Here is a 230,686-nt window from a genome sequence, read left to right on the forward strand (position 1 = left end):
GGCCCACCCTCAACCTCGAAACCCCAGCCAGCCGGCTGAACCAGCTGCTGCACGCAGCCTAATCCCCGGCGTTGCTCCCACCAGTTGACTTTGGGCGCTTCAGAGCAGCCCGATCTGATAGCGCAACGGGGAGGCGCGGCGCGGTTTAGGCCAGGCGGGTGATCTCCACGCTGACGGTGAGGGCCGAACCGCCGCCGCCGGACAGGATGCCCTTGAGCGGCGGCACGTCGCGGTAGTCGCGGCCCCGGGCCACAGTAACGTGGAAGTCCCCCGCCGGCTTGTGGTTGGTCGGGTCCCAGCTCCGCCATTCGCCGTCCCACCACTCGAGCCACGCATGGGATTGGCCGGCAACCGTCTCGCCGAGGTCCGCCGTCGAACGGGGGTGCAGGTAGCCGGAAACGTAGCGGGCCGGGATGCCGCAGCTGCGCAGTGAGCCGATGGCGAGGTGTGCCAGGTCCTGGCAGACGCCTTGGCGCTGGTTCCAGGCCTGCTCGGCGTTGGTGGTGACGCCGGTGGAGCCCTTCATATAGGTCATTTCGCCCCGCATCCAGGCAAAGACCGCCATGGCCGCCTCGTGCGGCGTTTTCCCCTCCACAACCCCGGGAATGATGGCGAGCACCTCGGAACCCGGCCTCGTCAGCTGGGACTGCGGAATCCAGTCACTGAACTGGTTGAGCGTCTCCGGGGCGGCCAGGACGTCCCAGCCGACGATGTCGGCTTCGGCCGCGATTTTCTCGACCCGGTGCACCTCAACGGTGGTGGTGGACAGGACTTCGAGGTGCTCGTGCGGCATCTGCATGTCGAAAGCCGTCACGCGCGTGCCCCAGTAGTCGCGGTAGCTGCTCATGGCCGCCTGCGAGGGCGAGACCTTCATGGAGGACTCCAGGACCACCTGCTGCGGGTCCGTCAGCGGGGTCATCCGGGCCTCGTTGTAGGACAGGGTGACGCGTTTGTTGTACTTGTAGGCCGTCTTGTGGACGATGTTCAGCCGGGTCATGAAACTTCTCCCACCCAGGCCAGCTCGTCTGCCTGATTGAAGTACTTACGGGAAATGGCGTCCGAGGCCTGCGAAACCGCCTTTTGCACACGCTCCATGTGCTCCGGCAGCTCCGACATGAGGTCATCGGTGCGGTGGAACTCCAGGAAGGTGCGGGCCTGGCCGACAATCCGGCGGGCGTCGTTGATGAAGCCGACGCGCTGGGCCGAGGGGTCGAGCATCGCCAGGCACTCGTCGGCGTCGCGCAGGGCGTAGACGATGGACCGCGGGAACAGCCGGTCCAGGAGCAGGAATTCGGCCGCGTGCTGGTCCCCGAACGCCGCCCGGCGGGTCCGCAGGAACGATTCGTACGCGCCGGCGCAGCGGAGCATGTTCACCCAGGACATGCCGGCCGAGAGGACATCGCGGGTGGAGAGCATGCGCGCGGTCATGTCGGCCCGCTCCAGCGACCGGCCCAGGACCAGGAACTGCCAGCTCTCATCGTGGCTGACAGTGGTGTCGGCCAGACCACTGACCATGGCGGTGCGCTCCAAGACCCAGTTGCAGAAGCGGTAGGTGCCCACCACGTCCTTGCGGTGCTGGTTCAGCCCGTAGTAGGTCGTGTTCAGGCTCTCCCAGAGTCCGGAGGAGACGGTCTCGCGGGCGCGGCGGGCGTTTTCCCGGGCCGCGCCGAGGGAGCCGGCAATGGACGTGGCGCTCTGCTTGTCGTAGGCGAGGGCGTTGAGCAGTTCGGGCAGGCCGAAATCCTCATTCTGTGTACGGGCACCCATGACGGCGAGGAGTTCCTGCGCCACGCTGCGCTGTTCCTCCATGGGCAGATGGTTGAGCCGCTCAAGGTGGACGTCGAGGATCCGGGCGGTGCCGTCGGCCCGTTCCACGTAGCGGCCGATCCAAAACAGTGACTCGGCAATACGGCTAAGCATTCGCGGTTACCTCCTGCGCGTCAGAAATCTGCTGCTGCTGCTGCTCTTTTTGGCTGTCGCGCCAGTTGCTCTCCACCGGCCAGACCGAAACCCGCTCGCGGACCGCGATGGTGGGCCGCGGGATCACCTCGACGGGAACCTGCGGGGAATCGGCCAGGACCCAGGTGTCCTTCGAGCCGCCGCCCTGGCTGGAATTGACGATCAGCGAGCCCTCCTTGAGCGCCACACGGGTCAGCCCGCCGGGGAGAACCCAGACGTCCTCGCCGTCGTTGACGGCGAACGGGCGCAGGTCCACGTGCCGGGGGCCGAACTTGTCGCCGCTGAGCGTGGGGACGGTGGACAGCTGCAGCACCGGTTGCGCGATCCAGCCGCGGGGATCGGCGACGACGCGCTTGCGCAGCGCCTCAAGTTCGTCCCTGGACGCGTCCGGGCCGATCACCAGGCCCTTGCCGCCGGAACCGTCGACGGGCTTCACCACGAGCTCGGCCAGGTTGTCCAGGACGTATTCCCGGGCTTCCTTCTCTTCCAGCCGGAAGGTGTCCACGTTGGCGATCACGGGCTCTTCGTTCAGGTAGTACCGGATGAGGTCCGGCACGTAGCTGTAGACCAGCTTGTCGTCGGCGACGCCGTTGCCCACGGCATTGGCGATCGTGACGCCGCCGGCGCGGGCAGCGTTGACCAGGCCGGGGCAGCCGAGCATGGAGTCTGCACGGAACTGCAACGGGTCCAGGAATTCATCGTCGATCCGTTTGTAGATGACGTCCACGCGCTGCTCGCCTGCCGTGGTGCGCATGTAGACCCGGTTGCCGCGGCAGATGAGGTCGCGGCCCTCGACGAGTTCGACACCCATCAGGCCGGCGAGCAGGGTGTGCTCGAAGTAGGCGCTGTTGAACACGCCGGGGGTCAGGACCACCACGGTGGGATCGTCGACGCCGGACGGCGCCGTCTTCCGCAGGGCCGACAGGAGCCGGCGGGGATACTCCTCCACCGGGCGGATGAGCTGCTGGCCGAAGGCCTCGGGCAGGCCCTTGGCCATGGCCCGGCGGTTCTCGAGGACGTAGCTGACACCGGAGGGCACGCGCACGTTGTCCTCCAGGACGCGGAAGGTGCCCGCGGCGTCGCGGACGACGTCGATCCCGGAAATGTGAACGCGGACGCCGCCGGCCGGCTCAAAGCCGTGCACCTGGCGGTGGAAATGCGCGCTGGTCGTGACGAGCTGGCGCGGGATGACGCCGTCGGACACCACCGTCATCTTGTCGTAGACGTCATTGAGGAAGGCTTCCAGGGCACGGACGCGCTGGGCCACACCGCGTTCCAGCACGCTCCACTCATCGGCGGGGATCACCCGGGGAACGATGTCGAGGGGGAAGGGCCGCTCCTCACCCGCGAAGTCGAACGTCACGCCCCGGTCCAGGAAGGTCCGCGCCATGGAATCGGCACGCGCGCTGACGTCAGCCAACGACAGTTCACGCAGGGCCACCGCCACCTGCCCGTAGGACTTCCGGGCTTCCTGGCCGGGGGCAAACATCTCGTCGTAGGCGCCGCTTCGGCCGGCGGCCACGGAGTAATCCTGGAATAGGTCAGACATGGTCACTAGCCAACCACCTTTTCGTTACGAAATCATTTCGACAGCCCGCGGCACGGCGGTCGGTGCCGGCCGCGCAGTCCGGGGCCGACTGCCGGGACGGCCGCGGTTACGGTTTTTCCGGCCGGTACGGCAATGTAGGGGCGTGCCCCCCAAGAGATCTGCGGCCGCGGCCGCACCCGGCCTGATCGGCGCCGCAGTTGCCGTCGCCGCCGCCGTCGCCGTCCATCTTCTGCTCCCGGCTCTGCCGGCGATGACCCTGGCCGTCCTCCTCGGGCTCCTGGCCGCAAACCTGCCCGGCGTAGCGGGGTGGACCGCAGGGCCGGCGCGTCCCGGGCTCGACTTCGCCGGCAAGCACCTCATGCGGGCCGGGATCGTGGTGCTGGGCCTGAAGGTCAGCCTCGGCGATGTGCTGGGCCTGGGCTGGGCGGCGCTGCTGCTCGTGACGGCCGTGGTGCTGGCCGCCTTCGCTGGCACGTACGGCATCAGCAGGCTCTTCCGGCTTCCTCCCCGCGTAGCGCTGCTGGTGGCCACCGGATTCGCCATCTGCGGGGCCTCCGCGATCGGGGCGATGGCCGCCGTACGCAGAATCCGGCAGGAGGAAACCGTGCTGCCCGTGGCGCTCGTGACCCTGTGCGGAACGCTGGCGATCGGGGTGCTCCCCCTGCTCGCGCGGCCGCTGGGCCTGGGCCCGGAGCTCTTCGGGGCGTGGACCGGCGCCTCGGTGCACGACGTCGGTCAGGTGGTCGCCACCGCCCAGACCGCGGGCGCCGCGGCCCTGGCCGTCGCCGTCGTCGTCAAACTCACCCGGGTGATCCTGCTGGCGCCGATGGTCGCCGCCGCGGGGTTCCACCACCGGCTGGGCACCGCAGCCGACGGAGCCAAGCGCCCGCCGGTGATCCCCCTGTTCGTCATCGGATTCGTGGCCCTGGCGGGCCTGCGCACCACCGGGTGGCTCTCCCCCGCAATCCTGGACGCGGCCGCCGCCCTCCAGGACGCGCTGCTGGGCATGGCGTTGTTCGGGCTGGGCTCCGCCGTCCGCGTAGGGCAGCTGCTGCACACCGGTGCACGCGCCCTGCTGGCCGCGCTGGCGTCCTGGCTGTTGATCGCCCTGCTGGGCCTGGCGGCCGCCTGCCTGATGTTCCCGCCGGCGTGATCCCGCGCACACGCTCCCGTGATTAGATAGCTGGGTGTCAAACCAGAATCTGCGCCGCGACGAGGCCGCGGCCCGTGCCGCCCTCATCACCACACACAGCTACGATGTCTCCCTCGACGTCCGGCAGGCCGCCGACCCGAACATCGCCGGCTACACAAGCCGCAGCGTCATCTCCTTCTCGGCCGGCGAACCCGGGGCATCGACCTTCGTGGATTTCATCGCGGACAGCGTGCACAGCGTCTTCCTCAACGGCAAGGGCCTCCCAGTAGCCGACGTCGTGGACGGTTCCCGGATCCGGCTCGAGAACCTGCAGCCGGAGAACCAGGTCACCATCACCGGCACAGCGCTCTACAGCACGTCCGGTGAGGGCATGCACCGCTTCGTCGATCCCGCGGACGGGCAGTGCTACCTCTACACGCAGTACGAACCCGCCGACGCCCGCCGGGTATTCGCGAACTTTGAGCAACCCGACCTGAAGGCCGAGTTCACCTTCCACGTCATGGCCCCCTCCGACTGGCAGGTGTCCTCCAACGGCGTCGAGGTGCTGCGCACCCAGCTAACGTCCGATCCCGCCACGAGCCGCTGGGACTTCGCCCCCACCAAGGCGATGTCCACCTACATCACCACCGTCCTGGCCGGACCGTACTTCAAGGCCGAGGACGCCTGGAGCGGCACACTGGGCGATGGTACGGTCCTGGACGTGCCGCTGGCGCTATACTGCCGCGCCTCCATGGCCGCGTCCTTCGACGCCGAAGCGCTGTTCAGCCTCACCAAGAACGGGCTGTCCTACTTCAATGAACTCTTTGATTTCCCCTACCCGTGGGGCAAATACGAACAGGCGTTCGTGCCCGAGTACAACCTCGGCGCCATGGAAAACCCGGGCCTGGTGACCTTCACCGAAAGCTACGTCTTCACCTCCCGGGCCGCCGATTCGCAATACCAGGCCCGGGCCAACACGCTCCTGCACGAGATGGCGCATATGTGGTTCGGCGATCTCGTCACTATGAAGTGGTGGGATGATTTGTGGCTCAAGGAATCGTTCGCCGACTACATGGGCACCCTCGGGGTGGACCGGACCACGGACTGGGACACGGCCTGGGTGAACTTCGCCAACAACCGCAAGGCATGGGCTTACGTCCAGGACCAGCTGCCCACCACGCACCCCATCGTTGCCGACATCCCGGACCTGGAAGCCGCGAAGCAGAACTTCGACGGCATCACCTACGCCAAGGGCGCCTCGGTGCTCAAGCAGCTCGTGGCCTACGTCGGGTTCGATGCCTTCATTGCGGGTTCCCGCCAGTACTTCCGGGACCACGCCTACGGCAACACCACCCTCGCCGAGCTGCTGGCGGCACTCAGCGCGGCATCCGGTCGGGACCTCGGCGAATGGGCCCGCCAATGGCTCCAGACCTCCGGCATCTCCACCCTCTCCTGTGAGATCACCGGGCACGAGGACGCGCTCAGCGCCGTCGTCGTCCTGCAGGACGCCGTGGATCCCGCCACCGGCAGGCAGGAGCCGCGGCCGCACCGGCTGCGGATTGGCCTCTACGACTTGGACGACGCCGGCGCACTGGTCCGTACGGACAGCGTCGAGACCGATGTCAGCGGCGCCCGGACCGACGTGACCGACCTGGCCGGCAAACGACGGCCTGCCCTGCTGCTGGTCAACGACGACGATCTCAGCTACGCCAAGGTCCGGCTCGACCCGCATTCCGAGGCCACAGTGCGCGGCTCCCTGGACAAGCTGAACGATCCCATGGCGCGGGCGCTGTGCTGGACGGCGCTGTGGGATTCGGCCCGCGACGCCGTCACCCCGGCTTCCCGCTACGTCGACGCCGTCCAGCGCTTCGGGCCGGCTGAACCGGGCATCGGCGTCCTGCTCAACGTGCTGGGCAACGCCTCGACGGCGGTCGAACGCTACGTACCCCGGGGCCAGCGGGACGCCGTGCGCCGCGGCTTCCTGACCACGGCCGCCGAACAGCTGCAGGCGGCAGCGCCGGGCTCCGATCAGCAGCTGGCCTGGGCTCGAACCCTGGCTGCGACCAGCCGCTACGACGCCAGCCGCCTGGACCTGCTCCGGGGCATCCTGGACGGCAGCACCGTGATCGATGGCCTCGCCGTGGACGCAGAACTGCGCTGGAATCTCTGGCACGGACTGGCAGCCAACGGCCAGGCCACACCGGAGCAGCTGGACCAGGAGCTTGCCCGGGACAACACGGCGGCCGGCAAGTCCGGGCATGCCACGGCCCTGGCCGCCCGCCCCGAGGCGTCCGTCAAGGCCGCAGCGTGGGAGGCCGCCGTCCACGGCACGGGACTGTCCAACCAGCTCCTGAGCGCCACCATCGCCGGGTTCAACACCGGTGCGGCCTCGCTGCTGGCCGGGTTCATCGACCCGTACTTCGAATCCCTCGAGCAGATCTGGGCGGACCGGAGCATCGAGATCGCCAGCCGGATTGTCCGCGGCTTCTATCCTGCCGGACAGGACCTGGACGGCCACGGCGGAACACCCGAGACCCACGCCGTGATTGTCCGCACCGACCACTGGCTGGCTGACCACCCCGACGCGCCCCGCGCCCTGCGCCGGATCATCATCGAACAGCGCAGCCACCTGCACCGTTCCCTCAAGGCGCAGGCGCTGACGGCACCGGCCCTCGGCGCTTAAGCGGCCTGGGTTTAAGCGGCCGGGCCGGGTGCCCGGGTTGTTAGGGAACTCGGGCGGTTAGGGAACCCGGTGCAGCCACTCGGCGGTGCCGAACTTGGACTCCACCCGGCGCCGGGCGGCCTCAAGCTCGGCGTCGGTGAGGACGGACGGCGTCGCGTCGTAGCGTTCAGCGAAGACGTCCATCATGGCTGCGACGATCTCGGCCCGGGTCATGCCGGTCTGGCGGCGGAGCGGATCCACGCGCTTCTTGGCGCTCGTGGTGCCCTTGTCGGACAGCTTCTCCTTGCCGATGCGCAGCACCTCGACCATCTTCTCGGCGTCGATGTCGTAGCTCATGGTGACGTGGTGGAGCATCCCTCCGTTGGCCAGCCGCTTCTGCGCCGCCCCGCCGATCTTGCCGTGCTCCGTGGCGATGTCATTGAGCGGCACATAGAAGGCGCTGATGCCGACTTTTTCCAGGGCCGCCATCACCCAGGCGTCCAGGAAACGGTAGGAGTCCGCGAAGCTGATGCCGTCCACGAGGGTCTGCGGCAGGTAGAGCGAGTAGGTGATGCAGTTCCCGGCCTCCATGAACATCGCTCCCCCGCCGCTGATCCGCCGGACCACGCTGATGCCGTGGCGGGCCACCCCCTCGGGGTGGAGTTCGTTGCGGACGGACTGGAAGCTGCCGATCACCACGGACGGCTCCTCCCAGTCCCAGAACCGCAGGGTGGGATTGCGCCGGCCGGCGCCGACTTCCTCGGTCAGGACCTCATCCAGGGCGACGTTGACGTGGGTGGGCAGGACGGACGGGGCGATGATGTTCCAGTGGTGGTCCGCCCAGCCGGTAGCCTTCGCGAGGGCGCGGCGGACGGTGACGGCGACGGCGTCGGCGGAAAAGCCGAACAGCACGGTGCCTTCGGGCAGGGCCGCCGTCACGGCGTCCGCGATGTCGGCGGCGCCGGCGTCGACGGGCAGCCCGGTGAGGGCCCGGTTGATCTCCGGCAGCGCCTCGTCCGGTTCCAGGAAGAAGTCCCCGCTCAGCGAGACGTTGGCCAGTACGCCGTCCACGACGTCGAAATCGGCGACCACGAGTTTGCCACCCGGGACCTTGTACTCGCCGTGGTGACGGCCGCCGTCGTCGTCAGTGCTGGAAGCGGCGGCCACGGGATGGGATGTCATGACATCCATCCTGCCGCATGCATCTGGGAACCCGCGAAACCGCGAACCCGATATCCCCCGCAAACCGGAACGGCAGCAGAGACGCAGAAAGCCCGCACCGTTGCCGGTGCGGGCTTTCCATCAGACCTTGGGGAAGAAGGTTACTTCTTGCCGCCGAAGCCCTTGAAGCGAGCGTTGAAGCGCTCGACGCGGCCTGCGGAGTCCATGATGCGCTGCTTGCCCGTGTAGAACGGGTGCGACTCAGAGGAGATTTCGACGTCGATGACCGGGTAGGTGTTGCCGTCTTCCCACTCGATGGTCTTCTTGGAAGACACGGTGGACTTGGTCAGGAACTTGACGCCGGAAGCCAGGTCGTTGAAAACAACAGCTTCGTACTTCGGGTGAGTATTAGACTTCATAATTGGACCTTTGTTCGCACAACTGGATTTTGCCAGTTGCCAGGTATGAATGGGATGGCCGGCGGAAATCACCGGACGGCCAGCTATCAATGATAGCCGATAGCCGGACCACTGACGAACACCATTGGCGCACGTTAGCGCGGCGCAACCGTCATTCGAATCAGTTTGCCTGGTCCTTTGGGCGGAGCTCCCAGAACGCCACCGCCGACGCCGCGGCGACGTTGAGCGAATCGACGCCCGGGCGCATCGGGATCTTCACGGCGAGGTCGACGGCGGACAGGGTCCCGGCGCTCATGCCGGCGCCTTCGGTGCCCAGCACCAGGGCCAGCCGCTCCGGGCGGCGGGCCGCGAGCACGTCGAGGTCCACCGCGTCATCCGTGAGCTCCATGGCCGCCACGGTGAAGCCTTGTTCCTGAAGCGCGGCCAGGCCACCGGCCCAGTCGTCCAGCCGGGCCCACGGCACCTGGAACACTGTCCCCATGCTGACCCGCACGCTGCGGCGGTAGAGCGGATCCCCGCAGCGCGGCGAGACCAGGACGGCGTCCACGCCCAGGGCCGCGGCCGAGCGGAATATGGCGCCGACGTTCGTGTGGTCCACGATGTCCTCGAGCACGGCAACCCGGCGGGCGCCGGCGAGCAGATCCGCCAGCGGCACGGGGGCGGGCCGGTGCATGGCGGCCATGGCGCCGCGGTGCAGGTGGAAGCCGGTGATTTCCTCCAGCAGCGCCGCGGAGCCGATATAGGCCGGCACGTCCGGGTATTGCTCAAAGACATCCGCCAGGTCCTCGGCCCACTTCTCGGCAAGGAAGAAGGACCGCGGCCGGTGCCCCGCGGCCAGCGCCCGGCGCAGGACACGGGAGGATTCTGCGATGTAGAGGCCCTCGGCGGGTTCCCGGACTTTGCGCAGGTGCACGTCAGTGAGCTGCGTGTAGTCGGAAACCCGCGGGTCGTCGGCGGATTCGAGATAGTGGAAGGTCACGGGCAGATCATTTCAGCTGGTTTATTTCAAGGTGGCTATTTGAACAGGTTGGCGATCATGAATCCCAGTGCCACCAGGCCCAGGGCGAAGATGACCCCGCGCAGGACCGGCGGGGAGAGCCGGCGCCCCACCTTGGAGCCGATCACGCCGCCGATCAGGGAGCTCACGGCGATCAGTCCGACCACGCCCCAGTCGATCCGGTCGAAGGCGAAGAGAAGGTAGGAGCAAGCCGCGACCACGTTCACGCCCAGGACCAGGAAGTTCTTCATCGCGTTGGCGTTCTGGATGGTCCCGGTCATGAACACGCCCAGGATGCCAACTAGCAGGATGCCCTGGGCCGCGACGAAGTAGCCGCCATAGACGCCGGCCAGGTACACAAGCGCCACCAGCAGGACACTGTGGCGGCGGTCCCGGATGGCGTGCTCAGGGTTTTCCTCGCGGTTCTTCACCCACCGCTGGAGCCGCGGCTGGAAGACCACCATCAGCAGGGCCAGCACGATCAGGACGGGGGCGGCGTAGTAGAAGACCTGCTCGGGCAGGTGGAGCAGCAGGTAGGCGCCGGTGACGGCGCCCAGCAGCGAGGCGGGCAGGAGCCGGAGCAGCTGCTTGCCGCGGCCCTCGAGCTCCTTCCGGTAGCCCCAGGCGCCGGTGGCGTTGCCGGCCACGAGTCCCATGGCGTTGCTGATGGAGGCCGTGACCGGGGCGTAGCCCAGGGCGATCAGCACCGGGAACGTGACCAGGGTGCCGGACCCGACGACGCTGTTGATGGTTCCCGCCCACAGCCCGGCGAAGAAAATGAAGGCGCTATTGAGGAACTCCACGCGGGGTCAGCGGACCCGTCAGCGGCTGGCGGTCGCGGTGTACCGGCCGGCGTTGACGGTGACGTCCAGCGGCAGGCCGAACGTTTCGCTCAGGTTTCCGGCGGTGAGGACCTCCGGCAGCGGACCGGAGGCCACTACACCGCCGTCGCGCATGAGCATCGCGTGCGTGAAGCCCGGCGGCACTTCTTCGAGGTGGTGGGTGACCAGGACGATCGCCGGGGCGGCGGCGTCGCTAGCAAGTTCGCTCAGGCGCTGGACCAGGTCCTCGCGCCCGCCGAGATCGAGCCCGGCGGCCGGTTCGTCCAGGAGCAGGAGCTCAGGATCGGTCATGAGGGCGCGGGCGATCTGGACGCGCTTGCGCTCCCCTTCGGAGAGCGAGGCGAAGGGGCGGTTGAGCAGCGGGCCCATCCCCCACTCGTTCAGCAGCCCAAAGGCGCGCCGCTCGTCGTTCTTCTCGTAGCCTTCGCGCCAGCGGCCGGTCACGCCGTAGGCGGCGGTGACCACCACGTTGAGGACCTTCTCGTGTTCAGGGATCTGGCTGGCCAGGGCAGCCGAGGACAGGCCGATCCGGGGCCGGAGCTCGAAGACGTCGACGGCGCCGAGGACTTCCTCGAGGATGCCCGCCATTCCGGACGTCGGGTGGATCCGGGCCGCGGCCAGCTGGAGGAGTGTGGTCTTGCCGGCGCCGTTGGGTCCCAGGATCACCCAGCGTTCGCCCTCCTTGACCTGCCAGTCCACCTTGTCCAGGAGGGTTTTAGCCCCACGTACAACGCTGACGCCGGCCATTTCAAGAACATCACTCATAGGAGTAGACACTAGGACAAAAAAGCGGACGACTGATAACCGGCGCCGCGGGCTGCCGTGCAGCGTCACGCGGCGCCGGCCCGGGCGCAACGAATTCGGGCCGTCCAGCGCCTGCTCGCTAGGATTGAGGCCATGAGTTCGAACATGACCGCAGTGAGCTACGGCCTGAAACTGTCCCTTCCCGAGATCCAGCGGCTGCGTTCGCTCCTGACGGCTGCGGGGCTCAGTGTCGGTGCCGAAACCCGCGCCGGCGACGGGCGCTTCGAGGTGTATGCGGCGGACTGCGCGCTGGAGGCCCCAGAGGGCGGCGGGCCCGGCGCCATGACGGAAGCCCGGCTGGACGGGCCGCGCCGGGCGCTGGCGGCCGCCGGTATCGACGGCGTGGACACGGCGCTGGTTCCCACAGCGCTGCGCACCGCGCCGCGAAAGTTCCTGATCATGGACGTGGACTCCACGCTCATCCAGCAGGAAGTGATCGAGCTCCTGGCCGCCTACGCCGGCAAGCGCGAGGAAGTGACGGCCGTGACAGAGGCGGCCATGCGCGGCGAGTTGGACTTCGCCCAGAGCCTGCACGCCCGGGTGGCGGTGCTCGCCGGACTGCCGGCGGACGTCGTCGAGCGGGTCCGCGCCGAGGTCAGGCTGACCGAGGGCGCCGCCGAACTCGTGGCGGCATTCCAGGCCGCCGGCCATGCCGTGGCCGTGGTGTCCGGCGGGTTCAACCAGATCCTCCGGCCGATCGCCGAGGACCTGGGGCTGCACTACTGGATCGCCAATGAACTCGAAATCGTCGACGGCGCGCTGACCGGCAAAGTGCTCGGCGACGTCATCGACCGGGCGGCCAAGGAGAAGTACCTGCGCGAGTGGGCCGCCGCCGAGGGCATCCCCATGGAACACACCATTGCCGTGGGAGACGGCGCCAACGACCTCGACATGCTGGGCGCCGCCGGGATCGGCATCGCCTTCAACGCCAAGCCGGCCGTACGTGCCGCCGCGGACGCCGCCGTCAATCTTCCCTATCTCGACGCCGTGCGGTACATCGCGGGGGTCTGATGCGTTAAGCGCGAGAAGGCACGTCGCGGCAATGTTTAGTCAAAACATTGCCGAGACGTGCCTTTTCGGAGCTTCTGGTGGCCTGAGCTCCTAGCTGGAGCTCTTGTCTGCTGTCTTATCTGCGGTCTTATCGAAGTAGTCGGCGCCGCCGACGTATTCGGTGTGGCCGGTCTCGACGTCGGCCGTGGCCATCTTGGCGACCTCCGCGGCAAACTCCTTGACCGAGTACAGTTTGCCCGCCTCGGCGCGGCGGGCCTCGATGGCGCCGGGGTTGGACCGGTCAAGCAGGGTGGCCGTGACGGTGCCCTCGATCATGTCGCCGGAGACAACCACGAGCGAGATCCCCTTGTCAGCCAGGGCCGGGACGAGTGCGCGGAGTGCGTCCTCACCGGCACGCTTGCTGCGGGCCACGGGCTCGTAGTCCGGCATGGTGGGAACCGTGTCGATGAAGTGGGCCTGGTGGCTGGTCACGAAGACCACGCGCGAGCCTGCGGGCATGAGCGCCACGGCGGCGTTGAGCATGTTCACCTGGGCGTCACGGTTCAGCTTCAGTGCGTAGCCCTCTTCCATCCCGGTCTCCATGCCGCCGGAGGCGTTGAGGACCAGAAGGTCGAGCGAGCCGAAGTTCTCCATGGCGGCGCTGGCGAGGGCCTGGACGCCTTCCTGGGTGGTCAGGTCCGCCCCGACGGCCGCGGCACGGCCGCCGTCGGCCTCGATCTCCGCGACCACCTTGTTGGCGCGCGGCGCCTTCTGGCGGTAGTTCACGACGACGGCCGCACCTTCGGCGGCCAGGATCTTGGCGACTTCGGCGCCAATTCCGCGCGACGAACCGGTCACGATGGCAGTCTTATTTTCCAGCAGTCCCATACGAGCTCCTTTGTTCCAAACGTCCAAACACTGTGGGTCTGCCATCCATCATGCCAGCGGATCGCGGCATTACAGTTGTTCAGCATCCACAAAGAAGCCCCGGCGGTGTAGTTCCCGACGTGTCAGGCCCGCAACGCCGGCGGTTGGGTCAGCTGCGGTCAATCCGGATTTTCTTCGACGTTTCCCCCGTCACGACCTCGGGAGCCGGCGCACGGACTTCCAGGACACCGTCCTTGTACGTGGCGGTGATGTCTTCTTCCTTCGCCCCCGCGGGCAGGGCAATGCTGCGGGCGGACCGGCCGTATCGGAACTCCGAGCGGTACCCGGCCTTGCTCTTGTGCTCGGACGTTTCCTGCCGCTCCACCGCGATATGGAGCATGCCCTCGCTGACCGAGACGTCGACGTCCTGGTCGGGGTCGATCCCAGGCACTTCCGCCCGAACCACCAGGGTGTTGCCCTCTTGGAACTGTTCGATCTTGATCCCTGGCGCGATGGACAGATCACCGTCAAGGAAGCGGCGAACCGGTTCCAGCATGTCCGAGGGCGTCCACTTGCTGAGATCACTCATGATTTTCCTCCTGGGTCCACGCCCCTGCCGTGGCATGGTCGGGGGCTGTGAGCCCATTACACGCTCCCGGCGCCCCAGCGCCAAGGGCAAAAAGGCCCAGCACAGCGGACTGCGGACGACGGCGGACACCGCAGTCGTCCGCCGCATCCGCGTCCGGTCTCCGCGGGGCTGCGCGAGCCTAGTGGCCCATTCCGAGGCCGCCGTCGACCGGAATGACGGCACCCGAAATGTAGGACGCCTCGTCGCTGGCGATCCAGCGAACAACGTTGGCGACCTCGGAGGCCTCTGCGAAGCGGCCGGCGGGCACCTTGGTCAGGTAGTCCTTCTGCGTGGCCTCGGGCAGCTCGGCCGTCATGTCCGTGTTGATGAAGCCGGGCGCAACCACGTTCGCGGTGATCCCGCGCGCGCCGAGCTCGCGGGTGAGGGACCGGGCGATGCCCACCAGGCCAGCCTTTGAGGCGGAGTAGTTGATCTGGCCCGGCGCGCCGTACAGGCCGGAAACGGAGGAAATGAGCACCACGCGGCCCTTGCGCGCCCGGATCATGCCCTTGGACGCGCGCTTGATCACCCGGAAGGCGCCCGTGAGGTTCGTGTCGATCACCGAGGTGAAGTCGTCCTCGCTCATGCGCATCAGCAGGGTGTCCTTGGTGATGCCGGCGTTGGCCACGAGTACTTCCACAGGACCGTGGGCGGCTTCGACTTCCGCGAACGCAGCGTCCACCGAAGCTTCGTCGGTGACGTCTGCTTTGACGCCGAGGATGCCCTCGGGCAGCGACGATTCGCTGCGGAAGGTCACCGCCACCTTGTCGCCGTTGGCCAGGAACGACTCGGCAATGGCCAGGCCGATTCCCCGGTTTCCGCCGGTAATCAGAACGCTGCGGCCGGTGGTGGGTGTGTCAGACATATGGGGCTCCGGGTTCTGCGGCAGGGAAGGCCGCGCTGGGGGCTGGATTTTTCCTGCCTCCGATCTTAGCGCCCGGTTCGCATCCGTTTGGGCGGCTCCGCCGATGGTGAGAGAATTGGAGTAAGCCTTGGGAGCGTGATCTGACAGCCGTGACACTCAAAAACCGACCCGGTGCGCATGTGCCCGGGAGGCCGGACGCCGAGTCCGGCGGTACCGAGGTACACAGCATCACAGACGCCGCCGCCGCGCACTCAGACGAGATACGCGAACGGATGATCAAATACGCCGTCGCCATGGGCATCCGCATGGTCTGCCTGATCCTGATCTTTGTCGTGGATGGCTGGTTCAAGCTCATCCCGGTGCTTGGGGCCGTCTTCCTGCCTTGGGTTGCGGTGGTGATCGCCAACGGCAGCGACAGGGCGGAAATCCATAGTGAGTCCCTCCTGGACTATGCTCCGCTCGCAGAGCTGGACGCCGCACCCGCGGGCCCGGCCGAGCAGTACCCGGCCGACGACGGAGACGGCTCGGAGACTATGCTGCAGGGCGAGCTGATCGATGATGAGAACGACGACGACGACCACGGACGGGCAGCTTCATGAACCTCTTTGACTTGGCCGGAACCGGCGGCGACCCCGCCGCGTCCCCCGGCACCGTCTGCTCCCGGAAGGCCTGCCGCACGGCAGCGGAATGGCAGCTGCTGTGGAACAACCCCAAGATTCATACCCCGGAGCGGCGCAAGATCTGGCTAGCATGCGGTGAGCACCGCGCCTGGCTTGAGGACTACCTCCAGACGCGCGGACTGTGGAAAGAGACTGTGGCCCTCGGCGCAGAGACCGCCCCCCTCTCCGCAGAGACCTCACCCCTCGACCCGTCAGGCAGGATCGGCTGAATGTACCGCTTTCTCTTCTCCAGTAAATGGCTGGGGTACTTGTTGCTGGCCGCGATCTTCGCTGCGGGCTGCGTCGGACTGGGCCGGTGGCAGATGGACCGTCGCGCCGAAACCCTGGCGGAAATCAACCGGGTGGTCTCCAACTACTCGGCCGACCCCGTGCCGTTCGCCGATGTCCGGGACCAGTTCAGCCGGCTGAACCCGGAGCGGGAGTGGACCCAGGTTGAACTCAAGGGCAGCTACGACATCGCCGGCCAGCGCGTCGTCCGCAACCGCCCGCTCAACGGCCAGCCCGGCTACGAGGTGGTGGTGCCGTTCAAGCTTGAGTCCGGCGAAACCGTGGTGATTGACCGCGGCTGGCTGCCCATCGGCAACAACACCCCGGGCCGGCCCGACTCAGTGCCTGCGCCGCCCCAGGGTCCGGCGACAGTGGTTGCCCGCCTCAAGCCGGCCGAGCCCGCGCTGCAGCGCGGCGCCCCTGACGGCCAGCTGGCCTCGATCGATCTGGCCGGCTATTCCGCGCAGCTGGGCTATCCGTTGCTCACGGGCGCCTACGGACAACTGGCCTCGGAGTCTCCGGCGGTGCAGGACATGCCGTTCCCGTTCCCCAAGCCGTCCACCGATGAAGGCACCCACCTTTCCTACTCCCTGCAGTGGTTCGCGTTCGGCGTGCTGATGTTCGTCGGGTTCGGCTACGCCGCCCGGCAGCAGGCCCGCAACGCCGCGATTGACGCGGAGGACGCAGAGGCAGAGGCCGCCGACGGCGTGTTCCTGCACTCCAGCGGCCCGGCCGTGCGGCGCCGTCCCGCTCCGCGCAAGCGCAAGAACGCGACGGCGGAAGAAGAGGAAGACGCCATCCTCGACGCCCAGGGGTTCTGAGCGGTGCACCCTGACGCCATTCCCGGACCGGTGGCGAACGTCAAGCGTGCCCTCACCGCCCTGGGCGCCCCGGACACCGTGACCGTGTTCGATTCAAAAGTCCCGACGGCGGCCGCCGCGGCCGCCACGTTGGGCTGCGACGTCGCGGCAATCACCAACAGCCTCGTGTTCGACCTTGGGGGCACTCCGTTGCTGATCCTGGCCAGCGGCGCGGCGAAAGTGGACGTCCACAAGGTCGCCGAGCAACTGGGCACGGGCAAGATCCGCCGCGCCTCCCCCGAGTTCGTCCTGGAACACACCGGCCAGGAGGTAGGCGGCGTCGCCCCGGTCGGCCACCCGGAGAAGATCCGGACCCTGTTGGACGAGTCCCTGTCAGTCCACCGCGTGCTCTGGGCGGGGGCAGGCGATCACAACTCGATGTTCTCCATCAGCTACGAGGACCTGCACAGGATCACGGGCGCGGAAGAACTACAGGTACGTTAGCCAGGGGCGACATGACCGCTAGCGGAGCGACGCGTTTCATTTGTGTAGCGTGCGTCTAAGCGAGGAACGAGCGAGCACGCGGCAAATCGAGCGCGGTGCAAAGCGGAAGGCGAGCCCGGGCCCAGCCTACGCCAGCGTGATCAGGTCCAGGTAGTCTTCGTTCCAGTGGTCCTCGATGCCGTCGGGCAGCAGGACGACGCGCTCCGGGTTGAGCGCCTCGACGGCGCCCTCATCGTGGCTCACGAGGACGACGGCGCCGGTGTAGTTGCTCAGGGCCCCGAGGATCTCGGCGCGGCTGGCAGGGTCGAGGTTGTTGGTGGGCTCATCGAGGAGCAGCACGTTCGCACTCGAGGCCACGATGGTGGCCAGCGCCAGTCGGGTCTTTTCGCCGCCGGAGAGCACACCGGCGGGCTTGTCGACGTCGTCACCGGAGAACAGGAACGAGCCCAGAATGTTGCGGACTTCCGCGTCGTTCATGTCCGGGGCGGACGAGCGCATGTTCTGCAGGACGGTGCGGTCCACGTCGAGCGTCTCGTGCTCCTGGGCGTAGTAGCCCACTTTCAGGCCGTGTCCCGCCACGACTTCGCCGGTGTCCGGTGTGTCGACGCCAGCGAGCATGCGCAGGAGGGTGGTCTTGCCGGCACCGTTGAGGCCCAGGATGACCACCTTGGAGCCGCGGTCGATCGCGAGGTCGACGTCGGTGAAGATCTCCAGCGAGCCGTAAGACTTGCTGAGGCCATCCGCGGTGAGCGGGGTCTTGCCGCAGGGTGACGGATCCGGGAAGCGGAGGGCTGCCACGCGGTCGGTCGCGCGCACGGCTTCGAGGCCGCCCAGCAGACGCTCGGCCCGCTTGGCCATGTTCTGCGCGGCGACGGCCTTGGTGGCCTTGGCGCGCATCTTGTTGGCCTGGTCGAAGAGGACCTGGGCCTTCTTCTCCGCGTTGGCGCGCTCACGCTTGCGGGCGCGCTCGTCCGTTTCGCGCTGGGTGAGGTAGCGCTTCCAGTCCATGTTGTAGAAGTCGATCTGGGCGCGGTTGGGATCGAGGAGGAAGACCTTGTTGACAGTTGCTTCCAGCAGTTCGGTGTCGTGGCTGATCACAATCAGCCCGCCCTGGTGGTTCTTGAGGAACTCACGGAGCCAGGAGATGGAGTCCGCGTCGAGGTGGTTAGTGGGCTCATCAAGGAGCATGGTTTCGGCATCCGAGTACAGGATGCGCGCGAGCTCTACGCGGCGGCGCTGCCCGCCGGACAGGGTCTTGAGCGGCTGGTTCAGCAGGCGGTCCGGCAGAGCGAGGTTCGAGCAGATCGCTGCCGCCTCGGCTTCGGCCGCATAGCCGCCGGCGGCCAGGAATTCCGATTCCAGCCGGTCATAGCGGTTCATCGCCTTGCGCTGGACCGCGGCGTCCTCGCTGGCCATCTCTTCGTGGGCCAGGCGCAGCTTGCCTACGGCGATGTCCAGGCCGCGGACGGACAGGATCCGGTCCCGCGCGAGCTGCTCCATGTCCGGGGTGCGCGGATCCTGCGGCAGGTAGCCGATTTCGCCGGTGCGAGTTACCTTGCCCGCGGCGGGCAGACCCTCGCCCGCCAGCACCCGGGTCAGCGTTGTCTTGCCTGCACCGTTGCGGCCGACCAGACCGATCTTGTCTCCCTTGTCGATCCGGAAGCTCACCTGGTCCATGAGGAGGCGGGCGCCGGCGCGCAGTTCGAGATCCTGGACGGTAATCAATGCAGCTAAGGCCTTTCACAACAGGGAATGCCGCGGCGCAACGGGTGGAGTCTGGGCGGAGCCGGGGCAGGGCGGTGCGAGAGCACGGCCTTTACAAGTCTACCGGCACCGCCCCTTCTCCCTGACATGGGCTCATATGGCAGCAGCCGGCGGCCGGCGCGATCCCCTGGCCGGTCGTCATTGGCGGCGCCCTCCAGCTTCCGGGTCGCCGGTTAGTGGGGCACCTACAAAAAACCCGCCCCGCCGCGACCGTACAGTCGATATCACTAGTCCGACATCCGCAGCAGCACCCGACAGGAACGCCATGACGCAAACCGACCATCCCGCCACAGCCAGGACCCCGCGCCGCCGGAGCCGCTGGAATGCCACCGACCTTGGGCTCATCGCCGTCTTCGCCGCACTGGTGGCCGGTTCGGCGCTGATCGCCGCTATTCCGGTCGGGGGTCTCGGCGTGCCGATCACGCTGCAGACCCTTGCCGTCATGCTCACCGGACTGGCCCTCGGCCCGGCCCGGGCCTTCGCCGCCGTCGGCCTCTATTTGCTCCTGGGTTTAGCGGGCCTGCCGATCTTCAGCGGTGGCCGCAGCGGGCTGGGCGTCCTCGCCGGGCCCTCCGCCGGCTACATCATCGGATTCCTGTTTGCCGCCACAGCCGTTGGCTGGCTGGCCGCCGTCGTGCTGGCCCGCACCGCCAAGCGCACCGGCAAACTGCGCCCCATCCTCCTGTTCGCTGGCGCCATGGTGAGCAGCATCGTCTTCATCCACGGCCTGGGCATCCTGGGCATGATGGTCAACGCCAAGCTGGACTTCTCCAAAGCCTTCCTTGCCGATCTCGCGTTCTATCCCGGCGACATCATCAAGAACGTCCTGGCCGTCAGCATCGCCCTGGCCCTGCACAAGGCCTTCCCGGATCTGCTGCTCCGCCGCGTCCGGACGGCTGACCCCCGCCCGTGAGCAGCATCGTCCTGGACCGCGTGAGGGTGCGGGTGTCGGTTGACGGCCGGCCCGCACCCAAGACGCTGCTCCAGGAGCTTTCGCTGGACCTCACGGAACGGCGGGTCGGGGTAATCGGGGCCAACGGCTCGGGGAAATCCACCCTCTTGCGGCTCCTCAACGGGCTCGTGGCACCCAGCGACGGCACCGTGCGGGTCGACGGCGCCGATACCGTCCGCTCGGTCCGGGAGGTCCGCCGGCGCGTGGGCTTTGTCTTCACGGATCCGCTCTCCCAGCTCGTCATGCCCACCGGCCGCGAGGATGTGGAACTGTCCCTGCGGCGCTCCATCCGCAACGGCACAGAGCGCCGGGCCCGCGCGGAATCAGTCCTGGAAAGGTTCGGCCTCCTGCCCCTGGCGGACCAGAGCATCTACGAGCTCTCCGGCGGCGAACGCCAGCTCTTGGCGCTGGCCGCGGTCCTGGCCGTCGATCCGGCCGTGCTGGTTCTCGACGAGCCCTCCACACTGCTGGACCTCCGCAACCGCGAACTCCTGCGGCGCACGCTGGCCGGACTCCGCCAGCAGGTGGTCCTGTCCACCCACGACCTCGATCTGGCCCTGGATATGGACCGCGTCCTCGTGGTGGAGGACGGGAAGGTGGTGTTCGACGGCGGACCGGCGGCCGCCGTCGCGCACTATCGCGCCCTTAGCGCTGCGGGCCTGCCTGCACCCGGTGGCGGGCCAGCCGGCGGCGGGGGGCTCGACTTGCGTGGCGGCGGCTTGGCCGGCGGCGGGGGGCTCGGCGGCGGCGGACTTGAGCGGGCCGTGCCGGAACAGGCCCGGCTGGAGCAGTCGTGAGCAGCCACGGCTTTCTCCTCGCGGCGTACGTGCCGGGCAGGTCCCTGATCCACCGGGTGCCCCTGTGGCTGAAGTTCCTGCTGGTCCTTGGGTGCGGAATGGCGTCGTTCCTGATCGCCGACTGGGCCGTGTCGGCCGCCGTGCTGGCGATGCTGTGCGGGCTGTTCCTGCTCAGCGGGGCGGGTCCGGCCCGGCTGTTGCGCGCCGTGCGCCCGGTCCTGCCGGTACTCCTGGCGATCGGTGCCTTCCAGTGGTGGCAGCTGGGCGCACCCACGGCCGCCAGGATCGTGCTGAACATCCTGGTCTGCGTTGTCGCGGCCTCAATCCTGACCGCCACCACCTCGGTGCAGGCGCTGCTCGACGGCGTGGCGTCCCTGGCCCGGCCGTTCCGGCGCTTCGGCGCGGATCCCGAACGCTTCGCCCTGACCATTGCCATCATGCTCCGCAGCATCCCCTTCGTGGCCGGGGCCTACATGGACGTGCGCGACTCCGCCCGGGCACGCGGGCTCGAACGCAACCCGCGGGCTCTTGTGCTGCCTGTCTTCATCAGCACGGTGGCCTTCGCCCGGCAGACCGGCGAAGCCCTCGCCGCCCGGGGACTGGGCGAGCCGGAGGATCCCGAGGATTAGCTCCTAGGGTGCCTGGACTGGCTGCCGCGCCGGGGTGGCCAATGGGCATGCCCTCCCGTGGCCGCAGCCAGTGGACATATGGCCCCAATGTCCACTGCTCGCGCCGAAGAATGGGCATGTCCCAATCAGGTTGTCTGCGGAAGAACTGCCCCGCAGGTTCAGAAAATGGGCATGCCCTCCCGTGGCCGCAGCCAGTGGACATATGGCCCCAATGTCCACTCCTGCCGCCCAAGAATGGACAGGTCCCAATCACGTTGCCCGCGGAAGAGCTGCCGCGCAGGTTCGGAAAATGGGCATGCCCTCCCCTAGCCGCAGCCAGTGGACATATGGCCCTAATGTCCACTCCTCGCGCCGAAGATTGGGCATGTTCCAATCAGGTTGCCTGCGGCAGGGCTGCCGCGCCGGGTTGGCCAATGGGCATGCCCTCCCGTGGCCGCAGCCAGTGGACATATGGCCCCAATGTCCACTCCTCGCGCCGAAGAATGGGCATGTCCCACCGAGGCTGGCGTGGACATGTTCGTCCCCGGCGCCAGCATTTGGCCGCCTCAGACGCCCCGAGCTTGGCCGGCGGCCTCTGTGTCCTGAGTCGGCCCGTTGCGGGAGCGCTTCCTGACGACCACAGTCCGAAGTTGATCTCGAAAGGTCAAACTGCTGCTGCGGCTGACCACGATCACCGAGCACAGGCCGGTGAGCAGCACGATGGAGCCCCCGGCGGCAACCGACCAACGCGCGCCGAATTCAGTACCAATCCAACCCATCAGAGGCGCCCCGAGGGCGGTCCCGCCCTGCAGGACCGCCAGATACAGCGCCAGCACCCGCCCCCGGAATTGCGGCTCCACCGAGAGCTGGATACTCGTATTGCAGCTGTTCAGGAAGGTCATTGATGCAAGGCCCACCGGAATTAGGACGGCTGCATAGAGCCAAAACGAAGGGGACACGCTGCCCACGAGCGTGAAGAAACCCAATCCGAGGGCACCGCCCAGCACGAAACGCAGCCGCGGACCGGACCTGCGGGCCGCCAGCAGCGCACCGGCCAAAGTCCCCACGGCCATGATGGAGCCCAGGAGCCCGAACTCCCCCGGCCCCATGCCGAATTCCGCGGTGGCCATCAGTGCGTTGGTAATGGCGAAATTCATGCCGAAGGCTCCCAGGATCCCGACCATGACGAGAATGAGCACCAGATCCCGGCGTCGACTTACGTATGCCAAGCCCTCGGCAACCGGATGCTTGCCATTGCGTGCCGGCACTGTCGGGAACAGCCCGGACTGACGTATTCGCCACAGGGAGATGATGACCGCGGCGAAGCTGGCTGCGTTGAGCAGGAAAACGGGTCCCGTGCCGACCCAGGCAATGAGCACACCGGCGATGGCGGGCCCAGTCAGTCGGGCAGTGTTAAAGGAAGCGGAGTTGAGCGCCACGGCATTTGAAACGTTGTCCTGCCCCACCAGCTCGGAGACAAAGGCCTGGCGGGCCGGTCCGTCAATAGCGCTGGCCACCCCGAGGCACAGAGCCGCCACATAGACCTGCCACAACTGCGCCGAACCGGTCAGGACTAAGAGCCCGACCAGCAGTCCGCACAGGCCCATGGCCGTCTGCGTCCACTTTAGGATCACCAGTTTGCGGTACCGGTCCGCAAGAACGCCCGCGTACGGGCCAAGGAGAAGCATCGGAAGGAACTGCAGTCCTGTCGTGATGCCGACGGCGGTACCCGAGTGGTCGGTCAACACCGTCAGCACCAGCCAGTCCTGCGCCACTCGCTGCATCCAGGTGCCGATGTTGGACACCAAGGCCCCGCCGGCCCACATCCGGTAGTTGCGGTTCCCCAGCGCCCGGAACATGACACTCATCTGGCGCTCAACTCCTGCATAATGCGAGCGGCGCGGCTCAGCGTCAGACGATCCTCGTCACTCAGCACGGCGACCCGCTGCGCCAGCCATGCTGTCCGCTGGCTGCGGGCCTCGTTCAGGACGGCCTCACCGGCCGGAGTAATCCAGACGAGAACCTGACGGCCGTCCTCGGGATGCGCTGACCGCGACACAAACCCCTGGTCCGTCAGCGCGTTGACTATCCGGGTCATCGATGGCGCCTGAACATGCTCCAGCTCGGCCAGTTCGCGAAGGGTTTGGGAGCCGCTTCGAAGATGTGCCAGGACTGTGTACTGTCCCGGCGTAAGAACGTCACCGCTTGCCTCAATGCGGAGCCGGCGGGACGTGCGCATGACGGCTGTCCGGAGCTCGATCGCCAAAATATCGGGTCGGATGCTATCCCCTGCGTAATGGGGATCGTGGGTGGTGGTCATGGTGCCTCCAGGGCCTGCCCGGCCGAAATAGTTAGCTGCGCTAATTAGCAATGCTAATTACTATTCTACTCGTCTATCGGAGAGAAAGAGCATAGCCACTGCTGGGAGGCCCGAGCCCAATCTGACGGCACCGCCCTTCGGCGTTCAGGGTGCGGTGGGGCGGACTGGGTTCTGCGTCAGTCGGCACCTAGTCCGGGTCACGTCACTGCGGTGGCGTTCGCAGGTGACCCGGTGCCTCCGGTGATGTTCAGCGGTTTGATGCTGATGAAGGCGTCCCAGCGGCCGGTGGTTTTCCGGTGTCGGCTGAGGGGCCCGAGCCGCCACAGTTCGCCCAGGGGCATGCCGAGTTTGGCGAGGAGTTGCTGGTGCATCATGCCGTGGTCGTTCGGGGCGGAGTGCAGGAAGGGGCTTCCGGGTACGGCGGGCAGGCATTCGAGGGCGAAGTTATCGGCCGCAACTCGCCAGTGGACATGCCCCTTCCGCGGTGCCAGGGCAGGGCATGTCCGCACCGGGCAGAGGGGCATGCGCTCCCCTGCCCGCAGCCAGTGTACATGTGGCCCGCATGTCCACCAGACGCGGCGAAGAATGGGCATGTCCGTTCCGCGGTGCCAGGGCAGGGCATGTCCGCACCGGGCAGAGGGGCATGCGCTCCCCTGCCCGCAGCCAGTGGACATATGTGGCCCGGATGTCCGCCAGACGCGGCGAAGAATGGGCATGTCCCCGGGGAGGGTCAGGTGAAGCGCGTGTACCCCAGCAGCGCGGCTGTGCCCATGCCGCCTGCAATGCTGATCATCGCCAGGGCTAGCTGGCCCGGCTGACCGGACCTGCGCGCCTGTGCCAGCAGCCGGGTGACCAGCACCGCGCCCGAGGCTCCATAGGCGTGGCCTAGAGCCAGGGCCCCGCCGTCGAGGTTGGCCTGCTCCGGGTCAATTCCCAGCTGGTCAAAACAGGCGAGCGTTTGGGCGGCAAAGGCCTCATTGAATTCCACCAGGCCCAGGTCCGCGGCCGTCAGCCCGTGTGCCGCGAGGAGCTGTTCGGCTGCTGCGGCCGCGCCGACGCCCAGAAGCTGCGGCGCCACCCCGGCGGTGTTGGTTCCCAGCACGAGCAACCCGTCCGCGGCGCCCAGCCGGCGGGCATGTTCCACGGACGTAATGACCACGGCGGCGGCGCCGTCGGCGTCGAAGCACGAGTTCCCGGCCGTTACCGTGCCACCGCTGGCAAACACGGCCGCGAACCGGGCCATCAGGGCAGGGCCCAGACTCGGTCTGGGACCGTCGTCGGCTGTCGCGGCCGCCCCGGAGCCCGCGGCGAGGGGCACAATCTCGCCGTCGAACGTCCCGGCAGCGGCGGCGGCCAGGGCACGATGGTGGCTGCGGAGCGCGAAGGCGTCCTGGCGTTCCCGGCTGATGCCGAAGTGGGCGGCGACGTTCTCGGCCGCCACTCCCATGTCGGGATCGCCGAGGCTAAGAGGTGCGAACTGGGCCCGGGTGTAATAGTCCGGGCTGCCGTCGTCGTTCCGGTGGGCCCGGAGCGGAGCCGTGCTGATGCTCTCGACCCCGCCGGCCAGGTACAGGCCGCCGCCGCCCGCCGCGACCAGCCGGGAGGCCAGGACGATCGCGTCCAGACCCGAGCCGCATTGCCGGTCCACCGTGACGCCGGGCACGGTGACGGGTAGGCCGGCCTCCAGCGCGGCGAGCCGGGCCACGTTCCCGCCGCCGCCCACGGCGTTGCCGATCACGACGTCGGACACCGACTCCGCGGCGAGGTCGCCGCCCGCCTCGGCGAGCAGGCTGCGGAGCACCGGGGCCAGGAGTTCGTGGGCGCGCAGCTTCTTCAGGGCCCCGTTGGCCCGGCAGAGCGGTGTCCGGCGCGCGGCGATGATCACCGGCTGCCGGTCCTCCGGCAGCAGCCCGGGGAAGGACGGTCCAGGGAATGCCAGCCCGAGTGAAGACGGCCCGGTTGAAGCCGTCCCCCTGCCCACGCGCGGCTCAGCCAAGGCGCCGGATCCTGGGATCGTTCCGGACTACCCAGTCGAGGAGCAGTTGCCGGCTGATCTTGCCCCGGTCCGTCAGGGGCAGCTCCGTCAGCGCGAAGTACTCCAGGGGGCGCTTGTTCCGGGCCAGCACATCGTCGATCCCGGACCTCAGCTGGGTGGCGGTTACCGCCCCGTGCGAGGGCACCACGCCGGCCACGACGCGCTGGCCGCGGAGGTCATCTGCCATGCCGGCGGCCACGGCCGCCGCAACGCCGGGGACGGAGGCCAGGGCCATCTCGACTTCGTGCGGGTAGACGTTGGTGCCGGCGGTGATGATCATGTCGGAGCGGCGGCCCAGCATGTGCAGGGTCCCGCAGGAGAGGTACCCTTGGTCCCCCACGGTGTACCAGCCGTCGAAACAGCGCAGCGCCTGGCCGTCGTCACCCCACAGGTAGCCGTTGCTGACCATGCCGCTGCGGACGCAGATGTTGCCGTCGCCGCCGTCCGGGAGCTCGGCGCCGTGATCATCCAGGATGCGGATATCGACGCCGGGAAAGGGCTTCCCGATGCCGGTCCCGCCCGGCTCAACGGGTTCACCCGGACGCAGCCCGGCGCCCGAGACGAAGCTGAGCTCCGATGCTCCGTAGTATTCGAAAATGGTGGCGTTCGGTGCCCAGCGCCGGGCCGCTTCCAGTGTCCGGGCGTCCAGCTTGGAACCGGCGCAGATGATGCTGCGGATGCCGGAGGCATCGACCCCGCCCGCCAGGCCGCGCTCACTGAGCAGCCGGAGCATGGTGGGCACCAGGACCAGGCGGGTGATGCCGTCATGGCGGACCGCCGCGTGGGCGGCGCCGACGTCGAAGTGGTCCAGGCTGTGGAACTCCGCGCCGGCGTACAGGCATTCGGCGAGGGCGTAGAGGTTCAGGCTTGCCGCGAGCGGACCGGGGGCCAGGGATCTGTCATCCTGCGTCAGCCCGAAGAATTCAATGGAGGCCTCGAACGATTCCTGCCACGACCGCCGCGAGCGGGTGAACGCCTTGGGCACCGAGGTGGTGCCGGAGGTCAGGCCGACCAGGAAGGAGGTGTCGGGCGGCCCGTCAACGAGCCCAATGCCCGGCTCAGTGCCCAGCCCGGTCCCCCGAGATGCCGGCAGCGCCGATACCGGCCCCGCCGGTACCGGCCCCGCCGGGCGCGGATCCGCCGCGCCCGCTTCCATCCGTGCAATGCGGGCGGTGATGCCGTCCTGCAATTGCTGCGGCCAGGCCGGATCCAGCACGGCGCACTGCCGCTCACCAGCGACGGCCGCCGCGAACACCACGGCGAAGCGGGTTGAATTTTGCTCCGACAGCACGGTGATGGCAGGCGCCGAGGGCACCAGCGCCGCCGCCTGGTCCCGGAGGCCGGACCAGCTGAGGTGCTCTCCGGCCACGACGACGGCTGTCTCGTCGGGACGGTCATCGGCCCAGCGCTGGAGTCTGTCGAGAAAAGGCATCGCACCAACTTTACCGTTGCCGGGCGCCCCGGCGGCCTGTGCGGGATATTGTGACTCCATGAGCTTTAACGACAACGCCCCGCTGGATCCGTCACAGGTCCAGGACCGCCGCGGGATGGGCCGCGGCCCCATGATCGGCGGCGGGATCGGCGGCGGCATCATCCTGCTGCTGGCAGCCCTCTTCGGCATCAACCCCCAGCTCCTCGAAGGCCTGGCCGGCACCGCCCAGGACCCCCAGTCGCAGAGCCAGGGCTCCGCCCCCGCCTGCCGGAACGGCGCCGACGCCGACGCCCGCCTCGACTGCAGGATCACCGGCACGGTCAACAGCCTGAATGCCTTCTGGCCGGCCTACCTGGCGCAGTACAACACGAAGTACCCGCGGCCCGATGCCGTGATCTTCGCCCGCGCAACCAACACCGGCTGCGGCGCCGCCACCTCAGACGTGGGACCGTTCTACTGCCCCGTCGACACCACGGCATACTTCGATCCCGGCTTCTTCCAGGAACTCGTCGACCGCTTCGGCTCCTCCGGCGGCCCGCTGGCACAGGAATATGTGGTGGCCCACGAATTCGGCCACCACATCCAGAACGTCCTGGGTGACCTCGATCGGGCTCAGCAGGATCCCCAGGGCCCCGGCTCCGGGGGTGTCCGGGTTGAGCTCCAGGCCGACTGCTATGCAGGGCTGTGGGCCCACTATGCAACGACGCAGCCGGACCCCAAGACCGGCCAACCCTACCTCGAGCCCTTCACGGACAAGGACATCCGGGACGCCTTGTCGGCCGCATCGGCCGTGGGCGATGACCGGATCCAGAAGGCCGCCACGGGCCGCGTCTCACCGGAAGCATGGACCCACGGCTCAAGTGCCCAGCGGCAGAAGTGGTTCTACCAGGGCTACAAGACCGGGGACATCAACAAGTGCGACACGTTTGCGGTGGCAACGCCGTAGCCCCAAACCCCGGCCCCAAGCCGGTAGTCCCAAAGCCATAGGTCAACTGCGTGGCCTCATCCGCGTCGCGGCCAGCGCCGGACTGGGACTTCGACGTAGCTGAGGAATCCGGCGTGGCCCAGGTGCCGGTGCTTCGGGTGCCACACCGGACGGTACTCGTGCCCGAACGGATCGGTCACCCGGACTGTGTCCAGCTGGTGATTCCCAGCCAGGAGGCGGTCGACGTCGGCCAGCGCATTGCGCCGCGTCGAAAGCCCGTCGATGTCCAGGCTCCAAAGCCCCAGCTCAGCATCCGTTCCGCGTTCCAGCTGCAGAGTCTCGAACAGTCCGGCCACCAGCCCGGCGAGCCCGGCCGTGTCGGCGCGTTGGAGCCGGTGCCCCTCCGGGTGGACGTCGCGAGCGTCGGCCAGGGCCTGGCGCAGCCAATGGAATTCCACCGACCCCAGGGGCGGTCCCATCCTCAGATGGCGGTGCTTGTCCAGCTCGAGCCGGAACGTGGTGGCGCCGCGGTCAATGATGCACCGGGCCTCGCCGACATATTCAAAGTCGGCCAGGAGGGCTTCCCTGGAGCGGTAGTAGGAGAACTCGCCGCTGTCCTCCACAACCACAAAGTCCCCGCCCGCGCCGGAGGGCCGCGATGGTGCAGTGGCATCCATTCCGGTGTGCCTCCTGTTCGACTGTGTGCCGGATCTGCTGCTTGTTTCCGCGTGGACTTGTTGTCTTTATCAGACCACCGCCACGCCGTTAAGGGAACGCCGGATGGCAAGACGACGGCGGCCCCACCTCAGTGAGGTGGGGCCGCCGTGGTTCATAGCCCGGGCCGTGCCGGCCCGTCGGTGCGTGTGGAGCTACGCGTGGGGACCTAGATGTTGAAGCCCAGAGCGCGCATCTGGTCGCGCCCGTCCTCGGTGATCCGTTCCGGACCCCATGGCGGCATCCACACCCAGTTGAGCCGCCATTCATCGACCACCCCGTCCAGCGCCTTGCCGACCTGCTCCTCGATGACATCGGTGAGCGGGCAGGCGGCGGTGGTGAGCGTCATGTCGATCAGCAGGGCGCCGTCGTCGTCTGAGTACTTCAGACCGTACAGCAGGCCCAGGTCAACGATGTTGACCCCGAGCTCCGGGTCGATCACATCCTTTAGCGCCTCTTCGACATCCTCGAGGCCCGTGCGGGCCACATTGAGTTCGGTCATCGCGGAGTCCTAACTACGCCTGGGCTGCAGCCGAGGCGGCAGCGATGGTGGCCGCCCCTGCGCCGGTGGCGTAGCGGTCGTAGCCTTCGTCTTCGAGGCGGTCGGCGAGCTCCGGGCCGCCCTCTTCCACAACCTGGCCATCGACGAACACGTGCACGAAGTCCGGCTTGATGTAGCGCAGGATCCGGGTGTAGTGCGTGATGAGCAGGGTGCCCATATTGCCTTCGGCGTGCGCGCGGTTGACGCCCTCGGAGACAACCTTGAGCGCGTCGACGTCGAGGCCGGAGTCGGTCTCGTCGAGGATGGCGAACTTCGGTTTGAAGAGCTCCAGCTGGAGGATTTCGACGCGCTTCTTCTCGCCGCCGGAGAAGCCTTCGTTGACGTTGCGCTGGGTGAAGTCGGCATCGATGCGCAGCTGCGCCATGGCCGCCTTGACGTCCTTGGTCCAGGTCCGCAGCTTCGGTGCTTCGCCGTCGAGCGCGGTCTTGGCGGTGCGCAGAAAGTTGGTCATGCTCACGCCCGGGACCTCGACGGGGTACTGCATGGCGAGGAACAGACCGGCGCGGGCGCGGTGGTCGACGCTCATCGCGAGGACGTCCTCACCGTCGAGCGTGATGGTGCCGGAGGTGACGTTGTAGCGCGGGTGCCCGGCGATGGTGGACGCCAGCGTGGACTTGCCGGAACCGTTCGGGCCCATGATGGCGTGCGTCTCACCGGTCCTGATGGTCAGGCTGACGCCCTTCAGGATTTCCTTCGTGCCCTGCTCGGTGTCAATGCTGACGTGCAGGTCCTTGATCTCAAGAGTCGACATATATCTTGTTCTCCTCTGCACCGTGCCCTCCGGCACCGTGCGTTTTCTTGGCGATAAGTTTTCTTGTGCGAGTTGCCGGCTGCAGGCAGCTAGCTGAAGTTTGGAGCCTCGGCGCCGTTCAGGACGTTGGTGAAGTCCACGTAGACCTCGTCATCCAGGACGGTCACGGCAAACACGGGAACAGGATCATAGGCTGGCAGCTGGAGCGGCTCGCCGCTGCGCAGGTCGAACTGGGAACCGTGGCCCCAGCACTCGATCTTGCAGCCTTCAACCTCTCCTTCGGAGAGGGAGATGTCCGCGTGCGAGCAGGTGTCGCCGATGGCGTGGATCTCCCCCATCGAGTCCTTCACGATCGCTACGGGGTAGTCGTCGATCAGGATCCGCAGCGCCTGCTTGAGTTGGATCTCGCTGGCGTTGCAGACTAGCTCGCCCTTTGGCTGTTCAGTCATTGATGTGTTCCGTGTTCTCTCGTGCTGCGCACTAGTGGTTCGTTGCCGCGAGTTCGCGCTCGACAGCTTCCGTGAGGCGCTCTTCGATGGCCGGAACGTTGATCTTCTGGATGATCTCGTGCAGGAACCCGCGGACCACCAGGCGGCGGGCCACCTCTTCCGGGATGCCACGGGCCATCAGGTAGAACAGGTGCTGGTCGTCGAAACGTCCGGTGGCGCTGGCGTGGCCGGCGCCGGCGATCAGACCGGTCTCGATCTCAAGGTTCGGCACGGAATCGGCGCGGGCACCGTCGGTCAGGACCAGGTTGCGGTTGGCCTCGTAGGTGTCGGTGCCTTCTGCTTCCTTGCGGATCAGAACGTCGCCCACCCACACGGTGTGCGCGTTGCGGCCCTGCAGGGCGCCCTTGTAAAGGACGTTGGACTTGCAGTTGGCCACAGCGTGGTCCACGAACAGGCGCTGTTCGAGGTGCTGTCCGGCGTCGGCGAAGTACAGGCCGAACAGTTCCACTTCGGCGCCCGGGGCGGTGAAGCGTGCCGAGGGCGTGACGCGCACGAGGTCGCCGCCGAGGCTGACAACGATGTGCTTGAACTTGGCGTCGCGGCCGAGCTTGACCTGCTGGGAGGAGGCGTGCACGGCGTCGTCGTTCCATTCCTGGAGCGAGATGACGGTCAGCTGCGCGCCGTCCTCCACGACGATTTCGACGTTTTCCGAGACGACGGCGGTGCCCTGGTGGTCCAGGACAACGACGGACTTGGAGAACTTCTCCGCGACGATCACGACGTGCTGCGCGGAAGCCTCGGTGCCCTGGCCGGTCAGCAGTACGCTGACCTCGCCGTCCACCTGGACCTCGGACGGGACCGTGAGGACGGTGGCCTCGGCGAAGTTCTCCCAGGCGTTCGCGGAAACGCGGTCCTCGGGGATGGCGGCGGAGCCGATCCGGCTGTCGTCGCGGCCGACGGTCTCAACCCTGACGCTGTCCGGAGCGGTGACGCTCACGGACGGCGCCGCACCGTTGAGGACCTCGGTGTGCAGCCCGCGGAGGCGCTTGAGCGGGGTGAATCGCCAGTCCTCTTCCATGCCGGTCAGCGGCTTGAAATCCGCCAGCTTGTAGGAGGTCAGGCGGCCGGCGCGTGAGCTGTCCGGAACACCGACGCCGCCGCCGTGCGAGTGGCGCTTGACGGCTTCGCCGGCCAGCGGCGATTTGGATTCCGCCGCGTTCAGCGGTGAAAGGCTTTCGCCTTCCTCGGTGAAACCGTTGATGAACGGCTGGGCTGAGGGCGCGCCGATGCGGGCCTTTTCAGTAGTGATGTCAGTCATTAACCGACCGATCCTTCCATCTGCAGTTCAATCAGTCGGTTCAGCTCGAGGGCGTATTCCATCGGCAGTTCGCGGGCAATCGGCTCGATGAAGCCGCGGACGATCATCGCCATGGCCTCGTCTTCGCGCATGCCGCGGGACATCAGGTAGAACAACTGCTCTTCGCTGACCCGCGAGACCGTGGCCTCGTGGCCCATCGTGACGTCGTCCTCGCGGATGTCGATGTAGGGGTACGTGTCCGACCGGCTGATGGTGTCCACCAGCAGGGCGTCACAGCGGACCGTGTTGGCCGAGTGTTTGGCGCCTTCGCGGACCTGGACCAGGCCGCGGTAGGCAGCTCGGCCGCCGCCGCGGGCCACGGACTTGGAAATGATCGAGCTCTTGGTGTTGGGCGCGATGTGGACCATCTTGGAACCGGTGTCCTGGTGCTGGCCTTCGCCGGCGAACGCGATGGACAGGGTCTCGCCCTTGGCGCCTTCACCCACGAGGTAGACGGCCGGGTACTTCATGGTGACCTTGGAGCCGATGTTGCCATCGATCCACTCCATGGTGGCGTTCTCTTCGCAGATGGCGCGCTTGGTGACCAGGTTGTACACGTTCGTGGACCAGTTCTGGATGGTCGTGTAGCGGACGCGGGCGCCCTTCTTCACGATGATTTCCACGACGGCGGAGTGCAGCGAGTCCGAGGTGTAGATCGGCGCGGTGCAGCCTTCGATGTAGTGGACGTAGGAGTCCTCGTCCGCGATGATCAGCGTGCGCTCGAACTGGCCCATGTTTTCCGTGTTGATGCGGAAGTAGGCCTGCAGCGGGATGTCCACGTGGACGCCCTTGGGCACGTACACGAAGGATCCGCCGGACCAGACGGCCGTGTTCAGCGAGGCGAACTTGTTGTCGCCCACCGGGATGATGGTGCCGAAGTACTCCTGGAAGATCTCCGGGTGTTCGCGCAGCGCGGTGTCGGTGTCCAGGAAGATGACGCCCTGCTGTTCCAGGTCCTCGCGGATCTGGTGGTAGACAACCTCAGACTCGTACTGGGCGGCGACGCCGGAGACGAGGCGGCTGCGCTCGGCTTCCGGGATGCCCAGCTTCTCGTACGTGTTCCGGATGTCCTCGGGGAGGTCTTCCCAGGTTGCGGCCTGCTTCTCGGTGGACCGCACGAAGTACTTGATGTTGTCGAAGTCGATGCCGGACAGGTCCGCGCCCCAGGTGGGCATGGGCTTGCGGTCGAAGTACTTCAGCCCCTTGAGGCGGAGGTCGAGCATCCATTCCGGCTCGTTCTTCTTGGCCGAAATGTCGCGGACAACGTCTTCATCGATGCCGCGGCGGGCGTTGGCGCCGACGTCGTTCTTGTCGGCCCAGCCGTACTCATACGTGCCGATTCCGTGGAGCTCGGGATTCTTTTCCAGAATCTCCGAAATCACAGTAGAGTCAGCAACCTTTTTCTCTGATAGTTGGTCCGTCATCACGGCCTTTCTTGGAGATGGTTGGATACTTCGTCCGGGTTGACCGGGGCTGCGGGACTGGGAGTCCCGACGGCGGCCGGACGGCCCGTAGGTATGTGGGTGGTGCAGACGTGGCCGCCGCGCGCCAGGGTGGACAGCCGGCGTACATCGACGCCAACCAGCCGGGCGAACATTTCGGTCTCCACGTCGCAGAACACGGGGAACTGGGCAGCCAGGTGCTGGATGGGGCAGTGCCCCTGGCAGAGCTGGACGCTGGAGAGCGCGGCCGGCAGCGGCGCCTTGGCCACAAGTGACTGCGCCGAGGCCACGAAACCGTCGCGGCTCAGCGCCTCGGAGAGAGCCTGGGCGCGGGCCGTGATGTCCGGTCCGGCCTGCTCGATCTCGGGTGCGTAGCGGCGCTCCATGTCGGCGAACCGCTCGACGGCGAACTGCCGCACTGCCTCGGGGCCGGCCGCCTCGCTGAGGCGCTGCAGTGCGACGGAGGCGATATCGAGGTAGTCGTTGCCCAGGGTCGACTGGCCCTGAGAGCTCAGGACGTAGCGGCGGGCGGGCCGTCCGGCGCCGGCTCCGGCGCGGGCAACCCGCTTGACCTCAATCACCCCGCTGCGCGCGAGGTGGTCGAGGTGGCGGCGCACGGCTGCCGGGGTGAAGCCCAGGAGGTCGCCGAGTTCGGCTGCGCTGATGGGTCCATGCTCCAGCACCGCGTTCAGGACGCGGTCACGCGTGCGCTCTTCGGCGTCGTGGGTGTGGGTGCCGGCGGCCGCGGGAACGACGTCGGGTACGGCCGCCACGTGTGCCCGGGCGGACCCGACGCGCGCGGCGCCGCGCCGCCCTGACGGGGCTGCGGACGCAGAGGGGCTCATGGAATACACAACACAATCATGTCGTAATTTACTCCGGCATTCCAGTAAGGCATGGCTTGCCTGCGGGGCCTTCCCCTCCGGGGAGCCGACGTACTACATCGCGTAGAATGCTGTGGTGCGATCTCCCGAATCCCCCGTTCTGACCATCAGCGGGCTTGTCAAGGATGTTGGCCCCCTGCCCACCCTCGACGGCAAGATGCTGCGCGTGGTCAGCGGCCTTTCCCTCATGGCCGAACGCGGCCAGGTCACGGCCCTGCTCGGTGCCAACGGCGCCGGCAAGACCACCACCATCGAATGCGCCCAGGGGCTCCAGAAGCGCACTGCCGGCGCCATCAGCCTACTGGGCCAGGACCCGGATTCGGCCGGCGCGGGACTCCGCGCCCGCGTGGGGGTCATGCTGCAGGACGGCGGCCTGCCGCCGTCGGCCCGGCCCATTCCCCTGCTGCGGCACATCGCCGGCATGTACCAGGACCCGTGGCCGGTAGATGAGCTCATCGAACGACTGGGGATCGACACCTTCAGCCGCACCAATGTGCGGCGCCTGTCCGGCGGGCAGAAACAGCGCCTCGCCCTCGCCGCGGCGCTGGTGGGCAATCCGGAGGTGCTTTTCCTCGACGAGCCGAGCGCGGGTCTGGACCCGCAATCCCGCCAGATGGTCTTCGACCTCATCTCCGAGCTGCGGAACAGCGGCATGGGCATCATCCTGACGACACACCTGATGGACGACGCCCAACGCCTCGCGGACTATGTCTACATTATCGACGCTGGCCGTAACGTGGCCGAGGGCACCGTCGCCGAGCTCCTGCGGCACCAGCTGCCCGCCGGCGACGCATCGCAGCACATCCGCACCTTGCTGTTCGAAACCGAACCCGGACTGGACTTCACTGGCGTACTGCCCGACGGCGTCGACGTCACGGAGGCGCGGGCCGGCAGTTACGCCGCGACCGGCGCCCTGACCCCCGCCGACCTCGCCGCGATCACCGCCTGGTGGGCCGCGCGCGGGATCATGCCCAGCTCCCTGAGCCTTGAAGCCCGCAGCCTCGAGGACGTCTTTTTGGACATCTCCGGAAGGGAGATCCGATGACCCGCGTAACAGGTGGCGCCCCGCTGGAGAGCGCACACCGCGCCAGCGCGCCCCGTACCGCGCATGGCAGCGCCCCGGCTTCCTTGTTGCGCCGCATCCTGTTGCAGGGGCAGTACGAGACCATCACGATGCTCAGGAACGGCGAGCAGCTGATCCTCGCGATCGTGCTGCCGCTACTGGCGATGGTCGGCTTGACCGTGACACCGCTTCTGGACGGACTCGGTTCGAGCCGCATCAACGTCGCTGTGCCTGGCATCCTGGCCCTGTGCGCCATGTCCACGGCCTTCACGGGGCAGGGCATCTCCACCGGCTTCGACCGCCGCTACGGGGTCCTGCGCTTTCTTTCCACTACTCCCCTGGGCCGCACCGGACTGATCGCGGGGAAGGTCCTGGCCGTCCTGGCCGTCCTGTTCCTGCAGGTGCTCATCGTGACGGCGGCGGCCCTCATGCTGGGTTGGCGGCCCAACCCCGCCGGCTGGCTGCCCGGCTTGGCCATCCTGGTGCTCGGGGCCGCAGCCTTCACCGCGCTCGGGCTCCTGGTCGCCGGGACGGTCCGGCCGGAGGCGACCCTGGCCATCACCAACCTGCTCTGGATCCTCCTCGGCGCGCTGGGCGGGATCGTCATCCCGGCCGAACGGCTCCCCGCGCTGGCGCAGGCCGTCGTGCATTTCCTCCCCTCCGGCGCGCTGGGCCAGGCGCTGAGGGATGCTTTCCTGTACGGCAGCGTCAATGGTGCCGCCGTGCTTGTCCTGCTGCTCTGGACGGCGATCGCCGGCGGCGCAGCAACCCGTTGGTTCAAGTGGAATTGAGAAAACTGTGAGCACGGCGTCACGAACTCCCCGGATCGTCTCCGGAATCACCTCCCGGCTGCCAGTCAGCGTGGACAAGACGGTCAGGCGGCTGGCTGTGTTGTCCCTCATCGGCCAGATCGTGCTGGTAGTGACCGGCGGTGCCGTGCGGCTGACCGCCTCGGGCCTTGGCTGCCCCACCTGGCCGCGCTGCACCGAAGGATCCCTGGCGACCACCCCGGAAATGGGGTTCCACGGAATCATTGAATTCGGCAACCGGCTCCTGACGTTCGCGCTGGCGGCCGTCGCTGTGATGATGCTCGTCTACCTGTGGAACCTCCGGAAGGAACGCCGGGACCTCTTCCTGCTGGCCCTCGGCCTGCTCGCGAGCATCCCGGCCCAGGCCGTCATCGGCGGCATCACGGTCCTGACCCAACTGAACCCGTGGGTTGTAGGGCTGCACTTCCTCGTTTCCATGGCGCTCGTGGTCCTCGCGACCCTGTTGGTGAACCGGGCCTACGGCCGAACCGGCAAGGCCAGGACCGTGCAGCTTCCTGCCCTGCCGGGCGCGGCGCGTCCGGTGATGACCGCCGTCGCGCTTCTCTCCGCCGTCGCCGTCTGCCTCGGCGTGGTGGTGACCGGCGCCGGCCCGCACGCCGGCGACGCGAACGCCCCGCGCAACGATCTCGACTGGGACCTGTTCGCGCACATCCATGCAGTGCCCGCCTACCTGGTGACCGCCGGGGCGCTGTTCGCGGTGTTCCTGGTGGTCCGCGGGCGGATTCAGGGGCCGTTCCGCTCTGCGGTGTTCATGCTCCTGGGCGTCACAGTGCTGCAGGCTGTCATCGGCTTCACGCAGTACTACAACGGCATCCCGGCGCTGCTCGTCGGCGCGCACATGCTGGCGGCGGCCCTGCTGATGAGCGCGGCCACCAACGCCGCGGACCTGGCCCGCTACAGCCCGGTGGACTAACCAGCCGCAGAACCTCTGAACAAAGCAACGCGGGGTCACTCACCGCCCATCCGGAACGATATGGAATGGGCGGTAAGTGATCCCGCGTTTGCTGTCTGCGATCCGGTCCGGGCACTGCGGCAAACGAAGGTAAGTACCGCATTCACCTTTCGGGGGGTGGCCTTGACGGGATTTCCGGGTGGACTATGGGATGGCATGGACATGGATCGTCGCGGCGGTGGGCTTTTGTCGTTCGTTCCCGTGACGCTGACCGGAAGGCCTTCTCTGATGCAAGCGACAGAACCGGCCGTGCCTCCTCCACCCTCAGCCCGCCAACGCGCTGCGAGCCTCAAAGAGCGCGTCTACATCATCTTCACGAGCCTGGCTGTGGTGTTGGCGCTTCGGAGTCACGCGGACGAGACCACACCCGCAGCCGCGGCAGCCACCCTCAGCATCGTGGTGATCGGCTCCCTGCTGGGGATTTTCGTCGCCGATCTCCTGAGTCACTTGACGGTCCATTCCAAGCTCCCCACCGGTGAAGAACTGCACCACATGATCGCGGTCAGCGCGGGCGGCCTCGGCGTCCTGGTGACTCCACTGCTTCTACTGGCGGCGGCCGGCTTTGGGCTATTGACGACGGCGGCTGCTCTCGGCTGGGCGGTGGTGGTGCTCGTTGTCTCTCTGGGCATCGTCGGGTTCCTCGCGATCCGGCGCCTCGAGATCCCGCTCCATCACAAGGCCGCCATCGTGTTCGCCGAGGTTGTACTGAGCCTTCTGGTGATCGGGCTCGAACTGCTGGCCCACAACCTCTGATCACACGGCAGTAGCTGGCCAGCAGGGAGCCCCGAAGGGAGCCCAGCAGGCACAATTTCTCGCACTATTCGACTATTAGTTACTGGCCGGTCACTTGTCGGGCGGGGGGAACTTTGGGAATACTGGACCTTGAACCCTCGGCCCTAAGGCCTGGAAGGGCAGCCAGTTACCGATACGCGGGCGGCGGGTCCGCGGGTCTGGTTGGGGGCCTGGTTGGCGGCCGGGGTCAGGTTTCGTCCAGCCCGGTCGGGGATAGTTGGAGACGGCGCAGCACTGGCGCCGCAATCGCGTTCATGGAGAGTAGGACGGCTCGTTTTTGCCTCAATGCAACTGGAATCGGAACTGGCCAGATAGAGGCACCGGAGGATAAGTGGCGATACTAGTCGGCGAAAGGCCCGCGAAGGCGGCCCAACAAAATGCACCGCGCCCACGGCTGGACGGCCTGGACGTGCTTCGCGGTGCTGCCGTAGGCGCCGTCCTGCTGGGACATTCCTGGCCTGCCATATTTCAGGGCGCCGGCATTGTTGGTGTCATTGCCTTCTTCGTGCTGAGCGGTTACTTGATCACCAATGTGCTGGTCCGGGACATTGAACGGCACCGAAAAATTCGCTACGGCCGATTCTATGCACACAGGGCCTTCCGGCTGGTGCCGGCACTCATCTCCCTCTTGGGCGTGTACGCGATCGTCGAGTTGGCCACCGACTTCCTGGGGGACCGGTCCAAGGGAATCGTCGGCTACACCGTCCTCGCCGGCCTTGGCTACCTCAAAGACCTGCCGCTGCCTTTCGACGTCAGCATGGCGATCGGACCGCTCTGGACCCTAGCGGTGGAAGAACAGTTCTACCTGATTTGGCCGGCGCTGCTGGTGCTCGCCCTGCGGCGCAACCGACAGGGCCGGCTGATTGGCTTTTCTGCCGCCGTCGCCCTTTTCCTCATGTCTGCAAGCGTGCTGGCGATGGCGGTCCTGGCCCCGCAACTCCACTCACTGGTCTACGCGCTGCCTACGACGTGGGGCCTGGGATTGATCGTCGGAGCGGCCCTGCGACTGTACAGGGTTCACGTGTTCAGCTGGTTCGCCGGCCACCGGCTCAGGTGTACGGCAATGCTCAGCTCCGTCGCCGTCCTGGCCTCGCTGATCTTCTTCCCCAAGGCAAACGAAACGCCGGTCTTCATCCTCATTGGCGGCCCGCTTGCTATGGCTGCCGCAGCCGTTTTGGTCGCCCTGGCCGCCTCCCGCGCCGCAGGGATGCCGAAATGGACGCGCCCGGCGCAGGTGCTGGGCACCGTGTCCTACGCCGCGTACCTGTGGAACTACCCCGTCATTCTCTGGCTCAATGGCGGCTCGACGGCCGATCTGCCGCCGCTCGTCGCAGTGTCGGCCATCGCGTTGACCCTGCTCATCGCGGTCATCAGCTGGCACACTGTCGAAAGGCTGGGACGGATCGCGCGGGAACGCTTCGACCGGCGCTACTCTGCCCGGGACAACCGGGACAACCGGGACCAGCGGGGCCAGCGGGGCCGGGACCAGCGGGAGGCCGGCAGCGCCCCCGTTTCCCGGCAGACTTCAACGGGGCCGGGCCGGGAGACCTCTGCGGACTAGGCAGGTTCGCCAGCGGCGCCGACGTCCCGTTGGTCCTCCAGCGTGCAGACATCGGTGTTCGCCCCGCAGACGATCACCGCGACGCGTTCCCCTTCGCCGGGCGTGTACGCCCCCGACGTGAGAGCAGCAAGCGCCGCCGCCGCGCCGTATTCGGCAGGGATCCGGTAGTCGTTCCACAACTGCGACCGGGCGGCGACGATGGCGGCATCGTCCACCAGGACCGAGGTCGGAGGCACGAGCGATGCGATGTTGAAGGCGATCTCCCCCACCCGCCGGGCACCCAGGGAATCCGCGGCGACTCCCGAAACGGCCACATCGACCGGGTGGCCGGCGGCCAGGGCAGCGTGCAGCGTGGGGATGTTGAAGGGTTCAACCGCGACGACGCGTGCCCGGCCCTCGGCCGCCGCCGCAACTCCTGCATACAGGCCTCCGCCGCCGACGGCGACCACGATCGTGTCGATACTGGGCTCGTCCTGGAGGATCTCTTCGGCGACGGTGCCTGCGCCGGCAGCAATTTCGAGTTGGTCGTAAGCATGGCAGAAGAGGGCGCCGGTTTCTTCCACGTGTTCCATTGCGGCGGCGAAAGCTTCCGCGTACTCGGCGCCGACCTGCCGGACCGTCGCGTTGTACCCGAGAAGGCGCCCCACCTTCACGCGCGGGGCGTTCTCCGGCACGAACACTGTCGCCGGAACGCCGAGTGCCGCCGCGGCATAGGCGTTCGCCAGGCCCGCGTTACCGCCCGACGCCGCCACCACCCCGACGCCGGGGTCAAGTTCCCCGCGCTCCCGGGCAGCGAGGAGCCGGTTGAAGGCGCCCCGGGCCTTAAAAACGCCGGTGTGCTGCAGGAACTCGCATTTGAACCAGAGAGGGGCCGCTGCGGTACCTCCGCGGAGCAAAGGCGTGCGGCGCACGTAGCCGCTGATCCGGCTCTCTGCCTGGAGTACATCGCTGCGGTTGATCACTGGCTCCCCCTGGGGTTGCATTGCTTGGTCGGTGTTGCCTGTTTCGGTGTTGATGCGTTGGTGTTGACAGGTCGGTTCGTCAGGATATCCCCTGGCCGAAGGGACCATCCCGCTGATACGGCTGACGCTCCCCCACCACTGATGAGGGAGCGTCGGGTAAACGAATGGGGTGGCCTTAGCCGCCCATGATGGCAGAGCCGACGAACGGGTCGACGGCCAGGGCAATGAAGAGCAGCGTCAGGTAGCTGATGGAGCCGTGGAAGACCTTCATGGCTCCCTTGTTGGAGACGTCGCCCGCCTGGGCACGGTTGTACAGGGCGTGCGACTCGTACAGGAACCAGCCGCCGGCCGCGACGGCGGTCACGGTGTAGACCCAGCCGGCGCCGCCGGCGGGGATCATCAGCAGCGAACACGCCACCATGGCCCACGCGTAGAGGACCACCTGCACCGAGACCACCTTTGCACCGGCGATTGCGCCCAGCATAGGCACGTTGGCGTTGCGGTAGTCCTCGCCGTAGCGCATCGACAGCGGCCAGTAGTGCGGCGGGGTCCAGAGGAAGATCACCATGAACAGCACGACGGCGGGCCACTCGACGGTGTTGGTGACGGCGGCCCAGGCAATCAGGACCGGGAAACACCCGGCGGCGCCGCCCCAGACAATGTTCTGGGCCGTGCGTCGCTTGAGGATCATGGTGTAAATGACCACGTAGAAGACGATGGCGCCAAGTCCCAGCCACGCGGAGAGCGGGTTGGCCCCGAACCAGAGGATGGCGATCGCCGCAGCGCCCAGCAGCCAGGAGAACGTCAGCGCCTCCCGGGGCGTGACCTCTCCGGTGACCAGCGGCCGGTTCTCCGTGCGGTGCATGAGCTTGTCGATGTCGCGGTCGATGTAACAGTTGAAGGCCCCGGCGGAGCCTGCCGCGAACGCCCCGCCCACAAGCGTCGCCAGGATCAGGCCGATCGACGGGAAGCCCCGTTCGGCATAGATCATGGTGGGCAGCGTGCTGACGAGCAGGAGCTCGATGACGCGGGGTTTCGTGAGCGCCAAATAGGCCTTGGCTTTGCGGCCGAAGCCCATTCTTCCCGAGGCCGGGGAGGCGTTCAGCGGCGTATTAGTTGTGCTCACGGTGGCAGTCACTCTGTTCTGTCTGGCTGTGGGTCTGTCATGCTGTGCAGTTCTGTCTGGCTGGGCAGCCCCGGGTGGATTTCGCAACGCGCTTTGCTGCAGAGCGGGCACCACGCTCGGCGCGCGCCCGTGTCTTGCCCCAGTCGAAGGCCACCACCAATCATACCGTGGAGCTCCGGGCAACAGGGCCGCCGGGCAGCGCCCGTGATTCCGGCGTGTTAACGCCTGCTCACCGGCGCAACGGCGGACGGTGATTCATATAAGCGAAATCCCGTCCAATTGGTGAGATATACGCTGACCACAAAGTGGAATGGGACTAGGCTGTCCTTAGATCAGCGCACACGGGCACGCATACAGGCAATTGCCGGAAGAGGCGGCTCTGCATCTGCGTCTGAATGATAGATCAACGTTTCGATGGTGAACGGCTGGTACGAACCGCAGCGGGCACCGAACTGTGCCCGGGGCGGGAAATAGAGCGTACCGCCGGCCGTCAGCACAGAGAGGGGCCCGGTTTTCGTGCCACATTTGGAAGAGCAAGAACTGTCATGGACCACTTTGGACCAGCGCGCCGTGGACACGGTCCGGGTGCTGGCCGCGGATGCGGTGGAGAAGGTCGGGAACGGCCACCCGGGAACGGCAATGAGCCTGGCTCCCGCCGCGTACTTGCTGTTCCAGAAGCTGATGCGCCACGATCCGGCGAACCCGGACTGGTTGGGCCGAGACCGGTTCGTCCTGTCCCCGGGGCACACCTCCCTGACCCTGTACATCCAGCTGTTCCTCTCCGGCTACGGGCTGGAACTGAAGGACCTGGAGGCGCTGCGGACCTGGGGCTCGCTGACCCCGGGCCACCCGGAATACAAGCACACCAAGGGCGTGGAGATCACCACCGGCCCGCTGGGCCAGGGCCTGGCATCCGCGGTTGGCTTCGCATATTCCCAGCGCCGGATGCGCGGTCTTTTCGACGCCGACGCTCCCGCCGGCACGAGTCCGTTCGACCACACCATCTGGGTGATCGCCTCCGACGGCGACCTGCAGGAAGGCGTGACCTCCGAGGCGTCCTCACTCGCCGGACACCAGGAACTGGGCAACCTCGTGGTGATTTACGACGAGAACCACATCTCGATCGAGGACGACACCGACGTGGCGTTCACCGAGGACGTCCTGGCCCGCTACGAGGCCTACGGCTGGCACACCCAGCGGGTCGACTGGACCCGGACCGGCGAATACAAGGAGGACGTGGCCGAGCTGCACGCCGCGCTGCTCGCCGCGAAGGCCGAAACGTCCAAGCCCTCCATCATCTCGCTGCGGACCATCATCGGGTACCCGGCGCCGAAGAAGCAGAACACCGGCAAGATCCACGGCTCGGCCCTGGGTTCTGAGGAAGTCGCCGCCCTGAAGAAGGTCCTGGGTTTCGACCCGGAACGCGCCTTCCAGGTCGACGAGGACGTCCTGGCACACGCCCGGGCCGTTCAGGAACGCGGCGCCGCAGCCCGCACCGACTGGCAGGCCTCGTTCGAGGCGTGGCAGGCGGCTAACCCCGAGGCCGCCGCCCTGCTGGAACGCGTCGAAGCGAAGAAGCTCCCGGGCGAGTTCGAGGCCGCCCTGCCGGTCTTCGAAGCCGGCAAGGACGTCTCCACCCGAGCCGCATCCGGGAAGGTCCTGAACGCGATCGGCCCGGTCATGCCCGAACTGTGGGGCGGCTCCGCAGACCTCGCGGAGTCGAACAACACCACGATCGAGGGCTCGCCCTCGTTCATCCCCACGTCCCGGTCCACCGCGGCGTGGAAGGGCAACCCCTACGGCCGGGTGCTGCACTTCGGCATCCGCGAGCACGCGGCCGCGTCGATCGTGAACGGCATCTCCCTGCACGGGCGGACCCGGGCGTTCTCCGGTACGTTCCTGATCTTCTCCGACTACCAGCGTCCCGCGATCCGGCTCGGCGCCCTCATGGGCGTGCCGTCGCTGTATGTCTGGACGCACGACTCGATCGGCCTGGGCGAGGACGGCCCCACGCACCAGCCCGTCGAGCAGCTCGCATCCCTGCGCGCCATCCCGGGCCTGGACGTCGTCCGCCCGGGGGATGCGAACGAGGTCGCCGCGGCCTGGAAGGCCATGCTGGAAAACCACGAAAACCCCGCCGGGATCGTCCTGACCCGGCAGAACATTCCCACGTGGGCCCGCGGCACGGGCCAGGCCGACGGCGACACCTTCGGCTCCACCGCCGGCGTCGAAAAGGGCGGCTACGTCCTGGCCGAGGCATCCAAGGACGGCGCCACCGTCGAAGCGCAGGTCATCCTGATCGGCACCGGCTCCGAGGTCCAGCTGGCCGTCAACGCCCGCGAAGCCCTGCAGGCCGAGGGAATCCCCACCCGTGTGGTGTCGATGCCCTGCGTGGAGTGGTTCAACAAGCAGGACGCCGCCTACCGCGACACCGTGCTGCCCCCTGCCGTGAAGGCGCGAGTCTCGGTCGAGGCCGGACTGGCCCTGGGCTGGAAGGAATTCGTCGGCGACGCCGGCCGTTCCATCTCCTTGGAGCACTTCGGCGCGTCCGCCGACTACAAGCGTCTCTTCCAGGAATTCGGCATCACCACTGAAGCAGTCGCCGCCGCCGCCAAGGAATCACTGGCCGGCCTCACAAACTGATCCACCACCACGGTTCCGGGGGACCCTGTGCCCCCGGAACCCATGATTTCCAGGAGTTATGAAATGACTACCCCCACACAGCAGCTCTCCGACGCCGGCGTCTCGATCTGGCTCGATGACCTCTCCCGCGGCCGCCTGCAGACAGGCACCCTGCGCAAGCTCATCGAAGAGAAGAACGTCGTTGGCGTCACCACCAACCCGTCCATCTTCCACGCCGCCATCACCACCGGCCACGACTACGACGCCATCATCGCCGCCCAGGCGGCCGCGGGCGCCACCGTTGAGGAGACCGTCTTCGAAATCACCACCACCGACGTGGCTGACGCCTGCGACCTGTTCGCCCCCGTCGCCGCAGCCACCAAGGGTGTCGACGGCCGCGTCTCCATCGAGGTGGACCCCCGCCTGGCTTGGGACACGGCCGGCACCATCGCCGAAGCGAAACACCTGTACAAGAAGGTCAACAAGGACAACGTCCTGATCAAGATCCCGGCAACCCTCGAAGGCCTCGAGGCCATCACGGCCACCCTGGCCGAGGGCATCAGCGTCAACGTGACCCTGATCTTCTCGCTGGAACGCTACCGCGCCGTGATCAACGCCTTCCAGTCCGGCCTCGAACAGGCCAAGGACAACGGCCACGACCTTTCCAAGATCCACTCGGTCGCGTCCTTCTTCGTCTCCCGCGTCGATGCCGAAATCGATAAGCGCCTCAACGCCATCGGCACCGACGAAGCCAAGGCACTGAAGGGCAAAGCCGGCCTGGCCAACGCCCGCCTGGCCTACCAGGTCTACGAAGAGCTCTTCTCCACCGAACGCTGGGCCCTGCTGGCCGAGGCCGGCGCCCTGCCGCAGCGCCCGCTCTGGGCCTCCACCGGCGTGAAGGACCCGGCCTACCCGGACACCCTCTACGTCACGGAGCTCGTCGCGCCCGGCGTCGTGAACACCATGCCGGAGAAGACCCTCGACGCCACGTTCGACCACGGCAGCGTCACGGGCGACACCGTTTCCCGCGGCTACGACGACGCCAACGCCACACTGAACTCTCTCGATGCACTCGGGATTTCCTACAACGAGGTCGTCGCACTGCTCGAATCCGAAGGCCTGGACAAGTTCGTGGCCAGCTGGAAGGAACTGCTGGGTGACGTCGAAGGCGCCCTGGCCTCTGCACGGAAGGCTTCCTAACCCATCATGAGCACACTCAGCTACGACGCCACCGGCGCAGCCCGCCAGGCCCATGAGCAGCACCTCCCGGCACTGCTGGAGGACCGCATTGCCACCCGGATCTTCGCGAAGGACCACACCCTGTGGGGCCCGGGCGCAGAGCAGGAATCCGCCGTCCGGCTGGGCTGGGTCGAGGCGGCTACCGTCTCCCAGCCGCTGGTCGGCGAGATTCTGGAACTCCGCGATGCGCTGAAGGCCGAGGGCGTTAGGCGGATCGTCCTTTGCGGCATGGGCGGCTCCTCGCTGGCGCCTGAAGTCATTGCGGGCACCGCTGGCGTCGAGCTGACTGTTCTTGACAGCACCGACCCCGAACAGGTCAGTGCCGCCTTGGCGGACCGTCTGGCCGAAACGGCCATCGTCGTTTCGTCCAAGTCCGGCTCCACCGTGGAAACCGATTCCCAGCGCCGGATCTTCGAGCAGGCATTCACCGATGCCGGGATCGATGCGAAGAGCCGCATCATCATCGTCACCGACCCGGGTTCGCCGCTGGACAAGGCATCCAGGGAAGCCGGCTACCGCGCCGTCTTCAACGCCGACCCCAACGTCGGCGGCCGCTTCTCGGCCCTGACCGCCTTCGGACTGGTCCCCTGCGGGCTGGCCGGAGTCGACATCCAGGCGTTCCTGGATGAAGCGGAGGAAGCAGCCGAGATCCTCAATGAGGACTCGGAGGACAACATCGGCCTTGCCCTCGGCACCGCCCTCGGCGGCACCAACCCGCTGCGCAACAAGATCGTCATCGCGGAGGACGGCTCCGGGATTGTGGGCTTCGCCGACTGGGCCGAACAGCTCATCGCCGAATCCACCGGTAAGCTCGGCACCGGCGTGCTGCCGGTCGTCGCCGGCCCTGCCTCGCCGGAGGCCACCCTTGGCGCTCCCGATGTCCTCGTCGTCCGGCTCGTCGCGGCAGATGCCGACGTGCAACTCGGCGAGAACGAGGTCGCCATTGCCGGCGGCCTGGCCACCCAGATGATGGTGTGGGAGTTCGCCACCGCCGTGGCCGGCCGGCTGCTCGGCATCAACCCGTACGACCAGCCCGACGTCGAGGCGGCCAAGATCGCCGCCCGCGGCCTGCTGGACGCTCAGCCCGAGCCGACGCCGGCGAACTTCACTGACGGCGCCATCGAGGTCCGCGGCGGGGAATGGCTCGGCGGCGCCGCCACGGCGGCAGAAGCCGTCAGCGCCCTGCTCTCCGAACTCGGCCCGGACAACTACCTCAGCGTCCAGGCCTATTTCGACCGGCTCGCCTACGCCAGCCTCGAAGGTCTCCGCGACGAACTGGCTGCTGTCACCGGACGCCCGGTCACGTTCGGCTGGGGTCCGCGGTTCCTGCACTCCACCGGCCAGTTCCACAAGGGCGGCCCCGCAATCGGCGTCTTCCTGCAGGTCACGGCCGCCGCCGCGACGGACCTCGCCATCCCGGACCGGCCCTTTACGCTCGGCAAGCTGATCTCGGCGCAGGCCGCAGGCGACGCCCAGGTCCTGTCCGAACACGGCCGCCCGGTCCTCCGGCTGCACCTGACCGACCGACCGGCGGGTGTGAAGCAGCTCCAGGAGCTCGTCACGTCCCTTGCCGGCCAGGCCGCACCCTCCACTGAAAGCTAAGGCACCCACGCAACCATGCCAGAAACCTACAACGGCGGCAGGAACACGGCCGGCCGGGGGCGCAATCCGCTCCGTGACCCCCGTGACCGCCGTCTGAACCGTATTGCCGGGCCGGCATCGCTGGTCCTGTTCGGCGTAACCGGGGACCTCGCCCGCAAGAAGCTCATGCCGGCCGTGTATGACCTCGCCAACCGCGGGCTGCTCCCGCCGAGCTTTGCCTTGGTGGGCTTTGCCCGCCGGCAGTGGGAGAACGAGGACTTCGCCGCGGAGGTCAAGGAGTCGGTCAAGGCCTACGCCCGCACCCCGTTCGATGAGACGGTCTGGAAGCAGCTCTCCGAGGGCATCCGCTTCGTGCAGGGCGAGTTCGACGACGACGACGCGTTCAAGCGGCTCAGCGAAACGATCGATGAGCTTGACGAGCAGCGCGGGACGCGGGGCAACCACGCGTTCTACCTCTCGATCCCGCCGAAGGCCTTCGAGCAGGTCTGCCGCCAGCTCTCCAAGCACGGCCTGGCCCAGGCGGCGGGTGACAACTGGCGCCGCGTCGTAATCGAAAAGCCGTTCGGGCACGACCTTGAATCGGCCCGCCAGCTGAACGATATCGTCGAGTCGGTGTTCCCGCCGGACGCGGTCTTCCGGATCGACCATTATCTGGGCAAGGAGACGGTGCAGAACATCCTGGCGCTGCGCTTCGCGAACCAGCTCTTCGAGCCGCTCTGGAACGCCAACTATGTGGACCACGTCCAGATCACTATGGCCGAGGACATCGGCACCGGCGGCCGGGCAGGCTACTACGACGGCGTGGGCGCGGCCCGCGACGTCATCCAGAACCACCTGCTCCAGCTCCTGGCCCTGACGGCCATGGAGGAGCCGATCTCCTTCAACGCCGATGACCTGCGGGCCGAGAAGGAAAAGGTCCTCTCCGCCGTCCGGCTTCCCGATGACCTCTCCACCCACTCCGCTCGCGGGCAGTTCACGGGCGGCTGGCAGGGCGGCGAGGAAGTCCTCGGGTACCTGGAGGAAGAGGGCATCCCGGCCGATTCCAAGACCGAGACGTTCGCCGCGATCCGGGTGGACATCAACACCCGGCGCTGGTCCGGAGCGCCGTTCTACCTGCGCGCGGGGAAGCGGCTGGGCCGCCGGGTGACGGAGATCGCCGTCGTGTTCAAGCGCGCGCCGAACCTGCTCTTCACCGACCATGGCGAGGACGACTTCGGTCAGAACGCCGTGGTGATCCGGGTCCAGCCCGACGAAGGCGCCACGATCCGGTTCGGGTCCAAGGTCCCGGGCACCCAGATGGAGGTCCGCGACGTCACCATGGACTTCGGCTACGGCCACTCCTTCACCGAGTCCAGCCCCGAAGCCTACGAACGCCTGATCCTGGACGTGCTCCTCGGCGAACCGCCGCTGTTCCCCCGGCACCAGGAAGTCGAGCTGTCCTGGAAGATCCTGGATCCGTTCGAGGAGTACTGGGCCGGCCTCGACGAACAGCCCCAGCCCTACGCTCCTGGCAGCTGGGGCCCCGCCTCGGCCGACGAGCTCCTTGCCCGCGACGGACGAACCTGGAGAAGGCCATGATCGTAGATCTTCCCGACACCACCACCTCCAAGATTTCCAAGAAGATCATGGCCCTGCGCGAGCAGGGCGGCGTGATCGCCCTGGGCCGGGTGCTGACCCTTGTGGTCGTCACCCGCTCCGGGCTCGAAGAGGAAGCCATCGAGGCCGCCAACGAGGCCAGCCGGGAACACCCGTGCCGGATCATCGTCCTCGCCGACGCCGGGGCCTCGGCCCCGACCCGGCTGGACGCCCAGATCCGCGTCGGCGGCGACGCCGGGGCCTCCGAGGTCATCCTGCTGCGCGGCTACGGCGAACTCGCCGAGGAAAGCGAATCCCTGGTTGCGGCCCTGCTGCTCCCGGACGCACCGATCGTGGCCTGGTGGCCGCATGGCGCCCCCAGGAATGCGTGCCAGACCTCGATCGGGGGCATCGCGCACCGCCGGATCACCGACTCGGCCAACGAAACGGACCCGGTCGCGGCGCTGGAAAACATCCGCCGCACCTACAAGGCCGGCGACACGGACCTCGCCTGGACCCGCCTGACCAACTGGCGCATCCAGCTGGCTGCGGTCCTGGACCAGGTGGACGACTCGCCGGTGACGGCCGTCGCCGTCGAGGGCGCCTCGGACTCCCCCAGCACGGTGCTGCTCGCGGCCTGGCTCACCCTGGCCTTGGATGTTCCCGTGACGATCGTGGCGGATCCGGCCGGAACCGGGATCCGCCGCGTCCGGCTGACCCGGCCCGGCGGCGACATCCAGCTCTTCCGGCCCGGGCTCACGATTGCGGAACTGACGCAGCCCGGCCAGCCCGCGCAGCGGATCTCACTGCCGCGTCGCAGCCTCAAGGACTGCCTGGCCGAAGAACTCCGCCGCCTGGATCCGGACGAAGTCTTCGGCGAAGTGATTACTATGGGACTCCCACGTACCAATCTAAGGAGTGTCCGTCCCAGTGAGCGCTGACCCGAGAGTAAGCATCCATCCTGACTCGACCGTCCTGATGGCTGCGATCGCAGCCCGCCTTATCACCAAGCTCGTGGATATCCAGGACCGGCACGGCGAGGCCACGGTGGTGCTAACCGGGGGCACAATGGGCATCGGCTCGCTCAAGGCAGTCGCTGAATCACCGGCGGCGCCGGCCGTCGACTGGTCCAAGGTGAACTTCTGGTGGGGTGACGAGCGCTTCGTCGCGGCCGACGACGCCGAGCGAAACGCCCGTCAGGCCCAGGACGCTCTCCTGGCCCATATCGATGTTGATCCGGCGCGCGTCCATGTGCCCGGTTCCACCGATGACTTCGACAGCCCGGATGAAGCTGCAGCAGACTATGCGCGCCGCCTCGCTGAGGCTGCGGCGGCCGAGCACGCCGCGGACATGTCCGATGACAGGCCGGACCTTCCGGCGCAGCTCCCCCGCCTGGACATTGTCCTCCTCGGCGTAGGGCCGGACGCGCACGTCGCGTCGCTGTTCCCTGAGCAGGCCGGTATCCGGGAGAAGGAGCTGACCGTCGTCGGGGTCCATAACTCACCGAAACCGCCGCCGGCGCGGGTGTCACTGACGTTGCCGGCGATCAATACGGCATTAGAGGTGTGGATGGTGGTGGCCGGTGACGACAAGGCCGGCGCCGTGGGGCTGGCGCTGGCCGGCGCCAATCCCGTGCAGGTTCCCGCGGCTGGCCCGCGCGGCCGCCGGGAAACCCTGTGGCTGATTGACGAGAACGCCGCGTCACGGGTCCCGGAGCAGCTCGTCCGGAAGGGCCCGTCGGGCGCGTAGCCGTTCCAGCGCTCCGGCCAGCACGTCTTCGGCGTCTTGGCTGGAGCGCCGTTCTTTAACGTATTCCAGGTGGGTCTTGAAGCCCTCGGTCGGCGCTTCCTCGAGCGCAAACTTGGTTTCATCGCGGGTTGCGGTCCCGCCGCAGCGCCGGCAGTCCCAGACTCCAGGGATCTGTTCCTCCGGCAGTTGTGCGAATACGAGCGCGGTTTCATGGCCCTTGGCGCACCGGAACGAGACGCGAATACGGGGCTGGCGTACGCCGGCCCCGTTTAGTGGTTCATGGCGGGGAGATGCCCCTTCGGTGGCGCCTACACGGATTCCTTTGAATCCGGAAGCAGAATGCAGCATCGGGAACTCCTGGCTACTCAGCTGATGGAAGCGTGCTAGACGACAGCCACAGCGTAGTTGTGGAGTTCCCGATGCCGGGAGGGCCTTAAGGACCCCTTATGGAGTTTTTCGGACGGGCGTCCTACGAATCGGCGCCCGTGCTGAACCGCATGAGCAGGCCGAGGGCGATGATCACGACCCCCCAGGTGATGCCCAGGATGACCGTGAACCGGTTGAGGTTCCGCTCGGCAACACCGGAGGAACTCAGCCCCGAGCTCATGCCGCCGCCGAACATGTCGGACAGGCCGCCTCCGCGTCCCTTATGGAGCAGGATGAGCAAGGTCAGCAGGAGGCTGGTGATGCCCAGGAGGACCTGCAGAATGACATGAAGAACGTCCACGACGGCCTTTCAGAAGAATTGGATTACGGGGGCCAAGCTGTGTCCGGACTAATCCGTCAACAGGTGACTCTCGAACCTGACAATATTAGCAAACTCGGCAGCGTCCAGGCTGGCACCGCCGACCAGCAAGCCGTCGACGTCGCGTTGCTTCAGGATTGAGGCCGCGTTGTTGGCCTTGACCGAGCCGCCGTAGAGCAGGCGGGTCTTGGCAGCGACGTCGGCTCCGAAGAGGGTGGACAGTTCAGCACGGATGGCTTCGCACATTTCCTGCGCGTCCTCCGGTCCGGCAACCTCGCCGGTGCCGATGGCCCAGACGGGCTCGTAGGCGACAACGAGCTCGGCAGCCTGCTCCGGGGTGAGCCCTTCGACGCCGGCGCGGAGCTGGGCGAGCGTGTGGTCCACGTGGGTGCCGGCCTGCCGGATCTCGAGTCCTTCGCCGACGCACAGGACGGGGGTGATGCCGTGCCGGAAGGCGGCTTTGGTCTTGGCATTGAGCACGGTGTCGGACTCATTGTGGACGGTGCGGCGTTCGCTGTGGCCAACCAGTGCGTAACTGCAGCCGAGCTTGGCCAGGAACTGCCCGGAAATATCGCCCGTGTAGGCGCCGGAGTCGAACTGGGAGAGGTCCTGGCCGCCATAGACGACGGCGAGCTCGTCGCCCTGGACAAGGGTCTGCACGCCGCGGAGATCCGTGAACGGCGGGAAGACGGCGACCTCCACCCGGCTGTAGTCGTGCTTGGCGTCGGACAGGGTCCACGCGAGCTTCTGCAGGAGGGTGATGCCCTGGACGTGGTCCATGTTCATCTTCCAGTTCCCGGCGATGAAGGGCTTGCGGTCGAATTTACCGTTGGTTGACGTGGTCACGTGATCTCCAAGAGTTCTTGTTGTATGAGAGCAGCCGGCAGGGTGCCCGGTTCCTTGCGGAGGGCATCCTGCCGGCTCTATGGCCTGGCGGCCGCCGCTGCTACTAGCGGTCAGTGCTACTAACGGCCGGTGCTTCTAACGGTCCAGGACGCTCAGGCCGGGGAGTTCCTTGCCTTCAAGGTACTCCAGGCTGGCGCCTCCGCCGGTGGAAATGTGGCCGAACCGGTCGTCGGCGAAGCCGAGGGTCCGGACCGCGGCCGCGGAGTCGCCGCCGCCAACCACCGTGAACGCGTCCGTCTCCGTCAGCGCCTGGGCGATGGCCCGGGTGCCGGCGGCGAAGGCCGCGAATTCGAACACGCCCATGGGACCGTTCCAGAACACCGTCTTGGCGCCCTTGATCCGTTCCGCGAAAGCCGCTGCCGATACCGGCCCGATGTCCAGCCCGATGCCCTGGGGCCCGAAGCTGCTCGACTCGATGGCGTCGGCTGCGACGGTCTCGTGCTCAGCGTCGGCGGCGAACTTGCCCGCCACCACAACATCGGTGGGTACGACGAACTCGGTACCGGCGTCCGCGGCCCGCTTCAAGTAGTCCTGGACCACCGGGATCTGGTCCTCTTCAAGCAGGCTGGCGGCGACCTTGTGGCCCGCGGCAGCGAGGAAGGTGAACAGCATGCCGCCGCCCACCAGGATCGTGTCCGCTTTGCCGAGGAGGTTGTCGATGACAGCGAGCTTGTCGGAGACCTTGGAACCGCCGAGGACAACCACGTATGGCCGCTGGGTGTCCGTGGTGAGCTTGCGCAGCACCTCGACCTCCGTGCGGACGAGGTCGCCCTGGTAAGACGGCAGCCGCGTGGCGACGTCGTACACGCTGGCGTGCTTGCGGTGCACGGCACCGAAGGCATCATCGACGAAGGCGCCGTTGCCACCGGTGAGGGCGACGAGCTCGTCCGCGAAGGCGCCGCGTTCGGCGTCTGCCTTGGAGGTCTCGCGCGCGTCGAAGCGCACGTTCTCCAGGACCAGCGCTTCGCCGTCCTGCAGCGCGGCGGACAGTTCCTTGGCCGACTCGCCGACGGTGTCGCCGGCAAGTGAGACCTTGAACCCGGCAAGCTCGGCCAGCCGGGCGGCTGCGGGCTTGAGCGAGTACTTCTCTTCCGGGGCGCCCTTGGGGCGGCCCAGGTGTGCTGTGACCAGCACGCGGGCACCGGCGTCCGTGAGCTTCGCCAGCACTGGCAGGGAGGCCTTGATACGGCCGTCGTCAGTCACTGTAGAGCCGTCGAGCGGCACGTTCAGGTCACTTCTGACCAGAACGTACCGCCCGCGGACACCATCAGCGATCAGTTCGTTGAGGGTGTGGAATGTCATGAGTCTTACCCTAGCCCAGCTTGGACGCGACAAGCTCCGTGAGGTCCACGAGGCGGTTGGAGTAGCCCCATTCATTGTCATACCAGGACACAACCTTGACCTGGTCACCGATCACCTTGGTCAGGCCCGAATCGAAGATGGACGACGCCGGGTCGCCGACGATGTCCGAGGAGACAATCGGCTCGTCGGTGTAAGTCAGCAGGCCCCGGAGCTCGTCGGTCTCGGATGCTGCCTTGAGGGCGGCGTTCACTTCAGCGACGGTGGTTTCGCGGGAGACCGTGACGGTCAGGTCCGTGGCGGAGCCGGTGGGCACGGGCACGCGGATGGCGTAGCCGTCGAGCTTGCCCTTGAGTTCCGGCAGGACCAGGCCGATTGCCTTGGCGGCACCCGTGGAGGTGGGCACCATGTTGATGGCGGCGGCGCGGGCGCGGCGGAGGTCCTTGTGCGGACCGTCCTGCAGGTTCTGGTCGGCCGTGTAGGCGTGGATGGTGGTCATCAGGCCACGCTCGATGCCGAAGGCGTCGTTGATGACCTTGGCCAGCGGGCCGAGGCAGTTGGTGGTGCAGGAGGCGTTCGAGATGATGTGGTGCGTCGCGCTGTCGTACAGGCCGTCGTTGACGCCCATCACGATCGTGATGTCCTCATCCGACGCGGGGGCGGAAATCAGGACCTTCTTGGCGCCGGCGTCGATGTGCTTCTGCGCATCGGCGGCCTTCGTGAAGAAACCGGTGGACTCGATGACGATGTCGACGCCGAGCTCGCCCCAGGGCAGCTTCGCGGGATCGCGCTCGGCGAGGACCTTGATGATCCTGCCGTCGACGACGATGTTGCCGTCCTTGACCTCAATGGTTTCGGCCAGGCGGCCGCCCACGGAGTCGTACTTGAAGAGGTGAGCGAGGGCTTCCGGGCTGGTGAGGTCGTTGACCGCAACGATCTCAAGATCTGCGCCCTGTGCGAGGGCGGCGCGGAAGTAGTTGCGGCCGATACGGCCAAAGCCGTTGATGCCAATACGGGTCGTCACGTTTTCAGTCTCCTTGGTGCTCCTGCGAGCACGACTAGTTGAGAAGGCGTTCAAGCCAACTAACAGATCCCGCACGCCATTGGGCAGAGATAATTACCAGATCGGAGGGCGACCAGCCACATTGCTGAAGGCTAACCGCCTTCCGTGATCCATCTTACGTTTAACCGGGACTGCCCCCGCAAGTGCAGGGGCAGTCCGTCCACATTTCGGGCCGAAGCGACCGTAATGTGAGGTTTGTTACAAACGGAAGTCGTTCCCGTCACCCCTTAGAGGGTAATGAGACCCGTCGCGTTCTTGCGGGCGGCGTCGAAGCGCTTGGCGACGTCGGCCCAGTTCACGATGTTCCAGAAGGCCTTGACGTAGTCGGCCTTGACGTTGACGTAGTCCAGGTAGAAGGCGTGCTCCCACATGTCCAGCATCAGCAGCGGGGTGGTGCCGAGTGCGACGTTGCCCTGCTGATCGTAGAGCTGCTCGATGACCAGGTTGCCGCCGATGGGCTCGTACGCCAGGAAGCCCCAGCCGGAGCCCTGCAGGCCCAGCGCCGCGGCGCTGAACTGGGCACGGAACGCGTCGAACGAGCCGAAGGCGTCGTCGATGGCCGCAGCGAGCTCGCCCTCGGGCTTGTCGCCACCATCCGGGGAGAGGTTCTTCCAGAAGACGGAGTGGTTGATGTGGCCGCCGGTGTGGAACGCAAGGTCCTTGGAGAGGCGGTTGATGTTGGCGAAGTCGCCCTTTTCGCGCGCCTCGGCCAGCTGGGCGAGGGCGTTGTTGGCGCCGGTCACGTAGGCGGCGTGGTGCTTGCTGTGGTGCAGCTCCATGATCTTCGCGGAGATGTGCGGTTCCAGCGCTGCGTAGTCATAGTCGAGCTGTGGCAGTACGTACTCGGTCACAAAATCCTCCAATGTCGTGGACGGGTTGTCCGGTTCGGTAACTCTCGGATTGTGCATCCGGATGCGGGGCATCCGGAAGTTTGCGGCGGGATCCAACGGCAACAACCCGCCGCGGCTCCCGGGTATTTCCATTCCCGGCATTTATCTGTGTTGATTTTAGGGTCGGGGTTGATTCTAGGGGCGGGCTAGTCGTCGAGCATCTCCGGCGTCACATTGGCTTCCGTGCCCGGGATGCCGAGGTCCTGGGCCCGCTTGTCCGCCATGGCCAGGAGCCGGCGGATCCGGCCGGCGATTGCGTCCTTGGTCATAACGGGGTCGGCCAGGCGGCCAAGTTCGTCCAGGCTGGCCTGCTTATGCGCGACCCGGAGCTCGCCGGCGTACTTGAGGTGGTCCGGGACGTCGTCGCCCAGGATTTCCAGGGCACGGTCCACACGGGCACCGGCGGCGACTGCGGCCTGCGCGGAACGGCGCAGGTTGGCGTCGTCGAAGTTGGCGAGCCGGTTGGCCGTGGCGCGGACTTCCTTGCGCATGCGGCGTTCCTCCCAGACCATGAGCGCGTCGTGGGCGCCCATCCGGGTCAGCAGCGCGGCGATCGTGTCGCCGTCGCGGATCACCACGCGGTCCACTCCCCTGACCTCGCGGGCCTTGGCCTGGATACCGAGGCGGCGGGCGGCGCCGACGAGGGCCAGGGCCGATTCGGGGCCGGGGCAGGTGACTTCCATGGCCGAGGAGCGGCCGGGCTCGGTGAGCGAGCCGTGCGCCAGGAAAGCGCCGCGCCAGACGGCCTCGGCGTCCGCGGCGGAGCCGTTCACCACAACTGAGGGAAGGCCCCGCACGGGACGGCCGCGGGCGTCCAGGAGTCCGGTCTGGCGGGCCAGGGCCTCACCGTCGCGGACCACGCGCACCACATAGCGGCTGCCGCGGCGCAGGCCGCCGCCCGAGACGACGATGATCTCGCTCTGGTGGCCGTATACCTCGGCGATTGCCGCGCGCAGCCGCCGGGCGGTCGAGGCGAGGTCGACTTCAGCCTCGATCACAATCCGGCCCGAGATGATGTGCAGCCCGCCGGCGAAGCGGAGCATGGCCGATACCTCGGCCTTGCGGACCGAGGACTTCTTAATATCCAGACGGGAAAGTTCTTCCTTGACTGATGCTGTCAGTGCCATGGCACCTTTCCTAACTGTTCCCGAAAATATCGTGGTACGCCGTCGCCAGCCGCAACGGATCGTGGACCGGACGGCGACCAGACGCCCCCACTTTACCCAAGACCACCTCGGCACCGAGCATTCCTGCCGCCGCCTCGAAGTCGGGCAGGTCCTGGACCGACGCCGGGTCGGCCAGGATGACGTCGATTGTGAACTCCGGCGCGTACTCGCGCAGCACCCGGAGGTGGTCGGCGGCGGTCATGCCGGCGGTCTCTTTGGTGTCCGTGGCGAGGTTCATCGTCAGGCAGCGGCGGGCGGCTGTGTTGCAGAGGGCCTCACGCATTTCGGGCAGCAGCAGGTGTGGCAACACCGACGTGTACCAAGAACCCGGCCCGAGGATCACCCAGTCGGCGAGCTCGATCGCCGTCAGCGCCTCCGTGCACGCCGGAGCGTTCTCGGGCAGGAGCCGGACGTGCTCCAGGGACCCTGCCACCGCGCACTTGGCCTGGCCGCTGAGCGTCTGCAGTGCTGTGGTGCCGTCCGGGGCGGTAACCCGGATCTGGCCCTCGATGGTCAGCGGGACGCTGGACATCGGCAGAACCTCGCCGCGCGCGCCGAGCAGGGCGCCGGCCCATTTCAGGCCCGCAACGGTGTCGCCCAGGAGCTCCCAGAGCGTGACAATCAGGAGGTTGCCCATGGCGTGCTCATCGAGGGACCCGCCACGGCCCGCGCCGGGGGCGAAGCGGTGCTGCATGACGTCGCGCCACGTGCGGCCCCAGTCGGTGTCGTCGCACAGCGCGGACAAGGCCATGCGGAGATCGCCCGGCGGCAGGACGCCGTACTCTTCACGGAGCCGGCCGGAGGATCCGCCGTCGTCCGCGACCGTGACGATCGCGGTGAGCTCGGAGGTCAGTAGGCGCAGGGCAGACAGGGAGGCGGAGAGGCCGTGGCCGCCGCCGAGCGCGACGACGGAGGGGCCTTTGTCCTGCTGGCTGGCGAATGCCGCGCTGGCGGGCGGGACAAGGGGCAGCGGACCGGTCAGCAGCGCCATTACTCGCGGCCCAGGTCCCGGTGCGTCGTCGTTACGGTGACGCGCGGATATTGCGCCAGCCTCCGTGAGAGCTCCACGGCGACCGCCACGGAGCGGTGCTTGCCGCCGGTGCAGCCTACGGCGATGGTGGCGTAGTGCTTGTTCTCCCGCCGGTACCCGTCCAGGACCGGTTCCAGGGCCAGGACGTAGCGTTCCACGAAGTCGCTGACGCCCTGGGCCTCCAGCACGTAGTCGCTGACATCCTTGTCCAGCCCGGTGTGCGGGCGCAACTGCGGCACCCAGTGCGGGTTCGGGATGAAGCGGGCATCGGCCACGAAGTTGGCGTCCACCGGCAGCCCGTACTTGAAGCCAAAGCTCATGACATTCAGCCGCAGCGCCACCGGCCCGGTCTCGCTGAAAAGTTCCGTAATCGCGGTGGCGAGACCGTGGACGTTGAGGGAGGAGGTGTCCAGGACGATGTCGGCGGTGTCTTTTAGTTCACGGACAAGTTCGCGTTCGGCCGCGATGCCGTCGAGGATCCGGCCGCCGCCCTGAAGCGGGTGAGGCCTGCGGCCCTGCTCGAAGCGGCGCACCAGGACGTCGTCGCTGGCGTCGAGGAACAGCACACGGAAGGTCACACCGGTGGCTTCCAGGGCGCGGAGGGCCGCGCGCATGTCCACGAACAGTTCCTTGCTCCGGACGTCCATCACGACGGCCAGCTTGGACATCGAGTGCGGCGTCCGCGACACGAGTTCGGCGAGCGTGCCGAGCATCTGCGGCGGCAGGTTTTCCACGACGTACCAGCCATGGTCCTCAAGGGCGTCCGAGGCAGTGCTCCGGCCGGCTCCCGACATTCCGGTCACTACGAGCAGTTCCGCCTCGACGGGTTTAACGGGCGTCATGCCGTCCGCATCCGTCTCGGATCCTGCCGTCGACTCTGCCATCAGTGAAGCCCCATCTCTGCCTGTGCGATTTGCTGTTCCGATCAGGTTTGCGCCCATGGCCGCAGTGATGCCGCGGCCATGCCGTTACCCAAGTCTTTACCCTAGCTAAGTTTGGCGGCGCTAGCTAAGCGTCGAGAATTTCACCGGTGGTCATGTTGACGGCAGGAACCGTGGCGGCGGCCTCGCCGTCGTCGGCATTGAAGTGCCGGACGATTGCGGCGGCCAGGGACGGACCGATCCCCTTGGCACCGGTGAGTTCTTCCTGCGTGGCAGCCTTGATGCCCTTGACGGAGCCGAACTCGGCCAGGAGGGCCTTGCGTTTCGACTCCCCCAGCCCGGGCACACTGTCCAGTGCGGAGGCCGTCATGGCCTTGCCGCGCTTTTGCCGGTGGAAGGTGATGGCGAAGCGGTGGGCCTCGTCGCGGATCCGCTGCAGCAGATACAGGCCGGCGGAGGCGCGCGGCAGGATCACCGGAAAATCGCTCTCCGGCAGCCACACTTCTTCGAGCCGTTTGGCCAGGCCGACCACATACACGTCCTCGATGCCCAGCTCTGCCAGCGCCCGGGCGGCCGCATTGACCTGCGGTTTGCCGCCGTCGACGACGACGAGGTTGGGCGGGTAGGCGAACTTGCTCCGCGGCGCCGGCGTGGTGGAGTCGGCGATCGCCGCGGCGTTTGCCGCGTCCAGCGCAGCCTGGTGTGCCGGTTTGGCCGCGGCCGCCGCCTGCTCGTTTTTCTCGGATTTCTCTGCCTTCTCTTCGAGGTAGTGCCGGAACCGGCGGGTCAGCACGTCATGCATGGCCGCGGTGTCGTCGGTGGCGGCGGCTCCGGTGACGGCGAACTTCCGGTACTCGGACTTCTTCGGCAGGCCGTCCTCCACCACCACCATGGAGCCGACCACGTTGGTGCCCTGAACGTGTGAGATGTCGAAGCACTCGATCCGCAGCAGCGCCACGGGCAGCTCGAGGGCTTCCTGGATTTCCTGCAGGGCCTGGGAGCGCATGGTGAGGTCGCCGGCGCGCCGGGACTTATGGAGCTTGAGCGCGTGCTCGGCGTTCTCACGGACCGTGGACATGAGTGCCGCCTTGTCGCCGCGCTGGGGCACCCGGACGTCCACCCTGGCCCCGCGCAGGCCGCTGAGCCATTGCGCGAGCTCCGTGGCGTTGCTGGGTTCGGTGGGCACAAGGACTTCCCGGGGCAGCCTACCCTGGAGCCCGGCTTCCTCGCCGTAGACCTGCTGGAGCAGATGTTCGACCAGTTCCGGGGTGGTGGAGTCCTCGACTTTCTCTACCACCCAGCCACGCTGGCCGCGGATCCGGCCTCCGCGGACGTGGAAGACCTGGACGGCGGCCTCGAGCTCGTCTTCGTGCAGGGCGAAGACGTCGGCGTCCGTGCCCTCGGCGAGGACCACGGCGTTGCGTTCGAAGACTTTCTTCAGCGCCACGATGTCGTCCCGAAGCCGGGCCGCGCGTTCGTAGTCGAGCTCGGCAACTGCCGCGGCCATCTCCCGTTCCAGCCGGTTGACGAAGGGTTTGGCTTCGCCACCCATGAAGGTGCAGAAGTCCTCGGCGAGGGCGCGGTGGTCCTCGGCGGAGATCCGGCCGACGCAAGGCGCGGAACATTTGTCGATGTAGCCAAGCAGGCAGGGCCGGCCGCTGGCTTGGGCGCGCTTCAGCACCCCGGGGCTGCAGCTGCGCACCTGGAATACGCGCAGCAGGGTGTCCATGGTGTCCCGAATCGCGCCGGCAGTGTACGGGCCGAAATACCGGGTCCCCTTGCGCCGGTCCCCGCGGAGCACCTGGACGCGCGGGTACTTCTCCCCCATCGTGACGGCCAGGTAAGGGTAGGTCTTGTCGTCCCGGAACATCACGTTGAAGCGGGGCGTGAATTCCTTGATCCAGGTGTATTCCAGCTGCAGCGACTCGAGCTCGCTGCCCACCACAGTCCATTCGACGCTGCTGGCCGTGTGCACCATCGCGTAGGTTTTGGGCAGCAGCCCGGCGGGGTTGGCGAAGTACGTATTCAGCCGGGAACGGAGGTTCTTGGCCTTGCCGACGTAGATGACCCGCCCGTGCGGATCGCGGAAGCGGTACACGCCCGGATTGGTCGGAATTTCACCCGTCTGGGGTCGGTAACTCGCTGGATCTGCCACACATCAAGTCTACTGAGCCGCCGGAGGTGCCGTGGCACCCGCCCCTCGGAAAGCAGGGTGGCGTGCGCTATTCGGCCGACTTGCTCTGGTTGTAGCTCGTGGAGCGTTCCTGGCCGCTCAGGTCCGCGATTGCATCCATGATGCGATCCGTGACCTGGCGGCGGGCCGGCAGGGAGTGGTCCGGTCCGGTTTTCTCGAAATACAGCGGCTCGCCCACGTTCATGGTGAAGTGCTGCGGTTTGACGGACTTGCTGTCCGCGGGCTGCAGGTGTTCGGTGCCGATCAGGCCCACCGGGATCACCGGCGCGCCCGTGGTGAGGGCCAGCCAGCCGACGCCGGTGCGGCCGCGGTACAGGATGCCGTCGCGGGAGCGCGTACCCTCGGGATAAATGCCCACGCCCCTGCCGGAATCAAGGATGTCCAGCAGCGTCTTCAGTGCCTGCACGCTCGCCGCCTGCTCGCCGCGTTCCACCGGAATGGAACCCACGGCCTCGAAGAAGGACTTCATGGCCTTGCCCTTGACGCCGCCGGTGGTGAAGTATTCGGCCTTCGCGAAGAACGCCACGGGCCGCGGCATGAGGGCCTGGACGATCACGCTGTCCAGGAAGGAGAGATGGTTCGGTGCCACGATGAACGGCCCGTCCTTGGGCACGTTCTCCAGGCCGATGACCGTGGGACGGCACGTGGAGGATATGAGCCCGCGCGTGGTCCAGCGGATTGCGTCAAACATTGCCATCGGTGTGCACCTCGTTCAGGGCTGGGGTCCCCGGGCGTTCGGAGAGTCTGTTGATCGTCGCGTGAAGCGCCGTGGTGTTGTGCACGATCTCGATGGCACCAGCCGTGTGCAGTTCGCCGTCGGGCGCAAAACCCCAGCCTACGCCGATGCAGTCCAGTCCGTTCGCAGCGGCCCCGGCCACGTCCTGCGCCCGGTCCCCCACCATCACGGCAAGGCCGGCGGCCGCAGGATCCCCCGGAGCCAGGTCTGAGAGGGCGGCAGCGACGATTTCGGCTTTACCTTCGGGGACAGAGCCTTCGGGAACAGAGCCCGCTCCCGGGCCGGCCTCGTCGGCGCCGGAGCCCCGGATGCTGTGGAAGAGCCCGGCGATCCCGTGGTGAGCCAGGACGGTCCGGGCAAGGCCTTCCGGTTTCTGGGTGGCAACGGCAATGGGGCGGCCCGCGGCCACGAGGTCCTCAAGGAGGTCCCGGATGCCCGGGTACAGCCGGCTCTGCGCAATCCCGGTGGAAAGGTAGTACGCGCGATAGATGCGGATTGCGTCTGCCAGCAGTGCGGCCGGAACGCCGGCGATTTCCGTGAGGGAGTGGCTCAGCTTGGGCCCGATCATGGCGTCCATCCGGGACTGGTCCGGAACCGGCAGGCCAAGCTCGGTGAGGGCCGCGGCGATTCCGCCCGTAATCCCCCCTGCGGGATCGACAAGAGTGCCGTCGAGGTCAAAGATCACGGGCACTGTTGTATGCGTCACCGGCTTAGTTTCTCACGAGTGTGGAGATGCCAGAAATTCGCATACTCGTTCAGGAATACATCAGCCGGATTCGTCAGGGGAATACATTCCCGTGCGGGCGGGTCGCGCGCGGGCGAAAGCATGCCCTTTCCCGCCCGCACGGTCCCCGGCAGGTGTTCAGGCGAGAAGCTCGGCGAGGAACGCGGCCGTGTAGCTTTCGTTCGATTTGGCCACCTGCTCCGGCGTTCCGGACGCGATCACCCGGCCGCCGCCCGAGCCGCCGTCGGGGCCGAGGTCCACGATCCAGTCCGCGCTCTTGATGACATCGAGGTTGTGCTCGATCGTGATCACGGTGTTGCCCTTCTCCACGAGGCCCTGCAGCACCATGAGGAGCTTGCGGATGTCCTCGAAGTGCAGGCCTGTGGTGGGCTCGTCCAGGACGTAGACGCTGCGGCCGTTTGAGCGTTTCTGGAGTTCGGCCGCGAGCTTCACGCGCTGCGCCTCGCCGCCGGAGAGCGTGGTGGCGGGCTGGCCCAGCCGGACGTAGCCAAGGCCGACGTCGACGAGCGTGTTGAGGTGCCGCGCGATCGGTGAGAAGGCCGCGAAGAACTCGGCCCCTTCCTCGATGGGCATGTTCAGCACGTCCGCGATGGTCTTGCCCTTGTAGTGCACCTCCAGGGTTTCGCGGTTGTACCGGGCGCCGTGGCAGACCTCACAGGGGACGTAGACGTCCGGCAGGAAGTTCATCTCGATCTTCAGCGTGCCGTCGCCGGAGCAGGCCTCGCAGCGGCCGCCCTTGACGTTGAAGGAGAACCGGCCCGGCAGGTAGCCGCGGACCTTGGCCTCGGTGGTCTCGGCGAAGAGCTTCCGGATGTGGTCGAACACGCCGGTGTAAGTGGCCGGGTTCGAGCGCGGGGTGCGTCCAATGGGGCTCTGGTCGACGTGCACCACCTTGTCCAAGTGCTCGAGGCCCTGAACGGACTTGTGCCGGCCGGCCACCTGCTTGGCGCCGTTGAGCTTGTTGGCGAGCACTTTGTAGAGGATCTCGTTCACCAGGGTGGACTTGCCCGAGCCGCTGACGCCGGTGACGGCGGTGAAGAGGCCCAGCGGGAAGCTGGCATCGATGTTCAGGAGGTTGTTCTCCTTGGCCCCGACCACCTTGAGTTCGCGCTTCTTGTCGTACTTACGCCGCTTTTTGGGGATCTCGATTTTCTTCCGGCCCGAGAGGTAATCGCCGGTGAGTGAATCCGTATTTTCCAGCAGGGCCTGGTAAGAACCGGAATGGACCACCATGCCGCCGTGCTCGCCGGCGCCCGGTCCGATGTCCACTACCCAGTCGGCCTCCTGGATGGTGTCCTCGTCATGCTCCACCACGATCAGGGTGTTGCCGAGGTCCCGGAGCCTAGTAAGGGTTTCGATCAGGCGGCGGTTGTCCCGCTGGTGCAGGCCGATCGAGGGCTCGTCGAGGACGTAGAGCACGCCCACGAGGCCGGAGCCGATCTGGGTGGCCAGCCGGATGCGCTGGGCTTCGCCGCCGGACAGGGTGCCGGAGGGCCGTTCCAGGTTCAGGTATTCGAGTCCGACGTCGAGAAGGAAGGTCAGCCTGGCCTGGATTTCCTTGAGGACCTGGTGAGCGATCTGGGCTTCGCGGCCGGTGAGGACGAGGTTGTCGAGGAACTCTGCGCAGTCACGCATGGGCAGCGCGGCGACCTCGGCGATTGACTTGCCGTTGATCAGCACCGAGAGGGAGGCAGGGTTCAGCCGTGCGCCGTTGCAGGCCGGGCACGGGACCTGGCGCATGTACTCCTCGTAGCGGTCGCGTGCAGAGTCCGAATCCGTCTCGCCATGCTTGCGGTGGACGTACTGCACGACGCCCTCAAAGCCGGTGCTGTACTTGCGTTCCCGGCCGAAGCGGTTGCGGTACTGCACCACCACTTTGTGGTCCTTGCCGTGCAGGACCGTCTGCCGGACGTCGGCGTCGAGCTTCTCCCACGCCGTCGTCATGGAGAAGCCGAGCTCGTCTGCGAGGCCGGCCAGCAGCCGGTTCCAGTACTCCGTGGTGGCGGTGCCCAGAGACCACGGCGCGACGGCCCCCTCGGAGAGCGAGAGCTCCGGGTTGGGGATAAGGAGTTCCTCGTCGACTTCCAGCTTGGTGCCGATGCCGCTGCACGCGCTGCAGGCGCCGAAAGGGTTATTGAACGAGAAGGAGCGGGGCTCGATTTCGTCGATCGCCAGGGGGTGCTCGTTGGGGCAGGCGAGGTGTTCGGAGAACGCCCGGATCCGCTCCGGGTCGTCCGCTTCGAGGTCGACGAATTCGGCCAAAATACGGCCCTCCGCCAGTCCGAGGGCGGTTTCGACGGAGTCGGTCAGGCGCTGGCTGATGCCTTCCTTGACCACCAGGCGGTCCACCACCACTTCGATGGTGTGCTTGAACTGCTTGCCCAGCTTCGGCGGATCGCTCAGGTGGACCAGCTCGCCGTCCACACGGGCCCGCGAGTAGCCCTTGGCGGTGAGTTCCTTGAAGAGGTCGACGAATTCGCCCTTGCGGCCGCGGACCACGGGTGCCAGCACCTGGAAGCGCGTGCCGTCCGGGAGCTCGAGCAACTGGTCCACGATCTGCTGCGGAGTCTGCTTGGCCACGAGCTCCCCGCAGACAGGGCAATACGGCCGGCCCACGCGGGCCCAGAGCAGGCGCATGTAGTCGTAGATCTCGGTGATGGTGCCCACAGTGGAGCGCGGGTTCTTGCTCGTGGACTTCTGGTCGATGGAGACCGCTGGCGAAAGGCCCTCGATGAAGTCGACGTCGGGCTTGTCCACCTGGCCCAAGAACTGCCGGGCATAGGCGGAGAGCGACTCGACGTAGCGTCGCTGGCCCTCAGCGAAGATGGTGTCGAACGCGAGGGAGGACTTACCGGAGCCGGACAGGCCGGTGAACACGATCATGGCATCGCGGGGCAGGTCCAGGTCCACGTTGCGCAGGTTGTGCTCGCGGGCGCCCTTGACTACCAGGCGCGTCATGTCCGGACGCTTCAAAACGGGGCGGGACGGCGCGGCATCCCGGGCTGCCAGCGGCTCGACGGTGGAATGGACTTCAACGGCTGGATCTTCAGCTACAGCTTTAGGCACGAATCTAATGCTAATCGAAAACTTCTTCGAAAAACTATTCTGCGCGCCAGGGGCAGCGCCGGATGTGCTACTGGCGGTCGTAAGCGGCGGCCAGCAACTGCACAGCCTCGGCGAAACTCGCGCCCTGGGCTTTGGCAGCCGCGGCGAACTCGGCGGCGGCGGCGGACAGCGAGCTCCAGGCGGCATCGCGGGCACATACAACGGTGCCGTTCCGGCCCCGCGTCACCACGACGCCGGCGGCCTCGAGTTCCTTGTAGGCCCGCGCCACGGTGTGGGGTGCCACGCCCAGTTCGCCGGCGAGGCTCCGCACCGCCGGAAGCTTGGTGCCCGGTGCGAGGGTGCCGTTGTCGGCGCGTTCAATGACGTACAGCCGGAGCTGTTCGAAGAGGGGCACGGAGCTGGCCGGATTGGTCCGCCAGGCACCGGGGAAACGCTCCCCCGCGGTATCCGTGGGACTCACTGTTCCGCCTCCTGGACGGCCGGGACCTGTTCGCGACCGGCGAACTGCGCCTCGTACGAATCCTTGTAGAGCCCGCGCCTGGCCATCAGCTGCTGATGGGTCCCGTGTTCAACGATTCGTCCATGGTCCATGACGAGAATTAGATCAGCGTCCCGCACCGTGGACAAACGGTGCGCGATCACGAAGCTCGTGTGACCTTCCCGCAGCCGCTCCATCGCATGCCGGATCTGCACCTCGGTACGGCTGTCAACGGAACTCGTCGCCTCGTCGAGCACCAGGATGCTGCGCCCGGCGATCTGCGCCCGCGCGATCGAGACCAGCTGCCGCTGGCCCCGGCTTAGCGAGTCGCCGTCGTTGCCGAGCATCGTGGCGTAGCCCGCCGGAAGGGACCTGACGAACTGGTCCACGTGGCTGGCGCGCGCCGCCGACACGATGTCGGCGTCGGTGGCACCGGGCCGGCCGTATTCGATGTTCTCCCGGATGCTGCCGGTAAACAGCCAGGCATCCTGCAGGACGGTGCCGAAGGCGCTGCGGAGCTCGTCCCGCGGGACGGTGGCGATGTCGGTCGAGTCCACCAGGATCCGCCCGGAGTCGAGTTCGTAGAAGCGCATCAGGAGGTTTACCACGGTGGTTTTGCCGGCTCCGGTGTGTCCAACGATTGCCACAGTCTGTCCCGGCTCCACTGTGAAGGAGAGGTCCTTCACCACGGGGGTGCCGGGGCTGTAACTGAAGCTGACGTGCTCGAACGTGACCCGGCCGGCCACCGCGCCCCAATTCGTTGGGACCTGGGACGTGCCCGGGGCACGGGATTTGCGCCCATTGGAGGACTTGCGCGGGACGTGAAGTTTTCGCGGGGAGGCGGCGCGATGAAGCTTGCCGGCGCCGTTGGCCGCAACGGCCGGCACTGCACTGTCCGGCGGGATCTCCGGAGCATCAAGCAGCTCAAACACGCGCTCGGCCGAGGCCAGACAGGATTGCATGAGGTTCAGCATTCCGCCGATCTGGCCCACAGGCTGGCTGAAGAGGCGGGAGAACTGGACGAAAGCCTGGATACCGCCGATGGTCATCGCCCCCGCGGTCACTTGGAGCGCCCCCACAACGGCCACCGCAATGTAGTTGAGGTTGGCAACAAACGTCAACAGTGGCTGCACGATGCCGGACAAGTATTGGGCGCGGGTGCTCGATCGCGTGAGCTTGTCATTGCACTCCCGGAAGCTCACCGCCGAGGCCTCCTGCCGGCCGAACGCCTTAACCACTTCGTGCCCGGTGAAGAACTCTTCGAGCTGGGCGTTCAGCGCCCCCGTGCTGCTCCACTGCTCCTTGAAGTGGGCCTGGGAGTGCCGGGCCACAAGCACGGTGATGGCCGTGGACACCGGTACCGACAGGACCGCGATCAGTGCCAGCAGGGGCGAGAGCCACAGCATCATGGCGAGTGCGGCGGAGAGCATGAGGATGGACATGATCAGCTGGTTCAGCAGCTGGTTGAGCGCCTGGGAGATATTGTCGACGTCGTTCGTGGCCCGGCTGAGCACGTCGCCGCGGCGCTGCTCCTCGAAATGGCTGGACGGCAGCAGGTGGAGTTTTTGTTCCACAGAGCCGCGGAGTCCGTAGCTGAGACGCTGCACCGCCGTGGCGGTCAGGCTGCCTTGGATCCAGCTGAACAGCGACGCCCCAACATACATGGCAGAGACCGCCAGGAGCCGCTCGGCCAAAGCTTGCTCGTCGAGGGAGCCGCCCAGGAAGCCCGCGACGACGACGTCGGTGGCGTCGCCCAGGACCTTCGGGGCCGCCACGTTGAGTGTCACGAACGCACAGGTGGCGGCGATAACACCGGCCATCCGCCATCTCAGCGGCAGGAGCAGGCGCAGCAACCGGGCGGCGGTCTGCCACTTGATGCGTTCCGGGACGGCCGCCCCCGCAGTAGTCCCGGCGCGGTGTGCCCCCCCGCGGCTCACGGGGTTTCCTCCAGGACCAGCTGGGAATCGGCAATTTCCTGGTAGCTGGGCGAAGACTCCATCAGTTCGCTGTGCGTCCCCTGCGCGACGACGCGGCCGTCCTCCAGAACGAGGATCAGCCCGGCGTCCACGATTGTTGACACCCGTTCGGCCACGATCAGCACGGTCGCCGAGCGCAACAGGGGCTCGATGGCCGCGCGGAGCCTGACGTCGGTCCCGTAGTCCAGGGCCGAGAAGCTGTCGTCGAACAGGTAGACGGGGGCCTTCTTCAGCAGTGCCCGCGCGATGCACAGGCGTTGCCGTTCGCCGCCGGAGAAGTTGGTGCCGCCCTGGCTCACGGGCGCTTCGAGTCCTAATGGCAGGGCGCGGACAAAATCGGCGGCCTGGGCGGCCTCGAGCGCCTGCCACAATTCGGGCTCGTCCGCGGCGGGCGAGCCGAGCCGGAGGTTATCCGCGACCGTGCCCGTGAAGAGATAGGACTGCTGCGGGACCATGGCGATCAGGTCCCGCAGGACCTCCAGCGGCATGGCCCGCACGTTGCGCCCGCCGATGCTGATCCCGCCGGTGGTCGCGTCGAGGAAACGGGGAAGCAGGTTCAGGAGCGTCGTCTTGCCGCTGCCGGTCGCGCCGATGATCGCCGTCGTGGTCCCGGTCCTGGCGGTGAACGAGACGCCGTCCAGCACGGGCGCTTCGGCGCCGGGATAGGCGAAGGACACGTTCCGGAAACCGACAGTGCTGCCGGAGTGTGCTGTCTTGCCGGCAGGGGCGCTGCCGGCGGGGGTGGCCGGATCCGCGATGGCCGGTTCCGTGTCCAGCACCTCGCGGATCCGTTCGGCGCACGCCGCCGCCCGGGGGGCTGTCATGAAGACGTACATCGCCATCATGATGGCAATCAGGATCTGCAAGATGTAGGCGATGAACGCCGTCAGCGCCCCCAGCCGCATTTCGCCGGCGTCGATCCGGTGGCCGCCAAACCACACCACGAACACGGAAGACAGGTTGACCACGAACATGATCATCGGCATCATGGCGGCGACCAGGAGGGCGGATTTCAGGTTGTTCCGGGTAAGGTCCTTGTTGGCTTCATCGAAGCGGCGGATTTCGTGGTCCTGCCGGACGAAGCCGCGGATGACGTTGGCGCCGATGATCTGCTCACGCAGCACCCGGCCGATCCGGTCAAGGAGCCCCTGGCCCTGCCGGTACAGGGGAATCAGGCGGCGCACGATTACTGTCATGATCACCGTGAGGACCGGGATCACCACCACCACGATCCAGGACAGCACAACGTCCTGGTGCACGGCCAGCACGATACCGCCGATGAAGATCGCTGGCGCAGCAATCAGCATGATGAAAACCAAGATGGCGAGGTTTTGGATCTGGGCGACGTCGTTGGTGGCCCGGGTGACGAGGCTGGGCGCACCGAAAGCGCTGACCTCTTGGGAGGAGAAGGACTGCACCTTCGCGAAAAGTTCCTGCCGCAGCTGGCCGCCGATCTCCATGGCGACGACGGCGCCCAAATATCCGGCCGCGATGGCCGTGATCACCTGAACGGCGGCGATTCCGGCCATCCAGCCGCCGAGATGGAGGATTTCGCCTTTGTCCCCGCCGATGATGCCGTCGTCGATGATCGCGGCGTTCAGGGTGGGCAGGAGGAGGTTGGCAGTGGCTTGGACGAGCTGCAGCACAGCGATGGCCAGCACGCTTCCCTTGTGCGCGGACAGCAGCCGCGACATCAGGCCTATAAGCACCGAACCTCCATAACTAGTCCAGGGCCCGGAATGGAATCAGCCTAACGGCTGCCCCCATACCGCCACGTCATTGTAAGCCCCATTCCGGAGTGCTTCGTGTCATCCGGCAGACACGCCGCTCACCCGGTTTTTTGCGCCACCGCGAACGTGCGCCGGAACGGGAAGACGGTCCCGTGCCGGCCCGCGGGATACGCCTCGTCCAGCTGCGCCGAATATTCGGCTTCGAACTCCCTGGCCTCGTCCTCGGGGAGGGCCGCGAGGACCGGCCGGAGTCCAGTGCCACGGACCCATTCCAAAACGGGGTGGGCGCCAGGGAGCAGCTGAAGGTAAGTTGTCTCCCAAGCGTCGGCGGCGCAACCGGCGTCGAGCATGATCTCCAGGTATTCCGCCGCCTCCCCCACCACGTCTTCGTGGCGCAGAACCCCGGCGAGCCGCCCCGCCCAGGCCGGGGACTCGGCCAGTTCCCGCATCAGGGTGTGGGACGGGGCGTTGAAGTTCCCCGGCACCTGGAGCGCGAACCAGGCGCCCGGCTTGAGGGCATCGAGCCATGCGGGCAACATCTTCCGGTGGCCGGGCACCCACTGCAAGGCGGCGTTGGTGACCACCACGTCCGTGTCTCCGGACGGCAGCCAGTGCGCGATGTCGGCCAGTTCGTAGGAGAGGTTGGCCGCCGCGGCGGCGTAATCCTTCGAGGTGGCAAGCATTTCCGGCGAAGAGTCCAGGCCCACCACCTGGGCGCCCGGCCACCGGTCCGCGAGCGTCGCGGTCAGGTTGCCGGGACCGCAGCCGAGGTCCACGACGTGCCGCGGGGCTTCGGCATGAATCCGCCCCGTCAGGTCAAAAAATGGCCTGTCACGGTAATCCCCGAACTGCACATATTTCTCGGGATCCCACTTCATTGCGCCTCCAGTTCCGGGCAAAGTCGTCCTCCCTGAAGCCTAGCCCCGCCCCGTAGGCCAGCCAAGGAGGCGTACGGTCGCTGCGTGTGGCGCAGGCTCCCGCCGGTGCCGCGGGCACTACGCGGGCACTAAGCTGGAAAGCAATGAAACTCGTTGATCAGCTCCCCGCCCCGGCCGCCCGAGTCCCCGGCAGGACGGCCCTGGACCCGGACGAGCTCTACACCCGGTTTGTCGAGTGGACCGAGACCCGCGGCCTTGCCCTCTACACCGCCCAGGACGAGGCCATCATGGAGCTGGCCGCCGGTTCCAACGTCATCCTGGCCACGCCGACCGGATCCGGAAAATCCCTCGTGGCCATCGCCGCGCATTTCCAGGCCATGGCCCGCGGGCAGCGCAGCTACTACACCGCCCCGATCAAGGCCCTCGTCTCGGAAAAGTTCTTTGCCCTCTGCGAGATCTTCGGTGCGGACAACGTCGGCATGATCACCGGCGACTCCGGCGTCAACCAGGACGCCCCGATCATTTGCTGCACCGCCGAAATCCTGGCCAACATCGCCCTGCGTGAAGGTGCGGCGGCCCAACTCGGGGCCGTCATCATGGACGAGTTCCACTTCTACTCGGACCCGCAGCGCGGCTGGGCCTGGCAGGTGCCGCTGCTGGAACTGCCCCAGGCGCAGTTCCTGCTGATGTCGGCGACCCTCGGCGATGTCAGCCGTTTCGAGGACGGCCTCCGCGACCTGACCGGCCGCGCGACCACCACGGTCAGTTCCGCAGAACGCCCCATTCCGCTGCACTACTACTACGAGCAGACCCCGGTCCACGAGACCCTTGAGGAGCTGCTCGCCACCAAGCAGGTCCCGGTCTACGTGGTCCACTTCAGCCAGGTCGAAGCGATCGACCGGGCCCAGAACCTGATGAGCATCAACGTCTGCACCCGCGAGGAAAAAGACAAGATTGCCGAGCTCATCGCCGGGTTCCGCTTTGCCGCGGGCTTCGGCAAGACCCTCAACCGGCTGGTCCGGCACGGCATCGGCGTCCACCACGCCGGCATGCTGCCGAAGTACCGCCGGCTGGTCGAACAGCTTGCCCAGGCCGGCCTGCTGAAGGTCATCTGCGGCACGGACACCCTGGGGGTCGGCATCAACGTGCCCATCCGCACCGTGCTGCTCACGGCCCTGAGCAAGTACGACGGCGTCCGCACCCGGCTGCTGAACTCCCGCGAATTCCACCAGATCGCCGGCCGGGCCGGACGCGCCGGCTATGACACCGCCGGAACCGTGGTGGTCCAGGCCCCGGAGCACGTGACGGAGAACGTGAAGGCGATGGCCAAGGCCACGGCCAAGTTCGGCGACGACCAGAAGAAGCTGCGCCAGGTGGTCAAGAAGAAGCCGCCGGAAGGTTTCGTGTCCTGGGGCGAACCGACCTACAAGCGGCTGGTCGAGTCTGTTCCGGATCCCCTCACGTCGAGTTTCACCGTGACGCACGCGATGCTCATGAACCTCATGGAACGCCCCGGCGACCCCTTCCAGGCAGCCCGCCGCCTGCTCACCGAAAACCACGAGACCCGTCCGGCCCAGCTGCGGCTCATGAAGAAAGCCCTGGGCATCTACCGTGAGCTGCTCGCTGCCGGCGTCGTGGAGCGAATCCCGCCGCAAGAGCAGGGGGCGGACGGACGGTCGGTCCGGCTCACGGTCCACCTGCAGGCCAACTTTGCCCTCAACCAGCCCCTATCCCCGTTCGCCCTCGCCGCGCTGGAGCTGCTGGACCCGGAGTCGCCGTCGTACGCCCTGGACGTTGTGTCCGTGATCGAGGCGACCCTGGAGAAGCCGCGCCAGATCCTGACCGCACAGCAGAAGAAGGCACGCGGCGAGGCCATCGCGGCGATGAAAGCCGACGGCATCGAGTACGACCAGCGGATGGCGATGCTCGAGGAGGTCACCTACCCGCAGCCGCTCGCGGAGATCCTCGGCGAGGCCTTCGATGTCTACCGCAAGGCCGCGCCCTGGGTCGGCGACTTCGAGCTCGCCCCCAAATCCGTGGTCCGGGACATGTACGAGCGCGCCATGAACTTCGGCGAATTCGTCCAGTTCTACGGCCTGGCCCGCTCGGAAGGGATCGTGCTGCGCTACCTCGCCGACGGTTTCAAGGCGCTCCGCCAGACCGTCCCGCAGGATGCCCTCCGGGAGGACCTCGAGGACCTCATCGCCTGGCTGGGCGAACTGGTCCGCCAGGTGGACTCCAGCCTGCTCGACGAATGGGAAGAACTGACGTCCGGCGCGGCGCCGACACCGCACGACGCTCCCCCGCCCCCGCCGCCGTCGCTGACCTCCAACATCCGGGCCTTCCGGGTGATGGTGCGCAACGAGATGTTCCGGCGCGTGGAGCTGTTCGCCGATGAAGCCGCCACCACCTTGGGCGAGCTCGACGCCGGTTCCGGTTGGGACGCGGAGCGCTGGGAGGATGTCCTGGATGACTACTTCGACGAACACAACGACATCGGCACCGGCCCGGACGCCCGCGGCCCCGGGCTGCTGATCATCACCGAGGAACCCGGCGTGTGGAAGGTCCGGCAAATCTTTGACGATCCGGCCCGGAACCACGACTGGGGCATCTCCGCCGAGGTGGATTTGGCGGCCTCGGACGAGTCCGGGACCGCCGTCGTCCGCGTCACGGACGTTAACCGCCTCTAACCGGCGGGCGCCGGCCCGGGGACGGTTCGCGCCGCGGGTAAACTCGAATAATGAGTGTAATCCGGCCTGCCGCGCCTCTTGACGTCCCTGCCATCTTGCAGATGATCCACGACCTCGCCCTCTACGAGAAGGAACCGGACGCCGTCCGGAACACCCCGGAACTGCTCACCGAGGCCCTCTTCGGCGAGAATCCGAGGGTCTTCGCCACCATGGCGGAGAACGCGGCCGGCGAGGTGCGGGGCTTCGCCCTCTGGTTCCTGAACTACTCCACGTGGGAAGGCGTCCACGGGATCTACCTGGAGGACCTCTACGTCAGGCCGGAGGCCCGCGGCGAGGGCCACGGCAAGGCACTCCTGCAGCACCTGGCCGCGACCGCCGTCGACCGCGGCTATGCGCGCGTCGAATGGAGTGTCCTGGACTGGAACGAGCCCTCCATCCAGTTCTACAAGAAGCTTGGCGCCGCACCAATGGAGGAATGGTCCACGTTCCGCCTCGCCGGTGCGGCGCTGGCGGCTTTCGGCGGCGGCTGCCCAGTTTCCGGCCCAGTATCTGGCGCAGCAACGGGCGCAGACTCCCTCGCTGGTTCCCGCGCCGGTTCCCGCGAGGCGGCCACCCGTGGCTGATCTTCCGCTGACGGGGCTCATGGGAGCCTCCCTTTTGGAGTCCGCGCCCAGCGCCCGGCGCAACGTCCGGCACAGCGTCCGGGCACGCCACACCTACCGTGGAATGCGGACCGCTGAACACTACTTTCAGGTCCCCCTGGACCACTTCAGCGAGGCGGGGAGCCGCGGTGAGACCATTTCGGTGTTCGCCCGCGAGTACGTGTCCACGGAACACAGCGAGGAAGACGCCGCCGAGCTTCCCTGGCTGCTCTTCCTGCAGGGCGGTCCCGGCGGCCGCGGCAACCGGTTCCCGTCCCTGGGCGGCTGGAGCAAGGCCGCCGCGAGGGACTTCAGGATCCTCATGCTGGACCAGCGCGGCACCGGCCTGTCCTCGGCCGTCGACCGCAACACGCTGCCCCTGCGCGGCACCGACGTGGACCAGGCCCGCTATCTGACGCACTTCCGCGCCGACTCCATCGTCGCCGACGCCGAAGCCATCAGGGCCGCCCTGGGCTCCGCCCCTTGGACCATCTACGGCCAGAGCTACGGCGGGTTCTGCGCGCTCAGCTACCTGTCGTTCGCCCCCGAGGGGCTGCACGAGGTGCTCGTGACGGGCGGCCTGGCCCCGCTGGGCGGCGCCGCGGACCGTGTGTACCGGGCGACTTTTCAGCGGGTCGCGGCCCGGAACGCCGAATATTTTGACTGGTACCCCGAGGACCGGGCCGCCATCACCCGGATCGCCCGGCACCTGCGGGACACGGAGGAGTTCCTGCCCGACGGCTGCCGGCTCACCGTGGAACGGTTCCAGATGGTGGGTTCGTTCCTGGGCGGCAACACCCGGGTGGACGCGCTGCACCACCTGCTCGAGGACGCCTTCGTGGCCACCCCCGACGGCGACCGCCTCTCGGACGGCTTCCTGGAACAGGTTAGGGGCCTCGTGTCCCGGGCCGCGAACCCCTTGTACGCTTTGATGCACGAATCCATTTATGGCCAGGCGGGGGCCACCAACTGGGCCGCCTGGCGCGTGCTGGAGGAGTTCCCGGAGTTCCGTCCGGACGCCGCTGAGCCGCTCCTGACCGGGGAAATGGTCTACCCCTGGTACTTCGAGCAGGACCCCGCCCTGCGACCGCTGCAGGACGTGGCCCGGCTCCTCGCGGAAAAGGACGACTGGGCTCCGCTGTACGATCCGGAGAGACTGGCGCTGAATTCCGTGCCCGTCGCCGCGGCCGTCTACACAGACGACATCTACGTGGACCGCGAGCTCTCCCTGGAAACAGCGGCCGCCGTCCGGGGCCTGCACGTGTGGGAGTCCGCCGAGTTCCACCATGACGGCATCGCGGACGACGGCGAGGCGATCTTCGGGCGCCTGCTGGGAATGGCCCGTTCCGTCCGCCGGTGACCTGGCACAGGCTCCACTGAACTGAGGGCGGCCGGCCCCAAAACAAGTGCGGCGCTGGACCCATGAAGGTCCAGCGCCGTACTGCTGTGAGTTGCCGGGAACCCGGCGGTGCGCTGCTAGTCGACGTCGCTCAGGCTCTTGCGGGAGTCTTCTTCCAGCCGGGCGTCCAACTTAGACTTGGACGCTTTGGAGCTGATCAGGCTGGCGACCACCGCGATGACGATGGTGCCGATGATCACTCCGAGCGAGACGTAAGTGGGGATCTCCGGCGCCCATTCAATGTGCTGGCCGCCGTTGATGAAGGGCAGCTCGTTGACGTGCATGGCGTGCAGGACCAGTTTGACGCCGATGAACGCCAGGATCACGGACAGGGCGTGCTTGAGGTAAATGAGCCGGTTCATGAGGCCGCCGAGCAGGAAGTACAGCTGCCGCAGCCCCATCAGGGCGAAGATGTTCGCGGTGAACACGATGAAAGCGCTCTGGGTGAGGCCGAAGATGGCCGGAATGGAGTCGACGGCGAAGAGCAGGTCGGTCATGCCGATGGTCACGAAGACGATCAGCATGGGGGTGAAGACCTTCTTGCCGTCGACGACGGTGCGGAGCTTGCCGCCGTCGAACTTCTCGGACATCGGCAGGACCCTGCGGATCCGGGCGATCAGCGGGTTTTCCTTGTCTTCCTCGTCCTCGCCCTCGTCCTGGGCCTGCTTCCAGGCGGTCCAGAGCAGGAAAGCGCCGAAGATGTAGAACACCCAGCTGAACTGCTCGATCACGATCGCGCCGAGCATGATGAATATACCGCGCAGGATGAGGGCGATGATGATGCCCACCATGAGCACTTCCTGCTGGTACTTACGCGGTACCGAGAAGCGCGCCATGATGATGATGAAGACGAACAGGTTATCAATGCTCAGGCTGTATTCCGTCACCCAGCCGGCGATGAACTGGCCGCCGAATTCCGGGCCGGTGAAGGCGAACATGGCGCCTGCGAAGACCAGGGCCAGGGCCACGTAGAACGCAACCCACAACCCGGCTTCTTTCATGGAGGGCTCATGCGGGCGTTTGAGGACCATCAGCAGGTCGATGGCAAGGATGACGCCGAGGACGACAAACGAGCCGATCTCAAACCATAGGGGAAGCTCGGGCACGGGAAAATACCTTTCGTAGGGTACAGCTCAGCGGTGTAAGTCTCTCCGACCGCTGGCGCATGACGTTGCCTGGCTGCCCGCTACGCCCGGCACGGCATCGTAGCCGTGCGTGTTGACGATCGTAGCGCTTGGGATACTCCCCTACGTTTGTCCGAGTTTACCCTAGGCGTGCCCCGCGGATTGCATTTGCCGCAGTTCCTTCTTCAATTCCCCCACCTCGTCGCGGAGCCGGGCGGCGAGCTCGAACTGCAGCTCCCCGGCTGCGGCGTGCATCTGTTCGGTCAGCTGCTCGATCAGGCCAACGAGGTCCTCCGCCGGCGCGGCTGCCAGGCCGTCCGCGCGGATGTGCGCGGCGCCCTTGCCCTTGCCGCGGTTCTTGCCTGCCGCGGCCAGCAGCTCGCGGGTGTCGGCGTCTTCCTTGGCCAGCTGGTCGGTGATGTCCGCGATCTTCTTCCGGAGCGGCTGGGGATCGATCCCCTTCTCCGTGTTGTAGGCAACCTGGATGGCGCGGCGGCGGTTCGTCTCGTCGATGGCGTGGGCCATCGAGTCGGTGATCCGGTCCGCATACATGTGCACCTGGCCGGACACGTTGCGGGCGGCACGGCCGATGGTCTGGATCAGGGACGTCGAGGAGCGCAGGAAGCCTTCCTTGTCCGCGTCCAGGATGCTGACCAGCGACACCTCCGGGAGGTCAAGGCCTTCACGGAGCAGGTTGATGCCGACCAGGACGTCGAAGACACCCATCCGCAGTTCGCGTAGGAGTTCCACGCGGCGCAGGGTATCGACGTCGGAGTGCAGGTACTCCACCTTCACGCCATGGCCCAGCAGGTAGTCCGTGAGGTCCTCGGCCATCCGCTTGGTCAAGGTGGTGACCAAGACCCGCTCGTTCTTCCCGGTGCGGGTCCGGATTTCCCCCAAGAGGTCATCGATCTGCCCCTTCGTGGGCTTCACGACGACCTCGGGGTCGATCAGGCCGGTGGGGCGGATGATCTGCTGGACGAAGCCGTCGGACTTGCCGAGCTCGTACTTGCCCGGCGTGGCTGAGAGGTAGACGGTCTGGCCCACCCGGTCCTGGAACTCGTCCCACTTGAGCGGGCGGTTGTCCATCGCCGAGGGCAGCCGGAAGCCGTGGTCCACGAGGTTGCGTTTGCGGGACATGTCGCCCTCGTACATGGCGCCGATCTGCGGGACGGTGACGTGGGATTCGTCGATTACCAGGAGGAAGTCGTCCGGGAAGTAATCGATGAGGCAGTGCGGCGCTGTCCCGCGGGCGCGGCCGTCAATGTGCGAGGAATAGTTCTCGATGCCGTTGCAGAACCCCATCTGCTGCATCATTTCCAAGTCGTAGGTGGTGCGCATCCGGAGCCGTTGGGCCTCGACCAGCTTGTTCTGGCTTTCCAGCACCGCGAGACGCTCGGCCAGTTCGTCTTCGATCCTCTTGATCGCCCGGCCCATCCGCTCCGGACCGGCGACGTAGTGCGAGGCGGGGAAGACGTACATTTCGGTCTCGTCCCGGAGCACTTCGCCGGTCAACGGGTGAAGGGTCTGGATGTTCTCGATCTCATCCCCGAAGAACTCGATCCGGATCGCCAGTTCCTCATACATCGGGATGATTTCCACGGTGTCGCCGCGCACCCGGAACGTGCCGCGGTGGAAGTCCATGTCGTTGCGGGTGTACTGCATGGAGACGAATTTGCGGAGCAGGTCGTCGCGGTTCATCTCCGCGCCCCTGCGGAGCGTCACCATGCCGGCGATGTATTCTTCCGGGGTACCCAGGCCATAGATGCAGGAGACGGTAGCCACCACGATCACGTCGCGGCGGGTCAGCAGCGCGTTGGTGGCGGAGTGCCGGAGCCGTTCGACTTCCTCGTTGACGGAGGAGTCCTTCTCGATGAAGGTGTCCGTCTGGGCGACGTAGGCCTCGGGCTGGTAGTAGTCGTAGTAGGAGACGAAGTATTCCACCGCGTTGTTCGGCAGCAGTTCCCGGAATTCGTTGGCCAGCTGCGCGGCGAGCGTCTTGTTCTGGACCATCACCAGGGTGGGACGCTGGACCTGCTCGATCAGCCAGGCCGTCGTCGCGCTCTTACCGGTACCGGTGGCGCCGAGCAGCACGACGTCTTTTTCGCCGTTCTTGATGCGCTCGGTCAGTTCGGCGATGGCGGCCGGCTGGTCACCCGCCGGCTGGAACTCGCTGATGACCTCGAAGGGCGCCACGACGCGGTTGATTTCCTGGGCAAGACTCATGTTCCTAATCTACCGCCGGGCTGCGACAGGATGTCCTGATTCAGCTTTGGGCGGTACCCGGGCTGACGGTGCCGCCGGCGGCGTCGTTGACGGTGCCCGCTCCGCCGTCGTCCGCTCCACCGTCGTCCGCCCTCTCATCATCCGGGTACGACGGCGGCTCCCATCCCGTGCGCTGCACCCACGCTTCCATCCGGGGCGCGGCGTAGTCGGTGAACCAGCCCTCCTTGTCCGCCGCGTAGCCGGCAGTGGACCTGTCCGTCTCGTGCAGGCCGGCCACCCGCTTCTTCTCGGCGACATAGTCCGTCCGGGCCCCGGCATCGGCGCGGAGCCAGTCGCGGAAGCACAGTGCGTACCGCCAGCCCGGGGAGCCGGCCGCGCGGAGGTGAAGATTCACGGGCCGGCCGGGATCGGCGTTGCCGTGCAGCCGTTTGCCCCAGTCGGCGGGATCCGGGTGAGCGGGCTTGGGGTTGTCGGCGATGATGCCGGGCCAGCGCGGGAATCCTGCGTCGGCCAGCAGCGCAGCGATCCGGTCCGCGGCGTCGAGGTCGCGGACGCTCAGCTGGAGGTCGATCACATCTTTGGCGTCAAGGCCCGGGACGGCCGTGGACCCGATGTGGTCCACGGCCAGGACATCCCGCGGAACCACGGTCTGCAGCCGGGCAACCAGCCGGCCGGCCTGGGCGGCCCAGGCCGGATCGGCAGGGGCGAGGACCGGCCCTTCCGTCCGCGGGGCAATCCTTTGTTCCTTGAGGTTCACCGCGAACGGCGTCAGCCGCTGCTCCCACAGCGTGTCGACCGCTTGCATGAGTTCCTCGGGGGTGCCGGAGTTCTCCAGCACGACGTCCGCCGCGGCCAGCCTGTCCCCGCGGCTCGCCTGGGCGCTCATCCGGGCGTGCGCCTCATCGATGCTCATGTTGCGGTGTTCGGCCATGCGCTGGATCCGGACGTCGTCCGGGGCATCCACCACGACCACCAGGTGGAATTTCTTCCCTTGTCCGGTTTCAACCAGCAGCGGGATGTCCTGGACCACGACGGCGCCGGCCGGGGCGGCGGCAACAATCGCTGCGGCGCGCTCCCGCACCAAGGGGTGGATGATCCCATTGAGCACGGCCAGGCGCTCCGGATCGCCGAAGACCAGGGCACCCAGCCGGGCGCGGTCCAGCCGGCCGTCCGGCGTCAGGGTGGAGGCACCAAAGGCGGCGGCCACGCTTGCCAGCCCGGGCGTGCCTGGCTCCACCACCTCACGGGCCAGCGCGTCGGCGTCGACAAGTACTGCGCCGAGCTCCCGCAGGCGCGCGGCAACCATGGACTTCCCCGAGGCGATTCCGCCGGTCAACCCGATCTTCAACACCTCACCAGACTAAACTGAACCGGTGGCAGATGCGGCGGAAACCCCCGAGAGCAGGACGGCCGTCTACACCACCCTCGCCGCGGGGTCCGAGTTCCGCCACGAAATCGAGGTCAAGCGGTCCCGGTTCATCACCGTCCTTGCCCGCACTCCGGACGAGGACGCCGCCCGCGCTGCCCTGACCCGCCTGCGCCGGGAATTCCATGACGCACGGCATCACTGCTTCGCCTTCGTGCTCGGCCCCGACCGGGACGTGCAGCGGTCCAACGACGACGGCGAGCCGTCCGGGACCGCTGGCCTCCCCATGCTCGAAGCGCTGCTGAAGCGGGAGACCGCGCCCGGCGTCGCCGACCTCAGCGACGTCGCCGCGATCGTGGTGCGCTATTTCGGCGGCATCCTCCTGGGAGCCGGCGGCCTGGTGCGCGCCTATTCCGAATCCGTGTCCGGGGCGCTGGAGTTCGCGCCTCTCGTGCGGCGCCGCCGGCTGCGAATCTGCTCGGTGCCGGTGCAGCACGCCGTGGCCGGGCGGCTGGAGAATGATCTGCGCGCCGCGGGGTATGTCATGGCCGAAACCCGTTACGAGGCGCAGACTACTGTCCTGAGGCTGGCGCTGCCGGATGATCCGCAAGAACTGGCCCGGGCCGCGGACCACGTGGCCGCGATGTCAGCCGGCAGCGCATCGCTGTTGCCCGGAGAAACGGAGTGGATCGATGTCCCCATCAGCTGAGCCCGTGCCCGCGGTCGCGCTGCTTGACGTCAGCGAAGCCCTTCTCGAGCAGCTTCTGGAACTTGCGCTCCGGGACGCCGACGCCGACGAGGTCACTCCGCCGCTGGGTACGACCCCCGGCTGGAACACCGATCGGATCAGCTGGTTCCGCGAATTCCACCGCGCCGCCGCAGCCGGTCTGGACGGTCCCGCGGGTCAGAAGAGCTGGGCCATCAGCTGCGACGGGCAACTGGCAGGGTCCGTCCGGCTGAGGCGGACCGACACGAAGCCGCCTGGGGCGGTTGATGGTGGGGCTGGTGGTGCCGGCGGCGGGGTTGGTGCCGGGGCTGATGCTGCTGGCGGGGCTGGGGCTGGCGCTGATGCTGCCGACGGCGGGGTTGGTGCTGGGGCTGATGCTGCTGGCGGGGTTGGTGGCGGGGTTGCCGGTGGGGCTGGCGGCGGGGCGCTGGAAACCGGAATCTGGCTCGCGCGGAGCTTCCGTGGCCGTGGCGTGGGCCACGAGGCGCTGCGCCTTGTGAAGGATCGGGCCGCGTCTGCAGGTGCAGCCGTCCTAGTGGCGGAAACCACGGCCGGCAATGTGGGTGCCCTCGCGCTGCTGAAATCCGCGGGCGCCGAACTAGTGACCGGTGCGGCCTCGGAGACGGATACGGTGCCAGTCAAAGGCAAAATCCCGCTGCACTGACGGCATGGCATCCGGGGCCGGACTCGCCTCCCGCCACCGGACATGCCCTCCGGTGGCTGCGATCAATGCGCCCATTCCGCCTATGCCCATCCCACGGACCCAGCAATGGACATGCCCTCCCGTGGCCAGCCCCAAGCCTCGGATCGATGACTGAACATGCCCTCCCGTGGCTGCGAACAGTGGGCCCATTTCCCTTATGCCCGTCCACGCACCCAGCAAAGGACATGCTCGTCGCGCGAACCTAAGCGGTCAGTCTGGGCCAACTTCTAGTGGGCAATTTCCCAGATGTATCCGGCAGGGTCGCGGAAGCAGGCGGTGCGGATACCCCAGGGCCGGTCCATTGGGCCGTTGAGCAGTTCGACTCCGCGGCGGGCCAACTCGGCACACATGGCGTCGACGTCGTCCACTTCGATGGTGAACTGCATTCGGGCACCGGAATCTGCTCTGGCCACTGCGGCTGGCCGGATGAGCTCGGGAGCTTCGGAGACGTCGAGCAGGTTTATCAACGTGTTCTCGAACTTGAAAACAGCAGAGACATCGTCCTCGAAAATGAGCGGCAACCCGAAGACTGCCTCATAGAAGCCCTTCGCCAGGGCCAAGTCTTCGACAAACAGGGTGACGGCACCGATGCCCCGCGGCCACGGGCCCGCAGCTCTGACTGTGTCCTGCGATTCAACAGCCTCTGAAGTATCAGCCATGGAAGTCCCCTCATCGTCGTCGGCGAAAATCTCAACCTGCCGAGTTTGCGCTCAACGCCGGGCAGCCGTCAAGGAGCCCACATCCCGCCTTGGCACGGGCCACCCAGCACTGGACATGTCCAGCGCTCGGAGCCAAGACCGGGCACAATCCACACATGCCCACGGGCGAGCTCCAAAAATGGGCATGTCCCCCGGGAGAGGGCTTCAAAAATGAGCATGTCCGGTGGTGCGGGCAGCCGCGGGGCATGTCCGGCGCCAGGGCATGGCGCGGGCCTCCCAGGACTGGACATGTCCAGCGCTCGGAGCCAGGACCGGGCACAATCCACACATGCCCACGGGCGAGCTCCAAAAATGGGCATGTCCCCCGGGAGAGGGCTTCAAAAATGAGCATGTCCGGTGGTGAGGGCAGCCGCGGGGCATGTCCGCACCACGATCCACACAAAGACGCGATCCACACAAAGAAAGGTGGCCGCCCCCGAGGGGACGGCCACCTTCAAGCTACAAACTGCCTGGCCTCAGGGAGCGGACTCCATGAGGAACACGGGCAATTAGTTGCCGGTCAGCTTCTCGCGCAGAGCGGCAAGAGCCTCGTCCGAAGCAAGCGTGCCTGCACCGGTCTCGGTTGCAGCCGGCTCGGAGGAGTAGCTGGTGGTGCCGGAATCGCTCTCGCCGGACGTTGCAGCTGCAGCGTCGTCGGCAGCGTGCTGGGCAACCTGCTTCTTGTGGGCTTCCCAGCGGGTTTGGGCGTCAGCGTACTGCTGCTCCCAGGCGGCGCGCTGGTTCTCGTAGCCTTCAAGCCACTCGTTGGACTCCGGGTCGAAGCCCTCCGGGTACTTGTAGTTGCCCTCTTCGTCGTACTCTGCGGCCATGCCGTAGAGTGCCGGATCGAATTCGGTGCTGTCGGCGTCGACGCCCTCGTTGGCCTGCTTGAGGGAGAGCGAGATGCGGCGGCGCTCGAGGTCGATGTCGATGACCTTGACGAACAGCTCGTCGCCAACGGAGACAACCTGCTCGGCCAGCTCAACGTGGCGCACGGCGAGCTCGGAGATGTGGACCAGGCCTTCGATGCCGTCTTCAACGCGAACGAACGCGCCGAACGGAACCAGCTTGGTGACCTTACCCGGAACAACCTGGCCGAGGGCGTGGGTGCGGGCGAAGGTCTGCCACGGATCTTCCTGCGTAGCCTTGAGCGACAGGGAAACGCGCTCGCGGTCCAGGTCGACCTCGAGAACCTCGACGGTGACTTCCTGGCCAACTTCGACAACCTCGGACGGGTGGTCGATGTGCTTCCAGGACAGCTCGGAAACGTGAACCAGGCCGTCTACGCCGCCCAGGTCCACGAAGGCACCGAAGTTGACGATGGAGGAAACGACGCCGGGACGAACCTGGCCCTTTTCCAGCTTGTTGAGGAACGTGGAGCGGACCTCGGACTGGGTCTGCTCGAGCCATGCACGGCGGGAAAGAACAACGTTGTTGCGGTTCTTGTCCAGCTCGATGATCTTGGCTTCGATCTGCTGACCGATGTACGGAGCGAGGTCGCGCACACGGCGCATCTCGACGAGGGATGCGGGCAGGAAGCCGCGCAGACCGATGTCGAGGATAAGACCACCCTTGACAACCTCGATGACGGTACCGGTGACAACACCGTCTTCTTCCTTGACCTTCTCGATGTCGCCCCAGGCACGCTCGTACTGAGCACGCTTCTTGGAGAGGATCAGGCGGCCTTCTTTGTCTTCCTTGGTGAGCACCAGGGCTTCGACCTGATCCCCAACGGAGACGACGTCTCCGGGGTCAACGTCGTGCTTGATGGAAAGCTCGCGGGAGGGAATGACACCTTCGGTCTTGTAACCGATGTCGAGCAGAACTTCGTCGCGGTCGACCTTGACGACGGTACCTTCGACGAGGTCTCCGTCGTTGAAGTACTTGATGGTGGCGTCGACAGCTGCGAGGAAGTCCTCAGCGGTACCGATGTCGTTAATGGCGACTACGGGGGTACCGGGCTTCTCGGTGGAGGTGATGGTCATGTAGTAGGGGCTCCGTTGTGGATAGTTAGTCGGTCAGGCAAACCGCTTCGCCGGCATTATGGAATGCAGGCAAAGCACACGGCGTCACAGCAAGCGTTCCGCCGGGTCATCCTGATTTTGTGGATTGTAGATGCGCGCACGTAGTGCACGCCCGTTTAGTCTAGTCGTTTCCGCGAACGCCGGTCAAAGCGCGCGGGGCCGTTCGCGTCCCGACCAGCGACGCCGTCGGTGCCGGCTGAAGCGCCGCGGGCCGGAGGCCTAGAAGTGCGTGGGGCAGTGCGGTGAACGTTCGACGGCGAACATGAGCCGCGCTGTCAGCGCCGCCCCGGCCGTGTGCTCGGTGATCCGGCCGGCGGCTTTCAGGGTCACGGGACAGACGGCGCCCAGGTAGATGGACCCGAGATCCGCGACGTCCAGCGACAGGTCCGGCTCAGCCTCCGGAGCCGGCGTCACCGTGGCCTCTCCCCCGGTGACTGTGAGGGTGAAGGTGCCGGCCGCGAAGCCGAGGCTGTCGCGTACGGCAAGAACGACGGTCCCGTCCGTGGAGTAGCGGCGGGCCCCCAGCACGCGGGCCGAGTCCAGGACGCGCAGCCACAGCATGTCCCGGTGGTCCGAGGACTCGACGCAGCGCGGGTCCTCCAGCGCCCAGGTCAGGGGGTCGTCCACCGGGGCGTCCTGCCAGCTGATCCGATCCACGAGGTCGATGCTGCCGAGGAACTGCCACAGTTCCAGGTATGCGGCGTCGGTCGCCGCCACGAGGTCGACGATCTCCATGGTGTACGGCTTGGTGTCCCACCCGGCGAACTTATAGGAAACGTACCCGTCCACGGTGCCCGCCGCGTCGTAGTGCAGGGCGCATCGGATGGCCTCGTCCTCGCCGCCGTCGCGGCCGAGCATGCCCGAGGACCGCAGCCGGTACGCCTCCTGCCGCGAGATCGATCCCGGCATGGAGCCGTGGGCCCGTCCGAAGACCTCCGGGGCAAGCTCCAGGAGGACTTTGCGGTCGGCAATCTCCACGGAGCCGACCGGCACATGGCGCAGGCGGAAGCGCGGCCCGGTATCGACCTTCACGCTGCGCTCGAAGGTGGCCACACCGTAACCGAACCGGTCGTAGATCGAGGCCTCCGAGGCAGTGAGTGCCGCAAGTGCGACGCCGTCCGCCTTCGCCGCGGCAAGGTCCTCGGTCATCATCCGCCGGAGCAGTCCCTGCCGGCGGTGGGTCCCGCGCACAGTGACGGCCGTGACGAGCTGGGCTTCGAGCTGCCGGCCGTAGCCGATGTTCAGGTCCTTCCGCAGGGTGGCGAAAGTCGCCACCGGGACCTCGGCCGCCAGCGAGTGGGCAGCAACGCCGTCGGCCTGGTAGACGCCGGTCATCTCACGGTTGTCCACGAGATACATGGCCATGATTTTGTCCACGAAGTCGTCCTTGCGCGGCTCGTCATAGAAGCCGATCCCGACTCCCCGCAGCCACGCGGTGCCCTGCTCGTACTCCGCCGAGTCTTTTTCGACCGCGCGGAACCGCCTGAGCTCGTACTTTTCTGCCACGTGCTTCTCCCCCTGAGAATCCTACAAATCCTGAGGTCCCGGCGGCGCCGGAACCGGTAAACCGTTAGTGCCCCGCCTCGTACCAGCTGGAGCCTAGGCCGATCTGGACGTCCAGCGGGACGCTGAGGTCCGCGGCCGAGCCCATCTGCTCGGTCACGAGCTTCTCGACCGCCTCGCGCTCGCCCGTGGCGACTTCGAGGACAAGTTCATCATGGACCTGCAGCAGCATGCGCGATTTGAGGCCCTGTGCCGCCAGCTCGGCATGCACGCCCAGCATGGCGCGCTTGATGATGTCAGCGGCCGATCCCTGGATTGGCGAGTTCAGCGCGATGCGCTCCGCGTTCTCCCGCAGCTGCCGGTCGGTGCTGGTCAGGTCGGGGAGATAACGCCGGCGCCCCTCGATGGTGGCGGTGTAGCCGTCGATCCGGGCCTGGTCCACCACTCCGCGGAGGTAGTCGCGGACGGCGCCGAACCGGTCGAAGTACTCCTTCATGAGGGTCCGTGCCTCGTCAACGGAGATTTCCAGCTGCTTAGACAAGCCGAACGAGGTCAGGCCGTACGCGAGGCCATAGGACATCGCCTTGACCTTGGAACGCATGGCACTGGTCACCTGGTCAGTGGGCACATGGAAGATGTTCGAGCCCACGAACCGGTGCAGGTCTTCGCCGTCCTTGTAGGCCTGGATCAGCCCGGTGTCCCCCGAGAGGTGGGCCATGATGCGCATTTCGATCTGTGAGTAGTCCGCGGAAAGCAGGCACTCGTAGCCCTCGCTGACCACAAAGATGCCGCGGACGCGCCGGCCTTCCTCGCTGCGGATGGGGATGTTCTGCAGGTTGGGGTTGTTGGAGGAGATCCGGCCGGTGGCTGCGACGTTCTGCGCGTAGGTGGTGTGGATCCGGCCGTCTTCTGCGACGGACTTCTTCAGCGACTCCAGCATCTGGCGCAGCTTCGACGACTCGCGGTGCGCCATCAGCTGGACCAGGAATTCGTGCCCGGTCTTTTCCAGCAGGTTCTTGAGCGAGGCGGCGTCGGTGGTGTAGCCGGACTTGATTTTCTTGGTTTTCGGCAACTGGAGTTCGTCGAACAGCACGGTCTGGAGCTGCTTCGGCGACCCGAGGTTGACCTCGTGGCCGATCGCGGCGAAGGCAAGCTCCTGGGCGTTCTCGATCACCTTGGCGAGGTCCGATAGCTGCTCGTCCATGCGCGGCATGTCGATGGCGATTCCCGCGAGTTCCATGTCGGCCAGCACCCGGCTGACGGGCAGTTCAAGGGTGGTCAGCAGGTCTTGGGCTTTGCGTTCCGTCAGTTCTGATTCGAAGTAGCGGCTCAGGGCCTGGACGACGGCGGCCACGTGGACCAGCGCGCCGGCAGCGGCGGCGTCGTCGCCGTCGAACGCCAGCTCAAGCTGGCCTTCCTTGGCGGCCTCGGTGGAAACCGCGATGTTGAGGTGATGCTGCGCCAGCTCCGCGAGCTCGTAGCTGCGGCGGTCGGGCTGGATGAGGTAGCCGGAGATGGAGGTGTCATCCACCACACCCTCCAGTTCCAGGCCGCGGGCGGTCAGAGCCTTCAGGGCAGCCTTGAACCCGTGCACGACCTTCGGCGCTTGGCCGTCACGCAGCCAGGCGGCCAGGACGTTTTCGGCTTCGGCGTCCTGGCTGGCCAGATCGATGTAAACGGCGGCGTGATCGCGGACGATTGCCACCGCGGCGGCGTCCTCGCCGATCCGGCCGGGCACAAGATCGACCGCCACAGCGGAGCGCTTGCCGGCACCGGCCGCGAGGAAGGCGCCGAGCTCGGCTGCGTCCGCCGGGATCACGAAGTCCGGGATGTCGAGGCTTTCCCGCTCGGCCTCCGTAACTTCACTGCCGTAGAGGGCAAAGAGCCGGGCGCGGATGGTCTTGAATTCAAGGGTGTCGAACAGCTCCTCAAGGGCGGCCTGGTCCGGCCGCGGGTCCGCGAGCTCGTCCAGCGTGACGGGCAGGTCGAGATCGGTGTGAAGCCTGTTGAGCCGGCGGTTGCGCTTGACGTCCTCAACATATTCGCGGAGGGAATCCCCCACCTTGCCACCGATCGCGTCGAGGTTCTCCAGGACCCCCTCAAGACCGCCGTAGAGGTTGATCCATTTGGCTGCCGTCTTGGGGCCGACGCCGGGAACACCGGGAAGGTTGTCCGCGGACTCCCCCACCAGGGCGGCGAGGTCCGAGTACTGGGCGGGGCTGACGAAATACTTCTCCTGGATGGCGTCCGCGTCCATCCGGGGAATATCGCTGACGCCTTTCCTGGGGTACAGCACAAAAACGTTGTCCGTAATGAGCTGGAAGGCATCGCGGTCGCCGGAGACCAGCAGCACCTCGTAACCTGCCTTTTCCCCCATGGCGGCGAGCGTGGCCAGGATGTCGTCAGCTTCCCAGCCGGGCATCTTGATGGTCTTGATGCCCCACGCGCCCATGACCTTGTCGATCAGGTCGATCTGGCCGCTCATTTCCCGGGGAGTCTCATTGCGCCCGCCCTTGTACTCGCTGTACTCGGCCTTGCGGTGGGTCGTGTCGTCGGAGACGTCGAAGGCCACGGCGACATGGGTGGGCTTCTGTTCCTTGATCAGGTTGATCAGCATGGACGTGAAGCCGTGGACGGCGTTCGTGTGCTGCCCCGTGGCGGTGGAGAACTTGTCCGCGGGCAGCGCGAAGAACGCCCGGAAGGCCATGGAGTGACCATCGAGCACGAGTAGCCGCGGCTGGTCCGTAATGGGAATCACAGGGGCCTCGGTGGCGGAAACCGACCCCGCGGCCCGGCTGGATTTACCGGCGGACTTAACCGCAAGCGCTGATTCCGGCTCAGTTGCCGGGAGAAGGTCTGCTGCAGTGTCCGCAGAAAGGGGGGCTGCAGAAAAGGGGGCAATGGCCGGTTTGGTAGTTTCGCTCACAGGTGCCAGCCTAGTTCCCATGATGGACAATTTCACGCCCGGCCCTTACGCGGCCGAGCTCGCGGCGGCCGGAGTTCCCGAGGAAATGCACGATTGGCTGGGCCAATACGGCGTCGGGGCCCTCGTGGTGAAGATGGGGATCCACTTCCTTGAACTGAGTCCGGAACGCACTGTGGCCACCATGCCGGTGGAGGGCAATACCCAGGTGGCCGGCATCCTGCACGGCGGGGCCCACATGGTACTCGCCGAAACCCTGGGTTCTTTCGCGGCGGGCATGCACGCGGGCCCCAACCGGCAGGCGCTGGGGATTGAGATCGGGGCGACGCACCACCGGGCGATCTCCGAAGGCACCGTCACCGGTACCTGTACGGCCATCCACCTCGGCCGGACCCTCGCCACTCACGAGATCGTGATGACCGACGAGCACGGCCGCCGGCTCTCCACCGCCCGGATCACGAACCTTATCCGCGATATCGCGCCCTAGGGGCTCGGCTGCCAGGGGTACCGGATCCGGCTACGTCCGGGCCGGGAAGCGGTAGCGCAGCTCCACGATGCCCCGGCCCAAGGTGCGCGAAGACGTCAACTCCAGCGGCGGCGTCGGCCCTGTCATGGGCAGCAACGGCTTGCCGCTGCCCAAAACCACGGGAATGACCGAGACAATCAGTTCGTCCAGCAGCCGGGCGTCCGCGAACTGCGCTGCCAGGACGCCCCCGCCCACAACCCAGATGTTCCGGCCGCCGGCATCGTCCTTGAGGTCGTCCACGAACTCGCCGACGGCCCCGCGCACGAACGTGACATTGGCGCCCTTGGGGGCTGAGTGTTCGTGGTGGGTGAAGACCCAGCACGGCGTGCCCGGATAGGGCCAAGTATCGGGTTCGTGTTCCCTAAGCCAGGCATAGGTCTCGCCGCCCATGACGATGCAGCCGACGTCGGCGATGAATGCGTCGTAGCTGTCCTGCCCGCCGTCAAATCCGTCGAACTGGAGCAGCCAGGCCAGATCATCCTTGTCAGTGGCAATGTACCCGTCCAGTGACGAGGCCACGAAGTACTGGAAGCTCACCATGGCCCCAGCCTAGCCAATGCCGTGCCCGGTTCCCATCCCCGGACGCACGACCTCACGTCCGCAGGGGACAGCCGAACAGCACCGACGAGCGACCGGCGTGCGGGCAGCTGCTACTTGTGGAAGTACGGAATGATCAGGTAGAGCCCGAAGAGGACGGCAACGCCGCACACGGCGAAGCAGGCGTACGCGAGCGGACGGGTCCACGACGCTGGAGAGTTTCGGATGTCGCCCGCGATGGCCGTGAGCCGGACACCCAGGGCGTAGAGGACGACGACTGTCACCGCGGACAGAAGGGTGGCACCGGCCACGGTGAACAGTTCCAACCATTTCATCGCTTGGCGCTCCCGTTCTTGATCGCCTTGGCGAGGGACTTCTTCTTACGGAACTGCACGGCCTGGCCGACTTCCTCGATCTGGACGGCATTGTGGTGGCCGACGTGGGATTTGCGTGAATGCACGAACATATAGGCCACGGCGGCGGTGCCGGCCACGGCCGCGATGACCACTCCAATGACTCCGGTCTGCACGAGCATGGCAGTCAGTGCACCCACTATCCCGGCCGCGGGTAGGGTGAATAGCCAGCCGATCGCAATCCGGCCTGCGGTTCCCCACCGCACCGTGGTGCCGCGGCGTCCCATCCCGGAGCCAATGACCGAGCCGGAGGCCACCTGCGTGGTGGACAGGGCGAAGCCCAGGTGCGACGAGGCCAGGATGGCACTGGCAGTGCTGGCTTCGGCGGCAAATCCCTGGGCAGGCTTGACTTCGGTAAGTCCGGAGCCCATGGTGCGGATGATCCGCCAGCCACCGGCGTAGGTACCGATCGCGATGGCGAGGGCACAGGCCGTGATAACCCACCACTGGGGGTCGGAGCCGGCGGGCTGTGTGCCGGCCGAGATCAGGACCAAGGTGATGATGCCCATCGTCTTCTGGGCGTCGTTGGTGCCGTGGGCCAACGCCACGAGGCTGGACGTGAAGATTTGCCCGGTCCGGAATCCGCCGCGCTTCTGCGTGAGCTTGTCCCCGGTTTCCGGGTCGTGGCGGGAGGTCAGGGCGTACGCCAGCCGCGTGCACAGGTAGGCGACTCCGCCGGCGATGATCGGTGCGAACACTGCGGGAAGAATGACCTTCTGCATGAGCGACTCGAAGTTGATGGAGTGGATGCCGATGCCGGCGATCGCAGCCCCGATCAGGCCGCCGAAGAGCGCGTGCGAGGAACTGGACGGCAGGCCCTTGAGCCAGGTGATCATGTTCCAGAGGATGGCGCCCATCAGCCCGGCGAAGATGATGTCCGGGGTGATCTGGACACCGTCCGTGCCTTCCTTGATGATGCCGCCGGAAACGGTCTTGGCGACTTCCGTGGAGAGGAACGCTCCCACGAGGTTTAGCACCGCCGCGAGGGCGACCGCTGTCTTGGGCTTGATGGCGCCGGTCGCGATGGGCGTAGCCATGGCGTTCGCGGTGTCATGAAATCCGTTCGTGAAGTCGAAGAACAGCGCCAGCGATATCACTAGCGCCACCATTACGGTGATTTCCACCTGTTGCCCAATCTGCAGTGTCAATGATCAGCAGTTTCACATCCCCGTGCCCCATGGCCACTGCGAGTTCATCCGATGACGATCCGGACGAACTCGCAGTGGTCACTTAAGCAGTTTGAAACCTTATCGATGGTACGTGGGAAAGACGGCAGGGCAAAACATGCCAGAAGACCCTAAATTCCGGCCAGCGGTGCGGTACACGGCATTCATGGCGGCGGTGCGACGCGTCTCACAGCGGGCCGGGCGGGATTCCCACGGCCCACGGCGCCCTTAGACGGTCCGGCGGACCTCCGGCGCGGGGCCGGCGTCGAGCATCGAAGCGATCTTTTCCTCAAGCGCAGCGAGCGTAGCCTCCGGCAGCACGATGAGCCCGTCGAGTTCCCGGCGGGCACGCCTGTACGCCGTCTGCCGCTCGGCGGGAGTCGCGGCCGCGTCCGATGCGATCCGCAGGAGCTTCCGGGCAGTCTCCAGCCGCTGGCGTTCCGGCCCGGTGAACTTGCTGTCCCGGATCCGCTTGGCTTCCCGCTCGGCAACGTCGAATGCCAGTTCAAAACTAGTCACGGCTGCCCGATACTCTGCGAGCCTTGCGGCGGTCCTGACTTCTCCGGGGGCGGCGGGGCGCAGCCCGTCGGCCTCACGTTTTGCCCGCAGGAAAGCCACGGTGAGCGGCTCCCGGACATCCGTCATGACCGGAAAGTCGATCAGCTTTCCCACGTCGAGTTCGTAGTCCAGCCAACGCCGGTTGACGGCGTCGTGCGCCTTCATGAGGGCAAGCACATCGGCCTTGCTTGCCTGCTCGGCCTGCGCCGCCTGGTTCTTGAGCGTGTAAAGCTCCACACGGCGCCGGTGCCGGCGTTCAGCTGCTTTGGACCACGAGCGCGCCCACCCGCCGGCCAGGCCGCTCAGGGGAAAGACGAGCCACCAAAAGTGGGTGACGAAATTGAAGAAGGGGTCCACGGCATCATCCTCCCATCCGTTGGCGGCGGCGAAAAGCCCCCTCCGCGGACAGGGGGGTCCTGCCAGTCCCGGGCCGGGCCGAGGCAAGGCCGAGGCAAGGCACCTCTTGCCCGGCGTCAGTCCCCGTGCTTGACCCGGTGCACGCGCGTGACGATGGTGGGGCACGGCACCTGCAGCAGGACAGCATGCGCCGTGGAGCCGAGCACCGTCCGGGAGAACGCGCCGCGCCCGCGGCTTCCGATCACCAGCAGCCTGGCTCCGGCGGCGATATTCACCAGGGCGTTCGCCGGTTCCGTGTCCGTTTCAAGGCGCTGCTGGATTATCAGGTCCGGATACTTCTCGCCGAGGCCCGCGACCGACTCGGCGAGAACGATCCGGTCCTCCTCAACCATGCTCTCGGCGAGGCCGCTGGACGGCAGCTTTTTCTCGACCCACCGGGCCGGGCTCTTGAAGGCGAGGACCACGGTCAGCTCGTCACCGCCCAGGTCAGCTTCCGCGGCCGCGAATGCGACAGCCTGCAGCGACTCCGCAGAACCGTCCACGCCGACCACCACGCCCCGCTCCCCCGTCCCCTGTTTCGCGGGTATGACAGCAACCGGGCATTCCGAGGCTGAGACAACCTGCAGGGCACGGTCCGTCATGGAACCACCGTCCAACCAACGCTTGTCATGGCCGCCAACCACCACAATGGCTGCCTCCTTAGACACGTCTCGCAACACCGAGCCGCCGCTGCCATGACGAAGCTGGATGTCCACCTCGACGTCCGGGGCCCGCCCACTGGCGCTCTCCCGGGCTTGTTGAAGCAGTTCCATCCCCGATTCCCGGATAATCTCGTGGTACTGGAAATCCGGAGACATCCAGCGGTCGTCCACCGCGTGGACGACGATGACCGGAAGCTTGTCCCGGGCGGCCCGCGCCAGGGCCCAGGTCAGAGCGGCGTCGCTGCCCGCAGACCCGTTGAAACCGACGACGATTGCCTTGCTCATCCTGGATCCTGCCTTCTTGGAGTCCGTACCGGCCTAGAATCCGGTGGGCTCGGTCTCGAACTCCGGTTCCCGGGGCGGCCCCTCATGGTGCACCGGACGCAGGGCGGCGGTGTGTTCAAGCCAGATGAGGGCATCGTAGCGCTCCCCCATCCGGGTCGGAACGTAGTTCCCGGCCTCCTTCTCGGGGTGATAGACGACGCCGATCGCCCGGTGGCCGAGCCGTGTCGAAAGCCATGGCCCGGTCCGGTCGTCGCCGAACTCCAGCACGGACGGCACGCCGAGGGCCTGATGCAGGAAGTCTTCGTGGCTGCCCGGACGTGCTGCCGGCATCGTAAGGATGCGCTCGGGGCGGCCCCACCCGTCGGAGGCGAGCACGGAGCCGCGGTGGGCGGCGAAGCCAACCAGCAGCACCCCTTCGCCGGCGTGGCGTTCGCGCAGCAGCTGTCCCACGTTGACCAGGCCATCCTGCGCCATGTCGGTGGCCCGGGCATCACCGATGTGCGTGTTGTGTTCCCAGATCAGGCCTTTCGACGCCGCTCCGAGATGCCTGCTGACCCGGTCGATCGTGTCCGCCATGTGGTGGTCGCGGACGTTCCAGGACTGCCGGTCACCCCGGACCATGATGCGGTAGTAATGCTCCGCGTTGGCCGCGACTTCGGCGTTCTGGACGGCGTCGAAGGCGTCCTCCTCATGGGGGCCGGGACTGAAGGCCCGGTTCCTGACCTCGGTCAAGAGGGCCACGACGTCGGGCTCGCAGGACTGCGGCACCAGCCGCGTGCTCCAGGCGTACTGGTGCGGGTCCTCATGGTGGGGCAGGAAGCACTGCCAGGCCCGCTCGGCCGTGGGCACGGCCTCGGGATCGTTCTCCTGCAGCCAGCCGATGATTTCGCGTAGCGAATCCCAGAGCGAGTAGACATCCAGTCCGTAGAAACCGACACGCTTGTCCAGGGGCCGGGCTGCGTTCCAGCCGCGCAGCCAGTCCAGGAATGCCGCGACTTCCTCGTTGGCCCACATCCAGGTCGGCCAGCGTTCGAACCCGGACAGCAGCGCATGGACGCCCTGGTCCTTCCCCTCCTGGCCGCGGACCCAGCGGTTGATGCGCCAGCAGTCGGGCCAGTCCCCTTCCACCCCAATCCAGTTATAGCCTTCCTCCGCGATGAGCCGCCTGCTGAGGGTGTCGCGCCAGGTGTAGAACTCATGGGTGCCGTGGGACGCTTCGCCGATGGCTACGAAACGGCAGTCGGCAGCGCGCCGAACGAGGCCGTTAAGATCACGATCGGTTTTCAGCGGCCGGGCGAGATCGTGGATCTCCTTCAACACGGTGGTCCGGGTGACGCCGTCGGAGTTCATCGCCGGTCCTCGGTGTCGAGCGTCCGGGTGTCGGAGGCACCCAGGAACTTCAGGGTCGACTGCTGGTACTTCATGGCGCTCCCGTGGACCTTTTACATTGCGCAAACATGTGGAACAGCGCGGCCCTGTGAAGTGCGCAGACCTGCGGCTCGCGGTGTACGCCCCAGCCTCCGCCCGGGCCTGCCGGGTGCCAAGGGCCAAAAGTCACCTCCGGGCGTCCGCGCGCCGCCACTACGGCGCTCGCCGGCGACGCACGTCCGTGCGGGGCCGCGCCGCGCCGGTAGGATTTCCCGCCGGTAGGATTTCCTGATGGGCCCTGCCGGGCCCGGAGCCGGGAGTCCGGCCCAGCCTGCCCAACCCAGCCCAACCCAGTGGCAAGGACACACCATGAGCACCAGATCCGCGGGGGCCCCGCGTCCCGACCGCCCCTGGACCCGCCACTACAGCCCCGGAGTGCCGGCCAACCTCAAGCTCCCCGAAGGGTCCCTCGTCGACCTCCTGGACTCGTCCGTCCGGCGCTACGGGAACAAGACCGCGCTGGAATTCTTCGGCGCGCGCACCAGCTACCGCGAACTGGGAGCCGCCATCAGCAGGGCGGCCGCGGGCCTGAAGGCGCTCGGCGTCCGGGCCGGTGACCGGGTGGCGCTGGTCCTGCCGAACTGCCCACAACACATAATCGCGTTCCACGCGGCGCTGCGCCTGGGCGCCGTCGTCGTCGAACACAATCCCTTATATACGGACCGTGAACTACGCCATCAATTCGAGGACCACGGCGCCACCGTCGCCATAGTCTGGGACAAGGCCGTTGACAAGGTTCGTCAACTGCCGGCCGACGTCGGGCTGCAAAGCATCGTCTCCGTTGAGCTGATCCCGGCGATGCCGTTGCTGCAACGGATGGCGCTGCGGCTCCCTATCCCCGCAGCCCGCGCGGCCCGGGCCGCCTTGGCAGCCGGCAAGCACCCGCCGAGGCCCGTGGCACAGCCGGCGCGCCGGAACGTGCTGGCCTGGAAAGAACTCCTTGCCGCCGGCGAGCTGAAGAAACGGCATCCGCGTCCGGCCGCCGGCGACCTGGCCGTCATCCAATACACCAGCGGCACCACGGGCCAGCCGAAAGGCGCCATGCTGACCCACGCCAATCTGCAGGCCAATGCCGCGCAGGGCCGCGCCTGGGTGCCAGGGCTCAAGGACGGCCGGGAAACCGTGTACGCGGTGCTGCCCATGTTCCACGCGTATGGGCTAACGCTGTGCATGACTTTTGCCCTGAGCATCGGTGCCCGGCTGGTGCTGTTCCCCAAGTTCGACGTCGACCTCGTGCTGAAGGCGCACAAGAAGTCGCCTGCCACGTTCCTGCCGGCGGTGCCGCCGATCTACGACCGGATCGCCGCGGCCGCCGCTGAGCGCGGTATCGCGCTGGACAGCATCCGGTTTTCCATCTCGGGGGCGATGAACCTGCCGACGGCGACAGTGGAGAGGTGGGAGAAGGCGACCGGGGGCTTCCTCATCGAGGGCTACGGACTGACGGAAACCTCGCCCATCGCCTTGGGCAACCCCTTCGGGCCCAGCCGGAAACCGGGAACTGTGGGGGTCCCGTTTCCCCTGACCGACATCCGCGTGGTGGACCCGCGCAACGTTCTCCTGGACCGTGCCCCCGGCACGGAGGGCGAGCTGCTGATCCGTGGTCCGCAGGTTTTTGCCGGCTACTGGAACCGGCCGCAGGAGACAGAGGAAGTGTTGCTGGAAGGCGGCTGGTTCCGCACGGGGGACATTGTCTCGGTGGACAAGGATGATTTCGTGACTGTCCGGGACCGGCTCAAGGAACTCATCATCACGGGAGGCTTCAACGTCTCCCCCACGGAAGTCGAGGACGTCCTCTCCGAATACTCCGGCGTCAAGGACGTATGCGTGGTGGGGCTGCCCCGCCCCGGCGGCGGCGAAGACGTGGTGGCCGCCGTCGTGGCGTCCGCGGGTGCCGGCATCGACCCGGAGTCGCTACTGGCGTTCGCGCGGGGGAACCTGGCCGCCTACAAGGTGCCGCGCCGCGTTGCCGTGATGGACGAGCTGCCGCGTTCGCTGATCGGCAAGGTCCTGCGCCGCGAGATCCGGGACACACTCGTGGCCGGCCGGTAGCGTTCCCCTTGCTCCGGCCGGCCACTGGTGCGGTCAGTGCCCGGATTCCTCAGAACCCGGAGTCGGTGCGATGGCGTCGTCGCTGCCGGCGTCGTGCGAGTGCGTCCCGCTGTCCCCCGGAGACGGTTCAGGCTCCGGTGCCGGTTCCGGCTCCAGGGACATGTCCACCCCCTCGCCCGTGGCCGAACGGGGAGCCAACGTCACGTCCGCGGGCTTGACGCCGGCGCCGCGGGCCATGCCGATCCGCACGGATTCCACCAGCAGGTCGCTGAGCAGTGGTCCCGTGTAGGTGACCTTCAGGGCTCCGCTATCCAAGGTGGTGCCGTAGTTCCCGAGCGCGTCGGAGAGAATGCCTTCCGCGGCGACGGACCTGGCCAGTGCTGCCGGATCGGCGGCAGCGACGCTGAACTGGAGATCGTGGACCAGGACTGAGGCGACGTGGACATGCTCCACGCCCGGGTAACTGCCCTCCGGACCGAAGGCGAGCTCGGCCAGCTTCTCCGCGTCCTCGCCCGTGCTTCCGGCCGGAAGCGCCAGGATCAGTTCCGGCGCGAGGTGCTCCAGGATCGCTGGTTCGAGCACGTCCGGGGGGATGTCGGATAGGACGATGCCGCTGGCAGCTGCCGTCTGCTCGAGCCTTGCGCGCGGCCCGCCCGGCTCGGCGCCCGCGGCGGGGTGGACGGCAATGACCGCGCGGCGCCGCACCATCAGCCCATCGTTGCTCACGGCCGGACGGCCGTTGCCGACGTCTGTCCCGGTCTCCAGCGAGACCGGCGCTGCGCTTTGCACAGCCCCTGCGCTAGACGTGGGAGGCGCCGGTGACGGCGTTCCGCCTGTGCAGGCGCTCAGCGCCAGCACGAGCAGGGCCGCCGCGCCGAGCTGACTCGGGCTCCGCATCTCAGGTCCCCGCGGGGAATCCGGGCCGGTACACCGGCGGGAACGAGTCGGACGCGGCGGTGTCCAGGACCGGTGGGTCGGACGTGATGGGGTCGTTGGTACGGAGGTCGCCCACGGAGAACTGCACCATCATGTCGTGGTCCTCGTGCACCAGGTTGTGGCAGTGGATCATGTAGCGCCCACCCCCGCCGGCACCGGTGTCGAACTGCATAAGGGCCGTGATGGACTCGTTCTCGCCGGCGTAGAAGACATCCTTGGGGCCCTTCTCCCAGGCAAACGGCTGGCCGCCGTTGGTGTTCCGCGCGATGATCTTGGCGTCGATGAGGTGGATGTGCACTGGATGGAACCAGCCGCCGGAGGCGTTGATGATGGTCCATTGCTCGACGTCGAACGGCTGGGGGTTGCCGAACAGCTTGGTGAACCCGGATTTCTCCACATCGGCCCAGGTGACGCCGTTGACGGTCCACTGTCCGTGGTCCCGGAAAAATTTCAGCTCGCGCTTCGCCTTCGCCATCGCCGGCGTGAGGCTCATAGTGGGGATCCCGCCGTTGGCCGCGCTGACGGAACCGCCGTCGTCCAGAGTTGCCGGAATGCTGGAAATGGAGCCGGCCCCCGAACCGGAGTCAGCCACCACCTGGAAGCGCATGATCTTGTTGGTGTTGGCGAAGTCGATGTTGTTCTTGTTGCTGAGGTTCCGCAGCTCGATCAGCTGGCCGGTCCGGTATTTGCGGAAGTCGATCAGCACCTCATAGCGTTCCGCTGTGCCCTGCCGCCACGACTTCACGGCCTGCACTGTGGGCGTCATGCCGGCGTCGGTGCCCACCACGTAGATGGGGTCTCCGGTGGACAGTGTGGGCCGGTAGGACCGCGAAATCGAGGCGTCGAGCACCCGGAAGCGGTAGATCCGGGGCTTGACCTTCATGGTGGGCCACGGCACGCCGTTGACCATGATGATGTCACCCCAGAGGCCCTTCACGTCATTGTCGTTGTATGCCAGGGAGCCATCGGCGTTGAACATGGCGTCCGAGATCATGAGTGGTACGTCGAATTCCCCCTGCGGCAGTTGGGCACGCTCAAACTTGTCGGAGAGCGGATAGAAGGCCGCGAGCCCCGAATACACGTTCTGGGCCGTGATGTGGTGCTTGTGGTCGTGGTACCAAAGGGTCCGTGCCGTCTGAAAGTTGGGGTACCGGTAGTTCTTGACGTTTCCCGGGACGGTGATGTCGTTGGCGTAGCCGTCGTACTGCGGTAGCGACGCCGAGCCGTGCAGGTGTGTGACGGTATCAAAGCGGGCGGGCTGCAGGAGCCCGACGGGGGGCAGGTCGTTGCGGATCCGCACCTCGATCCGGGTTCCCTGCCGGGCCCGGATGGTGGGGCCGGGGAAGATGCCGTTATAGCCCGCCACAGTGGTGTTCAGCCCGGGCACGAACTGGGCCTGGCCGAGCTTCTGGGTCAGGGCGTACCGGGCGAAGGGACGGGCGGGGTCGCCGTCGTCGAAGCCGGCCGCGAAGGGGACGAGCTCCGGCGGGCGGCGAAAGACGCCCGTATAGGGCACAGGCATGTTCTGCGGTGCAAGTCGGCTGGCGGTGATGAGCGGTGTCCCGGCCGTGGCGGTCGTGCCCGTCGTCGGGATGTCGTCGTCGCCGCCTTTGAATCCGGCAAGGCCGAGAGCGCCGACAGCGCCCAGTTTGAAGATCTCGCGTCGTGTAGTCATGGCCCCTCCAAGTGGGCAATAGAGCTGTATACCGTGTCGAAAAGTGGCTTTCGAAATATTGAGGAAGCCGGCTGGCGGACCGTAGCGGGCCCGCCAGCCGGCAATCTCAGACTGCTACTACAGTGCTGATCCCGTGGTGAATGTCCACGAACGGCTGGGCAACGGGTTGCCTGCCAGATCGCGGATCCGGGTGGTGCCACCGGTGATGATGACCCTGTACTGCGTGTTGGCGAGAAGCGTCGCACTGGGGTTGATTGTCAGCACCCTGGTCGTGGCGTTGTAAGTCACCGCGACCGCGATATCGGCTCCCGTCGAGGCCCGGACGATCCGGACACTGCCTGCAGTGGTGTACCCGGTGATGGGCTCACTGAACGCCACCGTCGTGTTGCTGTTCCGCAGCACCCCTGTGGCTCCCGCAGCGGGGGTCGATGAGGTGATGACAGGAAGAGGTCCGGACGTGAACGTCCACGTGCTCGCCGCCATCGTGTTGCCCGCAAGGTCACGGACGCCGGAGACGGTCACGGTGTAGAGGCGGTCTGCCGGCAGCGTTGCCACCGGGTTGAGCGTCGCGACGCGGGTCAGTGAGTTGTAGGTCACGACGGCGGCGATCGCCGTGGTGCCCTGCCGCAGTTGGAAGTTCGTTCCCGTAACCCCCGTCACTGCTTCACTAAACGTTGCCGTCACGTTGGCGCCCTGGCTGACCGACAATGCCCCCGGTGCAGGGGACCGCGCCGTCAGGGTGGGAGCCACGAACTCGGTACGTGGTGTCACCGCTGCGGTGCGGGCCGAGAATCCGCCCGTACCCACTGCGTTGACGGCCGCGACGTCGAACGTGTACGCCGTCCCGTTCGTCAGACCCGTCACGACGACGGATCCGACGTTGCCGGTAACCGCCTGCGTACGTGCCAGGACGGTTCCGGCGAAGGCGCGCACCGTGTAGCCCGTGATGGCGGATCCGCCGTTGGACGCCGGCGCGGTCCACCTTACGGTCGCCGAAGCGTTCCCGGCCGTGGTCGTCCCGATGGTGGGCGCTCCCGGTACGGTCGCCGTCGTCGGGCTCACCGTGTTGGAGAGTGCCGAGAACGGGCTGTCACCGAGGGCGTTGCTGGCCAGCACCTGGAACCGGTACTGGGACCCATTCGCCAGGCCGGTCACCACCAGGCTGGTGGCGCCTGCCGGTGCGGTGCGCAGGGCACCAACCTGGACGCCGGCCGGGTTCGACGTCACGTCGAGCACCTTCACGGAGAAGGAGTCGGCAATGCCGACCGTCGGAGCCGTCCAGCGCACCGTTGCCTGCCCGGCGCCGGCGGTTGCCGTGCCGATGACCGGGGCGTTGGGCAGAACGGTATCGGAGAACTGCAGGAACTCGATGTTGCGGATCGTGTCCGTGCCGTCGACTCCAACGTTGTCCACCACCGTGGTGGTCGAGCCAGCCGAACCGATGGTGCCGGTGCCGCCTGTCGTGGTGATGGTGTAGTTGGCCCGCGGTCCGGAGAAGATCGCGACGTCCCGGTTGCCCGCGGTTTCGAGGGCGGTGGGGGTGACCAGTTCGCGGACAGCCACCAGGTTCCCCGGGTTGACGACGCCGGCCGCTACTGCGGCCGCCAGGGTCTGAGGGTTACCTGCCTGGTACGGGCGCTCCATGAGGTCGGTGGTCCCGATCTCTGTGCCTGCGTCGTTCCGCACGCTGATGCGGATCTTCAGGTACCGGTCGCCGTCGAGCACGTCATTGGCGCCACGGCCCTCCAGCTTGTCGCTGCCGAGGCCGCCGACGAGGATGTTGCCGTCGCCCCAGACCGGACCGGTCAGGGGGCAGACGCCCATCGGTGAGAGTGCTTCGACCGGTGCAAGCGGGGTGGTCGGTGCCGGGAGGATGGCCTGCAGGCCGGCGATCCGGTTGATGCCCGTCTGGTCGAGGACGTCGCAGCCACTGAAGCCTGCACCACCTACGGTGCTCGGCACTTCGTCGTCGCCGCGGATGACGTCGTCAAACTTGGAGCCGGAGTTGGCCTCCACTTCCTGCCAGCGGTCGCGGTTGACGACGACCGGCAGCGGGACACCAACGAGGTTGTTGTTGATCTTCATGTCGTCGTCGGCCGGCACGGTGTCGTACTGGTGCGAGGCCCAGTCGAAACCGGCTGAACCGGCGTAGCGGTCGATCGCCGCGTTGGACGTCATGATGTCGTCGCCACCTTCGGCGTCGTAGTCGTTCTCTCCAACCTGTCCGACGAAGACGTCGTTTCCGGGCTTCGTCTGGGCCGGGTCGTCGAAGAACGGTGCGCCGTGATCGCCGATCAGCAGGTCCTGGCCGGAACCGCCTTGGATCCAGTCATCGCCGCCGTCACCGAACGTGGCATCGGCACCGTCACCGGACTGCACGAAGTCGTTTCCTTCGCCGGCAAAGGTTTCGTTGTCGTTGGCGCCGCCGTTGGTGAAGTCCTGGCCGTCGCCGCCCATGTTGATGTCATCACCGATGCCGGAGTTGATGTAGTCGTTGCCCGGGCCGCCCTTGAGGACGTCGGCGCCGGACAGATCGGTGATCCTGTCGTTGCCGTCGCCGCCGAGTGCGATGTCGTCGCCGCCGTTGCCTTCAATGACGTCGTTGCCTTCGTTGCCGAGGAACGTGTCGTTGTCGTTGCCGCCCGTGACCCGGTCAGCGTTAGCGGTGCCGTTGTACACCGACTGGCCGTTGATGCCGCTCGGATCGACTGTGTTCTTCTCCATGTACTGGATGGTGCCGTCCGGCTTGCGCAGGAGAACCAGGTTCTCCTTGCACTCGCTGGTGGCGTCATCGGCGACCGTGGCCCCCGATGTCGTGTACCCCGCCGGCGTACCAGCCAGGTTACCCAACTGGAACTTGCAGTCGGCGGTGCCGAAAGCATCTGCCTTGAGCGAGTGCGCGTCGGTGTTGCGCATGATCATCTCGGCGAAGGAGTTGCTCTCGAGCTGTGCCCGCAGGTTCATGCCCGGCGTGCGCAGGAGGTAGTAGAAGCGGTCACCGTTCTGCAGGTCGGTCATCTGGTTCTCGAACACGTAGTTGAACGTGCTGCCCAGGAGCCCGCCGAATAGGTTGGTCTTCTCCGCCAGGCCGCCGACCCAGAGGTCGACCTTGTTCAGGCCGGTCTCTTGGGTGGCCCACGGTCCGGCACTGTTCATGAAGTCACTCATGTCAGCCGTGGGAGGAGTCGCCAGGGTGCCCGGATCGACGATTGCCTTGGCCGCTGCCCGCTTGCCCGCCAGCGTGGTTTCGCTGGTGATGGTCGGGTAGGTGCCGTAGGCGGCAACAAAGTTGATCAGCGATTCTGGGTGCTTGAGGTTCTGCCCGAAGTCAGCCCAGCTCGTGTAGGGAGCCAGTTGGGCGTCGCCCGTTTCGTTGTTGATTTGACGGCGCAACTCGTTGAGCGGCGGGACGCCTTCGGAGCGTGCGCGGGTCATGTTGATCGTCGCCAGGTCCAGGGGAAGACCCAGCAGGTTGTTGCGCAGGGTGCCCGTGACGAACTCGTCGAGTTCGTTGCCAACCTGGTCGCTCATGCCCATGACGATGCTGCCCGCGGCCTCTTCCGAGGTCAGGGACCCCGCCGATCCGCCGTTGGTGTACTCGGGCGGGTTCAGGAATCCCTTAAGCAGGGAGATGGAGTTGTCGCTGCCGTCCGCGTTGGTGCGGGAGATCGTCTCGGTCAGCATCGAGTGGCCGAAGCGGTAGACCGCGTGGGCGAACTCCGCCTTGATGGCCGAGTTGAGGTCCGTGTGGTAGACGTGGAAGGGCTGGATCGCGGGTTGGACCTTGCGGCCGAACTCCTCGAACACCAGGTGCTGGTATTCCATTTCCGTGACGAACCTGGCCGCCTGGAAGAGGCGCTCGCCGTTCCACCCGTTGGCACCCGCAGCCAGCTTCCACTCGGCCAGTGCGGCAACGCCGGTGGCTGAGGTGTCGTTGGTGAGGGTGTTCTCAATATCCGCCACGAGGCGGTCATGCTCCGAATGGAACACCTGGTGGATGGTGGTCAGGCCGATGTTCTCGTTGACGCGGCCGTCACCGGCACAAAAGTGCGCGTTGAGCATTTCGTCGTCATAAGTCCCGGCGGGCTGGTTCGCAAAATCCGCCGACGCCGTGTTGTCACCGTCTGCTACGGGGGCTACGGGCGGCGTGGCAGGATTGTGGTCCGTGTCCTGCGGCGACGGATCGGCGTTGTGTGCGATGTCGGTCAGGAACGGCGTGTCGAAGTACCGCACGTTCGCCGGTACAGGAACGGGAGCAGCTGTGTTGCCCTCGACAAGTCCGGTCAGGGTGACGTATTGCGGCAGACCGCGCGCGGGACCGGGGATGAACTTGCCGTACGGGTCCGCGGCGATCATCGGGATGTTGGTGACGTCCTTGTCCTCAAGCTTGAGGCCGAGGAAGATCGCTGCCTGCGACTTGACGCCCGCCCACGTGGCCATACCGCCTGCGGTGGGGCCTGCGACGCCGCCAAGCAGCTTGCCGGTTGCGACCGGCCTGCCGGCAGCGTTGTTGATGTATTCCCGCAGGAACACCTGATGCGAGGGGTGGGACGTATAGGTCTGGGACTGGTCCACGTAGGGCGAGTCCGTGTTGGCGGCTTCCTGGACGTCATCCGCGGTACCCAGGGTGCCATCCGCGCCCGGCTGGTTCTGGGCCCGGGTGAGGACCATGAACGCGTTCGGGCTGTTGGGAGCCACTTCGTCGCCCGTGCCCGCCTTGCCGTCGGGGCCCACTGTGATCAGCGGATCGTCGGCCTTGAGCGGCACGAACACCGTTCCGCCGCCCTTGACCGTCTGGTCCACACCGTGGTCGAAGAACTGCCCGAAGAGGGTGAACAAGGAGTTGTACGGCGGAGATAGTCCGACGTCGGTGGTGACGTTGGGGATGAACAGCGTGTCGCCAGTGGGGACGCAGCCTGCCGGCACGCCGACGACCTCCGGATCCGCCAATGGGTCAGGATCGGTGGTGCAGGGGAACAACCCAGGGTTGCCCTGGGTACGGACCGGGAAACCGGCGGCGGCTACAGCGGCGGGATTGGTGGAGGTCTGGTCCACGATCAGGTTACTGATCTGGCGCGGCTGGGAGTCGAACACATTGCCCGACTTTTGCGTGTAGGAAGACGTACCGGCCGGGCCGAAACCGGCAGGGACGGAGTCCGCGGTGTTGAATGACGGCGTCGTCAAACGCGGAAACAGCTGGTCGGCGGCCCCGTAGGTTTCGCGGCCGGCGAGCAGGTTGTTGCACGAGCCGTCCACTGTGCGGAGCCCGTACGAGGTCAGGGCGTCAGGGATCTGGTTGGGGCCCCGTCCGATGAGGGCACCGCAGGGGCCGGTGGCCGACGTCGTGTTCGCGACGTGCGCCTCGGCGATCTTGATCTGCTTGAGGATGTAGGCCAGGTCGGCCGCGGTAACGGTGAAGCCTGCGCCGACGGGTGCCGGCGCTGCGTTGGCGCCAAGCGCCGTTGTGGTGAGTCCGATGAAACTGAGCAAGGTCATTGCTGTCCCTGCTGCTACTGCGCGGGTCGGCCGGCTAAAGACACGTCTTTGGCCGTCGACCTTCTTGCATGAGAACAAATTCATTGCACACCTGCCTCTTCGAGTGAGTGATGGTGCAACAGTGCTGGGTGATTCCTTGGAGAAAACTGGGAGCGGCGAGTAACTTACGTTCCGGACCGCGGTCGGGCGATTTCAGGGGCTTCCGACCACTTGGCTGACGCGCTCCGGGTACGCGCCCCGCCGCGTTGGGATACTCGCCCGGAGGCCGACGGCGGCAAGGCAGCCCGCGCGGGGAGTACTGCGCCGAAAGACCGGCGGCGGATAACAGACAGGTAACGGCTACTTCTCGAGGACCCGAATTTTTGGCCCTTGCTACCTGCAGCCGGCCTACAGCAGGTCCTCAGCAAGCGCTAGGACGTTTCTGGTGTAGGGGGTGCACCCCGGTGCCGGGCGGTACCCGCGCCCAATGGCGGGCAGTGCACGGGCCGTGCATCTGCTGGGTCCGGCCGGTCGCCTGCGGCGTGCGCACTAGCCAGACAGTCCACGCGGGAGCCAGGCCGCGCCCCGCCATGCCGGGACGCCGCGGTGCCGGAGCAGGCCCGGGGGCTTCTGCAACTACTTGCCATCTTGAGCCAGCAAGAGACGACCGGACGGCGCTCAGATGCGACTCGTGGCTCGTGGCTAGTGCCACGAGCCACGAGCCACACAGCGCCGGGGGCAGCGGCGCCCTGGCTATGCGCCTGCCACGCCCACGGCTTTGCGACGCGGGCCAGGCGCACGGGAGCCCACGGCGCCGCGATGGAACCTGATGAGTCCGAAGTTCTTCTCTGGAATCGCCATGGCAAAATACCAGACCACACCGAGCGGAAGGATGATCAGGCTGGTGACAAGGGTGTAGAAAGGCATCAGCAAAAGCCAGCGATTGCGCCCTTTCCAGTGAATGGCATAGATCATGCCGAAATAAAGAGTGGCCGCGGCCAGCAGCGACAGCCCGGGATGAACGAGCGCTTCCCACCGAAGAACGAGAAATGCAAAGAGCACAACACTCCCGTATGCCCAGAAGAATGGATGCCAGAAGCAGAAACGGATATTCACAATATACAAACGGAATTCCCCGCCTGCCCAAGCAAGACGTTGTCGCCACCAGGCCCGCAACGATGCTGGAACATCCGTGTTCACGGCGAAAGGAATGTGGGTCATGCGGTATCCGAGACGCTCGCCGAGCAAACCTGTCTCAACATCATTCCCCTGGAAGAAGAGTGAATGCTGCGCCATGATGGCCCGCATCGCAGATGCTGTTCCGGCGTGGCATGCGCCGCTTAGAAGCCATGGCATGACGAACCGGAGGCGCATTGCCAGTCGGTACTCATGCCGCTGCAACTGGACCAGAGCGGAGCCCTCCTCCTGCGGCACTAGCTCAATTGAAGCGACATCGTCGCCGCGCCTTCGAAGCTCACCCACCAGTTCAGATAGCGGCCGGACCGACGTCGAGTCCGCATCCAGGCACACGACATACTCAGCTTGCACAACAGCGTTCAGCGCGTCCCTGATCACGCGGTCTCGCACGGTTCCTCCCGTCCGGCGCCCAGTGCCGGCCGAAGGAGGAACGTAATCGCTCTGAAAGACCCGGAAACCGTGATTCGCCGCGGTTTCCTGGAGGGATCGCCGGAAATCGTCGGTTTCGCCGGATGTCGTGCAGAGAATGACCTGAGGCCCGTAAGTGTGGAGAAAGTCGACGTTGGTCAAATACCGGATGTCACCGTAAATGGGAACAAGTACATCGAAGGACAGACCCTCAAGTGAGGCGCTGCCGGGCTCCCGATGCTCAGTTCCGAAGCGGCTGCTGCGGGCCGCTCCGACAGCGTCAACTAAGACTGCCAGAAGGGGCAGTGCCAAGAGCGCTAGAAGAGAAGCTGTCCAGTCCATCGTTTACCTTTCCAGCAGTATTGAATTCGAGGGCCTCGCGAACGAGTGCGGGGTGGGCGCCGTGGTCGACGAGTTCGCGAAGAAGTGCCAGTGCATGGTCAATCGGATACGCTCCGACGTCGACCTTCCGAATGCGCGGATGAGGCGTGGCATAGTGGGATTCGCGCTGGTCGAAAAGTTCCTCGGACATCTTTTCGCCGGGGCGGAGCCCGGTGTATTCAACCTCAGGCATCGGGCAGTCAACCAATTCGACGTACCGGCGCAGCAGCGACTCGATCCGCACCGGCGCACCCATGTCCAGCACGTACGTTTCCCCGCCGGAGGCGAGGCAGGCGGCTTCGATCACCAGGCCGGCCGCTTCGGGGATGGTCATGAAGTAGCGCGCGACACCGGGATCGGTGATCCGGATCGTCTGTCCTGTTTCAATTTGCGTCATGAGCGTGGGCAGAAATGAGCCTCGGCTGCCCAGTACATTTCCAAAGCGGACGCTTGCCACTTTGGTCTCCGAGGTGCCGGCGTACTTGTCGGCAACGTGCTCCGCGAGACGCTTGGACCATCCCAACGCCGACGTGGGATTCGCCGCCTTATCCGTGCTTATGTTGACGACTCTGTCCACGCCTGCGGCTATTGCGGCACGCACAACGGACTGGGTCCCAAAGACATTTGTCTTGACGGCCGCTTCGGGTGCCCGCTCCAAGAGCGGCAGGTGCTTGTGCGCTGCCGCGTGGAACACCGCGTCCGGGCGGACCTCCTGCATGATGCGCCGCATCAGCTGCTCATCGCGTATGTCGGCCAGCCGGTAGACGTCATCGTCCAGCAGCGCCATGCCTTCCAGGTCCATTTGCAGGTTGTAGAGTGCGAACTCGTCGTTATCGATGCAGTAGACCTTCCCTACTTCCAGAATTCGCATCTGACGGACGATCTCCGAACCGATGGAACCCCCGGCGCCCGTGACCAGGATCGTTCGGCCCTGGAACAGTGCTTTCGCTGCAGACCCGTAAACGTGGATCGACTCTCTACCAAGCAGTCGGTCGGCACAAATTTTTTCCATCACGCTTCCCCCAGTATTCACATGATTGAGCCCGTTGAAGTCAGAACGAATCCCTTCGGCTCCGCCTGAAGGCGGCCGAACGCAACGAAGAACCCGTATGCCGCAGGGCTAACACCCTGGACTCCGCTTGATTTTCCCCACTGAGACCTTCCACCCCTAGAACACACGGCTTCAGCAGCGGGAACACGAGTAGCGGCTACCTGAAAAGCGCGAGGACGATACTTGGGGAGGTGGTGCGCACGGGTGAGGGGCGGTACCCGGGCCCCGGGCCGGCCAATCGCTTGCGGCGCTCCGATCAAGCTGATAGGCCTGACGGTATGGTGCATAGTGGCAGCAGATCAGCACGCCGTCCCCTCCGGACGGTGGTTGCAGAAGGGAAGTTCACGTGACTCGCAAGACTCCTCAGATCGAGGAACCGTCCGAGAAAGACCTCGTTGTAGCGGACGGGCCAAAGAGCTGGGCCGCCGGTGTCCCAGGCGTGTACCACTCCATGAAGCCGGCCATCGAACAGATGGGCCTGAACCGGACTCGCAAGACCGTCATGGCCATGAACCAGAAGGACGGCTTCGACTGTCCCAGCTGCGCGTGGCCGGATCCACACCACCGCAAGGCGTTCGAGTTCTGCGAAAACGGGGCCAAGGCCGTGACCTGGGAGGCGACTCCGGTGGTGGTTCCCGATAATTTCTGGGCCGAGAATCCCGTCAGCGAACTGCGCAGCCGGTCCGAGTACTGGCTTGGCATGCAGGGCAGGCTTACCGAACCGGTCTACAAGCCCGCGGGCGAGGACCACTACAAGCCGGTCAGCTGGGCCGAAGCGCTCCGGCTCGTGACCGACAAGCTCAAGGGGCTGGACTCCCCCGACCGTGCGGCGTTCTACACCAGCGGCCGGACATCGAACGAGGCCGCCTTCCTCTACCAGCTGATGGTCCGCGGCTACGGCACCAATAACCTGCCGGACTGCTCCAATATGTGCCACGAATCCTCGGGCTGGGCGATGGGCCAGACCATCGGCATCGGCAAGGCGACAGTCAGCTTCGACGACTACGCCCAAGCCGACCTGATCATCGTCATGGGCCAGAACCCGGGCACCAACCACCCCCGGATGATGACCGAACTCGAGGCGTGCAAGAACCGCGGCGGCGAGATCGTGGCCGTCAATCCCCTTCCCGAGGCCGGCCTGCGCCGCTATAAGAACCCGCAGGAGGTCAAGGGCGTGATCGGCCACGGCACCCAGATCGCGGACCAGTTCCTCCAGATCCGGATCGGCGGCGACATGGCCCTGCTGCAGGCCGTATCCAAGCGGGTGCTGGACGCCGAAGCCAAGAACCCCGGGACGGTCCTGGACCACGCCTTCCTGGCCGAACACTGCGAGGGACTCGAGGAGCTTAAGGAGCACCTGGCCCGGCTGGATGAGCGCACGGTGCTCGAAGCCACGGGCCTGCGCAGCGAGGACATCGATGAGCTCGCCGCCCGCTATCTCAAGGCCGAGAAAGTCATCATCACCTGGGCCATGGGCATCACGCAGCAGAAGAAGGGTGTCGCCACCATCAAGGAGATCATCAACCTCCTGCTGTTGCGCGGCAACATGGGCAAGCCGGGCGCCGGCGCCTCCCCCATCCGCGGGCACAGCAATGTGCAGGGCGACCGCACCATGGGCATCTGGGAGCAGATGCCGCAGTCCTTCATGGATGCCCTCGGCAAGGAGTTCGACTTCGAGCCGCCCCGCGAGCACGGCACGGACTCCGTCGAGACCATCAACAAGATGCGCGCGGGCGAGATCAAGGTTTTCGTCGCCCTGGGCGGCAACCTAGTGGGGGCCATCTCGGACACGAATGCCGCCGTGGCGGCCATGGAGAACACGGAGATGTCGGTCCAGATCTCCACCAAGCTGAACCGCTCGCATACTGTGACGGGCCGCGAGGCGCTGATCCTCCCGACGATGGGTCGGACCGAGATCGACATCCAGGAATCCGGACCCCAGTTCGTTTCCGTGGAAGACACCGTCTGCGCCGTGCACCCGTCGTGGGGCAGCGTCGAGCCCGTGTCCCATCATCTGCTCTCGGAGCCCGTTATCGTGAGCCGGCTGGGCAAACTCCTGGTGGGCGATAAAATCAAAGCCGACTGGGACGGTTATGAGAAGAACTACGACCTCATCCGGGATCACATTTCGCGGGTCGTGGGCGGCTGCAAGGACTACAACCAGCGGATCCGGCAGGAAGGCGGGTTTATCCTCGCCCACGGTCCCCGGGACTCCCGCACTTTCCCTACGCCCACCGGCAAGGCGGTGCTGACTGTCAATTATCTCGAACTTGTCCAGCGGCCGGAGGGAACCCTGATCCTGCAGAGCATGCGCTCCCATGACCAGTTCAACACCACCATCTACTCGCACAACGACCGCTACCGGGGCATCAAGAAGGGCCGCCATGTGGTGTTCGTGAACCCTGACGACATCGCCGAACTCGGCCTCGCGGACGGGCAGTACGTGGACGTCCACGGCGTGTACGACGACGGCGAGGAACGTGTGGTGCGCAAGTTCCGCGTGGTGTCGTACCCCACGGCACGCGGATGCGCGGCTGCCTACTACCCCGAGGCCAACGTGCTGGTGCCGTTGAACCACACGGCCGAGGGCAGCAACACGCCGGTCTCAAAGGCGGTCATCGTCCGGCTTGAGCCGAGCCTTGACCAGACGCCCGAGGGCGCGGCAACCGTCCCCGCCGGGGTGGCCTCACCCTAGGCGCGCGACCATAGGCATAGGACCCTAAGCACACGCCAGCGCGGGCCGGGGCCACGGGACATGCCCAACCCCGGCCCCGGCGACGGGACATAACACCTACATGTCCGTCCCTGAGCCCCACCGTGGGGCATGTCCCGTGCTGCCGGCGGCGCGGGCGCTACTGCGTCACTGTCACAGCGCTATTGGGCCCTTTTGGCCCAGCCTTCCTCGTCCGGGCCGCCGGACTCGCCGTGCTCGCAGAGCTCAATGACTTTGTTCGATGCGGCGTGCACGGCCTCCTGCGTGCCCTTGCGGCCGTTGGTGGACGCGGTACCGGCCGCGTATCCCACAATGAACGCGCTGATGGCGTCCGCGTGCGGCCCGACGGCTTTGACGGATTCGTCCGCGACCTGGACGATCTTTTCGTGGTCGACTTCCAGGTCGAGGATCTGCAGCGCCTGAATCAGCCGGCTGCTCCAATGCCGCAGCGAGCTGTCTTCGTCTCGGGACAACGTCATTGCTACTCCTTCTCGCAGGTGAATAGATTGTCTAACCCTCAAGGGGTAGCACCCGCCCCGGCCTTGTGCAATGCGACTTGTGCAACGCGACACAGCGGCAGGCGCCTCAGCTCCAGAGCGCCACGTGGAACTTGGACCCCCGCCGTTCCAGCCCCCGTGAACCGCCGGGGGCCACCATGGCCGCGGTGGCGTCGGCGGTGCCGGCAAACCTCTGCAGGGTCCGCGCCATGGTGGTGGCCCGGCGGCGGTCCAGGGTACTGGCCCACCAGAGTCCGGAGATCGGCGTTCCGGCCACCGGGACACGGGCCAGGGAGCCGCTGCGGATTTCAGTCCGGACAATATGGCCCAGCGCCAGCATGGTTCCTTCCCCGGCCCTGACAGCGGCGAGTGCCTCCGTTTCGCTGCTCAACCGGACGATCTCCGGCGCCACTGCCTGGGAAACCAGCCAGCGGCCCTCCTCGCTGGCCGCCTGGATGCCGGCGGGACCGGCAAACCACGGCCTGCGCAGCAGTTCGGCCAGCGCTACGGGTCCGTGGAGGGCGGCGAGCGGATGTTCGGCGGCCGCCACGACAATCCGCTGATACCGCAGGAACGGGACGGAGTCGATGCCGACGTCGCCACTAGCGTTGGGAAGGGAACCGTTGCGGACGGGGGGCCGGGCTCCCAAGGCGATGTCATAGACGCGCTCCAGCAACAGCGATGCAATGTCCTCGGCCTCCTCCACCACCACATCGACGGAGGCGCCGGGGACCCGGCGGGTGAACAGGTCCAGCAGGCGCCCGGCCGCGTGCTCGGCAAACGGCGCCGTGGCCACGATTTTCAGCCGGCCGGTCTCGGTCTGGGCGTGGGCCACCTCCCACCGGGCCCGGTCCGCCAGTCCCACGATGTCCTGGGCGTGTTCGGCGAGGGCCCGGCCCCCCGGGGTCAGCGCGATCCCGCCGTGGGCGCGCACGAAGAGCGGATCACCCAGATCCTGCCTGAGGGCGGCAAGCGCTGTCGAAACGGCCGGTTCGCTGACTCCGAGGTGGACAGCGGCCGCGTGAAGAGAGCCCAGCTTGGCCACCAGGGCGAACGTCCGCAACTGTCCCAATGTCATCGCCACGGCTTCATAACCTTTCGCTTATGACGATATTGACAGTCCACTCAGGCCGGGGCAAGACTGACCTCAATCCGGCGCTACGCTGCCGCTGCACCACGCCGCCGGCCGTTCGGAGTGAGGTAGGGACTATGCAGATTCCGGCTCCATTTGACTACGTGCGCGCCACCAGCGTGGACAACGCGCTGGAACTTCTCGCCCGGTACGGCCCCGAATCCCGGGTGGTGGCCGGCGGCCACAGCCTCCTGCCGATGATGAAGCTTCGCCTCTCCCGGCCCGAATGGCTGATCGACATCAATGACCTCTACGAGCTCGATTTCATCCTCCGTGACGGCAACAAGCTACGGGTCGGCGCCCTGACGCGCCACACCACTTTGCTGGAATCGGACGAGGTCGCCGCGCTGTTCCCCATCGTGCGCGACGCCGAATTGGTGATCGCCGACCCCGTGGTGCGCAACCGCGGCACGATCGGCGGCTCGCTCTGCCAGGCCGACCCCGCCGAGGACCTCTCCACCGTTTGTGATGTCCTTGCCGCCGAGGCAGTGATCCGCGGGCCACGCGGCGAGCGCATCCTGTCCATGTCCGAGTTCCATCGCGGACCTTATGAAACAGCGGTCGGGCAGGACGAGCTGCTCTGCGAACTCAGGTTCGGCATCCGACCCCGAACGGGCAGCGCCTATGAAAAGGTCGAACGCCGGGTCGGGGACTGGGCAGTCGGCGCCGCCGGCGCCGCAGTCACTCTCGCCGCGGACGGGACGGTCGACGACGCCGCCGTCGGACTCACGGCGCTGGGCCTTGACCACCTGGTGGCCGATGCCGCCGCCGTGCTCCGCGGCAGGCGTCCGGACGAGGAGCTGTTCGCGCAGGCCGGAAGGCTGGCAGCGGCGGCCTGCGATCCGGTGGCGGACCAGCGCGGCCCGGTCGACTACAAGCGGCATCTCGCCGATGAGCTCACCCAAAGGGTGCTGCGGCGGGCCTGTGCCCGCGCCGCCCAGATGCAGGAAGGCTGAAGTCGATGCAGATCAGCATGACCGTCAACGGCAACGACGTCACGAGCGAGATCGAACCCCGGGTGCTCCTGGTCCATTACATCCGCGAGGTCCTGGGCCTCACCGGTACGCACTGGGGATGCGACACGAGCAACTGCGGGACGTGTGTGGTCCTGATGGACGGACAGCCAGTGAAGTCCTGCACCGTCCTGGCCGCCATGGCCGCGGGGCACGACATCCGCACCGTCGAGGGACTGGCCACCGGCGGCACCCTCGACCCCGTCCAGCAGGGCTTCATGGAGGAGCACGGGCTGCAGTGCGGCTTCTGCACCCCGGGGATGATGCTCACGGCACGCGCGCTCCTTGATAAGAATCCGCACCCGGACGACACCGAGATCCGGCAGGCCATTTCCGGGCAGATCTGCCGGTGCACGGGATACGCCACGATTGTCCGTTCGGTGCAGTGGGCCGCAGCCCATCCTGCCGGCCACGGCCTGGACGACGCACCCGCCACCGACTATTCTGCCGGCACCGGCCTGGACGGCACCGACACCGCCGTCCCGGATGTCGCCACAGAGACAGCGGAAACAGGCACGGAGGTGAAGGCATGACTGTCATCCATGACCGGCCGTCAAACCCGGCCGCCGGCGACGAGGACCGCCCCATCGGCTATGGCCGCATCCAGCGGAAAGAAGACCCGCGCTTCGTGCGCGGCCAGGGCCACTACCTGGATGACATCGTGCTGCCGGGGATGCTGCACAGCGCCATCCTCCGCGCTCCGGTGGCGCACGCCCGGCTCGTGTCCATCGATACCACCAACGCCCTGGCGCATCCGAAAGTCGTGGCCGTCATCACCGGCAAAGACCTCCTGGGCCTGAAGCTCGCGTGGGCACCGACGCTCTCCGCGGATGTCCAGGCCGTGCTGGTCACCGACAAGGTCCGGTTCCAGGGCCAGGAAGTCGCGTTCGTCGTGGCCGAGGACCGGTACGCCGCCCGTGACGCCCTGGAACTGATCGACGTCGAATACGATGTGCTTCCCCCTCTGGTGGACGCCCGCAAGGCACTTGACCCCGACGCACCGGTGATCCGGGACGAGATCGAGGGCCGGACGGACAACCGGATCTTCGACTGGGAGATCGGCGACAAAGCCGAAACCGATGCGGTGTTCGCCTCCGCGGATGTTGTGGTCAGCCAGGAGGTGGTGTACCCGCGGGTCCACCCCGCCCCCCTGGAGACGTGCGGCGCCGTCGCCGATTTCGACGCCGTCAACGGCAAGCTGACGCTCTACGAGACCACCCAGGCCCCGCACGCGCACCGGACCCTGTTCGCGATCGTCGCCGGCATCCCCGAGCACAAGATCAGGATCGTCTCCCCCGACATCGGCGGCGGCTTCGGCAACAAGGTCGGGATCTACCCCGGCTACATCCTCGCCGTCGTCGGCTCGATCGTCTCCGGCCGCCCGGTCAAATGGGTGGAGGACCGCTCCGAGAACCTCATGTCGACCTCGTTCGCACGGGACTACATCATGCAGGGCGACATCGCGGCGACCAAGGACGGCAAGATCCTTGCCCTGCGCACCCACGTGCTGGCCGATCACGGCGCGTTCAACGCCACGGCCCAGCCCACCAAGAATCCGGCCGGATTCTTCTCCATCTTCACCGGCAGCTATGACCTCAAGGCCGCCTACTGCTCCGTCACCGGCGTATATACCAACAAGGCGCCCGGCGGGGTCGCCTACGCGTGCTCGTTCCGCGTCACCGAGGCCGTCTACCTGGTGGAGCGGATGGTGGACGTCCTGGCCCGCAAACTGAACATGGACCCGGCAGAGCTGCGGCTCAAAAACTTCATCAAGCCGGAGCAGTTCCCCTATGCCAACAAGACCGGCTGGGTCTACGACTCGGGCAACTATGAGGCCGCCATGCGGCTCTCAATGCAGCTCGCCGGGTACGAGGACCTCCGCCGCGAGCAGGCCGAAAAGCGCGAGCGCGGGGAACTCATGGGCATCGGGGTGGCCTTCTTCACGGAGGTGGTGGGGGCCGGGCCGCGGAAGCACTTCGACATTGTGGGCCTCGGCATGGCCGACGGCGCCGAGCTGCGCGTGCACCCCACCGGCAAGGCCGTGGTGCGCATCTCGGTGCAGAGCCAGGGCCAGGGCCACGAGACCACCTTCGCCCAGATCGTGGCCGAGGAACTCGGCATCCCGCCGGAGGACATCGAGGTGGTGCACGGGGACACGGACCAGACCCCGTTCGGGTTGGGCACATATGGCAGCCGTTCGACGCCGGTCAGCGGCGGTGCCGTGGCGCTCGTCGCCCGGAAGGTGCGCGAGAAGGCGAAGCTGATCGCCGGGGCCATGCTTGAAACACGCCCCGAGGACCTCGAATGGGAAAAGGGCCGCTGGTTCGTCAAGGGCGACCCCAGCGTCGGCAAGACCATCGCCGAGATCGCCATGGGCGCCCACGGCACCGTTGCCTTGCCCGAGGGCGTGGACGGCAACCTCGACGCCGAGGTCACCTACGACCCGCCGAACCTCACCTTCCCGTTCGGCGCCTACATCTGCGTCGTCGACGTCGACCCCGGCACGGGTCAGGTCAAGGTGCGGCGCTTCGTCGCGGTGGATGACTGTGGCACCAGGATCAACCCGATGATCATCGAAGGCCAGGTGCACGGCGGACTGACGGACGGCGTCGGCATGGCGCTGATGGAGATCATCGAGTTCGACGAGGCCGGCAACTGCCTCGCCGGGTCCTTCATGGACTACCTGATCCCCACGGCCATGGAGGTGCCGGACTGGGAAACCGGATTCACTGTCACCCCGTCCCCGCACCACCCGATCGGGGCGAAGGGCATCGGCGAGTCCGCCACCGTCGGCTCCCCGCCGGCAATCGTCAACGCCGTCGTCGACGCCCTGGCGCCGTTCGGCGTCACCCATATGGACATGCCCTGCACGCCGGCCCGCGTCTGGGCCGCCATGCAGGGCCGGGCCAGGCCGCCGATCTGATGCCCTCCATCGCAGAGACCCTGGCCGCCAGAGCCGCTGAACTCGCCAGCCGCCGCGAGCCGTTCGTCCACGCCACGGTGGTCCGCGCCCAGCGCCCCACGAGCGCCCACGCAGGGGACACGGCCCTGGTGTTGCCCACCGGAGAGATCCAGGGCTTTGTGGGCGGGAACTGTGTCGAGGCATCGGTGCGCGAGTACAGCCTGCAGGTCCTGGCCTCCCAGGAACCCCTCCTCTTGCGGGTGCTGCCCGGAGAACCGTCGCAGACCACGGAGGAGGGCGCCGTCGAGGTGTCCAACCCCTGCCTCAGCGGCGGGGCGATCGAGATCTTCCTCCAGCCGCGGATTCCGGCACCCCGGGTCCTGGTGGTGGGTACGACGCCGGTGGCGCAGGCGCTGGCGACGCTCGGTTCCGGCGTCGGCCTCGAAGTCGAACTGACGGACGGCGAATCCGCTGACCCCCACGGCGATGACGCGGCACTGATCGTCGCCTCGCACGGAAAAGCGGAAGAGGGTGCGCTGGAGGCGGCCCTGCGCGCGGGTGTCCCCTACGTTGCCCTCGTGGCCAGCGAAACCCGCGGCGCCGCCGTCTTGGAATCCCTCGACGTCGACGACGCCCATCGGGCGCGGGTTTTCACGCCGGCCGGGCTGCAGCTCGGTGCCCGGACCCCCGGGGAGATCGCGCTTTCAATCCTGGCCCAGCTGGTTGGGGAACGGTCCAAGGCAAGGCGCGCTTCCCCGCCCCTTGTGGCGGCCGCTGCCGCCACGCCCGCAGGCATGGAGGCGCCCACGGAGTCAGGGCCGGCGAGCGCCGTCGACCCGGTGTGCGGCATGTCCGTCCCGGCCCTCGAGTCATCCCTGCACCTGGAACACAACGGGATCACCGTCTACTTCTGCTCGCCCGGCTGCCGGGCCGCCTTCCGCAAAGATCCGGAGCGCTATGCCCTCACGGCCTGAATCGCTGCGGGCGCCCGGTTGCCCTGAGCCCCGGACTGCGGGAATCATCCTGGCCGCGGGTGTGTCGCGGCGCCTGGGCCGGCCCAAACAACTCCTGCCCTACGGCCCGGGGGTTCTGCTCGATGCCGTCCTGGCGACCGCCCGGGACTGCGAATTCGGCCAGACGGTGCTGGCCCTGGGCGGCGCGGCGGCCGAAGTAGAGCGCACCGTCGACACCAGCGGCTGCGAGGTGGTGCTCAACCCGGACTTCGGCGAAGGGTGCGCGTCCTCGATCGCCACGGCGCTCGCCGCCCTGCATCCGGATATCGACGCCGTGGTCCTGTTGCTCGGAGATCAGCCCGGCGTCCGGGCCGCGAGTGTCCGGGCCGTGCTCGGCGCCCTCCTGCAGACCGGTTCCGGCGCCCCTTCGGCCGGCGCCGGCGCCGCTCCTGCTGACTTAGGCGGCATCGCGGTGTGCCGCTACGACGACGGCGTGGGCCACCCCCTGGCGTTTGCCCGGCGCATGCTTCCGGACCTGGCCGCCCTGCACGGGGACAAAGCAGTCTGGAAGCTCCTCGAACAGCGGGCGGACGACGTCGTCGAGGTCCGCACGCCCGGTCCCGTCCCCTGGGACGTGGACACCGAGGAAGATTACCGGCGCCTGCTTGACGGGCTGCAGGGGGCCGTATGACGGCGGCGGCGCGGGCCGGTGCGGAGGAGGACGTGCGGCGCCGGGTCCCGGATGTGGGGTCGCTGATGGCCGCACTGGACCGCACCAACTACCTGGCCGACGCCGGGCTGGCAACGGCCCTGTTCCTGGCCGTCCGCCTACCGCAGCCCATCCTGCTCGAAGGCGAGGCAGGAGTCGGGAAAACAGAGGCAGCCAAGGCGCTGGCCGAACTGCTCGACACCCCGCTGTACCGGCTGCAGTGCTACGAGGGCATCGACGCCGGTGAGGCCCTCTATGAATGGAACCACCAGCGCCAACTGCTCGGCATCCGGCTCGCCGAAGTCCGCGACACCGAGGTCACGGAAACTGACCTCTTCGCCCCCCAGTACCTTTTGCGGCGGCCGCTCCTGCAGGCGCTGGAACATCCCGGCCCGCGGCCTGCCGTGCTGCTCCTGGATGAGATCGACCGCGCCGACGCCGAATTCGAGGCCTTCACGTTTGAACTGCTGGCAGAATCCGCCGTCACCATCCCGGAGCTGGGCACAATCCGCGCCACCCATCCGCCCATCGTGATTCTCACTTCCAACCGGACGCGGGACCTTCATGACGCCTTGACCCGCCGCTGCCTGTACCACTGGATCGACTACCCCGGACCGGCCCGGATCGCCGAGATCGTGCGCCGCCGGGTTCCCGCCAGCAGCGGCCCGTTGGCGCTCCAGGCCGCCGCCGTCATAACCCGGCTGCGGACACTGGACCTCGCCAAGCCCCCGGGCATATCCGAGGCAATCGACTGGGTCTCGGCCCTGGCTGTGCTCGGGGTGGCACGGATCGACCCCGGCATCACCGAACAAACGTGGGGTTCCATCGTCAAGAACCGCGATGATCTTGAACTCATCGGCTCCCGCGGCGCGGCCTGGCTCGTGGAGGGCACCGATGGCTAAGGACCATGGCCCCGCCCAAAACAACAGCGCCACTGATCGGCCGCCACGGGTCGAGGCAGCAGCCTTGTCCGCCGCGTTCGTCACGGCCATCCGGAGGGCAGGCCTTGCTACGTCGCCGGACCGGGCCGCACGGCTGGCCGAGGCGCTCCACCTGATCCCGCCTGCCCAGCTTGAGCAGCTCTACTGGACCTGCCGCGTGGTGCTCGTGTCTGCGCGCGAACAGGTGCCCCTGTTTGATGCCGTCTTCGCAGCCGTGTTCGGTGCGAATGCCGGCACCGCTCTACCGGACCGGGTGGCCCGCGCGGCAGTGCCGGTGCCGCCCGCACCACAGCCGCGGACCAGGCCGGCTGCGCCAGGCACCCGGGAGGCGGGCACGGCCCCCGGTACGGACCAGCACCCGCGCGTGGCCTCCCCCGGCCAGGATAGCTCCGCCCAGGGCCGCCGCGCCGATCGGGATGCGGTCCTGGCCATGGTTTCCGCGGACGAACACCTGCATGAGGCCTCCTTTGCCGAGCTTTCTGCCGATGAAGTAGGCGAGGTGCGGCGGCTGGCCGCGGCGCTGCAGCTGGCGACGCCGCTGCGCCTCAGCCGCCGCACACGCACGTCGGCACACAGCACAGCGAGCCTGGACGTCCGGGCGACGGTTCGCGCTGCCCGGCGCTCCGGAACCGACGCCCCACTGCTGCTGTACGCCCGCCGGCGCGAACAGCGCCGCAAATTGGTGCTGCTGTGCGATGTTTCCGGATCGATGGAGGCCTACGCGCGCGTCTTCGTGTCCCTGCTGCAGGGCGCTGTGACCGGGGCCGGGGCCGAAGCCTTTGTCTTCTCCACGAGGCTGACCAGGCTTACGCGGCAACTGGCCCTGCGCGATCCTGACCAGGCCCTGGCCCGCGCCGCCGTCTCGGCGCCCGACTGGGCCAGCGGAACCCGGATCGCCGAATGCCTCCGTCGCTTCGTCGACGAGCACGGCCGCCGCGGACTGGCGCGGGGCGCAGTGGTGGTGGTGTTTTCGGACGGCTGGGCCTACGAGGATCCGGACCAGGTCGCGGCGCAAATGGCCCGCCTGCGCCGGCTGGCCCACAGGATCATCTGGGTAAATCCGCGCAAGGCGGCGCCGCAGTACCAGCCCCTTGTAGGCGGCATGGCAGCAGCACTGCCCTATTGCGACGCATTCGTCAGCGGCCACAGCTACCGGGCCTTGGTGGAGCTGACGGCCGCAATCCGGGGTGACGGCGCGCAACCAGGCCAGAGGCACGGACGAGCGAGAGGCAAGGAACCAGCGCATGCAAATTGACAGCACGTTCTCGGTGGTCGCACCGATAAGCCAGGTGTGGGACACACTGATGGACTTTGAGGGGGTGGCCGGATGCCTCCCCGGGGCCAAGATCCTGAACAAGCTTTCGGAGGACGCCTACCAAGTGGGCATGACGGTAAAGCTCGGCCCGGTCACGATGCAATACAGGGGCCTGCTGAATGTCATTGAAAGAAACCCCTCGGAACATCGCGCCGTCCTGGGCGGCAAGGCCCAGGAGACCCGCGGGCAGGGCACCGCCGAGGCCACCGTCACCCTGACGCTGGCCGAAGACGGCGCGGCCACACGGGGGTCCGTCAGCGCAGATCTCGCGCTGTCCGGGAAGGCCGCGGCCATGGGCAAGGGGGTGATCGGGAGCGTCACGGAGCAGATGATGTCCCTCTTCGCGAATAACTTGCAGGCCATGCTCACGGAGGGTGCACCTCCAGTCCCCGAAGCACCGCCGGAACCGGTCCCGGCGGCGGCCCCGACGGCTGTACCGGAGCCGATCCCGGCGTCGGCCGCTCAGCCGGTCCCGACGGCTGTCCCGGAGCCAGTTCCGGTGTCGGCCGCGGAGCCGGCGTCTGCCGCGCCGGGCGGCAGCCTGGATGCGCTGAGCCTCGCCAAGGGAGTCGCGGCGGAGCAGCTGTCCAGCCCTGCGAAAGTCCTCGGTGTTGTCGCCGTCGTGGCGTGCATCGCCTACTGGGCCGGGCGGCGTTCAGCGTTCCGGATGCTCCGGCTGTGCGGCAGGCTCTGAGGAGCGCCGATGCGCGATGTCCTGGCGGCTATGTTGCCTGACTGGCGAAGGGGTGCCACGGCAGGCCTGGCCACCGTCGTGAGCACTTTCAAGTCGGCGCCGCGGCTCCCCGGGGCGGCCATGCTGGTGACGGCCGACGGCGAGGCCGTGGGCTCCGTCTCCGGCGGCTGCGTCGAAGGTGCCGTGTATGAGCAGGCCACCCAGGTCAAGGACGACGGCGAGCCGGCCCTGGTGCGCTACGGGATCAGCGACGACGACGCCTACGCGGTGGGCCTGACCTGCGGTGGAATCATCGACATTTTCGTTGAACCCGTCTCCCAACGACGTTTTGCCGAGCTCGACGCCGTCGCGCAGGACATCGCCGCCGGGCGCCGCGTGGGGGTGGCCACGGTCATTGAACACCCGGATGCCGACCGCGTGGGGCGGCACCTCATCGTCAGGCCGGATGGATGTGAAGGTAACCTGGGCTCCGACCGGACCAACCGCGCCGTCGGCGACGACACCCAGGGCCTCCTCGCCGCCGGCCGGACGGGCATCCTGAACTACGGCGTCGACGGCGAGAGGCTCGACACCGGCATGCGCGTCTTCTTTGCCAGCTACGCGCCGCCGCCTCGCATGATCGTCTTCGGCGCCATTGACTTCGCCGCGGCGCTGGCCCGGCTGGGAGCTTTCCTGGGGTACCGGGTCACCGTTTGTGATGCGCGGCCCGTTTTCGCCACGCCCGCGAGGTTCCCCGACGCGGCCGAGGTGGTCAACGCATGGCCACACCGGTATCTGAGCGACCAGTTCGCCCAGGGGCTGCTGGACTCCCGGGCCGTGCTGTGCGTCCTGACCCACGACCCGAAGTTCGACATCCCTGTCCTTGAAGTGGCCCTGCGCGGCAGCCCCGTAGCCTTTATCGGCGCCATGGGATCCAGGCGCACGCACGAGGACAGGATGGCTCGGCTGCGCGAGGCGGGATTGGGCGAGGCCGAATTGTCCAAGCTCCACAGTCCCGTGGGCCTTGATCTGGGCGCCCGCACGCCGGAGGAAACGGCCGTGTCCATCGCCGCAGAGTTCATCGCCCAGCAGTGGAGCGGAAGCGGGGAGCCGCTCCGGCAACTCGGCGAACGGATCCACCACGACGAGCAGATGTGAGCGTGCCGAAATGAACAGCCGGCCGTGACGGCGGCCATGGCCCTCATGTTCGCCGCTTTGGCGGCCTGAGCTCACACTGGCTGGCGGGCCGCCGCAAGGGTGTGTCGGTGTCGAGGGGCGCCAGCGGGGGGCCACCCCGGGCGTAAGCTCGACCCATGGCGAGATACTTCGATGTGCACCCCGAGAACCCCCAGGCGCGTTCCATCCACCAGGCGGTGGAAATCGTACGCTCAGGTGGCCTGATCGCTTACCCCACCGACTCCTGCTATGCGCTTGGCGCGCAGCTGGGAAGCAGGGAGGCACTGGACCGGATCAGGAGCATCCGAAACCTCGATAACAAGCACCACTTCACGCTGGTCTGCAAGGACTTCGCTCAGTTGGGCCAGTTCGTCCAGATCGACAACGACGTCTTCCGCAGCATCAAGGCCGTCACACCGGGCAGCTACACCTTCATCCTGCCCGCCACCCGGGAGGTTCCCAAGCGGCTGCTGCACCCGAAGAAGAAAACAGTCGGCGTGCGCATCCCGGACAACCATGTGGTCCAGGCACTTCTCGCTGAGCTCGGCGAACCGCTGCTGTCCAGCACGCTGCTGCTTCCGGATGAGGAAGAGCCTCTGACGCAGGGCTGGGAGATCAAGGAGCGCCTGGACCACGTCGTGGATGCCGTGATTGATTCCGGCGACTGCGGTGCTGAGCCAACCACGGTGATCGACTTCTCCAGCGGCGTCGCGGAAGTCGTCCGGCGGGGCATGGGCGATCCGTCCCGCTTCGAGTAGCCGGAGATGCCCGGCAGCAGCGGCCCAGCGTCCGCTACGGGCTGCGTCCGGTGCAGGCTAGGCGCGCAGGCCAGCGCGGAAATCTAGGCGCGGCTGGCTAGGCGGTTTCCGCCGTGCTCGCCTGCCGGTTCCGCAGCCACCGACGGACGAGGTCGATGGCGGCAACAAGCCCGGCCAGGGGCGACAGCACCGCTGCGGCATAGACGAACATCATCCAGGTCAGGGTGGTCACCGGGGACTGGCGGGTGCTTAGGAGGGACAGTCCGCCGAAGAAGCCTAGGATCCAGAACAGGATGACCCCGGACAGCACTGCAGCTGCGGGGAAATACTCGTTCGTGACGACTTTCTTCAAGGTTTCCATGGGCCCTCCTCACACCCGGCGGTGGGACTGCCCGCCAGGGTCATTCCAAGTATGGGGCCCGGCACGGCGGAATTTCCCGAGAATCCCGGCCACGTGACCAAGCTAACTCCTCGTCCCGGCGGTGGCAGCCATTCGTGCCTTCAAACAGGCGCTGCCGGCCCGCCGGCGCCGGGGATGCGGGGCCTCAGACCGCGGCCCGGACTCGCTGGAGGAAGGAATCAAGCACCCGCCCGGCGTTCTCATGCATGCGCCGCGACTCCGCAGCCGGCAGCTGCCGGCTCTTGGGCGCGTTCAACCGCTCACCCAGATAGAGCAGCGCCGCCAATACCTCGGAGAGTTCGGAGTTGCTTTCCGCACGCTGCCGCAGGAGCCGCAGATGAGCCTCTTGCAGGGCCGGGCCGGGGGTGCAGCCAAGGTCGCGGTCAAAGAGCCTGCGGCACCGGTCGTACGCCCCCAGGCCTTCCGCCGGCAGGCCGGCCTGTTCATAGGCTGTCACCAGAACCGTCCAGGCCCGCTCGTTCAGGGGTTCCGCCCGAATGGCAGCCTGGACCAGGTTGACGGCTTCGTCGGGTTTGTTCAGCAGGGCCGCCGTTTCGGCCGCGAGGATCTGCAGCGCCACCTTCTCGGCTGCATGGCGTGCGCGCGCCTCTTCTGCCCAGTCAGAGGCAAGTTCGAACCCGAGCAGCGGCTCGGCGGAGATTTCAAGGGCCTCGAGCATCAGAGGATACGCCTCATCCGGAAGCAGCTCACCGGCGTCGCGGACCAGTCCACGGAACCGGAACAAATCCAGATCCACGAGGCTGGGGTCCAGGACATAGCCACTATTGGCCGTGCGGAGCGGACCGGTCTTGGTCTGGCCTGGCTGGATGGCGCGTCGGATACCGCTGATATAGCTCTCCAGCGTCGCCACGGAGCCGTCACTCGCGCCGGCGCCCCAGAGAAGATCGATGAGGCGGGTCTTGGACACCGGCGTCCCAAGGTTCAGCAGCAGAATTTCCAGTATGTGCCGGGGTTTGCAGCCCCCCATGTCGGCGGCGGTGAGCGCCGCGCCGTCCCGGCGTACTTCGAATGATCCGAATAGGCGGACCGAAATGGAGGGTGTAATTTCCGTTGGGCTACCCACGATGTTCTCCGATTTCCCCAGGTAAAACGAACTCAATCGTCTGCGAAGAGCCGGATCAACAATGAAACAAGGCCGTACTGAGACCCTGTTCCCTCCGGCTTTCCAATGACACCGTGACACGCCCCGCTGGGCGCAACAAGGCGTGCCGGTACCCGATCTTTCGCCCAAAGAAAGACGCGTACAGGGGTCAGTACCGTTGAGTAAGGACGTGGATCGGCGGGCAGGTATTTGCGGCGCCAAACGAGTAATTCCGCAGGCCGCCGCAATTTGGATCCAAGTAGTTCAGCAGGGCAGGAATTCGGCCCCGGCGGGATAATTTCAGCGGGTGGAATCGCGCTGTCTGGGCTGGATTTCCCTACTAGTTGTCGGTCATCTCCGCGGGCACCGCCACCAGCCGCAGGTCCGAGCCGTCACGGAGCACCGCAAGTTCCAGGGGCTCCCCGATCGCTTCGGCGAACAGCAGTTTCTGCAGGCTCTCGGCGTTGGACACGTACATCGGCCCGACCTTCAGGAGGATGTCCCCGGCCCGCAGCCCGGCGCGTTCGGCGGGGGAACCGGGGAGGACTTCGACCACGAGCAGGCCCTCCCTGCGCCCCGTCCGGACGACGGCGCTTGGCTGCAGCTGGATCGGAGTGTTCACCAGGCCCAGGTAGGCCCGGCGGACACGGCCGTCCTTGAGCAGCGAAGCGATGATGCGCCGGGACGTGGCGTTGATGGGAACAGCCAGGCCGAGCCCCACTCCGGCCACGGCGGTGTTGATGCCGACGATCCGCCCGCGGGCGTCCGCCAGCGCGCCGCCGGAACTGCCGGGGTTGAGGGCCGCGTCGGTCTGGATGACGTCCTCGATCACGCGCCGGCTCCGTCCGGACCAAACGGGGATGGAACGGCCCAGCCCGCTTACCACCCCGGCGGTGACAGAGCCGGCGAGCCCGAGCGGATTGCCCACGGCGATGACCAGCTGACCGACACGGAGGGATTCGGCGTCGCCCATTTCCGCCGGTGCAGCCGTGGGGGCCCTGCCATGGACCACGGCAAGATCGGACAGCGGATCGGCGCCCACCACGTCAACAGCGGTGGCGGTGCCGTCGGCGAAGACCGCGTGGCCGGACTGGGCGCCGCCCACCACGTGGGCGTTGGTGAGCAGATATCCGTCGGAGGTGAACAGCACGGCCGAACCCGCGCCGACCCGGAGCCTGCCGTTGCGCCCGTTGCCGGTCATTTCCAGCGCTGCGACATGCTGTGTGACAGCCTCGGCCACGCGGATGACCGTTGCGGAATAGGAATCCAGCGGGTCTTCGGACACATCGGAACCGGAGACCCTGCTGATGGACGCGGCCACTGTGCACCTCCTGCTTACCGGTAGTCATCCAAGTCAACCACCGCCGCCCCGGCAGTAGTCCTGGAGCGCCTACGCCGTCAGTGAAATACGCCGGATGAAGCGGCAACGGTGCAACAGTTCAGCCCCGCGCGTATCCCCGACTAGGCTCGGACGTAGATCCGCCCGACAGCCCAGGAGAACCTACGTGACACCAGCGTCCGCTTCCCCCGCTCCGCTGCCCCTGCCGGGCCTGACCTGGGGCATCAAGCGCAGCTTCATGGATTACATTTCGGGACTCCCGGACGGTGCGGTTTCCGCGGCCGACGGCGCCACGGTGACCGCGTCTGGCGAGTTCTGTTTCGCACCAGCCGGCTCCGAATACGATCCCGCCAGCGGCACCGGCGTGCTGCGGTTCCGCGGCGACGTCCGTGTTGCCGGCCACCACGGAATGATGTTCGTCCGGCTGCTGGATCCATGGGTCGAACTCACGGCCGGGCACGGAGTGCTGTCCATCAGCACGGGCGACGGCGGAGGGAAGGACCGCTCGGACGTCGGCACCCTGCGTACTGCCGCGCCCCGCAACATGGAAGGGTTTCTCGTCTGGGAGCGCGTCGAGGTGGCCGTATCCCAGGCCGGTTCGGAATTGTTCGACGGCCAGTACGCCGACGGCCAGGCGATGGACCCCCTCGTCATCCGGGTGCCGGCCTAGACAGGACGGGCCCCGGTGCGGATCCTAGCGTGGGCGGGCCGGACGCACCCTAACCGGCGCGATGATCCCGATCAGGACGACGGCGGTTATGGAACCTGCCGCCATGATCGAGGCGAGCACGACGATCTGGAAGCGGCCCGCTTCCAAGGGTGAAAGGCCGCCGAAGATCGCACCCACGAACGCGCCAGGAAGGGTGACCAGGCCCGTCGTCTTAGTCTGGTCGGTCGAGGGGATGAGGGCTGAATAGACGGCGCGCCGGGCCAGCTCCAACGTCGATTGGCGCCGCGTCGCACCTAGAGCAAGCCACGCTTCCACTTCATCCCAATGTTCATTCACCGACTCGGCAAAGTGCCGGCCGGCCAGTGTGGCGATGGTCATCGCGTTGCCGATCACGATCCCTCCAATGGCCAGCGCGTACCGGGGCGTGAACGCGATTGCGCCCGTGCCGAAGACGATCGCCAGGGTCACCACGATGCCCGGCGCCATGGAGCCACCCACGGCGGCCAGGCGGCCCCAAGTCCACCCCAGCCGTCGTGCGGCCGTCACCGCTGCCACCGAGAACATCACGAGAAGTGCGGCGCCGACCCAGACCGGACTGGTGATGACACTGCCCAATACCAAGCTAATGACGGCCAGTTGCGCAGCCCCGCGAAGGATGGCCAGCGCCGGCGCGGTTCGGTGCGGGATCCGGAAAACCGCCAGCAGGACCAGGGTGACCAGCATCAGGAGCCCGACGCCCAGCAACGTGGGCAGGAGATCAACGGAACCGGTCATCACGCCAGCCTATAGACCTTCTCACCAACAACATTGACAGCATCCGCCGTCGGCTGCCTTTCCTCAATGAAACACATCGGCCATGCTGGGCAGCCATCCGTCCGTCTGCAAGGATGTGAACTGTCGTCGCGCCGTCGAGGACCGAAGTTCGTCGAAGGAGACGCTCCATGGTTGAACCCGCCCTTGTGACTGACGGGGTAGATAGCGAGGCCCGCCGGCATGTGCTCCGGGCCCTGGCGTCGGGCACGGGCATCGGGTGGGACGGGCCGGACCGGGCCGTGTTCGAAGAGCGCTTCGACCGCCATTTCCCGGCCTTGTTCCGTTTGTTCCACGATCTCTACGGCGCACGGCACGATTGGCTGGATCAGCTCACGGACCTCGTGATGCAGTCGGCCCGCTCGTGGGCCGAGAGGCCGGCGGAGCTCAAGAGCCTCGACGCCGAACGGGAACACAACAGCGGCTGGTTCCAGGCCAACACCATGCTCGGCGGCGTCTGCTATGTCGACCGGTACGCCGAGGACCTGGCGGGGGTCCACGCCCGGATCCCCTATTTCAAGGAACTGGGCCTCACCTATCTGCACCTGATGCCCTTGTTTCTGGCCCCCGAACCGCACTCCGACGGCGGCTATGCTGTCTCCAGTTACCGCGATGTCAACCCGCAGCTGGGCACCATGGAGCAGCTGCGTGAGCTTGCCGCCGAGCTGCGGGCGAACGGCATCAGCCTCGTCGTCGATTTCATCTTCAACCACACCTCCGACGAACACGAATGGGCCCGGAAAGCGGCCGCGGGCGACCCTGCGTACAGCGACTACTACTGGATCTTTCCGGACCGGTCAATGCCGAACGCGTTCGAACAAACCGTGCGCGAAATCTTTCCGGACGACCACCCCGGTTCCTTCATTGAAATGCCGGACGGACGGTGGGTCTGGACCACCTTCCACACATACCAATGGGACCTGAACTACTCCAACCCGGACGTCTTCCGGGCCATGGCCGGCGAGATGCTGTTCCTGGCCAACCAGGGCGTGCACATACTTCGGATGGACGCCGTCGCCTTCATCTGGAAGCAGCTGGGCACGCCCTGTGAAAACCTGCCCGAAGCCCACACGCTGCTGCAGGCCTTCAATGCCGTGTGCCGGCTGGCCGCGCCGTCGCTGCTGTTCAAATCCGAGGCGATCGTCCACCCCGATGAGGTGGCCCGGTACATCGACCCCGCCGAGTGCCAGCTCTCCTACTATCCCCTGCAGATGGCCCTGATCTGGGAGGCGTTGGCCACCCGCGACGTTTCGCTGCTCACCCAGGCCCTGGAGCGGCGGCACAATATCCCAGACGGCACGTCCTGGGTGAACTACGTCCGCAGCCACGACGACATCGGCTGGACGTTTGCGGATGAGGACGCCGCCGAGCTTGGCATCAATGCCTTCGAGCACCGGCGGTTCCTCAACTCCTTCTACGTCAACCGTTTCCCCGGAAGCTTCGCCCGCGGCGTGCCCTTTCAGGACAACCCCCGCACCGGCGACTGCCGGATTTCCGGCACCACCGCGTCGTTGTGTGGGCTGGAAAGTGGAACAGCCGCGGCGGTGAACCGCATCCTGCTGGCCCATTCGGTGGCCTTCAGCACCGGGGGCATCCCGCTGCTATATCTCGGTGACGAAGTGGGACAGTCCAACGACTACCAGTACGCCCTCGAGGAAGGTCACGGAAGTGACAGCCGCTGGGTGCACCGGCCCCTCTATCCGGCGTCGCACTATGCCCAACGCGCGGATCAGGAAACCCCCGCCGGCGCGGTGTACGCCGGGCTGCGCCGGATGATTTCCGTGCGGTCCGCGACGCCGGAACTGGCCGGCACCCGGCTGGTCGGGTTCGCCACGAACAACCCGGGCGTCCTGGGGTACCAGCGTCCGGGAGAGGGAACCCTGGTCCTCGTGCTGGCCAACTTCAGCGACGGCCCACAGGAGGTGCAAGGTGTGACGCTCTCCGGTTTCGCGGCCGACGCCGTCGACATCCTGACCGGAGCCCACCTGCGCCTCGACGTGGGACTCCTCCTGCACGCCCAGCAGTTCATCTGGCTCCGGGTGACGCCTCGGCCATGAACTGCGAGCCCTCGGCTCATGGGCATGACGGGCCGGAAGTAACTGTTGTGGCCGGCAGTCGCCGCTGCGAAGGGGGTGTAGTGTCCGGCCGCACACTGGTTGAGGAGAGCGTGCGGCCGGAAACTCTGTACGGACGGCTCCGTGGCCTCCGGCGGCCGGTCTTCGGCGGCCTGTTCCCACTCTCCCGCATACCGCTGAGAAGAGACTGAGAGCGGCCTCTCCCCGAGTGGACCGTTCGCCGGTGGGGCCGCTCCGGCGCGCCTCCGGGTGTGCGACGGGTGCCAGGTGGCGGCAATGCAGCCACGGTGGTTGTCCTCATCCGCGCATTGACGCATTCTTGGAACATGGCACTGGGCACACGAGCCACATCCGGCCGTCCCGGCAGGGGCGAGATTCGCTGGGGCGTGCGGAAGCAATCGACGGCGGTCGCCGTCGGCGTCGTTGCCGTGGCGTTGCTGCTCGGCGGTGTACTCCTCCTTATCCTGCTGCAGGCATCCCTGGCGAGGTCCAGCGACGCCGCAGCCCGGCAGAAGGCCCTCGACGTGGTCGCCGAAATGGAGGATATGGACGTCGCGGATGCCCGCGCGTACATCGTTGATACGGCGCATGCGGGCCAGTTCGTCCAAGTGTTGGATACGGAAGGGTACGTACTGGCTGCTTCGGATGCCGAAATCGCCAACGCGCCGCTGTCAGCCCAGCGGCCCAGCCCGGGCCAAACCATGACGCAGGACGTCTCGAGCCTTCCGAGCATCGGCGACAACGACGACTATCACATCGTCACCGTGGGAGCGCGGACGGGCACACTGAGCTATACGGTGGTGGTGGCCCAGGCGTCACAGATACAAGCGGACACCATTTCCACGGTCGCGTGGTTCATGCTGGGAGCCACGCCGCTGCTGCTGCTTACCGTGGCAGGGTCTGTGTGGCTCCTCGTGGGGCGATCCCTGCGCCAGATGGAACGGATCCGTGGCCAGGTGGCCCGGATCAACGCCGAGCGGCTGGACGGGCGCGTCGATGTGCCGCCCACCAACGATGAACTCCAAGCCTTGGCGCTAACCATGAACACGATGCTGGACCGGCTGCAGGCCTCGGACACTGAACAGCGCAGGTTCGTCTCGGACGCCAGCCACGAGCTGCGCAGCCCGCTGGCCACGCTGCGGGCCGGAATCGAGATTGCGGCTGCGGACCCGACCGGGGCGATGTGGCTGCAGATGAAGGATGTCCTCGCCGAGGAGACGACCAGAATGAGCTTCCTCGTCGAGGACCTGCTGACGCTGGCCAAGGCCAATGACGGCGGCCTGCGGGTGGAGCAGAAGGACGTCGATCTTGACGACGTGTTGGACCAGGAGATCCGCCGGCTGCGGTCCACGAGCCGGAACGAGATCTCGGTGGAGCTCGCTCCGGCTCGGATCCGCGGCGACGCCCGCCGGCTGACGCAGGTCCTGCGGAACGTCCTGGACAACGCCGACCGCCACGCCCTTTCCCGGATCGCGGTGGACCTGCGCTCTGTCGGGGACCGGGTCATCATCACGGTCGACAACGACGGCGACCCCATCCCTGAGGCGGATCGGGAGCGGATCTTCGAACGCTTTGTCCGGCTCGACGGCAGCCGCTCCCGGGAAGGCGGCGGCAGCGGACTGGGCCTGGCCATCGCGGCGGGAATTGTGGCGGCCCACCACGGAAGCATCCGTCCGACGGACGGACCAGCGGGTCACTGCCGGTTTGAGATCGCTTTTCCGCGTTCGGAACCGGCAGAACCGGCGGAGCCGGCGGACGTCACGCCTCGCGAGTCCCGGCGGCACGGGGTCCAGGAATCGGGTCGGCGCTGAGCAAATAGCCCATGCCACGCACGGTGGTCAGGCTGTGGAGCCCAAACGGGACGTCAATTTTGCGCCGAAGGTAGCCGATATAGACCTCCACAACGTTGTTCGCGCCCTCGAAGGCTGGATCCCAGACGTTTTGCAGGATCTCCGCCTTTGAGACGATTTGGTCGTGCCGGCGCATCAGGTAGTGCAGGAGCCCATACTCCCTGGCCGTGAGGCTGATGAGGGTATCGCCGCGGTGCACACTGTGGCTGACGGGGTCCAGCGACAAGGTGCCAAGCGTCATGATGACTGGCCGGGCTGGCGCTCCGCGCCGGATCAGCGCCCTGATCCGGGCCACCAGCACCAGGAAGCTGAATGGCTTAGTGAGATAGTCGTCAGCGCCGAGGTCGAAGGCATCCGTCTGGTCGTATTCGCCATCCTTGGCCGTGAGCATCAGAACCGGGGTCCAGACTTTGCGTTGCCGCATTTCCTTCAAGACGTCATAGCCGTTCATCCGCGGCAGCATGAGGTCCAGAAGGATGGCATCGTATTCGTTCTCCAGCGCCGCCGAGAGTCCGCGCACGCCGTCGTGGGCGACGTCGACCACGAACCCCTCGTTCTTCAGTCCGCGGCGGACTGTTTCCGCCAGGGCATGCTCATCCTCGACCATCAGAATCCGCACTCCGGCCCCCTCCCTTTGAGCCAGTATGGCCCTTCCCGGGCCGGGCTGGAAGGAACCTGGCGTGTACAGTGCGAGGGCTGTGCTCGCCGCCGTCCGGTTAGGCCGGCTGGGCAGGGCCGAAAAGCCAGCCCGAAACATCGCTGCGCAGGATCACGTGGGGTCCTCCGGTGGAACTGACGCTCCCGTTGGGAACGTAATAGCCGCGGCCAGCCCCTGGTCCTCCGGCCGCGCGGTCAATCGCGTCGGTGAGGCGGCGGGTCAGGTGCCCGCTGGGGCCAAGGGACCGCAGTTCATTGAGTTCGTCCTGCGTGAGCCGTCCCAGTACTGCAGCGATATCGGCCATGATGAATCCCTCCCGACGGGTGGTGCGGATGGTGCCCAAGGTGGATGGTCCCTAAAGAATCAGGCTAGGGCACGCAAATTAACGCCACATGACGTCCCGGTGACCAGTGGCGAACGAAACGGAATGGGAAGTGCCGCGGCCGGCCGTCTCCGGGTGTCACGAGAGTCACTGCCGCAACTCCCCCGGTCCCCAGCATTTGCACGGCGTCATGCTGTACCGTTCAATCCCGGAGATCCGGAGATCCGGATCTCCGAAGACACACTGAATCCCACGCCCAGCAACTGAAATGAGTACCACCAGGTGGCAACCGATTATGACGAAGTACGCTCCGACGTTGCGGAATCACGCAACGCTTCCCTGGAGGCGCTCCGTTCAGCGAATGCGCCTGACGCCCGCAGTGTTGTCCGTGAACTCGACGAGGCCGATACCTCAGAAGGCGTGGAACTTCCGGGAGCAGACCTTTCCGGCGAGGAACTGACTGTCACGGTCATTCCGCAAAAAGAGGATGAGTTCACCTGCTATTCCTGTTTCCTCGTGCGGCACCGGTCCCAGCTTGCTAAAGAGAAGGCCGGCCACGCGTACTGCGCCGACTGCCTCAGTTAACCTGCAGGAGACCCAGCCCGGCAGGTGAAGGCCCGGCCCCTGCGCTACCGTGTCGGCCGTCCGCCGAATACACTTCTGTCACATGCTTCACAATAGTGTCGCGGGGCCGCCGGACATGACCCGCCGGGGCCGGTTCGGCTACGCTCCTGATGGACGATGCGGCGAGTGCCGGCACGTGGCCGGAGGCTAATTATGAGTAACTCCAACAGCGGGTTGGCGGACCCTGCTGCTGCGTCGCCGTCGAACGCCGCCAATGCACCGGGACGCTCTGACGCCCGGGCGGCCGTGCCGGATGAGGGAACGACCCGCCCGCGGACGCGGACCGGGAGGCCCGCACGCCCAGGGAGCCTGCAGCGGGAATGGTCCATGGCCTTCATGCTGGTACTCGTGGCCCTGATCGCCGGGGCCGCCCTAACTCTCTTCGGCGTCCGTGTGGTCACGGATCGGATCCAGCACGCCGCCGCACAGCACCGCCTCGAGTCGGAGGCCGTCGCCGAGCTGCGGACCGGCCTTGATGCCCACGAACAAGCCGGGCTCCAGCTCTTGTCCGCGGAGCCCGTCGCGAAGTCGTCCTTTTTGCAGCAGCAACAGGACATCTCCGCCCAGTTCGATGCCGCCTCCGGGATCCTGCCGGCGGAGTATGGCATGCGGGCCACAGTTCTCGAGGCCAGGACCGCGTGGCAGGAGGGCCTGTCCGCGCACGGTCGACCGGAACCTTGATGCTCTTGAGCGCATTCTGACCCACCCCGCTTCACAGGCCGGCAAGGTGATCCTCGAGGTCACCGAATCTGCCCTGGCCACGAACGCCGACGGCGGGGTCGCGGCCCTTAACCGGCTCAAGAGCTTCGGTGTCCGGATCGCAATCGACGACTTTGGGACCGGGTTCTCTTCGCTCAGCACGCTCGCGGGTGTTGCCTGCGGACATTCTCAAGATCGACCGAGCCTTCCTGTCCGGGTTGCCTGGGGACGCCCCGGCCGCAGCGATGCTCGAGGAGATCCTGGAAGTGGCCCGGAAACTGAATCTGGCCGTCATAGCCGAAGGCATCGAGGACGCGGGGCAGCTGGACCTGCTGCGCTCCCTCGGCTGCGACATGGGGCAGGGCTTCCTCCTGGCCAGTCCCAGCCCGTCCCCCGTTCTCGAGGCGCTGCTGGCCTCGGGGGCGCGTCTGCAGCCACCGGCCCGAATGGACGCGCCGGCGAACGGCGTCTGAGGCTGAGTCAGCGGTGTCCTGAAACGGCCGGGAAGACCAACGAGGGCTCGTCCGCGGTGGCGAGTGTTAGGACGGCCTCCTCGACAGTTTCGTGGTCCTCAAGCTCGCGTTCAACCCGGCGCAGGGCCACGGCGACGTCGTGTTCGCGGAGGTCCCCCAGGATGTCCACTGCCGCCACGACGTAAAGCTTGCGCGGGCCGACGTACTCGAGATGCAGGTAGGTGATGCGCTCTATCTCGGGGTGCTCCAGGAGGCGGCGGGCCATGGAGCCCTCTATATCGCTGGTCACGGCCTGCCCCACCAAGAAGCGGCGGTTCCGATCGATCAGCACGACGGCGACCGCTGCAAGCAGGATACCCACGAGAATAGACCCCACGGCGTCCGGCACGGATGAGCCCGTGACCTGGTGCAGGAAGATCCCGGCGAAGGCGATGAGCAGGCCGATCAGCGCAGCCCCGTCCTCGGCAAAGACCGCGCGCAGTGTGGGATCGGAACTCTTTAGGACCTGTTCGAGGGTTTTCCGGTCCAGCTCGCGTGCCGCCTTCCGGGTCTGCCTGAACGCCTGGATGAAGGACACACCCTCAAAGACGAACGCGACCGTCAGCACCACGTAGGCGATCGCATAGTCTGCCGCGGGTTCCGGGGTGAGCAGTTGCTGGATGCCGTGCATCACCGACACCACCGCCCCGGCTGTAAACAGCCCAAAGGCGGCGATCATGGACCACACGTAGGCCTCGCGCCCGTAGCCCATGGGATGGGCCTTGTCCCGTTTCCTCGCGGCCTTCCGTTCGGCGATGAGCAGGAAGACCTGGTTGCCGGTGTCGGCCCAGGAGTGGGCAGCCTCGGCAGTCATGGACGCCGAGCCGGTGATGAGCGCGGCCGCGGTCTTGGCCACCGCGACCAGAACGTTCGCCGCAAAGGCAATGAGCACGGTGATCGATGCGGACCAGGACTTCTTGCTTTCACTCTTCACGCAAATCTCCCTCCCGCGCCGCTATGGAATGCATGCCAGTGACTACGCTATCCCCCGCGTCCAGCGTTTCAAGGTGATCTGGTTCTATTCGTGCCGGGTAGGAGCACAATGAGACTAGTACGTTCATCGGCTCTTTTTCGCAAGCTGCTGGGGGTGGTGCGCTATGAATGCTCGCCGGAAGCTGCCGTCGCTATGGTTGGTCCTGATCCTGCTGGGGACCGGCGGGTGCGCCAGCGGAAGCGGAACACCGGCATCGACGTCGGCGCCCCCACCGGGCTCCGTCTACGGCGGCGGCCCGACTGCGGGCACCGCCGCCGCCACGATCACCATCAAAGACTTCGCCTACGGCGACCCGTTGACCGTGACGCCGGGTGCGGCGGTCACAGTAACCAATATGGACACCGCTCCGCATACAGTCACGGCTGACGAAGGCGCAGCCTTTGATGCGGAGGTCAAAGGCGGCGGCACCGCCACCTTCACCGCGCCGACGACGCCGGGGTCCTATCCGTACCATTGCACCTTCCATCCGAACATGCACGGAACGTTGATCGTCAAATGAGCGATCGTCAAATGAGCCCCCAAAGCCCCGGAAGGTCCCAGCGGGTCCGCGGAACCGGGATGGCCTTGCGCATCCTCACGGCCGTTGCCTTGTTCATTGACGCCGCGGTCCACATCCATCTGGCCCCGGGCTATCAGGCGGGGAACCCCGCGGGGATCGGCCAAGGCAATCTGTTCCTGCTGGAATCGGCCGCGGCTGTGCTGTCCGGGGTGTATGTACTGCTGCGCGGAAGCAGGGCCGCCTACGCCGTCGCATTCGTCGTTGCGTTCAGTGCCTTCGTCGCAGTGGTGGCGTACCGCTACGTGGATATTCCCGCGCTCGGGCCATTTCCCGCCATGTACGAGCCCATCTGGTTCTTCGAGAAGTCCCTTAGCGCAGTGGCCGAAGGCGCCGGGGCAATTCTGGCGGCCGTAGGCTTCGCCCGGGCCGGGCGGCGGAGGCCCCCTAGCCGTGCCCCGTCTCCGCAGTGAACAGGCCGGAACAGCGGACTTGCTAGCATGTGGGCGGGGTGGTTCAGGCTGAAGTCGATATCACAAGGCATGCAACAAGATGGCGGGACGGCTACAGGCCCGCCTTCAGACCTGTCGACAGACACGCCGCCCGATGCCGCAGGGCGAGCTAGCCTGGGATCAGTGGGCGCCCGCCGTGCCGTCGTGGATGCGGGGAGTTCCGTCGTGGATGCGGGGAGCGCCGTCGCCGCCTATCTGGTGGTCTGGGCCTCGATCGGCACGGCGGTCCTCACCGATCCTGTTCTCTGGTTCCTGGCCCTGGCGGCGGGCGCCGCGGTGATCCTTCGGGCCGCGGGCTCCGTTCTGCGGCGGAAACCCCGGTTTTCCACCCCCGCGGACCGCGTCACCCTGGGCAGGGCCACCATCGTGGCCTGCTGTGCCGCCGAGACGGTGGTTGGCTTGATCGCCGGATCCGGAACCGGGGGAAGCTCTCTGGTGGTTCTGCTGGGCACCGCAGCGTTCCTGCTCGATGCCGTGGATGGACGGGTGGCCCGGTTGACGGGGTCAGCCACGGCCGAGGGTGCACGGCTGGATTCGGATACGGACGCCGCGCTTGTTCTGGTGCTGTCCTGCGCGGCGGCGGGAACGTTCGGACCGTGGCCCCTGGGCATCGGCCTGATGTATTACGCGTTCCTCGCAGCAGTCTGGTTCCGGCCGTCCCTGAACGACCCGCTGCCGTCCAGCACCGTCCGCAGGGTCATCGGAGCCACCCAGCCCGCGGCCCTGTTGTTCGCACTGTTGCCCGGCGTCCCTCCGTCGCTGGGAGCCATGGTCCTGGGCACTGCGCTTGCACTGTTGGCCTATTCATTCGGGCGGGACGTCGTCAAGCTGGAGCGGCTCCGGCGGGCAGGCCCCGACCCGGTGGCCGGCTCCCCCGCCTCATGCGCCGAAACCCCGGCGGGTGCATGACGGGTCCGCCTCCTCTGCCGTCTCAGGCGGAGCTCTTCAGTCAGGCGGGCAGTCAGCCGGGTGGGGAATCCACGGGGCTGCGGGGCGGGCCTGCCACAGCTGTGGCCGTGCGGGAGGGTACGGGTCTCGGCGCCAGGTTGGCCGCCGCCGGGCCCTGGATGACCGCGCCGTCCGCGGCAAACCGTGAGCCGTGGCAGGGGCAGTCCCACGTCGAGTCGTCCGCGTTGAACGCGACCGTGCAGCCCAGATGCGTGCAGATGGCCGAAACGGCGAGGAGGTCCCCGGCGGGGTCGGCGTAGACGGCGGTCATTTCGCCGTCGATCTCCACTACGGCCCCTTCGCCTGGGCGCAGCCCGGCGACGGTCGGTTGGTCCGGGTGCTGGGCACGGGGTACCTGGTCCGGTTGGGATGCTTGTTCCGGTTGGGATGCTTGTTCCGGTTGGAGTGCATGTTCCGGCTGGGGGCCGCTCCCAGCGGCCCGGCCATCCGCACTAGCACGATTGGTGTCGAATACCGCCGCCCAGGGGTTGTGACGCCCCGACAGGGTGTCGGCCAGGACCAGCGCCGCGGCGGTGCCATTGGTCAGGCCCCACTTGCGCAGCCCGGTAATCACATGAACGTGGGCTGCCGTCGGGGTCAAAGTCCCCGCATAGGGCAACCCGTCGACAGGCATGGCGTCCTGCGTGGACCAGCGGAAGCTGGTCTCCCCGGTGCCGAGGCGCTCACGGGAGAATGCCGCGAGGCGGCGGTACCGGACGCCGGCATCGGCGCTCTCGGCAGCCCGGTGGCCCTCACCGCCAGTGAGAACGTACCGGGAACCGTCGACGTCGATCGCCAGGATTGAGCGCATCGGCTCGTCGACGCTGATAAAGGTCCCGTCCAGCGGCGCTGCTGGCGCCAGGCACGCAACGATGTAGGAGCGGTGCAGGTAGCAGCGTTCCGCAAACAGGCCTCCGTCGCCGATAGGAACGTTGGTGGCAATGATGACCTCGCGCGCCCTTACCGAGCCGCGCCCGGTCTCGACGACGCCGGGCACACCATCGCGGACCGAGGTGACGAGCGAGTCCTCCAGCACGTGGCTTCCGCCGCCGTCAACTGCGCGGGCGAGGCCCTGAAGGTACTTCACCGCGTGAAGCTGCGCCTGGCCATCGAACCGGACTGCGCCCCGGACCGCGAACGGCAGCGGCGTCTCTGAGGTAAAGACTGAAGGAAGGCCGAGCCTCCCGGCCAGGGCCGCCTCGTCGCGGACCCGGGCAACGGCGTCGTCGGATTCTGCATAGGTGTAGTTGGACACCCTGCGGAAGTCGCAGTCGATGCCCTCCTCCGCCACGACTCGCGCAATGTGCTCGATCGCGGCCTGGTTTGCCTGCCCATACATCCCGGCGATGTCCCGACCGTGCCGGGCCGCAAGCTCGGTGTAGACGAGGCGGTGCAGGGAGGTCACCTTGCCGGTGGTGTGCCCCGTGACACCGGTGCCAATGCGCGCGGCCTCCAGTACCGCTACGGTGTGACCGTCCCGTTTAAGGGCCAGTGCCGCAGTCAGGCCGGCGATCCCTCCCCCAACCACGGCCACGTCGACCTCGAGATCCGAGTCCAAGGAAGGATAGCCGGTGGCATCGGCCGTGGCGACCCAGAGCGAAACCTGTCGTCCTTCGAGCCGTTCACCCACGGCGCCGCCTTCCGCTGAACATTCAGACTCAGAGGCCCTCAGTTGCTTCCAGGCGGCCGGAGCGGACCGCGTCGGCAAAGGCCTGGTAGTCCTTTTCGTTCTGGTCCGCGTAACGCTCGGAGAAGTCGGTGATGGAGCGCTCGAACTTGTCGCCCTTGCCGAGATAGGAGGAGAGCGCGATCGGGTCGCCTGACCGGGCGTGGGCACGGGCGAGGGTCCAGCCGCATGCGTCGGCATAGAAGGTCATGCCGAGCGGTTTCATCCCTTCCACAACGGCTGAGCCCTTCATGTCACGCAGTTGGCGCCAGTACAGGTACCGGTTGTCCTGCACGCCTTTGGTCCACCCCAGGAAGATGTCGCTCGCGGCCTGCATCATCCGCTGGCCCCGCACTACGCGCTCGCCCGGCTGCTTGAACTTGCTCTTCGGCAAGTGGTCCTCGAGCACGGACCTTGTGGCCTCCTTGACCTGGAGGAACAGGGGGTCCTGTTGATCGCGCCCCTGGAGCAAGGCGATGAAGGCCCGCGTGCCGACGCTGCCGACACCCACCACCTTGCGGGCGACGTCGACGACTTCGAATTGTTCGAGCAGGTGTCGGCGGTCGTCTGGCAGGTTGATCCGGTAGGACCGGAGCTGCTCTCGAACCGCGTTCTCAACCTCATCGCCGGACATGCCGAACGATTCTCCCAGCTCACGGGCCGGGATGACGATCGGTGGCTGACTGACAATCCGGTACTTTCCGTCCGCCAACTCGGCGAGCTTGGACAGTGCCTGCAGGCTGTCCCGGGTGTGGGCCTTTTCGACGTTCTGCTTCGCCTCCTTTTCCATGCCTTTGGCGGCCTTCTTGAGGGCCTTCCCCTTCTGGGTTGCGACGGCGAGGTCGATGGCTTCCATCAGCTGTTCCTCGGACAGGCGGGCATACCAGATGTCCAGGGTGCGCATTTGTGCGAACTCGGCCATCGCCTCGCGATACGCCCGAACCGACGAAAGGGTCGCGTCGCGTGTTTCTTCCTTGGTGAACGCGTTGTTCCGCGCCGCGATCGTGAAGCTGGCGGCCATCCGCTTGACGTCGTATTCAAACGGCCCTGGAAGTGTCTCGTCGAAGTCGTTCAGGTCGAACAGCAAGTTCCGCTCTGGCGAGGCGAACACTCCGAAGTTCGACAGGTGGGCGTCTCCGCACAGCTGGACGCGCAGGCCGGCCCGCGGCGTGTCCTTCAGGTCGGCGGCCATGATCTTGGCCGCCCCGCGGTAGAACGTGAAGGGTGAGGCCAGCATCCGGCCGTGGCGCACCGGCACGAGGTCCTGTTCCCGGGTGAGGTTCTGTTCCTCGAGCAGTGCCACCGGATCGGGACGGTCGGACGCGGGCTTCCACCCTGTGTGGCTTGCGACCGGCGTTTTCTTCCGGTCGCCCTTGCCTTTTGATTCGCGTTCCTCGACGCTAAGATGCTTGACTTTCTTCTCGGCCATGCTCGGCGACCTCCCTTTGACTTCAGGAACCGCCATCGGCACTGATTGCCTGGGTCAGTCCTGCTGAGCGCGCGAGCGCGCCTTGGGTCGAGCTAATGCGATTGTGGCCCCGAAGCGGCCCCTCGTCAACGCGTTGGCGATGCCTTGCCGAACTCCGGCGCGGGGCAATCGTCAACGCGCTGCGGACCGTTCCGGTCGCGGCAGAAGGGCTGGCAATCGGCTCATCCCGTTCGGGTGATGCCTTCCTTCACTGTCTCGGGTTACGTTGCAAACGAGTGGGCAAACCCGCTCTCGTTGCCCACTCGGCACACCACACCGCAACCAGATGGAGACATGACCATGGCCGAAGAAGAAACTCCCGTCCTCGCCGCCCTCGCCGACATCACAGCCGTGTCGCTCGAACGCTCCACCCTCGGGCCGCGCGAACTGATGCTGGCCCGGATCGCGGCCCTCGCAGCCGTCGATGCCCCGGCCGCCTCCTACCTGCTCAACGCCGGTACGGCAATGGACGTCGGCATCACCCTGGAGGACGTCCAAGGCATCCTCATCGCAGTTGCTCCAATCGTCGGGACTCCCCGGATCGTGGCGGCAGCCGGCAACCTCGCCAGCGCACTGGGCTTTGCCCTCGAAATGGCGGAGGCAGAACTCGAAGCAGAGGCCGAAGGCTGAGCCTGTCCTCGCCGAAAAACAAACTTGACGGTAACCTTTCCTACGAACCGCACGTCACGGCGTCGGCAGTTCCTCGCTGCATCTGCCACGATGCCCTGATCAAAGGCGGCCCATGAACAAGAACCGGCTGGAGGCCTTCAGCGACGGAGTCCTGGCCATCATTATTACGATCATGGTGTTGGAGCTTCATGTCCCGGCGGAACCGACATGGTCGGCGTTGCTCCACGAACTTCCAACGGTGCTGAGTTATCTGCTGAGCTTTGTGTATGTGGGGATCTACTGGAACAACCACCACCACATGCTGCATTTGGCCGGGCGGATCAACGGTGGAGTTCTCTGGGCAAATCTGCACCTGCTGTTCTGGTTGTCCCTCATCCCGTTTACCACCCGATGGATTAACGACGCCGGTCTGGCGCAGGTCCCCGTCCTCGTCTACGGACTGAATCTGCTGCTCGCAGCCATTGCCTACTACATCCTGAAATCGGCGCTGATCAGCCAGCAGGGACGCGGTGGTGCCCTGGATCAGGCCATGGGACAGGACTGGAAAGGCAAGGGATCGCCTGTCTTGTACATCGTGGGGATGGGGCTGACCTTTGTGAATCCCCTCCTGGGAATCGCCGCTTACACAGTGGTCGCCGCGATCTGGCTGATCCCCGACCGTCGTGTGGAGCGGTTCGTTGCGCACACGTGAGTGTCGAGGCGCACGTGAGTCTCGAGGCGGCTACTACCGGACGCGTTGAGCCAGCGAGGCGCTCAGGAACCGCAGATGCGCCGGGGTGGGCGCCAGGACGTTCGCCGCGTAGCCGGGGTGCTTGCCGAGGTACTTCTTGATGTAGGGACACACGGGAACGATCGTGAGGCCCGCGGCGACAGTCTCATCCAGTGCCTGCGCGGCGAGAACTCCGGCCAGCCCGCGGCCGCCATATTCCTCGCTGATCTCCGTGTGGTAGAAAATCCGCTGGTCTGCCGCGATGTCATCCACGTAAGCGGCCTGTCCGATCATTGCGTCGGCGTCGAACACTTCGAAACGGCCGCGCTCCGGGTTGTTCCTGATGGTGATCATGTCAGCGTGGTCTCCTGGGATGGGGCGGGTTGGCGCGGTGGCCTGGCTTGAGGATATTGGATTGAGTAGGTGTCGGACGCCACTGAGCACGGCTCGGGCACGCCCTAGCCGCGCGGCCGGATGCGCGCATTCGGGAGGGCCGGGGCCGGGAGGGCGGAAGGCCCCCCGGGCGGAAACGGACCGAACCGCAGGCCCTTTCCTGCTACGGCCGCCCCTGCCGGGCCGGCGTCGGAACCGTCCGCAGAACCGTTTTCAGCGCCGATCTCGGCCTGCCATTGGGCCCTGTACGCGACAATCTCGTCGTGGCTGCGTCCCACGAAGTTCCACCACATCACGATCTTTTCGCCCAGCGGCTCGCCGCCGATCAGGAGCACACGGGCCCCTTCCGGGCCTGCGGACAACGTCAAGGATCCACGCCCGGCCGGCACATACGCGAGGTGGTCTTTCGGGACGGGGTGGCCGTCGAGGACCAGGCTGCCCGAGTCCACCAGCAGGCCGTGTTCAAAGGATGGATCTGTGTCGAGGGTCAGTTCCGCCCCTGCCTCGAGCAGGATCTCCGAGCCCAGCAGGGGTGTGTGGGTGGCGACCGGCGAGGCTGACCCGGCGAGCGTGCCCAAGAAGACCCGCATGGTCCATCCGCTTCCGCTGACCGGTTCCGGGCGATAGTGCTCGAACGTAGGTGCCATGTGGCGTGCCCTGTCCGGCAGCGCCACCCACAGCTGCGCACCGTGCAGGACAGTTGTGTCCGGGGTAGAAAATTCCGAGTGGCTGATGCCGCGGCCGGCGGTCATGAGATTGACTTCGCCGGGCCGTACTGCTGCGTGGAAACCTGCCGAGTCCTGGTGTTCGATCTCCCCCGTGAACAGCCAACTGACGGTCTGCAGACCGGTGTGGGGGTGCCGCGGGACTTTCATGCCGCCGGAATCGCCGACCCGGTCCGGGCCATAGTGGTCCAGGAAGCACCACGCCCCAATAAGGCTGCGCTGGCGCTGCGGAAGTGTGCGCCGCACGTCCATCGCCCTCGGTCCGCCCAGCGGGACTTGCCGTGGGGCCAGGAGTTCGACGCCGGCGCGCGTACTCTCCGTTTCGCAGAGGATTTCCTGAGGCGCAACTTCGGTATTGCTCATGATGACAGCCTAGCTTCGCGCCGTCCGCGGGTCAGCATTCGGGACACGGCCTCATCGGGCCGGACCCGGCTTCAACGGGCCGGGACCGGCCTTAGATCCATGAGGAACGCCGCAAAGGGGGTTCCGCGCCGCCGGGGCGCTGGACCAGGACCTGGTTCACGCCAGTGAGGCCGTCCTCGAAACCGAGGGCGCTGGCGGCCATGTAGAGCCGCCACACGAGGGCCCTGCCCACGCCGGCAAACCGCACGGCCTCGTCCCAGTGCTCCTCAAGGTTCCGCACCCAGGCCCGGAGCGTCAGGGCATAGTGGCGCCTCAACGCCTCAATGTCCAGGACCTCCAGGTGCGCCGATTCGAGCGCAGCGACCATGTCGGAGAGGCTGAGCATCTCGCCGTCCGGGAAGACATAGCGGGGAATGAAGGAATCCGGGTCCGCTGCGGTCCGTCCGGCGTTCCACGAGATCGCGTGGTTGAGCAGCCGGCCTCCCGGGCGGAGCAGCCCGTGCAGCTGGGAGGCGTAGTGCTGGATCTGCTCGCGTCCTACATGCTCTGACATGCCGATGGAACTGATCGCATCGAACGGCCCGTCATCCACATCGCGGTAGTCCTGCACCCGGATGTCCACCCGCTCCGTCAGCCCCGCGTCCGCGGCCCGTTTGCGGGCCATGGCCGCCTGCTCGACCGAGAGCGTCACGCCGACGACGTCGGCCCCGAAGTGCTGGGCGGCATGAAGTGCGAAGCTCCCCCACCCGCATCCCACGTCCAGCACCCGCATGCCCGGTTTGAGTCCCAGCTTGCGGCAGACCAGATCGAGTTTGGCCGCCTGTGCGGCGTCAAGTCCGGTTTCGTCGGACTCCCAGACCGCGCAGGAGTAGACCATGGACGGTCCCAGCACGAGCGAATAGAAGTCGTTTCCGACGTCGTAATGGTGGGAGATGGCCGCGGCGTCGCGGCCCTTGGAGTGACGTCTCCCGTACCTGCCCACGCGGGCTTCCTCCGGCGGCGGAGCCGGGTTCGGTCCCAGCGCGCCGAGCCGGACGGCAATCCTCAGCAGCGCAAACACCTCACGGGGTGTCGGCGGCCGGAACGGTCCGGGCTCGGCGAATTTTCCGGCCGAGCTGAGTGCGGCGAAGGCGGCGAAGATGTCGCCGGGGGCCTCGATTTCACCGGCCACGTAGGCGCGGCTCAGTCCGAGCTGCCCGGGAGACCACAGCATCCGGCGAAGTGCCCGCCGCGATCGGAACACGACAACGGGAGCATTCTCCGGGCCCGCTTCCGAGCCGTCCCAGGCCTTCAGCCGCAGGGGGATCCCGTCGGTCCCAAGGATGATTGCCAATGCGTCGGCCAGCCGTGAAGCCGCATTCGTGGATGTCCCCATGTCCAGTGCCTCGATTCTCGTGACTCGTCTCCAATGCCGTGGGCTGAGCCCGGCAGTTCCAAATCTAAGCGCAGGACACGGCCCGCAACCAGAGCCTTGATCCCGTTTCCTTTTTGCCGCCCCTTGCGGCCAGCCCTTTGCCGCCGCCTTTTCCTGCTGCGGGGCGGCGGGCGGCTCTGGCGCTTGCGGGTGCGGTTGCCTATGGTGTGTCCTATGTCTGAGTCTTTCTCGTCCCTCGTGGACACGTTCAAGAATGTGGGTGTTTCCCGGTCGTACGGCCCCGCCATGAACATCGCGGGGGAAGAGGTCATCCCCGTCGCTGTGGTGACGTTCGGCTTCGGCGGAGGCAGCAACACCGAAGACGCCCAGACCGGCGGCGGAAGTGGCGGCGGGGGCGGCGGCCTGGTGTTGCCTCTGGGTGTCTACGCCAAGGGCGCCTCGGGCCGCATGGCGTTCCGCCCCAACACCGTAGTGGTGCTTGTGGCGTTGGCCCCGCTGGTGTGCGCCGTCGGCGTTTCGATTCGCGGCATACTGCGCACCGTCCGCCCGCGCCGCTAGCACGGTCTGGGGCACTGAGCCAGGGGGCTGGGGTCGGAGGGCCAAGGATTCCCCAAGCCGGGCAGGGCATCGTTTGGCGTGGGCAGCCTGGGTCTCAGGCCGCTCTGTGGACGGCGTCGAATGGACATGATCGACGATGAACTTATTCAGAACCGCATGCGCAGCAACCTTGGGCGGAGCGCTCCTGATGACAGCCTGCGCTGCACCTCCGGCCACGCCGGGACCTACGACCACAGTGACGGCGACTCCCCCGCCGTCAGTGGTGGTCTTCAATCCGCAGACCAGCGGCAAGGATCTGGCCGAGCGGATCAAGGCCCGCGCCAAACCCAAGGACCCCGGCATCACGATTTCCGGTGTGGAGTGCAAGAACTTCCGGGACATCAAGGTAAACACGCATACGGACTGCCAAATGGTGGTCAACGGGGTCAAGCGCGGGTATCGGGCCACGTTCACCCAGCGTGACGGTCACTACGAAATCAAGGCCCAGGAACTTACCTGGTAGGCGGCGAGGCGTACGACATGACGGGTTCCCGGTCGTCGTCCGCGTCGACCCAGGCCGCGAAGTCCTTCAACGACATGAAGCAGTAGTAATCGCAATACCGCAGCTTCTTCTTCTCCGACTTGCTCATGCCGGTAATTCGATGCGGGGGCTTTGACGGATGGGATTACGACGTCGGCGACGGGCTATGGGGTCGGGGCCAGCGGTTCGCCTCGGCTCTTGCCGGCGTCGGCGATGGCGAGCGCAAGGTCGGAGAACACTTCCTCCGGTGTGCCCGAGGCAGCCAGTTCGGTGAAGTGCGCGTATTCGGGCATCGCCCGGTAAGCGGCCCTCAACGAGTAAAGCTCACCGAGCGTTTCTGTGTCCGTGCCGCGGGCCAGCACTCTCTGATGGGCCTGTTCCGGGTCGATTACGAGGTGGATGACAACGTCAGGTTGCGGAAACTTCGCTAGAAGAAAGGGAAGAAGCCGGCCCCGGGGAAGGCCGCGCGCCTGACGCAGCGCAAGCTGGCAATGCAGGTGGCGGTCCATGATGACCAGGCCCGGATGCCTGTGCGCCCTGGCGTGGGAAACCACCACATTCGCAGTGCGGACGGCTGTCTCTACGGCGTCCGCCAGCCGTGGGTGAAGTTGTATGCCGAACTGTGCGCTCAGTAGGGACATCCTGCGCCGGCCTGCGTAGTTCCTCAGCAGCAGCGCTTTCTTGCCCGTCCGCCGTGCAGCTGCGACCGTGGCCCGTGCGGCGGTCGTTTTCCCCGATCCATCAATTCCCGTCAAGACAATCAGCAATCCGGCTCCTTCTCGTGGTGGCGTTGTCCGCGCCCGGGTGTGCAACCGGGGGCCTTCCCGGTGGCAAGGCCGCATCGAGGGCGATGGCAAACGGCCGTGTGAACATTCCACTGCCCCGAACATGATGGGCTCGTGGGCCCGCCTACTACTACCAACGGTAGAGGCCTCTGATTCGTCCCTTGACGGTGAACCGTCAGCCGTTGTTGCGCGCCCGACTGGGTTGGACCCGCGGTGGTTCCCCGGGCATCTTCGGAAAGTCCGGCGGGAATGGCAGCTCCCCCAGCCCGGCCTCGACGTCCCTGTCCCACCATTCCAGGAGGAGATCGACGGTGCCCGCGCCGCCCGAATGCATGCCTTCCCACGGATCGCCGGAGGCTTTGAGCCGCTCCGGCACGGTGACGATCGTGAAGGCACTCGGATCCGCGGACGCGAGCTCCTCCCAGCGGATTGGGCACGACACCGTCGCGTTGGGGAGTGCGCGCGGGCTGTAGGCACCCGCTATCGTGCGGTCGCGGTTAGCCTGGTTGAAGTCGGCGAAGATGCGGGCGCCGCGTTCCTCCTTCCACCAGGCGGTGGTTACCTGGTCGGGAAGGCGCCGCTCGAGTTCGCGGGCCGCCGCGATGACCGCGTGCCGCACCTCCAGGAATTCCCGGGTCGGCTCGATCGGAGCAAAGACATGGAGCCCCCGGTTGCCTGAGGTCTTAATAAAGGCGTCCAGCCCGGCCTCCGCGAGGACGCGCCGCAACTCCAGCGCGACCGGAACGGCCTCCGCGAACCCGGTACCGGGTTGCGGGTCGAGGTCGATGCGCAGCTGGTCCGGGTTGTCCGGATTGCCGGCCCTGGAGGGCCACGGGTGGAAGACCACGGTATTCATCTGCACCGCCCACACCGCCGCGGCGATTTCGTCAATGACCAACTGGGGATGCGAGCGTCCGCTGGGATAGACGACGTCGACCGAACGGATGAAATCCGGGGCACCTTTTGGCGGGTTTTTGGAGAAGAACTGCTCGCCGTCCACCGTGTCCTTGAACCGCTGCAGCGTCACCGGCCGGTCCCCGTTCGCCGCCAGGAAGGCGTCCCCGACGTCCACCATGTACCGGGCCAGGTCCAGCTTGGTGAGTCCCAGTCCGGGCCAGACGACCCTGGCCGGGCTCGACACCCGCAACTCCCGGTCGCCGTGCGGACCGCTGACAGTGAGGTGGACTTCTTCCTTGGCCATGGGGACAACCTACCCCGGCGGCGGGGACAGTTGAAGAGCGCAACTAGCACAGCGGGCGGACGGCGGCGAACCGGCGTGCGGCGTCGTGGTCACGGAATGGAACCCCAGCGCGGAAGAGCGGTGTGGCAGGCGCCGTGAAGCGGAACGTCCCTTGAACCGGCATGATGGACGCATGACAACGCCCGAGTTCCCGATCACCATTGAGGTCGGCGACGCCACAGTGTCAGGCGTCTTTGCCGAGCCCGACGGCTCCTTCGCCACCCTGGTTGTTGCCCACGGCGCCGGTGCGGGGATGGACCATCCGTTCCTCGTGGGCTTCACCCGCGCCCTGAACGACCTTGGCGTCGCCACCTTGCGTTTCAACTTCCCCTACCGCGAGGCAGGACGGAAGTTCCCTGACAGGCCGCCGGCGGCAATCGCAGCCTGGCGCGCGGCCATGGACGCCGCTGCGTCCCGGTCCGCCGAACGGCCACTGTGGGCCGCCGGGAAGTCCTTCGGCGGACGGATGGCCTCAATGGCCGTGGCGGAAGGCATGCCGGCTGCCGGGCTGGTCTACCTGGGCTATCCGCTGCACCCGCCCGGCAAACCGGAAAAAATTCGCGATGAGCACCTCTACGGACTGACGTTGCCGATGCTTTTCCTGCAGGGCACGCGGGACACCTTCGCCACCCCGGAACTCCTGGAGGCCGTGGCCGGCAGAATCGGGCCTTCCGCGACCGTGGAGTGGCGCGAGGGCGGCGACCATTCTTTTGCCGTTGCCGGCGCCAAGCGCAGTGCCGACGAGGCGGGGGCGTCCCTGGCGGCCACGGTGGCTGAGTTCCTGAAGACACACGGCGAAAATCCCGCGAACGTACTCTCCTAGCCGACGTTGCCGAACCGGCCCGCCCCGTGGCGCACACGCGCTTCGATGGCGTCGGCGGCCGCCACGGCCCCTCCCGCGCTGCGGACAATCTCGCTCATTGCGGCCACCTTCCGCCGGACCTGCGCGTCAGTGTGCAGCGCGGCGACTGCGGCCCGGAGCGCCTCGGGCCCGACGTCTGCCGCCGCAAGGTGCCGGCCGAGACCCAGTTCTTCAAGCCGGCGGGCGGTGGCAACCTGCTCCGGTTGCTGTGGCACGGCCACTAGCGGGACGGCGAAATAGAGTGCCTCCATGGTCGAATTCATGCCGGCGTGGGTGATGAAGACAGCGGTTTGGCGCAGTATCTGCAATTGCGGGAAGAAAGGCCGGACCTCGACGTTTGGTGCGATAGCCCCGAGATCGGCGAGGTTGGTCTGGTCCCCGACGGCCATGGCGACGTCCCAATCGCTGCCGCCGAAGGCGTCAAGGCACATCCGGTAGAAGTCAGGCCGGCTGTTCAGTGGAGTGGTCCCCAGCGAAATGAAGAGCAGCGGACCCGTTCCCGCACGGACCCATTCGCCGTCGCTGTCCCGGCCGCCCACGCTGGGCCCCACAAACCGGAACCGGTCATCGAAAGTCTCCCCCATGGGCTGGAACTCGCGGGGAAGGAACACGATGTTGAACGGCGCAGGCGGGCCGTCGAACAACCGCGGCGTACGCACACCTTGCTCGGCCGCGAACTCCGCCAGCAATCGGCCCATGGCCAGCGCAACCTTCGCCATCTCATCGGCGCCTCCCGGTGGCGGGGCAGGCATCAGCGACCTCAGCGAGAAATGTTCATTGCTGGCATAGGTGGGCATGAGGGCAATGGCCGGGGCACCGATCTTTTCTGCGGCCATGCTGCCGCTGAGGGTCATCGCGTCAAAGCAGACGGCGTCCGGCGGGTCCTGCCGCAGGCGGTCCACCAGTGCCGGAAAGCTGGATCTGATGTCCTCGAACACCCGGTTCATGATCGGCAGCATTAGGTGCGCCTGCGCCCGCTGCCCCGGCGCCAGGCCTGGCATTGACGCCATCCAGTTCCCGCCAGAAGCGTATAAAAGCGCGCCGGCGTTGCGGATCTGCGGTCCGAAGTCGGCCGACGTGAAGTACGTAACCCTGTGCCCCCGGCCCACCAGCTCCGCCACCAACGGCAGGGTCGGGTTCACGTGTCCGTAGGCGGGAATGGAGACGAACGCAAGATGCATGGCCATCACTCTTCATCGCTTGGCTGAGGTCCCGTTGACCGGCCTGGTTGCCCGGCGTCCCGCGGGCCTGGCGGTCCGCCGGCGTCGTGCAACTTCATCATGCCCCTGTTGCCCGGGCGGCGCGAGAGCTCAGCCGCCGGCGCCCGGCTGCGGGCGCCGGCGGTCAGCTCCGGGGCTTGGTCCGGGCTGTCGCGGGCGCGGTCCACGGGTCTTCGGGCCACGGATGCCGGGGATAGCGGCCGCGCATTTCCGCCCGGACCTGCGCGTAGGGCCCGGACCAGAACGATGCGAGGTCATCCGTCACGGCCAGGGGCCGGCGGGCCGGCGAGAGCAGGTGGAACAGCACCGGCACGCGCCCATCGGCCAGCCGCGGCGTCTCGGCCCAGCCAAAGCACTCCTGCAGCTTGACGGCCACTACCGGCCTGCCGGTGGTGTCTCCCGCGTCCGGGTAATCGATCCGGATCCGTGACCCGCTGGGGACCGCCAGCGCTTCCGGTACCAGCTCACCCAGCCGGGCAGCCTCGGGCCACGGCAGCAGCCGGCTCAGCGGGCCGGCGAGGTCGATGCCGCCCGTGGATGCCCCGCCGGCCAGTGCCGCGAGCTCCGGGGCCAGCCATTCGTCCAGCCGGGCCAGCAGCGCCGGCTCGGAAACGTCGGGCCAGGACCCGCCCAGCTCCCGGTGCAGGAGGGCAAGACGGCGGCGCAAGCCGTCCGCCGCCGTCGACCATCCGATGGTCGCCAGCCCCTCGCTCGCCAAGGCGCGGGCCACAGCTGCGCGGCCCTCCTCCGCAGAAGGCCGTACCGGGGTGGACGAGAGCACGATCGCGCCCAGGCGGCGCTCGCGCCGGGCCGAGACGCGGCCGTGGCTAAACCGTGCCTGCAGCGTTTCGCTCAGGAGATTGCGGGCGGCGGCCTCTGCGGTGTCCGCCGTCAGCGGCGCCGCAGAGCGGATGACGGCGCCGGTCCCCGCGGCGTCGCGCCCTTGCGCGCGCGATACTTCGGCAACGCCCAGCCAGTCGTGCCCGGACAGGGGGCTGCCGGCCGGCAACCCGGCCCGCGTTCCGGACGTGAGGAGGTATTGTGCCGGACCCTCGCCGGGAACGCGGCGCGCCACCCGGTCCGGGAAAGCCAGCGCGACGACGAACCCGATCGCCTCCGCGGCGCTCACCGCCCCAGCCGGCGCGACGCCGGATGACTTCTGGGGCCCGACGCCGGAGGACTCCTGGCGCGCGATCGACTCCATCCGCCGGACGTCCTCCGCCCAGCGCCGGGACCCGGGATCCCGGCCCGTCCGCAGCGCGGCGACCAGGCGGGTGAGGTCCGCGCCCGGGGCGCGCTGGTCCCCGGAGACCAGGGCGACAGCCTCGGCCGCCGTGCGGTGGCCCACCGTCGCGGCGCCGTCCAGCAGGGCGCGGGCAAGCCTGGGGTCCGTCGGGACCCGGGCCAGGATCTTGCCCAGCTCGGTCGCGTGACCGTCGGGAGCGACGGCGCCGAGTTCCCGCAGCACTTCAACGGCCTCGTCCATGGCGGCCTGGGGCGGCGCGTCCGGCAGGGCGAGTCCCCGGCCGCCGGGGGCTCCCCAACACGCCAGGAGCAGGGCAGCACCGGTCAGGTCGGCTGCCGCAATCTCCGGCGACTGGTGGGCCGGCGCGGCGCCAAAGGCCCTTTGGTCATAGCAGCGGATCACAGTGCCCGGGCCCTGGCGCGCGGCCCGGCCGGCGCGTTGTTCCGCGGACGCCCGGGAGCAGGACACTGTCACGAGGCCGGACATCCCGCGGCCGGCGTCTCGGCGCGGCTCGCGGGACAGCCCGGAGTCGACCACCAGCCGGACGCCCGGGACTGTGAGGGAGGACTCGGCGAGTGCGGTGGAAACGATGATCCGGGCAGCCCCGCCGGGCTCACGCCCGGAGACGGCGCGGTCCTGCTCCGCCGGGCCGGCCTGGCCGTGGAGCTCCAGGACCTCAGCGCCGCTCCGGCCGCGCAGCCGCGCGGCAATGTAGGAGACCTCCCAGGCGCCGGGAACAAACACCAGGGCGTCAATGTCCCGTCCGGCAGCCAGCGCGGCGGCATGCTCCGCAGCGGCCGTGTCGGCCACGTGGTCCAGGAAGGCCCGGGCCACCCCCCGTTCGTCCAGCCGCGGCACCGACGCGGGGGCCCATTCCACCTCCAGCGGGAACAGTGCGGACGGACAGTCGACAACCGGTGCCGGGCCGCCGCCGTCGTTTCCGGCCGCCGCTTCACCGATCAGTGCCGCGAAGCGGGGCGCGTCGAGGGTCGCCGACATGGCCACGAGCGTGAGGTCACCCCGCAGCTCGCGGACTTCGATGAGCATGCCGAGGAGGAGGTCGGTCTCCAGCCCGCGCTCGTGGACCTCGTCGAGGATCACGGCGTCGATGCCCTCGAGCCCCGGCTCCGCTAGGAGGCGGCGCAGCAGGATGCCGGGGGTAACGAACTCGATTAAGGTTCCAGGACCCGTCTGGCGTTCCCCGCGGACCGTGTAGCCCACGCGGTCACCGAGCAGGGTGCCGTCCAAGGCGGCCAGGCGCCGGGCGGCCGCACGGGCAGCGACGCGGCGCGGCTGGGTGACCACGATCCGCGGACGGCGCCCGCGCCCATCCCGCCCGCCGTTCGCGGTGTTGCCGTTCGCGGTGTTGCCGTTTGCGATGTTGGCCAGCAGCGGCGGCACAAGCGTCGTCTTGCCCGTGCCAGGAGGAGCCTGCACCACCGCGGACGCCCCGGCACCGCCGGCTTGCAGCGCCGTTGCGAGGGCGCCCAGCGATTCCGCAAAGGTCAGGCCCGCCCCGATGGCGCCGAGGTCAAAGAGGCCCTTGGAACAGGCTGGGTCCAGGGGTGCGGTCGCGGAAGTCACGCCTCCATTGTCTCTGCAATTCATGCCCAGGCTGCAGGTGGCGTCTCTGTTGGGTTGGGTGGCTTCGCCGGGCGCATGCCAAACGCCGAAGTCGCCGGAACCGTGCGAGCACGCCGGAAGTTTCCAGCGAATTCGCACGGTCCCGGCGACTTCGATGACCGGGACCGACTGCTCCCGGTCAGGAGCGGGTATGCGCGTCCTCGTCGCTCTCCGCGGCCGGTTCGGCCGCCTAGACGGCGTTTGCCGTGCCCGGGCCGTCCACCGAGGCGCGGGCCTTCGCGAACTTTTCGTTCAGCCTGGAGTGGCGCTGGCCGTAGGCGAAGTAGATCGCGATGCCGATCACTAGCCAGACCGCGAAGAAGATCCAGGTCTCCACGGCGAGGTTCGTCATGAGGTACAGGAACAGGACAGCAGAGACGATCGGGAGCACCTTGCCGAACGGGACGCGGAAGGCCGGTTAAGGTCGGGACGCTTCGCGCGGCGCTGGTCTTGGACAGGGAGCGCGGAAGCAGGCCGTCGCGGCTCATCGCGAGGACCACGAGGGACAGGCCCATGAGCAGCACCATGATGAAGGTGGTCAGGCCCACCAGGGAGCCGAAGGCAATGACCTTGGCGGCGTCGGTATTGCCAACGGTTGGGGCGGGTGGCTTCGACGAGTGGGCTTGGCCGGTTGGACTAGAGACCGGTTGGATTAGATACAGCGAAGGCGGGAGACTGGATCAACTCGATCACGAAAGTGGGAACCACATGATCAACCTCAAGCAAGACACCGAGGGTTTCATCCGTATGAACAGGCATTTCCCGGAAAAGTCGCTGATCAGCATCACGTTCACCGACGGCTCAGAGCAGGTCTACTCCGGGCACCGGCTCAACGGCCTCTACGACGAGGCCCTGGCCGAGTACCGGGCCCAGAACCACCTGGACGCCAAAGGGTTTTCGCGGGCCCCCAAGAAAACGGTCCAGCCCGCGAACAAGATCGAGTTCGTTCCGGTGCACGCTGGAATGGACCCCTAACAGCGCCTCGGCATCCAAGCATCGGCCTGAATCGGTCAGCCTCGGCCCGTCGGGCCCCGGCTGCCGCTTATCCTGCCGGATCAGCCGTCACCTGCCGGATCAGCCGACGCCGATCGCGCCCGGCCCGTGCGCCGGGCGGCGGAGGGCCCGGGCGCGGATCCGGAGATCGTTGTCGTGCACCCGCCGGTCGACGCCAGGTACCGGTGTGGGGGCGGTCCTTGTCCGCGGTGCCGGTGGACTTGCGGGCAACTCTTCCGGGCACAGGTCACTGATCAGCCCCATGCCGGCGTACTCGCGCATGGCCCTGATGCCGGCAACCGCAGCGGGCTTGTCTGCAAACGCCTTAGAGACGGCCAGTACCGCCCCATCCGGTGCCCTGAGCCGGAACCTGATGCACGCATCAGCATCTACGAAGAGTTCAAATGTGCCGGCCATGACGATCCTCCGATTTGCGGGCTCCCCGTCCGGGCATCATCGCCACGGAGAGACGGGGAAAGCGTCGCTGCTGCCCACTGGTTTGGTTTGTCCTCGCTGCTGAACAGATGACGTCAGCTGCGTCTTATTAGTCTCGCTGCGGCCTAGAAACGCCCACAAGGCCGGCCACGTAAATCCTAGGTAAATAGCAGCCAACAACGCCGTGCGCGAGGCCACCCCGGCGCGCCGCGGGGTAGGAATAAGGCCGCCACCGGTGCCCTGCCGCCGCCGTGCCCCTACAGGGGCGGCCAATGGTCGCGGCAGTACGCAACGCGACTGGCACCCGCGGACGGCGGCGGGATGACCCGGTCCCAACACGGGGCGACGGCGTCGCCCCGTTCGGAAGGCTCTGCCGCCGCTATGCGGCCCGCATCACCGGGAAGCCAGGCCATGGCTGAATCGTTGGACAACGTACCCCCCATTGTTCTTGGCTGAAGGCGCACCGGCTCGCATCACGGACCGCCATGCGCCTCACGCAAGAGTAGCCGGGAGGACAGACACGAAAACAGGGACTTTGGACCGTATCGGCAAACGCCGCTGGCGCCTAGATCCGCCACGCGCGTGCCGCCGCCAAACAGCCTCCTGGCGTCCAGCAGCGCAGTGCGAAGCGGCAGAAGTGTTTCATCCATTGGAAATGGATGTCGTTGCGGCGGATAATCCAAGGCAGTCTTGGGGACAGCCCGCGGTCCACTGACAGGAAAGAAGGATGCGATGTCCCTCAGCGTTGAGGAAATGAACAAGCAGCTCCCGGTGGCGAATGTGCTGCCCGGCGACGCCGTCCCGTACTACATGGCGTCGGGCGAGGGCGCCCGTTATGAGATCAACGGCCAGCTGGTCACGGTCATCGCCCGGGCGGCGGACACCGGCGGAATTTTCAGCGCCGCCTACATCTCCGGCGGCATGGGGGCCGAATCGCCGTTTGTGACCCACGCCGTGGAACACAAGACGCTGTACGTTTTCGACGGCATCCTGCATGTCTGGCTGCCGGGCGAAAGCCGGATCCTGACTCCCGGGGATTCCGTGGTGATCCCGCCAGGAACCCCGCACGCGTACCGGATGGCAAGCCACTACACCCGGTTCCTGAACTGGATGACTCCCGGCGGCGCCGAGGCCTACTACGAACGCGTCGGCACCCCCATCGATTCGCACGTCCCGCCAGTCACGGCGGGACGAAAGCTCAGCCTGCGGGAGGGCGTCGAGGTGGGCGCTGAATTCGGCATGACGTTCCCCGACGTCGAACGGGTGGCCCCGTCCTTCCGGCAGGACGCCGGACTGCCGGCCGCCCAGAGCCCGTACTTCCTCAGTGCCGGCGAGGGCGAACGGCTGGTCAGCTACCAGACCATGTTCACGTACCTGTCCCGGCCGGCGAACACAGGGTCGAACTACTTTGCCGTCCACACCAAGGGCGCCAAGTCCGGCTATATTCCGCTGCATTTCCATGAACAGCACACGGAAAACTTCCTCTGCACGGAGGGCCGGATGTGGATCTACGCCAACGGCCGCGAGGTGCTGCTCACCAAGGGTGACTTCCTTCACGCTCCGGCCGGAACCATCCATTCCTTCGCCTTCGATTCCCACAACACCCAGATGGTCGGGTTCCTGACGCCGTCGGTCTTCAACGGCTTCTTCGAATACTTCAACAAGCCCACCGAGGACTACATGTACACGGAGGGCGGCGAGCCCTACATGGACATGGCGGGATTCGGCCGGGCCCAGGCTGAGATGGACCTGACGGTGGTGGGTCCCCCGCCGCAGCGCCGCGCAGCGCTGGACATCTAGGCAGCGCTGGACATCTAGTCCGCTAAGGAACTCTGCTCGGCCAACACCCAGGGTCCGGAACTCCTCGGAGTTCCGGACCCTGGGTGTTTATTCGGGGGGTGTCTATTCGGTGGCTGCGGATTCAGCTTCCGGCCTGGCCGACTCCCTGAAACCGGCCGGCCTCCTGAGGCTGGTCCGCCTCCTGATGCTGACGCACCAGGGCGCGGCCGTAGTCGTTGCCGTTGGGCGTGCGCATCACTGTGTGCATGTGAAAGGGCGCCGGGGTGTCGTTGCTCAGGAAGACCCCGGTGTGGTGGTCCAGCTCCATGACCAGCACGGGGCTTTGCAGGCGGAAGTAGAAGGCGTCCTGGCCCTTCCATCCGCCGATCCAGCAGAACCAGGCCTCATCCCAGTGCCCCGCGATCTCCCGACGCCGCGCGGACCGCGGCCCGTCGGGGAGGACCGCGATGAAGTCCGCCACGAGCTCGTCCAGGATCGCGCGTGCCGCGGCGGGCATCGCGTTGACCGGGATGCCCTCGTAGGGAATCACCCGGTTGTCCTGGAAGCAGCCGGCCAGGTGCCGTTCGTCCCCGGGGTGCAGCCGGCCCTCGGGCATCGCCGGATCCTGCATGCCCGCGAAGAGTGTGGCCTGCTCCCGCAGCGGCCCGGGCAGGGACTCCATGAGTCGCCGGGCCAGGGCGATCCGCTCCTTGAAAACCGCCACGCCCTGGTGCGGTCCGGCGTCGATCACGTCCGGTTCAGCGCCCAGGAACACCGGGGAGACCACCAGCTGCGTTCCGGCCACTAGGACGTTGAGCGCCACGTGGTGCCCGAAGAGCTGCCAGCCCCACGGGGCGGTCTCCGACGGTTCACCGTAGAGGGCGAAGTTGTAGCTGTACTCGTTCATGAGTTCCGGCAGCTCCACGAGGGCGCCGAGGAATCCGTTGATCCGCATCAGGTTCCGGACCAGCCCGTACCCGGCCGGGCTCAGGCTTGCTTCCACGACGGCCAGGATCCGTTCCCGGACGTCCGGGGACAGCTCGTCCAGGCGCAGGCCCGTGTCATGCTGCATGAATTCCGGGTTGGCCCAGCTCTGCCATTCGTGGGCGTCCACGCCGTAGCGGAGCCGACGGACCTGGGCCGGGGTAAGGCCGGCCAACAGATCCCGGGCGGCGGAGGTCATCGCGGCCGCGGGCGCTTCCTCCCCCGCCGGTGCCGGCTCGAGGTGGTATAGCCCGGGCCGGAGGACGCCGTCGCTGGTCACCCCCGTGAAAGGCTCGGGATACTGGGCGGCCCAGCCGTGGATCATGGGACCCGCGAAGGAGTCGGTCTTCGCCGCCTCGGCATAGCCCCGGGCATCAAGGCCCCGGATCTGCGCCACCCTCGGGTGGTCGGGCGGGTAGAGATAGTCACGGAATGACGGCTCGGACACGCGAACTCCTTTCTGGATCTTCGGATGGTGTGGCCAGCGGCCAGCCAGCGGCTACGCCAATGGCCGCGGCGGCCTTCGCCGGGTCGGTCCCCCGCCACGCGACGTGCTGGTCCGGGCGGACCAGGACGGCGTCAGCCTGCCAGTGCGTGGCCATGGAGGTCCCGTCGTCGGAAGGCCCGACGGCGGCGACAGTTACCGGAATGCCGCGCCGGGCTGCGGCAGCCAGCACCGGCTCATAGACCACCTGTGCTGGCACGCCGGCAAGGCTCCCGGCGTCGACGAGCAGCGTGAAGCCGGGGCCAAGGATGTCGTAGAGCGACGTCGAGCGGTCCAGCCAGGCGTGAGGCAGCAGAGCGCCGGGGCTGGCCGAGGGAACGTACCGGATGGGGTCCTTGGCCGGGACGGTCGAGCCGTCCGGGACAGTCAGGGGTGAGGAAGAGTAGTCGTAGCCCAAAACCAGACCCAGCGAATCGAATTCGCTCTGCTTGACCGCGAGCGCCTCCTTTGCCTGGAGCCGCGCAGCCTCGCCGGCAGCTCCGCCGCTGCGCAGGGCCGGGTCCGCGAAGTGATACGCGAGAGCCTGTCCGTTGGCGGCGGCGTCCCGGATGGTCCGTTCGGCCACCGGGCGCCGCTCCAGTTCGTAGCTTCCGAGGAGTGCCGGGCCACCCCAGCCCTCCTGGGCGGCGGCGATCTTCCAGGCCAGGTTGGCGGCGTCGCCGATGCAGGTGTTGAAGCCGTGGCCGCCCCAGGGCGGGTTCAGGTGCGCGGCGTCGCCCACAAGGTATCCGCCGTCCCTGCCATAACTGGGGGCCAGCAGCATGCGCGCCGTCCAGGGGTCGGTGGCGAGAATCTCAAGCTCCACCTCCGCACCCACGAGTGAGCGCACCAGTGCGGTGGCGTCGAAGGACTCACGCCCGTCCACGCCCTGGATGATGGCCCACCATGTGCCCTCGAGGTCCATCCTGCCCACCATGCCGGCCACGCCCGGCCCCAGGACCCAGTACTGAACAGCGGGATCCAGGGTGATGGCGTCGCCCAGGTCCCGGGAGCGGAACAGGACGCTGATGTTGGACAGTTCCGCCGAGCCACCCTCCAACCGAATGCCAAGGCTGCGCCGGACGGCGGAGGATCCGCCGTCGGCACCGGCCAGGAAACGGCACTCGACGGCGCGGCGGCGCCCGGTGGTGTCGGAGACGTCCACCCGGGCTCGCGGGCTGTCCGGACCCGAGTCCAGGCTGGAACTTCGGTGGCCGTAGTCAACGTCGCCAACGCTCAGCCCGGTCAGCAGCGTGGCTAGCGGCGATCCTGCCACGGCGTCCCGCAGGACGTTTTCCATCACGGGCTGCGGGACCTGCTGCCCGCACTCGGGCTGTTGTTCGTAGCGGCCTGGAACCAGTTGGAAAGCCTGGCGGAACCGGGTGATCTCCTGCCCGGCGTCTCCTGTCAGCCCCGAGCAGAAGATGACGTCCTGGGCGTAGGAGACAGGCAGGGGCGCCGCGTTCCGCAGGGTGTCCGCCAGGCCCAGCCGGCGCAGGTGCGTCATGGTGCGCGCGTTGGTGGTCTTCGCGCGCGGCCTGTCCGGATCGATGGATGTCCGGGGTTCGATGACGATGCTGGGGATGCCGCGCCGGGCGAGGTCCAGGGACAGGAATAGCCCGCTGGGCCCGCCTCCGGCAATCAGGACCGGGATGTCCTCCGGCAGGTCCGCCAGGGAGGCGTTCTCGATGGCGGTCATCAGGCCCTCGCCCTGAGGTCCGGTGTGCCTATGGGCGTGGTGAGGGTCCCCAGCCGGTCGATTTCCACCTCAACGGTGTCCCCGGGCTGCAGCAGCCACTGCGGGGTCCGGGCATAGCCCACGCCTTCAGGGGTGCCGGTGGCGATGATGTCACCTGGGTGCAGGGTGAACGTCTGGCTGATCAGCGCGATGATGGCCGGGACGGAGAAAACCATGTCCTTGGTGTTGCCGTTCTGGACTTCGGTGCCGTTCACCCGGGTGCGGACCTGCAGGCCGTCGCGCAGGTCGCCCACTTCATCACGGCTGACCAGCGGTCCGAGAGGTCCGCTGAAGTCGCCGTTCTTGCCCAGGGTCCACTGGGAAGTGAGTTTCTGGGCCCGGCGGGCGGTGAGGTCGTTGAAGGTGGAGTAGCCGAAGACCGAGTCTGCGGCCGTGGCCTCGTCGGCGGCTTCCACGCGCTGGCCGATGTAGGCGGCCACCTCACCTTCCCAGTCCAGGCCGTCTTCGCCCGCGGGTACGGGGACCGGCACGTTTCCCACCGAAAGGGAAGCCGTCCAGCGCCCGAACAGTGTGGGGTAGGGAGGCAGTTCCTGGTCCTTGAAGCTGCCTTCCGCGGCGTGGGCCTTGTAGTTCAGGCCAACGCAGATCACCCGGGCCGAGGCAGGCACCAGCGGGACCTGGGTGACGTCTGCCCGGTCCAGCGAGTCAGCAGCGTCACCGGCTTCGTCCGCCAGCGCGTCGGCTGACAGGGAGCGCGCTTTCTCCTGCCAACCGGCGGCATCGGCCCAGAAGTCAGGAACCGGGGCCAGTGGAACCACCCGTGAGCCGAGGAGGGCAGCCGCCCATGCGCCGCCGTCGTGATTGATGCCTATGTACTGCATGTGGTTGGCCTTTCTGGTGCCGCCCGGAACGGGCGGTGGTTGGTAGGTGGGCACGGCAATGAGAGGCCCAGTAGTTAGAAACCCTGTAGCTGGAGAGCCCGTGCAGGTGCGTTTGGCCGAATATTGGAGTGCTGTTGTGGAGTGGCCGGTCAGGTGGCCTGGGTGTCCGGGGGCCGGGATTGCCGGAGGAAGAAGGCCACGGTTGCTGCCATCGCCTTTTCGGCCGCGGCCTGGCTGTGGTCCGGGAGGATCCACATGTGGTCCGCACCCTCAATCAGTAGAAGTTCGACGGCGGCGCCGGCACCTTCCAGCGCGGCAGCCAGCGACGCTGACTGGGCGGCCGGAACAAAACGGTCAGAGGTTCCGTGCGCCAGGAAGAACGGCGGCGCCGAACGGCTGGCGTAGCTGATGGGGCTGGCCTCCGCCGCCCTCGCCGGCTCGTCGGCCAGCACGGCACCGACAAGGAGTTCCTCGCGGGATCCGGGATCATCGGCCCTGGCGACCGCGGCCGGCAGGCTCTGTTCGGCCATCCTGCCCAGGTCTGTGGGCGGGTACCAGGCTGCCACCGCGGCAACGGCAGCGTCGGCGCCAACATCGACACCGTCGGCATTGGCGCCGTCGGCATTGGCGCCGTCGGCATTGGCGGTGAGACCCACCAGGCTGGCGAGGTGGCCGCCCGCGGAGTCGCCCCACGCGTAGATCCGGGCCGGGTCCACGTTGTAGTCGGCGGCATGGTTCCGCAGCCAGCGGACGGCGGCTTTCGCGTCGTGCAGCTGGGCCGGGAAGTGCGCCTCCCGGCTAAGCCGGTAGTCGGCCGATGCCACCACGAATCCGGCGTCAGTGAGCGTTTCGAAGGCGCTGATGCCGAATCCGTCCAGGACCGGGCCCAGGGAAGACCGCTCCCCCATGCGCCAGCCGCCCCCGTGGAAATGGACCACCGCAGGCCGGGGAGCCGCCCCGGCTTCAGGACCGGGAAGATAGAGGTCTAGCAGCAGCGGGCGGGAACCGTCGTCGCCCGCGCGGGCGAATTCGATGCCGCTCAGCACGCGACCTTCCGTCATCGTCGACTCCATCCGTTTTCTTGCGCCGGTTCACCTGATGCACTGATTAACTTGTGCGCCGGTTCCATGCTGCCCGGCGTCTCCCCTAAGACTGTCGGATCACCGGGCGGGCGCAAACTACGGATTTCAATCATTGAAAGGGCTTTGCAGAGGCCAGCTCCGCCGCAAGGAATGTTAGCCCCTGCCGCACGATCCCCAGCGCGGCCGAGTGGTTGAGGTAGCCGTGCGTGGCCCCCGCTTCCAGCCGGAAGGCCACCTGGACGCCAGCCGCGTGGAGCGATTCCCTGAAGTGCTCAGCCGACGGACGCAGGTCATCGTATTCGCAGGCAATGACCGCCACCGGGGGGAGCCCGGAGGGATCGGCATGGCCGGGCAGGGCATACGAGGACGCCATCCCGGCGGGGCCGCCGATGTAGTTCTCCACCATTGCCCGGCAGTCGTCCTCGGTGAAGCGCAGGATCCGCGGCAGGCTGGAAAGCACCCTGCCGTCGGGCACCGCGGCCGAATCCGGAGAGGGAAGCACGGCGTGCAGGAACGGGTACGCCAGAAGCAGCTTGGCGGGCGGGGCCAGGCCGGCGTCCTTGAGATACATCGCGGCGCCGACGGCGAGGTTCCCGCCGGCGCTGGCGCCGCCAAGGCACAGACTTCCGGGCGCCACCCCAAGCTCCTCGGCGTGGGCTGCCGCCCAGATCCACGCCGCGAGCACGTCTTCGTGCGGGACCGGGAAATGGACGCCGTCGCGGGCCAGCCGGTACTCGACGGAGAACACCAAGCCGCCGGTCCGGTCAGCCAGTTCCCGGGCGACCTGGTCGGCCTCCCGCATGTCCAGCGCGCCTCCGGCGAACCCGCCGCCATGCAGCCACACCAGGCCGGGTAGCCCCGCACCGGACGTGAACTCCGCCGCCGAACCCCGGTCACCGCCCAAGGGAAGGATGCCGGGGCCGTAGATCCGGATGGGCACGGGTCCGTTGGGCCCGGGCGCTTCCACCGAGCGGATCGGTACGGCAGGGGCGGTGTAGGGCAGATCCGCGCCGCTGAACGCCTCCAGCCGCTGCATCCCGGCCGGATCGGCGAGGAGATCGGCGAAGGAGCCGGCTTCAGCCACATGGTGCATGAGGGCGGCCAGCTCCATGTCCAGGGTCATGGCTGAAACACCGGCTCGCGCGCGCCCTCGGCGGCGGATGAAGGAACCGCGGTTGCAGGAAGTGCGCAGCTGAACGAATGCGTCCCTGAACCGACCTCGACGCCGGTGGTCCCGCCGTCGGGCAGGTACACCGCGGCGGTGCAGCCGGCCGGGACCGTCACCGCAAGCGAGAATTCCTGGCCCGCCAGCTCCCAGCGCACGGCAGCCTCCCCATAGGGGGTCTCGTGCCGGGCCGCGGCCCACGCCAGCCCCCCGCCTGGCCGCGGCCGGATGGCGAGTTTCCGGTACCCGGGTTCAGCCGGTGCCAGGCCGGCCACGCTGCGGTGCATCCAGTCGGCCACGGCCCCGAGGGCGTAGTGGTTGAAGGAAGTCATTTCGCCCTCATTGATGCTGCCGTCCGGGAGCATGGAGTCCCAGCGTTCCCAGATGGTGGTGGCGCCCATTGTCACGGAGTAGAGCCAGGACGGGCACTCGGTCTGGAGGAGCAGGCGGTAGGCCGCCGTCGCGTGGCCTTCATCGCTGAGCGCGTCGCAGACCAGCGGGGTTCCCACGAACCCGGTGGCGATGCGGTAGCCGTCGGCTTCCACGGTGTCCGCCAACCGGGCGGCCGCGGCGGGATGTTCGGCCGGTTCGAGGAGTCCGAAGCGCAGGGCCACCGCGTAGGCCGTCTGCGTGGATGGCCGGAGCCGGCCGTCGTCAACGTAACGCTTCCGGAACACCGCCCGGGACCGGGCGGACAGCTCGCGCAACCGCTCCGCTTCCGTGTCCTGGCCCAGCAGCCCGGCAGCCTCGCCCGCCACCGCCGCCGAGTACACCAGGTAGGCCTGCGCCACGAGCTGCCACGGGGTACGCGCATCGCCGGGCGCGTCCGGCGGTGCGGCCGGGTCCAGCCAGTCGCCGAATTGGAAGCCGTGCTCAAACTGCAGTTCCGGGCCGGCGGCCTGGGCCGCGGCTTCCAGCCAGGCCATCATTCCCGGCAGTTGCCGGCGGAGGAACGCGGGGTCGCCCGTGCGCTGGTACAGCACCCATGGAACAAGTACGGCGGCGTCACCCCAGGCGGCCATGACGGGACGGTCCGGGAACGGCGGCTTTTCGGCCACCACTTCCGGGACCACCAGCGGCGGCGGCCCGTCGGTCCCCTGCTCCGCGGCGAGGTCCTTGAGCCAGGACGTGGTGAAACCGGGGATCCGGTACAGGAAGGACGCGGTGGCGGCGAAGATCTGGAAGTCGCCGGTCCAGCCGAGCCGCTCGTTGCGCTGCGGGCAGTCCGTGGGCACGTCGACAAAGTTCCCGCGCATCCCCCACACCACGTTTGCGTGGAGCTGGTTCAGCATCGGTTCGGAGCATTCGAACGTGCCCGTTCGCACCAGCTCGGAATGGATCACGACGGCGGTGAAGGCTCCGGGGTCCAGCTCGCCGGGCCAGCCGCTCACCTCCACGTAGCGGAACCCGTGGATGGTGTACTCGGGCTCCCAGGTTTCGCCGCCCGAATCGCCGCGCAAGATGTAGCGGTCGGTCTGCTTGGCGACGCGCAGCGGCCTGACGCCGAGTTCGCCGTGCTCCAGAACCTCGGCGTGCCGCAGCACCACCTCAGTGCCGGCCGCACCGCTTACAGTGAAACGCACCCGGCCCACCAGGTTCTGGCCGAAGTCCAGAATGGTCTTTCCCGAGGGCGTTCCCAGCACGGCTTTGACCTGCAGCTCGTCGGTGGCCCGGACGGGCGGGCCGTCGGGCGCGACTAGGACTGCAGGATCGAAGCCGTCAACCACGACGGCGGGCTGCAGCGTGCCGGTGGCCGCACCGGCCGCTCCGGCCTCAGCCCAGCCACGGTTCCGGAGCCGCGCATCGAAAGTTTCGCCGTCGTACAGGTCTGCCGACAGCACCGGCCCCCGCCCGGCCAGCCACGACGCACCCGAGCCAATCATGCTCACTGCCCCGCCGGCGTCGGTCATTTCCAGCTGGGCGATCACGGCAGTGCGGTTGCCGTACGTGTTGCGCTTCTCCTGGAAGCCCAGATTGCCACGCCACCAGCCGTCCGCGAACTCAAGGCCGATCACGTTAGTGCCAGGCCGGAGATATTCCGTGACGTCGTAGCTCTGGTAGCGCAGGCGGTGGTGGTAGCTGGTCCAGCCCGGAGTCAGGATGTCCCGGCCCACGCGGCGGCCATTGATGTGCGCCACGTAGACGCCGTGGGCGCTGGCGTAGAGCCGGGCGGACGCCACGGGCCCGGCCACTTCGAACGTCCGGCTCAGGCGCGCTGCCGGCTCGTTGGCGTCGCTGGCCTCGTCCCAGGCCGGGCGGATCATGGCTGCCTGCCAATCGGCCGCGTTCAGCAATCCCGCCTCTACGTAGGCAACGGGGCTCCATTCGGAGGGCGCGTCGCCGCCGCTGCCCCAGACACGGACGCGGACGGCAACGCGCTGGCGGCTCGCCAGCGGCGGTGCAGGCCAGGGCTGCAGGAGCTGCTCCCTGGTCTCGGTGCGGCCGTAGCTTGTCAGGCTGGCCTCGTCGGGGCCGAGCTGGAGTTCGTAGGCGGTCTGAACCCAGCCAGGTATTCCGGTGGCGACCTGCCAGGAAAGCCGCGGCCGGTCCTCGCCGATGCCGAAGGGTTCCTCGTGGTGTTCGAAGCGGGGCGAGGAGGGAACGGCGGCCAGCGAGAGGGCGGCGTCCTGCACCGGGAAGCGAAGGGTATTTGGAGTCAACGTCGGCTCGATTCGTCACGAAGGGGAAGACTTGGGCTCCCCCAGCGTCCCGGGAACGGCACTGCGCCCGCTAGCGATGTTTCATTGACTGGAAACCGGGTACGAGGGCCGGTTTGTGCGGCCGCCCTCCTGCTGCCGAGTCTGACCGGGCATGGCGATCTGCCTGGTCAGTGCAGAATCCTCACTCCACGCAAAGGCAGAAGGGGTGGCCAGCCGGGTCGAGGAACACCCGGAAGGTGGTGCCCGGCTGCGAGTCCGCTTTGGTGGCCCCCAGCTCGACAGCGACATTCTCGCCCTCGTCCAGGTCCTGCACCATCAGGTCCAGGTGCATCTGCTGTGGCACCGCCTGGCCCGGCCATTCCGGCGCCCGGTAGCCGTCCACCTGCTGAAACGAAATGCAGTTGCTGCCGTCGTCAGGGCGGATCTCGGCCCAGTCACCGTCATCCTTCACGTTCCAGCCGAGCAGGGCACCGTAAAAGCCCGCGAGGGCCCCGGCGTCGGGGCAATCAATGACGAGACCTGGGAAGCGTGCGATAGCCATACCGGAATGCTACCCCCGGAAATTGAGCCCGTCCCTAAAGCTCCTGGGCGAAATAAGCCACCGCTGAGCCGAGGATCCGGCCCAGCTGGTCCTCCGCGCCGAAGAAGCAGTGGTCGCCGCCCCGGATGGGGATGAGTTGGTGGCGGACGTTCGCATCGGCGAGCGCGGCGGCCAGCAGTGCGCTCTGGGAGAGCGGGACCAGGCCGTCGCTGTCGCCGTGGACCAGCAGGAACGGCGGCGCGTCGGCGGTGACATCGGCAGTGACATAGTCCAGCGGGCTCGCGGCGGCCAGCAAGGCAGGATCGGCGGTGCCGCCCACCAGCATGGGGCCCGGTTCCAGGCTCATGCCGTCCGGCACCGCCGCGCTCAACGGTCCGGCCATCATTCCCGGCGGCATGCTCATGGCCGGCATGTCCGGCAGCGAGGACACCCCGTAGAAGTCGACGACGGCGCTCACGGCGCTGGAGTGCCCCTGGACTCCGAGGCCACCTTCCAGGTCCTCCCTGGCGCCGGTAAGTCCCAGCAGGGCGGCCAGGTGCCCGCCGGCCGATTCGCCCCACGCGCCGATCCGGCCGGCGTCGATCCCCAGCATGTCTGCGTGCTCGCGGAGGTACCGGACGGCGGCCTTGAGGTCGTGCAGCTGCGCCGGGAACGGCGCTTCGAGGGCATGGCGGTAGTCCACGGTGGCGCACGCGATGCCGGCTTCGTTCAGCAGACGGAACACTGAGTCCGGGGCGAAGGTTGGCGGCAGCTCGGGGCGGTCCCCCAGTTGGAAGGCGCCGCCGTGGATCCACACAACCAGCGGCACCGGCGTCCCGGCAGCGTTGCGGGGCAGCCAGATATCCATGGTGAGCCTGCGGAAGCCGATGGCGATCGCATAGCTGACTTCGCGGTGGACAGCAGAGTATTCCGACACGACGTCGGCCGCGCCCGGGGGCAGAAACGCCGGGAAGGCCGGGGCCGGCAGCCCTGCTGGTGCCGCCGGTTCTGCTTCGCCAGGGGCGGTTTTCATGGCTGTGGCGGCGTCCGGGGTCACGATGCACTCCTTGCAAGTTGGGGCTGGTGGTCATTACCGCCGGCAGGGGCGGTGAAGGTATGGGTTCCGGGCCCGACGACGGCGTTCGACTGGTCGGTGAGGCGGACTTCCGCTGTGGTGCCGGGCGGGACGGTCGCAATGAGGGTGATCTCGCCGTCGTCGATTGCCCAGCTGACGCCGATGAGGCCCTGAGGGCCGCGGTGCGAGGTGGCCGCGGAGGTGATTCCGGCGCCGGGACGGGGCTCGATGATGATCCGTTCGTAGGCCGCACTCCCGGGTGCCTGGCGCAGGCCGGCCGTGTAGCGGTGCAGGAACGAGATAACGGCGCCTTTGCTGTAGTGGTTCAGCGACTGGCGCGCCGTCCCGTCCTCGCTTATTCCGTCCCAGGCTTCCCACATGGTGGTGGCACCGCGGTCCACCATCACCAGCCAGGAGGGCTCGGAGTCCTGCATGAGCAATTCATAGGCGAGATCCGGCTGTCCGTTCTCGGCGAGCACAGGCAGCAGGTAAGGGGTGGCCAGGAAGCCGGTGCCAAGGTGTGTGCCGGCGTCGCGGACGAGGGTGACCAACTGCTTGACCACCGCCTGCCGGCCGCTGTCCGGAACGAGGTCAAAAGCCAGCGCGCGCACGCAATTGGCCTGCGTACCGCCGTCGCCTCTTTCATTTCCCACTGTTCCGATTCCCGCTGTTCCGATTCCCGCTGTTCCGTTTCCCACTGTTCCGTTTCCCACTGTTCCGTCGGCCCGCAAGTATCCCCGCTGCCACGCGCGGCGGATGTTTTCGGAGAGCTCCCCGAGTTCCTTGGCTCTGTCCCCCTTGCCCAGCACGGCGGCAATCCTGGCCATGATGGCGGAGGAGTGCCGGTAGTAGGCGGTGGCCACGATACCGTTGTCGGCGGACCGGGAGGCGAATAAGTCCGGCGCCGGGCCATCCGGTTCCATCCATTCGCCGAAATGGAAGCCGGTGTCCCAGAGATACTGCTCATGCGGGGCCGGCGTGGCCTGCGCCGCCGCCCTGGCCGGGTGCCGATTGCCCTCCGCGGTGCTGCGGACGAAGCCGAGCCAGCGTTCCATCGCCTCCCAGTTCTGTTCCAGGATGCCGGTGTCACCGGTGGCGAGATGGATCTCCCAGGGCACCATGACCACCGCATCTCCCCACCCTGAGGACCCGTTTGTGAAGGCCATGAATTCCGCACTGGTTATCTCCGGTCCCGGCGAGGGGGAGATGTTAACCACCACGCCGTTGTCCCACTGGTCCGCGCGGACGTCCCTGAGCCACTTCGCCGTAAAACCTGCCACGTCGAAGAGGTAGGCGGCCGTTGGTACAAACAGCTGCCAGTCGCCGGTCCAGCCGGCCTTTTCCCGCTGCGGGCAATCGGTGGGAACTTCACAGGCGTTACCGCGGAAGCTCCACTCCACAATGTCGTGGAGCTTGTTAAGCCGGTGGTCGCTGCAGTTGAAGGTGCCCAGGCGTTCCAGATCGGTCTGGACCATGCAGCCCGCGATGTCCGCCGGTTCCAGGTCTGCGTCCAGGCCCTGCACCGAGATGTACTGGAAGCCATGGGTGGTGTGGCGCGGCTCGAACACCTCGCCGGGGGCTCCGGATGCCACCAAGGAATCCACTTGACCGGGGTCGAGAAACTGCCCCGTGTTGCGGAAATCATGGGGGCGGAGGTGGTCCTGGGTGACGTCGCCGTCAACGCCCAGGGCTTCGCCATAGACCAGCGTGACAGTCTTCCCCGGGGCGCCAAGCCGGCTCAGGCGGACCCAGCCGTTGATGTTCTGGCCCAGGTCCACGATCTGGTTGCCGTTGCTGAGGCGGGTGATGGACACCGGAAGCAGTTCCGCCACAATCCGTGTGGGCGGCGCCACGGGGCCGGTGAGGGCGGCGAAGCTGGCGTCGCGAAGAACCACGTGTCCAGTTGCCCCGTGGCCTCGGCGGAAATTCACTCGCTGGCCGGCCATGAGATCGGCGCTGACGATCTCCGTCGCGGAAACGTCCCACGAGCCGTCGGTGCCGATGACCGTCCGTTGTCCGCCGGACTCCAGCTCCAGCTGAGCCAGGAAGGCCGTCTGCGTTCCGTACATGTCGGAGTCGCGCGTGTACCCGAACGTGCCGCGGTACCAGCCGTCGGTAAGGATGGCCCCGACGGTGTTGGCACCGGGCCGGAGCAGGTCGGCGATATCAAAAGCCTGCACCTGGAGCGTGCTGTGGTAACTCGTCGAGCCCGGTGTGAGCTGCTGGTCCCCCACCCTCACGCCGTTGATGAAGAGCTCGTAGATGCCATGGGCTGTGGCATAGGCACGCGCAAAACCCGGTGCGGCGTCCAGCGTGAAGGTCTTGGACAGCCCGTAGCCGGGCGCTCCCCCGGTTCCGGAACCGACGGTTCGTCGGGGCCGATCCACTGCGCGGTCCAATCTGCGGGGTGCAGCAGGCCCAGTTCCACGGCCATGGGCTCGGACCAGGCGGACAGAACTTCGGTACCGTCAGAGTCCACGTTCCAGGTCCGGACCGTCCAGTCGAAGCAGTCCCGGGAACCAATGTCCGGCCCCCCGTAGGGCACGAAGCAATGGGTGCCGCCGTCCACGCGCCCGGTGTCCCAGCCGTTGCTCGTGGTCAGCTGGTAGGCGGTCTGCCGGAACGTGCCGTGCGGCGGGGTCCAGCTGAATTTGGGCAGCGTGTTGGTGATTCCGAAGGCTTCGCTAAGGTGATTGGTCCGAAGGTGCGTGGGGTGGTTCATGCGGGGAAGCTCCCTGAAGTTGGGCTCAGCTGGCGTAGGCGGTTCTGACGCCCCGCTGCGCGGGGTCAGGCGTAGTGGCAGGCGACGTCGGCGGCGCCTACCTGGCGGTGGGCCGGACGCTCGGCGGTGCAGAGTTCCGTGGCGAGCGGGCACCGCTGGCTGAAGGGGCAGCCCCCGGGCGACGCCGCCACGGCAGCGGCCGTTCGGACGCCAAGGGATTCGCGCAGCATCCTCCGCTCGGCCTGTTCCGCTGGCCTCGGCACAGGCGAGGCGGCCACGAGGGCCTGGGTGAAGGGGTGCTTGGGCGACTCCGTGACGGCTGCCGCGGGCCCGCTTTCCATCACTTGGCCACGGTAGAGGACCACAACGCGCTGCGCCAGGAACTGGACCACCGAGATGTCGTGAGCGATAAACAGGTAGCTGAGCCCGCGTTCGTCGCGGAGGTCGGCCAGGAGGTTGAGTACCTGGGCCTGGGTGGAGAGATCCAGGGCACTGACGGCCTCATCGCACACCACAAGCTTCGGTTCGCAGATCAGGGCACGGGCAACGGCGATCCGCTGGCGCTGACCGCCGGAGAACTGGCTAGGGTAGCGGTCCACGGCCTCGCGGGGCAGCCCCACGCGTTCAAGCATGGCTTCGGCTTTCTCGCGCGCCACAGCGCCGTTAACTCCGCGGATCCGCAGCGGCTCCGCCAGCGAAGCACCGATGCTCTGGCGCGGGTTCAGCGAGGAGTTCGGGTCCTGGAAAACCGCCCGCAGTTCACCACCGAGGGCGCGACGCTCTGCAGCACCAGCATGGGTGATGTCCTTGCCCTGGTAGCTGATGGTGCCGCCGGCGCTCTTCTGGAGGCCAAGGATCGCCTTGCCTATGGTGGATTTTCCGGAGCCGGATTCCCCTACCAGTCCTACCGTCTCGCCCTGGCGGATGGAGAAGCTGACGCCGTCCACCGCTGCCGGGGCTGCTGCAGCTTTCCGGCCGCGGCCGTACCGGACCACCAGGTCCTTGACCTCAAGCATGGGCTGCTCCGGCGCAACTGGCACCGTATCCTGCCGTTCTGCCGTCTCGATGCTCATGCCAGGTCCTTTTCGACGATTTTCATCACGTGGTGAGTGGGCACTTCGGTGGCAAGCCATTCCAGGCCCTCCACCGCCAGTTCGTCCGCCTTCACGCAGCGGACCAGTCCGTCCTCGGATCCGGAAGACAGCAGCGGCACCGGGGCGGCGCACGCGGAGCCGGCAAACTGGCAGCGGGCCATGAAGCGGCAGCCGGTGGGCCAGTCCTTTGGCTGCGGAACCTGGCCGCTGATGGTGGCCAGCCGTTCAGGCATGTCCGCTGCGGTGTTGGCGTGCGGGTCGGCGGCCAGAAGCGCCAAGGTGTAAGGGTGGCGGGGGTTGTCGAGAATATTGGCGGTCCGGCCGCTTTCCACCACCTGGCCGGCGTACATCACGGCGACGTTGTCGCAGATGTCCGCCACCACGCCGAGGTCGTGCGTCACCATCACCACGGACATCCCGGAGTCCTTCACCAGGGAGCGCAGCAGCGAGAGGATTTCGGCCTGCACGGTGACGTCCAGCGCTGTGGTGGGTTCATCGGCCACCAGCAGCCGGGGCCGGCCGGACAGTGCCAGGGCGATGGCGACGCGTTGCGCCATGCCGCCGCTGATCTGGTGCGGGTAGGTTTTGAGGATGCGTTTGGCGTCCACAATGCCCACCTTTTCGAGCAGGCTAAGGGCTTCGGCACGTGCCTCGGCTTTGCCCACCTTCAGCAGCCGGCGGATTGCCGCGGTGAGCTGGTAGCCCACGGTGAACATGGGGTCCAAGGCCCGCATGGGTTCCTGCGAGATCAGGGCGATGTCCCGGCCGCGGATGCCTTCCATGTCGCGCTCCGTGGCGGCGGCCAGGTTCTTGCCGTTCCAGAGGATCTGGCCGCCGGTGGCGGACACCCCGGCGGGCAGCAGTCCCAGCAGCGACAGCGCCGTCATGGTCTTGCCGCAGCCGGACTCCCCCACCAGACCCAGCACGGTTCCCTGCTCGACGTCGAACGAGACGCCCGTGACCAGCGGAGTCCCGCCGTCGACCCCTACAGAGAGTCCGCGGACGCTCAGGTGGCCTTTCGCCGGGATGGCTCCCGTGTCGGCAGCCGAAGCCGCGGCGCCCGTTGCGGCAACCGCAGCGGCAACAACACGGCCACGCTGGCGACGTGCCGCTGCCGACGGCAGGTGCGAGACGCCAGCGTTCGGCGACTTCCCCAAGGCGTTGCCGATCGCGTTGGCGGCCAGGACGGTCAGGGCAAGGACCGCACCCGTGGGAACCATCAGCCACGGGGCGTCGTAGACGTGCTGGGAAGCGCCCTGGATCATGCCGCCCCAGCTGGGCTGCGGGATGGGCGGGCCGAAGCCGATGAACGCCAGGCCGGCCTGGATGAGCATGCCGACGGCGAAGATGAGGGCTGACTGGACCACGATGGTGTTGGTCAGTCCGGGCAAGACGTGGCGGAGGCTGATCCCCAGGGTGCTGACGCCGTCCACCTTGGCCGCGTCCACGTACAGCTGGGACTGGAGCGACTTGGCCTGGCCCAGTATGACGCGGTAGATGCCGGCGGAGATGAGGACGCCCAGGATGGCCATGATCAGCGGGATGTTGGTTCCCACGGCACCAATGACCGCCAGGATGATGACGGTGCCGGGCAGCGACATCATGACCTCGGTGACGCGGCTGATCGCTCCTTCCGTCCGGTCACCGCCGGCGGCCACCATGGCCAGGACGGTTCCAAGCCCGACGCCGACAATCACCGTGATCAGGGAGGTTCCCAGCGTGCCTGCGGCGGCAGCGAAGATGCGGCTGAGGAGGTCCCGGCCGAGTTCGTCGGTGCCGAGCCAGTGCGCGGCGGTGGGACCGGACAGGACAGCGGTGAAGTCCTGGTCCTCCGTTTTATAGGGCAGCCACCACTGGGCAGTCAGCGAGGCAACCACCAGGGCTGCCAGCCATACGACGCCGGCCACACCTCCGGGCGAGGCGAAGAGCCGGCTTGCGGAAACTTTGCTGAAGGCGGTCCGTTGGCCGGACTTGGGCTGCACAGCTGCGGCAGCCGTGGCTGGCGCACTGTCGGCAGGAGCGGGGGCGACGTTGGGGATCATGAGGCACGCAACTTCGGGTCCAGAAACTTGGTGGCGAGTTCCAGCACGAGGTTTACGGCCACCACCACGACGGTGGCGATGACCACCACGCCCTGGACGGCGGGGGCGTCGTGGGTGCTGACGGAGGTCTGGACGGCCTGGCCCAGACCCGGCATGGCGAAGAGCTGCTCCGCGATGACGGAGCCGCCGAACAGGCCGATGAACTGCAGTGCGATGCCGGCCACAATGGGGAGGCTGGCGTAGCGCAGGGCGTGGATGTAGAGGATTTTCCAGGTGGAGGTGGCCGTGGCACGCAGCGTCCGGATGTGCTCCTGCTGCAGCGCTTCAAGCATTGAGGCCCTGGTCTGGCGGGCGATGAAGGCTGCGCCGCCGACGGCAAGCGTGATGACCGGAAGGGCCAGGGACATGCCCCAGTCCTGCGGTGAGACCTCGAACGGCACGTACCCGGTGGCGGGAAAGACCGAGGACTGGATGGCGAACAGGTACACGAAGATGATGCCGATCCAGAAGGCAGGCAGGGCCACGGCCAAGCCGCAGATCCCGCCCACGATCCGGTCCACCATGCCGCCGCGGACCGCCGCTGTGACGCCCAGGCCGATGCCGAGGACCGCGCTCAGCACGGTGGCGCCGGCCGCGAGTGATGCCGTCACCGGAAGCCTGTTGCCCAGGTCCGCGCTAACTGAGCGGCCATCGATCAGGGACGAACCGAGGTTGCCTTGTACGGCGTCGCCGAGCCAGCGGAAGAACTGGGCCAGAAGCGGATCGTTCCAGCCAAGCCGTGCGTTGACCTCGTCAATGGCCTCCTGGGACGCGCCGGCGCCCAGCGACACGGCGCCGGGGCTGCCGGGCATCGCGTGTACCAGCAGGAATGCCAGGACGGCAACCACCAGCACGGTGGCCAGCGCCATCAGCAGGCGCTTGGTGATGAATAGTGCCATGGTGACCTCCATCGGTCAGGACCTGCCGGGCGGCCCTCCGAAGTTCGGAGGGCCGCCCGGCAGGATCAGTGATCAGCTAGCCGGTGCGTAGGACGAGAGAAGCGGGTACGCGTTCGAACCTGCGAACTCCACCTGCTGAACCTTCTTGGTGTTGTAGCCCTGGTTGGTGAGTGACTCGTAGAGCGGGATCATCCAGCCGGATTCCACCAGGCGGGTGTTGAGCTTGGTGAGGGCGGTCTTCTTGGCGGCGTCGTCCTTCGCGGCTGCGGCCTCGCCCGTAGCAGCCGTCAGCTGCTCATCGGTGGCTTTCTGCACATTGGTGAACCCGTTCAGAACCACGCCGTACATCAGGCCCACCGGGTTGTCCCAGCCGAGCGCGGCGTAGCCAAGGGGTGTGGTTGCGACGGCCGCGAAGGCTTCATCGGTGGAGGAAGCCATCTTGACGTTCATTTTGATTCCGACGGCGGCCAGATCCTTCTGGACGGCCTGCAGGTCCGTCTGGGTTTCAGCGCTGGCAACAATGGTGAACTCGAAGCCGTTACCGTAGCCGGCCTCAGCGAGCAGGCTCTTGGCCTTCGCCGGGTCGTAGGCGAACTTGGTGGTCAGCTCATCGGTGAAGCCCGCGGAATCCTTGGGAAGTGCATTCCAGGCCGCGATGTCACCCTTGTGCAGTGCGTCCACCAGTGACTGGCGGTTGATGGCGTACTGGAACGCTTGGCGGACTTTCTCGCTGGCAAACGCAGGCGCGGTCTTCCCGGTCTTGTCGAAGGAAACCATGGTGTGCAGGGTTCCACCGATCTGGGAAACGCCGAGGCCCTTGGACTTTGCGAAGTCCACCGTGGAGGAGGTGAGCATGGCGACGTCGGCCTGGCCGGAGACGAGAGCATTGGCGCGCGCCTGAGGATCCTGGATGACGCTGAAGGTGATCTTCTTGTAGGCGTAGTCTGCTGCGTTGGCGTTCTTGTCGTTCTTCACCATGACGTACTTGTTGCCCTTAACCGTGGAGGGGTCGAGCGTGTACGGACCGGAGCCGTCCGGGGTTTTGGCGAGGCTGGCCGTATCGGCAACACCGCTCTTACCGACAACCATGCCCATGGTGGAGGCGAGGTTCTTTTCGAACCCTGGCTGCGGCTTGGCGAACTTGATGGCCACCCGCGTGGGGCTGACAACACTCACCGAAGTGATTTCCTGGGCTCCGCCCTGGGCGATTGCGGAGTAGGCGCTGAGTGCGGGGTCGCTGCGGCGGTCCAGGTTTGCCTTCACCAGTGCCGCATCCAAGGTAGCGCCATCCGTGAAGATGACGCCTTCCTTGAGGGTCAAGGTAAGGACCGTATTGTCCGCGCTGTAGCTGAACTCCTTGGCCAGGCCCGGTCCAACGGAGCCGTCCGCCTGCAGGGTCATGAGGTTTTCGTAGAGGCCTTCAAAAAACTGCCGCTGCGCGTCGGCGACACGCAGGGGATCGAAGCCGAAGGAAGCGCTGTCGCTATCGATGGCGATGGTCAATGTGTCTTTATTGACGGCGGTTGCCGCCTGGGTCCCGCCGCCACAGGCGGTGAGCGAGCTCATGAGAAGCGCCCCGGCCAGGACGGCCGCGCTCCGTCGTGCGGTGGAGTTCAGAAGTTTCATGTAGTGCGCCTTCGCATTCTTTCTCAGCAAACGGGGGGTCAACATCCGGAGGAGCCTGGCGGCCTGTAGGCCGATCGTCCGTGACCGGCTTCCGGGCCGTTGCGCCGGTGCCCCTCTCGTCAGATGGGTCTCGGTGACCGGCTCACTCAAGGATCACGGCGACGCCTCAAACGGAAACACGAGAATGTCATTGAATGGAAAAGTATTGTGGTGGGGATCACTCCGCACGGGTCCCGGCCAGACGCGCAATGTACGCGTGATTAGCGACGAACCTTTCAACCAATGAAAACGGCCGCCCCTCCCCTGACATTGACCACGGAGGATGGACAGTCAGCCCACGCACAGTCGCTTGGCGCTCAGATCGAAAGGAACCAGATGACCGACTCTTTTGCCTTCCCGCACGATTTCCTGTGGGGCGTCGCCACGGCAGCCCACCAGGTCGAGGGAAACAACGTCAACAGTGACTGCTGGTTTCTGGAGAGGCTCCCCGGAACGATCTTCGCCGAACCGTCCGGGGACGCCGTCGACCACTACCACCGATACCGCGAGGACATCGCCCTGATCGCCAGCCTGGGGTTCACCAGCTACCGCTTCTCACTGGAATGGGCCCGCATCGAGCCCGAGGAAGGCTACTTCTCGGTGGCGGAACTCGACCATTACCGCCGCGTGCTGGAGACCTGCCATGAGCACGGGCTCACCCCGGTAGTCACCTTCCATCACTTCACTTCGCCCAGATGGCTCCTGGCGGCCGGCGGCTGGGAGGACCCACAGACCCCCGAACGGTTCGCCCGCTACTGCGACCGGGCCATGAGGCACCTCGGCGACCTCATCGGCGTCGCCTGCACCCTCAACGAGCCCAACCTCCCGTGGCTGCTCAAGGAGCTCGGCCTGGGCGGCGAGGCCCCCGAACGCAGGGCAGAGGTGCCGCTGTGGGCGGCCGCGGCGGACCGGCTCGGGATCGACGCAAGCCGCGTGGCACCCTTCCAGTTCACGGTCTCCGAGGCTGGCTTCGACATCAAGCTCGCTGCACATCAGCAGGGCCGGGCGGCCATCAAAGCGATCCGGCCGGAGCTCCCGGTCGGGTGGACCCTGGCCAACACCGACATCCAGGCAGCCGAAGGCGGCCAGGACCGGGCGGACAGGATCCGTCGCGAGGTCAACGAACGCTTCCTCGTGGCGTCCCGCGACGACGACGACTTCGTGGGGATACAGACGTACGGCCGGACGGTCTTCGGTCCGGACGGAGTGATGCCGGCCCCCGAGGGAGCCCCAACGAACCAGATGGGCGAGGAAATTTACCCCGAGGCCCTCGAAGCGACCATCAGGGAGGCAGCCGCCATCGCCGGCATCCCTGTCATCGTCACGGAGAACGGCCTGTCGACCGACGATGACGCCCAGCGGCTCGCCTACCTCCGCACGGCGGTAGCCGGCGTGGAGTCTTGCCTGGCCGACGGCATCGACGTCCGCGGCTACATCGCTTGGACAGCCTTCGACAACTTCGAGTGGATCTTTGGCTACGGGCCGAAGTTCGGCCTCATCGCCGTGGACCGGACCACGCAGGAACGAACCCCGAAGGAGAGCGCCAAATTCCTCGGCAGCCTGGCCGGGAGGAGGGTGGCTGAGTCCGTGTGAACCGGCGCCGGCGCAGATGACGCCCCACCGCAACAGTGCCGCAGCCATGGAACACCAGCTAGGAGGTTCATTGGGCGAAACACTATTGTGGTGGGGGTCACTGGCGACGAATTAGGAACGGTTTGAGATGACAGCAGTCCCGGAACGGGATCCGGACAGCGCCGGGCCCACAACCCCCGCTCCTGCACGCGGCAAGCGGCCAAAGCAGGGCGAACCCGTCATCGACCGTGCGTTAAGCCTTCTGGCCGTGTTTACGGACCGGCGTCGCGCCCTGACGCTCTCCGAAATGGCCAGGTACGCGGACATTCCGGCGCCGACGGCGCTGCGGCTGATCGCCCGGCTGGTGGCCTGGGGCGCGCTGGAAAGGCTCGACGACGGGCGATACGTCGTGGGAGTACGGCTGTGGGAAGTCGCCTCACTGTCGCCCCGCGGCCATGGCGTGCGGGAAATCGCACTGCCCTATCTCGAGGACCTTTTCGAAGTAACACGTCATCACGTCCTCCTGGCGGTGCGCGACAAGGACGAGGCCGTGCTGATTGAACGGCTGTCGTCCAAGCAGGCTACCGAGGTGGCCTACCGGGTGGGCGGCCGGGCGCCCCTTCGGTCCACCGCCGTCGGCCTGGTGTTGCTGGCGGGCGCGGACACGGCATTCCAGGAAGCCGTCATCAAGCAACCCGCTGATGAGGAGGCCGGCGTGGACGCCATGCCGGAGGGGCAGCTGAGGCGCACGCTGTCCGACGTGCGCCGCACGGGCGTCGCCATGATCAGAAGGTCAGCGCCCTCCCGGACCGTCTCCGTTGCCTCGCCCATTTTCGATGCCCAGGGCGCTGTCGTCGCTGCACTTTCCATAGTGGTTCCCGACGGTGCCACTCCTCCGAACGTGCTGGCGCCGGCGGTTCAGGCAACGGCCAGGGCGGTGTCCCGAAATCTCGGGTTCAATGCCGAGGCCAGCGCCGGAGTGCGGCACCAGGCGCAGGCGTAAGGCACTAATCACTTGACAGGCCCGGTGGCGGAGTCTACGACTGGCCTTGTCAAGTCCCATCCGCCAGCCTAGGAGTAGCCATGGAGACCACACCCTACGGAATCGTGCACTTTTTCCAGGGAGGCACCAAGGAGCAGTACGAGGCGTCGCTTGCGGCAGTCCATCCAGGCGAGGGGCGCCTGCCGGAGGGTCAAATCTTCCACGCGGCCGGGCAGTCAGAGGGCGGCTGGACCATTATGGCCGTCCATGACTCGAAGGAGAGCTGGGAGAAGTTCCGGGACACGATCCTCATGCCCCGGATGCAACAGGGAATTGAGGGCGGCTTCACCGCTCAGCCCGTAGAGACGGTCATCGACCTCTACAAGGTCCTGCCCTGAGTCCGTAATTCACACCGACTCGTTCACCGGCTCATTCACCCAGTGGACCCGCCCTCGTACCATTCCAGGACACGCAGCGCACGTAAGGTGTTCCACCGGCTGGGCCGGCCATCGCCATCCTCAAGCGCGAAATGGACTTTTCCAGGGTGGGTGTTTTCCAGCAACCAGGTCCCGTCGGGCTGCCGCTTGGTCCGGAGCAGTTCCACGGCTTCGGCCACGCGGGGGTCCGGCGGATCTCCTGCCGAACAGAAGTACTCCAGGGCACGGAGTACGTCGTAGTGCCAGCGGGTCGGAAAGGAGAACGTGAGCCAGGCCGGGTCGATGATCTCCCCGGTACTCTTGCGTCGGAACAGCCCTCGCTCCAGCAGATACTCCTCGCCCCGCCGCCGCGCGTCCGCGGACCGCGCCGAGCCGCCGGTGGCCCGCTCATAGGCCAGCAGGCCCTCAAGCACGTTGATCGTCGTCGCGGCCGAAGACACCACGGCGCCGGACTCCACCCAGCAATTCCACCCGCCGTCGTCCAGTTGCTCGCTGATAAGCCGGGAGACGACGCCGTCGACGTCCTGCCCAAAGTAGGCGCCGAGCGCCACCGTCATACCGTTGATGCACGGCTCCACCTCACCGTCGAAATACGGCTGACCGCCCTCCTCCCAGCGGCAGTTGTCCCGGACCAAATCCACTGTCCGGCGCATCGGCTCACTGCGCGGGTCGATCCCGAAGTCACGCAGCAGGAGCAAGCTGTACGTCGTCGCAGTCCACGGCTGGGGCCCGCGGTCCCAAGCTTCGTCAGCACCGGAATCATCCCCACCGTCGCTTGCGGAACCTTCGACGTCGGCACTGGCGCTGTCGGGATTGGCGCCGTCAGAACTGGCGCCGTCAGCGGGGAAGTATGCGCCGTGCGCCCATTGGCCGTCGTCGTCCCTCAATGCAAGCAAGTGGGCGCCCCACCCCTCGGTTGCGACCCGTGCGCGCTCGGCGGCAACCGCCTCCGGCGGGAAGCCAGCTAGATCCCGCAGCACCTGCCACCGCAGGGACGGATCCGAATCCAGTAGCCAGTCCAGGACAGTCATGGGCCGATGATAGCGCTCCCGGTCTGCGCTGGCATTAGGGGGTCGCCGCCGCCGAGCCCGCCGGGAGGCATTGCCGCTGAACGTCCGCAGCCTGTCAGCCGGGGACTCAGGACGCTATCGGACGGACCACTAAGACCGGGCACGGCGAGTGGCCGACCACCTGGGTAGAGACCGATCCGATGTGCAGGCCCGCGAAGCCGCCGTGGCCGCGGGAACCGACCACCACCAGATCGGCTTCCCGTGCGGCGTCAAGAATTGCCGACGCCGCCGAGTCGCTGTGGACGGTCCGCGTCACCACGTTCACGCCCTCCGCGGCCCGCGCCGCCTCCGCGCCGAGGGCCTCCGCTTGCTGCTCCGGAGACGCTTCAGCCACGACTTCCCCTGCGGCGGTTTCCAGCAGCGCGGGGTACCACGCCATCGGCGCCTTGCTCCAAACAGTCACTATCCGCAGCTCGGCGTCGCGGTACCGGGCCTCGTCGACGGCCCATTCGAGGGCGCCGCGCGACTGCTTGGAGCCATCAAACCCGACCACAATCACAAAATGATCCGAACTTGTCATGATTCCAGACTTTCTCCGCCGCCAAGGGGTGCCTAGAGGCCTCCGGCCCTCAGCGGACAACCTTGCTCTTGCTCTGCCCTTATCACTGGAGAATCCTTCCTTAAGGGACCGTCCCCGGTAGCCCGGCAATCACTGAGGGTTACAACCAGTGTCGATCCCTCGCCCAAACCCTGACCTCACCCAGCCCAGGTGAACTTCCTGGCCCAAACCCTCCCGGCCGAAGGTTCAAACGATGCCTCGCTTTGCGGCCGTTTTTAGGGCATCGCGCCGGCTCCCGGCCCCGAGTTTCCGGTAGATGGACCGTTCGTGCGTCTTGACCGTGTTGACCGAAATGTACAGCGCCTCCGCAATTTCAGCCGCAGTCATGATGGAGCGCATGTAGGCCAGGACTTCGCGTTCGCGTTCGGTCAGGCTCCAGTAGGACTGTGTCCGAAGCCGGGCGTCACCCTGGCTATCACGTGCCATGAGGGCCGCGATGAAGGATTCGTGGGCGGTGCCCCAGACAGCATGCTGCACAAGCAATTCTGAGAGTTCCTCCCTGCGCTCCGCAAAGGGGCGGAGGACGGATCCTGGCTCGGCCCGGTGGACCGCATGTTCAATCCGTTCATGCGCCGCGGCAGTGTCCCCGGTTCCGTGCGCCACAAGCGCCTCCGTCAGGCTCACGCAGGTGTCGACATACGAGTTGCCGCGACGATGAGCCAGTGATTCCGTGCAGCGTTGGGCAGCCGTGATCTCCCCTCCGCGACGCAGCAGCTCCACCAGCAGCGTATCCACCAGCGCCCCATGCCCGCCAGCGCCCAGCGGTTGGGCGATCGCCAACGCCCCGTCCACGTCGCCCTGGGCCTCAGCGACCTTCGCCACGGCAATCGTGTGCAAGGCGTTCCATGACACGCTGTACAGCCCACGTGCATGGAAGGACTCCAGCACAGAGCTGGATTCGGCAAGCCGGGCCGGATCGCCAGTGGCACAATCAGTCAGAACCCGATAAATGACACTCAGCGGCCCGGACGGGAACAGGTCACTGCCCAATCTCTGGGCCTTCGCCAGGTAGGTTTGCGCAGCTGTCAGGTTGTCATTCCAGTAGCACGCAATTCCGCGTGCCAGCCAGGCCGGAGCCATCCGCTCCTGCGAACTCCAGCCGAGGGCGTCTCCCCGCTCCACCGCCCGCGTGGCATGCTCTGAAGCGTGCACCAGATCACCGGCCCCGGCAAACGCCAACGCCAGATCGGCTTGGGCGCAGGTCTCAAACGCTTCCAGCTGCTTCGGGGGGCCGGTCCCGCCGGCCGTCTGGAGCAGGGCGGCCGCAAGTTCGCCGGTGCGGTGCAGCCGAAACTCCGCCTGGGCAAGTAAGAAGAGTCCTGACGAACTGGCGGCGGAGTGACCGTCTGCGGGAACCTCCCTGCTCGGCCGGCCTGCTTCAGCCGGGGCGGCGTGGTGCTCCTTTCGGCCGATGCCAGGCGTCGGTTCGAAGTGGGCCCGGCAACCTTCCAGCCTACGGCGGCGAAGCGCATCCAGGACAAAGGTCCGCGATAGCGCCCGATCGGTGAGCTCTGACGCCGCCGTGCTGTCGCCGGCAAGTTCACGGCAGACGGATCTGATCATCAGTATCTCGGGGTCCTCGCTCCACGGCGTGGGCAGGTCCCGGCACAGCCGTTCGAGGGTCTGGGCGTCATTGCCGAGCACGAAGTCGAGCCAGTGCGCTCCCAGCGACATCACGGCCTGGCGTGGAGCGCGCCCTTGCAGCGCCTGCGTTGCGCACTCGACGACGTCGGCGTCCTGGTAGTACCGCGCCGCCACGCGGTGAAGACGCTCGGCAAGGAGGGGGTCGCGCCTCTCCAGGATTCGCCGGCACTGCGCCGCGAAGAGGGAATGCCAGCGATACATCGATTCACCGCCGCGGTAATCGTGCTCCTCGATGAAGAGGCCGTTGCGAATGCATTCCTCGAGCAGCACGCCACCGTGCGGCCGGCCATAGAGTTCGACGGCGAGCCGGCGGCCAAGCCAGTCGGAGGTAGTGGCTCGCAAGATGAACTCCGCCAGCGACGGTTCGAGCTGGTCGAGGATCTCTTCCGCGACGTAATCGGCGAGCGGTACGTGCTTGGCCGCGGTGCCCGGCGTCGTGCCCGGCGTCGTGACCGGCACGTTGCCGGACTGCGCCAGCGCGACGATGCTCGCGTGCACGGCAACCGGCCAGCCGGCAGTCATGGTCCAGAGGGATCCGGCGTCGAATGCCGCGTCCTGTCCGAGCGACCAGGCAAACTTCGCGACTTCCTCCTGCGTGAAGGCAAGCTCGGGGGCCCGCAATTCGCCGAGGCCCTCGCCGTACCGGAAACGTTCCAGCTGGATGGACGTATGGCCCCGTCCTGAGAGGATCAGCCGCAATGATGGGGGCGCCGACGCGGCGAGCACCCCCACAATTCCGTTCGCCAGCGCCGGCCCAGCCAAATGGACGTCGTCAATCACCAGGACGATCGGCTCCGTGAGCTCTTCGAGGGCCCGGAGCAAAAGGTCGTAGGAGGCGGCCCGGTCATGGGCAAGGCCCTGGTCAAGGGCCAGCAGTGCATCGCTGCCCGGCAGGGGCAAAGTGCTGGCCGCACGCTGGATTGCCCCGACAACCCCGTGAAACAGCCGCGCCGGTTCGGTATCGAACCGATCGAGGGACAGCCAAGCGCACGGCAGATCGCAGTTGCGGACCCAGTCTCCCAAGAACGTGGACTTGCCGTAGCCGGCCGGCGCCGCGACGAGCGTGACGCGGTGCGAATCGGCGGACGCCGACAAGGCGTTTCCCAGACGCGGACGCTCCAACGCTCCAAGGCCGCGCAAAGGTGGCCGGATCTTGAACTGAGGACCAGGCAGCCATCCGACATTTGGCGTTTCTCCCACGTAGCACATGCTAGGCCGACGCAAAAGGGCCCTAACAGGGCGCAAAGACCCCTTGTGTGCCTCCGCGTCGTGCGGCAAATAGCGGCCAGTGGTACAGATCTGCGGCGCGGTGTGAATTGGGGGCCGGGGGTATCATCAGTCATGGCGACGAAGCCCGGAAGCCAGCCGGACCCGATTTTCCTCCGTGACCTCGACAAAGCCGGCCGGAGGCAGGTCCTTATTTGGGCGGGTTTACGTCTGGCCGCATTTACGGCGCTAATCCTCTCCCTCTACTTCGTTATTCCGGTAGGGGGATTCAATCAGGCCAATCCGGCGGCCGCATGGATCCGTCTGGCGGCTATCGTATTAGTCTTTCTCGCCACGCTGTCCCTGCAATTACGGATGATCCTCGCAGCGCATATCCCCCAGGTCCGGGCGGCCGTGACCGTGGTCGAGGCCGTTCTCATGTTTCTGTGTCTTTTCTCGCTGCTTTACATGTCACTGTCTTTAACGGACCAGTCGTCGTTTAGCCAGCCCCTCACCAAAACAGACGCTCTATACTTCACAACGTCCACCTTTGCCACCGTCGGGTTCGGCGACATTACACCGGTGAGTCAGCTGGCGCGGTCGGTCGTTTCGGTCCAAATGATTGCTGATTTGGGGGCTCTCCTATTGGTCGCCAAAGTGGCCTTTTTCGCGGCGGGCCGGAGACTGGGCCTGTGAGCCTGGCCGGCCTTCGCCATCACCCGAAACGGATGATGCGGGGCCAATTTGCAGACGCTTGGCGGGAAGTGAAGCAACGGACACCCAAAACCCTTGGCCGGACAGCGATGCGGTGCGCCGATCGACACCGCGCTGCATGAGCGGCGGCGCAGACGCGGACGCGGCGGACCTTCGCCGGCAGGGTTAGATCACCCTGTGTGGGTGGGGCTGCACGAACGCCCCGAGTGGACAATGAAAATTGTCATGAGTGCCCAACCGCGGTACATCGGGCCGGGTCGACGAGTTGCTACCTAGGCGGAACCCCATGTCTCTCCAAGAACAGCCCCCGAGCTCCGGCAACACCGAACAGGAAGAAATACTGCGGCTACGGGCAGAAGTTGCCCGGTTGCAGCGCGAACGGGACGACGCAAGGCAGGCTACACAGGCCACACCTAGGCCCTCCCGACCACGCCACCCGGGGCTGGCTCGCCGGATAGTGGCCATCGTCCTGGTGGTCCTGACCGCCGTGCTGGCCTTCGCCGCCGTGCCTGCCATGTATTTGCGCAGTGAAGTCCTGGACACCGATCACTACGTGGCAACTGTGGCGCCGCTGGCGTCGGACCCTGCGATCCAGGCCGAGATCGCTGATAAGGTCACGCAACAGATCACCGACTCCGTGGACTTCGAGGCCATCACCCGGGATGCGCTCAACGAACTCAGCAAGACGGCGCCGCGCGTGGCCGCGGTGATCACCGGGCTGGCACCGGTGATTGCGGAGCAGACCAGGAACCTCATTCATTCCACCGTAACCAAGTTCGTGGCCACACCGCAGTTCCAGGATCTTTGGATCCAGGTGAACCGGGTGGCGCACCAAGGCCTGGTGAACCTCGCCACCGGTAACACGGGCGGCGCCGTAAGTATCGACCAAAGCGGCACGGTGACAATCTCTACCAAGGAGATCGTTGCCCGGGTCAAAACAGCCCTCGTCGACCAGGGGGTCGGCATCGCCGCCAGGATCCCGGACGTTGACAGGCAGATCCCACTGTTCCAATCGCCCGAACTGGTCCGGGCCTCGAACGCCATCAGAACGCTCGATGCGGCCGCCCCAATATTGGCGTGGCTGACGGTGATTACCGCCGTAGGCGCAGTCGCTGTGGCCCCACGTGGACGGAAACGGAGCACCACCAGCGGTGTCGGCTTGGCCGTGGCCATAGCCATGGCGTTGTTGGCCCTGGCACTTGTCATCGGGCGCGCTGTCCTCCTGAATTCTATTCCGCCGGGTTCTGTCACCCCGGCGGCTGCTCAGAACCTGGTCGAGACACTCCTGGTGCCGATGCGCACCAGCCTGCGCCTTGTCTTCGTGGTGGGACTTATCATTGCTCTGGCCGCATTTTTGGGCGGCCACTCGCGTCCGGCGGAGTTTGTCCGGCACGGCCTGGCGAGTGCGGGCGACTACATCACCGGGAAGGTCGGAGCAGGCCAAGCCAAACCGTGGCAACTCTGGTTGGCCCGCTACCGGCGGATATTGGAAGCCGCGGTTGTCGGTATCGCCGTGCTGGTACTGATCTTCTGGCAGGACCCGACGGCGGCCGTCGCCATCTGGACAGCGGTCCTGGCCGTGCTGGCCATTCTCCTGATCGAGCTGCTGTGCCGCCCCGCCGTTGCTCCCGGTCCAGGCGGCGAGCCAGCCGTCACAGGCGGCGAGCCGGTTGTCTCTGAACCCGTCACCGAACCCGTCGCCGTGCCCGCCAGAGGGCCCGCCTCACAGCCCAGGGCAGAGTCCGCACCGGCAACTCCCCAAAAGCCGGCCACGGCGGCTGGTTCCCCAGAGTCCGCCCCAACAAAGTCCGCCAGCGCGGGTGTGCCCCCTGACGAGCCGAATCCCACACTCCGTCTCCCCTGAGGGCACGCATCCGCTGGGAGACTGACGCCTGGTCAGAAAGCGCCCTGTGACGCGGCGGGCTGGCCCGGCCGGTTGCGGCCGGTGCATTACAGCTTAGGGAGCCGTCGGCGAGAACGGGAACAGGTCTTCCCCGCCTCCGTGCACTACGAGGCAGGTGGACTCGGGCACTTCCCGCCACGCCCCGCGCAGGTCCCCCAACGGCTCGGAGACTACTAGGCGTGCGTTATCAGTGAGCTCATGGAGCACGGGGTTGTCCGGGTACTGGGCGCGGAGCGTCGAGATATCAGCACTGTGGAACAGTGACCGGGACCGGCCTTCACTCGAGTAGCGGAACGCCCAGGTGGTGTCGCCGTCGGTGGTTGCCACGGTCATCTGAATCGGGAAGTCAATGCCGTGGCGCTGGCCGACGTCTTCAATCAGTCCAACCGCGGCGGCGACCGCAGCACGCGGGTCCTGCTCGAGGCCGAAGGTCAGCGCGAGGAAGAAGAACAGCTCCGAGTCCGTCGCCCCCTGGATCAGGGGAAAGAGCGAGGGCTCGACGGCCATGGCCAAGTCGCGCTTAACGGTCGGAAAGTCCGCGAGGAGCCCGTTGTGCATCCACAGCCAGCGGCCGTGACGGAATGGATGGCAATTGGTCTGTTGGACTGCCGAGCCTGTCGAGGCACGGATATGCGCGAAGACGCGGCCCGCTGATGCCTGGGCGCACAGTTCGCGGAGGTTGCGGTCATGCCAAGCCGGCTCCGTGCTGTGGTACACCCCGGGATACGGCGCCGAACCATACCAGCCAACGCCGATGCCGTCCCCGTTGGTGGTCTCAACTCCCAAGCGCGCGTGTTTGCTTTGCATCACGAGCGAATTGGCGGGTTTGTACAAAAGATCCTCAAGGCTTACCGGCGAACCTGAATACGCGACCCAACGGCACATGGCGTCCTCCTTCAGTTTGGACAGAAGTCCATCACGTGTACCGGGCGCGCACATCATCACCCGGGGGTGATTCGACCACCCGAGGGCTGGCCTGGGCAGCGCCCGCAGGATCACCCGCGGCGGGTGACGCGCCTGCGTTGTCCAAAGCCAACACTGGTGGTACCTGCCAGCGATTGGGCTGCCAGGCGTCAGCCCATGAGGAGCGCAAGCCTACGGAGAGAGGGGCCTCCAATGTCGAGACCACAACCAGTCCTAGCGCGGATGATGGCGCTCGGGGCAGCCATCGGGTTACTCGCCGGCTGCAGCACCACAAGCCCGAGCACCAGCCCCGCGACCAGCCAGATTAAAAGCGTTTCACCGGTTTGCGCTGCCAGCGATGCGTTCTCCGCATCGCTGACGAATTTTAAGGACACGCTCAAGCCAGGTGCCACGGTGGAGCAGATCCAATCGGCCCGGGATCAGGTCAAGAAAGCCTATGACGATCTCCTTAATGCTGCCGGTGACGCGGCCAAAGAACGGGTGGATGCCGTCAAGTCTGCCCAACAGAAGTTTGCTGCCGCAGTCAACGCCGTTCCCGACACCGCGACACTGAGCCAGGCAGCCAACTCTCTGCGGGACGAAGCCGCGAACGTGCAGGCCGCCGTCAGCGACCTCTCGAATGACGTCGAGTGCTAGGTCGGCCGTCCGGACCTCGGACATTCGAGCTCATCCCCCGCGCAGAGCCCCGTCCACAAACAACGTTCGCCAAATGAAAGTAGGGAAGCCAAAATGAGTTTCTTCGAGAACTTTTGGGAAATTTTCTGGTGGCTGTTCATCTTCTATGCGTTCTTCGCGTTCCTTTGGGCGTTGTTCATGGTGATCGGCGACCTCTTTCGTGACCACGAACTCAGCGGCTGGTGGAAGGCCGTCTGGATCATCTTCCTGGTCTTTGTACCCCTCCTGTCCGTGCTGGCGTACATGATTGCGCGCGGCAAGGGGATGGCGGAGCGGTCAATGGCCCAGGCCCGCGAGAGCCAGGCTGAAACCGATGCGTATATACGTCAGGTAGCCGCAGCGAGCCCGACTGAGGAGATCGCCAAGGCCAAGGCGCTCATGGACGCTGGAACCATCACTCCGGAGGAGTTCAACCGGATCAAGAGCAAAGTAGTCGTCTGACTCGGATTGGGGATCCCAAATAATCGGGGAGCAAGCCACAGTGAACTCACTACTCAGCACGTCTCCTCGCCCTTAAGCTGGAGCCAGGCTGAACCAAGGAGGGCTCAATGGAGCCGGCATCATCGGAATCCGATCCACGTCCGGCCCTCCCCCGCAGCGTAACAATCCTGCTCGCCCTGGCCGGCGCGGTCGTAGTCGCTTTCGGCCTTGGTGCGATGCGGGGAATTGTCACACCGGTGTTCTTCGCGTTCGTGCTCACCCTGTGTGTTCATCCCATCCGCCGCTGGATGCAAGGACGAGGGATATCCCGGGGCATAGCCACAGGCACCACAATCGCGGCCGTCTTCGGGTTGCTGACCGCCTTTGCCGCGGTCCTCATTGCGTCGCTGGCACAGTTCTCCGCACTGCTGCCGCAATACGCCCCCCAAATGCAACAGCTCGGCGTCACGATCGCCAGTGCGCTGGAGTCTGCGGGCTTTGGCCCTGAGCAAGCCCAGGAAGTCCTGAATGGGTTTACTCCGGGCCGTATCATCGGGTTCCTCGGCGGCCTCCTGGGGAACATCGCGAGCCTGGTGGGCAGCCTTGTGATCATTTTGACAATGCTCATCCTTATGGCAATGGATGGCTCGCGCGTACCGGTGATCCTGACCCATCTGAACTACCACCGTCCGGCACTGGTCGCCGCGCTTGACGTCTTCGGAACCGGCGTGCGCCGGTATATGGTGGCCACCACGATCCTCGGGCTCGCCCAAGGCGTGTTCAACTGGCTGGTCCTGGTCATCCTGCAAGTCCCCGGTGCCCTGCTGTGGGGACTGCTGTCGTTCATCTGCAGCTTTATCCCCAACATCGGGTACTTCATCGCGATCATCCCCCCGCTGTTCTTTGGATTCCTCACCGGTGGTTGGCCGACCGTGCTGGCCATCATCGTCATCTATGGCGGGATCAACAGCGTCATCCAGTCCATCATTCAACCGAAGTACGTGGGCAACGCTGTGTCGCTCAGCGAGACTCTGACCTTTGTCTCCGTCCTCTTCTGGGCCGTGGTCCTGGGCCCTGTCGGCGCCATCCTCGCCGTCCCCCTGACGCTCTTCGTCCGCGCCATCCTGCTCGATTCCGATCCTAGGATCGTATGGTGGCGGCCATTGACGGGCGACCAGACGGATGTGGCAATGCTCCTCAAGCAAGAGGACGAGGCGATCCGGGCCCGCCGCGGCCGGCCGCGGCCAGGCCGTCCGGACACCGGCAGTGCGCCGAAGGCATGACGTGCCGTCGGGGTGCTGCCCGGGGCCGGTGAGAGTCGCATGCTGAGCACCATCACCAGCCTGGTGCTCTTCGGCCTCGCCGGGGCGATGAGCACCGTACCTGTCAGTGTCACGATCATGATTCTGCTCTCCCCAAATCCACGCCGCGGCGCCCTTCCCTTCCTGATCGGCAGCCTTGCGGGTTCGATTGTGGTGGTGGGCCTGTCGGCGGTCGGTCTGCAATTCCTTCCCGGCAGGCCTCCGCTCTTGCGCAAGGACGAACTACTGGCCCAGATCGCCATTGTGATCGGAGTAATTCTGATTGGGTACTCCGTGTTCCTCTTCGTGAGCAAGGGCCAGCGGGAAAACGCCATGCTTGGCAAAATGACGTCGAGGTTCCGCTCCGCCCCGCCCTGGGAATTCGTCGTCCTGGGCCTGGGCCTGAACCTGCGTCCCAAGGCAATCCTGCTGGCCGTCACGGCAGGCGCCGTGATCAGTGTCCAGGAACCGCCGCCGCTGGAAGGGAGCGTGCTGGTCCTCGCCTACGCCGCCGTGGCCCAGTCCGCCGTCGTCATTCCGGTCGCAGTGTGGCTACACTCACCGGAACGCGCCCAAGCATCCTTGACCACCCTCTACAACTGGCTGCAGCGGCACGGACGCAGGATAGCGGCGATCGTCACGCTGGCGATCGGGCTCTTCATCGTTGGCTACAGCCTCCTGCAACTCTGACCGGAGATGATGCCTGGGCGGCTAGCTCTCGGAGGGTGGGGTCGTGCCAGGCCGGCTCCGTACTGTGGTGTGCGCATGACCCCAGAAGGGTCATGCGCACACGCGGGTGCCGGGAGCCAGCTCTGTGGTGTCAGTCGCGGCGGTCGTCCCGCCGGTCGCCGCGGTCGTCCCGCCGGTCGCCGCGATCGTCCCGCCGATCGTCACGGCGGTCACCGCGACGGTTTATCCCATGGGCGACGACAACGGCCCCGCCGACGGCGGCTGCGGTCCTGCGCCTGCGTCGTGCTGCCAGTGGCATGTCAGGCTCCTTCCTTTGCGTCTTCGGCGTCGGCCTCAAATGCAGCGATGACGGCCTGGGTCGGGATCCGGCCGCTGGCCACGAGCTGGCCGCCGGCCTTGCGGACGGCCGAGCCGAACGGAGCTGCCCACAGGTTTTCCCAGACGAGCACCGCGGCGGAGTGGCCGGGCTCGATCGTCTCGGCCAGGTCAATGACGTCCTGCTCAGAGAGCACCATAGCCAGGTCGGCCTCTGCCGTGCGCACCTCGCCGAGCTCGCTCGGGTCGAGGTCGGAGATTTCAGCCGTCTCGAGCGTGCCATCGTCGGTTTTCCTCAGGAACACCATGTCGAGCACCCTGATGAGGTCACGCTTGACCAGGTCCTCCAGGTACGGGGCGATCTGGCCCCTGCCGAAGTCGGGCCCGGGGAACTCCACGACGAGCCAGTCCACCGGCCCTAGTTCATCCAGTGTCTCAGCCATACTGATGACCTCCGTTTCTCATTGGGGTTCAAGGCAATCCGACGGACCGCCGCAGTTCCATCCTGTGCCCCCGGAGAGGTGCGGCGCCTCACCCGGCCCGGGTGACCTTACGCACCGGCCACATGAGAATCTTCAGGTCGGCAGGTGCGGTCAATTCGTGAGGACATCCGGGGAGCAAAGTCCTACGATTCAGCCATGACGCAAGAGACGTGGCAAAAGTATTCCGAGCTGCCCCTTGTCGGTGCGGCTTTCCTCTTCCTGGCGGCCTACTCCATCCTGGTCATTGCCGAACCGCCGGACCCCTATGCCGCCGTTCTGATATTCGTCTTGGGGGCGACCTGGCTGGCTTTCGGCGTCGACTACATCGTGAAGTTGTTTCTGGCTCCGCGGCCGGGCCGGTGGTTCGTCCGCCATCCTCTGGATTTGCTCATGGTGCTGGTCCCGGTGGTGCGGCCGTTGCGGCTCCTGGGTCCCTTCTCCTTGCGTAAAGTGATGGACCGGGCCTCGGGCACTGCCATCCGGGCCCGCGTCATGGCCTACGTCGTTGCATCCGCCGTCATTCTCATCTACACCGTTGCCCTCAGCGTCCTCGGTTTCGAACGGGGCGCTCCCAACGCGAACATCACCACGATGGGCGATGCATTGTGGTGGGCGACGGTCACCATCGCAACCGTCGGTTACGGCGACTATTACCCCGTAACCGTCCCTGGCCGGTGGGCCGCGGCCATGCTGATGGTCGGCGGGATTGCCGCCCTGGGGATGGTCACCGCCACCCTATCTTCCTGGCTCGTGGAAAGCGTGAGCGCCGCCACCGAACAACGGACGAAAGCGGCCGAAACCTCAAAGAACGAGGAGCTTGCCCGCCTCACAGCCCGGATCGAGATACTCCAGGACCAGTTAGCCCGCGGGCCGGGAGAAACCGACACCAGCCCCGCCAAAGACAAACCACGCCAGGAACCAGGCTAGGGGAAATAACCCTGTCGATCACAAAGACGATTTGCCGGGCAGCGGCCAACCGAGACCCACAAAACCCATCCGAGGCCCACGGGCACGGCGGTCCCGCAACCCCGCATTTCGGGCCTGGTCACTGTCCGCGATATCACCTCTTCCGGATGGTGACGCCGGACATCCCGGAGGGGTGTGATGGGCATACACGCCGGAAAATCAATAGGGAATTCCTGTGTCCGCCGTCGCCGGCTCCAAGCACGAGCCGCCGAGCCCGCGCGTTCGGCATCCTCGTCTGCAGGGGCACTGGCACAAATAAGCCGTCGTAGTAAAACAGATGGGCCGCGTAACCGCCGGCCCCACCTTTGGAGGAAACCATGGCAACAACTACTGAATACCTCAGCTCCTCCGTGACCGCCGGGTCATGGGAACCGCTCGTCGAGGAAGGCCGGGAGATCGGCCAGGTCCACTGGCTTCGCGGGGAGGCGGAAGGACTCCCGCTGACCGGACTCTGGAAGATTAGCCCCGAGGAGGGCGAATTCCCTTACAAGGCCATGTACGGCTTCGACAACTTCCACGTCATCCAGGGCGAAGCCGAGCTGGAAACCTCCTCCGGGGAAAAAATCCAGCTCGTCACCGGCGGCATCTATTCCTTCCCCGAGGGGTTCACGGCCACCTGGCGGACCCGGTCACCGTTCATGAAGTTCTTCGTCGTGGCCAAATAACAACCGGACCGCGATCCCGGCTCTCGGCCCCGGCAACGCATACAGGACTGATCCGACAATTCCTGGCAGGGGGCGCCACCAAATCGGTCCCTTGCCGCACCCCTCCCTGGCCGTTGTTTCAGGAAAGCCTGCGGCAGGAGCCCCCCGATGCCTGGGCCGACCCGCCGTAATGGGCGACGGGTTGACGCTAACGACCAAGATTTGCCACAAAACGAGCAATTCAGCCGCAAAAAGGAGAATCAGCATGAATAACCAGTCTTCTCATGTCGATGTTGTCGTCGTTGGGGCAGGCTTCGCCGGGCTGACCGCGGCCCGGGACCTCAGGAAGGCCGGTGTTTCGGTGGTCGTGCTTGAGGCCGACGACCGCGTCGGCGGCCGCTCCATGCCTGGAACGCTCGCCGGGTATGTCGTGGACCTTGGCGGGCAGTGGACGGGCAGTAACCAGACCCACCTGCTCAACCTGGCCAAGGAGTTCGGGGTCAAAACCTATCCGCAGTACATCGAGGGCGAACACATCCTGGACGTCACGGGACGCGAGGCCCGCTACAAGGAAGGCGATGACCTTCCCCTTGAACCCGCAGATGTCGCAGAGTTCAACAGGCTGATGGGCGAGCTGGACGTCCTGATCGGCAAGGTCGACGTCACCGCACCGGGGGCCGTGGAGGGCGCGGCCGGCCTCGACGCCCAGACGTTCGAGAGCTGGCTGCAGGGTGCCACCACCTCGGAGCCGGCACGGGCCGTCTTCCGGGTGATCGCGCAGACAGTGTATTGCGTCGAGCCCGGCCAGCTGTCACCGTTTGCCGTCATGTTCTACAACGGCGCGAACGAGGGGATGGGACACATGATCGGCACCGTTGGCGGCGCCCAGGAGACCCTCTTTGTGGGCGGTGCCTGGCAGATGGCCTCGAAGATGGCCGAGGAGCTCGGCGACGCGGTCATCGTGAACGCCCCGGTACGGTCGATCGCGCAGACCGACGACGGCGTGACGGTCACCTCAGACGCCGGCGTCTGGACCGCCTCCTTGGCCGTGGTGGCCTGCGCTCCGCCGATGGCCGCGCGGATCTCCTACACGCCCCCGATGCCCCCGCGCCGGGACGCCTTCACCCAGCGGATGCCGATGGGCAGCGTCATCAAGATGCACGTCGCCTATCAGACGCCGTTCTGGCGCGACAAGGGTCTGACCGGATCAATCCTCTCCGACCGCACGGTCACGGGCTTTTGGATGGAGCATACGGTCCCAGGCGTCGAAACCGGCGGCATGGTCGGCTTAACCGGCGGCGGCTACGCCCAGGCGTGGGCCGAGCGTTCACCCGAAGAGCGACGCGCCCAGGCCCTCGAAGATCTCGCCACCTACCTGGGACCCGAGGCGAAGAACCCGATCGAGTACGTGGAACAGTCCTGGCCGGCCGCCCCCTGGCAGCGGGGAGCATATTGGGCCATGCCCACCCCAGGCACCCTGACCGCCTTCGGGGAAGCCCTGCGGGCGCCGGTCGGCCGGATCCACTGGGCCGGCACCGAAACGGCCGACGAAAACATCGGCTACATCGACGGCGCAATCCAGTCCGGCGAGCGGGTCGCCGGGGAGATCGTCAAGCAGCTCAAGCCCTAGCCAATCGTCGTCGGGAGTGTCCTTCTAAGGGTGGATCCACGGTCAAAAGGACACTCCCGCACTGACTCTCGACGGCACCGGCGGGGTGGGCCCGCTCTCGGCGCACATCGCCGCATCACCCGGCCGGGTGATGCGCGAGGCGCTGAGCTGGCGGGATGGTTATCGGGTGTGGTCGTGCCCGGCCCGGTGTGGATCACGGGGGGATGGGCTCATGGCGAACAATTCTGCAACAAAAAAAGGAGAATCAGCATGAACAACCAGTCCTCTCATGTCGATGTTGTCGTGGTAGGAGCCGGCTACGCGGGCCTGACCGCGGCCCGGGACCTCAAGAAGGCCGGCGTTTCGGTGGTCGTGCTTGAGGCCGACGACCGCGTCGGCGGCCGATCCATGCCTGGCAGTATCGCGGGGTATGTGGTGGACCTTGGCGGGCAGTGGGTGGGCAGTAACCAGACCCACCTGCTGAACCTGGCCAAGGAGTTCGGCGTCAAGATGTATCCGCAGTACGTAGGGGGCGAGCACATCCTGGACGTCACGGGGCGCGAGGCCCGCTACAAGGAAGGCGAAGACCTTCCCCTTGAGCCCGCAGATCTCGCAGAGTTCAACAGGCTGGTGGGCGAGATAGAGGCCGTGGCCGGCAAAGTCGACGTCGCCGCACCATGGACCGTGGAGGGCGCGGACGGCTTTGATGCCCAGACGTTCGAGAACTGGCTGCAGAATTCCACCACCTCGGAACCGGCGCGGGCCGTGCACCGGCTGATCGCGCAGACAATATTTTGCAGCCAGCCCGGCCAGCTCTCACCGCTGACCGCCATCTTCTACGCCGCCGCGGACGAGGGCATCGAACACATGATCGGCACCGTTGGCGGCGCCCAGGAGACCCTCTTCGTGGGCGGCGCCTGGCAGATGGCCTCGAAGATGGCCGAGGAGCTCGGCGACGCGGTCATCGTGAACGCCCCGGTACGCTCGATCGCGCAGACCGACGGCGGCGTGACGGTCACCTCCGACGCCGGCGTCTGGACCGCAGCGTTGGCCGTGGTGGCCACCGCCCCGCCGATGGCCGGCCGGATCTCCTACACCCCCCCGATGCCCCCGCGTCGGGACGCACTCACCCAGCGGATGCCGATGGGCAGCATCATCAAGCTGCACGTCGCCTACCAGACGCCGTTCTGGCGCGACAAGGGTCTCAGCGGAGCAATCCTCTCCGATCGCACGGTCACGGGCATGTGGATGGACCATACGATCCCGGGCGTCGAAACCGGCGGCATGGTGGGCTTCTTCGCCGGCGGCCATGCCCAAGCCTGGGCCGAGCGTTCACCCGAAGAGCGACGCGCCCGCGCCATTGAAGATCTCGTCACCTATCTGGGACCCGAGGCTAACAACCCCATCGAGTACGTGGAACAGTCCTGGCTGGCCGCCCCCTGGCAGCGCGGAGCATACATGGCCATCCCCAGCCCGGGCGCCCTGACCGCCTTTGGGCCCGCCCTGCGGGAGCCGGTCGGCCGAATCCACTGGGCCGGCACCGAAACGGCCGACGTCAACGTCGGCTATATCGACGGCGCAATCCAGTCCGGTGAACGCGTCGCCGGGGAGATCGTCAAGCAGCTTAAGCCCTAGCCTCTGGTCCGTCTTTGCCGCCCGCGCCGGGCGTGCGCTGCGCGTCGTCAGGGCTGTCTGTCACTTCCCGTGTACACGGGAAGTGACAGACAGGGGACGAAAGAAAGGAAGCCAGCATGGCCACCAGCCCAGCCGGAAACGACCGCTACGCCGGTGCCGAGCGGGTCGGCTTCGGCGTGCTCATGATCGGAGCGCCCATCCTCATGCTCGGAGCGGCGATCCTGCACCCACCGCACGGGATCGAGAACGGCATGGCCTACTATGCTGCCTCGCACGACCACCCCACGCAGTTCTACGTGGCCCACACGCTGTTCTTCCTTGCAGCGGTCCTCTTCGTGCCCGCCGTCGTCGGACTGGCGCGAATGGTGCACCCCAGCCATCCCAAGGCCGCCTTCTGGGGCTGCATACTCTCGCTCATGGGCTTCGTCGGCTACGGAGCGATGGACGGCATGGACTACATGGCCTGGGTGGCCGGGAAACCGGACCCCGGACTGGACCAGGCAGCGATGCAACAGTACATCGTGACCGCCCTGAGCACCCTTCCCATCATGATCCCGGTACTGCTGATCTTCATCCTGCTCCCGGTCGGTCTGTGCGTGCTCGCTGTCGGTCTCGCCCGGGCACACGTCCTCCACCCTGTGCTCGCGGCGTTGATGCCGTTAGGCATGCTGGGCATTGCAGTGGGTCTCGCACAACCTGCGCTGCTCGTCATCTCAGCCGCCGCCCTGCTCGCCAGTTTCGGCACAGCCGGCGTGAAACTGCTAAAGACCCCGGCCGGGATGCTGCCCGAGCCGCACCCGGTGTGACCGGATTGTGCAGCCGGACCTCCGAACCACGCCCATGTCAGTTCTTATGGGTGCGGTTTACCACGATCAACAGCTGTTTGCGTTGAGGGCCTTCTGCCGACTTTCCACAGCCAGCCGCTGCGAACCTGTTCCCGGACAGCGCCGTGATCCGGGAAAACCAGAACGGGCAGCCACAGGGGCCGGGGCAAGGCCCAAGACCGTTGTCCGTAGCGCCCAGACAGGTGTCAGTCCCCGGGACTCCATTCCGCGCCGGTCTGGGCGGAGTAGGCGGCGACCGCGGCGTCGATGGTGCGGTAGAAGTGCTGCGGATCGATTTGGCGTGTCAGCCCGAACCGTTCGACTTTCGCCCGGACCCGGTGCTTGAGCTCCGCGAAGACCAGCGAGGTGCCCTGCGCATTCAGCTCGACATCCAGCTCAAGCAACACGTCAGCCGCGGTGGTATCCACGTCCGTGATCGGTTCGGCCGCGATGAGGATCCATCGCGGCTTGGGTTCGGCCCGCGCCAGCCGCCGGATGTTGTCGCGGAAGGTCGTGGCATTGGCGAAGAATATTGGGGCGTCGAACCGGTAGATCACCAGGCCGGGCAGGTGCTTTGCGTCCGGGTGGACGTTGGTGTCGTGAAACCCCTCGATCCCGGGCACCCGACCGATCACGGTTTGGTAGGGCCACCACGCCCGGCTGAAGACATTGAGGATGGACAGCCCTACCGCGATGCCGATGCCGGGCAGCACTCCCAGGAGCACCACCCCGAGGAAGGCCGCCATCGACAGGCTGAACTCGGTCCTGCTCTGGCGCCATAGGCGCACGGTGCCCGGAATGTCGGCGAGCGACACCGACGCGGTGATCACCACGGCCGCGAGGGCCGGCTGGGGCAGGTTCCGAAACATCCCCGGCAGCAGCACCAGCATCAGGACGATCAGGACGGCACCCGTTACGCCCGTCAGTTGCGTCTTCGACCCGGATCGTTCCGCCACGGCGGTCCGGGAGCCGCTGGTGCTCACGGGGAAGCCTTGGAAGAAGCCCGCGGCCAGGTTCGCGGCACCGATACCGATCATCTCCTGGTTGCCGCGGATCTCCTGGCCGGAGCGCGCGGCGAAGGCGGTTGCCGTCGAAATCGTGTCCGTCAGTGAGACCAGCGCAATGCCTAGGGCGCCGGCAACCATCAATCCGATGTCCGACCACTCCACCTGGGGGATGGTGAACGGCGGGAAACCCTGCGGAAGGTCCCCGACCAGGGAGACACCCTTATCGGCGAGGTCAAACAGCGAGGTCGCCGCGATCGCGAGCACCACCATGATGAGCACCGCCGGGACCTTGGGCAGCCAGCGCTGCAGGACCAGGATCAGCACGATCCCGGTAATGCCGACGGCGGCCGCGGCTGGCACCGTCTTGCCGGCGGCCACGCCCTCAAGGAAGCCGACGAGATCGCCAATAAAGTTTTCGCTCTCCACCTTGAACCCGAAGAGCTTGGGGAGTTGGCCGACCAGGATGGTGAGCGCGAGGCCGTTCATGTAGCCGATCATGGTGGGCTTGGAGATGAGGTCCGCGATGAAGCCGAGCTTGGCGACGGACGCCAGGACCATGATGACGCCGACCATGAGAGCGAGCATCGATGCCAGCGCCACGGCCTTCTGCGGGTCCCCGCCGGATGCGACCAGCGGCAGGACCGTGGCCGCGATCATGGGGCCAAGTGAGGAATCCGGCCCCAGGACAAGGATGCGGGACGGGCCGAAGACCGCGTAACCGACCAGGCACAGGACCGTGGTGTACAGCCCCGTGATCGGAGGCAGGCCAGCCAGCTCCGCATAGGCCATGCCCTGTGGCACCAGCAACGTCGCCAGAACGATCCCGGCAACGACGTCCTTGCCGAACCAGTCCTTTTGATACGTCGCGGCGACGTCCAGCCCCGGCATCACCTGACGCAGCGAGCCCTTGTGCCGCTGTCCCGTGGTCTCGGTCATAGCTGCACTCTGCCGGGCCGCGGCGCCCGGTGCATCCTCCGTCGAGGGTGAACCGGGTCAGCCGTCGCGCGGGTCCTAGTGCCCCGACATTCCAGCTCGCCAGCCGCTCCGCCTCGCGTTCCGCGGTCCGGCGGGGGCTGCACATCATCGCCGCACGCCACGATGCCGTGATCGCTGACCTCTGGGCACTGCGTCAGCTCACGCACCCACTCATGTGGGACCCTGACCGGCTGCATTTCTCCCCGCTGGGCCAGCACACCATCGCCATGATGGTGCTGGACACCCTCAACATCACCCACACCCTGCAGCCGATGACGCCCAAAGACCTGCCCGAGCGCAGGTGGCGCGAGGCCAGGACCGATGACCTCGTCTGGGCCCGCGAACATCTGTTCCCCTGGGTGCTGCAACGCCTCAAACAACGGATCGCCGAAGAAGAGCGGCACGCCAAGAGGCCGGACGCCGGCCCGTGTTCGCCGCCCGGATGCCGCCCGGGACATTCTTTGGAAACTCTCCCTCCACCTAACCCGCCGGCCGCGGCACCCGAAGCGCTTTCCCTCGCATTCGCTGCAAAAACGTCATCCCGTTCCTCTCGCCCGCACGCTCGCTGGCACGCCGCCCGGTGGCCCCATCCTCTATCGGACTGACATCAGTGCACTGGGCCTTGCACTCCTAGGCACCCCCTGCACCGATTCAACCGCGACAAGGACCCGGCAATTTCAGAGCGTCAGCTGGCGCGGTCAGTGCAGGCTCCTCGGTGGGGTTGGAGCTGCGGCGGTATCGCCTGAGCGGCTCCACAGCTGCCCGATCACGGTGAGGTGGATGACGCGGCCGATCGTCACTGCGCCTAGGAGCACGGACATCTGCACGAACAGCCACCCGATGTACGAGAAGGCGAGCCCGAGTACGCCGAATTGACCGGCGGAGGAGGCGAACGCCCCCGGGAGATACACGCGCCCCACCACCGTGGCCACGGCGAATCCGAGTCCGGCGAGCACTGATCCCGGGAGGAGTGCCCGCAGGCCGACGCTCCGGTTGATCACGATCCAAGACGCGAACCACCACAGCGCGGACCAGATGGCCGCCTCGATGATGAACTCGAGCGCCGACAAGGCACCCGTGCCGCGCACGATGTAGCGGGTCATGACCACGAGGGCGAACCCGATGAGGATCGCAACAATCGCGACGACCCAGCGCCAGGCGAAGCGGATGGGGGCCTTCGGTGTCTTCCAGATCCTGCGGAAGCACCGCTCGAGCGCGCGGGCGAAGGCGGTCGCGGCGATGATGAGCAGCAGCGCGCCGATGACTTGCGTGAACGTCACCCCTTCGATCGCTTGGGGAATCGACTGCTTTACAAGTTCCGCGGTGTGATCATCGAGGCTGAGGTTCTCAGCGAAGAGCGCGTCCGCCTCGGGGTTCAGGCTCGCCCGCAACGAGCTGGCGACGATGAGGACCGGCAGGATCGAGGTGAACGCCTGTGCGGCGAGCGTCATCGCTCGATCGAACAGCTCGAGGTCACGAATGTCACGGAGAGCACGCAGCACAAAACGTCCGGTCGCCGAGCGCACGGCGACCCGCATCAAACGGTTCACCGGCGGCTGAACCATCGGAATCACACATGCCCAGCTTCGGCAGGCCGGACGCGAATCGCACCGTGGAACACGCCCGGCCGGCGGGTGGCCCACCGCTTCCGCCCCAACACGAAAGCGAGGGAAACCACGAGGACGATGAGGTCGGCGCCGAGGACGACCAACAGCGCAATGACCATCAAGCACCTCCGAATTCCGGTTGATACGCACCGTTCGCAGCGGGCAACGCCGGACCCAGTCCCGGGAATTCTCCTAGACACTCAAGACGATTCCTTTCGAGGTGGAATCGAACCGAACAATCGTCCGCTGCGATCCGGGCGGCGCCCACCGGTCGATGGCTTCGTTGGCGAGGTCGCCGTCCGCCCAGAGGAACGCCAGCGAGCTGTTCGGTGGCACAAGTCCATGAAGCTTCTTCAGCTGCCGTGCGGACAGGACGTTTCCCACGAACAGTCCGTAGAGTGCCCCGGCGAGTAGGCCGAAGGCGCCCCAGACGATGCCGGTGATCAGGCCGCCCCCGAGGAAGCCGAGGATCCCGCCACCACCGGTGAGGCCGCCGATCCCCCCAAGGATGAGCCCCAACACACCCCAGCTCACCAGGGAGCTCCTGGCGCTGAAGCCCACCCCGAAGTTCGGGCTGTGCACGTGCAGCCCACCTCGCGCGTCGGACTCGAGCACCACCTCGACCTGCGGGAGGCCCGGATCGGGCGTCTTTCCCGTGGCGGCGAGCTTGGGGAGCGCTTCCCGGACGGTGTGCTGCCCGGGCAGGCGCACCAGCAGCATGTTCAGCAGTGTGCCCCTGTCGCTGCTTTTGGCGGCCGCAGGCAGCTCCCCGCCCGGCGCGGCGGCCACCTCAGTGGGGCCGGCGGCGGCCAGCACGCGGGCGGACAGCTCCCCCGAGACCGCCGCCAGAGTTGCTGTCATCGGCTCGTACGCCGCCGTCGCCGGCAGGAGCGCCTCGTCAGCGGATTTCATGAACACGACGATCGCGGACGAGCCCGGCCGCATGCCCTCACCGATACGGCGCAGCTGTGTCCCGCTCAGGGGCTGCTCGCGGTAGTAGGCAAAGAGGCCTCCGCAGACGGCACCGATCACCGCCCACCCTATCGGGCCGATTAATCCGCTGGTGAGCAGGCCAAACACCCCCCACGTCAGCGCCGCGGTCAGCGCACCCGCCACCGTGCGCTGCGGGTCATAGACCCTCGCCTTCCCCTGCCCGTCCACCCGGATGATGGCCGCATCGAGGACGGCGCTGCCTTGCTGCTCAAGCTGCCTGCTCAGCGGCCGCCGTACCTGGGCGGCGCGCTTGGCCCCGCCGAAGCACAGGAGCAGAACCCCGAGCGCCGACGCCGACCCGACCCGATCCCGCACGATGTATCTCCCTCTGTTGTCACGTGTCTCAGCTCCGCGCGCCAATACTGCGCGAGCCCGAGGTTCCGGCGCGCGCCGTCAATTCCCGAACGTATGTCACACCGGCAAGTCCCGCCGCCGAAACCCGAGGGCTCAGCCCAGGACGCTCCCCTCGCCGGTGCCGGCAGGCTTGGGATCAGGGATCCGCATCATGCGGAAGGACGTCCCGAGCCCGGCGAGGCCGGCGAGGATGGGCACGAACAGTGCGATCTGGAGGGCCAGGGGCCGTGCCTCCGTGTTGATGCGGATGATTTCGTTCTGGATGTCCTCCGGTTGTCCGGCGAGCTGTTCCTGGAGTTGCGCGTCGCTCATCACCTGGGCGTCGTCTTCCAGGACCGTCGCGACCTGCTGCTTATCGTCGGGCGGGAGAACCGTGCTGGCATTCGACAATCCGATGAAGATGGTCGACAGCGATGCCAGCATGATTCCGCCGGCGAACGCGAGCCCGAAGGACAAACCGAACGATCCTGCGGCCGAATTCACACTGGCTGCCTCGCTGACCCGCTCGTCCGAAATCGGGGACAACGTGTAGTTGTTGAGCTGGGATACCAGCAGCCCAAGGCCAAATCCGGAGATGATCAGCGGGATCAGGAGCCACCAGCCGGAGTCCGCGCGCGGCACGATCGGGACCAGCACCGCCAAACCCAAGACCAGGAACAGGAAGCCCCACCGAATGAGGCTGGCTGGGCGACGCCTCCCGGATCTCTTCCCGGCGATCATGGCGACCGCGAACATGGTCAGCGAGAGCGGGGCGATCGACAGGCCTGACTGCATCGCGTTGTATCCGAGCACCATCTGAAGGTAGATGGGCAGCACGATCATGGTGCCGCCCAGAGCGATCTGCTGGAGCATTTGTCCCGTGGCACCAAAGCGGAAAGTTTTCGCTTGGAACAGATCCGGATCCAGCAGTGTCGGCTTGTCACGGCGTTTGCGCTGAATGAGCCAGTAAACCAGGCCACCCAGTCCGACGGCACCCACGGCCAGGAGAGCGCCCACCGCCTCGCCGCCTTCCTGCCAGACCAGGATGCCGAGCACGACGCCGCCCATGCCCACGATGGACAGGAATGATCCGAAGAGATCGAGTTCCCGGGGCCCGGTGTATGGCACGTCTTTGACGAGCTTGATTCCGGACAGGACGACCGCGATGATGAGGGCCTCGAGCAGGAAGGCGACGCGCCAGGACAGGAACGTGGTGAGGAAGCCGCCCAGCAGAGGCCCGACGGCGGCGGCGATCGCGGCCGAGGCGCCGACCAGGGCGTAGACCCGGTGCTGGGCATCTCCCTCGAAATTTCCGTGGATGAGGGACTGCATGGCGGGAAGGAGCAGCGAGGCGCCAAGGCCGCCGATCAGGGCCCAGCAGATGATGATCGGAAGGAGGCTCTGGGCCAGGGTCATCGCCACGGCGCCGACGGCGTAGCAGGCAAGCCCGATCACGTAGGCGCGCTTGCGCCCGATCAGGTCGCCGATCTTGCCGCCGATTAGAATAAAGGCCGCGGAGACCAGCGCCTCAAGGGCGATTGTCGACTGGAGTCCGCTGACGGTCGCGCCGATGTCGTTCACCACGGCGGAGATCGAGACGTTCATGATCGACGTATCGACCACGAGGACGAACATCGCCATCGCCAGCAGCAGAGCGAGTTTTTGGTTGAACGGCACCGTCTGGGCGCCGCCGTTGGGAGAGGTCATGGTTGGCCCTCCCCGCGGCGAGCCGCGTCCCTGGTCGTTTCACAGCCGGACATGCTGTCTCCTCTGGGCAGGCGCACGCGGGAGCACGGCGCTGCTGGAACATATCTCGCCATTGCCCACCGTTGTGCGATGTTGTTGCCACGCTAGCTGTCTGGCATCCAGACCGAATCATTCCCGGCGGGTGAGGTTTCAGCCCCCCGGTCCGGATTAGCCAGGGAGCGCCGCCGGCCATGGCCCAGATGGCCTAACGTAGGAGACTGCCCGGGCTTTGCGGGGCATTCCTTCACGTCCCACTAACGAGTCCGACACGCGGAGGCAAACCAAGATGGTCGAACAGCTAACGGCCTTTGTGCTGACCTGCCTCGTCGTGGCCCTGGTGCCCGGCCCGGACTTTGCGCTCGTCCTCAGGAATGCGGCCCGCGGCCCTCGGGCTGCAGAAAGTGACCGGCTTTCTCTCTCGGCCCCGAACCAGCCGGATTGTCGTCGGGAGTTCGGGCGCGGTCCTGGCCGGGGTTGGCGGCACGATCCTGACGCAGACGCTGGTTTCCGCCTAGCCGAACCGTATAGCCGCTCCCTGTAGCCGCGTCGCACAACTGCGCCGTCCCGCGAAGGTCTCCGGGTCACCCGAAACGGGTGATGGCCCGCACTGGGACCGTGTGCAAGTATGAACGCCACATGGTCTCCCGGAGCGATGGCGGGCGCGCTGGCTCCGGGCGATCCGGCCTTCAATATCGTTACCCCGTAGTTTCCCGTCAGTACAGCTCCGTCAGGAGACACCCAATGGGCACCCAACAGCTCATCATCATCGGATCCGGTCCTGCCGGCTACACCGCGGCAATCTACGCCGCCCGCGCCGGCCTCGAGCCGCTGGTCATCGCCGGCGCCGTCACCGCCGGCGGCGCCCTGATGAACACCACCGACGTGGAGAACTTCCCCGGTTTCCCGGGCGGCATCCAGGGCCCGGAATTGATGGACGGCCTCCAGCAGCAGGCAGAGAAGTTCGGCGCCCAAGTGGTGTTCGACGACGTCACCGAAGTCCGGCTCGCCGGCCATCTCAAGCGCGTGGTCACCGGAGCCGGCGAGACGCACGAGGCGCCCGCCGTCATCCTCGCCACGGGTTCCGCCTACAAGGAACTCGGCCTGCCCGAGGAGAAGAAGTTCAGCGGCCACGGACTCTCCTGGTGCGCCACCTGCGACGGCTTCTTCTTCCGGGACCAGGACATCATCGTGGTCGGCGGCGGCGACTCGGCCATGGAGGAAGCCACCTTCCTGACGCGCTTCGGGAAGACCGTCACGGTGGTGGTCCGCAAGGGCGAGCTCCGCGCCTCCCGCATCATGGCCCAGCGCGCCAAGGACAACCCCAAGATCAGCTTCGCGTGGTACTCCGCCGTCACCGCCATCCACGGGAACTCAAAGGTCACCGGCGTTACCCTGACCGACACCCGCACCGGCGAAACGCGCGACCACGGTGCCACGGGCATCTTCGTCGCGATCGGCCATCTACCTCGGACCGAACTGCTGGGCGGCCAGGTGGACCTCGACGCCGAGGGCTACATCAAGGTGGACTCCCCCACCACTGTCACGAACCTTTCCGGCGTCTTCGCCTGCGGGGACGCCGTGGACCACCGCTACCGGCAGGCCATCACCGCCGCCGGGACGGGCTGCGCCGCGGCCCTTGACGCCGAACGTTACCTTGCCGCGCTCGACGACGCCGACAGCATCGCCACCGCCCTGGTCGAGGAACCCACCCACTCGTAGGCAACCGCGCCAGTGGCGGGCAGCTTCACGCCTGCCCGCTGCAATCACGGGGACAGAGCAGTCACGGGGACAGCACTCACGGTTCAAAATTCACGGTTCAGCCGGCGTTTCGTCGGCTGCGGTTGGGGCGGGCCGGGCTGCCGGACCGGTGGGCTGTGACAACGGACGCGCTTGAAGGGTTGCGTCAAGCTGGTCGGCGTCGACGGCGGCGAGGTTGCGGATCAGGACGATGAGCCAGGCGAAGACCAGCGAGGCGGCGATGAGCTCCACGGCGGTGAGGTTGTAGTAGCCGACGGGGAACCACATCACAGCAGCGACGGCGATGACTGCCAGGAAGACCCATCCGAGCACAGCGAACGTCGCCGAGATGGAGGGAACCAGGGCGCGGATGCGGACGATCAGGGACGCGAACACAACCACCATGCCGGAAGCGACCATAGTGTGGAGCCCGAAGCGCTCATCGACGGGAAATAGTCCCACGCCGGCGAGGAAGACCCCGATAAGCACGATGCCGCCTTCGAGTACCCTGACCCGATGCCGCGCCGCGGAGGTCGTCGCGGTCGCCGCGAGTGTCGTCGTCGCATAGCCCGCCAGGGTGGTGACCACGACGCCGGCGACGATCAGGGTGAAGTTGAACGCCACCCCGGAAACGTCGGAGCTCATGCCGAGGGCGCTGAGGTTTTCCTGCCACCATTGCGGATTCTCGGCAGTGAGCATGCTCGTCAGTATTCCAGTGACCAGGAATCCAGCGAGGAGCGCGGAGAGCCGGTAGGCGGTCATGCTGAGCGCGGAGAGGTACGCGGTGTAGGCGCTGATGGCGCCCGTGGTCCCGACCAGGATGGCAGCCGCCACCGGATAGAGGACGGCCCCGATGAAGGCCCGCTGGAAGATCGCGAATAGCGCCAGCCAGCCGAGCAGGAAGATACATGCGTGGGCCAGTGCGAGGCCGGCGATGTCGATGGAATTGCGAATCCGGCTGCCCCGTGATGATGATGACAGCGCCGATGATGACGGGGCCGGCAGTGACGAGGGCTGCCCGCGTTGCACGCAACCCGCCACCACTGCCCCGGCCCCCAGAACCGCAGTGCCGAGAGCCGCTATGTCACCGGCCGATCCTCGTCCGGACAATGGGACAGGTTCCCGCCCGACCAGCAGGAACGCGACGACGCCGAGGGCCAGAAAGCCCGCGCTGCCGATGACGAGCGCCCGCGACTCGGCCGTGACGGCTGCGCGGTGGGTTGGGTCCGACATCACTCACTTCGATTCGCTGGCGTGGCAACCGGTGCAGTTCCGCCGTCAGGGCCAGCCCCGGGCGGCCTCCACCGGCGATAGCCCAACGTTAGGACCGCGTGGGCTTGGTGCCGTCACCCAGAGCGGATGAATCCCCCTGCGCTGGGCCGGACGGCGTGAGCGCCGCACCTTTGTTTGCGGGCGGCATGGCCGGCCGCGGGTTACGGCCCCAGGTGCGGAATGATCAGCACAGGCCTGGCCTGCAGGCGTGTCAGGGACACGCTGACCGAGCCCTCCAGCAGCCGGCTCATCCGGGCAATCCGCCCGGGCCGCTGGCCGCCGACTATCAGCGCGGCCGCATCCGTGCTTTCCGCCAGCCGGCCCAGGGCCTGGGCGACTTCCCCGTTCAGCACCCTGAAGGACCACGCCCCGCCCGGCGGCCCGAGAATGCCCTCGAGGCCGCTGAGCAGCTGCGCCGCGGGGAATTCGGCTTCCATATTGCGGGCAGGATCCAAGGAAGTGCTGTCCAGGAGTCCGGCCGGCTCCCACTCCGTGAGATAGCTTGCCGGGTCCACGAATGCGCAGATCAAGTGCGCCCCCATGATCGCTGCCAGCCCTGCGGCGGCCCGCACTAACCGTTCCTCGAATGCCCACGGCACGCCGAGAACCAGCGGGCCGTCCGTCCACGCCCCGTCACCGGCCTGCCCGAAATCAGCTGGCGGTTCCACGGAACCCATCAGTTGAGGCCCGCACCCGCTGGCCGCCTATGCCCGGGGCGTGCAGAGAATCCACGCCTTCATTATGCCCATTGCTGGGCCGTCGGCGAAGGCATTAGCTCGCGGAGGTGGCCTCCAGAGCCTGAAGCAGTGGCGTCGTCGGCCGTCCGATCAGCCCGGACAGCTCGCCCGTAACGGTAGCCAGCAGACCGGCTTTGGTGTCCGAGTCCAGGGCGGCGAGGAATCCGGCAGTGCCTTCGTCGAGCCCGGCAGTGGTCAGCACCTCAACCAGCTCGGGCGCCGAGACCGGACGGTAGACCACTTCCCTGCCCGCGATCTTGGTGATCGCCGTCGCCAGTTCCTTGAAGTCCCAGGCGTAGTCGCCGGAGAGCTCGTACGTGCGGCCCTCGTGCCCGGCGGAGCTGAGCACCGCCGCCGCGGCGGCCGCATAGTCTGCCCGCGTGGCGCTGGCCACCCGGCCGTCACCGGCAGCGGCCACGACGGCGCCCGTCTGCTTGGCCGTGGCCACGGTCTGGGCATAGTTTTCGGTGTACCAGCCGTTGCGCAGCAACGCGAAGTCCAGTCCCGACGCGCGGATGAGTTCCTCTGTCGCCTTGTGCTCGGGGGCAAGGATCAACTCGGTGGTGTCCGCGGCCAGGACGGACGTGTACGCGATGAACCCGACGCCTGCAGCCTTGGCGGCGCTGACCACATTGGCGTGCTGGGCCACGCGGGCGCCGACTTCGCTGCCGGAGACCAGCAGGAGTCTGTCGACGCCCGTGAGGGCTTCGGTGAGCGCCACCGGATCGGAGTAGTCCGCGACGCGCACCTGGACGCCGCGGGCACCGAGCTCCCCGGCCTTCGCGGCGTCGCGCACCACGGCCACGAGCGAGCCCGGTTCCTGGCTGCTGAGCAGTTCCTCGAGGACCAGCCGGCCCAGCTGTCCTGTGGCACCCGTTACTGCAATCGTCATTTTTGCGCTCCTAGAATTCGAGGGTGGTGTTCAGGTCATGTTTCGGGCGTGCGGGCGAACCGGCGCCGGTGCTCACAACCGGCCCGCGGTGCGGGTCATTCCTGTGTTACGTCGTGCGTCCGCTTCCACGATTACGTCAGGGTCCACGAGCGTTTGGACAGCCCGAACCAAAACCCGTCGATCGCCGTCTTGGCCTGGATGTCTCCCGAGGCGTAGGCGGCCCCGAGGGCAACATAGAGCGGAGCCCAGTGCTCACTGCGGGGGTGCGCTTCGCGGGCGGCCGGCGCCTTGTTGAGGAAGTCGAGGATGGAGTCGACGTCGCCGTGGGCCATGGCTTCCTCGGCCCAGTGGTCGAATTCACTCGAGACTGCGGGCGGGGCGCTGTCCGGTCCGCCGACGGGATTGAACCAGCGCAGGTTGTGCGTGGTGAACCCTGAGCCGACGATCAGGGTGCCCCGCTCCCGCAGCGGCCCAAGCGAGACCCCGAGATCGAACAATCCCTGCGGATCGAGGGTGGGCATGGACATCTGCACCACCGGCACGTCCGCCGCCGGGTACATCTCTTTCAGCGGAACGTACGCCCCGTGGTCCAGGCCGCGGCTTTCGTCGCGCTCCACGTGGTGGCCGTGGGCGGCCACCAGCTTTTCCACTTCGGCAGCGAGCTCAGGCGCCTGCGGGGCGACATAGGCCACCTCGTAGTACTTCTGGGCGAAGCCTCCGAAGTCGTACACCAGCCCCGGATCGCGCCCGGTGGCGCTGAGCGTCACGGGGGCATTCTCCCAGTGGGCGGAGACCATGAGGATGTCCTTGGGCTTGCCGAACGTGCCGGACCAGTCATTGAGTTCGCGGGTCCACGTGGCGTCGTCGGCCAGCGGCGGCGCTCCATGGCTGAGGAAGAGGACCGGAGGCCGGTCGGCAGTCTGAGTCATGGAAATATCGTAGCCCGATTTGATTGAAGCTTCAAGTTTCTGGAGGACCGAACTGCGGACTTTACGAGGGCGCTCTCCGAGACTGCGCCAGCATGGCGACGGTGCCATCAGCAAGGCAGTGCCATCATGAAGACGTGACTATCGCGAAAACGATCATGCTCTTCATGCTGGGCGCGGCCGCTGAAATCGGCGGGGCCTGGCTCGTCTGGCAGTCCGTCCGCGAGGGGCGGGACTGGTGGTGGGCCGGGCTGGGGGTCGCGGCGCTGGGTATCTACGGCTTTGCCGCGACGCTCCAGCCGGACGCCCACTTCGGACGCATCCTCGCCGCGTACGGCGGCGTATTCGCGGCCGGCTCCCTGGCTTGGGGCATGATCTTCGACGGCTTCAGGCCCGACCGGTGGGACGTCCTGGGTACGGTGATCTGCCTGTTCGGCGTCGCCGTCATCATGTTCGTTCCCCGCGATGCCGGCTGAAGGCGACAATGACCCGCTTCGTGATTGGCCCGGATGTGGCCCTCTATCTCGCCCGCGGCGGGGCGGCGATCGCCGACGAACACCAACTGGTGGCGCCGACGCTCCTTCGCTCTCAGGTGCTCTCGCTCCTGTACCAGTCGGTCCGGCGCGGCGAGCTGACGCAGGCCGACGCTGACCGTCAGCTCGACTACCTGCGCGGCCTTCGCATCCGGCTCCTCGGCGACCGTGTCCTGCAGCGCGCCGCGTGGCGGCTCGCCGAGCAGCTTGGATGGGAAGACACCCTCGACGCCGAATACGTGGCCCTGACCCAGCTTCAGGCAGACGCATTTGTGACGCTCGATGCCGGACTGGCCATGGCAGTGCAGGAACTGGTGACGATCGCGGAACCCCCGGCTCTGCTCGCCCGCGCAGCCGCCCCCGAAGACGGGACCGTCCCGCCACACCCGCGAGGAGACTGAGCACCCGGACCAAGCCGCCGCGGCGCATGGGCTCACACCGTTCGGCGACCACGGACCGTGGACCCCAGGGCCTGCCTTACCGGCCGGCCGTGCGCTCGAGCACCTCGCCGAGGATCCGCGCGCCTTCCCGGAACGCCCCTGGGTTGGCTCCGGCGTAGTTGAGTCGAATGAACGGCCCCGCCGGCTCGGCCGGGAACCACTCGGTACCGGCCGCGATGATGACGCCGGCAGCCTCGCAGTCGCGGACGAGCTGGTCGACGTCGGTCCCGTCCGGAAGTCGCGCCCAGAGGTTCAGCCCACCCTTGGGCACGTGTTCAACGTGGGCCATAGGCGCTAGCTCCCGCAGGCTGCTGACCAGCAGGTCCCGACGGGCCTGAAGCTGGTGGCGCAGTCCGCGCAGGTGGGTCTGCCACCCCGGTTGCGTCACGACGTCGAGGGCGGCCGCTTGGAGAACACCGCTGACATACATCGATTCGGCTCCCCGGGCGGCCAGAATGCGCTCACGCGCCGGGCCGCGGGCGATCACCGCAGCAATGCGTATGCCTGGCGACACGCTCTTGGTCAGCGAGCGAACGTAGACCACATGGCCGGAGTCGTCACGGGCGGCAACGGGCGCGGCATCGGTGGTGATGCCGAAGTCATGCGCCCAATCGTCCTCAACGAGGAACGCCCCGTGGGAACGCACCACTTCCAGCACCTGCTCGGCGACACGCGCCGTCCATTGCGCGCCGGTGGGGTTGGCGTAGTTCGGCTGGGCATAGAACACCCGCGCGCCGGTCTCGTCAAAGGCACGAGCCAGCGCGTCGGGGTCCGGCCCCTCGGGGCCGCTCGGCACCGGAACAACTCTGACGCCGGCCTGCGTCGCCGCCAGGATAGCGCCCCAGTACGTCGGAGATTCCACCAGTAGCGGCTGCCCGCTGCCAACCAGTGCCCGGAACACGGAACTGAGCCCGCTTTGGCTGCCCGGAAGCACGATCACGTCGCTCGGGGTTGGCGGCGGGACCCCGGCCGGGGTCGCATCCCGGAGTTCGTGCGCAAACCAGGACTGCAGGTCAGGCAGGCCCGCGACGGGCGGACACGATATTGCCGCCTCACCGCGGGCCGCCCGGGTCAGGGCCGCCCGCACTAAACGCTCAGGCAGGAGTTCCCGGTCCGGATAGCCCGAGTGGAACGCAATAACGTCGTTCGGCGCGCTGCGCATTGCCGCCGAGACGGGCCGGAGCGGCCCCTGCGGCGAGCCCAAGGCTGCCGTCTGCCAGCCGTAGTCCGCCGGCCGGGCTGTCCGGACGGCCCGCACGAAGGTCCCGACGCCGGGACGGCTCTCGATCAGGCCCTGCGCGTCGAGCATGCGGAGCACTTTCTGCACGGTCACCGGGCTGGCCTGGTATTCGGCAACCAGGGACCGCGTCGAGGGCAGCCGGGAGCCGGGCGTGGCATCGGCAATCCACTCCCGGAGGTGTGCCGCAATTCGCGAAGTGCTATCGTTGTACATGAGAGACAATAGTAGCGCTACCACCGTTATTGACCAACCGCTATCTACCCGGCCAGCTACCGGACTGTGGTGGGGACTGCTCGGCGTCGCGGCCTTCTCCTTCACGGTTCCGTTCACCCGCGTGGCGGTTGCCGGGCTGTCGCCGTTGTTCATCGGATCGGGCCGGGCCGTTGTCGCTGCTGTCCTCGCCGCATGCGCCCTCGCCCTGACCCGGCAGCGCCCGCCCCGCGGCGCCCAGTGGGCCCGCGTCGCCGTCGTCGCCGGCGGAGTGGTGGTCGGTTTCCCGCTGCTGACGTCCTTCGCCCTCGTCTCGGTTCCCGCCAGCCACGGCGCCGTCGTCATCGCGCTGCTCCCGGCGGCGACCGCGACGATGGCAGTCCTTCGCGGCCACGAACGCCCGTCCATCACCTTTTGGGTCATCACCGGCGTCGGCGCGGTGGCAGCTATCGGCTTCGCGTCGGCGCAGTCCGGCGGCATCGGACAACTGCAGCTGGCGGACCTGCTGCTTTTCGGCGCCGTCGTGTCAGCGGCGATCGGCTATGCCGAAGGTGGCAAGCTGGCCCGCGAACTTGGCTCGTGGCAGACCGTCTCCTGGGCACTTGTTCTCGCATCTCCCCTGATGGTGGGCATGGCGGCCTTCTCCATGGCCGGGCAGCCGCCATCCGCCACTCCTGTGCAATGGGCGGCCTTCGCGTACCTTGGGGTCGTGAGCATGTTTCTCGGCTTCTTTGCCTGGTACCACGGCCTGGCCATCGGCCCTATGGCGCAGGTGAGCCAGATCCAGCTCGTTCAGCCTGTGCTGACCATCTGCTGGGCCGGGCTCATACTGGGCGAGGACTTGACGTGGACCACCATCATCGGCGGCGCCGTGGTGGTTTTCTGTGCCGGCCTGGCCGTCCGCTCCCGCTCCGGTCCGCCCAGGGCCAAGAAGATGGCGGAGGTGGCGGCTCAACAGTCCCGCTGACCCGACCCCGGGCCGGCCCCGCCCTTTGCCGGCGCCCTCCCCCGCACCCCTGCCCCACACTCCGCAGCCCGTGTCCCATCCGCGATCCGAATGGAAGATTCCCGTGTACATCCCCGCACATTTCGCTGCCGGCTCTGATTCAGTCCAACAACTGCTGAGCCGTCCGGCCGCCGCCAACTTGATCACCGCAACGGCGAACGGCATCCTGGCCACGCTCATGCCTTTTGTCTTCGACCCGACGTCCGGTGAATACGGTGCCTTGCACGGGCACCTCGCCCGCAATAATCCCCAGTGGTCCGAGCCTGCCGCCGGCGAATCGCTCGCCATCATCCAGGGCGCCGACGCCTACATTTCGCCGTCATGGTACGCCTCCAAGGCAGAGCACGGACGCGTCGTTCCGACCTGGAACTATTCCACGGCCCACGTGTACGGCAACCTCGTCATCCACGACGATCCCATCTGGCTGGCCAGCCATGTACGGCGGCTGAGTGATCACAATGAAGCCGGCTCCGAGCGGCCGTGGACTGTCGACGACGCCCCCGAGCGTTACATTGCCGGCCAGCTGCGCGCGATCGTCGGTGTCGAGCTCCGCATCACCCGGATCGAGGCGAAGCACAAGCTGAGTCAGAACCGGCCCGACGCCGACGTTGACGGTGTCGTGGCCGGGCTGCGGGCCCGCGGGCAGATGCAAAGCGCCGCCGACGTCGAGCACGCGCGTGAGGCCCGCGGGCAGATTCGTTGTCCGCACTCCGAGGCCCCGGCCGGCTCTGCTTCCTGATGGCTGACCCCGGCTCCTGAGACCGGCCCCGGCCGGGCACCGCCGGAACACACTCTCGATGCCCCTAGCCCGGCCGTTTTCGCTAGGTTTCGCTACGTTTTCGCAACGGCGCCGCGCAAAAGGTCCGTCGCTACGGGTATACCCGCAGCGACGGACCTTTTGCGCGTCACGCGTCCGTTTCCGTAGCGGAAACCTGTGCCATCTCCTGGCCGAGGTCCAGCACCCGGAGCGCCAGTTCCCGAGTGTCCAGGGCCCCCGGCGCCAGTTTGCCCTTGTCCAGGTCCACCGGCGCCAGCTCCCCCGTGTCCAGGTCACGCGTTTCCATGTCCGCGGCAGGACGCAGGTCCTGCCACCGCACCACCGGCCTGCCCCGCAGCACAGTCGACCACAGCGCTTCCACAGTCGACACGGCTTCTGTGGCTCCCCTCGGTCCCGAGACCAGCCAGCCGCTGCTGGTCGCGGCCACTTTCGGGGCTCCTGGCCAGGATTGGCAGGCCTCGTTGATCGTTTGGGCGACGATCAGGTGCTGCCGCAGCGTCCTGGTCGGCCCCAGGACGGGATCGCTCACTACAATTCGTCCGCAGGCACCGCACATGTAAGAGTCCCTCCTAGGGCATGACGTCGCCGGAATTGGGCCCGAGTGTTTGGCCGACGTACAGGTTGCCACCCGGATCGCTGGCCAGAAGCAGCGCAGTCGGAGCAACTTCGGCCGCCAGCCCGAAGCGCAACAGCGGCAGTCCGGCACGCTTCGCCGCCTTCCACTCCTCGGAGATGCCATCAACCAGGGGTGTTTCGATGGGTCCCGGCGCGATGCTGTTGACCAGCACGTTGTCGGCCGCGGTTTCCAGGGCCAGGGCCTTGGTCAGCCCCACGACTCCGGCTTTGGCGGCGCTGTAGTGGCTGAGCCCGGTGCCACCCTTGATGGCCAGCTGGGAGGCGATGTTGATGATGCGGCCCCACTTCTGCTGCCGCATTTCCCCCACCACCTCCCGGCAGCAGAGGAAAACGCCCGTCAGGTCCACGGCAATCGTCTCGTTCCACATGGCCAGCGTCATGTCCTCCAGCGGCGATTCCGTCAGCAGGCCGGCGCTGTTCACGAGAATGTCGATGCTGCCGAGCTGGGAGCGTGCGGCGGCAAAGGCCGCCTTCACGCTCGCTTCGTCTGAGACGTCGACGGCGATGCTTCCCGCCGCGCCCGACCGGTCCAGGACAGCGACTCTGTCACCGTTGGCGGTGAAGGCTTCGGCGATGGCCTTGCCGATGCCGCTGGCTCCGCCCGTGACCACAACGGCGCGGCCCTCCGTGTTTCGGGAGGCGTCAGGGTTGTTCATGCTTGTCCTTCCGGGGCCTTTCAGGCACGCATCTTGATGGTGAGTCCGCCGTCGACGATCAGGGACTGGCCCGTGACGTAGACAGCGTCATCGGAGGTCAGGAAGCCGATGACGCTGGCAACCTCCTGGGGCCGTCCGACGCGGCCCCAGGGGATTTCCAGACCGGCGCGCTGCAGGCCCTCGGGCCCGAGGGAGTTCACCGGATCCAGGGACTGAGGAGTTTCGATCAGTCCGGGGATAACGGCGTTGGCGCGGATGCCGCGCGGCCCCAACTCGGCGGCCACACTGCGGATCAGCCCGAGGATGCCGGCCTTGGCGGCTGCGTAGTGGGCATGTTCCTCCCACCCGTAGACGCCGCCGGCAATGGAGGACACGGCAACCATCGCTCCGCCGTCGGTCATCTTCGCGGAACCGGCGCGCAGGGTCCGCATGACTCCGGTGAGGTCGACGTCGAGCATGTCGTGCCAGCGCTCATCGGTCATCTCCGCCAGCGGTGAGTTGCGCAGGATTCCGGCGTTGGCCACCGCGTAGTCCAGGCGGCCGTACTCGTGGACGGCGCGTTCGGCGAAAGCGTCGACCGACGGGGTGCTGCGGACATCCACTTCGTGGATGACCCCCTGGCCGCCGGCGGCTTTCACCAGGCGAAGGGTTTCCTCCGGGTCGTGCGGGTCGCCCGGAAAGGTGCCGATCACCGAATGCACGCCCCGGTGGGCGTAGTGGACCGCGAGGGCCCGTCCGATGCCGCTGGCCGCTCCGGTGATGACGGCCACCCTGTTCTCAGACGTCATGGGGGTGGTCCTCGAGCAGGGCCTCAGCCGGCGGCTTCGCGGCGATCATCAGGAGGCCGGAGAACAGCGTTCCGGCCGCGCCGACCCACAGGGCTGCAGCGCCGGTTCCTGCGCTGGCGGCTGCCAGCGTGAACAGAAAACCGCCGAGAATGGTGCCGGGCTGGCTCATTGCGCCGATGAAGGCTGTGCCGGTGGCACGGCAGCTGACGGGGTAGCACTCGGCCATGAAGTACTGGATCGCGGCGTACGGCCCGACCAGGAAGAACAGGCCCGCACCATAAGTCGCGATGATCATGAAGGGGCTCGTGGCGATGGGGCTGAGCATGATGGTGAACGAAATGCCGGAGAGAATCCAGCCGCCGATGATGGTCCGCTTCCGGCCGATCTTGTCCCCGATCCACCCGTGGAAGACGTAGCCGAAGTAGGCCAGCATGTTGATGACGATCAGCATCCAGAAGGCATCGGTAAGTTCCACACCCTTGGCGTTCTTCAGGACGGAGCTGCCGAGAATGCTGAAGATCAGGATGCCGAAAAAGTTGAAGATCCAGGCCAGCGAGAAGACGATCGTGTTCCGGCGCAGGTGCGGCTCCCAGATGCGCTTGAGCGGGGCCGCGGAAGAGTGCTCGACGCCGAATGCATGGGCCAGGGCGTGGGCTTCCTCGGTCTTGCCGTGCTTCTCAAGTTGGGTGAGCTTTTGGTGCAGTTCGAACTGCGGCGTTTCCTTCAGTTTCTTGGCAATGAGCCACACGATGATTACTGCCGGAACGGTCGCCATCAGGTACAGGGACCGCCAGCCAAGGGACGGAAGGAAGACGAGGGCGAGGGCGCTGGCGAGCAGGAAGCCCAGCGGCCAGCCGCCCTGGATGAAGGAGTAGTGGAAGCCGGGGCGCTTGCGCTTGTCCGCGACTTCGGTGACCTGGTAGACCTCGTTCATGTAGGTCGCGTTGACGGCCTGCTCGGAGAATCCGAGCCCGCCGAAGGAACGGACCAGAATCAACAGGCCGTTACTGAGGAACGGGATTCCGGTCGGGATCAGGGCTGTCAGGCCGGAGACAATGGCGGTTCCGCCGACAGTGGTCATCATGCCCTTGCGGCGGCCGAGCCGGTCAATGACGGGGCCGATTCCGAAGCAGACGATCGCGGTGCCGACGGCGATCCAGGTGTTGATTGCGTAGGCTTCGGTCGCGGTCCAGCCGAATTCCTGCTGCATGGCCGGCAGGAGGGTGCCGAAAAGTCCGAAGTCGAATACGGCGACCGTCCAGGCACATAGCGCCAAGACGGTGGCGACGGTTGTGTGGTGCTTAGAGAAAACCGGGAAGCGGCGTTTTTCGTCCGGTCCGGGTTGCGTCAGATCAACGGCGGGCTGCTGGATGGTCATTACTGGTTTTCCTTTCGGGGGCTGCGGGCGAGGAAGGAGTCCGCGATCTGGTCGAACTTCAGCCAGCTGACGCCTTCATGGGAGTTGATGTGTTCGATGAGGCGCTCAAGCATGAGCAGGACCTGGGGGCGGCCCGAGACGTCCGGGTGGATGGTCATGGTGAAGACGGCCTGATCCATTTCCCGGTACACCCAGTCGAACTGGTCGCGCCACATCTGTTCGATGTCCCGCGGGCTGACGAATCCGTGGGAGTTCGGGGCCGCCTTGATGAACATCATGGGAGGGAGGTCGTCCAGATACCAGTTGGCGGGGATCTCGACGAGGTCGGTTTCCGTGCCCCGGACCAGCGGCTCCATCCACGTCTCGGCGGCCTTGGTGTAGTCGATCTTCTTCCAGCTGTCGCCGACCCGGACGTAGTAGGGCTCAAAATCCTTGTGCATCAGGGAGTGGTCGTATTTGATCCCGCGTTCGAGCAGGATCTCGTTGGTGACCGGGGAAAATTCCCACCAAGGCGCAACATAGCCCGTGGGCCGTCGGCCGGACACTTTCTCGATGAGTTCGATCGAGCGGTCCAGGATGGCGGTCTCCTGCTCTCGGGTCATGGCGATGGGGTTTTCATGCGAGTACCCGTGAACGCCGATTTCGTGCCCGGCATCGACGATCATCCGGGTCAGGTCCGGGAAGGTCTCGATCGAGTGACCCGGCACGAACCAGGTGGCGGGCAGGCTGTATTTCTCGAAGAGCCGGATGAGGCGCGGGCCGCCGACCTCGCCGCTGAACAAGCCGCGGGAGATATCGCAGGGCGAGTCCTCGCCCCCGTAGGAGCCGAGCATTCCGGCAACTGCGTCCACGTCGACGCCGAACGCGACTTGGATGTCCTTAGTCATGAGATCAACCTTTCACTGCGCTTTTTGTTGAGGTTTGGCTTTTTGTTGGGGTTTGTTGGTGAGGCGCGGATTTGGGCGGGGATGAACTAGTCAGGGACCGCGCCCCGATGGGCGAAGGTCTCCTCAATCCCGGCGGCGGGTGTGCCGAGCCTGAGCAGAAGACTCAGCAGAACCAGCGATTGGGATGGCCTTAGCAGCCCGGCGGGAATGGCACCGGCAGCGCGCAGATCCTCGCCGCCGCCGTCGCCGTAGCGGGGCACTACGGCACCGGCTTCCACCCGGGTGCTCGTAACGACGACGACGCCGGCGGCGGTGGCGCGGGCGACTTCCTGGCACAGCACGCGGTTGGCGTTGCCCGTTCCCGTCCCCTGGAGCACGATTCCTGCCGCCCCCGCCTGGAGGGCGGCCCGCAGGAGGGTGGCGTCTGCTCCGGGGTAGGCAGCAACGAGGTCCACGCGCGGCGAACCGGCGTCCGCGCCCGGCAGCGGCAACGGGGGAAGGCCGCGCCGTGCCGCCTGGATCTCGACCTCGCCGGAGTCGGACACCGATCCCACGGTTCCGAAGTCCGGGTTGGCGAAGGCGTCGAGGCTGGTTGTGTGGCGCTTGCGGACACCTGCCGCAGGGAAAATGGTCCCGGCAAACGCCAGCAGCACACCGGTTCCCCGGGCCCGCGGAGAACCGGCGACGGCGATGGCGCGGGACAGATTGCCGGGACCGTCCGGAGAGTCGGCGTCGGCGGCCTGCTGTGCTCCGGTGAACACGACCGGGCGTGGATCATCGTGTGTGAGGTCAACGAGATAGGCCGTTTCCTCCATCGTGTCCGTACCATGGGTGACCACGACGCCCAGAACCTGCGGATCGGCCAGGGCTTGCCGGATCTTGGCGCAGATGGCGATCATGTCGTCGACTGTCAGCAGGTATGAACCCTTCCGGAAAACATCGACGACGCGGACCGGGTGTGCCGCTGGCACACCCAGGCTGGCGAACACCTGCTCCCCCGTGTCGGACGCCACGGCGGCTCCCCCGGCCTCGGACGCACGGGAGGAAATGGTTCCTCCCGTGGCCAGCAGCACCACGTGGGGACCAACCAAATCTGTGACTGTCATTTCCACTCCGTTTGTTGGCATCCGTTTCCGGATGCGTACCCAATCGATTGGGTTGTTGACTAAAAGTTATCCCTGCCATGTTTCTTGCAGATGCTCCCGGAAGTTTCAAGGGGGTAAATACTTCGCCGCCGGTTGCCGGGATTCCGTCTACCCAATCGATTGGGTACGCCGTTGGATTGACTATAGAATGTGATGTGCAGCACGTCAAGGGTGCGTGTGCCAGGGATCGAGGCATCATCAGGCACTCTTGGTGACGACGACCTTTTGAGCTGAGGCAGGGGAATGAATGGAAGAGAGCACGGCTGGCGGCCGGACAGTGACGCTGAAGGATCTCGCGAGCGAGCTCGGCATCCACCCTTCGACCGTGTCCAGGATCCTGCATTCGGGCTCTGACGTGGCACGCGGGGCAGCTTCCGTGGCTACAGCCGAACGCGTGCGCGAGCTGGCGCGGAAACGCGGCTACTCCCCCGACCCGCAAGCGGCCGGGCTGCGCACGCGGCGCACGCACCTCATGGGCGTGATCGTCCCCCGGCTTTCGGACCTGGTTCTGGCGATCATGTACGAGGGCATTGACGAGGCAGCGGCGGAACTCGGCTACTCCACTTTTGTCATGAACTCCCGCGACGACCCTGAGGAACAGCGCCGCAAGACGGACTCCATGCTGGCCCGACGCGTGGACGGGCTGATCATCGGCGACGCACACCTGGACAGCGGCCTGCTGCGGGAGCTGGCCGCCCGGAAGGTGCCGTTTGTGCTCATGAACCGCCGCGTCCCGGGCTTCCCGTCGGCCACATGCGACGACGTCCTTGGCGGCGAGCTTGTGGCGGAGCACCTGTGGGGCAAGGGGCACCGGAATGTCGCCGTGATCGCCGGCGAGCCGTATGCCAGCACGGCCGTCGACCGGACGGCCGGCTTCGTGGACCGCTGGCGTGCCCTGGGCGGGAGGATCCCCCGGAAGGCCGTGGTGTGGTCCCGTTTTGATACCGCCGGTGGACGGGAAGCGGCCGAGACCATTCTGGCTCACTGCAACCCCCACCCGACTGCACTTTTCGCCGTCAACGACTTCGCGGCCATTGGCGCCATGGGAGCCCTGCGGTCCCATGGCCTCGGCGTCGGCCGCGACGTGGCGGTGGTTGGGTTCAATGACACCTCCCTGGCCGCGGAACTTCCCATCCCGCTCTCTTCTGTACGCTCGCCCATGCTGGATATCGGGCGTACGGCGGTGCAGCTCCTCAAGGGCGTCCTGGACGGCCGGAAGGTCGAATCGGTCAAGCTGAAGCCGGTCCTGTGCGTGCGGGAAAGTAGCGCCTTCGGCAACGCGGTGTGACACGGCAAGGGGATCCTCTCGTCAGTCGAACTAGTGTGTCGAATCGGAGGGCCATACGCGCCCGCCGGGTCCGTCCATCCATGACCCGACCTGCAGCCTCCAAGCCCCATGAGTTGAGATTAGTGATCCGGCTCACAGCGTCATATCGGAAGTTCGCCCAAGATTGACGCTACTTTTCGTGCAAACTGCCCAATCCCCTTAGCGGGCGGCCGCAACGATGCCGAGGGCGAGCATGCACGTGGCGCGGACTTCGCCATCGGAGAGGTCCAGTTTCAGCAGCTCCTCGATTTTCCGCAGCCGGTAGCTGAGCGTATTCCGGTGGATGAAGAGCTCATCGCAGATCTTCGCGGAGTTCCCGCTGTGGCGCAGGTACGCGCCGAAGGTCTCTCGCAGCGAGCTGCCGCCGTCGGAGGTTAAGGGCGCCAGCAGCCGCTGGCACATTGCCACCAGACCCGGGCTGGGCAGCCCCTGCACAATGCCGGCGAGATCGGCCAGCGGCGCCTGGTGCACCCCTGGCCGTCCCACATGACGGCGGGCAAGCTGAAGCGCCAGCGGCAGTTCACTGAGGCCCGCGGATTCCGAGACGATGACGGACAGTTCCGGGGCGTCCGTAAAGAATCCCCGCGCGGCATCCAGCAAGTCGGCCGCCGAGTGCCGGTGCTGCAGCAAGAGAGTCGTGAGTCCGGCCTCTTCCATGAACCGCACCGTGCCGAACCCGGCCTGCAGACCCACCCGGGCGCGCCATGCGATGGCGCGCAGCTTTGCTGGGGCCACCTCTTCTGAGCTGCCGATCAGCACCGCACCCCAGTCACTGTCAGGATCGAACCCAGATTCGAGGGCGTAGCGGCGCAGCGGCGCGGACGGCTCGCCGCGGTCCTCATAGAGGGCCTCCATGAAGCGTGCGGCTTCCCGGGAATGCAGGGGCGAATGCGACCCGAGCGTATAGCTCAGCTGCATGGCGATGACAGCAGCCACTGGGCCCAGAATGGGCTGCAGCACAATGTTGCTCCCGATCCCCTCGATAGCAAGCCTGAACTGCTCGGACTCGCCGCTGGGCAGGCGCAGCGCGGTCCGCGCGGTCCCGCCGTGGGCCTCGCCCGCGGAAACAAGCTCGAAGGCGTTCTGGTCGATCACGGCCACCCTCGCATCGATGGCAGCCGCCACCCTCTCGAGTACCTCCGCCAGGGAATGCCCGTCGGCCGCCAGCCGGGTGCATTGGTCCGCCAGTTCCCAGCCCTTCCGCAACTCCTCATAGCGCTCGGCGGCGATGACCCGCTCCACGTGCCGCATGACCAGCACAAAGGGCACCTGCGGCGCGAGCTCCAACAGCGGCAGGCCGTGCACCTCGCAGGCACGGAGCAGGCCGGCCGGCAGCTCGCTGTGCGCCGCGCCCAAGCCGAACGCCAGCCCAGAGACGGGGACGGAAACCAGCCGTTCCACGTAGGCGTCCCAGGTCCTGAAGTCCTTGACGTTCAGGCCCATGCCGTTGGTCAGCACCAGGGCGTTCACGCTGAGAAAGGGTGTGGGGTCCATATGCTCGGTGGGGGCGCACCAGGTGATGGGCCGGGCCAGTCGGCCCTCGCCGCCCGCAACCCGGAGTCGGATGTTGAGATCGGCGTCGTCTGCTAAATCTGAAATTCGCACGGGACCCTCCCACTACGGCGGGACTCTCCGCCGGACAGTGCAATAACCATAATTGATGCCCGCAGATTCAGCGACCTGCACAATATCGGGCGCGTCAATTGCTGAGTAGCGTTGCACCCATGCAAACCAATGTGACTCCCGACACCTCTCCTGGCACCTCTCCCCACACGTCTGCCTTCACCGCTCCCCCCACCCCCTTCAGTCAAGGGCGTGTGCTCTTGAACTCCGATATGGGCGAAGGCCTTGGCCTCCACGAGTTCGGCAACGACGAAGAACTCATGCGCATCATCGACGTCGCCAACGTGGCCTGTGGGTATCACGCCGGCGATCCCGACGTCATGGAACGGACCGTGGCGATGGCGGCAGAGCACGGCGTGGCGGTCGGAGCGCACCCCGGCCTGCCGGACATCGTGGGGTTCGGACGCCGCCGAATGGTTCTCACCCCGGCCGAGGTCGAGTCGATCATCCTGTATCAGACCGGAGCCCTGACGGCGTTCCTGGCAAAGCACGGGCTAGAGCTGAACCACATCAAACCGCACGGCGCCCTCTACGGCATGCTGGCCGGCGACGAGGAACTGATGCAGGCCGCCGCCGGCACGGCCTTGCAGTTCGGCATTCCGTTTTTCGGGCTCGCCGGGACCGCCCACGAACGCGTGTGCCGGGCCATGGGGGTGGACTTCGTGCCCGAACTCTATGTCGACCTCAACTACGGTCCGGCCGGTGAGCTGCTGATCCAGCGCCGTCCGGTGCCCACCGACCCCGACGCCGCCGCTGAGCGTGTCAGCAGGGCGCTGGCCGGCAAGCCGGTCCTCGCCGTTGACGGCACGGAGCTGGACATCCAGTTCCAAAGCATCTGCGTCCACTCCGACGCACCCAATTCTGTCGCAGTGGCCACCGCAGTGCGTGCGGTCCTGGGCTGAACCGATCTATCCAAACCATCTGAAAGAGAGCATCCCGTGGCAACCATCGTTTCCCCGCTCCCCGGCGTCTTCTACCGCAAGCCCGGCCCTGGCAAACCGCCTTTCGCCAATGAAGGCGACGCCATCGAGGTCGGACAGACCCTCGGCATTATCGAAATCATGAAGCAGTTCACCGAAATCCAGTCCGATGTGGCCGGCACCCTGGAGTCGTTTGAGGTCAACGAGGGCGACATGGTCAACCCAGGCGACGCAATCGTCGTCGTCCGGGAAGGATAGCCATGAAGAAACTGCTCATCGCCAACCGCGGCGAGATCGCCGTTCGCATCGCCCGGACCGCCCGTGAAATGGGCATCGAGACATTCGTGGTGGCCAGCGAAGCCGACGTCGAGTCCTTGGCTGCCCGGTCCGCTGACCACGTCGTCGTGGTGGGTCCGGCGCCTGCCACCGCCAGCTATCTGAACCAGGACGCCATCGTCGCCGCGGCCGTGGACAACGGCTGCGATGCCGTCCATCCGGGCTATGGGTTCCTCTCCGAGAATGCGGACTTCGCCCGGAAAGTGGCTGATGCGGGCCTGATCTGGGTGGGGCCGCGGGCGGACGCCATCGCGATGATGGGCAACAAGTCCTTGGCGAGGGAATCGGCCCGGGTGGCTGGCGTCCCCGTGCTCCGCGGCTCGGACGGCCCCCTCGATCCTGCGGCCGACGCCGTAGAAATCGCCCGTGGCATCGGCTACCCGCTCGTGATCAAGGCCTCCGCCGGCGGCGGCGGCCGGGGCATCCGCTTTGTGCACAGCGAAGGCAAGCTTCTGGAATCCATTGAGCAGACGCGCGGCGAAGCGGCGGCCGTCTTCGGCGATCCCACCGTTTACCTGGAACGCTTTGTGCAGCATGCCCGTCACGTGGAGGTACAGGTCCTCGGCGATGGAACAAACTTCATCCATCTCGGCGACCGCGACTGCTCCATGCAGCGGCGCTCCCAGAAGGTCATTGAAGAAGCACCGGCGCCGGACCTCCCGGACCACGTCCGCCAGAGGATCCGGGAATCCTCCGTGGAACTGGCCCGCGAGTGCGGCTACAGCGGCGCCGGAACGGTCGAGTTCCTCTATGACCCGGTCAACCATGAAGCGGCGTTCATCGAAATGAACACTCGTATCCAGGTTGAGCACCCGATCACCGAGCAAATCACGGGCGTCGATCTGATCCGCGAACAGCTGCAGATCGCGTTCACCGGGGCGATGTCCCTCCGCCAGGACGACATCGCATTCAATGGCCACGCCATCGAATGCCGCGTCAATGCCGAGGACCCCGAACACCACTTCTTCCCCAGCCCTGGCCTGATCACGGCCATGGACTGGCCCGCGGGCGAAGGCATCAGGGTGGACACCGGGGTGGAGGCCGGTTCCACGGTCACTCCGTACTACGACTCCCTGCTGGCCAAACTGATTGTGCATGCGGACACGCGCGAAGCGGCCATTGAGGCAATGCTGACGGCCCTGGATGAGACCCACATCGAAGGGGTCAAGACCACCATCCCGGTGCACAAGAAGCTGCTGCGCCGGCCCGAATTTGCGGCCGTCACCCACCATTCGAAATTCCTTGAAACCGTCCCCGATCTGATGGAGGCACAATGAGCAGCAGCCCGGAACCCGCCGTGTTGGAGGCCCGTTACACCTGGGGCGGAGACGAATTCCTGTTCGTTGAGGTCGCGGAGTCCATGAGCCTGGCGGCGAACTTCAGGGTGATGTCCATCGCCGCGAAGCTTTCGGCCATGCAGCTGCCCGGCATCGTGGACGTCTGCCCCGCCAACGCCTCGCTGCTGGTGAGGTTCGATCCCGACGTCCTGCCGCCGTCGACCCTTGAAGAGACCGTCCGGACCATTGAAGGGGATCTGACGCACCATCACGACCATTCGCTGGAAACTCGGATCGTCGAGGTTCCGGTCTGGTACGAGGACCCGTTCACAGCGGAAGTGGCCGAACGATTCCGCGAAGGATTCCATCAGGAGCCCGGCGGCACCGACATTGACTACGCAGCCAAGGTCAACAACCTCAAGGATGCCGCCGAATTCATCCGGCGCCACCATGAGCAGCCGTGGCTTGTCTCCATGGTTGGCTTCGTCGCCGGCCTGCCGTTCCTCTTCCAGCTGGTGGAGCAGGAAAAACAACTCGAAGTACCCAAGTATCTGAGTCCCCGCACCGATACCCCCAAACTGACCGTGGGCCACGGCGGCTGCTTCGGCTGCATCTACTCCGTGCGGGGTGCCGGCGGCTACCAGATGTTCGGGGTCGCTGCCGCGCCGATCTTCGATCCTGCCCAGTCCCTGACCGATTTCAAGGACTTCATGGTGTTCTTCAGGCCGGGCGACATCGTGAAGTTCAAGCCGGTTACCGAGGCCGAATACAACAACATCCAGGCTGAAATCTCCGCCGCGACGTTCCGCTACCGGCAGGTACCCGTGACATTTGATCTGTCCAAGGCGCTGGCGAATCCCGAAGGCTACAACCAGGAACTCATGGAGGCCCTCAATGGCGTTTGACATCAAGAACCCCGGACTGGCCACCACGGTCCAGGACCAGGGACGCACCGGCCATTACAACGTGGGCATCCCGCAGAGCGGTTCCATGGACCAATACTCGGCGGAACTCGGCAATGCCCTGGTGGGCAACACCGCCAAGGAAGCCGTCCTCGAATGCACGTACTTGGGCCCGGTGCTGACCACCGACCAGGATGCCGTCGTCGCCGTCACCGGGGCACCTGTGGACGTCAAGGTCAACGGTGAAACCCGGCCCCAGTGGACCCGGCTGCAGCTGAAGGCCGGCGATGAACTCAGTTTCGGGGTCATCCGGGGCGGCACGCGCTACTACATCGCGGTCCAGGGCGGCATCGATGTTCCCGAGGTGCTCGGCAGTCGGTCCACCTACAGCCTGGGCGCGATCGGCGGGTTCCAGGGCCGCAAGCTGGAGGCCGGTGACCAGGTTCCGGTGGGTGCCCCGCTCAACGGCGGAGCCATGCCCGACGCCGACACAGTTCCGGAGGAATTCCGTCCCGTTTTCGCCAAGGAACAGGCCGTCCGGATTGTCCTGGGCCTGTACGACCACAGGCTCACCGACGAGGGACTGGACAATCTCCTCCACAGCGAGTGGAAGGTCACCCCGGTGGCTGACCGGATGGGGCTGAGGTACTCCGGTCCCGGAGTGCAGTGGAAGGAGCGGGAGCAGCCATTCGGAGCCGGCTCCGATCCGTCCAACATCGTGGACGCCGGCTACGCCGTCGGGTCCATCCAGATTCCCGGCGGCACCCAGCCGATCATCCTGCACCGCGATGCCGTCTCCGGCGGCGGTTACGCCATGGTGGGCACGGTCATCAGCGCCGACATGGATCTGGTGGCCCGCGCCGCCCCCGGCACGTCCACCAGGTTCGTAGCCATCAGCCTGGACGAGGCCCTGGTGGCCCGCAAGGAACTCGCCGAGCTCAAGAGGAACGCCTGGGCGGCCATCGGCGCAGGCAGCTGAACACCTGAACAGCTGAGCAGCGGACCCGGCGGACTGTGGCGGATGGCTCCGAAGCAAGGAGCCTTGTGCTTCTGCGCCGACGGGTCCTTACTGGTGTGAGGAGACCTGGCCGCCACCAGGACGCGATATCCCAAGGATCCAGCTCCCGGTTCAACGGCTTGGGCGGCAGGCGCTCCAACCGTCGGACCTGGACCTAGGAGGACAGTCATGTTCGCTCGCGTCAGCACGTACCAGCCCGGCCCGGACAGCTCCGGGGCACCCTCAGATGATACCGTCAAGCGGGTGCTCGAACTGCCGGGATGCCTGGGCATCTATTACTTGCTTGGGAAGGACAACAAGTCACTGTCCATCACGCTGTGGGAGGACGCGGACGCCCTTGCCGGCAGCGAGCAGGCTGCCGGCAAGATCCGCACCGAGACCAGCGCGGAACAGCACATGCAGGTTCTGGGCGTCGAGGAATTCGAAGTGCTGACCCGGCACCTCAAGGAGTAAGGCCAAGAATCAGCCGTTGCCTGGGACGGCACCCAGGGACGATCGGCGGAAGTCGGTGTGCCACACTCCAATGTGGTGACCGTCCCGGTCGGTGAGGACGTATTCAGGCCAGCGGTCGAACGCGGAGCAGGGATGGGATAGCCCGAAATCCACCGTGTCGGTGACATCGAGTCCGGTCACGCCGGCAAGGACTGCGTGATGGTCGAAGAGATTTCGCACCTCTGCGGCTGCGCCCTTCTTTTCGGCACCGTCCGTCTTTTCGGCACCTTCCGCCGTCCGGGCCGACAGGAAGATTGGCAGTCCGGCGTCGTAGGGAAGATCCCGTTTGCCGGCACCGACGACGGCCATCCCCGCTTCCGGGGTGGACAGGACGACGGCGCGAACGGAAATGGCCGGAACGAGTCCCGGAACGGGGCTGACGGCGGCATACGTGCCGTGATCGTGGGTGACGTAGCAACCTGACCGGAGAATGATCCGTGTTCCAGGCACCTGGCCGGCGTCGGGAAGGAACTCAACCACACGGTCCGGGAACGCGGACCCACCCATTGAATAGATGGGGGTGGCAGTCTCAAAGAATTCCGCCGCCTCCAGATACACGTCCCGCACCAGCCGGCAGTGTCGGTCAACCGCGGTGACCGTGTCTTCAGCCCTACTGTTGGGCACGACACCTTCGTAACCGGCAACCCCCACCAGCCTCAGTCCCGGCGTGGCCCGGACCAGCTCAGCCAGCAACAGGCCCTCGTCCCGGCTGCGCACCCCCGTGCGGCCGCCGGGTGTGCCGACGTCGATCAGCACCTCAAGGTGGACCACCCCGCCGTCGAACACTTCCGCCGCCGTCTTGACCCCGGCTGCAGAATCGACGAAGCAACGGATTTCCCGTCCGGGATCTTCCTCCAGCCACGTGCGGACACGCGTTAGTCCGAACCTGTCGACGATCTCATTGGCCACGAGAACGCGGCCATGTCCCCATGCCAGCACGGAGGCGACTTGGTCCACGGTGGCGACGGTTACGCCGACTGCGCCGGCAGCCAGCTGCCGCTCGATGATCGGCGCCGACATGGTTGTCTTGACATGCGGGGCGAGTTCAACGCCCCGCTCCCGGCACCACGCCGCCATGACCCGGATATTGTTGTCGAGGGCATCGCCGTCGAGCCGCAGCTGCGGATACGCGGGGGCCAAATACGGTTCTTTCACTCTGACAATCTACTCGGCTGCGAATTGCGTTGCAGCCAACTTGGGCCTCGCCGGAGGTCCAACCGGACGCTACGGCTTCTCTTCCTCGGCGGCCTCGGTGAAGAGGGCACCCTGCGCGGCTCCCGAACCTGACATCCCGCCGCCCGGTCCGCGCAAAATGAAGGCGAGACCGACGGCGGCCGCTGCGCCGACCAGCGGCCCGGCGACATACACCCAGTAGTCGCTGAAGTTGCCGCTGGCGAGATCAGGGCCGAAGGTTCGTGCCGGATTCATTGACGTGCCGGAGATGGGGCTGCCCCACAGGCCTGCCAGTGCAATGTACCCGCCGACGCCAAACGCACCGAGAATCCCGATGTTCTGGGCTCCGGAGGCGGTTCCCAAGATGACGCTCACCAGCACCATCGTGAGCAGCGCCTCCATCCAAAACGCGGCAGACGCCGAATAATTCGCCGCGGGATAGTTCGAACCGAAGGTCGCGGATACGCCGATCACGGCCTGCAGGAGCAGGCAGGCAAGCGTCGCGCCGATGAGCTGAACGACGATGTAGCCCGGGACCCGACGCCACGGGAAGTCGCCCCGGAGTGCGAATGCGATGCTGACGGCGGGGTTCAGATGCGCGCCGGAGACCTTGCCCATGAACAGGATGATCGCCATCACCATCAGGCCGGGGGCCACTACGGCCGCCGTTCGGCTGATGACACCGGGGAAGGCCTGGCTCATCATTCCTCCGCCGGCGGCGACAATCACGAGCAGGAAGGTGCCGTACAACTCCGAAAACAGGCGCCGCCATTCCTGGCGCGGATCATTAAAATCCTCAATCCGCTGCAACACGCTCTGCTCCACTGTGCCCAACTTGCTGGGGATGAAGTGGCGTCCAGTCTGGTCCTGTTGAGCACTGCCGCGCCCGGTCACGCGCTTGCCCTGATTTTCCGCCATGGCTCTCCGCCTCCGCAGGTTCTGGCCATGTGGTCCGCCGGCCCCAGCGCGGTCCGCCACCTCAGAACCCCAATGTACCGCTGCCCAAGTCAGTTGTCATCGCTGTTGTCCTTGCTGCGTCGACTCTGGCTGGTGGCAGGCCTTGTTCCGTCCGCCAGCTGGGGCTGTTCAGGGCTGATCAGCATCTGCGGCGCCCGGGACACCATGAGCCACGCGGGCGGAATCGCCAAGCACAGCACCGGCAGCACTGAAACGTCGCCAACGACGGCGACGGCAATAACAGGGAGATCCATCCGTCACGGGCTCTCGGCCTGCAAATTCGTGCGGACATTCGCGGTGCAAAGTCCTAGCATTCAGCCATGAGGCAAGAAACCTGGCAAAAGTATTCCGAGTGGCCCCTCGTCGGTGCGGCTTTTATCTTTCTGGCGGCCTACTCCGTCTTGGTCATTGTCCAGCCGTCGGATCCCTATGCCGCCGCGCTGATATTCATGATGGCGTCAACGTGGCTTGCCTTCGCCGTCGACTACATCGTGAAGTTGCTCCTGGCTCCCCAACGCGGCCGATGGTTCGTCCGCCACCCTTTGGACCTGCTCATGGTGGTGCTCCCGGTAGCGCGCCCATTGCGGCTCCTTCGTCCCTTCACATTGCGTCGAGTCATGGCTAGGGCCCCGGGCACTGCCATCCGGACCCGCGTCATGGCCTACGTCATTGTCTCCGCCATCCTGCTGGTCTACACAGTGGCCCTGAGCGTCCTCAATTTCGAAAGGGGCGCTCCGAACGCGAATATCACCACCATGGGCGACTCATTGTGGTGGGCGGTGGTCACCATTACAACGATCGGCTACGGCGACTATTACCCCGTTACAATTCCCGGCCGCTGGGCTGCGGCCGCGCTGATGGTCGGTGGGTTTGCAGTCCTGAGCATGGTCACGGCTGCGGTTTCCTCTTGGCTTGTTGAAAGTGTGACGGCCGCAACCCAAGCCCGGAAGAACGCGGACGAACCCATCGGCAGCGAGGAGCTTGCCGGCCTGACGGCCCAGATCAACAGGCTCCATAAGCAGCTGGCCCAGGCTCCGGGCGAATCCGTGAGCGGCCCTACCGAGGGACCGGACCGCAAGGAACCGCGTTAGTGGCATCAACGCTGCCTGTTCCGTGACGCTGCCTATTCCATGACACTGTCTGTTCCGTGAAGCCATGGCCGCATCGGGCCGGAGCGGGTACAACTGATTCATGACCACCTCCCCGTTGGTTCTCGGCCCCATGGTGCGGTACGTGGATGAGACATCGGCGAGTGTATGGGTGGAGACCCAATCCGCTGGTCGGGTTTCCCTCCATGCCGGCGGCAGGGACTGGACCGTCCGAACGTTCGCAGTTCACGGTCACCACTACGCCCTGGTGGAATTGGACGGACTGGAGCCCGGCACGGTCACGCCCTACGCCCTGGATATCAACGGAACACAAGTCTGGCCCGATCCCTCGACCGGCTTCCCGCCGTCCATGATCGCCACGCTGGCCACCGGTCAGCCGCTGCGGATGGCCTATGGCTCCTGCAGGACCAGCGTCCCGCACGATGCGTCCGGCAACCGGACCCACGGGGTCGACTCGCTGCGCGCCTACGCACTGAGGATGGCCTCCGGGGGTGAGCTGTCGTGGCCGGATCTGGTGGTCTTCGTCGGAGACCAGGTGTACGCAGACTTGACCAGCGAGCAGATGCAGGAGTTCATCCGCGCCCGACGCGACATCGAGGCACCCCCCGGCGAAGAGCTCAAAGACTACGAGGAGTACGCCCACCTTTACTATCTGGCCTGGTCAGACCCCGCTAACAGGTGGCTGCTGTCCACCCTGCCCAGCGCCATGATCTTCGATGACCACGACATCCGCGACGACTGGAATACCTCACTGAGCTGGAAGAAGAAAATGGAAGCCACCTCATGGTGGCATGATCGGATTGTCGCGGGGCTGGCCTCCTACTGGGTCTACCAGCATCTGGGGAACCTGTCACCGCAAGAACGGGCCGAGGATGCTGTTTGGCAGCGGATCGTACGGCACGCGGGCCAGGACGAGATCGACGTCGGCGCGGAGCTGGACAGCTTCGCGGAGCGGGCTGATCGGGACCCGAAATCCTACCGGTGGAGCTTCTGCCGCGATTTCGGCGACACCCGGCTGATCGTGATTGACTCCCGCGCAGCCCGGGACCTGACCCCGGACGACCGGGCACTGGTTGACGCGCCGGAAATGGCCTGGGTCGATGGCCGGATGCGTGGCGGCTTCCGCCACCTGCTCGTGGCGACGTCGCTGCCCTTCCTGCTGCCGATGGGCCTGCACTACGTCGAGTCGTGGAATGAGGCCGTCTCGGAAGGTGCGTGGGGAAAACGTGCCGCCCGGGCCGGCGAGAAGGTACGCCAGGCACTGGACCTTGAACACTGGGGCGCATTCCAAAACAGCTTCCGGGAAATGGCGGCCCTGGCGAGCGAGGTCGCCGATGGCAAACGCGGACCGGCACCGGAAACTATCACCTTCCTCTCCGGGGACGTCCACTACTCGTACGTTGCGGAGGTGGACCGTGCCTCGGGCAGCCGGATCGTGCAGGCGGTCTGTTCGCCCATCCGCAACCCACTGCCCCGGCTAATGAGGTCCTTCGCGGCCGTCATGTCCTACGGCCTGGCCACGCCGGTAGGCGCCTTGGTTGCACGCTCCGCGAAGGTCCCGGACCCGCCGTTTCGCTGGTCCGGGGTCAAGGGGCCTTGGTTCCAAAACAACCTGGCCCATCTGGAGGTGGTACCGGAAGGGCTGAAACTATGGTGGGAGACAGGCGTGGTGGACGGCGGCGACCAACAGCATCCCGAGCTGGAATGTGTCGCCTCCCTCACGCTGACCCCGCGGAGGGCCCAGGACCCCACAGTCGACCGCACCGGCGGCAGCAGCATAGGCGTTAACGCTGCGCAGTCGGCGGCCAGCCCCGGAAGCAATCTCCCTGCCGGGCTTAGGGGGCGGCCACATTCTCGATGGCGACCGTTTCGATGATTCTGGTCGATGGCTCACCGACCAGCGCCGGCGCCGTCACGCCGGTTTTCCACGTATCGTTCTGCAGCCGGCCCAGGAAGTCCACTGCAGCCGCCTGCGTATCGAAATCCATCTCCAGCATCACGTAGTCTTGCTGGTCAATCGGGCGCGAGATGCGGTATGACCGCACGCCCGACTTGGCGCGGTCCAGCGGATCACTGTCGAAAGCCCTCCGCCACATGGCGAAGTCCCGGACCTGGTGTTCGATCTGCAGGGTAATCACTGAGGCGCTCCTGTCGACGGTTCTACACGCCCAACTGTAGGCCCGGAAGGCTTCGCCAAGTAAGGCGCCCGGCCGAAGTGTTATACCGGATGGCGTCCTAAGCCGGCTGGGATCCGGTGTTGGTCGTACTGGTCGGGGCGTTGGCCTGATCGGCCTGGTGGCGTTGCCGGCGGCTCGCCAGCAGGAAAGGTACCGCGACCAACTCGATCACGCCGCCGATCGCCAGCGAGGCCGCGTAGCCGTACACATCGGCCGCCCGACCGAGCAGCGGCTGCACCACCACGCCGCCGCTTGAGCCCATGAGTGAATCGAAGCTGAGCACTGTTGCCCGCTGTTTCGAGGCGATCATGTCGTTCAAGTACGCCTGCCGCACCGGGATGCCCGACGACGACACCAGTGCCCAGAACGCCAACAGCACCAGGGCCACCCAGAACACCTGGGTGAACCCGAGCACCACGAGGATCACAGTGTCCACGATGCTGCTCAGGATCAGCACGGTGGTGCGTCTGCGGACGAGGCGCCGGACGCGTGGCGCTATCCAGCCGCCCAGCACCTCCGCTCCAGCCACGATGGCCGCCGCCAGGCCTGCAATGGAATACGCGTGCGGATCCCCGAACAGCTCAAGCAGGTACGGCTGCAGGGCGTAAAACACATAGATCCCGACGCCGGCGGTGAACGGCGCGGCCAGCATCACGTACCGTACGGGGGGATTCTTCAAGCCGTTATCGATCGACGCGGCGAGCACCGCTCGAGTCGCCTGAAGGGGATGGGTCGAGCGTTCGGGGGTGAATCCGACGTCGCGCATGAGCGCAAAGGCCACCACGAACATGGCCAGCAGCACACCCACACGCAGCAGAAACGGCACGCCCAGATTGGTGGCCTGCGCGATTACGCCCCCCGCCACAGAGCCGGCGAGCATCGCAACGCCCGACACCATCTGGCCCCGCCCCAGCACCGTCTCCATCCCGCCTTCATAGCCGGAGAAGCGCAACGCATCGACGAGCCAGGCCTCGACTGCTCCAGAGAAGAACGTGAAGCCCAGGCCGAGCAGGACCGACACCACTGCCCACCACCAGAACGGGGCGGAAAACTGCCAAAGCAGGTAGTAAAGATAGGTCGAGACGGCGAGGGTCACGGTCCCGAGCAGGAACGATACGCGGCGCCCCCAGCCGTCGGCAACCACCCCCGTGGGCACCTCGAACAGCACCATACCGGCTGTGAAGAAGGCGTTCGCGGCGAACGCCTCGAGGTTGCTGAGTCCGGCATCCAACAGGAAGAGGGTGTTGATCCCCCAGATGAACGAGGCCGCAAGGGTATTGCCCAGCGTCAACGTCAAATAGATGCGCTGGATCTTTAGGGCGGCGGCGTTCATCGCGTCGCCGTCC

General features: G+C 66.8%; 206 protein-coding genes and 3 pseudogenes. 85 read left to right on the top strand and 124 right to left on the bottom strand.

Annotation, left to right across the window (positions count from 1 at the left end; all coding sequences use genetic code 11):
• Positions 1–145: 145 nt before the first annotated feature.
• The 3 genes from M2428_RS03090 to M2428_RS03100 are packed head-to-tail and all read right to left on the bottom strand — an operon-like array spanning position 146 to position 3,508.
• On the bottom strand, positions 146–997 hold the full coding sequence (locus tag M2428_RS03090) for a transglutaminase family protein (protein ID WP_277523611.1): 852 nt from the start codon (positions 995–997) through the stop codon (positions 146–148).
• Positions 994–1,920, bottom strand: coding sequence for an alpha-E domain-containing protein (locus M2428_RS03095; protein WP_277523613.1), 927 nt, complete (start codon positions 1,918–1,920; stop codon positions 994–996). Before M2428_RS03095 ends, M2428_RS03090 begins: the two co-directional genes overlap by 4 nt.
• On the bottom strand, positions 1,913–3,508 hold the full coding sequence (locus tag M2428_RS03100; RefSeq protein ID WP_277523614.1) for a circularly permuted type 2 ATP-grasp protein: 1,596 nt from the start codon (positions 3,506–3,508) through the stop codon (positions 1,913–1,915). Before M2428_RS03100 ends, M2428_RS03095 begins: the two co-directional genes overlap by 8 nt.
• A 142-nt stretch (positions 3,509–3,650) precedes the next feature.
• Here M2428_RS03100 and M2428_RS03105 point away from each other — a divergent pair, with 142 nt between their 5' ends.
• The gene (locus M2428_RS03105; RefSeq protein ID WP_277523616.1) at positions 3,651–4,661 is read left to right on the top strand and encodes a putative sulfate exporter family transporter; all 1,011 of its coding nucleotides are present in this window, start codon (positions 3,651–3,653) and stop codon (positions 4,659–4,661) included.
• A 34-nt stretch (positions 4,662–4,695) separates the two neighbouring features.
• Positions 4,696–7,323, top strand: a complete 2,628-nt coding sequence (pepN, locus tag M2428_RS03110; protein WP_277523618.1) for an aminopeptidase N — start codon at positions 4,696–4,698, stop codon at positions 7,321–7,323.
• 57 nt (positions 7,324–7,380) lie between these two features.
• Here the strand turns inward: pepN and M2428_RS03115 are convergent, their stop codons facing one another.
• The 5 genes from M2428_RS03115 to M2428_RS03135 all read right to left on the bottom strand — a co-directional run bounded on the left by M2428_RS03115 (position 7,381) and on the right by M2428_RS03135 (position 11,486).
• The gene (locus M2428_RS03115; protein ID WP_277523621.1) at positions 7,381–8,484 is read right to left on the bottom strand and encodes a biotin/lipoate A/B protein ligase family protein; all 1,104 of its coding nucleotides are present in this window, start codon (positions 8,482–8,484) and stop codon (positions 7,381–7,383) included.
• A 140-nt stretch (positions 8,485–8,624) separates the two neighbouring features.
• Positions 8,625–8,882 (bottom strand): type B 50S ribosomal protein L31, encoded by a 258-nt coding sequence (locus M2428_RS03120; RefSeq protein WP_011691973.1) that lies wholly within the window; start codon positions 8,880–8,882, stop codon positions 8,625–8,627.
• Positions 8,883–9,042: 160 nt separating this feature from the next.
• Positions 9,043–9,861 carry an RNA methyltransferase gene (locus M2428_RS03125; RefSeq protein WP_277523638.1) on the bottom strand — a complete coding sequence of 273 codons (819 nt, stop codon included), beginning with the start codon at positions 9,859–9,861 and terminating at the stop codon, positions 9,043–9,045.
• Between the two features lie 35 nt (positions 9,862–9,896).
• Complete coding sequence (locus tag M2428_RS03130) at positions 9,897–10,682, bottom strand: sulfite exporter TauE/SafE family protein (protein ID WP_277523639.1); 786 nt, start codon at positions 10,680–10,682, stop codon at positions 9,897–9,899.
• A gap of 18 nt (positions 10,683–10,700) precedes the next feature.
• Positions 10,701–11,486 carry an ABC transporter ATP-binding protein gene (locus tag M2428_RS03135; protein WP_277523641.1) on the bottom strand — a complete coding sequence of 262 codons (786 nt, stop codon included), beginning with the start codon at positions 11,484–11,486 and terminating at the stop codon, positions 10,701–10,703.
• 132 nt (positions 11,487–11,618) lie between these two features.
• Between M2428_RS03135 and serB the strand changes: the two genes are divergently transcribed.
• Positions 11,619–12,536, top strand: a complete 918-nt coding sequence (serB, locus tag M2428_RS03140) for a phosphoserine phosphatase SerB (RefSeq protein WP_277523643.1) — start codon at positions 11,619–11,621, stop codon at positions 12,534–12,536.
• A gap of 90 nt (positions 12,537–12,626) precedes the next feature.
• Here serB and M2428_RS03145 read toward each other — a convergent pair whose 3' ends face one another.
• From M2428_RS03145 to M2428_RS03155, 3 genes are all read right to left on the bottom strand, one after another.
• Complete coding sequence (locus M2428_RS03145; protein ID WP_277523645.1) at positions 12,627–13,403, bottom strand: SDR family oxidoreductase; 777 nt, start codon at positions 13,401–13,403, stop codon at positions 12,627–12,629.
• A gap of 148 nt (positions 13,404–13,551) precedes the next feature.
• Positions 13,552–13,971, bottom strand: a complete 420-nt coding sequence (locus M2428_RS03150) for an Hsp20/alpha crystallin family protein (protein ID WP_277523647.1) — start codon at positions 13,969–13,971, stop codon at positions 13,552–13,554.
• Positions 13,972–14,149: 178 nt separating this feature from the next.
• On the bottom strand, positions 14,150–14,875 hold the full coding sequence (locus M2428_RS03155; RefSeq protein WP_277523649.1) for a beta-ketoacyl-ACP reductase: 726 nt from the start codon (positions 14,873–14,875) through the stop codon (positions 14,150–14,152).
• Between the two features lie 149 nt (positions 14,876–15,024).
• Here M2428_RS03155 and M2428_RS03160 point away from each other — a divergent pair, with 149 nt between their 5' ends.
• The 4 genes from M2428_RS03160 to M2428_RS03175 are packed head-to-tail and all read left to right on the top strand — an operon-like array spanning position 15,025 to position 17,126.
• Positions 15,025–15,474, top strand: a complete 450-nt coding sequence (locus tag M2428_RS03160; RefSeq protein ID WP_277523651.1) for a DUF3099 domain-containing protein — start codon at positions 15,025–15,027, stop codon at positions 15,472–15,474.
• The gene (locus tag M2428_RS03165) at positions 15,471–15,764 is read left to right on the top strand and encodes a hypothetical protein (RefSeq protein ID WP_277523654.1); all 294 of its coding nucleotides are present in this window, start codon (positions 15,471–15,473) and stop codon (positions 15,762–15,764) included. The genes M2428_RS03160 and M2428_RS03165 overlap by 4 nt, the downstream gene beginning before the upstream one ends.
• Complete coding sequence (locus tag M2428_RS03170) at positions 15,765–16,643, top strand: SURF1 family protein (RefSeq protein ID WP_277523656.1); 879 nt, start codon at positions 15,765–15,767, stop codon at positions 16,641–16,643. It begins immediately after the preceding gene.
• A 3-nt stretch (positions 16,644–16,646) separates the two neighbouring features.
• A complete protein-coding gene (locus tag M2428_RS03175) occupies positions 16,647–17,126 on the top strand; it encodes a YbaK/EbsC family protein (protein WP_277523658.1) in 480 nt (159 codons plus the stop codon).
• A gap of 126 nt (positions 17,127–17,252) precedes the next feature.
• Here M2428_RS03175 and M2428_RS03180 read toward each other — a convergent pair whose 3' ends face one another.
• Complete coding sequence (locus M2428_RS03180) at positions 17,253–18,851, bottom strand: ABC-F family ATP-binding cassette domain-containing protein (protein ID WP_277523660.1); 1,599 nt, start codon at positions 18,849–18,851, stop codon at positions 17,253–17,255.
• 304 nt (positions 18,852–19,155) lie between these two features.
• Here M2428_RS03180 and M2428_RS03185 point away from each other — a divergent pair, with 304 nt between their 5' ends.
• From M2428_RS03185 to M2428_RS03195, 3 genes are read left to right on the top strand one after another with little or no spacing between them, the layout of a single operon-like run.
• Positions 19,156–19,803, top strand: a complete 648-nt coding sequence (locus tag M2428_RS03185; protein ID WP_277523662.1) for a biotin transporter BioY — start codon at positions 19,156–19,158, stop codon at positions 19,801–19,803.
• The gene (locus M2428_RS03190; protein ID WP_277523663.1) at positions 19,800–20,639 is read left to right on the top strand and encodes an ABC transporter ATP-binding protein; all 840 of its coding nucleotides are present in this window, start codon (positions 19,800–19,802) and stop codon (positions 20,637–20,639) included. The genes M2428_RS03185 and M2428_RS03190 overlap by 4 nt, the downstream gene beginning before the upstream one ends.
• Positions 20,636–21,268, top strand: coding sequence for an energy-coupling factor transporter transmembrane protein EcfT (locus tag M2428_RS03195; protein WP_277523665.1), 633 nt, complete (start codon positions 20,636–20,638; stop codon positions 21,266–21,268). Before M2428_RS03190 ends, M2428_RS03195 begins: the two co-directional genes overlap by 4 nt.
• A gap of 545 nt (positions 21,269–21,813) precedes the next feature.
• On the opposite strand, the gene M2428_RS03200 is transcribed toward M2428_RS03195, so the two are convergent.
• The 5 genes and pseudogenes from M2428_RS03200 to M2428_RS03220 form a co-directional block, all read right to left on the bottom strand.
• The gene (locus M2428_RS03200; RefSeq protein WP_277523667.1) at positions 21,814–23,115 is read right to left on the bottom strand and encodes an MFS transporter; all 1,302 of its coding nucleotides are present in this window, start codon (positions 23,113–23,115) and stop codon (positions 21,814–21,816) included.
• Entirely contained in the window at positions 23,112–23,567 is a 456-nt protein-coding gene (locus M2428_RS03205) for a MarR family transcriptional regulator (RefSeq protein ID WP_277523669.1), read from the bottom strand. The genes M2428_RS03200 and M2428_RS03205 overlap by 4 nt, the downstream gene beginning before the upstream one ends.
• 197 nt (positions 23,568–23,764) lie before the next feature.
• Positions 23,765–24,025, bottom strand: a pseudogene (locus M2428_RS03210) (cyclase family protein); the annotation flags it as partial.
• A gap of 272 nt (positions 24,026–24,297) precedes the next feature.
• On the bottom strand, positions 24,298–25,506 hold the full coding sequence (locus M2428_RS03215) for a thiolase family protein (RefSeq protein ID WP_277524517.1): 1,209 nt from the start codon (positions 25,504–25,506) through the stop codon (positions 24,298–24,300).
• 49 nt (positions 25,507–25,555) lie between these two features.
• Positions 25,556–27,034: an AMP-binding protein gene (locus M2428_RS03220; RefSeq protein ID WP_277523670.1), complete on the bottom strand. Its 1,479-nt coding sequence runs from the start codon at positions 27,032–27,034 to the stop codon at positions 25,556–25,558.
• 58 nt (positions 27,035–27,092) lie between these two features.
• Between M2428_RS03220 and M2428_RS03225 the strand changes: the two genes are divergently transcribed.
• Complete coding sequence (locus M2428_RS03225; protein WP_277523672.1) at positions 27,093–27,980, top strand: neutral zinc metallopeptidase; 888 nt, start codon at positions 27,093–27,095, stop codon at positions 27,978–27,980.
• Positions 27,981–28,036: 56 nt separating this feature from the next.
• Here the strand turns inward: M2428_RS03225 and M2428_RS03230 are convergent, their stop codons facing one another.
• The 7 genes from M2428_RS03230 to M2428_RS03260 all read right to left on the bottom strand — a co-directional run bounded on the left by M2428_RS03230 (position 28,037) and on the right by M2428_RS03260 (position 34,088).
• Positions 28,037–28,636: a hypothetical protein gene (locus tag M2428_RS03230; RefSeq protein WP_277523674.1), complete on the bottom strand. Its 600-nt coding sequence runs from the start codon at positions 28,634–28,636 to the stop codon at positions 28,037–28,039.
• 206 nt (positions 28,637–28,842) lie between these two features.
• The gene (locus M2428_RS03235; RefSeq protein WP_056434018.1) at positions 28,843–29,175 is read right to left on the bottom strand and encodes a metal-sulfur cluster assembly factor; all 333 of its coding nucleotides are present in this window, start codon (positions 29,173–29,175) and stop codon (positions 28,843–28,845) included.
• 13 nt (positions 29,176–29,188) lie between these two features.
• Positions 29,189–29,986, bottom strand: coding sequence for a Fe-S cluster assembly ATPase SufC (sufC, locus tag M2428_RS03240; protein WP_277523679.1), 798 nt, complete (start codon positions 29,984–29,986; stop codon positions 29,189–29,191).
• An 89-nt stretch (positions 29,987–30,075) separates the two neighbouring features.
• Positions 30,076–30,435, bottom strand: a complete 360-nt coding sequence (locus M2428_RS03245) for a non-heme iron oxygenase ferredoxin subunit (protein WP_223917407.1) — start codon at positions 30,433–30,435, stop codon at positions 30,076–30,078.
• Positions 30,436–30,466: 31 nt separating this feature from the next.
• The gene (sufD, locus tag M2428_RS03250) at positions 30,467–31,753 is read right to left on the bottom strand and encodes a Fe-S cluster assembly protein SufD (RefSeq protein ID WP_277523686.1); all 1,287 of its coding nucleotides are present in this window, start codon (positions 31,751–31,753) and stop codon (positions 30,467–30,469) included.
• Positions 31,753–33,216 (bottom strand): Fe-S cluster assembly protein SufB, encoded by a 1,464-nt coding sequence (gene sufB, locus M2428_RS03255; protein ID WP_090577773.1) that lies wholly within the window; start codon positions 33,214–33,216, stop codon positions 31,753–31,755. Before sufB ends, sufD begins: the two co-directional genes overlap by 1 nt.
• Positions 33,216–34,088, bottom strand: coding sequence for a MarR family transcriptional regulator (locus M2428_RS03260; protein ID WP_277523689.1), 873 nt, complete (start codon positions 34,086–34,088; stop codon positions 33,216–33,218). Before M2428_RS03260 ends, sufB begins: the two co-directional genes overlap by 1 nt.
• Positions 34,089–34,194: 106 nt before the next feature.
• On the opposite strand from M2428_RS03260, the gene M2428_RS03265 reads away from it, so the two are divergent.
• The 5 genes from M2428_RS03265 (at position 34,195) to M2428_RS03285 (ending at position 39,316) form a co-directional block, all read left to right on the top strand.
• Complete coding sequence (locus M2428_RS03265; protein WP_277523691.1) at positions 34,195–35,163, top strand: ABC transporter ATP-binding protein; 969 nt, start codon at positions 34,195–34,197, stop codon at positions 35,161–35,163.
• Positions 35,160–35,972: an ABC transporter permease gene (locus M2428_RS03270; RefSeq protein WP_277523693.1), complete on the top strand. Its 813-nt coding sequence runs from the start codon at positions 35,160–35,162 to the stop codon at positions 35,970–35,972. Before M2428_RS03265 ends, M2428_RS03270 begins: the two co-directional genes overlap by 4 nt.
• A 7-nt stretch (positions 35,973–35,979) precedes the next feature.
• Positions 35,980–36,924 (top strand): COX15/CtaA family protein, encoded by a 945-nt coding sequence (locus tag M2428_RS03275; protein ID WP_277523694.1) that lies wholly within the window; start codon positions 35,980–35,982, stop codon positions 36,922–36,924.
• 267 nt (positions 36,925–37,191) lie between these two features.
• The gene (locus M2428_RS03280) at positions 37,192–37,716 is read left to right on the top strand and encodes a hypothetical protein (RefSeq protein ID WP_277523696.1); all 525 of its coding nucleotides are present in this window, start codon (positions 37,192–37,194) and stop codon (positions 37,714–37,716) included.
• A gap of 370 nt (positions 37,717–38,086) precedes the next feature.
• A complete protein-coding gene (locus tag M2428_RS03285; protein ID WP_277523698.1) occupies positions 38,087–39,316 on the top strand; it encodes an acyltransferase in 1,230 nt (409 codons plus the stop codon).
• On the opposite strand, the gene M2428_RS03290 is transcribed toward M2428_RS03285, so the two are convergent.
• Positions 39,313–40,278 (bottom strand): threonine/serine dehydratase, encoded by a 966-nt coding sequence (locus tag M2428_RS03290; protein ID WP_277523699.1) that lies wholly within the window; start codon positions 40,276–40,278, stop codon positions 39,313–39,315. The genes M2428_RS03285 and M2428_RS03290 overlap by 4 nt on opposite strands.
• A 175-nt stretch (positions 40,279–40,453) precedes the next feature.
• Entirely contained in the window at positions 40,454–41,416 is a 963-nt protein-coding gene (locus M2428_RS03295) for a heme o synthase (protein ID WP_277523701.1), read from the bottom strand.
• A 513-nt stretch (positions 41,417–41,929) separates the two neighbouring features.
• On the opposite strand from M2428_RS03295, the gene tkt reads away from it, so the two are divergent.
• The 6 genes from tkt to pgl all read left to right on the top strand — a co-directional run bounded on the left by tkt (position 41,930) and on the right by pgl (position 50,191).
• Positions 41,930–44,047 (top strand): transketolase, encoded by a 2,118-nt coding sequence (gene tkt / locus M2428_RS03300; RefSeq protein ID WP_277523703.1) that lies wholly within the window; start codon positions 41,930–41,932, stop codon positions 44,045–44,047.
• 63 nt (positions 44,048–44,110) lie between these two features.
• Positions 44,111–45,226 carry a transaldolase gene (gene tal / locus M2428_RS03305; protein ID WP_277523705.1) on the top strand — a complete coding sequence of 372 codons (1,116 nt, stop codon included), beginning with the start codon at positions 44,111–44,113 and terminating at the stop codon, positions 45,224–45,226.
• 6 nt (positions 45,227–45,232) lie between these two features.
• Complete coding sequence (locus M2428_RS03310) at positions 45,233–46,867, top strand: glucose-6-phosphate isomerase (RefSeq protein ID WP_277523707.1); 1,635 nt, start codon at positions 45,233–45,235, stop codon at positions 46,865–46,867.
• Positions 46,868–46,882: 15 nt separating this feature from the next.
• Positions 46,883–48,445, top strand: a complete 1,563-nt coding sequence (zwf, locus tag M2428_RS03315) for a glucose-6-phosphate dehydrogenase (protein ID WP_277523709.1) — start codon at positions 46,883–46,885, stop codon at positions 48,443–48,445.
• A complete protein-coding gene (locus tag M2428_RS03320) occupies positions 48,442–49,383 on the top strand; it encodes a glucose-6-phosphate dehydrogenase assembly protein OpcA (RefSeq protein WP_277523710.1) in 942 nt (313 codons plus the stop codon). The genes zwf and M2428_RS03320 overlap by 4 nt, the downstream gene beginning before the upstream one ends.
• Entirely contained in the window at positions 49,373–50,191 is an 819-nt protein-coding gene (pgl, locus tag M2428_RS03325) for a 6-phosphogluconolactonase (RefSeq protein WP_277523712.1), read from the top strand. The genes M2428_RS03320 and pgl overlap by 11 nt, the downstream gene beginning before the upstream one ends.
• Here pgl and M2428_RS03330 read toward each other — a convergent pair.
• The 17 genes from M2428_RS03330 to M2428_RS03410 form a co-directional block, all read right to left on the bottom strand.
• Entirely contained in the window at positions 50,144–50,539 is a 396-nt protein-coding gene (locus M2428_RS03330; RefSeq protein WP_091561633.1) for an RNA polymerase-binding protein RbpA, read from the bottom strand. The genes pgl and M2428_RS03330 overlap by 48 nt on opposite strands.
• A 121-nt stretch (positions 50,540–50,660) precedes the next feature.
• On the bottom strand, positions 50,661–50,918 hold the full coding sequence (gene secG / locus M2428_RS03335; RefSeq protein WP_018772994.1) for a preprotein translocase subunit SecG: 258 nt from the start codon (positions 50,916–50,918) through the stop codon (positions 50,661–50,663).
• 48 nt (positions 50,919–50,966) lie between these two features.
• On the bottom strand, positions 50,967–51,782 hold the full coding sequence (gene tpiA / locus M2428_RS03340; protein WP_277523719.1) for a triose-phosphate isomerase: 816 nt from the start codon (positions 51,780–51,782) through the stop codon (positions 50,967–50,969).
• Positions 51,783–51,917: 135 nt separating this feature from the next.
• Positions 51,918–53,144: a phosphoglycerate kinase gene (locus M2428_RS03345; RefSeq protein WP_277523720.1), complete on the bottom strand. Its 1,227-nt coding sequence runs from the start codon at positions 53,142–53,144 to the stop codon at positions 51,918–51,920.
• Positions 53,145–53,154: 10 nt separating this feature from the next.
• On the bottom strand, positions 53,155–54,165 hold the full coding sequence (gene gap, locus M2428_RS03350; protein ID WP_277523722.1) for a type I glyceraldehyde-3-phosphate dehydrogenase: 1,011 nt from the start codon (positions 54,163–54,165) through the stop codon (positions 53,155–53,157).
• Between the two features lie 266 nt (positions 54,166–54,431).
• Positions 54,432–55,055: a superoxide dismutase gene (locus M2428_RS03355; RefSeq protein ID WP_277523724.1), complete on the bottom strand. Its 624-nt coding sequence runs from the start codon at positions 55,053–55,055 to the stop codon at positions 54,432–54,434.
• Between the two features lie 185 nt (positions 55,056–55,240).
• Entirely contained in the window at positions 55,241–56,221 is a 981-nt protein-coding gene (gene whiA, locus M2428_RS03360) for a DNA-binding protein WhiA (protein WP_090577741.1), read from the bottom strand.
• Between the two features lie 10 nt (positions 56,222–56,231).
• A complete protein-coding gene (yvcK, locus tag M2428_RS03365; RefSeq protein WP_277523736.1) occupies positions 56,232–57,251 on the bottom strand; it encodes a uridine diphosphate-N-acetylglucosamine-binding protein YvcK in 1,020 nt (339 codons plus the stop codon).
• The gene (rapZ, locus tag M2428_RS03370) at positions 57,251–58,174 is read right to left on the bottom strand and encodes an RNase adapter RapZ (RefSeq protein WP_090577737.1); all 924 of its coding nucleotides are present in this window, start codon (positions 58,172–58,174) and stop codon (positions 57,251–57,253) included. Before rapZ ends, yvcK begins: the two co-directional genes overlap by 1 nt.
• 124 nt (positions 58,175–58,298) lie before the next feature.
• Positions 58,299–60,326: an excinuclease ABC subunit UvrC gene (uvrC, locus tag M2428_RS03375; RefSeq protein WP_277523739.1), complete on the bottom strand. Its 2,028-nt coding sequence runs from the start codon at positions 60,324–60,326 to the stop codon at positions 58,299–58,301.
• A 67-nt stretch (positions 60,327–60,393) separates the two neighbouring features.
• On the bottom strand, positions 60,394–61,062 hold the full coding sequence (locus M2428_RS03380; protein WP_277523740.1) for a lysophospholipid acyltransferase family protein: 669 nt from the start codon (positions 61,060–61,062) through the stop codon (positions 60,394–60,396).
• Entirely contained in the window at positions 61,049–61,807 is a 759-nt protein-coding gene (locus tag M2428_RS03385) for an HAD hydrolase-like protein (protein WP_277523741.1), read from the bottom strand. Before M2428_RS03385 ends, M2428_RS03380 begins: the two co-directional genes overlap by 14 nt.
• A 156-nt stretch (positions 61,808–61,963) precedes the next feature.
• Entirely contained in the window at positions 61,964–64,912 is a 2,949-nt protein-coding gene (gene uvrA, locus M2428_RS03390) for an excinuclease ABC subunit UvrA (protein WP_277523742.1), read from the bottom strand.
• Positions 64,913–64,979: 67 nt separating this feature from the next.
• Complete coding sequence (locus M2428_RS03395) at positions 64,980–65,372, bottom strand: GntR family transcriptional regulator (RefSeq protein WP_277523744.1); 393 nt, start codon at positions 65,370–65,372, stop codon at positions 64,980–64,982.
• Entirely contained in the window at positions 65,369–67,210 is a 1,842-nt protein-coding gene (locus tag M2428_RS03400) for an ABC transporter ATP-binding protein (RefSeq protein WP_346780717.1), read from the bottom strand. Before M2428_RS03400 ends, M2428_RS03395 begins: the two co-directional genes overlap by 4 nt.
• 113 nt (positions 67,211–67,323) lie before the next feature.
• On the bottom strand, positions 67,324–69,060 hold the full coding sequence (locus tag M2428_RS03405) for an ABC transporter ATP-binding protein (RefSeq protein WP_277524519.1): 1,737 nt from the start codon (positions 69,058–69,060) through the stop codon (positions 67,324–67,326).
• Positions 69,061–69,194: 134 nt separating this feature from the next.
• Positions 69,195–69,974, bottom strand: a complete 780-nt coding sequence (locus M2428_RS03410; protein WP_277523747.1) for a trans-aconitate 2-methyltransferase — start codon at positions 69,972–69,974, stop codon at positions 69,195–69,197.
• Positions 69,975–70,117: 143 nt separating this feature from the next.
• On the opposite strand from M2428_RS03410, the gene M2428_RS03415 reads away from it, so the two are divergent.
• The 3 genes from M2428_RS03415 to M2428_RS03425 are packed head-to-tail and all read left to right on the top strand — an operon-like array spanning position 70,118 to position 74,665.
• Complete coding sequence (locus tag M2428_RS03415) at positions 70,118–72,664, top strand: DEAD/DEAH box helicase (protein WP_277523749.1); 2,547 nt, start codon at positions 70,118–70,120, stop codon at positions 72,662–72,664.
• A 50-nt stretch (positions 72,665–72,714) separates the two neighbouring features.
• Positions 72,715–73,287 carry a GNAT family N-acetyltransferase gene (locus M2428_RS03420; protein WP_277523751.1) on the top strand — a complete coding sequence of 191 codons (573 nt, stop codon included), beginning with the start codon at positions 72,715–72,717 and terminating at the stop codon, positions 73,285–73,287.
• 19 nt (positions 73,288–73,306) lie between these two features.
• A complete protein-coding gene (locus tag M2428_RS03425) occupies positions 73,307–74,665 on the top strand; it encodes an alpha/beta fold hydrolase (RefSeq protein ID WP_277524520.1) in 1,359 nt (452 codons plus the stop codon).
• 116 nt (positions 74,666–74,781) lie between these two features.
• Here M2428_RS03425 and M2428_RS03430 read toward each other — a convergent pair whose 3' ends face one another.
• The 3 genes from M2428_RS03430 to coaE form a co-directional block, all read right to left on the bottom strand.
• Positions 74,782–75,810 (bottom strand): TerC family protein, encoded by a 1,029-nt coding sequence (locus M2428_RS03430; protein ID WP_277523753.1) that lies wholly within the window; start codon positions 75,808–75,810, stop codon positions 74,782–74,784.
• A 162-nt stretch (positions 75,811–75,972) separates the two neighbouring features.
• Positions 75,973–78,054, bottom strand: a complete 2,082-nt coding sequence (uvrB, locus tag M2428_RS03435; RefSeq protein WP_277523755.1) for an excinuclease ABC subunit UvrB — start codon at positions 78,052–78,054, stop codon at positions 75,973–75,975.
• A gap of 40 nt (positions 78,055–78,094) precedes the next feature.
• Positions 78,095–79,405, bottom strand: a complete 1,311-nt coding sequence (gene coaE / locus M2428_RS03440) for a dephospho-CoA kinase (RefSeq protein WP_277523756.1) — start codon at positions 79,403–79,405, stop codon at positions 78,095–78,097.
• A 22-nt stretch (positions 79,406–79,427) separates the two neighbouring features.
• Between coaE and M2428_RS03445 the strand changes: the two genes are divergently transcribed.
• A complete protein-coding gene (locus M2428_RS03445; protein WP_277523758.1) occupies positions 79,428–80,129 on the top strand; it encodes a YigZ family protein in 702 nt (233 codons plus the stop codon).
• On the opposite strand, the gene M2428_RS22220 is transcribed toward M2428_RS03445, so the two are convergent.
• A complete protein-coding gene (locus M2428_RS22220) occupies positions 80,122–80,628 on the bottom strand; it encodes a hypothetical protein (protein WP_346780722.1) in 507 nt (168 codons plus the stop codon). The two genes, M2428_RS03445 and M2428_RS22220, sit on opposite strands and share 8 nt — an antisense overlap.
• On the opposite strand from M2428_RS22220, the gene M2428_RS22225 reads away from it, so the two are divergent.
• The gene (locus M2428_RS22225) at positions 80,575–80,811 is read left to right on the top strand and encodes a GNAT family N-acetyltransferase (protein WP_346780718.1); all 237 of its coding nucleotides are present in this window, start codon (positions 80,575–80,577) and stop codon (positions 80,809–80,811) included. The genes M2428_RS22220 and M2428_RS22225 overlap by 54 nt on opposite strands.
• 266 nt (positions 80,812–81,077) lie before the next feature.
• On the opposite strand, the gene M2428_RS03460 is transcribed toward M2428_RS22225, so the two are convergent.
• The 4 genes from M2428_RS03460 to polA all read right to left on the bottom strand — a co-directional run bounded on the left by M2428_RS03460 (position 81,078) and on the right by polA (position 88,001).
• Entirely contained in the window at positions 81,078–81,509 is a 432-nt protein-coding gene (locus M2428_RS03460) for a VOC family protein (protein WP_277523760.1), read from the bottom strand.
• 548 nt (positions 81,510–82,057) lie between these two features.
• On the bottom strand, positions 82,058–83,533 hold the full coding sequence (gene rpsA, locus M2428_RS03465; RefSeq protein WP_026537355.1) for a 30S ribosomal protein S1: 1,476 nt from the start codon (positions 83,531–83,533) through the stop codon (positions 82,058–82,060).
• Between the two features lie 258 nt (positions 83,534–83,791).
• Positions 83,792–85,078: a GNAT family N-acetyltransferase gene (locus M2428_RS03470; RefSeq protein WP_277523764.1), complete on the bottom strand. Its 1,287-nt coding sequence runs from the start codon at positions 85,076–85,078 to the stop codon at positions 83,792–83,794.
• Positions 85,079–85,142: 64 nt separating this feature from the next.
• A complete protein-coding gene (polA, locus tag M2428_RS03475) occupies positions 85,143–88,001 on the bottom strand; it encodes a DNA polymerase I (RefSeq protein WP_277523766.1) in 2,859 nt (952 codons plus the stop codon).
• 19 nt (positions 88,002–88,020) lie between these two features.
• Between polA and M2428_RS03480 the strand changes: the two genes are divergently transcribed.
• A complete protein-coding gene (locus M2428_RS03480; RefSeq protein ID WP_277523768.1) occupies positions 88,021–88,485 on the top strand; it encodes a hotdog fold thioesterase in 465 nt (154 codons plus the stop codon).
• A gap of 30 nt (positions 88,486–88,515) precedes the next feature.
• Here M2428_RS03480 and M2428_RS03485 read toward each other — a convergent pair whose 3' ends face one another.
• The 6 genes from M2428_RS03485 to M2428_RS03510 form a co-directional block, all read right to left on the bottom strand.
• The gene (locus M2428_RS03485) at positions 88,516–89,064 is read right to left on the bottom strand and encodes a dihydrofolate reductase family protein (RefSeq protein WP_277523771.1); all 549 of its coding nucleotides are present in this window, start codon (positions 89,062–89,064) and stop codon (positions 88,516–88,518) included.
• Positions 89,065–89,174: 110 nt separating this feature from the next.
• Entirely contained in the window at positions 89,175–89,396 is a 222-nt protein-coding gene (locus M2428_RS03490) for a hypothetical protein (RefSeq protein ID WP_277523773.1), read from the bottom strand.
• Positions 89,393–90,598 (bottom strand): inorganic phosphate transporter, encoded by a 1,206-nt coding sequence (locus M2428_RS03495; RefSeq protein WP_277524521.1) that lies wholly within the window; start codon positions 90,596–90,598, stop codon positions 89,393–89,395. Before M2428_RS03495 ends, M2428_RS03490 begins: the two co-directional genes overlap by 4 nt.
• A 270-nt stretch (positions 90,599–90,868) precedes the next feature.
• The gene (locus M2428_RS03500; RefSeq protein WP_277523774.1) at positions 90,869–91,555 is read right to left on the bottom strand and encodes a hypothetical protein; all 687 of its coding nucleotides are present in this window, start codon (positions 91,553–91,555) and stop codon (positions 90,869–90,871) included.
• 116 nt (positions 91,556–91,671) lie between these two features.
• Positions 91,672–92,541, bottom strand: coding sequence for a universal stress protein (locus M2428_RS03505; RefSeq protein ID WP_277523776.1), 870 nt, complete (start codon positions 92,539–92,541; stop codon positions 91,672–91,674).
• 33 nt (positions 92,542–92,574) lie between these two features.
• Positions 92,575–93,891, bottom strand: coding sequence for an erythromycin esterase family protein (locus tag M2428_RS03510; RefSeq protein ID WP_277523778.1), 1,317 nt, complete (start codon positions 93,889–93,891; stop codon positions 92,575–92,577).
• 387 nt (positions 93,892–94,278) lie between these two features.
• Here M2428_RS03510 and M2428_RS03515 point away from each other — a divergent pair, with 387 nt between their 5' ends.
• Complete coding sequence (locus M2428_RS03515) at positions 94,279–96,018, top strand: long-chain-fatty-acid--CoA ligase (RefSeq protein ID WP_277523780.1); 1,740 nt, start codon at positions 94,279–94,281, stop codon at positions 96,016–96,018.
• Between the two features lie 33 nt (positions 96,019–96,051).
• On the opposite strand, the gene M2428_RS03520 is transcribed toward M2428_RS03515, so the two are convergent.
• From M2428_RS03520 to M2428_RS03540, 5 genes are all read right to left on the bottom strand, one after another.
• Positions 96,052–96,915, bottom strand: a complete 864-nt coding sequence (locus tag M2428_RS03520) for a hypothetical protein (RefSeq protein WP_277523782.1) — start codon at positions 96,913–96,915, stop codon at positions 96,052–96,054.
• 1 nt (position 96,916) lies between these two features.
• Entirely contained in the window at positions 96,917–98,629 is a 1,713-nt protein-coding gene (locus M2428_RS03525) for a multicopper oxidase domain-containing protein (protein ID WP_277523783.1), read from the bottom strand.
• A 117-nt stretch (positions 98,630–98,746) separates the two neighbouring features.
• On the bottom strand, positions 98,747–104,125 hold the full coding sequence (locus M2428_RS03530) for a peroxidase family protein (RefSeq protein ID WP_277523784.1): 5,379 nt from the start codon (positions 104,123–104,125) through the stop codon (positions 98,747–98,749).
• A gap of 732 nt (positions 104,126–104,857) precedes the next feature.
• Positions 104,858–106,051: a glycosyltransferase family 2 protein gene (locus tag M2428_RS03535; RefSeq protein WP_277523786.1), complete on the bottom strand. Its 1,194-nt coding sequence runs from the start codon at positions 106,049–106,051 to the stop codon at positions 104,858–104,860.
• Entirely contained in the window at positions 105,990–107,102 is a 1,113-nt protein-coding gene (locus tag M2428_RS03540; RefSeq protein ID WP_277524522.1) for a polysaccharide biosynthesis protein, read from the bottom strand. Before M2428_RS03540 ends, M2428_RS03535 begins: the two co-directional genes overlap by 62 nt.
• A 385-nt stretch (positions 107,103–107,487) precedes the next feature.
• Between M2428_RS03540 and M2428_RS03545 the strand changes: the two genes are divergently transcribed.
• Positions 107,488–109,836, top strand: coding sequence for an FdhF/YdeP family oxidoreductase (locus M2428_RS03545; RefSeq protein ID WP_277523788.1), 2,349 nt, complete (start codon positions 107,488–107,490; stop codon positions 109,834–109,836).
• A gap of 179 nt (positions 109,837–110,015) precedes the next feature.
• Here the strand turns inward: M2428_RS03545 and M2428_RS03550 are convergent, their stop codons facing one another.
• Positions 110,016–110,333, bottom strand: coding sequence for a DUF6457 domain-containing protein (locus tag M2428_RS03550; RefSeq protein ID WP_229992126.1), 318 nt, complete (start codon positions 110,331–110,333; stop codon positions 110,016–110,018).
• Positions 110,334–110,439: 106 nt separating this feature from the next.
• Complete coding sequence (locus tag M2428_RS03555) at positions 110,440–111,429, bottom strand: LysR family transcriptional regulator (protein WP_277524523.1); 990 nt, start codon at positions 111,427–111,429, stop codon at positions 110,440–110,442.
• Positions 111,430–111,560: 131 nt separating this feature from the next.
• Between M2428_RS03555 and M2428_RS03560 the strand changes: the two genes are divergently transcribed.
• The 10 genes from M2428_RS03560 to M2428_RS03605 all read left to right on the top strand — a co-directional run bounded on the left by M2428_RS03560 (position 111,561) and on the right by M2428_RS03605 (position 121,923).
• Positions 111,561–112,439, top strand: a complete 879-nt coding sequence (locus M2428_RS03560; protein ID WP_277523793.1) for a xanthine dehydrogenase family protein subunit M — start codon at positions 111,561–111,563, stop codon at positions 112,437–112,439.
• 5 nt (positions 112,440–112,444) lie between these two features.
• Positions 112,445–113,029, top strand: coding sequence for a (2Fe-2S)-binding protein (locus M2428_RS03565; RefSeq protein ID WP_346780706.1), 585 nt, complete (start codon positions 112,445–112,447; stop codon positions 113,027–113,029).
• Complete coding sequence (locus M2428_RS03570; protein WP_277523795.1) at positions 113,026–115,419, top strand: aerobic carbon-monoxide dehydrogenase large subunit; 2,394 nt, start codon at positions 113,026–113,028, stop codon at positions 115,417–115,419. The genes M2428_RS03565 and M2428_RS03570 overlap by 4 nt, the downstream gene beginning before the upstream one ends.
• Positions 115,419–116,372 (top strand): XdhC family protein, encoded by a 954-nt coding sequence (locus M2428_RS03575; RefSeq protein WP_277523797.1) that lies wholly within the window; start codon positions 115,419–115,421, stop codon positions 116,370–116,372. Before M2428_RS03570 ends, M2428_RS03575 begins: the two co-directional genes overlap by 1 nt.
• Positions 116,356–117,042, top strand: a complete 687-nt coding sequence (locus M2428_RS03580) for a nucleotidyltransferase family protein (RefSeq protein ID WP_277523799.1) — start codon at positions 116,356–116,358, stop codon at positions 117,040–117,042. The genes M2428_RS03575 and M2428_RS03580 overlap by 17 nt, the downstream gene beginning before the upstream one ends.
• Entirely contained in the window at positions 117,039–117,962 is a 924-nt protein-coding gene (locus M2428_RS03585) for a MoxR family ATPase (protein ID WP_277523801.1), read from the top strand. The genes M2428_RS03580 and M2428_RS03585 overlap by 4 nt, the downstream gene beginning before the upstream one ends.
• Positions 117,955–119,256 (top strand): VWA domain-containing protein, encoded by a 1,302-nt coding sequence (locus M2428_RS03590; protein WP_277523802.1) that lies wholly within the window; start codon positions 117,955–117,957, stop codon positions 119,254–119,256. The genes M2428_RS03585 and M2428_RS03590 overlap by 8 nt, the downstream gene beginning before the upstream one ends.
• Positions 119,246–120,010 (top strand): SRPBCC family protein, encoded by a 765-nt coding sequence (locus M2428_RS03595; RefSeq protein WP_277523803.1) that lies wholly within the window; start codon positions 119,246–119,248, stop codon positions 120,008–120,010. Before M2428_RS03590 ends, M2428_RS03595 begins: the two co-directional genes overlap by 11 nt.
• Positions 120,011–120,019: 9 nt before the next feature.
• On the top strand, positions 120,020–121,147 hold the full coding sequence (locus tag M2428_RS03600; RefSeq protein ID WP_277523805.1) for an XdhC/CoxI family protein: 1,128 nt from the start codon (positions 120,020–120,022) through the stop codon (positions 121,145–121,147).
• A 155-nt stretch (positions 121,148–121,302) separates the two neighbouring features.
• Positions 121,303–121,923, top strand: a complete 621-nt coding sequence (locus M2428_RS03605) for an L-threonylcarbamoyladenylate synthase (RefSeq protein WP_277523807.1) — start codon at positions 121,303–121,305, stop codon at positions 121,921–121,923.
• A gap of 97 nt (positions 121,924–122,020) precedes the next feature.
• Here M2428_RS03605 and M2428_RS03610 read toward each other — a convergent pair whose 3' ends face one another.
• From M2428_RS03610 to M2428_RS03620, 3 genes are all read right to left on the bottom strand, one after another.
• Entirely contained in the window at positions 122,021–122,284 is a 264-nt protein-coding gene (locus M2428_RS03610) for a hypothetical protein (protein WP_277523809.1), read from the bottom strand.
• Between the two features lie 184 nt (positions 122,285–122,468).
• Complete coding sequence (locus M2428_RS03615; RefSeq protein WP_277523811.1) at positions 122,469–123,407, bottom strand: BTAD domain-containing putative transcriptional regulator; 939 nt, start codon at positions 123,405–123,407, stop codon at positions 122,469–122,471.
• 358 nt (positions 123,408–123,765) lie between these two features.
• Positions 123,766–124,746 carry a trypsin-like peptidase domain-containing protein gene (locus M2428_RS03620; RefSeq protein ID WP_277523812.1) on the bottom strand — a complete coding sequence of 327 codons (981 nt, stop codon included), beginning with the start codon at positions 124,744–124,746 and terminating at the stop codon, positions 123,766–123,768.
• Between the two features lie 184 nt (positions 124,747–124,930).
• Between M2428_RS03620 and M2428_RS03625 the strand changes: the two genes are divergently transcribed.
• On the top strand, positions 124,931–125,434 hold the full coding sequence (locus tag M2428_RS03625) for an HtaA domain-containing protein (RefSeq protein ID WP_277523814.1): 504 nt from the start codon (positions 124,931–124,933) through the stop codon (positions 125,432–125,434).
• A 24-nt stretch (positions 125,435–125,458) separates the two neighbouring features.
• On the opposite strand, the gene M2428_RS03630 is transcribed toward M2428_RS03625, so the two are convergent.
• Positions 125,459–126,208, bottom strand: coding sequence for an ABC transporter permease (locus M2428_RS03630; protein WP_277523816.1), 750 nt, complete (start codon positions 126,206–126,208; stop codon positions 125,459–125,461).
• Positions 126,209–126,375: 167 nt separating this feature from the next.
• On the opposite strand from M2428_RS03630, the gene M2428_RS03635 reads away from it, so the two are divergent.
• Together M2428_RS03635 and M2428_RS03640 are read left to right on the top strand one after the other, a co-directional pair.
• Entirely contained in the window at positions 126,376–128,301 is a 1,926-nt protein-coding gene (locus M2428_RS03635; protein ID WP_277523818.1) for an amylosucrase, read from the top strand.
• 344 nt (positions 128,302–128,645) lie between these two features.
• The gene (locus tag M2428_RS03640; protein ID WP_277523820.1) at positions 128,646–130,130 is read left to right on the top strand and encodes an ATP-binding protein; all 1,485 of its coding nucleotides are present in this window, start codon (positions 128,646–128,648) and stop codon (positions 130,128–130,130) included.
• Here M2428_RS03640 and M2428_RS03645 read toward each other — a convergent pair.
• Positions 130,078–130,788 (bottom strand): response regulator transcription factor, encoded by a 711-nt coding sequence (locus tag M2428_RS03645; protein WP_277523822.1) that lies wholly within the window; start codon positions 130,786–130,788, stop codon positions 130,078–130,080. The two genes, M2428_RS03640 and M2428_RS03645, sit on opposite strands and share 53 nt — an antisense overlap.
• 97 nt (positions 130,789–130,885) lie before the next feature.
• Complete coding sequence (locus M2428_RS03650) at positions 130,886–131,131, bottom strand: hypothetical protein (RefSeq protein ID WP_277523824.1); 246 nt, start codon at positions 131,129–131,131, stop codon at positions 130,886–130,888.
• 300 nt (positions 131,132–131,431) lie between these two features.
• On the opposite strand from M2428_RS03650, the gene M2428_RS03655 reads away from it, so the two are divergent.
• From M2428_RS03655 to M2428_RS03665, 3 genes are all read left to right on the top strand, one after another.
• Positions 131,432–131,734, top strand: coding sequence for a DUF4193 domain-containing protein (locus tag M2428_RS03655; protein WP_028276793.1), 303 nt, complete (start codon positions 131,432–131,434; stop codon positions 131,732–131,734).
• Positions 131,735–131,926: 192 nt separating this feature from the next.
• A complete protein-coding gene (locus M2428_RS03660; RefSeq protein ID WP_277523826.1) occupies positions 131,927–132,454 on the top strand; it encodes a hypothetical protein in 528 nt (175 codons plus the stop codon).
• A gap of 191 nt (positions 132,455–132,645) precedes the next feature.
• Positions 132,646–132,945, top strand: a complete 300-nt coding sequence (locus M2428_RS03665) for an EAL domain-containing protein (RefSeq protein WP_277523828.1) — start codon at positions 132,646–132,648, stop codon at positions 132,943–132,945.
• Positions 132,946–132,952: 7 nt separating this feature from the next.
• Here the strand turns inward: M2428_RS03665 and M2428_RS03670 are convergent, their stop codons facing one another.
• The gene (locus M2428_RS03670; protein WP_277523829.1) at positions 132,953–133,918 is read right to left on the bottom strand and encodes a cation diffusion facilitator family transporter; all 966 of its coding nucleotides are present in this window, start codon (positions 133,916–133,918) and stop codon (positions 132,953–132,955) included.
• 163 nt (positions 133,919–134,081) lie between these two features.
• On the opposite strand from M2428_RS03670, the gene M2428_RS03675 reads away from it, so the two are divergent.
• The 3 genes from M2428_RS03675 to M2428_RS03685 all read left to right on the top strand — a co-directional run bounded on the left by M2428_RS03675 (position 134,082) and on the right by M2428_RS03685 (position 135,895).
• On the top strand, positions 134,082–134,477 hold the full coding sequence (locus M2428_RS03675; RefSeq protein ID WP_277523830.1) for a cupredoxin domain-containing protein: 396 nt from the start codon (positions 134,082–134,084) through the stop codon (positions 134,475–134,477).
• Between the two features lie 11 nt (positions 134,478–134,488).
• The gene (locus M2428_RS03680; protein WP_277523832.1) at positions 134,489–134,947 is read left to right on the top strand and encodes a hypothetical protein; all 459 of its coding nucleotides are present in this window, start codon (positions 134,489–134,491) and stop codon (positions 134,945–134,947) included.
• A gap of 162 nt (positions 134,948–135,109) precedes the next feature.
• Positions 135,110–135,895 carry a CDP-alcohol phosphatidyltransferase family protein gene (locus tag M2428_RS03685; protein WP_277523834.1) on the top strand — a complete coding sequence of 262 codons (786 nt, stop codon included), beginning with the start codon at positions 135,110–135,112 and terminating at the stop codon, positions 135,893–135,895.
• A 52-nt stretch (positions 135,896–135,947) separates the two neighbouring features.
• Here the strand turns inward: M2428_RS03685 and M2428_RS03690 are convergent, their stop codons facing one another.
• Together M2428_RS03690 and M2428_RS03695 are read right to left on the bottom strand one after the other, a co-directional pair.
• On the bottom strand, positions 135,948–137,564 hold the full coding sequence (locus M2428_RS03690; RefSeq protein ID WP_277523836.1) for an FAD-dependent oxidoreductase: 1,617 nt from the start codon (positions 137,562–137,564) through the stop codon (positions 135,948–135,950).
• 28 nt (positions 137,565–137,592) lie between these two features.
• Complete coding sequence (locus M2428_RS03695; protein ID WP_277523838.1) at positions 137,593–139,029, bottom strand: DUF2252 domain-containing protein; 1,437 nt, start codon at positions 139,027–139,029, stop codon at positions 137,593–137,595.
• 339 nt (positions 139,030–139,368) lie between these two features.
• On the opposite strand from M2428_RS03695, the gene M2428_RS03700 reads away from it, so the two are divergent.
• Together M2428_RS03700 and M2428_RS03705 are read left to right on the top strand one after the other, a co-directional pair.
• Complete coding sequence (locus M2428_RS03700; RefSeq protein WP_277523841.1) at positions 139,369–139,698, top strand: carboxymuconolactone decarboxylase family protein; 330 nt, start codon at positions 139,369–139,371, stop codon at positions 139,696–139,698.
• Between the two features lie 112 nt (positions 139,699–139,810).
• A complete protein-coding gene (locus tag M2428_RS03705) occupies positions 139,811–140,389 on the top strand; it encodes a TMEM175 family protein (protein WP_277523843.1) in 579 nt (192 codons plus the stop codon).
• 33 nt (positions 140,390–140,422) lie between these two features.
• On the opposite strand, the gene M2428_RS03710 is transcribed toward M2428_RS03705, so the two are convergent.
• The 3 genes from M2428_RS03710 to M2428_RS03720 all read right to left on the bottom strand — a co-directional run bounded on the left by M2428_RS03710 (position 140,423) and on the right by M2428_RS03720 (position 143,263).
• Entirely contained in the window at positions 140,423–140,761 is a 339-nt protein-coding gene (locus tag M2428_RS03710; protein ID WP_277523845.1) for a GNAT family N-acetyltransferase, read from the bottom strand.
• A gap of 104 nt (positions 140,762–140,865) precedes the next feature.
• Positions 140,866–141,888 carry a pirin family protein gene (locus M2428_RS03715; RefSeq protein WP_277523847.1) on the bottom strand — a complete coding sequence of 341 codons (1,023 nt, stop codon included), beginning with the start codon at positions 141,886–141,888 and terminating at the stop codon, positions 140,866–140,868.
• Between the two features lie 91 nt (positions 141,889–141,979).
• On the bottom strand, positions 141,980–143,263 hold the full coding sequence (locus M2428_RS03720) for a cyclopropane-fatty-acyl-phospholipid synthase family protein (RefSeq protein ID WP_277523848.1): 1,284 nt from the start codon (positions 143,261–143,263) through the stop codon (positions 141,980–141,982).
• Positions 143,264–143,476: 213 nt separating this feature from the next.
• Between M2428_RS03720 and M2428_RS03725 the strand changes: the two genes are divergently transcribed.
• Together M2428_RS03725 and M2428_RS03730 are read left to right on the top strand one after the other, a co-directional pair.
• Entirely contained in the window at positions 143,477–143,821 is a 345-nt protein-coding gene (locus M2428_RS03725; RefSeq protein ID WP_277523849.1) for a hypothetical protein, read from the top strand.
• Positions 143,822–144,008: 187 nt separating this feature from the next.
• Positions 144,009–144,323, top strand: a complete 315-nt coding sequence (locus tag M2428_RS03730) for a hypothetical protein (RefSeq protein WP_277523851.1) — start codon at positions 144,009–144,011, stop codon at positions 144,321–144,323.
• Here the strand turns inward: M2428_RS03730 and M2428_RS03735 are convergent.
• The 3 genes from M2428_RS03735 to ligD form a co-directional block, all read right to left on the bottom strand.
• Positions 144,313–144,450, bottom strand: a complete 138-nt coding sequence (locus M2428_RS03735; protein ID WP_277523853.1) for a hypothetical protein — start codon at positions 144,448–144,450, stop codon at positions 144,313–144,315. The two genes, M2428_RS03730 and M2428_RS03735, sit on opposite strands and share 11 nt — an antisense overlap.
• A 55-nt stretch (positions 144,451–144,505) precedes the next feature.
• A complete protein-coding gene (locus tag M2428_RS03740) occupies positions 144,506–145,108 on the bottom strand; it encodes a thymidylate kinase (protein ID WP_277523855.1) in 603 nt (200 codons plus the stop codon).
• 193 nt (positions 145,109–145,301) lie between these two features.
• Positions 145,302–146,327, bottom strand: coding sequence for a non-homologous end-joining DNA ligase (gene ligD, locus M2428_RS03745; protein ID WP_277523857.1), 1,026 nt, complete (start codon positions 146,325–146,327; stop codon positions 145,302–145,304).
• A 172-nt stretch (positions 146,328–146,499) separates the two neighbouring features.
• Between ligD and M2428_RS03750 the strand changes: the two genes are divergently transcribed.
• Complete coding sequence (locus M2428_RS03750) at positions 146,500–147,189, top strand: alpha/beta family hydrolase (RefSeq protein ID WP_277523859.1); 690 nt, start codon at positions 146,500–146,502, stop codon at positions 147,187–147,189.
• Here M2428_RS03750 and M2428_RS03755 read toward each other — a convergent pair.
• The 3 genes and pseudogenes from M2428_RS03755 to M2428_RS03765 all read right to left on the bottom strand — a co-directional run.
• Positions 147,186–148,409: a macrolide family glycosyltransferase gene (locus M2428_RS03755; protein ID WP_277523862.1), complete on the bottom strand. Its 1,224-nt coding sequence runs from the start codon at positions 148,407–148,409 to the stop codon at positions 147,186–147,188. The genes M2428_RS03750 and M2428_RS03755 overlap by 4 nt on opposite strands.
• Before the next feature lie 163 nt (positions 148,410–148,572).
• Positions 148,573–151,278 (bottom strand): ATP-dependent helicase HrpB, encoded by a 2,706-nt coding sequence (gene hrpB, locus M2428_RS03760; RefSeq protein ID WP_277523864.1) that lies wholly within the window; start codon positions 151,276–151,278, stop codon positions 148,573–148,575.
• Positions 151,279–151,507: 229 nt separating this feature from the next.
• Positions 151,508–151,910, bottom strand: a pseudogene (locus tag M2428_RS03765) (amino acid permease C-terminal domain-containing protein); the annotation flags it as partial.
• Between the two features lie 115 nt (positions 151,911–152,025).
• Here M2428_RS03765 and M2428_RS03770 point away from each other — a divergent pair.
• Positions 152,026–152,292: a hypothetical protein gene (locus tag M2428_RS03770; RefSeq protein ID WP_277523866.1), complete on the top strand. Its 267-nt coding sequence runs from the start codon at positions 152,026–152,028 to the stop codon at positions 152,290–152,292.
• 99 nt (positions 152,293–152,391) lie between these two features.
• On the opposite strand, the gene M2428_RS03775 is transcribed toward M2428_RS03770, so the two are convergent.
• Positions 152,392–152,727, bottom strand: coding sequence for a DUF1508 domain-containing protein (locus M2428_RS03775; RefSeq protein WP_277523868.1), 336 nt, complete (start codon positions 152,725–152,727; stop codon positions 152,392–152,394).
• A 750-nt stretch (positions 152,728–153,477) separates the two neighbouring features.
• Here M2428_RS03775 and M2428_RS03780 point away from each other — a divergent pair.
• Positions 153,478–154,545: a quercetin 2,3-dioxygenase gene (locus M2428_RS03780; RefSeq protein WP_277523870.1), complete on the top strand. Its 1,068-nt coding sequence runs from the start codon at positions 153,478–153,480 to the stop codon at positions 154,543–154,545.
• 121 nt (positions 154,546–154,666) lie between these two features.
• On the opposite strand, the gene M2428_RS03785 is transcribed toward M2428_RS03780, so the two are convergent.
• From M2428_RS03785 to M2428_RS03850, 14 genes are all read right to left on the bottom strand, one after another.
• Positions 154,667–155,956 (bottom strand): DUF3500 domain-containing protein, encoded by a 1,290-nt coding sequence (locus tag M2428_RS03785; RefSeq protein ID WP_277523873.1) that lies wholly within the window; start codon positions 155,954–155,956, stop codon positions 154,667–154,669.
• Positions 155,934–157,691: an FAD-dependent monooxygenase gene (locus M2428_RS03790; RefSeq protein ID WP_277523875.1), complete on the bottom strand. Its 1,758-nt coding sequence runs from the start codon at positions 157,689–157,691 to the stop codon at positions 155,934–155,936. Before M2428_RS03790 ends, M2428_RS03785 begins: the two co-directional genes overlap by 23 nt.
• Positions 157,691–158,572, bottom strand: coding sequence for a fumarylacetoacetate hydrolase family protein (locus tag M2428_RS03795; protein WP_277523877.1), 882 nt, complete (start codon positions 158,570–158,572; stop codon positions 157,691–157,693). Before M2428_RS03795 ends, M2428_RS03790 begins: the two co-directional genes overlap by 1 nt.
• 149 nt (positions 158,573–158,721) lie before the next feature.
• Positions 158,722–159,633 (bottom strand): alpha/beta hydrolase, encoded by a 912-nt coding sequence (locus M2428_RS03800; protein ID WP_277523878.1) that lies wholly within the window; start codon positions 159,631–159,633, stop codon positions 158,722–158,724.
• 130 nt (positions 159,634–159,763) lie between these two features.
• Positions 159,764–160,777, bottom strand: a complete 1,014-nt coding sequence (locus M2428_RS03805; protein WP_277523880.1) for an alpha/beta hydrolase fold domain-containing protein — start codon at positions 160,775–160,777, stop codon at positions 159,764–159,766.
• Positions 160,774–163,479 (bottom strand): family 78 glycoside hydrolase catalytic domain, encoded by a 2,706-nt coding sequence (locus M2428_RS03810; protein ID WP_277523882.1) that lies wholly within the window; start codon positions 163,477–163,479, stop codon positions 160,774–160,776. Before M2428_RS03810 ends, M2428_RS03805 begins: the two co-directional genes overlap by 4 nt.
• Positions 163,480–163,660: 181 nt before the next feature.
• On the bottom strand, positions 163,661–164,020 hold the full coding sequence (locus M2428_RS03815; protein ID WP_277523884.1) for a VOC family protein: 360 nt from the start codon (positions 164,018–164,020) through the stop codon (positions 163,661–163,663).
• A gap of 34 nt (positions 164,021–164,054) precedes the next feature.
• Positions 164,055–165,056 (bottom strand): alpha/beta hydrolase, encoded by a 1,002-nt coding sequence (locus M2428_RS03820; protein ID WP_346780707.1) that lies wholly within the window; start codon positions 165,054–165,056, stop codon positions 164,055–164,057.
• Entirely contained in the window at positions 165,053–167,314 is a 2,262-nt protein-coding gene (locus tag M2428_RS03825; protein WP_346780719.1) for a family 78 glycoside hydrolase catalytic domain, read from the bottom strand. The genes M2428_RS03820 and M2428_RS03825 overlap by 4 nt, the downstream gene beginning before the upstream one ends.
• Positions 167,311–167,796 (bottom strand): hypothetical protein, encoded by a 486-nt coding sequence (locus M2428_RS03830; protein ID WP_277523886.1) that lies wholly within the window; start codon positions 167,794–167,796, stop codon positions 167,311–167,313. The genes M2428_RS03825 and M2428_RS03830 overlap by 4 nt, the downstream gene beginning before the upstream one ends.
• 65 nt (positions 167,797–167,861) lie before the next feature.
• On the bottom strand, positions 167,862–168,869 hold the full coding sequence (locus M2428_RS03835) for an ABC transporter ATP-binding protein (RefSeq protein ID WP_277523888.1): 1,008 nt from the start codon (positions 168,867–168,869) through the stop codon (positions 167,862–167,864).
• Positions 168,866–170,932 (bottom strand): dipeptide/oligopeptide/nickel ABC transporter permease/ATP-binding protein, encoded by a 2,067-nt coding sequence (locus M2428_RS03840; RefSeq protein WP_277523890.1) that lies wholly within the window; start codon positions 170,930–170,932, stop codon positions 168,866–168,868. The genes M2428_RS03835 and M2428_RS03840 overlap by 4 nt, the downstream gene beginning before the upstream one ends.
• The gene (locus tag M2428_RS03845) at positions 170,929–171,882 is read right to left on the bottom strand and encodes an ABC transporter permease (protein ID WP_346780708.1); all 954 of its coding nucleotides are present in this window, start codon (positions 171,880–171,882) and stop codon (positions 170,929–170,931) included. Before M2428_RS03845 ends, M2428_RS03840 begins: the two co-directional genes overlap by 4 nt.
• Positions 171,883–171,942: 60 nt before the next feature.
• Positions 171,943–173,496, bottom strand: a complete 1,554-nt coding sequence (locus tag M2428_RS03850; RefSeq protein ID WP_277523894.1) for an ABC transporter substrate-binding protein — start codon at positions 173,494–173,496, stop codon at positions 171,943–171,945.
• Positions 173,497–173,871: 375 nt separating this feature from the next.
• On the opposite strand from M2428_RS03850, the gene M2428_RS03855 reads away from it, so the two are divergent.
• The 3 genes from M2428_RS03855 to M2428_RS03865 all read left to right on the top strand — a co-directional run bounded on the left by M2428_RS03855 (position 173,872) and on the right by M2428_RS03865 (position 176,487).
• Complete coding sequence (locus M2428_RS03855) at positions 173,872–175,128, top strand: family 1 glycosylhydrolase (RefSeq protein WP_277523896.1); 1,257 nt, start codon at positions 173,872–173,874, stop codon at positions 175,126–175,128.
• Positions 175,129–175,255: 127 nt separating this feature from the next.
• Positions 175,256–176,110, top strand: coding sequence for an IclR family transcriptional regulator (locus M2428_RS03860; RefSeq protein WP_277523898.1), 855 nt, complete (start codon positions 175,256–175,258; stop codon positions 176,108–176,110).
• An 80-nt stretch (positions 176,111–176,190) separates the two neighbouring features.
• The gene (locus M2428_RS03865; protein ID WP_277523899.1) at positions 176,191–176,487 is read left to right on the top strand and encodes a hypothetical protein; all 297 of its coding nucleotides are present in this window, start codon (positions 176,191–176,193) and stop codon (positions 176,485–176,487) included.
• Positions 176,488–176,522: 35 nt separating this feature from the next.
• Here the strand turns inward: M2428_RS03865 and M2428_RS03870 are convergent, their stop codons facing one another.
• The 3 genes from M2428_RS03870 to M2428_RS03880 all read right to left on the bottom strand — a co-directional run bounded on the left by M2428_RS03870 (position 176,523) and on the right by M2428_RS03880 (position 180,894).
• Positions 176,523–177,557 (bottom strand): hypothetical protein, encoded by a 1,035-nt coding sequence (locus M2428_RS03870; RefSeq protein ID WP_277523901.1) that lies wholly within the window; start codon positions 177,555–177,557, stop codon positions 176,523–176,525.
• 106 nt (positions 177,558–177,663) lie between these two features.
• Positions 177,664–178,116 (bottom strand): universal stress protein, encoded by a 453-nt coding sequence (locus M2428_RS03875; protein ID WP_277523903.1) that lies wholly within the window; start codon positions 178,114–178,116, stop codon positions 177,664–177,666.
• A gap of 225 nt (positions 178,117–178,341) precedes the next feature.
• Complete coding sequence (locus M2428_RS03880) at positions 178,342–180,894, bottom strand: LuxR C-terminal-related transcriptional regulator (RefSeq protein ID WP_277523905.1); 2,553 nt, start codon at positions 180,892–180,894, stop codon at positions 178,342–178,344.
• Positions 180,895–181,140: 246 nt separating this feature from the next.
• On the opposite strand from M2428_RS03880, the gene M2428_RS03885 reads away from it, so the two are divergent.
• Together M2428_RS03885 and M2428_RS03890 are read left to right on the top strand one after the other, a co-directional pair.
• Complete coding sequence (locus M2428_RS03885; protein WP_277523906.1) at positions 181,141–181,701, top strand: potassium channel family protein; 561 nt, start codon at positions 181,141–181,143, stop codon at positions 181,699–181,701.
• A 304-nt stretch (positions 181,702–182,005) separates the two neighbouring features.
• Positions 182,006–183,583: a hypothetical protein gene (locus M2428_RS03890; RefSeq protein ID WP_277523908.1), complete on the top strand. Its 1,578-nt coding sequence runs from the start codon at positions 182,006–182,008 to the stop codon at positions 183,581–183,583.
• A 93-nt stretch (positions 183,584–183,676) separates the two neighbouring features.
• Here the strand turns inward: M2428_RS03890 and M2428_RS03895 are convergent, their stop codons facing one another.
• Entirely contained in the window at positions 183,677–184,507 is an 831-nt protein-coding gene (locus tag M2428_RS03895) for a class II glutamine amidotransferase (protein ID WP_277523910.1), read from the bottom strand.
• Positions 184,508–184,768: 261 nt separating this feature from the next.
• Here M2428_RS03895 and M2428_RS03900 point away from each other — a divergent pair, with 261 nt between their 5' ends.
• The 4 genes from M2428_RS03900 to M2428_RS03915 all read left to right on the top strand — a co-directional run bounded on the left by M2428_RS03900 (position 184,769) and on the right by M2428_RS03915 (position 187,632).
• Positions 184,769–185,182 carry a hypothetical protein gene (locus tag M2428_RS03900; protein ID WP_277523911.1) on the top strand — a complete coding sequence of 138 codons (414 nt, stop codon included), beginning with the start codon at positions 184,769–184,771 and terminating at the stop codon, positions 185,180–185,182.
• A gap of 93 nt (positions 185,183–185,275) precedes the next feature.
• Positions 185,276–185,662, top strand: a complete 387-nt coding sequence (locus M2428_RS03905) for a PLDc N-terminal domain-containing protein (RefSeq protein ID WP_277523913.1) — start codon at positions 185,276–185,278, stop codon at positions 185,660–185,662.
• A gap of 107 nt (positions 185,663–185,769) precedes the next feature.
• On the top strand, positions 185,770–186,924 hold the full coding sequence (locus M2428_RS03910; RefSeq protein ID WP_277523915.1) for an AI-2E family transporter: 1,155 nt from the start codon (positions 185,770–185,772) through the stop codon (positions 186,922–186,924).
• A 39-nt stretch (positions 186,925–186,963) separates the two neighbouring features.
• Positions 186,964–187,632, top strand: coding sequence for a GAP family protein (locus tag M2428_RS03915; protein ID WP_277523917.1), 669 nt, complete (start codon positions 186,964–186,966; stop codon positions 187,630–187,632).
• Positions 187,633–187,931: 299 nt separating this feature from the next.
• On the opposite strand, the gene M2428_RS03920 is transcribed toward M2428_RS03915, so the two are convergent.
• Entirely contained in the window at positions 187,932–188,390 is a 459-nt protein-coding gene (locus tag M2428_RS03920) for a DUF6325 family protein (protein WP_277523919.1), read from the bottom strand.
• Between the two features lie 195 nt (positions 188,391–188,585).
• Here M2428_RS03920 and M2428_RS03925 point away from each other — a divergent pair, with 195 nt between their 5' ends.
• The 5 genes from M2428_RS03925 (at position 188,586) to M2428_RS03945 (ending at position 194,089) form a co-directional block, all read left to right on the top strand.
• A complete protein-coding gene (locus M2428_RS03925; RefSeq protein WP_277523921.1) occupies positions 188,586–189,356 on the top strand; it encodes a potassium channel family protein in 771 nt (256 codons plus the stop codon).
• A gap of 356 nt (positions 189,357–189,712) precedes the next feature.
• The gene (locus M2428_RS03930) at positions 189,713–190,060 is read left to right on the top strand and encodes a cupin domain-containing protein (RefSeq protein ID WP_277523923.1); all 348 of its coding nucleotides are present in this window, start codon (positions 189,713–189,715) and stop codon (positions 190,058–190,060) included.
• A gap of 169 nt (positions 190,061–190,229) precedes the next feature.
• A complete protein-coding gene (locus M2428_RS03935) occupies positions 190,230–191,669 on the top strand; it encodes an FAD-dependent oxidoreductase (RefSeq protein WP_277523925.1) in 1,440 nt (479 codons plus the stop codon).
• Between the two features lie 186 nt (positions 191,670–191,855).
• Entirely contained in the window at positions 191,856–193,283 is a 1,428-nt protein-coding gene (locus M2428_RS03940; protein ID WP_277524528.1) for an FAD-dependent oxidoreductase, read from the top strand.
• Between the two features lie 116 nt (positions 193,284–193,399).
• A complete protein-coding gene (locus tag M2428_RS03945; RefSeq protein ID WP_277523927.1) occupies positions 193,400–194,089 on the top strand; it encodes a hypothetical protein in 690 nt (229 codons plus the stop codon).
• A 224-nt stretch (positions 194,090–194,313) separates the two neighbouring features.
• Here the strand turns inward: M2428_RS03945 and sulP are convergent, their stop codons facing one another.
• Positions 194,314–196,050 (bottom strand): sulfate permease, encoded by a 1,737-nt coding sequence (gene sulP / locus M2428_RS03950; protein WP_277523929.1) that lies wholly within the window; start codon positions 196,048–196,050, stop codon positions 194,314–194,316.
• Between the two features lie 146 nt (positions 196,051–196,196).
• Here sulP and M2428_RS03955 point away from each other — a divergent pair.
• Positions 196,197–196,573, top strand: a pseudogene (locus M2428_RS03955) (SGNH/GDSL hydrolase family protein); the annotation flags it as partial.
• Between the two features lie 214 nt (positions 196,574–196,787).
• Here M2428_RS03955 and M2428_RS03960 read toward each other — a convergent pair.
• The 4 genes from M2428_RS03960 to M2428_RS03975 form a co-directional block, all read right to left on the bottom strand.
• Complete coding sequence (locus tag M2428_RS03960) at positions 196,788–197,654, bottom strand: YhjD/YihY/BrkB family envelope integrity protein (RefSeq protein WP_346780720.1); 867 nt, start codon at positions 197,652–197,654, stop codon at positions 196,788–196,790.
• A 5-nt stretch (positions 197,655–197,659) separates the two neighbouring features.
• Positions 197,660–197,815 (bottom strand): hypothetical protein, encoded by a 156-nt coding sequence (locus M2428_RS03965; protein ID WP_277523932.1) that lies wholly within the window; start codon positions 197,813–197,815, stop codon positions 197,660–197,662.
• A gap of 73 nt (positions 197,816–197,888) precedes the next feature.
• Positions 197,889–199,004 (bottom strand): hypothetical protein, encoded by a 1,116-nt coding sequence (locus M2428_RS03970; RefSeq protein WP_277523934.1) that lies wholly within the window; start codon positions 199,002–199,004, stop codon positions 197,889–197,891.
• A gap of 132 nt (positions 199,005–199,136) precedes the next feature.
• Entirely contained in the window at positions 199,137–200,729 is a 1,593-nt protein-coding gene (locus M2428_RS03975) for an MFS transporter (RefSeq protein WP_277523936.1), read from the bottom strand.
• A gap of 780 nt (positions 200,730–201,509) precedes the next feature.
• Between M2428_RS03975 and trxB the strand changes: the two genes are divergently transcribed.
• Positions 201,510–202,487, top strand: a complete 978-nt coding sequence (gene trxB, locus M2428_RS03980) for a thioredoxin-disulfide reductase (RefSeq protein ID WP_277523938.1) — start codon at positions 201,510–201,512, stop codon at positions 202,485–202,487.
• Between the two features lie 90 nt (positions 202,488–202,577).
• Here trxB and M2428_RS03985 read toward each other — a convergent pair whose 3' ends face one another.
• The 4 genes from M2428_RS03985 to M2428_RS04000 form a co-directional block, all read right to left on the bottom strand.
• Positions 202,578–203,738, bottom strand: a complete 1,161-nt coding sequence (locus tag M2428_RS03985; RefSeq protein ID WP_277523940.1) for a hypothetical protein — start codon at positions 203,736–203,738, stop codon at positions 202,578–202,580.
• Positions 203,739–203,938: 200 nt separating this feature from the next.
• Positions 203,939–204,445, bottom strand: a complete 507-nt coding sequence (locus tag M2428_RS03990) for a universal stress protein (protein WP_277523943.1) — start codon at positions 204,443–204,445, stop codon at positions 203,939–203,941.
• A gap of 103 nt (positions 204,446–204,548) precedes the next feature.
• Positions 204,549–205,406: an SDR family oxidoreductase gene (locus M2428_RS03995; RefSeq protein ID WP_277523945.1), complete on the bottom strand. Its 858-nt coding sequence runs from the start codon at positions 205,404–205,406 to the stop codon at positions 204,549–204,551.
• Positions 205,407–205,537: 131 nt separating this feature from the next.
• On the bottom strand, positions 205,538–206,335 hold the full coding sequence (locus M2428_RS04000; RefSeq protein WP_277523947.1) for a class III extradiol ring-cleavage dioxygenase: 798 nt from the start codon (positions 206,333–206,335) through the stop codon (positions 205,538–205,540).
• A 134-nt stretch (positions 206,336–206,469) separates the two neighbouring features.
• Between M2428_RS04000 and M2428_RS04005 the strand changes: the two genes are divergently transcribed.
• Together M2428_RS04005 and M2428_RS04010 are read left to right on the top strand one after the other, a co-directional pair.
• The gene (locus M2428_RS04005; protein WP_277523948.1) at positions 206,470–206,808 is read left to right on the top strand and encodes a YnfA family protein; all 339 of its coding nucleotides are present in this window, start codon (positions 206,470–206,472) and stop codon (positions 206,806–206,808) included.
• A gap of 8 nt (positions 206,809–206,816) precedes the next feature.
• On the top strand, positions 206,817–207,266 hold the full coding sequence (locus M2428_RS04010) for a type II toxin-antitoxin system VapC family toxin (protein ID WP_277523949.1): 450 nt from the start codon (positions 206,817–206,819) through the stop codon (positions 207,264–207,266).
• A gap of 76 nt (positions 207,267–207,342) precedes the next feature.
• Here M2428_RS04010 and M2428_RS04015 read toward each other — a convergent pair whose 3' ends face one another.
• On the bottom strand, positions 207,343–208,758 hold the full coding sequence (locus M2428_RS04015; RefSeq protein ID WP_277523951.1) for a PLP-dependent aminotransferase family protein: 1,416 nt from the start codon (positions 208,756–208,758) through the stop codon (positions 207,343–207,345).
• Here M2428_RS04015 and M2428_RS04020 point away from each other — a divergent pair.
• Positions 208,757–209,722, top strand: coding sequence for a DMT family transporter (locus tag M2428_RS04020; RefSeq protein ID WP_277523952.1), 966 nt, complete (start codon positions 208,757–208,759; stop codon positions 209,720–209,722). The two genes, M2428_RS04015 and M2428_RS04020, sit on opposite strands and share 2 nt — an antisense overlap.
• Before the next feature lie 103 nt (positions 209,723–209,825).
• The gene (locus M2428_RS04025; RefSeq protein ID WP_277523954.1) at positions 209,826–210,500 is read left to right on the top strand and encodes an FMN-binding negative transcriptional regulator; all 675 of its coding nucleotides are present in this window, start codon (positions 209,826–209,828) and stop codon (positions 210,498–210,500) included.
• A 166-nt stretch (positions 210,501–210,666) separates the two neighbouring features.
• Here the strand turns inward: M2428_RS04025 and M2428_RS04030 are convergent, their stop codons facing one another.
• From M2428_RS04030 to M2428_RS04055, 6 genes are all read right to left on the bottom strand, one after another.
• Positions 210,667–211,068, bottom strand: coding sequence for a hypothetical protein (locus M2428_RS04030; protein WP_277523956.1), 402 nt, complete (start codon positions 211,066–211,068; stop codon positions 210,667–210,669).
• Positions 211,069–211,108: 40 nt separating this feature from the next.
• Positions 211,109–211,831 carry an SDR family NAD(P)-dependent oxidoreductase gene (locus tag M2428_RS04035; RefSeq protein ID WP_277523959.1) on the bottom strand — a complete coding sequence of 241 codons (723 nt, stop codon included), beginning with the start codon at positions 211,829–211,831 and terminating at the stop codon, positions 211,109–211,111.
• Between the two features lie 20 nt (positions 211,832–211,851).
• The gene (locus M2428_RS04040) at positions 211,852–212,619 is read right to left on the bottom strand and encodes an SDR family oxidoreductase (RefSeq protein ID WP_277523961.1); all 768 of its coding nucleotides are present in this window, start codon (positions 212,617–212,619) and stop codon (positions 211,852–211,854) included.
• Positions 212,609–213,997 carry an MFS transporter gene (locus tag M2428_RS04045; RefSeq protein WP_277523963.1) on the bottom strand — a complete coding sequence of 463 codons (1,389 nt, stop codon included), beginning with the start codon at positions 213,995–213,997 and terminating at the stop codon, positions 212,609–212,611. Before M2428_RS04045 ends, M2428_RS04040 begins: the two co-directional genes overlap by 11 nt.
• Positions 213,997–214,884 (bottom strand): polysaccharide deacetylase, encoded by an 888-nt coding sequence (locus M2428_RS04050; RefSeq protein ID WP_277523964.1) that lies wholly within the window; start codon positions 214,882–214,884, stop codon positions 213,997–213,999. Before M2428_RS04050 ends, M2428_RS04045 begins: the two co-directional genes overlap by 1 nt.
• Positions 214,885–214,970: 86 nt before the next feature.
• Positions 214,971–215,990 carry an asparaginase gene (locus tag M2428_RS04055; protein WP_277523966.1) on the bottom strand — a complete coding sequence of 340 codons (1,020 nt, stop codon included), beginning with the start codon at positions 215,988–215,990 and terminating at the stop codon, positions 214,971–214,973.
• Between the two features lie 286 nt (positions 215,991–216,276).
• Here M2428_RS04055 and M2428_RS04060 point away from each other — a divergent pair, with 286 nt between their 5' ends.
• Positions 216,277–217,317 (top strand): substrate-binding domain-containing protein, encoded by a 1,041-nt coding sequence (locus M2428_RS04060; protein ID WP_277523968.1) that lies wholly within the window; start codon positions 216,277–216,279, stop codon positions 217,315–217,317.
• Positions 217,318–217,515: 198 nt separating this feature from the next.
• On the opposite strand, the gene M2428_RS04065 is transcribed toward M2428_RS04060, so the two are convergent.
• Positions 217,516–218,961, bottom strand: coding sequence for a PucR family transcriptional regulator (locus M2428_RS04065; RefSeq protein ID WP_277523970.1), 1,446 nt, complete (start codon positions 218,959–218,961; stop codon positions 217,516–217,518).
• A 212-nt stretch (positions 218,962–219,173) separates the two neighbouring features.
• On the opposite strand from M2428_RS04065, the gene M2428_RS04070 reads away from it, so the two are divergent.
• The 6 genes from M2428_RS04070 (at position 219,174) to M2428_RS04095 (ending at position 223,885) form a co-directional block, all read left to right on the top strand.
• Positions 219,174–219,881, top strand: coding sequence for a 5-oxoprolinase subunit PxpA (locus M2428_RS04070; RefSeq protein WP_346780709.1), 708 nt, complete (start codon positions 219,174–219,176; stop codon positions 219,879–219,881).
• A 36-nt stretch (positions 219,882–219,917) separates the two neighbouring features.
• Positions 219,918–220,157, top strand: a complete 240-nt coding sequence (locus M2428_RS04075) for an acetyl-CoA carboxylase (protein ID WP_028276237.1) — start codon at positions 219,918–219,920, stop codon at positions 220,155–220,157.
• Positions 220,158–220,159: 2 nt separating this feature from the next.
• Complete coding sequence (locus tag M2428_RS04080; RefSeq protein WP_277523978.1) at positions 220,160–221,512, top strand: acetyl-CoA carboxylase biotin carboxylase subunit; 1,353 nt, start codon at positions 220,160–220,162, stop codon at positions 221,510–221,512.
• Positions 221,509–222,417, top strand: a complete 909-nt coding sequence (locus M2428_RS04085; protein ID WP_277523980.1) for a carboxyltransferase domain-containing protein — start codon at positions 221,509–221,511, stop codon at positions 222,415–222,417. The genes M2428_RS04080 and M2428_RS04085 overlap by 4 nt, the downstream gene beginning before the upstream one ends.
• The gene (locus M2428_RS04090) at positions 222,407–223,393 is read left to right on the top strand and encodes a biotin-dependent carboxyltransferase family protein (RefSeq protein ID WP_277523982.1); all 987 of its coding nucleotides are present in this window, start codon (positions 222,407–222,409) and stop codon (positions 223,391–223,393) included. The genes M2428_RS04085 and M2428_RS04090 overlap by 11 nt, the downstream gene beginning before the upstream one ends.
• 207 nt (positions 223,394–223,600) lie before the next feature.
• Entirely contained in the window at positions 223,601–223,885 is a 285-nt protein-coding gene (locus M2428_RS04095; protein ID WP_277523984.1) for a hypothetical protein, read from the top strand.
• Between the two features lie 9 nt (positions 223,886–223,894).
• Here the strand turns inward: M2428_RS04095 and M2428_RS04100 are convergent, their stop codons facing one another.
• From M2428_RS04100 to M2428_RS04110, 3 genes are all read right to left on the bottom strand, one after another.
• Complete coding sequence (locus tag M2428_RS04100; RefSeq protein ID WP_277523986.1) at positions 223,895–225,079, bottom strand: alanine racemase; 1,185 nt, start codon at positions 225,077–225,079, stop codon at positions 223,895–223,897.
• A gap of 69 nt (positions 225,080–225,148) precedes the next feature.
• Complete coding sequence (locus tag M2428_RS04105; protein ID WP_277523988.1) at positions 225,149–226,015, bottom strand: aquaporin; 867 nt, start codon at positions 226,013–226,015, stop codon at positions 225,149–225,151.
• Positions 226,016–226,104: 89 nt separating this feature from the next.
• Entirely contained in the window at positions 226,105–226,308 is a 204-nt protein-coding gene (locus M2428_RS04110; RefSeq protein ID WP_277523990.1) for a hypothetical protein, read from the bottom strand.
• Between the two features lie 66 nt (positions 226,309–226,374).
• On the opposite strand from M2428_RS04110, the gene M2428_RS04115 reads away from it, so the two are divergent.
• Together M2428_RS04115 and M2428_RS04120 are read left to right on the top strand one after the other, a co-directional pair.
• Positions 226,375–227,145, top strand: coding sequence for a potassium channel family protein (locus M2428_RS04115; RefSeq protein WP_277523992.1), 771 nt, complete (start codon positions 226,375–226,377; stop codon positions 227,143–227,145).
• Positions 227,146–227,245: 100 nt separating this feature from the next.
• Entirely contained in the window at positions 227,246–229,039 is a 1,794-nt protein-coding gene (locus M2428_RS04120; RefSeq protein ID WP_277523993.1) for an alkaline phosphatase D family protein, read from the top strand.
• On the opposite strand, the gene M2428_RS04125 is transcribed toward M2428_RS04120, so the two are convergent.
• Together M2428_RS04125 and M2428_RS04130 are read right to left on the bottom strand one after the other, a co-directional pair.
• Complete coding sequence (locus M2428_RS04125) at positions 228,999–229,301, bottom strand: hypothetical protein (RefSeq protein ID WP_277523995.1); 303 nt, start codon at positions 229,299–229,301, stop codon at positions 228,999–229,001. The genes M2428_RS04120 and M2428_RS04125 overlap by 41 nt on opposite strands.
• Before the next feature lie 97 nt (positions 229,302–229,398).
• Entirely contained in the window at positions 229,399–230,673 is a 1,275-nt protein-coding gene (locus tag M2428_RS04130; protein ID WP_277523996.1) for an MFS transporter, read from the bottom strand.
• Positions 230,674–230,686: the final 13 nt, after the last annotated feature.

It is taken from the genome of Arthrobacter sp. ES3-54 (assembly GCF_029504395.1).
GTDB lineage: Bacteria > Actinomycetota > Actinomycetes > Actinomycetales > Micrococcaceae > Arthrobacter.

What these genes read in the sequence shown, in the direction of transcription:
- M2428_RS03925 (WP_277523921.1), top strand. Translation starts at nt 188,586, where the DNA reads ATGACGCAAGAGACGTGGCAAAAGTATTCCGAGCTGCCCCTTGTCGGT.
- M2428_RS03635 (WP_277523818.1), top strand. Translation starts at nt 126,376, where the DNA reads ATGGTTGAACCCGCCCTTGTGACTGACGGGGTAGATAGCGAGGCCCGC.
- M2428_RS03605 (WP_277523807.1), top strand. Translation starts at nt 121,303, where the DNA reads ATGGCGAGATACTTCGATGTGCACCCCGAGAACCCCCAGGCGCGTTCC.
- M2428_RS03320 (WP_277523710.1), top strand. Translation starts at nt 48,442, where the DNA reads ATGATCGTAGATCTTCCCGACACCACCACCTCCAAGATTTCCAAGAAG.
- rapZ (WP_090577737.1), bottom strand. Translation starts at nt 58,174, where the DNA reads ATGGCAGAGTCGACGGCAGGATCCGAGACGGATGCGGACGGCATGACG.
- sufD (WP_277523686.1), bottom strand. Translation starts at nt 31,753, where the DNA reads ATGACTGACATCACTACTGAAAAGGCCCGCATCGGCGCGCCCTCAGCC.
- M2428_RS03170 (WP_277523656.1), top strand. Translation starts at nt 15,765, where the DNA reads ATGTACCGCTTTCTCTTCTCCAGTAAATGGCTGGGGTACTTGTTGCTG.
- M2428_RS04110 (WP_277523990.1), bottom strand. Translation starts at nt 226,308, where the DNA reads ATGGATCTCCCTGTTATTGCCGTCGCCGTCGTTGGCGACGTTTCAGTG.
- M2428_RS03225 (WP_277523672.1), top strand. Translation starts at nt 27,093, where the DNA reads ATGAGCTTTAACGACAACGCCCCGCTGGATCCGTCACAGGTCCAGGAC.
- M2428_RS03095 (WP_277523613.1), bottom strand. Translation starts at nt 1,920, where the DNA reads ATGCTTAGCCGTATTGCCGAGTCACTGTTTTGGATCGGCCGCTACGTG.
- M2428_RS03630 (WP_277523816.1), bottom strand. Translation starts at nt 126,208, where the DNA reads ATGACCGGTTCCGTTGATCTCCTGCCCACGTTGCTGGGCGTCGGGCTC.
- M2428_RS03900 (WP_277523911.1), top strand. Translation starts at nt 184,769, where the DNA reads ATGATGGCGCTCGGGGCAGCCATCGGGTTACTCGCCGGCTGCAGCACC.
- M2428_RS03755 (WP_277523862.1), bottom strand. Translation starts at nt 148,409, where the DNA reads ATGCATCTTGCGTTCGTCTCCATTCCCGCCTACGGACACGTGAACCCG.
- M2428_RS03870 (WP_277523901.1), bottom strand. Translation starts at nt 177,557, where the DNA reads ATGACTGTCCTGGACTGGCTACTGGATTCGGATCCGTCCCTGCGGTGG.
- M2428_RS04050 (WP_277523964.1), bottom strand. Translation starts at nt 214,884, where the DNA reads ATGACTAAGGACATCCAAGTCGCGTTCGGCGTCGACGTGGACGCAGTT.
- M2428_RS03135 (WP_277523641.1), bottom strand. Translation starts at nt 11,486, where the DNA reads ATGAGTGATGTTCTTGAAATGGCCGGCGTCAGCGTTGTACGTGGGGCT.
- M2428_RS03960 (WP_346780720.1), bottom strand. Translation starts at nt 197,654, where the DNA reads ATGGTTCAGCCGCCGGTGAACCGTTTGATGCGGGTCGCCGTGCGCTCG.
- M2428_RS03410 (WP_277523747.1), bottom strand. Translation starts at nt 69,974, where the DNA reads ATGAAGTGGGATCCCGAGAAATATGTGCAGTTCGGGGATTACCGTGAC.
- rpsA (WP_026537355.1), bottom strand. Translation starts at nt 83,533, where the DNA reads ATGACCATCACCTCCACCGAGAAGCCCGGTACCCCCGTAGTCGCCATT.
- M2428_RS03310 (WP_277523707.1), top strand. Translation starts at nt 45,233, where the DNA reads ATGAGCACACTCAGCTACGACGCCACCGGCGCAGCCCGCCAGGCCCAT.
- M2428_RS03875 (WP_277523903.1), bottom strand. Translation starts at nt 178,116, where the DNA reads ATGACAAGTTCGGATCATTTTGTGATTGTGGTCGGGTTTGATGGCTCC.
- M2428_RS03230 (WP_277523674.1), bottom strand. Translation starts at nt 28,636, where the DNA reads ATGGATGCCACTGCACCATCGCGGCCCTCCGGCGCGGGCGGGGACTTT.
- M2428_RS04090 (WP_277523982.1), top strand. Translation starts at nt 222,407, where the DNA reads ATGGCGTTTGACATCAAGAACCCCGGACTGGCCACCACGGTCCAGGAC.
- tal (WP_277523705.1), top strand. Translation starts at nt 44,111, where the DNA reads ATGACTACCCCCACACAGCAGCTCTCCGACGCCGGCGTCTCGATCTGG.
- M2428_RS04120 (WP_277523993.1), top strand. Translation starts at nt 227,246, where the DNA reads ATGACCACCTCCCCGTTGGTTCTCGGCCCCATGGTGCGGTACGTGGAT.
- M2428_RS03830 (WP_277523886.1), bottom strand. Translation starts at nt 167,796, where the DNA reads ATGAACCACCCCACGCACCTTCGGACCAATCACCTTAGCGAAGCCTTC.
- M2428_RS04035 (WP_277523959.1), bottom strand. Translation starts at nt 211,831, where the DNA reads ATGAACAACCCTGACGCCTCCCGAAACACGGAGGGCCGCGCCGTTGTG.
- M2428_RS03270 (WP_277523693.1), top strand. Translation starts at nt 35,160, where the DNA reads ATGACCCGCGTAACAGGTGGCGCCCCGCTGGAGAGCGCACACCGCGCC.
- M2428_RS03220 (WP_277523670.1), bottom strand. Translation starts at nt 27,034, where the DNA reads ATGCCTTTTCTCGACAGACTCCAGCGCTGGGCCGATGACCGTCCCGAC.
- M2428_RS03460 (WP_277523760.1), bottom strand. Translation starts at nt 81,509, where the DNA reads ATGGCTGATACTTCAGAGGCTGTTGAATCGCAGGACACAGTCAGAGCT.
- M2428_RS03610 (WP_277523809.1), bottom strand. Translation starts at nt 122,284, where the DNA reads ATGGAAACCTTGAAGAAAGTCGTCACGAACGAGTATTTCCCCGCAGCT.
- M2428_RS03750 (WP_277523859.1), top strand. Translation starts at nt 146,500, where the DNA reads ATGACAACGCCCGAGTTCCCGATCACCATTGAGGTCGGCGACGCCACA.
- M2428_RS03975 (WP_277523936.1), bottom strand. Translation starts at nt 200,729, where the DNA reads ATGACCTCTCCCAACGGCGGCGCCCAGACGGTGCCGTTCAACCAAAAA.
- M2428_RS03640 (WP_277523820.1), top strand. Translation starts at nt 128,646, where the DNA reads ATGGCACTGGGCACACGAGCCACATCCGGCCGTCCCGGCAGGGGCGAG.
- M2428_RS03570 (WP_277523795.1), top strand. Translation starts at nt 113,026, where the DNA reads ATGACTGTCATCCATGACCGGCCGTCAAACCCGGCCGCCGGCGACGAG.
- M2428_RS03930 (WP_277523923.1), top strand. Translation starts at nt 189,713, where the DNA reads ATGGCAACAACTACTGAATACCTCAGCTCCTCCGTGACCGCCGGGTCA.
- M2428_RS04105 (WP_277523988.1), bottom strand. Translation starts at nt 226,015, where the DNA reads ATGGCGGAAAATCAGGGCAAGCGCGTGACCGGGCGCGGCAGTGCTCAA.
- M2428_RS03855 (WP_277523896.1), top strand. Translation starts at nt 173,872, where the DNA reads ATGACCGACTCTTTTGCCTTCCCGCACGATTTCCTGTGGGGCGTCGCC.
- M2428_RS03730 (WP_277523851.1), top strand. Translation starts at nt 144,009, where the DNA reads ATGACAGCCTGCGCTGCACCTCCGGCCACGCCGGGACCTACGACCACA.
- M2428_RS03595 (WP_277523803.1), top strand. Translation starts at nt 119,246, where the DNA reads ATGCAAATTGACAGCACGTTCTCGGTGGTCGCACCGATAAGCCAGGTG.
- sulP (WP_277523929.1), bottom strand. Translation starts at nt 196,050, where the DNA reads ATGACCGAGACCACGGGACAGCGGCACAAGGGCTCGCTGCGTCAGGTG.
- M2428_RS03705 (WP_277523843.1), top strand. Translation starts at nt 139,811, where the DNA reads ATGAACAAGAACCGGCTGGAGGCCTTCAGCGACGGAGTCCTGGCCATC.
- M2428_RS03720 (WP_277523848.1), bottom strand. Translation starts at nt 143,263, where the DNA reads ATGGGGACATCCACGAATGCGGCTTCACGGCTGGCCGACGCATTGGCA.
- M2428_RS03150 (WP_277523647.1), bottom strand. Translation starts at nt 13,971, where the DNA reads ATGAGTGATCTCAGCAAGTGGACGCCCTCGGACATGCTGGAACCGGTT.
- M2428_RS03235 (WP_056434018.1), bottom strand. Translation starts at nt 29,175, where the DNA reads ATGACCGAACTCAATGTGGCCCGCACGGGCCTCGAGGATGTCGAAGAG.
- M2428_RS03770 (WP_277523866.1), top strand. Translation starts at nt 152,026, where the DNA reads ATGATCAACCTCAAGCAAGACACCGAGGGTTTCATCCGTATGAACAGG.
- M2428_RS03555 (WP_277524523.1), bottom strand. Translation starts at nt 111,429, where the DNA reads ATGACATTGGGACAGTTGCGGACGTTCGCCCTGGTGGCCAAGCTGGGC.
- M2428_RS03515 (WP_277523780.1), top strand. Translation starts at nt 94,279, where the DNA reads ATGAGCACCAGATCCGCGGGGGCCCCGCGTCCCGACCGCCCCTGGACC.
- M2428_RS03600 (WP_277523805.1), top strand. Translation starts at nt 120,020, where the DNA reads ATGCGCGATGTCCTGGCGGCTATGTTGCCTGACTGGCGAAGGGGTGCC.
- M2428_RS04095 (WP_277523984.1), top strand. Translation starts at nt 223,601, where the DNA reads ATGTTCGCTCGCGTCAGCACGTACCAGCCCGGCCCGGACAGCTCCGGG.
- M2428_RS03860 (WP_277523898.1), top strand. Translation starts at nt 175,256, where the DNA reads ATGACAGCAGTCCCGGAACGGGATCCGGACAGCGCCGGGCCCACAACC.
- yvcK (WP_277523736.1), bottom strand. Translation starts at nt 57,251, where the DNA reads ATGGCGCTGCTGACCGGTCCGCTGCCCCTTGTCCCGCCCGCCAGCGCG.
- M2428_RS03715 (WP_277523847.1), bottom strand. Translation starts at nt 141,888, where the DNA reads ATGAGCAATACCGAAGTTGCGCCTCAGGAAATCCTCTGCGAAACGGAG.
- M2428_RS03245 (WP_223917407.1), bottom strand. Translation starts at nt 30,435, where the DNA reads ATGACTGAACAGCCAAAGGGCGAGCTAGTCTGCAACGCCAGCGAGATC.
- M2428_RS03895 (WP_277523910.1), bottom strand. Translation starts at nt 184,507, where the DNA reads ATGTGCCGTTGGGTCGCGTATTCAGGTTCGCCGGTAAGCCTTGAGGAT.
- M2428_RS03405 (WP_277524519.1), bottom strand. Translation starts at nt 69,060, where the DNA reads ATGTCGCGGCTGCTGTCCGCGCACAAGGGAAGCGTGCTGGCCATCGCT.
- M2428_RS03510 (WP_277523778.1), bottom strand. Translation starts at nt 93,891, where the DNA reads ATGAACTCCGACGGCGTCACCCGGACCACCGTGTTGAAGGAGATCCAC.
- M2428_RS03120 (WP_011691973.1), bottom strand. Translation starts at nt 8,882, where the DNA reads ATGAAGTCTAATACTCACCCGAAGTACGAAGCTGTTGTTTTCAACGAC.
- M2428_RS04015 (WP_277523951.1), bottom strand. Translation starts at nt 208,758, where the DNA reads ATGTACAACGATAGCACTTCGCGAATTGCGGCACACCTCCGGGAGTGG.
- M2428_RS03675 (WP_277523830.1), top strand. Translation starts at nt 134,082, where the DNA reads ATGAATGCTCGCCGGAAGCTGCCGTCGCTATGGTTGGTCCTGATCCTG.
- M2428_RS03885 (WP_277523906.1), top strand. Translation starts at nt 181,141, where the DNA reads ATGGCGACGAAGCCCGGAAGCCAGCCGGACCCGATTTTCCTCCGTGAC.
- sufB (WP_090577773.1), bottom strand. Translation starts at nt 33,216, where the DNA reads ATGACGGACCAACTATCAGAGAAAAAGGTTGCTGACTCTACTGTGATT.
- M2428_RS04010 (WP_277523949.1), top strand. Translation starts at nt 206,817, where the DNA reads ATGACCCGCTTCGTGATTGGCCCGGATGTGGCCCTCTATCTCGCCCGC.
- M2428_RS04055 (WP_277523966.1), bottom strand. Translation starts at nt 215,990, where the DNA reads ATGACAGTCACAGATTTGGTTGGTCCCCACGTGGTGCTGCTGGCCACG.
- M2428_RS03280 (WP_277523696.1), top strand. Translation starts at nt 37,192, where the DNA reads ATGCAAGCGACAGAACCGGCCGTGCCTCCTCCACCCTCAGCCCGCCAA.
- M2428_RS03995 (WP_277523945.1), bottom strand. Translation starts at nt 205,406, where the DNA reads ATGACGATTGCAGTAACGGGTGCCACAGGACAGCTGGGCCGGCTGGTC.
- M2428_RS03200 (WP_277523667.1), bottom strand. Translation starts at nt 23,115, where the DNA reads ATGAGTGTCATGTTCCGGGCGCTGGGGAACCGCAACTACCGGATGTGG.
- M2428_RS03380 (WP_277523740.1), bottom strand. Translation starts at nt 61,062, where the DNA reads ATGGCAATGTTTGACGCAATCCGCTGGACCACGCGCGGGCTCATATCC.
- M2428_RS03805 (WP_277523880.1), bottom strand. Translation starts at nt 160,777, where the DNA reads ATGACCCTGGACATGGAGCTGGCCGCCCTCATGCACCATGTGGCTGAA.
- M2428_RS03565 (WP_346780706.1), top strand. Translation starts at nt 112,445, where the DNA reads ATGCAGATCAGCATGACCGTCAACGGCAACGACGTCACGAGCGAGATC.
- M2428_RS03155 (WP_277523649.1), bottom strand. Translation starts at nt 14,875, where the DNA reads ATGTCTGACACACCCACCACCGGCCGCAGCGTTCTGATTACCGGCGGA.
- M2428_RS03680 (WP_277523832.1), top strand. Translation starts at nt 134,489, where the DNA reads ATGAGCCCCCAAAGCCCCGGAAGGTCCCAGCGGGTCCGCGGAACCGGG.
- M2428_RS03650 (WP_277523824.1), bottom strand. Translation starts at nt 131,131, where the DNA reads ATGGCCGATATCGCTGCAGTACTGGGACGGCTCACGCAGGACGAACTC.
- M2428_RS03850 (WP_277523894.1), bottom strand. Translation starts at nt 173,496, where the DNA reads ATGAAACTTCTGAACTCCACCGCACGACGGAGCGCGGCCGTCCTGGCC.
- M2428_RS03585 (WP_277523801.1), top strand. Translation starts at nt 117,039, where the DNA reads ATGACGGCGGCGGCGCGGGCCGGTGCGGAGGAGGACGTGCGGCGCCGG.
- M2428_RS03090 (WP_277523611.1), bottom strand. Translation starts at nt 997, where the DNA reads ATGACCCGGCTGAACATCGTCCACAAGACGGCCTACAAGTACAACAAA.
- serB (WP_277523643.1), top strand. Translation starts at nt 11,619, where the DNA reads ATGAGTTCGAACATGACCGCAGTGAGCTACGGCCTGAAACTGTCCCTT.
- M2428_RS03835 (WP_277523888.1), bottom strand. Translation starts at nt 168,869, where the DNA reads ATGAGCATCGAGACGGCAGAACGGCAGGATACGGTGCCAGTTGCGCCG.
- M2428_RS03505 (WP_277523776.1), bottom strand. Translation starts at nt 92,541, where the DNA reads ATGAGCAAGGCAATCGTCGTCGGTTTCAACGGGTCTGCGGGCAGCGAC.
- M2428_RS03725 (WP_277523849.1), top strand. Translation starts at nt 143,477, where the DNA reads ATGTCTGAGTCTTTCTCGTCCCTCGTGGACACGTTCAAGAATGTGGGT.
- M2428_RS03735 (WP_277523853.1), bottom strand. Translation starts at nt 144,450, where the DNA reads ATGAGCAAGTCGGAGAAGAAGAAGCTGCGGTATTGCGATTACTACTGC.
- M2428_RS03535 (WP_277523786.1), bottom strand. Translation starts at nt 106,051, where the DNA reads ATGGACTGGACAGCTTCTCTTCTAGCGCTCTTGGCACTGCCCCTTCTG.
- M2428_RS03165 (WP_277523654.1), top strand. Translation starts at nt 15,471, where the DNA reads ATGAACCTCTTTGACTTGGCCGGAACCGGCGGCGACCCCGCCGCGTCC.
- M2428_RS03865 (WP_277523899.1), top strand. Translation starts at nt 176,191, where the DNA reads ATGGAGACCACACCCTACGGAATCGTGCACTTTTTCCAGGGAGGCACC.
- M2428_RS03790 (WP_277523875.1), bottom strand. Translation starts at nt 157,691, where the DNA reads ATGACCGCCATCGAGAACGCCTCCCTGGCGGACCTGCCGGAGGACATC.
- M2428_RS03965 (WP_277523932.1), bottom strand. Translation starts at nt 197,815, where the DNA reads ATGGTCATTGCGCTGTTGGTCGTCCTCGGCGCCGACCTCATCGTCCTC.
- M2428_RS03205 (WP_277523669.1), bottom strand. Translation starts at nt 23,567, where the DNA reads ATGACCACCACCCACGATCCCCATTACGCAGGGGATAGCATCCGACCC.
- zwf (WP_277523709.1), top strand. Translation starts at nt 46,883, where the DNA reads ATGCCAGAAACCTACAACGGCGGCAGGAACACGGCCGGCCGGGGGCGC.
- M2428_RS03700 (WP_277523841.1), top strand. Translation starts at nt 139,369, where the DNA reads ATGGCCGAAGAAGAAACTCCCGTCCTCGCCGCCCTCGCCGACATCACA.
- M2428_RS03985 (WP_277523940.1), bottom strand. Translation starts at nt 203,738, where the DNA reads ATGTCGGACCCAACCCACCGCGCAGCCGTCACGGCCGAGTCGCGGGCG.
- M2428_RS04000 (WP_277523947.1), bottom strand. Translation starts at nt 206,335, where the DNA reads ATGACTCAGACTGCCGACCGGCCTCCGGTCCTCTTCCTCAGCCATGGA.
- M2428_RS04080 (WP_277523978.1), top strand. Translation starts at nt 220,160, where the DNA reads ATGAAGAAACTGCTCATCGCCAACCGCGGCGAGATCGCCGTTCGCATC.
- M2428_RS04085 (WP_277523980.1), top strand. Translation starts at nt 221,509, where the DNA reads ATGAGCAGCAGCCCGGAACCCGCCGTGTTGGAGGCCCGTTACACCTGG.
- M2428_RS03420 (WP_277523751.1), top strand. Translation starts at nt 72,715, where the DNA reads ATGAGTGTAATCCGGCCTGCCGCGCCTCTTGACGTCCCTGCCATCTTG.
- M2428_RS03660 (WP_277523826.1), top strand. Translation starts at nt 131,927, where the DNA reads ATGAGTAACTCCAACAGCGGGTTGGCGGACCCTGCTGCTGCGTCGCCG.
- M2428_RS03920 (WP_277523919.1), bottom strand. Translation starts at nt 188,390, where the DNA reads ATGGCTGAGACACTGGATGAACTAGGGCCGGTGGACTGGCTCGTCGTG.
- M2428_RS03575 (WP_277523797.1), top strand. Translation starts at nt 115,419, where the DNA reads ATGCCCTCCATCGCAGAGACCCTGGCCGCCAGAGCCGCTGAACTCGCC.
- M2428_RS03945 (WP_277523927.1), top strand. Translation starts at nt 193,400, where the DNA reads ATGGCCACCAGCCCAGCCGGAAACGACCGCTACGCCGGTGCCGAGCGG.
- M2428_RS03840 (WP_277523890.1), bottom strand. Translation starts at nt 170,932, where the DNA reads ATGATCCCCAACGTCGCCCCCGCTCCTGCCGACAGTGCGCCAGCCACG.
- ligD (WP_277523857.1), bottom strand. Translation starts at nt 146,327, where the DNA reads ATGGCCAAGGAAGAAGTCCACCTCACTGTCAGCGGTCCGCACGGCGAC.
- M2428_RS03490 (WP_277523773.1), bottom strand. Translation starts at nt 89,396, where the DNA reads ATGAAATGGTTGGAACTGTTCACCGTGGCCGGTGCCACCCTTCTGTCC.
- M2428_RS03935 (WP_277523925.1), top strand. Translation starts at nt 190,230, where the DNA reads ATGGGCGACGGGTTGACGCTAACGACCAAGATTTGCCACAAAACGAGC.
- M2428_RS03345 (WP_277523720.1), bottom strand. Translation starts at nt 53,144, where the DNA reads ATGACATTCCACACCCTCAACGAACTGATCGCTGATGGTGTCCGCGGG.
- M2428_RS03905 (WP_277523913.1), top strand. Translation starts at nt 185,276, where the DNA reads ATGAGTTTCTTCGAGAACTTTTGGGAAATTTTCTGGTGGCTGTTCATC.
- M2428_RS03400 (WP_346780717.1), bottom strand. Translation starts at nt 67,210, where the DNA reads ATGGCCGGTGTTATCGCCGCCACCTGTGCGTTCGTGACACTCAACGTG.
- M2428_RS03560 (WP_277523793.1), top strand. Translation starts at nt 111,561, where the DNA reads ATGCAGATTCCGGCTCCATTTGACTACGTGCGCGCCACCAGCGTGGAC.
- M2428_RS03520 (WP_277523782.1), bottom strand. Translation starts at nt 96,915, where the DNA reads ATGCGGAGCCCGAGTCAGCTCGGCGCGGCGGCCCTGCTCGTGCTGGCG.
- M2428_RS03415 (WP_277523749.1), top strand. Translation starts at nt 70,118, where the DNA reads ATGAAACTCGTTGATCAGCTCCCCGCCCCGGCCGCCCGAGTCCCCGGC.
- M2428_RS03145 (WP_277523645.1), bottom strand. Translation starts at nt 13,403, where the DNA reads ATGGGACTGCTGGAAAATAAGACTGCCATCGTGACCGGTTCGTCGCGC.
- M2428_RS03550 (WP_229992126.1), bottom strand. Translation starts at nt 110,333, where the DNA reads ATGACGTTGTCCCGAGACGAAGACAGCTCGCTGCGGCATTGGAGCAGC.
- M2428_RS03525 (WP_277523783.1), bottom strand. Translation starts at nt 98,629, where the DNA reads ATGACTACACGACGCGAGATCTTCAAACTGGGCGCTGTCGGCGCTCTC.
- M2428_RS04130 (WP_277523996.1), bottom strand. Translation starts at nt 230,673, where the DNA reads ATGAACGCCGCCGCCCTAAAGATCCAGCGCATCTATTTGACGTTGACG.
- whiA (WP_090577741.1), bottom strand. Translation starts at nt 56,221, where the DNA reads ATGGCACTGACAGCATCAGTCAAGGAAGAACTTTCCCGTCTGGATATT.
- M2428_RS03580 (WP_277523799.1), top strand. Translation starts at nt 116,356, where the DNA reads ATGCCCTCACGGCCTGAATCGCTGCGGGCGCCCGGTTGCCCTGAGCCC.
- M2428_RS03540 (WP_277524522.1), bottom strand. Translation starts at nt 107,102, where the DNA reads ATGGAAAAAATTTGTGCCGACCGACTGCTTGGTAGAGAGTCGATCCAC.
- M2428_RS03915 (WP_277523917.1), top strand. Translation starts at nt 186,964, where the DNA reads ATGCTGAGCACCATCACCAGCCTGGTGCTCTTCGGCCTCGCCGGGGCG.
- M2428_RS03845 (WP_346780708.1), bottom strand. Translation starts at nt 171,882, where the DNA reads ATGGAGGTCACCATGGCACTATTCATCACCAAGCGCCTGCTGATGGCG.
- M2428_RS03485 (WP_277523771.1), bottom strand. Translation starts at nt 89,064, where the DNA reads ATGGTGAGCTTCCAGTACTTCGTGGCCTCGTCACTGGACGGGTACATT.
- M2428_RS04020 (WP_277523952.1), top strand. Translation starts at nt 208,757, where the DNA reads ATGAGAGACAATAGTAGCGCTACCACCGTTATTGACCAACCGCTATCT.
- M2428_RS03425 (WP_277524520.1), top strand. Translation starts at nt 73,307, where the DNA reads ATGGGAGCCTCCCTTTTGGAGTCCGCGCCCAGCGCCCGGCGCAACGTC.
- sufC (WP_277523679.1), bottom strand. Translation starts at nt 29,986, where the DNA reads ATGTCGACTCTTGAGATCAAGGACCTGCACGTCAGCATTGACACCGAG.
- M2428_RS04045 (WP_277523963.1), bottom strand. Translation starts at nt 213,997, where the DNA reads ATGACCATCCAGCAGCCCGCCGTTGATCTGACGCAACCCGGACCGGAC.
- M2428_RS03480 (WP_277523768.1), top strand. Translation starts at nt 88,021, where the DNA reads ATGATGGACAATTTCACGCCCGGCCCTTACGCGGCCGAGCTCGCGGCG.
- M2428_RS03890 (WP_277523908.1), top strand. Translation starts at nt 182,006, where the DNA reads ATGTCTCTCCAAGAACAGCCCCCGAGCTCCGGCAACACCGAACAGGAA.
- trxB (WP_277523938.1), top strand. Translation starts at nt 201,510, where the DNA reads ATGGGCACCCAACAGCTCATCATCATCGGATCCGGTCCTGCCGGCTAC.
- M2428_RS03115 (WP_277523621.1), bottom strand. Translation starts at nt 8,484, where the DNA reads ATGACATCCCATCCCGTGGCCGCCGCTTCCAGCACTGACGACGACGGC.
- M2428_RS03780 (WP_277523870.1), top strand. Translation starts at nt 153,478, where the DNA reads ATGTCCCTCAGCGTTGAGGAAATGAACAAGCAGCTCCCGGTGGCGAAT.
- M2428_RS03815 (WP_277523884.1), bottom strand. Translation starts at nt 164,020, where the DNA reads ATGGCTATCGCACGCTTCCCAGGTCTCGTCATTGATTGCCCCGACGCC.
- M2428_RS03100 (WP_277523614.1), bottom strand. Translation starts at nt 3,508, where the DNA reads ATGTCTGACCTATTCCAGGATTACTCCGTGGCCGCCGGCCGAAGCGGC.
- M2428_RS03775 (WP_277523868.1), bottom strand. Translation starts at nt 152,727, where the DNA reads ATGGCCGGCACATTTGAACTCTTCGTAGATGCTGATGCGTGCATCAGG.
- M2428_RS04115 (WP_277523992.1), top strand. Translation starts at nt 226,375, where the DNA reads ATGAGGCAAGAAACCTGGCAAAAGTATTCCGAGTGGCCCCTCGTCGGT.
- M2428_RS03795 (WP_277523877.1), bottom strand. Translation starts at nt 158,572, where the DNA reads ATGCAGTACATAGGCATCAATCACGACGGCGGCGCATGGGCGGCTGCC.
- M2428_RS03185 (WP_277523662.1), top strand. Translation starts at nt 19,156, where the DNA reads ATGACGCAAACCGACCATCCCGCCACAGCCAGGACCCCGCGCCGCCGG.
- M2428_RS04040 (WP_277523961.1), bottom strand. Translation starts at nt 212,619, where the DNA reads ATGACGTCTGAGAACAGGGTGGCCGTCATCACCGGAGCGGCCAGCGGC.
- M2428_RS03910 (WP_277523915.1), top strand. Translation starts at nt 185,770, where the DNA reads ATGGAGCCGGCATCATCGGAATCCGATCCACGTCCGGCCCTCCCCCGC.
- uvrB (WP_277523755.1), bottom strand. Translation starts at nt 78,054, where the DNA reads ATGAGTCTTGCCCAGGAAATCAACCGCGTCGTGGCGCCCTTCGAGGTC.
- M2428_RS03710 (WP_277523845.1), bottom strand. Translation starts at nt 140,761, where the DNA reads ATGATCACCATCAGGAACAACCCGGAGCGCGGCCGTTTCGAAGTGTTC.
- M2428_RS03590 (WP_277523802.1), top strand. Translation starts at nt 117,955, where the DNA reads ATGGCTAAGGACCATGGCCCCGCCCAAAACAACAGCGCCACTGATCGG.
- M2428_RS03330 (WP_091561633.1), bottom strand. Translation starts at nt 50,539, where the DNA reads ATGCTGCATTCTGCTTCCGGATTCAAAGGAATCCGTGTAGGCGCCACC.
- M2428_RS04060 (WP_277523968.1), top strand. Translation starts at nt 216,277, where the DNA reads ATGGAAGAGAGCACGGCTGGCGGCCGGACAGTGACGCTGAAGGATCTC.
- M2428_RS03695 (WP_277523838.1), bottom strand. Translation starts at nt 139,029, where the DNA reads ATGGCCGAGAAGAAAGTCAAGCATCTTAGCGTCGAGGAACGCGAATCA.
- M2428_RS03530 (WP_277523784.1), bottom strand. Translation starts at nt 104,125, where the DNA reads ATGACCTTGCTCAGTTTCATCGGACTCACCACAACGGCGCTTGGCGCC.
- M2428_RS03800 (WP_277523878.1), bottom strand. Translation starts at nt 159,633, where the DNA reads ATGACGGAAGGTCGCGTGCTGAGCGGCATCGAATTCGCCCGCGCGGGC.